The organism is Phyllobacterium sp. GQ127 (genome assembly GCF_059758635.1).
The window spans coordinates 1-207,471 of the sequence record NZ_JCAXDZ010000008.1 but is presented as its reverse complement, the minus strand read 5'-3'; the positions used below and the strand labels follow the sequence as shown (position 1 = coordinate 207,471).

Sequence of the window (207,471 nt, the reverse complement as noted above, 5' to 3'; positions counted from 1 at the left end):
GTACCAGGCTGTTGATTCGAACTTTAAGGCCATTGTAGACTTTCATGATACAATCAAAAACGCCAAAAATGGGCTGTCATCGGCATTTTCAAAGGAAGGGTTGCTGATCACTTCCCGGTTTGTACGCAGCAGTATCTGTAGGTCTGCGGTTCAGTTCCATTCAGGGTGCGCAATGCCAACAAGCCGATTGCATCGCTCGGAGCGATCTTTAGTGCGTGGATGCCACAAACGGCGGCCGATTACGACGCACGGGTGAAAGCTGTGGCTACACTACCATCGCCTCGCTAATCGAAACCCACAAGCTCAATGCTGTCGATACGTTTACGTATCTGACCGCCATACTCGCCTCCATCGTCAACGGTCACAGGCAGAGTCGCATCGATGAGCTTTTGCCGTGGAATTATTCGGGACGAACAAACGGCTGAAGTCTGCTGTCGGCCCTAGGGGGGCATGATCGGGAAGTGCGCCAATTGCTACAAACCGAGCGAGTGCGTCAGCTTCCGAAGCAGGCCGTCGAGCTGATTTACCTCGTCAGTAGTCAATGCTGTCAGGACAATTTGGCGTTGCGCTGCGACATGATCGACGATGGCCTGTTCTATCCGTTTTAAACCTTCTTGCGTCAGACACACGATGGCTTTGCGGGCGTCGTTTGGATCGTTCTCCCGTCGCACAAGACCTGCTTTTTCCAACTGATCGATCCGGTTCGTCATTGTTCCCGACGTGATCATCATCGAGGCCAAGAGGTCGCCCGCCGATAGCTCGTAGGGCGAGCCTGAGCGCCGCAGAGCCGATAATACATCGAAACCAGCCATGTTTAAGCCATGGGTGGTGAACGTCCGCTCCGCAACGGCTTGCATCTGCTTTGTCGCGCGTGACAGCCGCCCGATCAGGCCCATCGTGCTCATGTCCAAATCGGGGCGCGCTACGCGCCACTGTCCGATAACTTTATCGACTTGATCCATAATTTCTTGTCCGCTCTCGTTTCGTCTCAGCAGCATGACAATGCCAACATAATTATCTCGACGTCAAGCCTCTTGACATCAAGATAAATCAGATGCAGATTTATCTCGACTTCAAGATTCTTGACGTCAAACAAAATACCGGAATGCTTCGGGATTGCCCGTGGACCCTAAACAATAGCAACCCAACAGAGGAATTTATGCATGCCTGACCTGTTTTCTGCCCTCCGAGTAGGGTCCTATACACTCACCAACCGTCTAGCCATGGCTCCCATGACCCGCAGCCGCGCCTTGGCTGACGGCACGCCAACGCCTCTCGTGGCCGAGTATTATGCCCAGCGAGCCGGCGTCGGCTTAATCCTGACCGAGGCCACCCAGCCCTCTGACATTGGGCAAGGAAACGTCAACACGCCCGGCATCTATACCGCGGCACATGTAGAAGGTTGGAAGCAGGTCACTTCGGCGGTCCACGCCAAGGGCGGCCGTCTGTTCATTCAGATCATGCATGTCGGTCGGATGTCGCATCCCGACAACGTGGTTGGCAATCTGCAAGCCGTCGCGCCGTCGGCCATTGCGCCCAAACTGCAACTGCACACCCCGAATGGCATGAAGGATGTGCCCGCGCCACGCGAGATGACGCCGCAGGAGATCAAGCAGACCGTTGCAGATTATCGTCATGCAGCGCGTTGCGCGATCGAAGCCGGAGCTGATGGTGTGGAGGTCCATGGCGCGAATGGTTACCTCATCCAGCAGTTTTTCGCTCCCAATGCCAACACCCGCACCGATGCCTATGGTGGCTCGATCGAAAATCGTGCTCGACTTGCCATTGAGATTGTCGCCGCTGTGATTGAAGAAATCGGCGCAGAGCGCACGGGCTTTCGCGTCTCGCCCGGTGGCCTTCTCGGCGATCTCGATGAAAGCATTGAAGGTCCGGCGCTGTATCGCTACCTGGTTGGTGAATTGGACAAACTTGGCCTTGCCTTCTTGGACGTGATGCACTGGGGCAATGAAAAACTGCTCTCCGATCTACGCAAGCTCTGGCACCAGGTCCTGATCCTGAACCGTCCGGGTCGGCAGCGTGAGCAGATTGGCGCTGATGTGGCCGCAGGACTGGCTGACATGGAATCCTATGGCTCGATGACGCTGGCCAACCCTGACTTTGCGCACCGCGTTCGCGCCCATGCACCGTTCAATGAGCCGGACAAGGCGACATTCTTCGGTGGTGGTGCACAGGGCTACACCGATTACCCGACCATGGGGGCGTCCGAAGAAATTTTATCAACAATCACCAGAAAGGCTTCGTGATGAACATCGTCGTTGCATCGTTTTTCTGGGCGCTCGCCATCTTCTTCCTTTATGGAGCCCTCAACAACTTTCTGGCTCGCGAAAATCTCCGCGAGACCTACCGCCGCTGGGGCTACCCGGATGGTTTTCACTACGTGACGGCCGCCTTGGAATTCATCGCAGCCATCCTGCTCGCCATTCCGGGCACTCGTATATTCGGGGCAGGTCTGGCATCCATTGTTATGGTCGCAGCAATCGCGACGCTCTTGAGGGCTGGACTGCGCAAACAGGCTTTAACGCCTGGAGTGGTGCTGGCATTCTCTGGCCTGGGCGTCGCAATGGCATACAGCACGATTTCGAGCTGACAGTCACGATCCGCTTTCTCTGATTTTAACAAACGAACGCAGCCCACCGCATATCAACTTAGGAGAACCCAAAATGAGCATATCTAGAAAGATTGTCGTTATAGGCGGCACAGGGCTTGTCGGCTCCAAGGTCGTTACCATCCTTCTCGACGCCGGTCACGTGGCCGTCGCCGCAAGCCCTCGAAATGGCATCGATGCTTTCACCGGAGACGGCCTTGAGGCTGCCGTGGCTGATGCTGACGCCGTTATCGATGTCTCGAACATGATGTCCTTCGACGAACCCGTCATCCGGAACTTTTTCGAAACCTCGACACGGCATTTGACGACTGCCGAAAAGTCTGCCGGCGTCCGCCACCACGTCGTTTTGTCCATCGTTGGAACTGACCGTCTTTCTGCTAACCCATACATGAGCGGCAAGCAGGCTCAGGAAGATGCGGTCAAAGCCTCGGGTCAGGACTACACAATCCTCAGGGCTACGCAGTTCTACGAGTTTATGGAAACCTTGGCTGGCGCGTATGACAAGGACGGCGCGGTTGTCGTGCCCAATGTGCAGTTTCAGCCAATCGCTGCTGACGACGTGGCGGCTACACTGGTTCGTGTCGCACTTGGTGAACCTCATAACAGCATCATCGATCTCGCCGGCCCGGATCGCGCGTCCTTCGCGTCGCTGATGAATTCTTATCTCAAGGCGAAGGGCGATACCCGGTCGGTCAGGTCAGAAACCGGGATCGGATACTTTGGTGCCGCAATAAACGAGACCTCGCTCGTTCCTGCCGGTGATGCAATCCAAGGCAAGCTTACGCTTGCCGATTTCCTTCAAAGTGAAGCCAACTCGAAACAGACGGAGACTGTGCAATGAAGACCATTCTTTCTACCTTACTAGCTGTTGCTCTGCCGTTTTCAGCAGCTTTTGCCCATGACCTCGCAAAAGGAGACCTCGCCTACGAATCGAAGGGCACCAAAGTGACATTGGTCTACGACCATGCGCTTCCAAACGTTCCTGGCAAGAGCGTCAAGGGCGTCCTTGTCGAGTACGAGCCTGGCGGGTACAATGCAGCGCATACACATGCGGAGTCGGCGCTTATCTACGCCACGGTGCTTGAAGGCGCGGTCCTGAGCGGGCTCAATGGAAGCGAAGTCAGAACTTTCACGAAGGGGCAGAACTTCACAGAGCTTCCAGGCGATTTGCATGACGTCAGCGCGAATGCAAGCAAGACGGAGCCAGCCAAACTTTTGGCGGTTTTCGTCGTTGATACCGATGATACTGCCCTGACAACTGCTAGAAAACCCTGAACGGGTTCGTAGCGTGCCGCCATTGGGTGCGCTACTTGCCACGTTCCTCATGCGCGCGATAGCTAAAGGCGTACGGGATGGCCTTTGGCACGCGCTTCCTTCCATCCCGAGGAGTAGGTAGGTGCAATGTCAATGTCCGCTTCTCGCGCATTCTTGACATCTCAGTCACAGCGGGAGTGTCCGAAACGCCCAACACGCTGGGTCAATGTGCGGGGAAAACAACGCTCTGATGTCCGTTGTCAATGCTTTGCGCGCGAGGAAACTATCGTCCCGGAGAAACGGCTGCTCATGATGATGATCGCGCATGGGTGGAGGCGGAACTCAAGGACGTCGGTGATCAAGCTCTGATGCGCGGGTTGGCTACCGCATTCCCGATTATGCGTCCGGGGCTATTCCGATCTTACTGCGGGCGTCGGTCGAATGCAGGCCACAAAGCGTCTGACGGGTATTCCCTGCCGTTGTTCCGCCCCCGCCCATGCGCGAGTGCAAGTTCGAGGCGGCGATCTACGATCCGATCGACTGCGCTTCCCTTGCAACGGCCCACATGAAGCCACTCGGCTCGCGGGCAATGGCGGTACAAACCACCGTCGTTCGCTTTCCTCGCCTGGTCAACGTTCGATAACAAGCCGTCTACCGGCTCTGAGCCTTCCATGCTATCTCCCGCACTTTCGGCGGCGCTTGCTCCATACGGTACAGCTTCCTCGCACCAACCTTCGTCGGATGACGATATGTCCAGGCGCTCTCGACCAGGATGTGCCGAACACGCCCGTTGTCTGCCTTGGTGATGGAGCCCCGCCTGACTGTCTCACCCGTTGATCGCTCACCAGGAACCAAGCCGAGATAGCCCATCAATTGTCGGGGGCTTTTAAATCGGGTCACGTCGCCGACTTCCGTCGCGAAGGTGACGGTGACGAACAAATCGACCCCTCGTAACGTCTGTAGAGTTCGAACGACGGGCGCGAGAGACCAAGTGGGGATAAACTCCTCAATCACCTTCCCCAATCGTTCGAAGCGCTCCTTCGAGAGGCGCACCGCCTCGACCATTTCCTGCAAAGCGATCTGATGCGCGGGATAATCGAACTGCTGTCCTGCAGCCAGCACAGATATAGCATCGCCTGGATAGATGCGACTATCCTTGGTGCCGGACAGCGACAGGTGTTCCGGACGAACGCCGATTTTGACTGATTGTTCGCGCGCCAGCCGTGTTTTTGCGGCAACGACGCCCTCGACCAGACCTCTCAGTATGTTCATCGAAGGCGAACCGATGAAACCTGCGACGAAAAGATTGGAGCGTCATGCCCATTGTAGGGAAGCGCTTCACAATCGATTTCTTGAAGAAGTTTCAACACGAGAAATGCAAGTAATTGCGGATGAGGCTCAGCTGTCTGGCTGGGTTCTTAAGGAAGTGCGACGGGCAATCGACGCCCTGGTAAAAGAACGTGCGCGCCTCGCGGGCACTGACACGTGCGAATATAGGGCAGTTAAACTTCGTTAAACTGTGACGGTTTCAGGCTTTTCTTTCAATCTGTCCGTCTTTCATTTTGAAAATGCCGTCTTGTCCGCCCTGCGCATTGAAATCGCGCTCAAGCTCGGCCCAGCGTCCAATAAACTGATTTGCAGGTGCTGCAAAATATAGGGCTGTCGCCTGTTACCGTCGCTGGAATCGTCAGGTAAATCGTACCGCAATCCTTGCAGTCTAGCTTGTGGTCGAGTCTTTCCATTTCTCCATCGCCTCAGTGAAGTAGAGCCCACTTTCGCTAGAGATATCATTATCGCAATGTGAAGGAACGTCGCGTGCGCGTGCGACATCAATCAAGCTCATCTCCCGGCTCATTGCCAGCGAACTCAATGTGCTCGTACAATGCACTCCGCTGTCAAAGAACGTCATGATACACCGCGCCAGCCGGTCACGTTGCAAGGATGGATTTTTTCCAATTTGCTGAATTGCGAGTTCATAGGCTTTCGCCATTCCATCCCAGTCAAGGGATGAATATTTATTGGTGTAGACCTGTCTACGGAAAGGCATGACCGTGCTCCTCCCACTAGGCGGAGAGCACGTAAAATCTCTCAAACATCGACCGCCAGCTCAATGCGCAGTCTCGATGGTGCAATTAGTTTACGCTTTCATTCAGAAGAGTCTAGCCTATGTCTGATAGGGAACCTAACCCATTGCTTGGGGTTCACTGACAAATCCTGAAGGTGCGTCGTGGCTGACAATATTCTAAAGCCAAGTGGGACGAGCATATTCTCCGCCGAGAAATGCTCAAACCAATTTTACGGCAGCAATTCGACGGAAATGCTTCTCGTGCCGACCGACGAAAAATTCTTGGATTTGTTAAGTCGGTTGGAGCAAGCCGAAAAGGAGCGCAGTGATTACTCAGCCCGGTTTTCCAGCTGCTCTAGGCCCCGCGCTTTCCGGAGAAGCTCGCGCCCAGTCTGGGAGGAACGGGCTCAGTCCGATCAAGGTTGCGCCAGTTTCCTAGTGCCAAGCCATTCGCGCATTTCCTTTATCTCCTGCTTCTGAGCTTCAATGATCTCCCCAGCAAGATGGTGATTTTGAGGGTCTTTGCCAAACCTAAGTACGATCTCCGACATGTCGATGGCGGCCTGATGATGAGGGATCATACCCAGCACGAATGCGGCGTCGGGATCGGCATTGCCTATACCGGTGATCATCGGCCCATGCATTTTATCCATGGCTGCCCGATAGGCGATACCTGCATCCTGTGACACGTCCGGCACTGAGTCGCCATGACCGGAAGCCCCGTGGGGATTCTCGACATTTGGCGCGTGTGTGAGCCGGCGGTTGGCTGCAAGATCGACATTTCCAGCAGGGCCGTAAAAGGCAGCATGCAACCCCCAATATCCGCAGACGAAAACGATGAGGGCCGCTGCGAGACCGGCGGGTACCCCTGCAAGTTTGCGTTTCAGAGTTGGAAGGAAGTGCACCTCTCGGGTGTGATCGGCGGCGATGGCGACGATGATTGCCATGATCAGTGCGTGTCCGATGAGGTCGATGCGGCCAAAAGGGTAGACCGCTGCATTGAATATGACGAACAAGGCGATGGCTGACAGACGCCGGACCAGTGGGGTCCATAGCAATCCGAATCCCATCGTGAACTCAGCCACACCCGCCATCGGAATGAACACGTCCCGCGGAAGCCCGAATGTGAGGAACGGCTTTTCGACGACCAGTGGATAGAACCAGTCAGGGTAGGCGAACTTCTCTAGGCTCGACCACATCAAGGCGATCGCCACGCCCCACCGCAACGCCTGGAACCGGTGCTTGCGCCATTCCGGGTTTGAGGACGATTCAAGAACCAGATAGGCCGCAACACCGACGCCCAGTGCAAGGTAATCGAGCAGGTGAAAAACATCATAGTCACGCAGTGCCAGAAGCCACAGCCCGATGATCCCCGCCGCAGCGAAAGGCTGCGTCCTGCGCGAAAAGATCAAACCTGCGATCAGCAACTGCGCCCAGGACACTAGTTCCGAGGGCGTTTTCAGATCCGGCGTCAGGTATACGCCACCGACAGCGAAAATGGCGATAAAGAAAGCACCGATCACAACCCTGACGAAATCGTCAAGACGCGTCCACAACGGATCAGAGAGCCGGTCAAGTCCAAGCAGAATATTTTCGCCTGCCTTGGACTTTTCGAGCGCACGCGTCGCCACGAAGAATGCAACGACAAGAACGATGCCCGTCCAGAACCAGACATTGCTCAAAGTAAGGCCAATGGACTGGGGAGGGGCGCCGACAATATAAGGGGCGAACCATTTGACGTGGGCTTGCGCGGGAACAGCGATGAAAAGTGCGACGAGGGCGGCCGGAAACGCGATAACGGGGCCAGTGTGGCGGGCGGTGCTCTTTGCATAAGCAGTCATACTAGGCTCCGGTGGTCCGTCGACCATGGTTGAACATGAGATTCTGTATCGTTGTGAATGAGGGAAAAACGAAAGGAACGTTACTCTTGCCTTGCAACCGAGACTGAATGCCTTGGACCAAGTTGGAGAGCGTTCGGCCCAATATTGAGTCCGATCTGTAGACTATCAGCGATCCGGTTTGCGCGGACGATGAAGAGTTCGGCGACGGATCCCGTGCAAATATCGTCGACCGTTTTCTCGAAGAGATTCAGCCAATGCAGAAAATGCTCAGGTTCGAGTCCTAGATGCTGGTGCACGCTGTGCGGGTTGCCACTGTACCGGCCCGTGCGCATCGCCACAGACGACCAGAAGTCCACCATCTTGGCGAGATGAACTTCCCACCGGCCGGCCAAACGGTCTTCAAAAATTGGCCCAATAAGACGGTCGTCGCGAACGCGTCGGTAGAACTCATGTACAAGACGCTCAACGAGCATTTCGGTAACGGTATCTGTGCGTTCGGCATCTGACATGTTGGCAGTTCCCCAATAGTCCTTTTCTTATTCTGAAAAAGAGGTATTGTAAATGCATGATTTGGAGAGAGACGTGCGATTAACTGCCCATACAGACTATGGATTGAGAGTTCTGATGGCGCTGGCCGCTATCAACGATCGGCTTGTGACGATCGAGGAGCTTTCTGTCAGGCACAGGGTGTCACGCAATCACTTGATGAAAGTGGCACAGACTCTCGTCAAGCTGGGACTGGTGAGAAGTGTGCGCGGCAGGCGCGGCGGCCTGACCCTCGCCAAGCGCCCGGCAGATATACGTATGGGAAGCGTTGTGCGAGCGTTGGAAGTCGATATGGAACTTGTCTCGTGTTTGGGCGATCAATTCGACAGTTGTGTGTTCAGTGGCATCTGTCGCCTGACCGGAGCTTTGCGCGGTGCGTTGGAAAGCTTTTTCGCAGAGCTCGACCGGCTTACCCTTGCTGATCTTGCCTCCAGTCCACAAAATCTAAGGGAGAGATTGGCAGTGCCAGTGTGACTGGGCATGGCCGCAATGACTGCACGCAGGCACATAAGGCGGCGAACTGCGAGGAATAGAAGCGATAAAGATTCTAATTGATCACGGGGCGGATCTATCCATCCGCACGCGCATCGATGATCATGCAACACCACTCGAAGAAGCGCGTCTGCTAGGGCGCACTGCCATTGTCCGCTTTCTGGAGGGGCTGAGTTGCACGGCTGAGCTCCAATCGAAAACCGGGCAGTCCCCGAACGAATAGTTTCGGTCGCGCGCACTTAAATGATGGCTGGTTCGGAGGAGCTAATCCAAGTGTATCATTGCCGGCTTGTAGGATTCATTCAGCGCCCTGCCAGTGATCCGCGAATACCTCGGCGGGAGTTGCTCTCGAAAAGGACTCAATACCTTATGAAAATTGCCCGGCCTTGGATAATCATCACGCCTTATGCGTACGCTCCTAGCTACGGCAACCACAAAGCGCGAAACGAACATCGTCCGCTTCTTGGCGACGGAAGCTCGGGAAACTCCGGCGGATGTTCCTGGTGAATCCTATGTGGTAATGTAATCAGGAACGTTTGTGGAATTGGCTCGGCGATCAGGTCGAAATGAAACAAATCATCAAGTTTCAATTAATTGGAGGACGTGTTGGCATCTTGGCGTGTGATCTATGTTGACGATGAGAGCGACATTCGCGAGGTAGCCTCAATGGCTTTGGAACTGGACCCAGCTTTTGAAGTGAAAACCTGTGCGGGGGGGCAGGAGGCCATTAATATGGCAAGGGCCTGGAATCCAAATTTGATACTGCTCGACGTCATGATGCCGGGCATGGATGGCCCGATGACCTTAGAGCTGCTTCGTCAGGATGCAGTCACTCAAGATATTCCTATTGTCTTCATTACAGCAAGAACACAGACGCGCGATGTCGAACGCTTTCTGCAACTCGGTGCAGCAGGCGTTATCGCAAAGCCGTTTGATCCTATGGTGTTGGCGGAAGACGTGCGCAAATACCTGCGGGCAAGCTGATCATGGAAGACAAGCTCGATCAATTGCGCCAGCGTTTTCTGGAGCGCTGCAAGACAAATCTTCCCGCTCTTCAAGCAGGCCATTTGTTGCTTGACGATGCGACAGGGGATGAGCAGAAGGATTTTTTAGCGCTTGTACACTCGCTGGCAGGGGTCGGCGGTATGTTCGGCTATCACGAGATCAGTCACGCCGCAATTGAACTCGAAACAGTCCTTCGTGAAGAAGACGGACCGATCGACGTTGCGGCAGCCACCACATCACTACGTCGTCTCGTGACGGCAACATGCGCCGCGTTGAAAACCAGCCAGGACGTTGAAAAGTCCTAAATCACTTGGCTTGCTTGGCAAAACCCTTGCGGGTCATCTCGCCCCATCCGGTACCGCCGCGTGCATATTGCCACATGCCTTTCAGGCGCCAGTAATTGTTGATCTGGCGATAGCCAAAGTTCTCCAGCACCGCGGCCAAGGTGAGGATCACCAGATCCCTTGCCCTTGGAAAACGCCGCAGTTCGGCCTCTTCCAGGATCAGGGACGTGACACTGATAAATACGCCATAGGTAAACACCAGTGCCGTGAAGGCAAGAAGATAATCGACGGCGAGAATGCCAAGCAGCCAAAAGGCAGGCATCAGAATATAGCCGAGGACTTCGATGACCGGTCCGATGACATCAACCAGCAATATGTGGCCAAAGCCAAGAAAACCAATACGGCCATAGCGTGGATTGAAGAGCATTGAGCGATAGCGGAAGAATACTTCGAGCGAGCCCCGCTGCCAGCGGGCGCGCTGGCGGCCGAGAACGTCAAGGGAATCAGGTGCCTCGGTCCAGCAAACGGGCTCGGGAATAAATTCTATCCTGTAGTCGCGACGATTATCGCGCATGTGACGATGCAATTTCACCACAAAATCGAGGTCTTCGCCCATCGAACCTCTTGTGAATCCACCGACCTCTACGGCCTCACGGCGGCGAAAAATACCGAACGCTCCCGAAACCAGCATCAGGCTGTTGATGCGGCTCCAGGCCAGCCGTGCCATCAGGAACGCCCGAAGGTATTCGATAATCTGCAGGAGCGGCAGCAGTTTTCTAGGCAGGCGGACGTTCGATACACGACCGCCGCTCACCTCGGAGCCGTTGGCGATGCGAATGGTGCCTCCGACGGCAATAGTTCTGACGGGGTCCTCTATGAACGGATGCACGGCGCGCAGCAACGCGTCGGGCTCGAGGATCGAGTCCGCATCAATAACGCAAAACAATGGGGCCCGGGAAACGTTGATACCGGCATTCTGGGCGTCGGCCTTGCCACCGTTCTCCTTATCGACCACAAACAGGCGGCTACTGAATCGCGACGCATAGATTCCCCGGATCGGCGCATGTGACAGGGCTTCTTCGTATGGCCGGGTTACCAGTTGAAGTTGATATGCCTCCGTCAATCGATCCAATGTCGCATCGCGCGAACCGTCATTGACGACAATCACCTCATAGGTCGGGTACTCCAGCGACAGTAGCGAACGCACGCTTTCAACGACATTCATCTCTTCATTGTAGGCGGGCACGACAAGCGCCACCGGCGGTGCGACATCGCTGTAGCGCCGCCAAAGCAGTGTCGCCCTTGCGACGGGAGGACGGCGGGAAAGCGCCAACGCCGCCAGCACCAGTTGCAACATATAGACCGCCGTCTGCGCCAGACCACAAGCGATGACGAACCACGCGATAATTGTGGCACTGCCGGTAATCCAGGGGAGCCAATTGTTCATTATATCTCGTGCCCTTCCTCGGCGAGGAGAAGTGCGGCGGTCCGCTGACTGCGAGGCTTACCGCTTCTTGCAACTTCCGCCAAAACGCTGAGGCCTTCAGTGCCCAGATTGAAGAGCGCCTTGCTGGCAGCGTACCGAACCAGCCATTCGTTATCCTCAAGGAGCTCGCTCAGTTGCCTACTGGCGGTATCAAGGCCAATGCGAGCTGCTGCCGCTGCTGCTTCTGCGCGCACTTGCCAATCTTCGCTCGCGAGCGCACGCATAATCGTAGCGGCTCCTGCCGGGTGTGCGAGTTCGCCGATCGCGTGGATGGCCGCAGCACTGACTTCCGGCTCGCCATCCGCTACGGAGGCGGCAAACAAGGGCAAGAGCGAGTAATCGCCCGACGTGCCAAGCGCCTCTATTGCTGCGGCGCGTACAATCGACGGTGTCTCTCTGGATGTCAGGATTGCTCGCAACTCATCTGATCGATCCGAAGGAAGGCGGCGAAACAGACCAACCAGACGCCGCGATTCCAGATCACCCACTCTCAGTTCGCCCAACAACTCCGACAGCGGCATGGTGCTGCCGCCAGCGACAAGGCCGATTGCCCCCGCGAGACGTATGTCTGCCGATCTATCCTTCAGCGCCATCTGGAGAGCTGTCAATGTGTCGGAGCCGGGAAAAAACGGCAGAGCCTCGACCGCATGGATTCGGCGGTTCCTGTTACCCCCGGTAACACGCGAAATGAGTTCTTTGGCGACCCCCGCTCGGTTCAGGACCTTGACGAGTTTTTCGTGTTCATCGCCCCGCACGAGGTTGAGGAGTTCGAGCGCCAAGTCGACGACGGTTGACAGCGGTACTGTGGCAACTTTGCTCAGAAAAGCTTCTTGGTCGCCGTCTTCGGTGAAGCTGAGGAAAGCAGGCAGTAGCCACCTGCGGGCCCGTTCAAGACGATCCTGCCTGTACGCTCGAAACAGACGCGCAGCCACGAGGCCCGCCATCACAAACAATGAGATTGCGGCAAGCAGCATGGACAGGATCCAGAGTCCATACAGCATTTAAAACCGCCAGGTCATGCCAACGCCGTAAACGTCGCGGTTGTAGGCGTTTTCACGTTCTTCATGCGCGAAGTTGGTACGGACGGTCACCTGTTCATTGACGTCGAAAGCAAGGCCGCCGAACAGAGATCGTGTCGGGATCATTACGCCATCAGATGGCTCCAGAGCATTGGAGTAGCCCGCAAACACGCGCAAGCGATCGACAACCGACCAGTCGGCACGGACGAGATATCCGCCTGCATGGTGCTGTTGTTGATCGAAAATATTGATCCATTTGGCGGTCAGAACCAGTTTGTCCGACCACAGCGACTGCTGCAATCCTGGGGAAATCGTTTCGACGTTTCCGTCGCTGTAGTGTTCGTATTTAAGATCAAGTGTGGCCGTTAAAGGTCCGAAGCGAGCGCCTCCCTTTGTGATGACATAGGCTCCACCGCCGCTAATCGCATATTCCGGCAAAAAATCAGCATCGGGCGTCACCGAGGCGGCAGCGTATCCGGAAAAAAGGTCACTGAATTTGTGTGCGATGCTAAGCTCGGCCTGCTGATCGTGATGATCGAAGCGCGTGGCCGCAAAGAAACGGGCAGTCAGCGTGGTATCAGGACCGAACGCGCGCGATAGTGCAACGCTGCCCTCCGACCAGTCCGGCTGCGATCTGATCAAGGTGCTGTAGTTGCCGTCAATGTCCAGCCGCCAGAACTTCGGCGCCGGTGCCTCGAGACGCTGGCGAACATCCGCCGACATCGGATTCAGAACGTATGCTTTCTGATAGGCTTCGAGCGCCAACTTCTCACGACCGCGCGAGCGACGAGCATCTCCAAGGCCGAGAACGGCATCGACATCGGTGCTATCGGAGGCAACAAGGGCGGCAAAAGCTGTTTCCGCTTCAGCAGTTTGCCCTTGCAGAAGCAAAACCCGGGCGCGCAATCCCTCGATTTCCCGGTTATCCGGTGCTGCTGTTGACAGTGACTGCAATTGGGCGGCTGCCTGTTCAATATTGCCTGTCCAGATTGATAGCCGGGTCATGCTGATCCTGGCATCGAGCGAATTCGGTTCGAGCGATAATGCTCTCTCAAAGCTCAGCCGTGCATCGCCGAACTTCTGTTGATACGCTTGCACCAGCCCCAGCGCGACGAGCAGGTCGACATTGCTTGGCTTCCGGTCCAATGCTTTGCGATATAAAGTCTCCGCTTCGGCGAAGCGTGCCTCGGTTCGCAGTTTGCGTGCCGCATCTGCCCATTCAACAGCCGGGTCTGGACGCGCGACAGGAGGTGTTTTCCGTGCAGGTTTTGCGGCATGGGGTCGTGCTTTTTCCGCTTCTGCTTTGGCGATATTGACCTGCAACGCCTTGGCTTCGGCATCATCAGGCCGTTCTGTCAGGACATGATCAAGGAATTGCTGCGCCCCTGCGAGATCGCCGCGCCTAAAGCCTATCTGGGCAAGTCCAAACTTGGCGTCAACGTAGGCTGGTGATATTTCAAGGCTTCGTTTGAATGCTGCTTCCGAACGATCGATGTCTCCTTGAGCGAGGTGAGTGAAGCCCAACTGAACAAAGACATCAGCGTTGGCAGGCGCGAGTTTTGCTGCCTCCTCAAGTTTGGACCTTGCCTCGTCAAATTTCTTTTCTAGCCGCGCGGCCACCGCTTCCTTGTAAAGCCGCTCTACATCGCTCGTCTGCGCAAGCGCCGATGCCGCACAAAGACCCAGCACGGCAGCCACAACGGTCCTCCACGCGGAGCGTCGCGCCTGCATGCCTATCGCCTCGCGGCCAGCAGCCGCGAGATACGCGCCAGCAGCTCGTCGGGAATAAAAGGCTTGACCAGATAATCGTCCGCACCCCGATCAAGCGCGCTGACGATATCTTTTTCGCCTCTGCGCGCGGTGAGCATGACCACTGGCACAGGCGTAAAGTTCGGATCTTGTTTGACACGCTTGAGCACTTCAAACCCATCGAGAAGCGGCATCATAGCGTCAAGCACTATAAGGTCTGGGCTCTCCGTAGCTATAACGGTCAGAGCGTCCTCACCGTTTTCAGCGCGGACCACTGAATAGCCCTTGGCCTTGAGCTTGAATTCAACAAGTTCGAGGAGCAACAGATCATCATCGCAAATTAAAATTTTTGTTTTTTCCGTCATGCAGTCGTCCAAGCCCAGTATGCCGAATTAGATTTGAGATTTGCACTGCGGGATTATTGTCTTAGCCCGTGCAGGGCAAATCCGGAAAAAGAACGCCATGCCGGAAATGTGGAACGGAGTCTGTCGATCGTCGCCAGCAGCACAGGCAGTTTCCCGTGAAAACTGATTCTGCTGCCGGGTATTATTATCTCATGGTTGAACCTATAAATCATCTTTTCCTTTGATGACACAGTGAGGTCCGACACTATCACGGCGTCGGCCGTGGAAAAACGCACGAGCTCAGCGGTGCCATGGTGCGAACGGACATAAGTCCGGTGGGTCTCATCTGGAACGGGACCATTTTCCAGGGCGATGACAATATCGACGCCATATTGAGCGCCCCATGCCAGCCAGGGCTCGGAAGCCTCTATGATCGCCTTGTCTTCCGTCCGGTAGGACATCACCGTCAAGGATGAGACAAATGGCTTTATGCGTTCGATCGCTTTTTGTCCGTCCAAATCCTCAATCAGCCAGAATGGAACGACGACCTCTACCTTGCCACGCCAGAGGGCATGGAGCTCTTTCAATGTGGCAGACCAGTCATTCCAGATAGTTCGCCGATCAAATGCATATGCCTGCAATATATAGGGCTCGATATCATACTGGATGCCGGCAAGCTGTCCGCCCGGCGGCGCTGCTTTCTGGAATCTGGAGATAGCACCTGTTCGCGCCAGTGCATTGTTTCTTCCATCGCCGCGGATCATTCCAGGATCACCCTCAACAGCAAAGACCGCAATGTCAAGGTCAGTTGCTTGGTTCAAAAATGCCCGAAGCACCTCCGGTTGTGCAACTTGCCCCGATACGATCTCAAGCTGGAGGTAAAGGCGATTGAGCTGCATCGACTTCGCCCAGGCAAGAATTTCAGACGGGTTTCGCTGCCATTGCTGCGGTATCCAGACCCAGGATGCCAGGATCGAGGGGAAAGGTTTTGAATCCGGGCGCAGGACGATTGACCTGATATCCAGTGTTCCTTTGGTCTCGGGGCAAAGGAGCACGATTTGCCCCGCGTGAGGCTCCTCGTCCGGTAGCAATAATTCAATCCTTGATATTCTGTCCTGCGGAAAGATCGGTGCATCTGGTGGCGCGTCCGCTCCGGCAGGAACAGCTGCAACCCGGAATTTACCGCCTGCGACACCTGTAATCGTGATCGTCTGGCCAAGCCTTCCGGGAAAACGGTGTGCTCCTGGTTTCAGGATCAATCCCGCAGGTGCTTTCCCGGGCTCGCAAATCAATTGCAGCCCGTTGCCATCCTTCTTGATTGACACACGGTTTTCCCGCCCAAACACGGTTGAGTCCAATAAGGGCAAAACATTGGTTTCAAAGGGCAATAGAGACAAACGCGACAGTGCGTCGTCACCGCCGCCATGCGCCCGCACGGGGACGAAATGGTCGTCTTTTGACGAACCTTCGATGACAAGGCTGGAGGGTTCCGTCGCACTCTTGACAATAAGACCCTTCCAGATGACGTCGGCTCGCTTCATTGCGCTTTCCTGTCGTTCACAGTCCTTGGAGGGAGACTCGTTCCCAAGCAGAACCGGGCCCGATCTATCTTTGCACAGATTCATCCAATCCGCATTTGCCGGTAGTGGACTTCCGAAAATCAATACGGCTTGCAATCCAAGTGCCATGACGAGGCGGCGTATAACCGGCACGTCAATCATGTCTTTTCAGGGGTTGATGCGGATACACTCTTGGACATCACATCGCGTATGACCCGGGCAACATCTAGTTCAGTTGTTCTGGTCTTGGTTAACGCTGCAGTTACCTGTTTTTTGAGAGCATCGCTTATGTCCATAGCCGAAAAAATGATGACTGCTGTCCCCGAGGGGATAAACGGAAGAAGATCGGCACCGGATCCATCCGGCAAGGAAAGATCGAGAATGACTGTTGAATAGTTGTTGCTGGCCAAGCGCTCCAATGCTTCTGCACTTGTGGTCACTCCATCAATCGAAACATCATCTCCTATCGCCGCCGCGATGACTTCGCGCACACCAACGTCATCTTCGATGTGCAGAATTCTTGGTTTGCCAGCTGAAGTTTGGCAAGCCTTGCGAATAGCCAGTGCAAATCTCTCGGGATCGACAGGTTTTTGTATCCAGTCCACCACACCCAGGGCCGAACCATTGATTGCGGCTCTCGCTTCATCGACGATTGCGGAAATGATCACCACAGGAAGGTGTTCTGTAGCTTTGTTTGCCCTCAAATCTTTGAATACTTCGATACCGCTTTCACCAGCAAGCCGAATGTCTAGCGTGATGGCTTTGTATTTGTTTTCGCGAATGAGCCGTTTTGCCGAGGTAACGCCATGGGCGATGTCGCATTCTATTCCTTCGTTTTGAAGAAGCAGTCTAATCAGTCTGGCGACATCATGATCGTCTTCAACGACCAAAACCCTGTCTCGTCCTTCGGTAAGGGAAGGCTGTAACTCGATTTTCTCGGCGACAGGAACGTCGACGTAAAAGGTGGTGCCTTGACCGGCCGTAGAGTCAAATGAAAGCGCCCCGCCGAGGCGTTCTGCAATTGCCTTGGAAATGGACAGGCCCAGTCCAGTACCACCCTTTTGTTTGGTATCCGAAGAGTCAGCCTGTTCAAATTTGCCGAATATTCGGGTACGGAATGCCTCCGGGATGCCCGGACCCTGGTCACTAACCGCAATGCGAACGCCGTTCCGTTGAGCTTCCAGGGATATCGATACCTCTCCACCCGGCGGAGAAAACTTGATTGCGTTGGATAGAAGATTGTTCATCACCTGGTGAAAGCGGTCGCTGTCGACGAGGATCTTCGCTTCCGGCGCATTGTCATGGATCTTCCAGCCAATGTTGTGCTCGTTGAAATAGCCGCTGTTGGCCTCCACAGCCTGATCAATGAGATCCCGCAAACCATAAGCCTTGATATGGAATGGCATGTGGCCGGATTCGATCCGCTCCATATCGAGAATATCGTTGATAAGCCTGACAAGGCGTTCGCTATTGGCCTGGGCTATCTGAAGGAGCATTTTGGCTTTTGGCGGAAGTTCACCTGCCGCTCCACCCGTTATCAGACCCAAAGAGCCGCGGATCGACGTCAGTGGCGTTCGCAACTCATGACTGACTGTCGAGATGAATTCGTTCTTCATCTGCTCTGCCTGCTTCTGGGCTGTGATGTCGATCAGAAATCCTTCCCATACGGTCTGACCATCTTCATCCTGCCGCGGTTGAGCCTGGCCCCGCACCCAAATTTGTGAGCCATCGCTCTTGTGATAAGGTGTTTCCAGATCCCAGGCCGTCGAGTTCAAAGCCGCGTCGCGTAGTTTGCCAGTGACTTCTTCCTTGTACGCGTCTGGTACCCTGGACATTGGCTCGATACTGCCGTTCACGAATTCCTCTGGCAACACGCCCAGCAACCGTTCGACGCCTTTCGACACGAACACCAGGTTGGGCTTTCCTTCTGCCGAAATTTTTTGCTGGAAGAACATGCCCGGGGCATTATCTGTGACGCCCTGAAGACGTGCCACGGCGCCCCTCATAGAGGAAAGCGCCCAGCGACGCTGACGATCCCCTAGCACCAAAACACCCATTAAAATGGTCGCCGCAAAGTTGATTGGCAGAATAAAAGGCAAAGCATCCTTCATGAGAAACAGGGCCGTTTCTCGGGGCAACAGCACGAGTGCGGGGAGTGGCAGTAAAGTAGCGACAAGACCCAAGGCAACGAGGTCCTGCAGCTTGAGCGGTCGATCTTTTATTGCGAAATACCAGTACGACACGCCACCGATCGCTGTTACCACGATGCCCAAGACAGCGGGAATTGCACCGGAATCAATCCACAAGCGTACGGCAATCACGATCACAGCGGTGACCGTCACGCCGAGTATTCCGCCGAACCCAGCAGACAATGCGATCACGACGCTTCGCGCATCCAAAATGATGCCTGGCAAGATCTCAAGGGGTCCGGCCATCGAAAGAAAGCCAGCGATCCCGAAGATCAAGCCAACCGTCAAATCCTTGGTCAGTGGACGGTGGTCCAGCCTCGATCCTAGCAAAGCCAGAAGCAGCGCCGCCACCACGAGGACACTTGCACTCTGGATGAGGTGAATGACGGTTTCCAATGACATGGTGCTTTCCCCTGTTCACTTTGATGTTATCAGATTTTAAGCTAACAAATCATCCTACATACTGGTTTTGCGGTTCGCTGTCAGAGGGGATTTCCGATGCAGCAACGCAACCGAAATGTGCGGTGGAAATTATAGGAGCTCAAGGTTGCTGGGCACACTCTCCACCACCCAACACAGTCATGTAATTAATTAGTTCATACAAGAGTTAATGATGATTGTAGACATCTGCACAACAATCGAAATCGGTGAAAATCAGTCTGTTATCGGCATTTTCAACCGAAGGGTTGCTGATCACTTTCCTGTTTGTACGCAGCAGCAATCTATAGGTCAGCGGTTCAGTTTCATTCAAGACCAAGGCGTAACCTTACAGTGTACTGGCCCCATAAATATCCGTACAGTCAGTCACACTAAGCTGCCGAACCAAATCATATTGCTAATGCAGGACCTTGGCTCTCACTTGACAGAAAGTCCGTCATAAAATGAAGTTGCTGCGATTATAGATATGCACGAAACCCATTTTCGCTAAATTGGCGTTCGAGATGTTGGCCTTTTCGGCCGATGGCACTTCGGTCTCGACCACGAAAGTCGACACGCCACGGTCTGCGCCTTCTTCTAGGCGAGCTTGAATCAAGGCTTTCTGCGCACCCCGGTTTCGAAAGCTCGGCACGGTCGTTCCACCGCCGAGCCACGCAAAGGATCCTGAAGCGAACATTGCTCCTGTTCCCACGGGCGTGTCTCCATCCAACGCGTAGAAACAAGACCATCCGTCGCGCCCAACGATCGCTGCCCATAGAGCGGTGAGGCTTTCCGGGAAGCCAAAACCGGCACACATCATGGCGCCGAATACCTCGGCTTCGTCGGGCTGAACTTTTCGTGTGTTCACGGCGCCTGACGATGGAAGAGAGACCGCGTCCGTGGATCGCCGCAGCTTCGCCCACCCAGGACCATAGGCAACCAACCCTTTCGTCTCGATCCACCGTGTCAGCTTGTCCGATGCAGTGTCGGTATTGACCTGTAAGAACCGGTTCCCCGTCCTTTCCCTCATCCAGTTGTAGGCTTCGTCGAGATCTTCATGTTTGGTGAGGCCAAGGATACGGTTGAGGCCGATCGCAGGCGCGCTCGGTAGTGAGATCGTGCATCCGCCATTCTTGGAAACGCATGCGAATCGCTCCTCGTCCGCCAATCGGCCGCGGGCGGCCTTATGCAGATCAATGAAAGCCTTGGCCTCAATGGCGTCCTCCTGCGTAAGGCAGGGCTGATCAGAAGAACAAGAATCCAAGAGAGTACTCCAAAGGCAGACACTTCGCCGAAAGCAGATAACGGAACTGTCGGATTAAAAATAGAACAATTCCATCGGCGAATCCTGCACGCCCGTCTGGGCGACCGTTGACGAGGATTTGCGCCGGCTTTGGCGTTGAGTGATTTTAAGCGAGCTAGACGATCTTCCAATACCATCGAAGATCTGCGAAGAGGCCTGGCAACCTTCATCTTGAGCCAGCCTGCGGTGCAACATGTCTCCATATGCCTTGAAAACTGGCCAGTGCGGTATATCGTTCAATCTTTTATGAATTGTGAGAGCAGGATGTCACACGATCACGGGTTCCAGACATTGTCGAAACAGACCGCTTTCCAGTTTGGAGATTTCCGTTTTCTGCCAGAAGCTCAATCCCTCCTGTACAAGGGGCAACCCGTCGGCCTCGGTGGGCGAGGTTTCGACATTCTGACCCTGCTCGTGGCGCGGGCGGGCGAGGTTGTCAGCAAAGCTGATCTGTTTGCGCATGTATGGCCAGATTATATCGTCCACGACCATAACCTGAAGGTCAATGTCGGCAACCTTCGACGCTCGCTGGCCGAACTTGATCCTTCCATGGAGTACATCGTAACCATTGCTGGGCGAGGTTACAAGTTCGTCGCAGCCTTGGAAAGCGATCGCCCGGCGCTAGCCCGGCAAGTGGTTGCCAGCACAAGCCATCATATCGCGGCACCCCAGGTTCGGCCGCTCCTCGGCCGCGACGACGCGACCCGGCAGATCTCGGAAAAGCTCGATCAAGCGGGTTACGTCACCATCGTCGGGCCAGGCGGCGCGGGAAAAACCTCTCTTGCGGTCACGGTTGCTGAGCAATCCTGCGGGGCAAACGAAGCCATCGCCTTTGCGGATCTCTCGACGCTGAGCGACCCGCGATTTGTGGTGCCAGCGATCGCGTCGGCCCTCGGCGTGTCGCTGGGGTTTGACGATCCCATCGCAGGCGTGATCGACGTCCTTCGCCGCAACCGGCTGCTTCTCATCATCGACAATTGCGAGCACGTTATCGCGATGGCCGCGACGATCGTTGAGCGGATATCCGCGGACGTTCCTTCGGCGCGGATCATTGCGACCAGCCGCGAGCCGTTACGGACGCGGCACGAGCAGATCCATTTTCTCTCAGGATTGGCTTATCCGCACCAGACGACGACACTGTCCATCAGCGACGCGCTACAGTTTCCGGCAATCCAGCTGTTCATTTCAAAGGCGTACGATTCAGGCGATACAAAGCCTACTGATGAATATGTCCGCAGTGTTGTTTCGATCTGCTCACGGCTGGACGGCTTGGCACTCGCCATCGAACTGGCCGCCGGTACGGCCAGTGTTCTTGCACCCTCGGCGCTCGATGACCTCTTCAGGGATGGCTTTCATACGATGAACCGGGGAGCAAGGGATGCGCCCTTGCGCCACCAATCCTTAGAAGCGACGCTCGACTGGAGCTATCGACTTCTTCCTGACCGTGAGGCGGTCTTGCTCGGTCTGCTTTCGGTATTTTCCGGCCGCTTCAACGCCGACGACGTGGAGGCGATGTATTCCGCCGGCGCCCTGGAGCCGATTACCGGACGGGACGCACTGTCGCAGCTAGTGGCAAAGTCGCTGGTATCAGCGGAATACGACGGCGGGACTGTGCATTACAGACTTGCCGAAAGCACGGGTGCCTATGCCGCGCGGCGTCTGTCAGGTTCCCTCTACAGAGAGAAGGCAAGACGGCATTTTGCCGTTCGAACAAAGGACAAGCTGCAGATCGCCGAACGGGAATGGTCGTCGCAGACGTCTCGCGAATGGCTCGGCAAATATCGGAGGCAGATCGACGACGTTCGCGCGGCCATTGGCTGGGCGTTTGATCCCGCAGGCGATGCGGCTTTGGGTGTCGAACTGGTGGTCGCTGCCTTGCCGCTGTGGCAAGAACTATCGGCATTTAGGGAAATGCTGGAGGCCATCGACCTTGCCGGGTCAAACAGCGCTGCCCTCATGGCGCTCGCGCCACTGGGCCGAGCCAAGCTCTCGACGGCGCGGGCCTGGGCCATGACACTGGCGCGCCACATGCACCCGCAAACCGATGATGCTTGGCGCGAAAGCATCTTTCATGCGAACGGGTCGCGCGACGCGGAATTTCAAATACGATCGGTGTGCGGACAGGCCGTTTTTCTGGCCTATTCCGGCCGGCCCCGCACGGCATTGCGCAGCATGAACGAGTTTGCGGCAGCAAAGGCTCTGGACTGGACGACGGCGCCCGACGGCAAACGATTGTTAGCGCATATCAAGATCTATGCAGGCGAGTTCAATTCGGCATCGGCCCACCTGGAGGCGCTGATGGATGATTGGGGTCACCTGGAGGAGGGGCATGGCTTGTCCAGGTTCCAGGTCGATTTGCCTGCCGGTATTCGTTTCTCTCAGGCATTTCTGTCTTGGCTGCAGGGTGATTCTGATCGTGCCTCCCGGCTGGCCGGTCAGGCGATCGATCGTGCCGCCGATCTCGATCACATGATCTCCTTGGGCAATGCGATCTCGCTTGCGGCCCTTCCGATCGCTTTCGTGGAGGGTGATCTCGAAACTGCTTTGCGGCTTCAGCACCAACTGGCCGACGTCAGCCGGCGAGAAAGCGTCGGCATTTACGAGGGGACAGCCAAGTTTTTCGCGGGTGCTATCCAGTCCTCTCGAGGTGAGCAGGCAGGTTTTACCCTGATGCAAGACAGTATCAGCGGATTGCTTCGGGGGAACTGGCGTGCTCGCGTGCCCTTCTACCGGAGCCTGTTGGCGGAGGCATATCTTGCCGCAGGCGAACTGCAGCTTGCTGAGGATAGTCTGCGCGCCGTGCTTGCAGAAACTGGCATACGAGAAGAGCGTTGGTGGCATCCGGATCTTTGGCGCGTTGCGGGAATGATTGCAGCCGGAAACAGGCGGACCGACAAGGCGATGCGCTATTTCCAGACGTCATTGGATTGCGCCCGCGCAATGGGTGCAGGTGCCGCTACCAAACGGACCCAGCTTGCCATCGATGCCACAGACTTTGGTTGACCTTGCTGCATTCATCCTGGGTTCGTGCTCAATCTTTTCGTCGCAAATCGAGGCGCTCCCGCAGTGACGCATTTTCCTGCTCAAGCTGAGCGACCTTGTCCAGAAGATGTCGCGAGGCTGCCAAAAACTCGGCTTCGGTGTAACGCGGCACGATATGCTGCGGACAGTTCCAGTCGAACGCCTCGAGCTTCAACCTGAAAATTCGTTCAGCCTTGGCTCCATAAGCACTATCGGTGATGGCCTCGGTAAGTGCCGGATCGGCGTCAAGGGCCAGCTTCTCGGCACGGGCATAGATCTTCAGGCGAGTGCGCGCGGGGTAGTCGATCAGAAACAGGCATGTCCGATCGTTCTCTGCCAGATTGCCGGTGGTGATATATTGACGATTGCCGCGGTAATCGACGAAGGCGAGGGTGCGATCGTCGAGGACCTTGAGAAAGCCGGCAGGCCCGCCGCGATGCTGAACGTAAGGCCAGCCGGTTTCCGAAACGGAGGCCATGTAGAAGCTGTCGCGCTTTGCGATGAACGCGGTCTCCTGTGCCGTGAACCGGTCGAATTCGCGGTGTCCCTTGAAGTCGGACCAGAAATGATCCGCTCCCATTTCCGCTTGCGCCCTGCGAACTGAAGGCGTGATCGCGATATCCATAAAACCGTAACTCATATCGTATCTCCCTAAAGTGTGGTCAGTTCGCAGGGCGTCGGATGCACAAGGTACTAGATTGCCTCTCTAGCGGCCTGCTGCGCGCGGGCATAGCTCTCGGCCACGGCGGCATAGTTTGGTGCGGCAAGTCCGTAGAGCTTGCCAAGCTCGGCAGCCTCGGGACGCGCCCAGGTGCGGTGAAGCTCAGACAGCAATGCATTGGTCGATGTCGGCTTGACGCCGCCCTGCACGAAGCGGGCGAGTGAAATCCGCGAGGCCATTTCGCTCGGATCCCCCGAGGCATCGAGCACCGCATAGACGTCGTAGCCGGCAGCGCGGGCGTCGAGTGCCGGAAACATCACGCAGACACTGGTCCAGACGCCTGCCATGATGAGAGTTTTGCGGCCGGTTGCCCGAACCGTTGCGACGAAATCGTCATTGTCCCACGCGTTTACTTCCCCCTTGCGTGGCACATAGACGGCGTGCGGAGCCAATTCATGGATTTCGGGCATCAGCGGACCATTGGTGCCGGCAGGTTCCGAAGCGGTGGTGATCACCGGGATGTTCAGGAGAGTGGTGAGCCTGGCGATCATCTCCACATTCCGGCGCAGATCAGACACGGATATGTCCTTGACCGTCTGGAACAATCCCGACTGGTGATCGAGAAGCAGGATCAGCGCGTCGGAGGGATCGATGAGGGCTGCGCCGCCGCCGGTCGGAAGGACGCTCGGCTTGGATTTGCTGTTGTACATGGTCATTATCCTCTTTTGGGTTTCAGTTAGTGGGTCAGGTTTCGGGCGAGGAAGTCGCGCATGACCGGGATCATTTCGTCCGCCTTGTCCTCAAGGGCGAAATGTCCGGTATCGAAAAAATGAAGCTCGGCTTTGGGCAGGTCCCGGAGGAAGGCGCGTGCGCCTTCCGGCAGGAAGATGGGATCATTTTCGCCCCACAGGATCAGGGCCGGCGGCCTATGCGCGCGGAAATAGGCGTGGAAGTCGGGGTAGAGCGCGACATTGGTCCTATAGTCGTACATGATGCCCAGCTGGATGTCCGTGCTGCCCGGGCGGTCGAGGAAGAGCTGGTCGTATAACCATGCTGCCGGATCGATCCGCGTCTCATCTTTCGTGCCGGCGAGATATTGGAAACGTGTCCCGTCAAGCGATAGAAAAGGCCGCAGCGCGTCGCGGTTTACCGGGCCGTTGTCGGCCCAATAGGCCCGCGTCGACCCCCAGAAATCCCCCATGCCGTCTTCATAGGCATTGCCGTTCTGGACGATCAGGGCGGTCACCCGATCCGGATGCGCGACCGCCAGACGAAACCCGGTTGGCGCGCCATAATCCATGACATAGAGCGCGTAGCGTTCGGCGCCCAGCTGTTCGAGGAGACCGGCGATAACATCCGAGAAAGTGGCAAAGCTGTATTCGAATTCGCTGGAAGACGGCATTGCCGACAGACCGAACCCCGGAAGGTCGGGCGCGATCACATGATAGTGGTCGGAAAGCGCTGGGATGAGGTTGCGGTACATGTGCGAAGAGCTTGGAAAACCGTGCAGCAACACCACGACAGGGGCGCCTTTCTCTCCAGCCTCGCGGTAGAAAATTTCCACGCCTTCAACGCTGGTGGTTCGGTGATGGGTGACGGGCCGGGTCATTGTCCGGCACCTTCGGTCGGCGTTGCGGCCGAGGCGGCGGCTGCGATGAACGCCGCGACGTCCTGCGGGTGCGACAGCATCGCGGCGTGACTGCTGTCGATCACGGTGATCGCAGCACTCGCACGCTTGGCCATCCGGCGCTGCGCGCTGGGCGGCACCATCCTGTCGGCGGACGCCACGAGATAGGAGCTGGGTTTGGTCTTCCAGGCTGCATGGGTGAGGGGTGCTATGACCGCTGCAAGGCCCCAGGGCAGTTGCGCCGCCGCCATGAAGCGTGTGGTCGCAAGGTCGACATCGGCGGCAAATGCTTCCGGAAAGCGGGCCGGGTCGACAACGAGGTAGCCGTCCTGCGGCGGCAGCAACGGTGCCTTCGTTTCGCCGGGCTCTTCAGGAGCTTCGTTCAGGGCCGCGACGGATTCGCCGACATCCGGCACAAAAGCCGCGATGTAGGCCAAAGCCTGGACTTTTGGGTTGACGCCAGCCTCGGTGATGACGGCTCCACCGTAGCTGTGGCCCACCAGGAGAACCGGGTGGCGAGCCGCGGCAATCAGGCTCTCGGTCACGGCAACGTCGCCTTCAAGCGAGGTCGTCGGGTGTTGAGCGACGAGAACTTCAAAGCCGCGGTCGACAAGTTCGCCATGGACCTGTTGCCATCCGGAGCCATCGACAAACGCGCCGTGCACGAGGACGATCGAGAGGAACGGGGCACCAGCTGTCTGGGTGCCCGAAACGGGATTGGTCATGATCTTTTCCTTTGATTGGGGGAGTTGCGGGGCCGCTGGCCCCGCAGAACGGTTTGGCTATTGATCAGTTGCAAACCTTGCGGTCGAGGAAATCCCGGATGAGCGGCGCCATCACATCGAGCTTGTCTTCGAGGGCGAAATGGCCGCTGTCGAGAATGTGCATCTCGGCATTCGGGAGATCGCGAAGATAGGGGTGCGCGCCAGGTTCCGGAAAGATCTTGTCGTTCTTGCCCCAGACGATCAGCGTTGGCGGTTGGTTGTCGCGGAAGAAGGCCTGGAATCGCGGGTAAAGCGGTACATTGCTGCCGTAGTCGCCCAGGAGATCGAGCTGGATGTCCTTGTTGCCCGGCCGATCGAGCAAGGCCTGATCGACGACCCAGTTGTCGGGGCTGATATGTGAGACATCGCCCATTCCGTCGGTATACTGGAATTTCGTGGTTTCGAGCGTGACCAGACCGGCGAGCGCTTCCCGGCGTTCCGGCGTTTTCTCGGCCCAATAGGCCTTGATCGGATCCCAGAACGCGGCGAGGCCTTCGGTATAGGCGTTGCCATTCTGCACGATCAGGGTTTCAACCCGCTCGGGATGTTTGAGCGCGAGCCGGTATCCGATCGGTGCGCCGTAATCCATCACATACATGCTGTAGCGATCGGCGCCGACCTTTTCGGTCAGTTTTTCTACGATGTTGGTCAGGTTCTCGAACGTGTAGGAAAACTGGGTGTGGTCGGGTGCGTCACTCTGGCCATAGCCGGGATAGTCAGGCGCGATCACGCGGTAACGGTCTGCAAGCAGTGGAATGAGGTTGCGGAACATATGGGACGAGGTCGGGAATCCGTGCAGAAGCAGTAGCACCGGTGCATCCTTGGGGCCGGCTTCACGATAAAAGATTTTTACGCCATCGATCGTCGTGTTTTTGTACTGAATAACGGGAACGGCTTTCGCGGCTATGACTGGGGTGTTCGGTACGCAGCGGGCTTCAGCCGCAGCGGGAGAGATGGCCATGAGAAGTGCGACAGTGGCGAGCAGATGCTTTTTCATGATGCTTTCCTTTTTCCAAATTGGGTGCCGATCCACATCAGCGCCTCTGGAAAAAGGACTAGCATCGCCGGTCTTCGGACCTGGGATAAATAAGGGTAAAAAGTTGAACAGTTGGCCGTCGAAGGACTCACAATGAGCAGCGTGAATGGCTCGATCCAAACGAAAGCCGATCCATTGAAGCAGCCTCATGGGAAGCTCTCCACGTCTGCGGTTCTTTGAACGACCGATAGCTATGACGATCAGAGAGAGTGTTTTTGCGGTAAAATCAGCGTGATAGGTTCTTCGGTTTCCCGGTGCTGGGTTCGATTCCTGTCAAGGCGAGCGATCGCTAAGATCGATCCCTCGGTGCTGTCATGCAGACATGAGAACGCCGTCCGCGGCTAGCACCCGCAACACCTCTGTTTTAAGCTTTGGGTCCGGAGGCGAGGGGCTTTTCAAATCGGCCAGATGATCCTGTGCTTCCACGCCAACATCGGGCCGGCTTGATAACGAAATGGTTCAGCCAAGTTAAGACAAAAAAGAGCCGGACTAAAAAGCCCGGCTTTAATTGTGAAGGTTAAAAACCTCCAGAGGGGGAACAGCCGACGCGGAAAATTGGGAGGAGCCACGTCGACTGATTCCGATGTAGAAGTGCTGCATGAGGGTTTCAAGCCATATTGCCCAAAATCTTTCTTTTATTCTCAATGTCTTGGTGAACAACTTGGAACACTGTTCCACCATCAAAGCCTAGTTACCAGATGAAGACGGCCTGACAGGCTGACTTCGCAATGTCCGAAGGTCTCAACCAGTGTCCTGCCATGCGGCGCGGCCTTGGCGGATGATAGGCGCCAATGGAGGGAGCATAGGTTCTTTCATGCTCTGCGAGAATGCTGTTCGAATAACGTCGGACATGGCATTACTAGCAATATTCGCGGTGCGGGGATTTCGCACCAGCACAACGTTTGTAGAATCAATCACCGGAAAGCCGTCGTTCTCATCCAAAGCACGACAGTTCACAGGAATCTTACTTCGCGCAAGTGGTGCAATTGCGAGGCCTGATACTACAGCGATTACCAGCCCTCCGCTGGTATCGCACGTATAAGCAATCCGATAATCGATATCGTTCTGTTCCAATGATCCGAGGGCGGATGTTTTACACCAGCTCGATTTATCATAGAGCGCAACCGGAACAACGCTATTGTGGTGAACGCAATGCGCCTCCGATGTTACCCAAACTGTAGGGTCAACATAAAGGATTTCTCCTTTAGCCGGATGTCCTGGTTCAAAAACAACTGCAATATCAAGTTCGTCTGAACTAATAGCTGCAAGCTGCTCAACCGAGTATCCGCATTTCACCGTGACTTCGACTTCAGGATGCCGGTTGGAAAAAGCTGCCAATGCCCGAGGAAGGATCGTGTCCCCGTATTCCTCAGGAATACCGATCCGAACTGGTCCATGGAGTGGCGTGCACCGCAGCGTAGCGACGGTGTCGTCTAATAGTCCGATAATTTTGGTGGCATTTACCATCAATTTTTTACCGTGGGTCGTCAGTGTGACTCCTCTCGACCCGCGCTGAAAGATGCTCTCTCCAAGCGTTTCTTCCAGCTTCTTAATTTGAATACTGATTGCGGATTGCGTTCGCCCGAGTTGTTCTGCCGCGCGAGTTACATTGCCACTGTTGGCTACAACGACAAAGGTCCGAAGAAGTTCACTATCAAGTGTAGTCGGCATCCGAGCTTTCATAAAAAATAATAATATCACTCATGATTTCTATCAATTTTCACAATGTCAATCTTTTCCTCATTGTTAAGTTGAAACTGCTGTAGAGGAAATAAAATGGCGCATTGGCCGACGTGCTTGAAGACATTTCTCGATAATCGAAAAAAGGCTAACGACCGTCGAAGATGGTTTCTTAGCATACTGGGCAAGCCCGAGTTGCTCAAAGATATTGGAACAGACCCCCACAGTGCTCGACGTCTGGCCGGCGGCTTGTATTCCCGATGGCGTCAAACCTGGTTATGAAAAATCACCCGCTGTCATGACTTTGCTATAGGGGTGGCAAGCGCCGTTTAACGGAAGTTCCCTTGATGACAGCCGTGCTGGTCACAGCGTGCTCGGAGAGCGCCTCAAGAACGTCGTCCATCTGTTCGATCGAATGGACAACCAGGCGGGCAAGGAAGGGATCGTCACCGGTGATCTTGTCACACTCGATGAATTCCGGTCGTTCCTGAATCAGCCGTTCGACCAGATGCAGCTTGCCGGGCAGGGGCCGGATTCTCACCATGGCCCTTATCTGGTAGCCGATCGCGCGTGTATCGATATCGATACTGAAGCCTCTGATAACGCCGGCAACTTCCAGCCGGCGAACCCGCTCCAACACGCTCGGCGCGGACATGCCCACGAGGCGGGCAAGCTCGCTCATCGACAGGCGGGCATCAGAATCGAGCGCGGCTAGAATACGCGCGTCAGTCTCGTCGAGCGTTGATTTTCCGGTTTGAAGGTTCTGGGGTGTTTTTGCCTTCGACATGAAAAGCAATCTACGCGAATTGCCCCCACCATTCCATATAAATTAGTCGGATCGCATTGCATGATGACTCCAACAGGAGAAAATTATGTTGCTTGGGATCATCGCTGGCCTGACCACGTGTGCGTTATGGGGACTGACCTTCGTCGCTCCACGCGCCATCCCACCATTCACGGCATGGGATTTGACCATTGCCCGCTATGGTATCTTCGGCTTGGCCTGCCTTCTTTTGATGGCCGATCGACGGTTTCGGCCCATTGGCATTGCGCGCTCACGGCTCCTGATCGGATTGCTGCTCGGCGGGGCGGGATATATCGGTTACTTCGTCAGCGCCGCCTTTGCCGTCCAACTTGCAGGGGCAGCAATTCCGCCGGTCATCATCGGCACGATGCCCGTGTTTCTGGCGATCATCGCTAATTTTCGGGACCGTTCTGCACCATGGCAGACACTTGCCTTACCTTTAACGTTGATTGCAATCGGCGTGGCGATCGTCAACGTCGCGGCGATCAGCACGGCAAACGCTGCCGACACTGCTTCGATTCTACTTGGTATGCTTGCCAGTTTGGCGGCGCTGCTGATCTGGATTTCCTACGGGCTGGCAAATGCAGCCGTTATGCGGGCCGCCGACGCGCCGGATGGTCTGCAATGGACAGGGCTACAAGGTATCGGTGCAGCGATCGGAAGTCTGGTCCTGCTACCGCTGGCGTCTTTCGATCTGGCAGGCACGGCATCTCCTTCGGAAACTTTCCACTTTGTCGTATGGGCGCTCGTGATGGGGCTGGCCGGCTCCTGGTTCGCGACGTGGTGTTGGGTGGTTGCGTCCCGTCGCTTGCCGCTGGTACTCTCCGCCCAGCTCATCGTTGCCGAAACAATTTTCGGCCTTGGCTACGGATTCATGTTTGAGGGCCGTTTCCCATCTCTGGGCGAGGCAATCGGAGCAATTTTGCAATTCGCCGGCGTCTGCTCCGCCATCGCAGTTTTCAGTAGGCCACCCGCTCTACCTGTCTTGCGTCAGAAACTCCCTCGGGACACAACTGAAGAAACCGCCTGAAATAATCGGTGGTTCGACACCTCTCGAGGCGGACATTTGAGGTGAGATTTCCCCATGAGCCATGGATATGCATCATCTACCCGTCATTGCGGCAACTGAACTAATGCTATCAATGACCGAGATGGGGTCGATAGCGGACAAGCAGCTTCGGGACCGGTATCCTCAAAGGCGGTCCGTCAGGTCAGTGCAAGCATCGTCGTGAGTTGCGCCCCACGCGGTTACCCATAATCCTTGTCGTGATCTGGCCAGCCTTCGTTCTGGCGGTCAAAAGATTGCGCGGTGCGGGACAAAACCCCTTATTGGGTTTTTCATATTGATTATCCTTGCAGTAGAACTAAACAATATTATTTTGAATCTATCCTTAAATTGTACGCAAGTTTGCAGTATATTTCTTCCTTGGTTTAGTAAACTGTTTCGATCAATATTTGCGATATATTGATTTAATGCTTGCAGTACTACTTTTGAGCCAGTTTAATGCGTCATCCAGAGTTGAACCGGAAACCGCGGGAGGTTGCGATGGACATTGAGGCGAATAAGCCAGGGGTTTCTTTTTCGAACGGGGTCTTTGTCTCGACGAGACAAGATACGGTTCCCCTTGCGGTCATCGACGGAACGCAAGGGGATGACGTTCTAAACGGAACGGATGGTGATGACCGCATCAACGGATATGGTGGCCGCGATAGCATGTTCGGGCATGATGGCGACGACGTTCTGAATGGCGGCGGTGGGTCAGATGTCCTTGATGGTGGCGACGGTGATGATTGGCTCAATACCGCTGTTGGTGATGGATTGTGGCAAGATTCTCTGTCCGGGGGTTCGGGCAATGACGTTCTTACATCCGGATACGGCAACGATTTGCTTCACGGTGGAGACGGAGACGACATCCTCATAAGCGGTGGCGGACCCATAAGCGGCAGTGTTACCGGCAATACCGATGGCGACACCGTTTACGGTGACGCGGGCGATGATACACTGATCGGCAGCGGTCTGAGCGATAGGCTGTACGGTGGCGTTGGCAATGATGTGCTTTTCGGCGGCAATGAACAGGATATTCTGTATGGCGATGCCGGTGCTGATTTCATGGACGGCGGGGAGGGATGGGACTATGCGGACTATCGCACGGCAGACACCGGTGTGACCATCGATCTGCAAACAGGCCTCGGTCGAGGCGGCGTGGCAGAAGGCGACATTTTCCGTAACATCGAATATGTTCGCGGCAGCGACTTCGCCGACACGCTCATTGGCGATGCCGGCAACAATCTCCTCCTGGGCTTTGTCGGCAATGACAATCTGTCCGGTGGTGGTGGCAATGATCAACTGGATGGTGGCGCAGGTGATGACCTTCTGCGCGGCGACGCCGGTGACGACCGTTTCACCGGCGGGGCTGGCGCTGATCATTTCGACGGGGGCGATGGTTCAGATACGATGTTGCTTCGCTCCTATAGCGGTGTTTTTAGCCCGCTAACGGTCAATCTTGAGGCAGGCACGGCTTCGGGCGGTGCCTTTGATCCGGGCGATACGTTCACCAATATAGAAAATGTAGTCGCAACGCAGTTCAACGATATTCTCATTGGTGACGCCAAGGATAACACCTTTGCGGGTGATGACGGTGCGGATCACATTGATGGGGGAGACGGCTCGGACACCGTCATTTACTATGGCGAGGTATTTGGTGGTGGTGGTTCCTTTGGAGTTGGCGTCACGGTCGATCTAGCAAATAGCACAGCCTATGGCGCCGACGCCAATGGCGACACAATTATCAGTATTGAGAATGTCGTCGGTTCAACTTATGAAGATTCCCTTACCGGAAGCGATGCGGCAAACCGCCTATCCGGCGGCGGTGGCATCGACAATGTGTTCGGCGCTGGTGGCGATGATGTTCTCACCGACCCCGACGGCGGAGATTCCCTTTATGGCGGCACTGGTGCGGATGTTTTCGTCTTCAATTATGGAGACAGCGGTCTGATCAAGGATTTCAATTCCCTCGACGGCGACAGGATCGATCTCACAGATTTCTACGGTCCGTACGGCTTGAACAATCAGGATCCGCAAGATCTTACATTCATCGGCTATCGCGCTTTCACGGGAGAGGCAGGTCAGTTAAATCTGGTCCAGGCTTCGGATTCTACTCTCGTCCAGATCGATCTTGACGGCGACCAGACTGCAGACTTTCAGATTACTCTGGAGGGGACTTCGAACGTACTCACTTCCGATGCCTTTGAACTTTAACGGGGCTGATATCGGAGCTGAACAAGATGACGATCAAGGCAATTCACCACGTTCCCCACTGCGTTAAATCGTCCTTAGTCTACACTCTGGAAATATACTTCAATTTTATAAGTATATTGCCAGAGTGTAGAAATAAAAAATGCATTTGGTGTGACGATTATTTTGTATCTTACTGCCAAACCATCAGTAAGTAACAGTCAAAGCGGGAAGCCCGCCCATTTACAATCACGACATACATGCTAGTTTGAACAATCAACACATCGCATCACAACTCCCCCATCGACGTAACCCTCAGGTTTGACCAAGGAGACTTCGTAATGGCCGCTTTGTTGAGAAATTCCCAACGGACTGAATTCTATCTGCTGGATTCCGACCCGACTGATCCTCGTTGGTGGGAAGCTCACCTCAGGCACTCACCCATTCTGGCGACTACAGATGAAGTCATTCCGGCCGCTGTTATCGACGGTACCGAAGGAGAAGACCATCTGATTGGCACTGCGGAAGAGGACACTATCAATGGTTTGGGCGGGGACGACTTCCTGGATGGCGGCGCAGGATCTGACGACCTTTATGGCGGAGAGGGAAACGACTGGCTCACCGGCGGCCGCAACAATGAGGGCGAGCGTGACTTGCTCGTTGGCGGCACCGGCAACGACACGCTCATCGTCGGCTATGGCGGCCTGTACGGAGGCGCTGGAGACGACGCCCTGATCAGTGGACAAACGGCTCTGACCGGTGGTTATCTGCCAAGCAACGAGCAGGGCAGTTCTCTACGCGGTGACGAAGGCAACGATCTGCTTATCGGAACGGCAGTCGATGACAAACTATACGGCGGGGATGATGATGACATTCTGCTTGGCGGTGCCGGGTATGATATCCTGGAAGGTGGTTCTGGCGCTGATGTGATTGATGGCGGCGAGGGCGATAATGATCGAGCTACCTATGAGAATTCGCTGGCGGGCATACAGATTAACCTGAAAAACGGAACGGGCCACGGAGGCGAGGCCGAGGGCGACACTCTCCGCAATATTGAACGGGTGCTGGGTACTGATTTCGCTGACACACTGATCGGAAATGACAACGGCGTCGTTCTGGATGGTGAGGATGGCAATGATATCATCCGCGGTGGAGCCGGCGATGATGGCCTATATGGCGGTTACGGCGACGATGTCCTCGACGGCGCGGCGGGTGACGACCATCTCAATCCCAACGTCGGAAACGACCGGGTTCATGGCGGCAGCGGTAGCGATACGATCACGTTTCAGGGATTTTACACTTTTCCTGGAGATGAGACACTGCAGCACGGAGGCGTAACGGTCGACCTTGATGCGGGCACCGTCCTGCGCGGCGATTTCCTCGAGAAATCGATCAGCAACGTCGAAAACGTCAATGCAACCGAGTACGCCGATACGCTGATTGGCAATGCCAGCGACAATACGTTCTTGGGCGGAGAGGGGGGCGACTACATCAACGGCGGCGCGGGTGTGGATACCGTCCTATACTCCGGCGATCCCTATAATGAGCGCGGCGTAGGGGTCAATCTCAATAGCGGCATCGCACAAGGTGCAGATGCGGCGGGCGACATATTGATTGGCATTGAGAATGCGATCGGCAGCCCCTATGATGACGACGTTCTGATAGGCTCAGAGGGTGCCAATCATCTCTCCGGTAATAGCGGCCGTGATAGGCTGACTGGGCTTGCCGGCGATGACACCCTGGAAGATGCTGATGGCGGCGACGAGCTTTACGGCGGCGAAGGAGCCGATACCTTTGTCTTTGCTTACAGTTGGAAGAACGTTAGCTCAATTCACGATTTTGATTCAGTTGCAGGCGACAAGATCGATCTCAGCGGCTTTTACGGAGACTATGCTAATGACGAGCCCCTCGACCTGACATTTGTTGGTTACAATAACCTCACTGGCAAAGCTGGTGAGGTTGGTCTTGTTGCAGAACCTGGAATCACCCGTATCGTGATCGATGAGAACGGGGATGGTTCGGCGGATTTCAACCTCTGGGTGGATGACGCCATCACTCCGACGCTCGACGAGGGCGATTTTATATTTTGACATTTGGAGAATCCACTCCGAGTGACTGAGGGGTGCGGCAGGTGATCTTCTGGCAGTCAATCCAATTAGGCAACAGCCTTGCAACCGCTCGCTTTCCTGCTTCGGATAAAGCGCAGGATCGATAAACACCTCTACTGTCTCGTTTTCCTTTCTCACTCCTGATCTATTGCTCGGCGAACTCGCGGGTAGGGCCGTTTTGCCTGGCATGAAGCAGCAGCTGCATTCGTTGCCGCTCAAGGCTTTGCAGTATGGCGCATCTCTATGCCGGACCCTACACGCAATCCGCGCCTATCTCAGTCTGATCGCCGACTACCCCGCGAACGAGCGAGACGACGCAACTTCACAGGCAGTTGGCACCCATTTGCTCACGTGCCTACCGCACCAAACCGAATCCCATCGCGGCCTGTAATTAGCCCAATCAATAGAGCACTGTCGTGGCAATTAAGCATTGCGCTCCGGACGCATCAGGACTGCGAGAAATTCGTGGATCTTCCAATCTCACATCCAGACAGGACGAGGTCGTCTTGTGTTTCGAAAGCGACCAATCCGGAAATAACACCCTCAAGGATCGTCACATCTCGGAATTTGGCAAGGATCGAAGACAGCTCCGCGGCTTCACTCGCAGCAAGATGATCGCGGAAATTATAGTAGCCTAGCAGATAGACATCGGTAATCTGCTGCCCGAGTGTCATCTGTAAGGTCTGGATCGGATTGCCTTCGCGGTTTTCAGGATAGACCGGGAAGTAAATCCGTCCCGTATTTTTCTCCCCCACCAGGGGCCCAGCCAGGCGGAAGCGGATAGAGCCTGTGCGCAAAAGATGATCTTCCGTGCGTAGCAGCAGCTCCTTGACTTCATCCGCGTTCACCCTTCCACAGATGGTTGCGTGCAGCCTTGCTTGTCTCGCGTCCATGACATCCCAAGCAATTTTGGGTGAAAAAGAGGCTTCTCGCATGGCTGCATCAACGGCGCGGAAAGCGTGGGACATCTGCAGATCCTCAATGCTAAACGGAATCGCCAGCGAGTACCGCTTCGTCTTATAGCGGCCAAAATGGTAATCCTCATAGAACGGAATGACATCCGAATGTTGCGGATTGACGAGCGGGAGATGGGCGTGACGATAGATGGAATCGAGCACAAGGCGGCTTCCAGGAGAGGAACTCCATCGGATTTGGTCGTAACCGAGGCTATGATCATCGAGATAATACATTTACACTCCATTTCGATCGGTCGTGAGCAGACTATCCGTCAATGCAGCCGGTGACGACCGGCTACAAACACAAGGCCGAGAAAACTCTCCTGCCTTGCCTTTCCCGTCAAGGCTCATTCAGGTCCCCCAATTTTTAATGATCGGCACCCTTCCAACCTTGCGCGTATCGATTGTTGCATTTACTCAAGTCAGACCAATTTGGCCTCGGTTCAAACAGGGGGGCGAAATACGCCCTAGAGACAAAACAGGCTTTTAATCGGGATTATAGAAATTTGGGCTACAATCAAAATTGCTCGAAATTTGACTATTATTGGCATTTTCAAAGGAAGATTTTCTGGCGCCCCCGACTTTGTACGGATGTATTGCAAAGGGTGAGGTTTATAAAGCTCCGAGGTGACGGCATGGCCGTTCATGGCAAAGGTCGCCAGATGTAGGATAGCCAAGGATTGATTTGGCGCAACACTCGACAATATCACCTGCAAAGTGAAAACCATGCTGTAATTTATAAAACATTCGGTAGAAATACGAACGGCAATTCATCAAAACGGGAAGTGATTTTATAGCATGAGGTCAGCCGTTAATGCGCTTTGCTTTCGCAATTTCGCGCGCGACCGATGCGGGTCATGCCTTCAATCAAAAGGTGCTTTGCGACCGAGGAGAGCACCAGTCAAGGTTCTGTCGGACCTTGTAATGTTCACCAGGGCAGGTATGCCAGCCCACTGGAGCGTCGAAATCGCATCTGCTCGGCCACGATGTATGCGTACCAGGGGCCATAAAAGCCTTCTATAGTGAACCGAAATACATTGCCGCCGTTGTTATCGAAGAAGCGCTTGCGTGCATCGCCTGCGAGTGTATCGGGCGAAGTCCTGTAGAATACATCGGAGCCGGTATCGGACTTCCAACTGATCGGACAGTCAATGAAGCCGACACCAATGAACTCGATCTGCAACTGATAGCCGTAACTCATGTCCAGCGTGCCCCTGACCACTGCACGGGTTTCATCGAGGCTCACGAGATAAAAGTCCATCCACGGGTGTTCCATGATGGCAGCATTCAACGCCTGTTCACCAGTTTCGTATTCGGCCTTGTAATCAGGAATGTTCATTCAGCACTCGGCGATGGTCAGCATGTTGTGTCGCTGTCTGTCCATTTGCATCGCCGGGCACTTTGCTTAGGAGGCAACCGCAGACACTGAGCTGCAGTTTAAGTCGAGATCGCAACAATCGCCACCCCAAACCGAACGTCTTTTTGAGGTGCCTCCAAGGTTCGACGTACGGAAGTACAAATTACCTCAGCTCAGAAACAACGTGCCCAGGTTAAAAACGGTCAAAAATCGTGTATTATCGGCCTTTTCAAAGGAAGGGTTGTTGGTAGAAACCCTTTTGTACAAACGCTTAAAAGCAGCCCAATTCCCGCAGGGAGGTACAAGAGGGCAGCCGAGTTGTCTGCTTTAGTGAGCTTTGAAAGCGACCAGCAAATTGTCGCGTTCAACCAGCCCCTGCCGGCCCTCAATAGTGCCTTCCCCAAGCCCTGCAAAAATAACAGTACGACCTTGGCGCTATGATCGGTGCTTGACTATCATCGGCGGATCGAAGATTGGCAAGCCTGGCGCCGCACGCCGAGGCGTGGGAGGACCTGTATTCGTAGCACAGTCATGTTCGCTACAGTCAGTCGCAGAGCCTTTGCTGGACGCAGCGTCAGCGATGGACATTCCTATTTTTGATACGCCAAATGGCCAAATGTTGGAGCGTGAAGGAGGCGCATCGATTGCCGAGTTGAGAATACGGGATGGCAAGCAGGAATCTATATTCGGATACTACATCCGTCCGATGATGATGCGGACAAATCTTGCGTTTGTCACCGATGCGCTCGTCATGCGGCTCATCATCGTTGGCAAACGGGTGACAGGGGTTGAAGCCGTTGTCGCAGGGTGGCGGCGCCGATTCACGTCGCCTTATGAGACGGTGCTTTCACTTGGCGCGATCAATACGCCAAAAGTACTGGTGCAATCTGGGATAGGTCCTGAAGACGAATTGCAGGCACACAATATCTCCGTTGTTCAGCACCTTCCGGGTGTCGGTCGCAATCATCAGGACCATTTCTCGTTTGGCTGCTTTTGGGCATATCGAAAACCTGAAGGCGTCGGTGGAGGAGGTTGCGAGGCAAAGCCTTGCTGGAAAAGCGGCTCTCATCTCGTTCAACTCGATATCCTTCAGTGCTAGTTGGAATTTGCGGTTCCTTCGCCGATCGAAACAGGACTCAGCACGCCGGAGCATGGATGGACGATGTTTATGGGGCTTGTGCAACCGAAAAGCCGTGGTCAGTTGCGGCTTCCGGACCGGATATACACAATGCAATTCTGATCGAACCGAATTTTCTCAGCGAGCCCGAAGACATGGAAGCTGCCCTGGCAGCGGTGGAACTATGCTGCGAGCTGGAAAACGACAACGCGCTCACGCCCCTGGTTACAGGATAGACAGCGCCAGGCGTCTGAGACCGTTCACCGATGATCGATTTCATCCGGAAATCTGCCGTCACCTACTGGCACCAGTCCTGCACGGCTAAGATGGCCGCGACAGCACGTCGGTGGTAGACAACGAGCTTAAGGTACACGGCATCGATGGTCTTCGCATCGCGGACTCTTCGATCATGCCGCGTATTACCACGGGCAATACAATGGCGCCCTGCGTTGTCATCGGCGAATGGGCTGCAGATATGATCCGGGCTCAACAGGGATTGTTGCTTTTATACGTCTTCGCTTCATACGAAATTTAACTGGCACCAAGGACATTGGTGTATGAAATCAAGACTAATCGTAGTTTTGAACGTTTCTGATGCAGCGTTTCTCGTGGATAGTTATCGTCACTACAGTTTGTTTTAGAATGGTCGGACATGATGTTAATCACCGCGAATGTACTGGCTAAGCGCTCCATATAGAGCACAACGCAGTCATTGCTCCCTTCAGTGATCAAAAGAAGATGGAAGCAAAGGGTTAGCTGACCAAGTCGACCAGCACATGATAGGCAGCATCGATATCATCCTGTATCGCAACTTTGACGGCCTTTTCGTCGTGAGCGCATAACGCTGAGAACATCGCCCGATGGTGTTCGTTGGCTTTCGTGTAGTTGCCGGAATCATGCAGCATGTTGAAGTAGGGGCTGACCTGCAGCCAAAGGTTCTCGATGATATTGAGAACACTCTCCGAGCCTGCGGCCTGGTAAATCGAGAAGTGGAAAGCGTAGTTTGCGCGAAGGTATGATTTGATATCCCCGGAAGCATTGGCTTTCTCCAGTGCTTCCAGCAGTGATCGGAGGTTTTCGAGCTCATCGTTCTGAATGCGTTTGGCGGCCCATTTGCCGGCAAGCGCTTCGATCTCAATGCGAACATTGCGCAAATCTGTGAGCTTGGAGCGGCTTAACCGCGGTATACCGATGGAGCGCCCGGAAACAACCGTCAACGCATTGGCCGCCGTCAGCCGCCGCAAAGCTTCCCGCACCGGCATGGCGCTGACACCAAACGCATCTGCCAGACTTTGCACTGGAACCATCTCGCCTGGAACAATGCCGCCTTCGAGTATGAGACTGGCAACTTGGCGATAGACACGGTCCTGCAACGTCTCTTTGGAGAGGGGAAGAATTTCAACACCTGGTTTCCTATAACCGGCTTCAGCCATTGTTCACCTTTTTCACCGCGACGTCGCCTTGGAATTTTGATTTGGAATGCAGGCTTCGCTTCAACGCGTCAAGAGTGCCTTCTTATTTAATAAAACTTATTCAAGATCAATAGTACTTAATCATTGATCTTTGATCAAATGGTGCTACGGTCTTTTCAGGAACGACAAGAGGGAAGAGGAGCCCGCTTGGAGATGTTTTCCTGTACGAGGGAGGAATTATAATGGGTATTGGATCAATCATCCGGCGCGCAGCGGCTTGCGCCTGCATTGCGTCAAGTATGGCCATGGTCGGCCATGCCGACGCTGCGGAAAAACACAAGATTTTTCTCAGCATGAGCTTCATCGGCAATGACTGGCAAGCCGAAGCCGCCAATATGGTCAAAGCCATGGCCGCCCACAAAAACTACGCTGATAAAGTCGATCTTCAGGTCCAGGTTGCTGGTCCCAATGCCCAGCGGCAAATTCAACAGATCAACGCCATGGTTCAGGCTGGCGCTCAAGCCATCGTAATTTTTCCGATTTCACCAACGGCGCTCAATCAGGTTGTCAAGAACGCCTGTGACAAGGGCGTCAAGGTCTTCGCCTATGATGGTGAAATTACAGAACCCTGTGCCTACAATATAGCAATCGACCAGGAAGAGGCTGGCCGCGTAACTGCGGAGTGGCTGGTCAAGAAACTCAACGGCAAGGGCAACATCATTGCAATTACCGGTGTGCCTGGCACGTCGGTGGATAATCTTCGTACCAAGGCGGCAAAGGAAGTATTCGCCAAGCACCCTGATATCAAGATCGTGGGCGAAGCAGTTGGTATGTGGAGCCAGGCCGTCGCGCGTACTGAGCTTTCCAAGATTCTGGCAACGCGCAACTGGGACGATATCAACGGACTTTGGATGCAGGTCGGCTGCTTTACCGCAAATTCGATGCAGCTGGAAGCCGGCAAGAAGCCGGAACAGCTTCTTCCGTGCGCGGGCGAAGGTTCCAATGGCGGTCGTATTCAAATGCTGCCAGCAGGCACCGAAGCCGAGGGTGCGACGTCTCCCTATGCACCCATGGGCGCGCCGCGCATTTCCTATGCGTCACCGCCATATTCTGGCGCTCTTGCACTGAAGCTTGCCGTCGATGCGATCGAGGGCAAAGAAGTGGTGAAGAAGACTGTCCTGCCGCTGCCGCTTGTTACCAACGAAACCATCAAGCTTTGCCAGGAAGGAACGTGGCAGGAAATGAAGGACGGCTGCAACGCGTTCAAGCCATCCATCGTTTCCAATCCAGGCTGGTTTGCTTCGATCTTCTCGGAGAAAACACCTGAGATCGGTCTTAACGCAGCATTGGTCGGCCAACCTGAAAATTGAGGTATCCTTGCGCGGAGCGTTTATCGTTCCGCGCAAATGGCTAATCCCGATCAACTGAGCAGGACCGGTGGGATGAATTCTCCATTCGAACAATCCGCCATTGAAGTCACCAATATTCGCAAGGCGTTCGGTGCCACGGTTGCCGTGGATGGCGTGTCTTTCCGTATCGAGCCCGGAAGCACCCATGCCCTGCTTGGTGAAAACGGTGCGGGCAAGTCAACGATAGTCAAATTGCTGTCGGGGCTTCTTCGTCCGGACGAGGGGCACATATCCGTCTTCGGTCAAAGAGCAGCGCTGAATGCGCCGCGGGCAGCGCATGCGCTTGGCGTCCAGACTGCGTTCCAGGAAATGACGCTGGTCAGGGATCTAACGGTGCTCGACAACATGTTAATGCCGTACGCGCCGATGGGGATCAGCGGCTTGGTCCGCCGATCTTCGGCTCGTCGCGCTATAGTGAAACATTTGGAGGAAATCGAATTTCCGGTCGATCTCGATGCCGAAATCGGCACACTCGACCTTGCGATTCAACAGAAGATCGAAATCGCCCGTTCCCTATACCGCAAGCCGCGAATTCTTCTGCTGGACGAGCCGACGTCGACACTTGCGGGAAGTGACGTCGAATGGCTCGGCCGGATCATTGCAAAATTGAAGGCTGCAGGTACGACGATCGTCTTTATCACGCACCGGATGCGCGAGGTACGTGCGTTCTGTGACACATTGACGATTTTGCGAAACGGATGCCACATCACAACCTGTGCAGTCGACGCCATCACCGACGGGCAGGTGATTGAAAGCATCGTCGGAAGATCGATTGCTCAGACTTTTCCAGCGCGACCGAAAAGCGAGTCTGCCTTTGGGCCGCCGGTACTGGGCGTTCGCGACCTCCAGGCGGGTAACAAGCTGCGCTACGCTAGTTTCGATCTGCGCAAGGGCGAAATCCTCGGCGTTGCCGGCTTGCAGGGCATGGGCCAACTTGATCTGTTTCTGACCTGTTTCGGCATGACGCCGGTGATCCATGGCGACATCCTCGTCGATGGACGGAAGGTCATGCTCGCGTCACCCGCTGATGCACTTCAGCCCAATATCGCTATCGGACTGGTGCCAGAAGATCGAAAGACGGAAGGACTGTTCCTGAAGCTCAGCGGGATGCTCAACGCATCCTTGCCGGTGATCGACAGGTTTTCCCGATTTGGATTGATCCAAGGTAATCTTGAGCAACAAGCTGTGCGCACTGCCTTCGGCACTGTCGAGGTTGATCAGCGAGCATTGTGGACCAGGGCAGGAGCTTTCTCAGGTGGCAATCAGCAAAAGATCGCAATAGCCAAATGGCTGGTCGCCCAGAGCCGTATCCTGCTGCTGTTCGATCCAACACGCGGTATCGATGTCGGTACCAAACACGAACTCTACGTCATGATGCGTAATTTCACCAATGCAGGCGGCTCGATCCTGCTGCATTCGACTGAAATTCCCGAGCTCGTGCATTTATGCGACCGGGTTCTTGTCCTTTATGACGGGCGGATTGCGGCGTTGCTTTCGCGCGACCAACTGACCGAAGCCTCAATCATGCGACCAGCGCTTGGCCATGACAGCGAAGCAAAGGAGGCCGCGGAATGACGATGACGACCTCGACAGCAACAAACCGTCATTGGGCTTCCCTATTCGGCATGTCCCCGGAACGACGCAGCGTACTCATAGCCATTGCCGTATTTCTTGCATTGCTCACCCTTGTGGGTTTCGTCAGCACCGGGCCACTCAGCTACTTCGACATCTCCTTCCTGTCCAGCGGCGGTGCAACTTCGGCGATTGCGGCGATCGGACAAACAATTGTCATTCTTTCTGGTGGGTTTGATCTTTCGGCAGGGGCAGTGATCTCGCTGGTCAATGTCGTGCTTGCCCAAAGCATGGACCCGGCGGCGACTGAGATAAGTGTTCTGTATTGGACCTGCGTTGGTATTGGTGTTGGCATGCTGACGGGCGCTTTCAATGGCATTTTCATTGCATTCTTTCGCTTGCAGCCCATCGTGGTGACGCTCTCCACCATGTTTATCATCCAAGGCTTGACGCTGCTGGTGATGGACAAGCCCGGCGGATTCGTCGCGCCCGACCTTGGAACCTTCTATCTTGGTGACGCCGTTCCTGGTTGGCTGCCGATGCCGCTTGTGGTGATCGGCGTCGTCCTTCTAGCCTGGCTCTGGCTGAAGAACACGCGGTTCGGCACGGCGATCTATGCGGTCGGCAGCGATCCGGATGCTGCTGCGGCCATCGGCGTCAGGGTCAAGCTTGCCAAATTCCTGGTCTATGTCATCGCCGGCGGCTGCTATGGTCTGGCCGGCGTTTTCATCAGTGCGCAAACGGGCAGTGCCGATCCCTTGGTTGGCAATCCCTTGCTCCTGTCGATGTTTGCGGCCGTGGTTGTCGGTGGTACGCGTCTCGGTGGCGGTCGCGGCGGACCGCTTGGTACCGTATTCGGGGCGTATATCCTCATGATGGTCGTAAATATTCTTCTCGTTCTCAACGTGTCGGCCTACTATTCGACCATCGCTGAGGGAACGATCCTGGTACTTGCTGTGCTTGCCGGATCGATCTCGAACAGTTCGATTCTTGCCATGCAGTTGCGCAGTGCGCGAACGCGGTTCAGCGCATGGCGCCAAGGCCTGCTCCCATCGCAGCTTGATCGCACTGATCGGCGGATGAAGATGCCATCGTCTGGCGAAGGCAAGCCGGTAGTATCATCATTCCTGTCGCGCAACAGCGAGACAATACGCTATGCATTGCCAGCTTATCTGTGTCTGCTCGCCGTTGTCATCCTCACCCAGCTCTGGTTGGGCCGGGCAATCCTGAACCCGACATACTGGAACTCGCTGGCTGTCCTGTCCACCTTTCTCGCCATACTGGCTTTAGGACAGGGGACCGTCATCCTGACCGGCGGCCTCGATCTCTCGGTTCCCTGGACAATCGGAATAGCAGGTATTCTGCTGGCAGGTATCGTCAATGGATCCGACGCGGCTCTTGTCTATGCTTTACCCGCCGTCCTTCTTGTCGCCTGCATGATAGGCTTGATCAACGGTATAGGTATCGTGGTACTCGGCGTATCGCCGATCGTCATGACCCTGGCAATGAACGGCATCTTGCAAGGGTTCGCCCTGGTCTATTCGCAAGGTACACCAGCCGGATTTTCATCGCCAATGCTTCGCTGGTTCATGACTGGCAAAGTTTGGGCCGTAACACCTGTCGTCCCGTTCATGGTGCTGTTTGTGATTACGGCTGTGTTCCTGCTCGGCAGAACTGCCTTTGGACGCAGGGTTTACGGCATTGGCAATGGATTGCGGGCAGCGCAACTCTCGGGCATTGCGGTCGGCCGCACGCTCATTCTGGTCTATGTTCTTTCCGGCCTTTGCGCCGGCTTGGTCGGGGTGCTCCTCACCGGTTTTTCGGGGCAGGCAAGTCTCGGGATGGGCGACGACTATCTGCTGCCATCGATCGCGGTCGTCGTGGTTGGTGGCGCACTGATCACCGGCGGACGTGGCCATTATCTCGGTATGCTCGGCGGGGTGTTGCTGCTGACCGCGCTCCAAATGTTTCTTGCAGGAACGACGTTGCCTTATGCCACGCGGGCGATCCTCTTTGGTCTTGTGGTGCTCGGCGCGGTTATGGCGCTTCGTGAGAAGCGGTCTTAGGAAAGGATGAATGATGAACAGGATTGCTCCAGCATCTGTAGAAGAATTCTTGGGCGGATTGCGCGATCAGAGAGTACTGGTCACTGCGGGAGGCTCGGGCATTGGCTATGCAATTGCCTCCACACTTTCAAGGCTCGGCGCACGTGTCGCGATCTGCGATATATCCCAATCGTTGCTGAACGAGGCGAAGAACAGCATCTCACCGGCCCATGCAACGCTCGCTGACGTGTCCCGCGAAGAAGATGTCGATCGCATGTTTGCGGAAGTATCATCGTCTCTGGGTGGTCTCGATGCGCTCATCAACAATGCGGGAATCGCCGGTCCGACTGGCGGCGTGGATGAGATTACCACGGAAGACTGGCGTCGTTGCATCGACATCTGCCTGACCGGGCAGTTCCTTTGCGCGCGGCGTGCTGTGCCGATGCTGAAAGCGTCCGGCGGCGGATCGATCGTCAACATGTCTTCTGCCGCTGGGAAACACGGCTATGCGTTTCGCACGCCTTACTCTGCGGCCAAGTTCGGCGTCATCGGCTTCACCCAAAGCCTTGCCAAGGAACTCGGGCCCCATGCGATCCGGGTCAATGCGATCCTGCCAGGCATCGTCGAGGGGCCGCGCATTGAAAACGTCATCAGCAACCGTGCCAAACAATTGGGCGTTTCACACGAGGAAATGACGGAACGCTATCTGGAGAATGTTTCGCTGCGAAGGATGGTCAGCCCCTACGACGTCGCCACCATGATTGCCTTTCTGCTTTCCAATGCCGGCATCAACATTTCGGGCCAGTCGCTTGGCGTTGATGGTAATGTCGAAACTCTGTGAGGTAGCAATGCAAAAGACGGCGGTCATCGGAAGCGGCTTTATCGGAAGAGCGTGGGCTATCAGCTTTGCCCGCGCCGGCTATCAGGTGAATCTGTGGGATCAGGCCCCGGACGCCGTGGCGAAAGCACGCGGCTATATTGCCGACGTCCTAACCGATCTTGAACGAAACGATCTGCTCAACGGGAATTCACCGGAAATAGTGCTGTCGCGCATTGTCGCTGAAACGGATCTGGCGAAAGCTCTCGAGGGTACCGTTCATATTCAGGAAAATACCCCGGAAAATCTTGAGACTAAAATCAAGGTGTTCTCGCTTCTTGATGAGGCCGCCGATGCGTCGGCCGTTATCGCCAGTTCAACTTCAGCCTTGCTTCCATCGAAATTCACCGAGCACCTGAAGAACCGCCAGCGTTGCCTGGTCGTCCACCCCATCAATCCGCCTTATCTCATTCCAGCCGCCGAAGTGGTTCCGGCGCCCTGGACCTCGGGCGAAGTCGTTGAACGAACCCGGGCTTTTTTGATTGCGGCGGGTCATGCTCCCCTGGTCATGAAACGCGAGCTCGATGGCTTCATCATGAACCGCATGCAGGGCGCGCTTCTGGAAGAAGCATTCCGACTCGTTGCTGACGGTTATGCGACAGTCGAAGATGTGGACATCGGTATTCGCGACGGGCTTGCCCTGCGCTGGTCTTTCATGGGGCCGTTCGAGACCATCGATCTCAATGCGCCCGGCGGCGTGCGCGATTATGTCGAGCGCTACCAGATAATCTACGAGCGCCTGTTTCCGCAGATGCAGCGCCGTGTCGACTGGGCGGGTGAAGTGCTGGAAATCGTCGAGGCAGGGCGCCGCGAGAAGCTGCCGCAGGAAAAGCTGGTCAATCGCCAGGTCTGGCGAGACCGCCGCCTCATGGCGCTTGCGGCGCACAAGAAGAAATCAACGCAGGAGTTCGGACAATGAGTGAGACGATACGAGTGACAAGCGGTTCGAACATGACGGGCAAGGTCATCATAACGTGCGCCATTACCGGTGCGATCCACACGCCGACTATGTCGCCCTATCTGCCGATCACACCTGATGAGATCGCCCGGGAAGCTCTAGCAGCAGCAGAGGCTGGCGCCGCGATCCTGCACCTCCATGCACGTGATCCTGAAACCGGAAAGCCAGACCAAACGCCGGAAGCCTTCGCCAAGTTCCTGCCGCGTATCAAGCAAAACACCAATGCCGCCATCAACATCACCACCGGTGGCAGTCCCTATATGAAGGTCGAGGAGCGGGTGAAACCGGCCGCCACTTTCAAACCGGAAGTGGCTTCGCTCAACATGGGATCGATCAATTTCGGGCTCTATCACCTTGTCGACAAATACAAGGAGTTCAAGTTTGACTGGGAGAAGCCGCATCTGGAAGCCACCCGCGATCTGGTGTTCCGTAACAGCTTCAAGGATATCGAGTATATCCTGGCGACCTGCTACGAGAATGGCACGCGATTTGAGTTCGAGTGCTACGACATCGCTCATCTCTATAATCTTGCGCACTTCGCCGATCGGGGCTTGGTAAAACCTCCCTTCTTCGTGCAGTCGGTTTTTGGCCTTCTTGGCGCGATTGGTACGCACCCGGAAGATGTTGCGCATATGAAACGAACAGCGGACCGGCTTTTCGGCGGTAACTACCGCTGGTCGGTGCTCGGTGCCGGATCGAGCCAGCTTCGTATTGCCGCTCAAGCCGCGGCCCTTGGCGGCAATATCCGTGTTGGTCTTGAAGACAGTCTCTGGGCGGGCAAAGGCAAGCTGGCCACGTCCAATGCCGAGCAGGTACAACTGGCCCGCAAGATCATCGAAGGGCTCGGCATGCAGGTGGCGACACCCGACGAGGCGCGCGAAATCCTGCAACTCAAGGGCGGCGACAAGGTCGCGTTCTAGGAGGTCGAAATGTTGCGTATCGAGGTTTTCAGCGACGATCGAAATCAGCTCGGCGAGGGTCCGCTTTGGGATGTTGAAGAACAACGGCTCTACTGGATCGACTCCTACGCACCCGCGGTCTATTCCTGCGATGTCAGAGGCGGCAACCGCAAAAGCTGGAACCTGCCCGAGCCGATAGGCTCGCTAGCATTGCGCGAGAAGGGCGGTGCGATTGTTGCCCTTAGAAATGGGTTTCATTCGCTCGATTTCAGGTCGGGCGCTGTCAAACTTTTGCACGAGACACATCCGGGGGAACTCCGGCCCCGTCTCAACGATGGAAAAGTAGATCGGCAGGGCCGCTTTGTTGCTGGTTCCATGGATTTCGAGGAGAGCGATCCGGTCGGCACGCTCTATCGTCTGGATGCGGATCTCTCGCTGCGTACTCTGGATACAGGCATCATCTGCTCGAACGGACCTTGTTTCAGCCCCAATGGATCGACGCTCTATTTCGCCGACAGTCACAAGAAGGCGATATATGCCTACAGCTATGACACCGCTTCCGGCGCAGTCGGGTCGCGGCGTGTGTTTACGAGCTTCGATAATCTGTGCGGCTACCCTGATGGCGCAACGGTCGATGCGGAAGGATATGTCTGGAGCGTTGAGGTCTATTCCGGGCGGCTTATCCGCTTTGATCCGAACGGCGTGATCGATCGCATTGTCGGCCTGCCCGTCCAATCGACAACGAGCATCACCTTTGGCGGCCCTGACCTCGATATTGCGTTCGTTACGTCGATGGCACGGCCGTTCAACAATGAATATCACCGCGAGCGTGAGGCCGGTTGCGTGTTCGCCATTTATGGACTTGGCGTGCGCGGTCTGCCGGAACCGCGATTCAAGGGATGAGGGAGAAAGCATGAAAATCGATGTTGTGGTGGACGTAAAGACCACGCTGGGCGAAGGACCTTTATGGGACGTCGAACAACAGCGCCTTTATTGGATTGATAGTTTCGATGGTCGTGTATTTCGCGCCACTGCCGATGGCCGGGAAATCCGCTCTTGGGATGTCCCGATGAAGATCGGTTCGATGGCCCTGCGCAAGGACGGCAATGGCGCTATCATGTCATTGGCACGCGGGTTTCATTTTTTGGATTTCAAGTCGGGTGACGTTGAACTCATCCATGATCCAGAACCGGACAAGTCCGAAAATCGCATCAATGACGGCAAGGTCGACAAGCAGGGGAGGTTTGTTGCCGGTTCAATGGACACGATGGAAAGTGGCCCCAACGGCGCGCTCTATCGGGTCAATCCCGATCTCAGCGTGCATAAGCTCGACGAGGGTATCATCGTTTCGAATGGCCCATGCTGGAGCCCGGATGGAAGCCTCTTCTATTTCGCGGATTCGTGGTCGGGTGAAATATGGGTCTATGATTACGACGAGGCCACCGGCAACGTTTCCAATCGCCGGACCTTTGCCAAGATCGATACATCGACAGGAGGTGCCGCCGATGGCTCGACGGTTGACGCGGAGGGTTGCCTGTGGAACGCACAAGTCTATGATGGAAAGGTCGTCCGCTACCGGCCCGATGGAACGGTAGATCGTATCATCAATATGCCGGTGAAAAAGGTCACCAGCGTCATGTTCGGTGGTCCGAATCTCGACATCCTCTATGTTACCTCGATGGCAAAGCCGCCCCTCCCGCGCTTTCCCGAAGATGGCGTGTTGCGTGGCAGCCTGTTTGCAATCACGGGACTTGGCATCAAGGGCGTGCCCGAGCCGCGGTTCGCAGGATGAATAAGTACGCGTCCAAGACTATGGCGTCGTCTATACGCCCCACAAGAAAGTGGGCCATCGACGGTGGTTTTGAGGCCGGAACAATCGAGGACGATACGCGCGATCTCGATGCCGGCTTTGAACGCTCCGACTTCGACCGCAAGGCGATATCAATGACTGTCGGGTACAAGGATGAAGAGCGGGAGATCAATGCGCGCATCCGCAGGAAGGCCCCGTTTGAAGAGTCAGGCGACAATACGCGCAACCGCAACACCTATCTGCTTGCGACAGGTCTTAGCTGGAAGACCCTGCGAGAACTGGGGGGCCTTGCCAATGTTGATGCGGTTTTGTCCGACTCTGACAGCGAGGAATCCTTCCGAGACGACGACTGTGTGGATCGCTCCTTCGGCTATGCCCACAGGCCCGTTGACAAGGATCGCCTCAATGCGCTGTTCAAATATAGCGGGGTCTATGGTCTTGTTCACTGGCTGTCGGTCGGCGCCAACTGCGGCTTCCGCGATGGCGAAGTCAGAAAAAGGGTACTTGATGGCGATCGCGGTTCCTTCTCCGAACGGGAAACCTCGTCGGCTCATCTTGGTATCACACGGACCGATCTGCATATCGTCAAAAACTCGGACGGCCTCCTGGAAGGCCGTGTCATGCACTTGCCTGAAGCCAAAACCACCGATTACTGCGCACTTGTCGCTCTCTATCGCCACGCGGGCGAGAACTTCAAGATCGGTGCAGGCTACTACACTTCGGCTCATTCTCCGATGACCTCAGAGAGCTTCCTTGACGATGAAGGTGTCTTCCTCAACGCTGTCTGATCCCGGAGAAGTCGACAATCCCGCGCTTCCAGCTGAAGCGGAGGCAACCACGACCACTGAAGAGATGGAACCGATGACCGGGAACTGCCATGAATGATAAGATGGGCATCGAAACCATGCTGACGCGGGCGGAGCTCCAACCTGCGACTATTACTACATATCAAGACCACCTGGGGGCTATTGGCAGAAACTCGCGTTCGGGAAGACGTCGGAAAGAGAGGCTCTCGACAATCTCTGTTTTCCGGCAGGAGAAAAGGTAACAATATTATAATAGCAAGGGAGAACCCTGGACAGCCGTGTGCCATGATAGACCTTCCCCTTATTGAGCTGCTGGAACCGCTGAAATGCACCGAATGCGGATACCTTCATGCTGTGGTGCCCCTTGAGGACTCAGACCAGTCACCAGTTCATTGCCGGGAGTGTGGCGCCTTCCTGTGTTTCTGGGCTGACGCCCTGGCAATGGCGAAACTCGACATTGGCTGTAGTGCGCCATTGGCAATAACCAAACTTTTGAACGAGCCAGGACAATAATCGCTTCGCGTTTGCCGCTTGTCTGATGGCGTTGCAGGCGCGGTCGCCCGCGTGACGACTGCACGAACCACTCAATCGCCTTCTACAGGGCAATGGATTCGCTTTAAGGCATTGTGCTTGCCGGTAATGCTCTCTGCCGTGTGTCATCTGCTTTCCAACATTAAGTGAACTACATCGCCAAACTAAACGACAGCTTGGGCACCAGTCGACCTTAATTGAAATGGCTCCGATGAGGCGCTTTACGGTGCGGCAGTTTTCAAGAATTGGCCAAGCTGGCTTGGATAGCCGAGACAAAACAGGCTTTTAATCGGCATTGTAGACATTATCGCGACAATCAAAATTGTCCGAAATTTGACTATTATCGGCATTTTTAAAAGGAAGGTTTCCTCACAGGTTTTGCAATTGGGCAAATGCGGATCCTGAACAAGGATGATAAAGATTTACTTAGGGGGAGCTGGGTTCAATGCCGTTCAAGGCTGACCAGCTAATTCGCCGTTTAATAGTAGAAACTCACCGTGTAGCGTAATGGGGTCAGAATGAACTCTGCCCCCTGAAGCGCGGTGTCTTAAAACGATCGAGTTTGACAAAGTTTGCCAAAGTTAGTTAATCTAGGCGCAAATGGAGGTCTGAATGGCTACTATGAACGTGTCTCTACCGGACCCAATGAAAGATTGGGTCGAAGCCCAGGCAAGGACCGGGCGATACTCCAATGCTAGTGACTATGTGCGCGATCTGATTCGAAGGGACCAAACGCGTAGTGATAAGATTGTTGCCATGCAACGCTTCGTTGATGACGGTCTTAAAAGTGGTGTTGGCAGCCGGTCGAAGGACGAACTGTTCGCTGCTGCTGCCGCGCGCACGGAAACGGCGCGCAGCAGCAGCTGATGCGTTTTAGCCTTTCTATCGAAGCGGAAGAGGACATCATTGCCTGCACCGAGCAAGGTATCCGTATGTTCGGAACTCTACAGGCTAGGCGGTACCATGATGACTTGTTCGCGGTACTTGAACTGATCGCTGCGAATCCCCGAATGGCGCGTGAGCGAGAAGAGATTTCGCCTCCGGTTAGAATCCATCCGTTCAAAGCCCATCTGATTGTCTACCGCCTTGAAGAGAGTGGAACCGTTTTCGTGATCCGAGTACGCCATGGACATGAAGATTGGGCCAGCGAATCTGCTTAGGGTCGCTGACTGAACAGACGAGCGCAGTAAGTTTTAAAGTAGTCATCGGTAGGAACCTAACAGACGGCCTGACATCACTTAAGCTGCTGTTATTCCGTTGAATCATCTCCGCATATTGTTTTCAGGGTCAATGGTTCAATCAAGGGTGGGGGGAAGCCAAACTTAACTTTTCATGGGTCCACGCATGTCGGACGTTATCTCTGGTAATTGTTAGTTCAGCCAATTTCGCATCCGCCATGGCGCATCGGCTTGCGCTTCGCTCCATTGGTCACGCAGCCACTCATACTTTGCGAGCACTCTAGGCTGTTCCGCATAATCAAAAGGCGATTGTCAATGAAGCGCGTCGCCAGTCGCGTGGCGGTCGGCGAGCGCGATCCTGCCCTTGTGGAAAATTTGGCACGCACAAACCATCACGAATATGGCGCAAGCCAGGGCGTGGTTAGATGGTCCGTTGTTCAATTGACCCGCCGTCCGTTTGCGCTTTCGAAAAGATGGGCACCGGCACTGTCGCCCCTGACCGAAATCCTTTGTCCTACCTTGATCTCCACTGCTCTTGGGAATTCAACGGTGATGAGTTTCTCTGTGCCAGTGTCGAGGTAACCGAAAGTTTGGCTGCCCAGCCGTTCAACTACCGCCAACTCGCCGCTAAACCATGCCTGGCCGGCGTCGCAAACGACCAAATCTTCCGGACGAATGCCTAAAGTGAACGTTCCTGCCATCGTGAGTGATCCGTCATGGATATCGATTGCCGCCCTACCTTCAGGCAACTGTACAATCAGTTGGTTATTGTCGGATGACACAACGTTGCAGGGCAACGTATTCATCGTCGGGCTGCCAATGAACCGCGCAACGAAAAGACTTGCCGGTTTCCGGTAAAGATCGAGCGGGTGACCGATCTGCTCGACGTGACCAGCGTTCATCACGACAATCCGGTCAGCCAGGGTCATCGCTTCCACCTGATCGTGCGTGACATAAACGGTCGTTGCCTTCATGCGGCGATGTAGCTTGGCGATTTCCAGCCGCATCTCAACTCGAAGGGCTGCATCGAGGTTCGACAAAGGTTCATCGAACAGGAAGGCCTTTGGCCGGCGGACAATGGCGCGGCCCATCGCAACCCGCTGGCGTTGGCCGCCCGAAAGCTGGGCGGGACGTCGTTCGAGATAGTCCTGAAGTTTGAGGATATCGGCAGCCCCTGCCACACGTTGATCAATCTCACTGGAGGACTCACCGCGCATTTTCAGTCCGAACGCCATATTCTCTTCGACGCTCATATGTGGATAGAGTGCGTAATCCTGAAAGACCATAGCAATGTCACGATCCGATGGCGGAAGGGCATTGACGATCTTTTCGCCGATCCTCAGCTCACCGGCACTGATTTCCTCCAGTCCGGCAATCATGCGCAGCAGCGTGGACTTTCCACACCCAGAGGGACCAACCAGCACTAGAAACTCGCCGCTGGCAATATCGATATCGACGCCGTGGATTACGGGAACCGTCCCGTAAAGCTTTTTGATCTGCTTCAGACTTATCGCCGTCATTCGGTGGTTTCCTCCCTAGAAGCGCCGTTGACATTAATTATCGATATCATTATCAATAACGATAATTATGGCCTTCTGCAACACCCAAGGAGGATTGCAATGTCCAGCTCCCCTGATCCAAGCGTGGTCGGCTCGCGGCGAAATCCACCCGCCGTCAAAGCATCCGTGGTGTTCATGTCACTCAAGCGTGACATCATGCTCGGCGAATTGGTTGCCGGAGAGCCGCTGACAGAGCTGGACCTTGCCGCCCGCTTCCAATGCAGTCAGGGAAAGGTTCGTGAAGCACTGCTGCAATTGCAGGAAGAAGGGCTGGTGCGGCGTCAAGGTCACCGCGGTACGCAAGTATCAGCTTGCACCGTCGATGAAGCGGTTGAGATGTTCCGGGTGCGGCAGCAAATCGAGTGCAATGGCATCGTGCGCGCCCTGCGCTATAGGAGCCGCACATTGATTTCCGATCTGCGCGGATTGGCAAACGATATGGTGGAGGCGGCAAAAGTCGACGATGAGCTGCAACTTGCCGCATTTGACCGGGATTTCCACCGGCGGATTTTTCGCGATGCCAACCTTCCCGCGTTGGATCCGATCCTGCATCGTTGCCTCGTTCACAATCATCGCTTCAAAATATCAAGGAGTATCGGGTCACGCGATCTCATGGCGACGGCATTACGCCATCGCGCGATCATCGAAACAATCGAGCAGGGCGATGTGTCCGCCGCCTCGCAGGCTTTGCACCATCATATCGCGACCATAGTAGATTTCGGTCCCACCATATTTCCGGACGCTGATCAATGAACGCCATGTTCGATCTTTCCGGCGATCTTTCGCCCGAAATGCGCGATCTCATGCTGCGCGTCGAAAGCGAGCTTGGACCACAGCCCGATCCCACGTTGCTGCCGCCCGAAGAGGGCAGAGTGCAATGCGAACGTTTGAACGAGCGTAACAATATCAACTTGCCGCCCATGGCACGAACGGCAGAGGTTGTTGTTGCGGCGAATGCGCAGCTCGGTTCTCCTGCATGTCGGCTGCGCGTTCTCGTTCCAAACTGTGCAGGGGCGGGAGCCGTCTTGTTCGTTCATGGTGGAGGTTTCGCGTTTTGCAGCCCTGAAACACATGAGCGGTGTGCCCGCGTCCTTGCCAACGAGATCAGGTTGCCCGTTCTCGTTCCCGATTATCGCCTTGCGCCGGAACATCCGTTTCCAAAAGGGTTACACGATATTATTGCCTGTCTGCGTGCCGCATTCAGTGCGACTGCAGAAGTTGGTGTTTGTGCAGGGCCGCTTATTGTCTGTGGGGATTCTGCCGGTGCCAACCTTGCTTTGGCGGCAATCATGCATGAACAGAAGGCAGGGCATCTTCAAGCATCAGGCGCTCTCCTATTTTACGGCGCGTTTGGCGCTCATTTCAATACCCAGTCTTATGAACAATTTGCCGACGGGCCTGGTCTGACGCGTGCCAAGATGCGGCGATACTGGAATTGGTATTGCACGGATGAAGACGCTCGACGCAACCCGATGGCCGCTCCACTTCTCGCCGGTGACGAGGTACTGCGCGCTTTGCCGCCGCTTTATCTCATGGCCGCTGGCGTTGATCCGCTGTTGTCGGACACGCTTCTTTTGGCTGAAAGATTAAAGGCGGTCGGTCGCGACGATCCCCTTGCCGTGGTGCCGGGAGTAACACATGGATTTTTGCAAAACACACATGAACTGGCTGCTGCGCGGGAGGCACTTGCGGCAGCCGGCGAGGCTGCTCGAGGTATGATCCACGGCGGCTAGTAAGCATAACAAAGGAGGAGGAAGCAATGAACGTTTTTAAAAAATTGGGTATCAGCTGCGCTATCGTGACCGGCATGGCCATGAGCGCCGCCAATGCAGCCGAGACCGTGCGTTTCTGGTATCACTTCGACAACCCGGAAAATCCGATGTCGGATCTGGTGGCGAAGTTCGAGGCCGCAAACCCGGACATCAAGGTCGAAGCAGAGAACGTGCCGTGGAACAGCTATTACGATAATCTTTATACGTCGCTGGTTGGCGGCAATGCACCAGACGCTGGCATGGTCAAACTTTTCGCCCAGCCCCGATTGGCCGAAATGGGTGCGCTCGAACCTATTGGCGAGCGTATCGATGCCTGGCCGGGCAAGGTCGATCTGCTTGATAATCTTCTTGAATTGAACAAGGGGCCGGATGGACAGCAATATTTCCTGCCCATTCAATATGTCGTGCTTTATCTTTATTATCGTGCCGACCTTTTCAAGGAGGCGGGGCTCAATCCGCCAACGACATGCGAAGAATTCAAAACAGCAGCTCAGAAGCTGACCAAGGCCCCCGACAGATATGGCTTTGGCCTGCGCGGCGGCAAGGGAGGATGGGATCAATGGGGAACATTCGTCTTTTCGCAAGGCGCCGAACTGAAGCCAGATGGCCTGACCAATCCGGTAGCGGTTGCGGCCAACCAATGGTTGATCGACCTGTTCCAAAAAGACAAGGTCATCCCGCCATCGGCTCCCAATGATGGTTTCCAGGAAATTGTAGCGGCGTTCAAGGCTGGCAAGACGGCCATGACCATACATCATATTGGCTCGTCCAACGATCTGGTCAAAGCGCTGGGTGATAAGGTTTCTGCGGTCCCCGCCCCAAAATGCGGTGGCAAGCAATGGACGTCTTATGGCGACGAATCCTTGGCGGTCTTCTCCTCCTCACAAGTGAAGGACGCTGCTTGGAAGTGGATTTCTTTCCTTGCGGAAGGTGAGAATAACGTGGCCTTCAACAAGGCAACGGGACAGATGACCGTGACCAAGAGCGGAGCCGAAAACTGGACGCTGCACGAACGCCGCTTCGTTGACGCAACGGTCCAGTCTTTGCCTTTTGCCCACGTGCTCCCGCAGAGCACGGCGACTGCTGAGTTTGTCAATACTGCGTGGCAGACGTCGATGCAGCAGGCGTTAACCGGCCAAATCACCTCGCAACAGATGATGGAGCAACTCGAAAGCCTGTTCGCGCAATAGCACGACCACGTCCCTTTTCCTGATTGACGACCGCCGAAAGAATCTGGTTCATGTCTACATTCGCACCTAACGCACCGCACGATCTTGCGCAGGTTCGCCCGCTTCGCAGCAGATTGATTCCCTATGTCTTGCTGGCGCCTGCGGTACTCGTGACGTTGTTCATCGTTTTTTTCCCGATGATGCAGGCGGTCGTTACCAGTTTTTATGATCTGGTACTGTGGAAGCCCAACGCCACGCGCTTTGTTGGTTTTGGCAATTACTTCAAGCTGTTGCGCGATCCGGTCTTCTGGACTTCGCTAGGCCACACTGCCATCTGGATCGGTCTGACGGTCCCGCTTCAGATGGGCCTCGGATTGGTTGCAGCCCTTCTTCTTAATCGCCAATTCCCATGGCGCGGCCTGGCCCGTGCCCTGGTTATCATTCCCTGGGCACTGCCAAGCGTCGTTATCGCCCTCATGTGGCGATGGATTTATGATCCAACGACGGGCGTGCTAAACGATATACTGCTCTACTTGACGATCATCCATGCGACAGTCCCCTGGCTCGCCGACCCGCATCTCGCACTCTATGCTGTAATTGCAACGCTGACCTGGCAGGGCTTTCCATTCTTCGCAGTGATGATCCTGGCCGGCCTTCAGGGAATTCCCCAAAGCCAGTACGAGGCCGCATCGATCGATGGTGCCAGCTCCTGGCGGCAGTTCGTCCACATAACGCTTCCCGGCATCGCCCCGGTGCTGGCGACCGCCGGATTGCTGCGCATCATATGGGTGGCCAATTCCATGGATGTTATCTTCGTAATGACTGGCGGCGGACCTGGATATGCGACGCATACGCTGCCGCTTTATGCTTTTATCAAGGCCCGGCAGAATCTTGATTTCGGTTACGGCACTGCAATTGCCGTGACTTTTACTGTTCTGCTCGGAGCCATCGTCGCGGTCTATATCGTGCGAACGTTGCGCGAGGTGGAAAGATGAACAAGCCCTCGACGCTCCGGCGCATTCTCACGACCGACATTCCCGTTATTCTGATCATTCTTCTTGCCATCGGACCCTTCGTTTGGATGATCCTGACGTCCTTGACGCCGACTGCGCAATTGTCGGCAACAGGCGTGTCATTGTCACCGGCAGGCTGGAGCACGGATAACTACATCCGGTTGCTGAAGCAGACGTCATTTCTTGTCAACATGCTGCACAGCCTTATCATTGCCGGTGGCACTGTCATCCTTGGTCTCGTGGTTTCAGTCACCGCTGCCTATGCCCTGTCACGCTTTCGCTTTGGGGGGCGCAAACTGATCATGCTGCAGTTCTTGCTGGTCAATATGTTCCCCATCGTTCTGCTTATTTTGCCGCTTTTTGTGCTGTTCCGGAAGCTGGGTCTCCTCGACACGCATATCGGCCTGATCCTGGCCAATTCCACCGTTGCCATCCCCTTCGCTGTGTGGATGCTCACCAGCTATGTCGGTGCCATCCCCCGCACGCTCGACGAGGCGGCGATGATCGACGGTTGTTCGCGTCTGCAGGCTTTGCGGCGGATCGTTCTCCCGCTCGCCATGCCAGGTATCATTTCGACCGGCATCTATATTTTCATTACTGCCTGGAATGAATATCTCTACGCCCTCACGCTTGGCGGACGCAATGTTCGTCCGGTGACCGTCGCCATTCAGACCCTCATTGGTGAATATCAAATTGAATGGGGATTGCTGGCCGCAGGGGGTGTCGTTGGTGCGCTCCCTGCCACCATTCTTTTCCTTCTTGTCCAACGCCGTCTTATCGGGGGCCTTACCCAAGGCGCAGTGAAGGGATAACCCATGCTTATCAAAGAGGACCTGTGATGAATCCCATTGGCTTGATCTCCATGCAATATGCGAGACCGTTTACTGCCGAACATTTCTCCCTATTTAAAAAAATGCGAGAACTTGGTTACGACTTTGTCGAACTGCTCGTGCCCGAACCTGGCGAAATGGATCTTGCCGAAGCCAAGCTTGCTCTGGACGATGCAGGACTTGGCGTCGTTCTTGCCGCACGTGTCAATCTTCAGCGCAACCTCTCGTCAGAGGATCGCGATGCTCATCGCGCTGGCATCGATTATTTGCGCTATACGGCCGATTGCGCCGCGGCGCTCGGTGCTGCGGTTGTAGGGGGGCCGCTGACCGGAAACCCGTTGGTGTTTGCAGGACGTGCTCCATCGCCTGTGTCAGAGGGCGAAAGGCTCGCACGCAAGGAGCGCTGTGTTCAAGGGCTGATAGAGGCCGGCGACCACGCTGCAAAGGCAGGTATCGTGCTGGCAGTCGAACCGCTCAACCGTTTCGAAAGTGACGTTTTGTGCACAACGCAGCAGGCCATCGAACTTCTCGATGCAGTCGCTCATCCAGCGATCAAGCTGATGCTGGATACTTTCCACATGCATATGGAAGAAGCTTCGATCCCCGAGGCAATCCTGTTGGGAGGCGCTCATCTTGTGCATTTTCAGGCCAACGAAAATCATCGCGGGTTTCCCGGCACTGGTTCGACTGATTGGGTTGCCGTTGCAAGAGCCTTGCATGAGATCGAATACCGAGGACCGATCTCACTTGAGCCCTTCCGACGAAATGATGATCGTTTTGGCGTTCCATTCGCGCAATGGCGGGCTCCCCATGAAGATGAAAGCGAACGTCTGGCAGCGAGCGCGGCCTTTATCAAATCACATCTTATACTGACGGAATATCGGCGATGACATTGAAAATCGGTTGGATCGGTTGCGGCATTCACGCAACCCAGATGCTACTTCCTCAATTGGTTCGACATGACGTAAAAATCGTCTCGCTTTGCGATATCGATGGCAAACGACTTGCCGATGCAGGCCGCCAGTTCGGCGTGTCCCGTTTGACAAATGATGCCGAGGAGCTGATCCGCACTTCCGGCATCGATGCAATCGGCATGGCCGTGGGGCCTGACCAGCATCTGCATTTCGGCAAACTTGCGCTTGATCGGGGTCTGCCTGTTTTCATGGAAAAGCCCCCGTCCGGAACAGCGGCGGGCGCACGCGAGCTCCGCGACGCGTCAGAACGCTCGGGTAAACCTTTGCTTGTCGGTTTCATGAAACGGTATTCGGTTGGCAACAAGATTGCCCACAACATCATCAAGTCTGGACGGTTCGGGCCGGTGCTTGGCCTTACAGGATACTACATGACCGCACCGGGCTACTTCACTGGCAATGTCGATTACACTGGTTTTTTTCTTCACCACTGTGTGCATTACATGGACCTGGTCTCGTTTTTTGTTTCTCCGGTGAAAACGATCTCGGCTCGGAAGGTTGAGAAAACGCCAGGCAGGGTGCTGTTTCATGTCGGGTTCGAGTTCGATTGCGGTGCCATCGGCAATATCGCCATGGGGACGATCCAGTCGCGGGGCACCCCGGTGGAGCGCATCGAGTTGATGAGTGATCACCAGCGTCTTGAGGTGGATGATGTGATTGAGGTGCGGTGGAACCGCAATCCGCCCTTCAAGGTTGATGATCCGGAAGCAACTCTCGCCGATGATGTCGACACTCTAACATGGAAGCCAAATTTTACGGCAGCGGCAAATGAAGATCCAAAAGGTTATTATTCACTCCTTGCCGACGTGGTTCCGGCCCTCGGCGGTGCATCGAGTGCTGCGCCGACAATTCATGATGGTGTCATCGCTATGGAACGTCTCGAGACATTGCGAGGGGAACTGGCTTTGTAAATCGATGAATCGGTCAAGTACAAATTGTCTCGGCCAACCTTCCGCATGCTCCTGGAAGTGGAGGTTAAAGACGTTCGGGATGATGGCTTTCATTCCTGTTTTTGCCAAATCAAATATTCATTTGGAAAGAGAGGGAACAACTAGCGGGTCTGTAGTCCACACTCTGTTCGAGACCTACTAGGCGAAGTACAACAGGCATTTAATAGGGATTGTAGACATCTGCACTACAATCTAAATCGGTCGAAAATCCGCTATTATCGGCATTTTCAACGGACAGGTTGCTGATAACTTTCCTGTTTGTACACAGCAGTAATCTGTCATCTGGAGATTTCGGACCGATTTGAAGGCATCTTTTGAGAATGTGACGACGGGCCTGCGCATAAGAGGTGATACAGTTTGGTTGTTGGCCGCACTCAACAGCGTCGATTCCATTTGACAACCCCTGTCGAGGCCGGTTCATTTCGTCCCCTATCGCCCGCCCTCGCTGTTACCTATTTCGGCTTTTCGCGCCGCTCTGAAAGATAAATCACTAAGGCAGGTGCTTCGATATTTTCTACTGTGTAATCCTACAGTGCCAATCAATGTACGAACGTCGGTGTCCCGCGGGCACTCCTTGGAAAGCGACGAAGACTAATCAAAAGTTAAAGTATTCAATAAATAGCTCAGCGTCATCAACGATATCAGGCTTTGCTTGCTCCGGTAGCTATCCAACTTCAAGGTCTGTTTGGTTCATTTTGAATTTCTTGAAGGTATTTTACAAACTTTGACCAGAACTGTTCGTCAAATACGGGTGTCTTATTCAGCTTTAACTGCAGGGCGAAGGCCATACATTCATCGACGTTGAGTTTTAGTGTTTTTCCCGAATTGACAAGCTCCAGAAACAAACCTTCGAAAGCCATTTCGTACTCCCGATTGTCGAGATAAAGCACAATTGCCTTAATGGATTCGGCATCGAGGTCTGCCTGCACCATGGTGGTTCTTACAAACTGATCGATCGGCTGGAAGTTAGCGCTGCTTTGTTTTCCACCACGGTGTGTATCCTTCTTCGCTGGCAAGAATGGTAGCATTACCACTTTCAAAATCGCCGGCTTCGACAGAGATGAGACGGTAGCCCAACTCTCCAGCAATCTGAAGCATGTATGCAATCGTTTCGCGGACGCCCCCTTTGTCCGTCGACACACGTTGAAATGCAACGATTTCGCATTGGTCACTATCCACTACAGCCAGCCCTTTTTTTACAAGTGCTTTGACCATTCTGTCCTCGTCCTGCTCGACCGAACAGATGAAACGTCCACCGACAGGAAGCGAAGACTTATGATCGATGGATAGCTGATTTATCGCAACGTCATGCTCAATCCAGCGAACAGGTCTCGTCAAACTCATATCGGCAAACGCTGACATGGCTGCAGCAAGCGAGACTGGGATAATAATACTCGCCGCATGCACTTTACTTCGTCTGATCCGATGCATTGGAGCAACTCCGTCTCCCGCGTTACTGTCAACCGGAATGAAGCTGAGTATAACAACAGCTGTCAGAAATACGATCGCCAATAGTAAACATGCGGTTTTATGAAGCCGGACCGGGATGGGCACCGCTGGCTGCGCGACATTGGTTGCCTTGGTTTTGGAAAAAATCGGGCGAGGATCTTCCGTCTGGCATCTTCCTTTATATGAGAGCCGCTAGTTCAAATTCTCGATTGACACTTTCAGCGTGATTTCTGCATCAGAGTTGTTGGTTTCCAGCTGGATTTGAACCAGTTTTTCGTTTCGCGTTATACCACCAGATTACATTTAAGTTGGCCGGAAACATCTTTTCGCCGTGAGAGCGGATCTCTTCGAAATGCATAAGTCTGAAATTCCGGTGATCTAGCCACCTATCGACGGCTCCGATTTCGTTAGGGCGATCGGTGAGGTATCTCGCCCATGGCGGCTATGTCGAATTGCTGGTCCTCGTTTTCTAGGGCAGGAAAAGGCGTCGCTTGCTCAGTTCGGTGGCTTTCCCGGCTTCTGCGACAAGCCAGTCGATAAAATGGCTCACGTCGGGTCGTTCACGTTTCGATTCCGTGCACAGGCAATAATAATTCTGAAGCGCGGGCACTGTGAGGGCCAAAGGTTGGACCAGCCGTCCTTCGTCAAGATCGCGCGCGGATATGATCTCGTCGCTCAGCGCAACGCCGTATCCATCGCGCGCGGCCTGCAGTACGATCCCGAAATCGTCGAAATACACCTCGGAGCGGCCAATCTGGGTAACACCTGCTGCTGACTGATATATCTTCCACTGCGAACCATCGTCCTCGTGCAGAAGGCGATGATGGCCAAGATCTCCGATTTGCCGGATCGCGTGCGGGCCACGCAACAATTGCGGGCTGCACACTGGCGTCATGCGAATGCCGTGAAGCAGTTGCCACCAGAAACCCGACCATGGCGGCGCCCCATAAACAACTGCAATGTCCGCCTTTCGCCAATTCACATCGCTGGCGCGACCGGCGGTTATCACATTCAGGATGATGTTTCGGTTCTCCGCCATGAACTCGAACAGCCGGGTGGCGAGCCAGGCTACTCCGTGCACCTGGGGAATGGAGATTGTCAGCGTACTTTTGCCTGCGTCATTCGATTTTTGCGCGGCAACTTCCTGAACACCGGTCGTCAAGGCATTCATCGCCTGCCGGGCGGACCGTTGCAGGATAGCGCCATATTCCGTGAGGACGAGTTGTCGTCCGCGCTTTTCGAACAGTGGCACATCAAGAGCGTCCTGAAGGGTGCGAAGCTGCTGGCTGATCGCGCCGGGCGTCACATGCAATTCAGCCGCTGCCGCACCAAGGTGGCCCAACCGGGCGACACTTTCGAAAACGCGTAGCGCGTTCAACGGTGGCAAAGACATTGTTCGTCTCCAGTCGGGATGTAGCTACAATATTCGTTTAGTTTTCCTGCTTGTTTTATCGCAGAAAATTTAGATTGTCTGCTGAAATGTTCCGTGTTGCTATGAGCAAAGGATTTCAAAAAAGAGATCCCAATAAAAGAGGGAATTAAAAAATGGATAAGCGATTGAAATGGGTGACCAAAGTGCTCTCTGGTGGCCTCGCTGCCCTGGCAGCGGCGGGACAAGTTCAGGCGGACGGTGCCAAACCGGACTTTGCTTCGAGCGGAACGGTCAAGGTCTGCACGGCGGGCGACTTTCCGCCTATGCAATATTACAAAAACCCCGGTGACACTGATCTCGTCGGCTTTGAGATCGATGTCGTCGATGCGATCGCCAAGCACTGGGGCGCGAAGGCCGAATTTGTTGTCGGCGATTTCAAGGGGTTGCTGCCCTCTCTCGATAGTGGCCGTTGCGATCTTGTCGCAAGCGGCATTATGATTACGCCGGCCCGCCTTGAGAAATACGACGGCGTACCCTATTTCGGGTCGCATGTAGTTCTGCTTGTACCCAAAACAGACGAGACCTCGAAGACGCCGGAAGATATGAATGGCAAGGTCATGGCGATCGAGGCCGGCACGACCTATGAAAAAACGATGGCCGACCTCAATGCCAAGTTCGCCAAGGACGGCAAGCCAGAGGCCGTGGTCCAAACCTATCCGTCTGCGTCGGGCGTCATCGAACAGATATTGGTCGGGCGGGCTGCAGGCACCATCACGCAGGATACCACCGCCGCGTTTCGTATGCTGCAGATGCCAGACCGACTGAAGATCGCCTATACGTATGACGAGAGCGAGACATACGGGATTTACATGCGCAAGAGCGCTGGTGATCGAAAGCTTGTCAAGGAAGCAATCGAGGCGCTGCAGGCAAGCGGGGAAATGAAGACCTTGCTTGCCAAATGGGGCTTGCCGGAAACATCGACCGACGTCACTCACGACTGAGTGGGGCGCGGTACGATGTTTGATTTTAACCTCTTCCTCTCCGCACTCTTCGGCTGGCCTCTTGCGAAAGGGGCTATGCTGACGGTCCTGCTATCCGTGCTGGTCATGTGCGTTTCGCTGGTATTGGGCATGGCGTTCGGTTCTGCTGCGGGCTCCAAAAACAAGCTGTTGCGCTTTTTTGTTGGCGCTTACGTCTGGCTGTTCCGCGGTGCTCCGGCTCTGTTGATCCTGCTCTTCGTCTGGAACGGGCTGCCGCAAATATCGCCGATTTTCCGGGCGGGCTGGTTCACGCCTTTCTTTGCGGCCTTTCTTGCTCTGACGCTCATCCAGATCGCCTATCTCTCCGAGATACTGCGAAGCGCCTTTGATGCTGTGGGGAAAGGCCAGAAGGAGGGTGCCGCCGCGCTCGGCTTACACAAATGGCAAATCTTCTTGCTGATCACGCTGCCCCAGGCTCTGCGGATTGCCATGCCTGCATTGGTCAACGAATTCATATCGCTTTTAAAGGCAACGTCCCTTGCAACTGTAATCTCTCTAAAAGAACTGATGACGATCACACAGTTCGCTATCGCAACGAGCTTCCGCTTCCTCGAATGGTATGGCGCGGCGCTCGTATACTACATGGCGATGGTCTCGGTTTTAACCATTCTCCAATCCCGCATCGAGCGCGCCCTTTCGAAAGGCCACCGCTAGAAGCCGTTCGTCATTTCCCTTTATTCCTAACGAGGAACGCCATGATCGAGACACTTCCGTTGCCCGATGCGCGACGGCCCTTTGCCGTCGAACTGTCAGACGTCAACAAATCTTACGGTACCTATCATGTCCTGCACGATGTCTCACTGAGGGTCGGGCAGGGGGAGCGCGTGGTCATATGCGGGCCATCCGGATCGGGAAAATCGACACTGATCCGATGCATCAACCGTCTGGAAACGCACCAGAGCGGCAGGATCGTCGTCAACGGCGTCGAACTGACCGACGACAATTCGAGAATAGACCATGTGCGGCGGGATGTCGGCATGGTGTTCCAGCACTTCAATCTTTTCCCGCATCTGACCGTTCTTCAAAATTGCACGCTGGCGCAGCGCTGGGTTCGCAAGCGCCCGCAGTCGGAAGCGGTGGATATTGCGATGGCTTTTCTGAAGCGCGTACGTATTCCCGAAAAGGCCCATCGTTATCCGGGCGAACTTTCGGGTGGGCAGCAGCAACGCGTTGCCATTGCCCGTGCGCTTTGCATGACGCCGGGCATCATGTTGTTCGATGAGCCCACATCCGCACTCGACCCGGAGATGGTCAAGGAAGTGCTGGATACGATGGTTCGGCTCGCCGAAGATGGGATGACGATGATCTGCGTCACCCATGAGATGGGATTTGCGCGGCAGGTCGCAAGCGAGGTCGTCTTTATGGACAACGGCAGTATCATTGAAAAGGGAACGCCCGGAGCACTGTTCGGCTCGCCTTCGCATCAGCGGACAAAACGCTTTCTCAGCAATCTTCTACATTGATCGGCAAAAAATGAACGAACGAACAAACTGGTTTTGTGCTGAACAACTCACCGATACGATCCGGCGCATCTGGGAGCCGAATGTGCACCGGTTTTTCAGGGCCAACCTCTTCCATGTCATCGGCAAGGATGCCGATCTGGTCATTGATTTCGGGATGGGCCTCGCCCCGCTGCATCCTTTCCTGAATATCGAGATTGGAAAGCCTGTCATTGCACTGGCGACACATGTCCATGCGGACCATATCGGCTCGTTCCATGAGTTCGAAAATCGGCTGGGCCATGCCGCCGAGGCTGACGGTTTTGCCGGGATGGAGGATGCTGTCACGCTGGCACATCTGTTTCGTGAATTACCCCAAGGTGTGGAAAAAACGCCGAATCCGTCATTCGAGCAGGACAACTACACGATCCTTCCGGCTCCGCTCGGCGGGGTTCTTGCCGAGAATGACATCGTGGATATCGGCGGTCCATCATACAAGGTCTTGCATCTGCCGGGTCATTCGCCCGGATCCATCGGGTTGCTCGACGAAGCGTCAGGAATTTTTTTCAGCGGCGACGCGATCTATGACGGCACATTGGTCGATGATCTGCCCGGCTGCGACAAATCTACCTACAGCACGACCATGCGCCGGCTGCGGGATCTCGATGTTTCCGTTGCCTATGGCGGTCACGGCGCGCCGATGTCCCGTGCCCGCATGCGCATGATTGCCAGTTCCTATCTCGACGTGTCGGCCTAACGGCAATGTGCAGCCTGCTCCTCCATTTCGAAAGGTATCCCGATGACCAGCTCCGCAAGACTTGCAGCGCTCCGGAAGAAATATGCCGAGGCCGGCGGCGGTGACATCTTCGATCCGGCCTTTGCAGCTGTTGCCCGCGCCCAGTTCAAGGGAAGTGATCGCCGAAAATGGCCTTTTGCCGGCATTCCTACATTTCTGGACGCGCCCTGCCGCCCCGATGCGCAGGACCTGCCGGATTTCGGCGGTATCGACATCGCGTTGCTCGGGGTTCCAATGGACATTGGGGTGACCAACCGGAACGGTAGCCGGTTCGGGCCACGCGCCGTCAGAACAATCGAGCGTATCGGGCCTTACGAGCATGTGCTCAAATGTGCGCCGTTCTCGATGGCCCAGATCGCCGATATTGGCGATGTTCCGATGCAGAGCCGGTTTGATCTGGCACTGTGCCATCAGGATATCGAAACCTTCTACAGACGGCTTGTGGGCGCTAGTGTCCGACCGCTTTCCGTCGGTGGAGATCATTCAATCAGTGCATCCATTCTAAAGGCAGTGGGAGAGAAGCGGCCCGTCGGCATGATCCATATCGACGCCCATTGCGACACGGCAGGACCTTACGAAGGGGCAAAGTTCCAGCACGGTGGTCCGTTCAGACTGGCGGTCCTCGACGGCGTTCTGGATCCGGAGCGCACGATCCAGATCGGCATCAGGGGAGGAGCAGAGTATCTCTGGGAATTCTCCTATGACAGTGGAATGACCGTGATCCATGCTGAGGAGGTGGCGGAGATCGGAATGGCCGCCGTGATCGAGAAAGCCCGGCAGATCGTCGGCGATGGGCCGACCTACCTGTCATTCGACATTGACAGTGTCGATCCCGGATTCGCGCCTGGAACCGGCACTCCTGAAGTCGGCGGGCTTACACCGGCCGATGTACTGAAGCTTTTGCGAGGACTACAGGGGATTGATTTTGTCGGCGGCGATGTCGTCGAGGTCGCGCCGCAGTATGATACGACCACCAACACGGCACAAATTGCGGCGCAGGTCATGTTTACGATTTTGTGCCTCATGGTCTCTGCAAAAGACTAAAGCCAGTTGATCATTCTTTCGCGTTCTCTGGTGGCTGCAAGCTTGGTATAATCTTCTCGACCAGATCGATCATTTCATAAATCACCGTTCTCGCAGTGATCGAATGAGGCGGTCGATGGTGCATATCCTTTCAAGGCGACTAATGTGAATGCACACAGGAAGCGACGTAACTCCTACCACATAGATGGAGGTCGCTCGCCTCCATCAATCAGTTCTGAGAAGAACAATTTGGAATACTGCTGTCTTGTTGATTTTGCTTGCTGTATCCCGTCCCGATCTTAGCTCTCCTTCTGGAGCGGCGCACTGGTTAACATCACCGGAAATCGAAACAAGAAATACTGATGTCCGCGTAGGACCGTAGCCAGCCAGCCGTATCACGTGAACACTCCCTAAAACCGAGATGCTGGAGACAATCATGCTCAAGAAATCACTGTTCATCTTTATCGGCCTTTTGACTGCCACTTCGGCATTGGCCGCGTCGGCGGTCACACAGGCAGACCTCAATTTGCGGACAGGGCCGGGCGTCGGGTATCAACCAATCGCAACAATCCCTGCCGGCCGAACCGTCACCGTAGTCGGATGCCTCGACCGGGGACGTTGGTGCGACGTCAGCTGGAATGGCTATCGCGGGTGGCTCAGTGGCACCTACCTTGGAGCAGTTCACGTTCGTGTGCCTATGATCACCTATGACCCTGTCGTCTACGATCGCTATTATCAGCCCTCTTACAATCCCAGAGCGGCAGCACGACGCGATGCAAGGATCGAATACAGGGTGCACCGGAGAATGGATCGTCGTTGGGAGCGCTGGACTGATTGAGCAACGTTCTGCCGGGTAAAACGCTAAGCGCAGGCTCCCTTGCCCCGAGAGCGTGCCCGAGATGCTCTTCTTTCAGGCGCTATATGCTCGAAGACTTCGGTATAGTGCGTCTGGAGGTTGTATTTGAGGAGCTTGCCCGAGTGGGTAAGCTCCTTTTAGTGTTCTCAGTTCAGCAGCTCAGTGAAACCGAGACGACAGAGGGGCGATGGTTAACCGCGTCAAAAGCTCCAATATGTTCCCCGACGGGTTTTTTCGCTGGCCGACACATCGATTCCAGTCCGAACATAGTGGACGTTGACGTGCGGCCGAAGGAAATTTGCTATCCAAGACCGTATCAAGCTTAGGTTGTAGTACAAAAGATTGGCAAAGGGCGAAGGCGAAGTTCGCCTGAGAAGCACCCGTTCCGATATTAAACGGCCATGCCACGAGAAGTGGGCTAATTACTGTTGCTTCGCCGCCAGCCAATAGCCATAAAAGCAGCATGGCAGTACGCCCAACGCGCCGCTCCAGCAGATTTCCCAGGAGCAAAAGCGTGATGGCATTGAGCACCATATGCCCCTGCTTTGCGTGGATAAGCTGCGCAGTTGCGAGGCGCCAGATTTCGAGCTTGGCAAGATCGTCTGTCGTCACACCACCGTAAGTTTTCAAGACATACATTGGAACTGTGCTGAAGGGTGAACCGGTGGCCGCGTAGGTCACGGAGAATGAAACCGACACCGTCAGCAGGGCCAAGCCGGTTGAAAGGCTCAGCCAGGGACTCAAGTTGGTGTTGTTCTGCTTCATTGATTTCAGCATGGCTTCCTTCGGTCGCAACGGAATGGACCGCATCAATTATAAGGTGACGAACACTGTTCCCGCGAGCCGATATAGGGCCGTAAGGTGTTGCCATATGCACGGTAAGATCGATATTGGGCAAAACACCAATTACATGCGTTGACGTCAAACGCCCGGCGGGCGGTACCGGAAGGGCGAGAGTCCGATTGGTGATGACACCGGCAGCAAAGGCTGCGGGGAAACAAAATCCCTTGTAAAAGCGGGAACCAGGACGCGCAACGGCGACGCCACGGAAGCCGTTGTATCGTGAAACGCCGCGAACCACGACAACGCCCGTGGCGGACCTTTATTTCGTGGCGGATACCGCTACTCGTCACAATCATCTCCGGACTTGAGAGAAACCGCTCAGGCGCGATGTGGATAGGCCGAAAAGCAGGAATGAAGCTGCGCCCAATGCGGCGACTGTCTTGCTCATGTCATTGGATCTGAGAGGACAGGGCGGATTAACGTTTGCGCAAAGCCCTGAGCTCAGAGAGGGAAAGGCTGCGGTCGCCATTGCTGTCTGCCTGCAGAAGACGATCAGGAAGGAACTGAGCAAATTCGGTCCTTGCAATTCGACCATCGCTATTCGCGTCCATGCGGTGCGCGCGAGTTTCCAAGCCGTCAGCGGTTGCCATTTGAAGCCTGCCGCCCTCTCTCGCACGCTCAAAGACGGCCTGTGCCTCAGCTTTGTCGAGCACACCATTTCGATTTGTGTCCACGCGATCGAACAAAGTGGCGCGCGCCGCCTGCAACTCGCTGAACTGAAGCGCTCGGTCACCATTTTGATCCATTTGGCGGAAGACCTGACGGAGCTTTTGTCCCTCCGCCGCACAAGCGCTACCAGTCGAGAGGACAAGTATCACGCCGGCAAAAAGTTTCGCATTCATTCAATTTACCTCTTTTCTCAGATGCAATTGGCATCAATGCCGTCTTCTACGTGCATTGACCGCGGCTCCTATGCGCGGTCTCGCGTTTTTCTGTTTGAGAGGCAACGATCATCGTTGCATGCTCCGCCTGTCAAAATTGTTAGGCGATTGCGTAGGAGGCATGCAGCCGCGTCGTATCAGTCCGTGTCGCTTGCCAACGGCAGCCTGAAACAACGCAACAAAGGACCACAAGCAATGAAACAGAAATTCTATGTACTGATCGCGGCGCTGATGGCCGCGCTTTCAGGGCCAGCGTACTCGGCAGAGTCGCAGACAGGTTTGCCTGTTCTGCAGCGGCTCGACCAGAACAAGGACAGCGCTGTTACACGCGATGAGATCCAGGAGGCCCGCGGGAAACTGTTCGCTCGCCTCGACGCCAACGGAGACGGCGCAATCGATAAAGATGAAACGGAACGGCTCCGTGACTCGATCATGGATCACGCTATGGCGATGCAGGCGTTTGTCGCAAACCAGATGCTTCGTCTGGACACTGGTGGCGATGGCAAGGTGTCCGCAGACGAGTTTCGAGCGCGCGCACCCCTTTTCGATCTCGCTGACCGTGACGGGGATGAGAAGCTGTCGGATGGCGAATTTCTCGTTATTCGCAGAATTCTGTTCAACCGCTGAGATTGACCGTGGTTACAAACAATAACTCCATGAGTAATAAGGACATGACAATGGTGTCTTGCTGGAAGAAAATCTTTGCCGCATTTGGTGTTGTCGTAATGCTGGTCGCGATGCCGGCGATGTCGGCCGAGTTGACGCGAGACACGCGAAGCGGCGGCACGATCACCCGCAGCGTGACAAAGGACGGGAACATCTATTCGGGACAAACGACGCGCGTCGGACCGAACGGTGGGACCTACACCTCAAGCTCGACCTGCCGTGATGGTTTGATCGATCACTGCCGCCGCAGTTACTCAGCCACGGGCCGAGATGGTCGGACTTACTCAGGCAATACTCCAACGGCGCGAGGTCCCTATCGGGTCCGATCTATCGGCGTTCACAATGGCCCAGGCGGAACAGTCGGAGTCATCCGCCGCAACTGGAGGTAAATCCGCGTGAGCCAAGCGCGCGTCCCGGAGCCGGCAAGACTGCCGGAGCGTCTTAATGACGAGGTGCTGCTCGCCCGTATTGCTGCTGGCGAACAGCATGCCCTCCGGCAGCTGATAGACAGGCACGGGCGCGGGCTGAAGCTATTCACTTCGCGATATCTCGGCGGTGCCCACGAGGCAGAAGATGTCGTTCAGGATGTCTTCTTTTCCGTCTGGAATAACGCAAAGCGTTTTGATCCCGCAAAAGGACGCGCTACCACCTGGATCTACCGGATCGCTGTCAATCGATGCATCGACGTGAAGCGGTGGCGCCGATTCCGGGTATTTCTCGGATTCGAAGACACGGGTGATGTGTTTGCCTCTGAAGATCCCCCAACGGATGCGCTGATCGGTGCACGTCAGGAGCTGGCCATCGTCCGCGCCGGTCTCGATAAGTTACCGGAACGGCAACGCATGGCGCTGCTCCTGCGCGCAGTTGCTGACCTTGACGTCCCCTCGATTGCGGAAGCTATGGGAACCAGTGCAGGTTCGGTAGAGCAGCTGCTCGTGCGGGCAAGGCGAACGCTGCGCGCCCGGCTCACGAAGGTTGGTGAATCCGTACCGGAAGACGAAAGGTTATCAAAATGAACAGAGACGAGTTCGAGAACTTGAAGGTCAGGTTTGGGCCTGACATCACAGCATGGCCGCCCCCTTTTCGGCAGGAGGCGTCGCTGTTTCTGACCGGACACAGCCTTGCTGCCCTCAGCGACGATAAAACGCTCGACTATCTTGTACTTGAAGCGGCGAAAACGCCGGTCGACGAGAGCGTGCTCGTTCGTCATGTGATGACAAGAATTGCAATGCCCCGACACATGACTCGGCCGAAAATTGATCCTCGATTGTGGTCAATCCCGGCGACAGCGGCAAGCATGGCATTTGTCGTCACCCTATCTGCGGCCAGTGGCTACTGGGCCGCGAGAACGCAAAACGACATTTCCGACGATGCCCTTCTGGCCTTTGCCGTAGGAATTCCCCCTGCCGGGTTGGTAGAGACGTCGATCGGCACGCAAGAAGAAGGAGGGCACCCGTGAAAAGGTTCACTTGGCTGCGTTTGGTTCTGTTGGCCGTCTTTATGGCGTCGTTGCTCGGAAACTTCTTCTCTCTGGGCTATGTGTTTAAACGCGAATCTGATGCGCCTGCGATGTCCATTCTCGCGGAAGGGGCGTTCTCAGCCTATCCGGATGACGTCCGCACACAGTTCCGCCGCCTTTTGCGAGAAAACAGAGCAAAGACAATTCAGTCGCTTCGACAGTTGAGAGATGCGCGTCGTGAGCTGGCATCGGTGAGTGCTGGGCCGCTCAAGGAGGTGGAGGTGAGGAAGGCGATGGCCGATGTCCGTGTCGCCACCGACGCCCTCCAGCGTCTCATGCAGGATTTGCTTCTCGAGGCTCTTCGGGCGGCAGAGCGAGAGCGGGCAGGCGATTACAAGTAAGGCAGAGTGCAGTAAGGGTCTACGGGGATAAATCGAATTGATGCTGGCGCCAACCTTCGCAACATTTGGGACGTTTGGTGCAGCAAGGATCGGAGGAGAGACTACATGATCGTCCAAGCGTGCATCAATGGCAGCCGAAAGCCGGATTTCCATCCGCTTTTCCCTTCCACCATTGAGGACATGGTTCGGGATGCTGTTGCCGTCCTCGAGGCTGGTGCTGCGGAACTGCATGTGCATCCTCGCGATAGCGAGGGGCGTGAAAGCCTGGCTGCTGTTGACGAAACAGTTGCCGCTATTCACCAGACCTGTCCCGGCACACTCATCGGGGTTTCGACTGGTGCATGGATCGAGGGCGACGAGGAACGCACCAGAGAGGCAATTTCCCGGTGGTCTGTCCTTCCGGATTACGCTTCAGTGAACTTGGCTGAAATCGACGCGCCTGGCGTCATAGAGCTGCTTCACCGGAAAGGTGTCGGTGTAGAAGCGGGTCTGGCAACGGTCGCGGATGCACACCGGTTCGTCGAAGCCGAAGATCATCGCCGGGTCTTGCGTATTCTCGTAGAACTCGATCATGAAAGCGACGTTGAGGCGGCCATGCGGAGCTGCGATGCCATCATGTCCGTCCTGCGCCAAGCCGACGTCAAGCGGCCGATCCTGTTGCACGGTTATGATCAAACGGTCTGGCCCTTTGTGCGGCGCGCGCGTATGGAACATCTTTCGACGCGTGTGGGCTTAGAGGACGGAAAGCACCTTCCAAACGGTGCGGTAGCGCGTGGCAATGCCGAACTTGTCTCGGCGGCAGTGGAGATCTTCCGGCACTATGAGAGCGGATAATCCTCAATAGACAGAGTGTATGGTCTTGCGTCGATTAGTCATGAACGATGAAAAATCTTGTTCGGGAAAGCACCCAAAGGTGTCAATCACGAAATCCGCGGGAAGGCGCGGCCGGATGTCCGACGATCACGGACATGCCATGTCAGGCATCGGTCCAGAAAGGCGGTGACCGCTGAGACAAGGACCTCTCAAACAGATCGGCCGCCTATGTCATTCTTATAGCAGGAATGATCCCCGAAAACTGGGCATTGTGCGGGCGGCCAACGCTGCGCGAGTGATACTGCCACGAAATGGACGATTTTTGCCTGCAAGGAGCAATGATGTTTATGGCTTCATTTTTCCCGCTGATCTGACGGTTCGACGTCCTCAATCAGAATCTTTTCGAACAGATCAGAATGGCTCTGCAGGTGCAGTTGCCATCGGGAGAATGTCAATGTCCGATCATTACCATCCTAGCCTGACCGTTAATCAGGTCGAGCAATTCATCGATAATGGCTTTATCAGAATCGACGACGCCTTTAGCCGCGAGCTTGCGGCGCGTTGCCGTGCAGAACTCTGGTCGGTAACAGGTCTGTCGCCTGACCGGCCCGAGGACTGGCGACAGCCTGTTGTCCGCGTTGCATCGCGGCACACACAGCCATTCGTCGAGGCAGCTAACACGCCGCAGTTGCATGCGGCCTACGATGCTCTTGTCGGGACAGGACGTTGGCTGCGGCCAACAGGCCTCGGCACCTTTCCCATCCGCTTTCCATCAGCAAGTGCTCCGAATGACGATGGCTGGCATGTGGACATGAGCTTCGGCGATTCTGCCGATTTCATGGAATTGCGAGCCAATGTGAAGAGCCGTGACCGAGCCCTGCTCATGCTTTTCCTGTTGTCCGATGTTGGTGACGAGGATGCCCCCACCCGGATACGAAAGGGTTCACACAAGATCATTGCGCGCGAGCTTTTGCCCTATGGCGAAGCGGGACTGTCGTTGAGGCAGCTATCGGTCGATGGTTATGCGACCTCTGCCAATTGCGACGAGGAACTTGCAACCGGTCCGGCCGGTACGGTTTTCCTTTGCCATCCGTTTTTGGTTCATGCGGCACAACCTCACCGGGGCAGCCAACCGCGCTTCCTTGCGCAGCCACCGCTTCTGCCCGCGCGGGGTTTTGATCCGACAGAGCCGCCGTCACCCGTGCAGATTGCGATTCGTCGGGCATGTGCCCTGCATTTCTAGTCCGATTACCCGGCGCCGGGCAGTGGCGAGGTCGCGCCCCAATCCTCATGCGGACGTTAAAGGAGCATCTCGATATTCTTGAAGCCTGCGCCACCAGAAATGCCCCTAAACTTGAGTGGAGAATATAATCCAAGTGCATCATGGCTGTTGCAGGGTAGGGGATCAGCCCGCCACGGTTACCTCTCGTCAAGCCGTTGTTTGATTACTGGGCGGCCAGCGTCTTCGCTAAACATGACTGCACCCGACCCGCCAAGCTCAAACATTGCTCAAAATTATCTTGCCAAACGGGCGCCATCCAGACATGACAACACCCGCGAAACGCGACAGCGAGCTTCCTAATCAAAAAGCCCTGGGTTATCAGCCTCGATTTGTGGCAGATCGCTCAAAATACCGTTTAGATGTGTGTACATCGCATTTCCCGCTGCATCTGCATCCTTCAGGTCAATGGCAGTGACGATCTTTTCATGTTGGGTTATTAAATTGCTCATAGAAGCAGGGTTGCGTAACTGCAAGTTGCAGACACGATCCATATGCGCCTTGATGTCGGAAATCGCATTCCAGGCGAGTCCACATCCAGCTCCCTCGGCAATCGCCATATGAAATTGCTCATCTTCCCTGCGGAAACCATTGTGATCTCCCGCTTCCATGGCAGTTCTCTGCCGGTCAAGAATGCCATCGAGTCTGCGACGCGTCCAGGTGTCGAAGCTTTCACTGGCACGGCGCGCAACGGCAACCTCGATCGCCTCTCGAACAAATCGGGCTTCCATCATCTGCCGGGCTGAAATCTTGACGACAACGGTTCCCCGGTTAGGTCTGATTTCGACAAGTTTGGACTTGCCAAGTGCAATCAACGCCTCCCTTACAGGTTGGCGGGATACCCCCATGCGGGTAGCAATGTCCTGTTCGGAAAGCCGGGAACCCGGTGAGAGCTCAAGGCAAATGATTGCCTCACGCAGATCGCGCTCCACCTGCGCAGCAGTGGTTTCGCCCGTGTCGATTTTCAAGGTTTCGAGGTTCATGCTCTTTGCCGTTGCCGTCTCGTTGACAATCCCTAATAACCACCATACAGTACCATACAATTAAACGGGAACACAAGCGCGGCGCAATGTACGCCGGGCGAGACGGAGGGGCCGGGGCGAAATTCCGGTTTATTGATGACGATACAGCCCAATTTCATACGCCCTGATTCCAGCGATCCGCGGTTGCAGAGTAAATCCCGTTACCAGATGCTTGTCGACGGCAAGTCTGTCGCCGCAGCTTCGGGAAAAACCATCGACCGTGTCAGTCCGGGTCACACCGGAGTTGTTGTCGGCACGTGGCCGGATGCTTCTGCTGACGACATTCGGGCCGCGATCGCCGCCGCTCGGCGTGCCTTCGATACGGGACCCTGGCCGCGCATGTCTGGCGCAGAGCGTTCACGCCTGATGTTCAAGACAGCAGAACTCATTCTTGCCCACGTGGAAGAAATCGCATTGATCGAAAGCCTTGAGGTTGGCAAGCCAATTGCCCAGGCAAGGGGCGAGATTACTTTCTGCGCGGACCTCTGGTCCTATGCGGCGGGCCAGGCACGGGCGCTGGAAGGACAGACGCACAATAATATAGGTGATAATCGGCTCGGTCTCGTACTAAGGGAGCCCGTCGGCGTCGTTGGTATCATCACACCCTGGAATTTCCCGTTCATAATTGCATCAGAGCGGGTGCCATGGGCGATTGGCGGCGGTTGTACTGTTGTACTGAAGCCGTCTGAATTCACCTCTGGCACATCAATCCGAATGGCTGAACTGGCACGCGAAGCCGGCATACCGGACGGTGTATTCAATGTTGTCACAGGCTATGGCGATCCGGCTGGTCAGGTGCTGGCAGAAGATCCGGGCACCGACATGATCGCCTTTACGGGTTCGGTTCGGGTTGGCACGAAGCTTGGTGAAATTGCGGCGCGAAGCGTTAAGCGCGTCGGTCTCGAACTGGGCGGCAAGGGACCCCAGATTGTTTTTGCCGATGCCGATCTGGAAGCCGCAGCCGACGGCATCGCTTACGGCGTTTATCACAATGCCGGCCAATGCTGCATTTCCGGGAGCAGGTTGCTTGTGCAGGAAAATGTCCGGGATGAGCTTCTGGAGCGCCTTCTCGATATATCCCGCAAGGTGACCTTCGGCGATCCCCTGAACGAGCAGACCAAAATTGGCGCGATGATCTCTGAGGCGCATGCTGCAAAAGTGCATTCCTATGTGGAAGCAGGGCAGGCGGAGGGCGCAAAACTGTTGCTGGGCGGGGTGCGTGTCGGCCAAGATTCCGGTCTTTACTATGCGCCCACGGTATTTTCCGGTGTCACCGCCGACATGTCGATCGCGCGGGAAGAAATTTTCGGACCCGTCCTGTCGACGCTGACATTCAAGACGGCCGACGAGGCAGTCGCCATGGCAAATGCCTCGGAATATGGTCTTTCAGCCAGCGTTTGGTCAACCAATCTGGAGAATGCACTGCAAAGCATCCGCCGCATCCGGGCAGGGCGCTGCTGGATTAACAGTGTCATAGACGGCGCACCGGAATTGCCCATCGGCGGCTATAAAAAAAGCGGCTTGGGCCGCGAGCTTGGCCGTTATGGTTTTGATGAATATTCGCAGTTCAAGGGGATTCACGTGACCTTGGGCAAACCGGATCCTTGGTTCGGATAACACCGATTATCAAACTGAGGTGGAGGAGAACATCTTGACTGGCGCGATCTTTGGTCGGAGCTCGCCAGTCAAGACATGGGTCTTTCGACCCGATTGCACATCCAAAGGGAGGATACGCAAATGAAATTGACCAAAGTGAAAACCGCAATGCTTGCGGCTTGCGCAGCTACGGCCCTCACATCTACCGCAGTAGCGGCCGATGTCAAGGCAACGATGATCATCTATCTCGATCCGAGCGTCCAGTTTTTCAATCCGGTGGTTAAAGGCGCGCAGGATGCCGCTGCGCAGTTCGGCGTCGATCTGGACGTGCAATATGCCAACAATGATCCGGTCCGCCAGAATGACCTGATTGAAAGCGCCACCGTCAGTGGTGTCGATGGCATCGCCGTAGCAATTTCCAGTTCCGACGCTTTTGATTCCAGCATATGTGCTGCCGTCAAGACGGGCATCATTGTCATTGGCTTTAACAATGACGATCTTGAAGGCGGTAAGGGCAATTGCCGTCAGGCATATGTAGGAATGGACGAATTCGCTTCCGGATATGAGCTCGGCAATCGCATGATCGAGAAATTCGGTCTCAAGCAGGGTGATGTCGTATTCAACCCGCGCGAAATTCCGGAAGCAAGCTTCGCGGTTGCGCGTGGCGGTGGCATTGAGAAAGCGATGAAAGAAAAGGGCATCACCGTCGAGACGGTTCGTTCAGGCCTTGATCCGGCAGAGGCGCAGAACATCATTGCCCAGTTTCTCATCGCAAATCCCGGTGTCAAGGCGCTGTTCGGTACCGGCTCGGTCACCTCGACAGTCGGTGCAGGTGCAATCAAGGACGCAGGCGTGAACATTCCGTTTGGTGGTTTTGATCTCGCGGTCGAAATCGTCAATGCAGTGGAATCGGGCGCCATGTTCGCTACGATGGACCAGCAGCCCTACTTGCAGGGTTATTATCCGATTGCCCAGATTGCACTCGCGAAAAAATACGGCCTGACGCCGACCGATGTCGATACGGGTCAAGGTGCCTTTCTCGATAAATCGCGCATCAGTTCGGTTAAACCGCTGATCGGCAGCTATCGCTAAGGCGTTACGCATGGAAGACCTTTCGGCCGAGCCGAAAGGTCACCGTCATCCCCCTGCAAATAGAGATAAGACAGTGACCATCACCATGACCGACAGTGCCGTGCCGAAATCGCGCACCCGAAAACAATCGCTGCTGAAGCAGATCATGACTATGCCGGCGGGCGCCATCCTGTTGGTTTTCGTCACCCTGCAGATCGTCTGCATCATTGGCGCACTCGCCTATCCGGACGACTTTCGCTATCTATCGCCGCAGAATCTGACAATCCTCATGAAGGCTATACCTGTGCTGGGCTGTCTGGCGCTTGGCGCTGGCATCCTGATGATTGCAGGCGAATTCGATCTCTCAATCGGTTCTGTCTATACGTTCACGGCCATCTTGATGGCGACATTGGTCGATGCCGGAGTGAGCGCATTCATTGCCGCACCTCTTGGCATTCTCACGGGCGTTCTGATCGGCCTTCTCAACGGGACGATCACGCTTCGCTTCGGCCTGCCGTCGTTCATCGTCACACTTGGAGGCTTGCTGTTCTGGCGGGGTGCAGTCCTGCTGTACAATGGCGCAGTTCAGGTGCGGTTTGATCCTGAGCCCATCTTCACCAGCCTTTTTGCTGGTACGATCCTTGGTGTGAATGCCGCTTTCATCTGGATAATACTATTTGTGGTGGGCTTCTATCTGCTGCTGCATCGCCACAAGTTTGGCAACCACGTTTTCGCGACCGGTGGCAATCGTGCCGCCGCAACGGCCATCGGCATTAATACTGACCGTGTGAAGCTTGTTGCCTTTGCCATAGCCGGCGGGATGGCGGCGGTGGCGGGAATCATAGCGACCGCACGTGTCGGCAGCGTTCAGCCGGGGCAGGGAGCAGGTCTTGAACTCCAGGCGATTGCGGCCTGCGTTATCGGCGGACTTTCATTGAGCGGCGGACGCGGTTCCATCATTGGCATCTTTCTTGGTGTGATGCTGATCCACACCATCACCGACGTACTTCTCCTTTTGAGAGCGCCTGGCTTCTATCTCGATATGTTCATCGCAACGCTCATCGTTGTCGCCGCTGCCTTCAATCATCTCATCGAACGCCGGGGGGCGGCATGATGTCCTCACCACATCTTCTGGAACTGCATAACATCTCGAAGAGTTACGGCGCCCTGACTGCGCTGAGGGACCTGAGTTTCCATGTTGGCCACAGCGAAGTTGTTGGTCTCTTAGGCGATAACGGCGCCGGCAAATCGACGACGGTCAATCTTATTTCAGGGATACAGAAGCCGACCACTGGTCACCTGAGTATCGACGGTGAAAAGACCACATTTACCTGCCGCTCCGACTCCGCCGATGCAGGCATTGAAACGATCTATCAGAACACTGCGCTCGTGGATTCCCTGTCGATTACACGAAACATCTTCATGGGCCGAGAGCGCGTCAACGCATTGGGATTTCTGAAACAGACCGAGATGCGCCAAATTGCCATGGAAGTGCTGGAGAAAGCCGTCCACATTTCCGGGATCGATTCACCAGATAAGTTGGTCGGTGACCTTTCCGGTGGTCAAAAGCAGGCAGTTGCCATCGCTCGCGCCGTATTCTTCAAGCGCCGCGTTCTGTTGCTCGACGAACCGACTTCGGCTTTGTCCGTGCGCGAAACGGAAGCGCTACTCGCACAGGTGCTGAAGCTCAAAGCAGAGAATGTGTCGAGCGTACTGGTGACCCATAATCTTTATCACGCTTACCAGGTCTGCGACCGTTTTGTCATCATGAGCCATGGGACCAAGGTGTTCGACGTGAAGAAGGCAGACACTACAATTAGTCAGCTAACAGAATACGTCGTGCTTACTTGACGACATTCCAACATTAAGAGGCAAGTGCCGTGACAATTTCAGTAAATGTGCGCCAGATAGTTGGCCCTGAAGATGCCGCAAGGCGGAATACACAAGGGTTGCGCGACGGATTTCTCGTGGAAGGGCTTTTTTCCGAAGGCCGCATCAATCTTACCTACAGCCATCTCGATCGGATGATTGTCTGCGGCATCGTTCCAACGAGCAAATCCCTTGTGATTGATCACGTCAAGGAAACGGGCACCAGCCAGTTCCTGGAGCGACGCGAAGCAGCTATTGTCAACATTGGAGGCGGCGGTAAAGTCATCGTTGCAAATGCTGAATATCCGCTGGCATTTCGTGATGCGCTCTATGTCGGTATGGGGCAGGGTGCAATGTCTTTCCTGAGTGACGACCCAGACAATCCAGCCGAGTTTTATCTTTTAAGCTCACCCGCACACCGTAATTGTCCGACAGTCCTTATTACGCTTGATATGGCAAAGAAAGTACGTATGGGCTCGGCCGGGGAAGCCAATGCCCGAACGATCAACCAGTATGTACACCCGGATGTTTGTGAAAGCTGCCAGCTATTGGTGGGACTGACAATGTTCGAGGCTGGCTCTGTGTGGAACACCATGCCGGCGCATCTGCATGACAGACGAATGGAGGTCTATCTCTATTTCGGGATGGCAGAAGCGACGCGTATCTTTCATTTTATGGGAGAGCCGCATGAAACCCGGCATCTTGTACTCAAAAGCCATGATGCGGTTCTGTCCCCGGGCTGGTCAATCCATTCCGGCGCCGGCACTGGGCGATATTCTTTCATCTGGGCAATGGCTGGAGACAATATGAGCTTCACCGACATGGATAAGGTGCCAATGGAAAGCCTGAAATGAACTCCCAATTCTAGCCGTGCGCGGGCATTGTCAGTTTCGCCCGTTCGCGCGTTTGCAACATGGTCTTTCCTGTCAGTGGCAGAAGACCGGCACAAAAAGGAAGTGACAGGTGTCTGACTGCTACACACTGCCTGATGATTTGATCTGGACCGTAACGTCGCCCGGAAATCGCCGCGCCGTTCTTTCGCATCGTCCCGAGTTGATGCTTGTCGCCTTCAGCTTTGACAAGGGCGCGATTGGCGCACTTCATTCGCACCCCCATACGCAGGTTAGTTATGTAGCCAAAGGTGTGTTTGAAATTACAATCGAGGGTGTCACCACCACGTTGGCGTGTGGCAGCAGTTTTATCGTCGCCCCCAATCTCATTCACGGAGTAGTGGCACTTCAAGAAGGGTTGCTGATCGACACGTTCACGCCAAGACGCGACGAATTTCTTTGACATGTATTCAACCAACGGGTTGACAGCGCAGGTGTCTACGAGGTGTGCATGAGACACGCAGCTGACATGGTCGGGCCGAGATTTCGATCTGCACGAAGCTAGAGCATGCCCTTCAGGTCCAACGATATCGAAGAACAAGCGCGTCCGATGTCCGGGATGCGATGATGTCATTAAGCCATGCGCAGTTTGAGGACTTGTTCGCAAGCTTGACTGGCGTCGAGTGCGGGCGATGGAAGCCAGAGCGCCAACGACTGTTCAAGTGACCACCAATTGCTGCGACACCGTGACTCTGCCGCCATATTCATCAGACAATTCAAGGCCGCTTTTGTATGGCTGGTAAAACGAAACGAAGGACATACTGGAGGCAAAAGTAATGACCAGAGAAGAAATCCTTAGCTACTCGCAAGCAGTTTGCGATGGGCTTCGCGAGGATGAAGACGGGGTGAGACGTGAAGTTCTGACCCACGCAGGAAACAGGTGGTCGCTTGGCGTCATTCACACTCTGGGCGTTTACGGCAGGCTTCGGCACGCAGATATTGGAAGACGAATGCATGGCATCACTCAACGGATGCTGACTCGCACCCTGCGCCAACTCGAAAGAGACGGCCTCGTCATGCGCTACGATCTCGTTGAGATGCCGCCTCGGGTGGAATACGAACTAACAGAATTGGGAATGGGTCTTCTCGTTCGTATGATTCCGCTGTGGACATGGGTCGTTGAGAACTCGGAGCAGTTTCGAAAGTCCCGCGAGGGCTTTGATTCCCGTCTACCAGAGAAGCAGTCCTGGCAAACGCCTTGGAAATCCTGACACAGACGCCGCCGCTCCGTGATTGCCATCGTAAAAGGTACGCCCGTGCTGAAGATGGAGTTTCTGACAAAGCTTGACGGGGGAAAGCGAGATTATCGCGCTCCCCCATCGCACCTTAAGCCCCGTTACTTGAGCGTCAGGTTCGCGTTGATCCAATCGGAAACATCAGTGACCTTGATGCCTTCACGCACGTTGAAAGTGTCGGCCTTGTCCCATGCCATGCCTCGCCCGATACCAAAGGCCGCTCGGTACTTGCGCATCACGTTTTGGGGATCGTTTGCCAGTTCTTCCATAAGGATCGGAACAGTCCACTCGGACCGGCTAAAGGGGCGGTTTAATCCCGCCGCCAGTTTGTGCGCAAGCTCGCCATAGGTGACGGTATCGCCCGCCAGGAAGACAATCTCGTTGCTGATGGTCGGCTCGTAAAAGACGATTTCGGCTGTGAGCACGCCGATGTCGTCAGGCGTCGTCAGTGTGACAGCGTTATCAAAGCTACCAAGGGCATTGACTGCGTTTTTCTCCAGATCAACGACACCGAACTCCGGCTCGAACAGATAGCTCATGAACATGCCGGTGGAGATGATGACCCATTCGGTCTTGTGCTGCGAGCGGAGCAGTTCACGGACATCAAGCTGCGCGTCGAAGATGTCCTGCGGACCACCACGACCGATCGCTTCGAAATCGACACCGAACTGCCACGGGAAATAGCGCGGAATTCCTGACTGCAAAGCGGCCCTTGCCAGCTTCATCGGTGTGTTGATCCCAGCCGCATAACCCGTGCAGCCAATTACGGTGTCATACTGCGAGAACAGAGATGCCAACTCGTCAACCGAGCTCTTCACCAAATCGCCCACGACTATCTCAATCCCGAAATCGCGAATTTCAGCGATGTCGCGCTGCTTGGCTGGTGAGTCAGACTCTACGGCGCTGGCGCGCAACAAGACGCTTATCGTTGTGCCGTCAATGTCCTTTGCGCGACGGGCCAGATTGCGCAGGACCGGCATGCCGAGTTCTCCAGCGCCCAGCACGAGGATATTCCGGGACGTCACGTTGGAAGCTGTTTGATTCATAGTTTTCAATCCTTCAAAAAGTCAATGTCGCCACTACTTGGCAAGGTGCGAGCACGAAGAAAAGAAGGCACACGGATGATACTGCAGCAAAACTGAGGGCGGGCAGGCACGACACGGATCGGCGGATGTGATGTCCGCTGTTGGCGCATTAAGCGATCAAACTCACGTTGGCAGTTATCGGAACGGCCTGTCGCGCTTAGTTAATGTGATAGGGAAAACCCCCGCTTTCCAACTTCCCTGATTGTAAGCAGCATTAATTTGTACGTCGTGCGTCGACTCCAATCGAAAGCGGGCAGGCCAAGTGTTGAGCGTAATTTTGGCGAATTGCAGTTTCGGCATGGTAGCTGACTTTACGCATCCTTCACGCCAGCCTCATAGAGGAAAACCCAATTAAGCACCACTGTGACGTTGACAATGCCCTCGGTCAGCTGGATGGACCTGAGGCTTCCCGGCTCCGATCTACGCGAGCTCCCCGAGGTCGAAGGCGAAGGTGCTACCAACTGATCTGGTCGGCTCCAACGCAATTGCGGTCGCCGCCGGCGCGGCCTGTTCTCTTTCTGATCAGAATTGCAAAAATGCCTTTATTGGATGGGAATGGATGGATTAATGGATGCTGCCGTGCCATATCTGTTTTTGGATGGAAACGGATGGGTTATTGGATGCCAGCGCACGATCTCTCGAAATTGCGGATCACCCCCGAGATTCTCTCGCTGACCGCCCAGATCGACGAGTTCAAGGGGGCGTGGCGTGCCTTGGGTCGCATTGCTCCTGACCGTCTCTCCAGTTTGCGGCGGGTCGCCACGATCGAGAGCATCGGTTCGTCAACCCGTATCGAAGGCGCAAGACTGACCGACCGGGAAGTCGAAAGACTCCTTTCGAACCTGCGCATTGGTTCATTTACAAGCCGCGATGAGCAGGAGGTTGCAGGCTATGCGGAGGTGATGGAGACCATCTTCTCGGCCTTCGACACAATCCCGCTTGATGAAAATCACATCCGCCAGCTCCATCGAGACCTTCTGGCTCACTCGACCAAGGATGAGCGTCATCGGGGCAGCTGGAAGGCACTCTCCAACAATGTGGAGGCTTTCGATGAAGACGGTCGGAGCCTGGGCATCGTTTTTGAAACCTCCTCTCCCTTCGAAACACCCGGCCGAATGGCCAATCTCGTAGCCTGGCATCAGGCTCAGGAGAAGGACGGTATTTTTCATCCTCTTCTCGTCATCGCGGTTTTCATCGTTGTTTTTCTGGAAATCCACCCATTTCAGGATGGCAATGGTCGCCTTTCACGGGCCCTGACCACGTTGCTGCTCCTGCGGGCTGGCTATGCTTATGTGCCCTACAGCTCTCTCGAAAGCGTCATCGAGCAGAACAAGGAGGCCTACTACCTGGCACTGCGCCGTACGCAAGGGACGATCCGCACCGATCAGCAGGATTGGAACCCCTGGGTTGAGTTCTTCCTGAGAAGCCTGCAGAAACAGAAACAACGGCTGGAGCGCAAGATCGAGCGCGAACGCATCCTGCTGGGCGACTTGCCGGAGCTTTCCGTTGCGATCCTCGAACTTGCACGTGAGCGCGGTCGTGTGACCGTGTTGGAGGCGGCCAATGCCACGGGCGCAAGCCGGAATACGGTGAAGGATCATCTGCGGGCGTTGACCGAGCAGGGAAGCCTGATCCTGCATGGCGCTGGTCGAGGTACCTGGTACGGCCTGAGCTGAACGGCAAAATGACCAGCGGATATCCGCTAACTATATCGGTGCAGACGGTAAATGCGTCACGAGGATGGGAGAAAAACTCCCAAGTGGACAGCCATGAGTCCGATTCCGCCGCGGTGGTCAATGGAGTCACCAATCCAGATATGCTCAAAAGAGTGATTGTAGAATTTAAAGAACCAATCGGATTCGCCGGAAAGTCGCCTATTATCGGCATTTTCAAAGAAGAGTTGCTGACAACTTCCCTGATTGTACGCAGCAGTCATCTGTAGGTCGCGGGTTCGACCCTAATCAAGGCGTATGGTGGCGTTATGCGCACTGCAGGCTTTTTCCGCCTAGCGCCAGGAGCGACTAAGGCGGCGGGGGCACCGTCAGAAAAAGGTTGAACGCGCTAGAACTACCAGTGGTCGCAACGGCGAACATCGATGCCGCTGCGACTTACTATCAGAATAATCAATTTACCTTAGGCCGACGCGACAGCTATGACTTTCTCAGGATTAAACCTATCGAAGCTTTCGAAGACGTCTATGAAACCCGGGACGGTTGCTTTGCGAGCCCAATCACGCTGGAATTCACAGTACAACTGCACGTGGCTGGTCAGTTTTCCGCCAGATTGCTCGATTCGACGGAGGCCTGCCTCGTGGGCCACGACCGACGTCCCGCCGACGGCGTCGACAGGAACGTAGATGACTGGCCCGCCGCTAATATCTGAGTAAAACGCCTGCGGCCCCGCTTCCTTGAGGATGTAGTCGGCTTAAGCAAACATATTCTCGATCTCCGCACGCTGCATGGCGTGTTTCTCAGGGTTCTGCTGCTTCAGCTTCGCAAGATTGATCAATTTCCATCCCACGGCGGGTAGTGCCGCTGCCTGCGGCAATCCGATGGCGTCGAAATCCGGCTCCGTGTCATGGAGAGAGAGCAGGAACCGCATCGCTTTATCATCGAGTCGGGCTCGAAAATCATCTATGAGCCGGGTTCTTGCGTCTTTCAGCTCGATCAGGCTGACGGGTTCGATGGTCATGCCTTCGAATTCTTTCACGAAGGGTTCTTCGAGTTCGGACAATGACGGCTTGATGAGCTCATGCGGGGGGCGGCCGGAGCTTGCGACGTAGATGAGGAAAGTCCGAAACAACGCATCGGTAAGCCCTTCATTGTCGTAGAGATCGCGTGGGTGCTGACGGTCAACGGCGGCATGAAGCTTGCCACCAAATAGATCCTCGAATGACACGACTTGCATTTCGGCGAAACCAAACGCATCGACTACTCCATCCGTGACTGTCCGCAATTCCGGAGGATGCACCGTTCCACGGGCGACGGGCGAGGTCTCGATCTTAATCTCGGTGGTGCCCTGCCGGACGAGCACCCGCGTGTCATTGTTGCCGCCGCCGGCGATACGCTGGACGTCGACGCCACGCAGGTTTTTCAGCAAGTCGTCGCGAATGCGGTCAAGCGCGGCGTCGATACCGCTGAGCGTCGTGCCCCGATCCTCAATGGGGGAGGTAGGTGAGGTCGATATCGACTGATAAGCGGGGCATATCTCGATAGAATAGGTTGATGGCCGTTCCCCCCTTCAAGGCGAAAACATCCTGCCGAGCGATGTAGGGCAACGTCCGGACCAGCAGTTCGACCTGCCGCATATAGTGATCACGCGCCATCGATATTTTCCTTTGGCAGCAGGTCTGCAGGGACCGTTACGCGATAGATCGGGTGGAGCCTCCCGCCTGGGACAAGCGCTCGATCACCGCGTCCCAGATCGATCTGCGATCGGTCGATATGCTTGAGCCACGCATGCGCGTGCTTGTCGGCATAGACAAAGAAAAGGCGCTTCACCTTTACGCTGCGACACTGGGTCAACAGCGTCGTCAACATTTTTGGGCGCAGATTGACCATTCCCTCGAATATCATGTCGATGTTGTGAAAGCTCTCGGTCTTCGGAAGTTCATCGAGAATCTCCAGTATCGCCCGCTCTGCCGACGACATTTTGATAGGCCATCGCCATGGGCTCATGGCCAGTTCGTCATCTGGAGTATCGGAGAGGCTGAATTCGCTGTCCTCGACGCCGTTGTTCTCGTCGGGGAACAATCCATAACCTCGTCGGACGAACCTGGCATCGGTTGTCAATGTCAGTAGCCATTCAGGGATATCGGAGCCATAGAGGTAGACGCGTGTATCGCCGCTAAGCTGCAGATAGTGGGAATGGCCGCGCAATCCAAGCGCGGTCTGACCTCCCACGTGGAATGCATGCCTCATGATCCATTGCGCGGATAACAAGGGAATTTTCCAGGCTGTGACGGCTTCCGTTGTTTCTCTTGCCGAAAACGGGCGTCGGTAGACGCCTGGCGCGATCCGCTCGAGCCAGCCCTGTTTAATATACGCCGATACGGATTGCCGCGAGATCGCATGGCGTGCCGTCCAAGCCGTATCGACAATGAAGCCCGGCGGGACTGATTGGATAAGGTACTTTAGCTTTGGCGTCGATTGTCCATCCATAATGGACATTATGGCATGAGTTCAAAGGGAATATCAAGTTTACTTTAACCTGCGGCGTTTATGTAAATCTTGAATTGACAAAATAAGACAAGCTCAAAGTGCGTCGTGGGTAGTCGTAAGGCGCCTTGCCATGCAAATGTTGTGCTTGAACCTCGACGGCGAGCCTTCATTCAGCAGACCATCATGCCTGAAGTAGTAGATGGTCACCCGGTCGCTATATATCAAATTGTGCCTGGGTCCAAGTCGCGCTTTGGGAAGCATCAGTTCTCCACTGTCGCTTTGCCCTTAAAGGGCGTCTTCCTCAAATTGTGTGATGCTTGGCCTGATCAACTGCCCGAAATCATTCTCCCTATGCAAGCTGGACATGTCGACGTTGCTGAATTCGTTGAGCTTTTTGCTCAATGGTAGCGGAAGAATGCTTGATGAAGCGTCCTACCATTCCAGTCAGCGACCACACAGTTCTGCACGGCTGAAGCGCCGTATCACCACGATAGGCACCAGGAAGACTACTCGGGTTGGGGACACAGATGACCGAAACTGGCCCAAGGGCTCTACCTAAGGGCAATCGTAGCGGATTTGGAACGGCCTAAGGTTACTAATTTGCTGCCAGATCCGGGCTGAGCCAGCTGTTTCAAAAACATCACACAGATTGAGGAAGACCCCCTTTTAGGGCAAAGTGACAATCACAAAGTCGTCCGCATAGCGTACGGGGAAGCAGACGCAGTGCCCTGCTTTGCGATCCCACATACGTCTACCCGATGCCGCCGAGAGTATCGATTGTCGTGAAGACCTCCCTGTCAGGTCCGGATACACCCACCGTTTATTTCTCTCCTCAATCGCGCTAAGCGCAATGTTGGCGAGCAATGGTGATATGATCCCGCCCTGCGGGGTTTCGGCTTCCGTGCGGAAGAACTGCTCCTCCGCCAGCACGCCGGTTTTCAGGAACTGCCCGACCAACCGTACCACCCGCTGGTCAGCGACGCGTTTGCGTAGCCGTTCCATCAGATAGTGGTGGTTGATGTTGTCAAAGCAGCCCTTGATGTCTCCCTCGATGCCCCACGGATATTCTCGGCCCGCGTCTCAAGATCAGAAGCAGCGGTTGAGAACAATGCTCTGCGCTCGTCGGCGCCCGAGCGAAGGATTTCAATGAGACTCTCACGCATGTTCATCCTTTGCACCTCGTTTGATTTCATTCGCTGAGGGTTGCGGATCGCGGCGCCGACCCATCCCGCCTATGCGGCCTCCAAGGGGGCGCTTGAAACATTGACACTAGCGCTGGCACCTGAATTTGCAGCTCGCGGGATTACGGTCAATGCCGTCCTGCCGGGCGTGACGGAGACGGATATGAATGCCGAGTGGCTGGCATCGCCGGAAGCGCGCGCCGGCGCCGAAGCCCTCTCAGTCTTCTCACGTGTCGGAAAGGCGGATGACGTCGCCGACGTCATCGCCTTCCTCGCATCGAACGATGCGCGTTGGACGACAAGCCAGATGATCGATGCGACGGGCGGCGCTCGGATCTGATCGATCGCGATACTCTGCCAGACTTGTGGCTATTCGAACCGCAGCAGAGGCTGCGTCCTTGACGGGGTGCCGGTTGAGGTCCACCATAGGATATCGCCTTCACTGCGCCTGTCCAAGCTGGTCGGATTATTCCCTCGCATCTCCCGAACAGTTCGCCGCCCGCAACCTGTGAATGATGCGGCGGCAAGACTTCGCTTCGCTTTCACCCCGAGTGGCTGCCCGCGTCCGACCCCGTCACCAGATTCTTAGGATCTGCTCCACCACGGCTTCGACACTCATCGCGGAGGTACCTCGTCGCAGATCCCTGCCTCTTCATAGGCTTCGCGCGTTGCGGCTTCATACGACGATTCCCTGGGATCGATATGACCTTTCTCCCTGGGATCGATATGACCTTTCGGCAGAGCCCACCGCCCGTTAGAACAAGTACGATTGAGCGATGATCGGGACACATAATTTCGGTTTCGTAGGATGACGCAGGTTGGTAGCGCGCAAGGCTCATAACCCGGGGTGGACTTTTCGTGCGACCGCACCAATCGATCAGCCGACAATGACAGCTTATCGATTGGTTTTTCAAAGCGACTACTTTTTTGTAGGGCGCTTGAGTAAGGGCAGAGGCGGCGGCAGATGTGCTGTCTTTGTCGGTGCCTTTGCCGGTCAGAGTTTTAGAAGCTGGCGGCGCCTTTCTTGCTCGACTGCTCTTGGGTGCGTTGGCCATAAAGGTACATCATTACTACTTTTCTTAATGCAACCAACTCGTGGAATAATGAAGCTAACTAGGTCAAATTGTCATGATAAACAATAATCGAGACGACAGTAGCCAACGCTCCGATCATTGCGAGTAATAAGACTCGCCGTGAGGCGATTGAATTCTTGATGTTCCAACTGATGAGCAACGTGGTCAATGTCCAGAGACCGGTAAAACTCAAAAGCAGGAGCGTGTAGACCGGCCGAGACAGGTCGTAACCGCCTCCGCCGATTGATGGATAGTTAGATCGTGGAGGGGTAAGTCCCCAAATCAACCCACCGACCACTCCCGCAAAAACGGCCAGCCAGAACAGAAATGTACGAACTCTCACTTATATGTCCTTTGAACGAAGGCAGGGAATACTCTCGTGCCAAATATTCAAGGTAACCCGGTTCGCGCAGCGTACCGCTTGGCTTCATACCCTTGAACTTCACCATTGGATACTCACACAACAGGACTTTGGTTAGAACCCGGACATTCGCAAAAGCCGTTCCGGATGCCGCGCCAGATTGTCGGTGGCGATCAGCCTCCGGTCGAGCGCGTAAGCCAGCTTTTCAGCCATGGTGGGCTTCCCCACGTTCGAGCTTCCCGCGATCAAAATTCCTAGAGGTAACTGATCCATCTCCGTTCCACTAAGGTTCAGTCGTTGCGGCGGTATCGACAACCACAAAGTCATGGGTGACTGTCGCAGTCTTGGCCAGCATCGCAGAGGCTGAGCAATATTTTTCGACCGACAACAAGATAGCACGCTCCACCTTCTTCGCAGCCAGGCCACGCCCTTTGACGATGAAGTGCATGTGAATGCGGATAAAGACTTTCGGATCCTGTTCTGCACGCTCTGCGTCGATCTCGACGACACAGTCCTCGATTGCCTCGCGGCCTTTTTCCAGGATGTGGACAACATCGAAGGCCGAACAGCCTCCGGTGCCGATCAATAGCAGTTCCATGGGGCTAGGGCCCGGCGTTACTCCTTCTGGTCCGAAGGCCGTCCCCAATACGACTTTGTGGCCGCTCCCGGACTCTCCGACGAAGGTCCGATCCTCCACCCATTTGATACGTGCTTTCATAAGACTTGTCCTGTCGTGACGATGTGTCGATCATAGATCAGAAGATATAGGTCATCTCTAAAGATTTGGCGCATTAGCATCGCTCCTTGAATACAAGCAAGGTTCGCGCCTTCCTAGGATGTTAGCCAGTAATTATGTTGTCGCGTGGATCGGCTTCAGGCTTCTTCTTCCTGGAAGGCTTCTTCCCGGGTTTTGCGGAACGACGGCAGGACCATCAGGAGAAGGACACCTGCTGTGGCGATGAGCAGTACCAGACTGATCGGTCGCTCGATGAACACGCTCGGATCGCCGTGGGAGATGGTCAGGGCACGCCGGATATTCGTCTCTAGTAGCGGCCCCAAAACGAAACCGAGAAGCAGCGGACCCGGCTCGCACTTTGCCTTGCGGAAGGCATAACCGAGCAGTCCAAACCCGGCAGCCAGAACGACATCGAAGATGCGGTTGTTGATGCTGTAGACCCCGACACAGCAAAAGAGAAGGATTGCCGGATACAGCAGACGGTAGGGTACGGTCAGGAGTTTCACCCAGACCCCGATCAGGGGCAGGTTGATGACGACGAGCATGAGGTTGCCGATCCACATGCTGGCCACGAGCCCCCAGAAGATTTCCGGCTGGGTTGCCAAGACCGTTGGCCCTGGGGTGATGCCATGGATGATGAAGGCGCTTAGCATCATCGCCATCATGTTGTTTGACGGAATGCCGAGGGTCAGAAGCGGGATGAACGACGACTGAGCTCCGGCATTGTTGGCGGCCTCAGGTCCTGCGACGCCCTCTACGGCACCTTCGCCGAACTCCTCGGGATGCTTGGATATCTTCTTTTCGACGGAGTAGGCGCAGAACGATGCGAGTGTTGCTCCGCCGCCCGGCAGCACACCGAGGAAGGTACCAACGCCAGTTCCCCGCAAGACGGCAGGCCATGCACGCCGAAAGTCTTCTCGGGTCGGCCACAGGCGGCTGAGCTTGCTGACCAGCACGCCACGGGCTTCGACATTCTCAAGATTCTCGATGATCTCCGTGAAGCCGAACAGCCCGATGGCGATTACCACGAAGTCGATGCCGTCGAAAAGTTCGACAGCGGTGAACGTGAGGCGCTCTTCGCCGGAGCTGGCGTCGATCCCGACCATGCCAAGCAGCAAGCCGAGAAGGATCATGCCGATCGCCTTAAGGACTGGCCCGCGGGCCAGGATTGTTGCGGCGAGGAGCCCGAACAGCATCAGCGAGACGTATTCGGCTGGACCAAAGGAAAGCGCAAATGACGACAGTGTCGGTCCGGCGATCGCGATGCCGAAAGTGGCGACCGTTCCAGCGAAGAAGGAGCCGAGTGCCGCGACGGCAAGTGCAGATCCGGCTCTTCCTTGTTGAGCCATCTTGTAACCGTCGACAGCGGTAACGACCGATGACGCTTCGCCGGGAAGGTTCACGAGGATAGCAGTCGTTGAGCCCCCATACTGGGCACCATAATAGATGCCGGAGAGCATGATGAGTCCAGCCAGAGGCGGCAGGTAGAACGTGATCGGCAGCAGAACGGCGATCGTCGCCGTCGGCCCAATACCGGGGAGGACCCCAATCAGCGTGCCGAGCAGAGCGCCGAGCAGACAAAAGCCGAGGTTTGTCGGCGTCAGGGCCTCGCTGAAGCCCAGCATGAGAAGATCGACGAAGTTCATGTGTTTCCTCCTCAGAACGGCCAGATCGGCATCTGCACGCCGAGGCCGACGATGAAGACCAGAGCGCCAAACGCTGTTAGCCCGGCGGTGAGCAGAATGACCTCGCGAAGCGTTGAATCCCGGTCGGCGATGCTGCCGACAAGAAGCAACCAGACGGAACCCGCAACGAAACCAAAGAACTCAGCGATAAACGCGAATCCAACGACCGCCGCCAGGATGATTACCAGCGGCCAGAGCTTTGGTTTAGCGATGTCGACACGCGCCCGAACCGCCCCAAACCCACCTATCGCCATGCCAATGGTAATCAGAAGCCAGCACACTATTCTGGGAAGGTACCCCGGACCCATGGCGGATGCCGTCCCAAGGGTCAGGTCGCGCCCGGCCCAGAGGCCAAGCGCGCCGAAGCCTATGAATAACGCTGCGGTGAAAAGGTCTGGTCGGTCACCGGTCCCTCCAGCCTTGCGGGGAGCGGCCATTACTTCTGTTCCTTGGCCAGTTTCCAGATAGCGCCCAAGCGCTCTCCGCGTACGGGAAGCTCCTTGTTCCACTCCTCGGATGAGCGGTAAGAAAGGGCAAGCGACATTTGCTTTGCCTTTGCCTGAAATTCGGGGTTGTCGAGAGCCTTTTTGACCGCGCCCGAGAACTTCGTCCGAATTTCCTCGGGAACTTCGCAGCTCATAGCGATACCGCGCTCAGAACTCATCAGGACTTCGAAACCCTGCTCCTTTGCGGTCGGAAGGTCGGGAGCAATTGAGGCGCGCTCTTCCGCAAACTGGCCGAGGTTCCTGAACGCAGAGTGGTCGCTGCCCACGAACTCCCCGACGTTGATGCCGATCGTGTCGACGTGGCCGCCGAGAAGAGCGGTACGGGCTTCGTTCGCCCCGTTAAAAGTGACGGCAGTCAGGTCGATGCCCGCGGCCTTCTCCAACTGGAGCATTGCGAGGTGCTCGTCGGTTCCCAGGCCGGTCGTTCCGACGGTCACGGCACCCGGTTTTTCCTTCGCGAAGGCGACGAGGTCCTTGAGCGTGTTGAACTTGGAGCCGGACTGGACGATGAAGGAACCGGGGTCTTCGACGATACGGGCAACGAGGCAGAGCTTCGTGGGGTCGAAACGGACCTTGCGGTCCATCTGCATCGTCAGATAGCCCGGCGTGTTGAGCGAGGAAACGGTGTAGCCGTCAGGACGAGCTTGCGTCATCGCGGTATAGGCGATTTCGCCCGAAGCTCCGGGACGGTTCAGGATAGTGATCTTGCCGCCTAGTTCTTTCTCGACATAAGGAGCGAGCGTACGGTTCATCACATCGGTGCCGCCGCCAGGAGCGAACGCCACGATGAATTCGATAGGCCGATCGGTCGGCCAGTCAGCATGAGCTACGCCCGTGCCGAGAAGCAGCGTCGTTGCCAGCGCGGTATTCCGAATTAAATGCTTCATCTTATCCTCCCAGGATATTGTTTACCGGTGTATTCAAGAGTCTTTAGTACTGGCCGACGTTTCCCCTCCAGAGCCTCGGCCAGCGTCGTTCAGTTGGTAGATGGCAGTTCGCATCCGCCCTTAACGAGGGCGTCGTTGAACCAAGTCGGTTTGTGCGTCCCCGCTTTGATATTCTCGATTTGCTCCTGCTCGGCCGCGTGCTTGGCAACGGTCCTGTCGTAGACCTCCGCAACGTCGTCGATTGGAACGACCACGACGCCGTCCGTATCGCCGACGACCAGGTCACCCGGCATAATGACCATTCCGCCGATGGCGATCGGGGTGTTGATCTCCCCTGGTCCGTTCTTGTAGGGGCCGCGATGGGTAACGCCCACTGCGAATGAGGGAATGTTCATTTCGAGGAAAGCGTCAGCGTCACGGATAGCGCCGTTGAGCACGAAACCGACGACGCCCCGACGGTGCGCGTAGTCGAGCATCATTTCGCCCATCAGGGCGTGGGTCACGTCGCCGGCAGCATCCATGACGATCACGTCGCCGTCCACGGCCATGTCCATCGCCTTGTGAAGCATGAGGTTGTCGCCCGGAGGCGCTTTGACGGTCAGCGCGCGGCCGACAAGCTTGCCGTCGCGGTGCATCGGACGAAGCTCAGCCCCGCCCGCATACATGCGGTGCATGCTGTCGCTGATGTTGGCGACTGGAAGCTCCCTGAACTTGTCGATCCATTCCTGATCAACGACTCTGTCCCTGTTGCGAACCCTGAATCCTATGGTCAACGTAGTCTCCTCAATGCTTCCTGATTGTCTGATTTCAAGCGGGCGTCTTCGCCAGCGCCCGATGGTTCACGATCCTCTCGCGACCAAGCGAACGTCCTTCTACAATGGCAAGGATGCCTTCCACCGCGTCCACCCCGACGCGAACATTGGCTTCCTGAGTCACGCCGCCGATATGCGGCGTGACGACGATCCGCTGATTTTGCCAGAATGGGTGGTTGTCCGCGGGCGGCTCCGTTTGGAACGTGTCCAGCCCGGCCCCGGCGATCTGTCCGCTCTCGACAGCGCGTAGGAGAGCGTCCTCGTCGATCAGGCCGCCTCGCGCAGTGTTGATAACGAACGAGCCAGGCTTCATCAAGCCAAGACGGCGGTCATCTAACAGGTTGCGCGTTTCGGGTGTCAACGGGCAGTGCAAGCTCAAGATGTCCGACGACGAGATCAACTCATCGACATCACCCACTCGTTGAACACCTGCCTCAACAAACGCCGCTTCATCGGTGAAGGGATCGAATGCCTGCACTTTCAAGCCAAACCCTTTGGCGAAGAAGGCTGTATGTCGGGCGATCGCTCCGAAGCCGACAAGGCCGATGGTCATGCCAGAGAGTTCCTTGCCGGAGAAACCCGGCTTTTCCCAGCGTCCGGCACGCAGGCTGCTATCCAGCGGAACTATCCGCTTCACCACGGCAAAGAGTAATGCAATCGCATGTTCAGCGACCGAAAGGGCATTCGCACCAGCGGCGACGACAACGGGTATTTCACGGCGGGACGCGGCACCCACATCAATATTGTCGACGCCGACCCCGTGTTTCGAAAGGACCCGGAGCGAAGGCGCGGCCTCGATTGCCGCGGAGCCGAAACGGCCCATGCGAACTACGACGCCGACGGGGTCAAGTTCCATCACGATGCGAACGAGATCGTCTTCGCTCGTGTAAGGAGGAACGTAAGATACCTGATAGCCATTGTCGGCAGCTAGTTTTACGGCTTGTTCGTTGATGGCTGGTCCTGTGACCAGGATGTTTCGGCTTCCCATGCGTACCTCGAACTGGAATGCGCGAGGACGCGCCGCTGCTTTCGCACCGTTTTGACATCCTCCCATACGCCAAAATTCCTCCTGGCGTCTCCTAAAGAGAATTTAACATAAGGTTTCCTTGATTAAAGCGAATAATTCTGCCTAAGATAAACAGGAAAACTTAATCTGCTCTGGGACGACATTGGATACACGTCAGCTGAAGACATTAATCGCAATAGCTGAGTACGGAACTTTTGCGAAAGCTGCCGAGGCCGTAAGCTTGACCCCGTCTGCAGTGAGCCAGCAAATTCAGACCTTGGAGACTGAGGTCCGGGCGGAACTGTTCGATCGTTCAACAAGGCCGATCAGGCTAAATGCCCACGGTCTGCAGATGCTTGAAGCAGCGCGGAGCCTGGTACGCTCTGCAGACGATATAGTGGATGCCATTTCCGGACGTACCATCAGCGGGACCTTCACCATCGGTTCGGTTCGTTCGAGCGCGCTTTCGCTCCTGCCGTCGGCGATCGTCGCCCTCAAGGCCGACTTCCCCGACCTCAGGGCCAAGCTTCACGTTGCCAATACGGACGAATTGCTCAACGATGTCATGTCCGGCCGTCTGGATTGCGCGATGGTTGCCGAATATTCCGGAATTCCTTCAGCATTGAGGTGGCACCCGTTCATCAACGAACCTCTCCTCGTTATCGGTCCCGACGGCACTCCCCAAATGTCCGGCCTCGATATGCTGTCAACGATGCCTTATGTCAGGTTCAACAGTAGATTCAGACTGGCCCAGCTCATCGAGACCGAGCTGGCAAAAACCGGCATCGTGCCAAACTTGATAGCCGAGATAGACACGATTGCTTCGGTCGTTTCTTGCGTTGTTCACGGTCTCGGCGTGTCCGTGGTTCCCTGGATCGCGTTGAGAGATGTCGCTGTTCCGATCGTCTCGGTGCCGTTCGGCGAACCGCAGATATTACGGCCGATCGGGCTCCTGGAAAGGCGGGCCGGCACGCGCACTGCCATCATAGATCGTCTGCATCAGCACCTGAGCAGGCTCAGCGATCCCTACGGTACAGCGCGTTGAATGAACGAGAACACTTAATTCAGCGATTGGCGTGTCTGACGGTCGAAGCGTCCCCAATTCGCATCCGCCGTCCCAAGACTTGCAGCAATCCGTCCAACTGCCTGGCAATTGCAAGCAAGCCAACCACTGAACTCAGCCCGCGATTCAATTTCACGCCGGATCCGGAAAGATGGTCGGTGGTTCCAATCCCTTCAACGACAGGGGATAGCTAACGGGTCTGTAGTCAACTCGCGATTTTGAGACGGACTAGTGAATAGGCGAGACGAAACAGGCTCTTAAGTGGGATTGAAGACATTTGGGCTACAATTAAAAATACCGAAAATTAGCCTGTTATCGGCATTTTCAAAGGAAGGTTTACGGTACGTTCGGTAATTGAACAAAAGCCTAATCTTGAATCAGGATCTATTGGTTCAATTTTCTTCAAGGCAAAAGGGCTGGCGGCGCCGTCGATTGGCGGATGACAAGCAAGTAGTCTACCTCATAGGGGTTGGGCACGCGGTCGCCGTCGAGGCGTGCGAGTATACCCGATCAGGTAAAGCCGAACATGAGCGGTGTTTCTGGTTTGATCGTCGTTACTACACTCCCGGATCAGACCGCGAGTTGACCGAGGGGCTCAACGCGTGGCACCGCCTTGGATAGGTAAGGTGACGATGTTTTCCGCTTCTCGGATCTGGTGATAATTGAATATCAGCCAGTCGGCAATGACACCACGACTGCGTGACCGCTGGAATCTAGTTCACGACGATACCGATCTATAGTTGCGGGCGTACCGCCGGTCAGGTTCACAAGGCAAGGAAACAGTTTCTCAGCGCTGTATTGGAGCCGACATCCGTTGCGATGACCTTCGCAAGCCGACTGCAAGTGCGTATGTCAAAATGGAAGCGGCCAAGGCTTTGATCATCGCGCAAAGGTTGGCAGTTTCGGCCGATCAACTTACACTGACTGGTGTATGGAAGAGAAGCGGAAGATTGTTCAGTGAACGACACTCTAAGTGGTTGGATTCCCGGATCGATTTGCTCAAGGCGCACATCAATTTGGTTAAGGCTGAGCGTGACGCGCACTAAACCGGGATCGCGCGCCTATTTCCAGATTTCAACCTTGGTTATCTTGTTTGCTGGCGACATCGTCAACATGTATTGTGCAAAGTTGATTTTATCATCACACGTCACTTTGACAATCGTCGTGCCGCTTAGCGATTTTACCTTGTCGATCCTTGCATCGGTCATTCGGTCACACCAGAATCCAGCATTTCGTATTGCCCGAGCTGTTTGGCGCTTGAGGATTCGCGATTCAGTCTGGCCGACAGCGAGACTGACGGGATTCCCCAGAGCAATCAGGACCACAACAAGAATTATCGTCCACAGTTTCATACGGCTCAGTGGCCGCTTTGTTGCCAGTCCTTTCGGTTGCTTTTGCATTATCCTTCATCCTCCACCAATTTCAAGGTATCCGCTGCCTTCTTCCGGGCCAATGTGTTTTGCGTCGCAGCAGCCAACGCACCTGTTGATTGGTCTTCCTGACCTGCGACCTGCACCGTGGGTGAGGCAAAGCCAATGCCGTTTGCCGCAAACGCTTCACGGATCATCGCATAGGCCCGGCGCCGAATGGTCGATTGATGACCAGGCTTTGTCATCATCGCAAAACTTAGGTTTATACCGTAATCGCCAAAAGTCTCGACGCCCTTCATCTTGACGGTTTCGATGATGTGCGGCCCCAGTTCCGGATCTTCGAGCAGCGTGGCGCCAACGCCCTTCACCACCTTTTTAACCTTGGCGATATCAGTGTCGTAATTGACGGAGATCAGGAATTTGTCGATGACCCAGTCGCGGCTCATGTTCTGGACTGCTCCAAGGGAACCGAACGGGACAGTGAAAACCGGACCGCGATGGTGACGCAGTTTAACCGAGCGGATGCTGAATGATTCAACCGTCCCCTTGTAGCTTCCGCTTTGAATATACTCGCCAACCCGAAAGGCATCATCGGTCATGTAGAAGACACCGCTGATCACGTCCTTGACCAGAGTTTGCGAACCGAAGCCGATTGCCACGCCAAAGATGCCCGCACCGGCAATCAGCGGACCAATCTCGATGCCAAGCCCCGACAGTATCATCATGAGAGCAACCGCAATTATGAACGCAGCCAGAAAGTTTCGAAGAATAGGCAGGAGCGTCATCAACCGTCCGCTGCGTGCCAACTCTGCTTCATCGCCGGCCTCCAGGCGCGCTTTTTCGATCCGGCGATTGATGAGGCCCTTTACAACATGCCAGACAAGATCTGCTGCGAGCACAATCACCGCTCCGCCAACGACGCCACGAACAACCTGTCTGGCAGTCTCGTCCTCCATGAGCCCGATGGCACGCGCACGAGCGACGACACCAAGCCAGGCAACGGCCAATACGATAACCACAAGTCGTGCTCCCCGTTCAACCAACACTTCAAATAGTGTGTTCTTTTGATTTGCCCGATCGAGCGGCCGGGTGAACAGTTGTTGCACGAGATTTGTGGTGGTCCGCAGCAGTGGCGGCAAAATCAGAATGTAAATTCCAATCCACATTGTCAGGCTCAAACCGGCAACCCACAAGACCCAAAGCAGGCAGACGTAAAATGTCAGTCCCCATTCCTTGATACGATGTGCTTCAGGTCCAGTGCTGCGGTCTGGCCGATGCCAGATTGTTTCCAATGCAATCACCAGGAGGCCGAGGCCAATCGTATAAACAAGCAGGCTTTGGACCTCGGGTGCAAAGGCCAACGCCTTCATCGCCGCTGCCGCTGCCCAGCCGGTAAAGAAAATGCCGGCAAACCATGCTACCCGCTTATACCAAAACCGGGCACGGCGCCCGTCCGTGGCGATCAAACGCCTGGTTTCGTTGCCAGGGGCGAGCAGTGCGCCCGCTATTTTCAGGATAAAGCGCCAGACAATAAGTGCCGCATGCATTGGTACCACCAGGGCGGCAAGGAGCGGCGGCCAGTTGAAGAAAAGGAAACCACCGACACTTACAATTGCAAAGATAACCAGAGGTGCCAGACCGAAGAACGCCGACGCAGCGATCGTTTCCGCAGGTGCTGGCAGATCCCCAGCGGAAAACGTTGGACCGCTTCTTCCCAATGCAAGACGTCGGAATGCGGTTTCAACTCCATACCCCAGTCCTGCAAAGCCGGCGAACAGTGCGAGGACGGATCCAAAACCATAGCCGTTGAGAATAGTGTTTATCTTGTCGTCGGCTCTGGCGAGCTCGCCCGGAGCGGCGGGTATGGCGTGCACCATATCGCGCAGGTGTGAACGAATTCCGTGTGCCCAGGTCAGGACTGCGCTCGTAGACATCTCTTTGCCATCATCCTGCGGCATCACATTTGGTTTTGCCGCAATCCATGATTTGACGTCCGGATCCTCCAGCAACTTCAGCAACTGGTCAATTTTTTCGCCCTGTTGGGCCGGACTGTTCGTTTGGGCATTCGCCAACCTCACAGTCTGGGGAAGCATGGCGAGGACCAGGATCAAAAGAATATGAACCGCTGCAATGTTGATGCGACTAGATCCGGGTACCATTTCTTTTCCTTATGGGACGTGGTCTTGTATTTACTGAATTCCTCGCAAGTGAAAAGACGATATAAGAGATTTGTACTAGGGTAATTCACTATTAATAGACATTTTACGACATATTTTCCGAAAGACGAGTAAATAATTTTAGTTTACAATCGAATTTAATTTGGAAGTGTTGTTCTTCATGGAGAGTTTTAACAATAGCAGGGAATGCACCGAGAAAACGTTCGATTTTTACTTTGATATCGCCAAGACAAATTACCAATTGTGAAATGCCGCGCGGTCAATTGTCTTTGTATGAGATAAGGCCGCGCTTGCCGGGTCTGGGGGGGCTTGATGGACAGCGAGGGGCGAACGGGTTTGTTCTACTGCCTGATCATAGTGCTAGGATTGCTGCTTTCGGGCTGCGCTGGGCGGCCGCGTGGTGTGCTCGTGCCGATCGCTGAGGCATCACCCATGTCGAGCCGGGTTGAAATGATCGTGGCAACAACCAGAAGCCGCGCTGACACGCGAGGCGAGATGTTTAGCGGGGAGCGAGGCCTTACGCCATCCTTTGCCGAAATCACGGTATCCATACCGTCCGCAAAACACCGCAAAGTAGGAGAGGTCGAATGGCCAAAGCGCTTGCCTGCGAACCCTCTTACCGATTTTGCCACTCTCAAGGCAGATGAGGTCTCTCGCCCACAAGCGGAAGCATGGCTCAGCAAATCAGTACGCAAGAGCGCCGACCGCAGCGTGTTGATCTTCATTCATGGTTTCAACAACCGCTTTGAAAACTCTGTGTTCCGTTTTGCCCAGATCGTCCACGACGCCGGAGCAAAAAGCGTTCCTGTTCTGGTGACATGGCCCTCAAGAGGCAGTCTTTTGGCCTATGGCTATGATCGCGAAAGCACCAATTATACCCGAAACGCCCTGGAAAATCTGTTGCAGTATATGGCAAAGGATCCGGAGGTAAAAGAAGTGTCGATCCTGGCGCATTCGATGGGCAATTGGCTTGCCCTGGAATCGTTACGCCAGATGGCAATCCGAAACGGGCATCTTCCCGCCAAATTCAAGAATGTCATGTTGGCTGCGCCGGATGTCGACGTGGATGTCTTTCGCTCGCAAATCGCCGACATGGGGAAACAGCACCCGAAGTTCACCCTGTTCGTTTCCCGTGATGATCGCGCCTTGGCTTTTTCACGGCGTGTATGGGGAAATGTCCCGCGACTTGGTTCAATCGATCCCGAGGAAGCTCCCTATAAAACTGAACTGGCGGCCAATGATGTTTCCGTCATTGACCTTACCAAAATCAAGGGCGGTGACAGGCTTCGCCACAGCAAGTTTGCCGAAGCGCCGGAGATCGTACAATTGATCGGTTCGCGCCTGTCAAATGGACAGGAACTGACGGACAGCCGACTCGGCGTCGGGGACCGGATTGTGGCAGCCACGACCAGTGTCGCGGCGACAACCGGAACTGCCGCGGGTCTCATACTCGCGGCCCCCGCAGCGGCAGTAGATCAAACCACACGGGAAAACTATGCGAGCGGCGTTGAGGCACTCAATCCGGGATTTCAAAACATTTCGGCCAAGAACGCGTGTAGGACCATGCCGGGAAGCAATTCGTGCACCATCGACCGCGAGGAAAAGGTAAATGAAGCGCATTGAACTTATTTTAGCAGTGCCAATGGCGCTGGCAGTTTTGGGCATGGTGGCCGCGACGATATTGACAGCTGTCACGCCGGCAGAAGCGGCACGTCGTGGCGTAGCTGCTCGATGTGGAGCGCGAGGATGTGCCGCTGTTTCTACACGCAGAGTACCAATGGCCCGCCCCGCCATGAGACGGGGTGTCGTGGTCGTCAATCCAATACGATACTGGCGTCCGGGTGGTGCAATAGCTGCTGGAGCGGCCATCGGCTTTATTGCCGGAGCTGCAGCAGCTTCCGTCGCTGGGCCACCGCCGCAGGCAGGATATTGCTGGTTCTACACCAACAGCAGCAAAACAACTGGATTCTGGGACATATGTCCCCGTTGATGGGCGAGGAGAAAAAGCATGTCTGCGCGAATAGAAAATGTTGAACCACAATCAGGAAATTGGCGTTTCAAACTTGGAATTTTGCTGATCTGCATAGCCGTCGGGCTGTGGATCATCGTGCCACTGGCCGCCGCCGCAGGGCTTTCGAGCACGAAAGTCGCCGCCATGACGGGTTTGATTTTTATCGTCAACAAAGTTCTGCTTTTGCTGGTTATAGCGGTTATGGGGAAGGCCGGGTTTCAACAGCTCAAGGCAACTATATTTGGCTATTTCCGTCTGGCGCCTGAAACCGGCATTGGACCGGCACGGTACAATCTGGGACTTGTCATGTTCTGTTTGCCACTGATCAGTGGATGGCTTGAACCTTACATTGATGCTGTGGCCCCGGACCTTCGACCGAATATGTGGCAGTTGCAGCTTCTCGGGGATTTGATGTTCCTGGCAAGTTTCTTCGTTCTTGGTGGCAATTTCTGGGAGAAAATCCGGTCTCTCTTCATTCGTGGTGGTCGTATCTCGTACGGGACCGAAGACGCGACATAACCGTCTTCGGTCACCCGAGTGAAGGATGAACTCCTGCAAAGGACAACAGCGTGGCAGAAGAAGCAACGAATAAACCAGATGTCGTAAAGCCAGCTGGCAATCCACTGCGCAGGGTAGCCTTGATCATCCTGGTTCTGGCTACCGTCGCTTTTATCCTTTCCGTGTTTATGGAAAGGCGAACACCATCATCATCGCAGGCACAGGTTCAAGCCTATGTCGTCGGCATCGCTCCAGAGGTCACAGGACGCGTTGTCGATGTCAGCGTTACCGACAATGCGCGGGTAGAGCCTGAGCAAGTGCTGTTTCGCATTGATCCCGCCCGTTACCTGATTGCAGTCGCCGAAGCGGAAGCAATCCTTGCCCGCGTGGGCCAGACTATCGGTGCGTCAACAGCGACTGTCGATGCCGTACAGGCCAGGCTGGTGGAAGCGCGAGCCAGCAGGGATAATGTTCGTGAACAAGTGACGCGGTCGATGGAACTGGTCAAGCGCGGCGTATATGCCAAGGCAAAATTCGATGAAGCGAAATCTGCGCTCGATCAGTCCGAGGCCTCTGTAAAGGCAGCGGAGGCAGAGTTGGTCAAGGCCCAGGAGGATCTTGGGCCCGCCGGCGCTGACAACCCACAACTCAAGGAGGCGATGGCAGCGCTCGAGCGTGCGCAACTGGATCTTCTTCACACCAATGTACGGGCGCCGTCAGAGGGCGTTGTCACCAATCTCCAACTTTCGGTTGGTAAGGTCGTCAGTGTAGCGCAACCCGCCATGACATTCATCGACATCGGGACAGTTTGGATCGCAGCAGCCTTCAAGGAAAACAGCCTCGAAAACGTTGCAGTCGGCAATCAGGCCGAAGTGCTTTTTGATGCCTTGCCAGGCCGTCTCTTCGCCGCCCGGGTAGAAAGTGTCGGGCTTGGAGTGTCTCAAGGTGGGACCGAGCCGAGTTCCGGATTGCCAACCATACGTAGTGACAGTGGATGGGTCAGAGAGGCTCAGCTTTTTCCGGTAAGACTCATTCTGGAAGGCGAACGGCCCAAGGGCGTGCGGTACGGATCGCAAGCCACCGTCGTCATATACACTGGCGATAATCCTGTGACCAATGCATGGGGTACATTGTGGATCAGAATAATGTCGGTTTTAACCTATGTCGGGTAATTCGATCGCCACGACGAGCGAAGCGGCCGAAGCCCAAAAGCGCAAGGGATTGCGTGTCGCAATTGCAGTATCGATCGGCTTTACATTATCAGTGGCATGCGGCTCGATCGTACCGTTTCTCGGCCCGCTTTTCGCTGCACAGTTTCTACTGGCCAGTTCTCGTCCATTGCCGATGGCCAAAACGGTCGGCATGGCTATCATCATCCTGGCAGCTGGGGCCTTTTGTATGGGCCTGACATCACTGTTGGGTGAAAAGTCCATAAGCTTTCTCATGATATTGGGGCTTGCCTATTTTATATGTTTTTTCATTCAGGCCAGCGGCAAGGGCGGTCCCGCTATATTTCTCATTCTGGTGGTCGGGATCATGGTACCATTGCTGGGTATCCTGAACCGTGAGTTGGCCAACTCCATTCTTTCTATTTTGGTGATTGGTGTCCTAACCGGCGCCGGTCTGATGTGGCTTGCCTATGCCTGCGTCCCTGAACCAGTTACCGTGACAGCTCAAGCTATTCCAACGGTCGTGCAGCCGAACCCGTGGTTGCGCGCATTTGCCAACACCGTGATATTGCTGTTTGCGGTGGCAGTCTGTCTCACAAATGACAAGCTGGCAGCAGCACTTGTTATCCCAATCACCGTGGCGTCCTTGCTTGGGCAGATCGATTCCACCGCGAGCATGCGAGCAGCAACGGGGCTTGCAGTTGTCAACTTGCTTGGAGGCATATCGGCGTCTATTGCATTTGGAATACTCAACCTGCGCCCGAATCTCTTGTTCATGTTTGTGATAGTCCTCGTCGTTACGCTTTTCATCGGCGGGCGTGCAGCAAGCCGGTCAGCGGAGGCAAGAATGTTCGAGGGGGCTCTGACTATTTTCCTTGTTCTTTTTGGGCTGGGCGTATCGCCGCTGCCAGGGAGCGCGGCAGAGTCTTTCTCGACCCGTATAATCTATGTCGCTGGCGCCATTTCCTATGTTTTCCTGACGACATCTCTGTTGTGGACGCGGCAACGACAGACAATTATCGATTTGGAGGGACGTCATCGTGGTTGATGCGACATCGTCCCCCGTGATCGTATCAATTGTGAACACACTGGAAACGGCGCTTACTCCCGTGTTCTTGCTGGCCGGGACGGCGGGCTTTCTCAATGCGTTTGTGGCGCGGCTTGCCCGCATTTCCGATCGCGTTAATGAAATTTCGCAGCTCATCGATGTAGACCACGAGCTTAACGCTGAACGCCGAATTCAGCTGAAGTATCTTCGCATCAGAACCTTGGCTTTGCAGATCGCCATTGTGTTCGTTACCTGTGCGGGGGTCTTGACCTGCCTTTCGATTATCTCATTGCTTGCCGGCGCGATTGGCCGTTCCGGATTTCGCGCCCACGTCCTTTATTGGTTGTTTGGCAGCGCGGTCTTTTGTCTGGTGGGAGCGCTCATCGCATTCCTGTTTGAAATGTTATCCGCCAGTCAAAGCATGCTCCGGCAAATTGCACGGGATCAGCGCGTAAAACAACGCTGATCAACGCACTGTAATCAAGCAGCGTGTGATCGCATAGGTTTGCCAGAGCCTTTGATCTCGTCCGAGTAGTAATTGGCCCTGAACCGAAGCCTGAACCTCCGGAAAATTTCGGACGTGGAGTTATCGCATGACGGTAGCGATCCAGTCCTCTTCCGGCTTGTCCTTGACCTCAGAGCGAAGAGTAGGCGCCTATGCGGAAGCGATGACCTCATCGTCGTTGACCACAGGGAGGTGTCTTTCCAAGCTACGAACCTTGTTTGATCCACGGTAAAGCCAAAGCGCACCCGCGTAGAAGTTGCCCCGCTTTGGACGACATGCAACCTCAGGTTCTGTTTGTTAACGGCTCTTTGTTCCATGCCGACTTCGGAAATCTCGAACAACTGATCAATTTCGACAAGAACATTGCCATTGCCGGCGGGTTTTTAGCTTTGTCGGCTTTCGGCCCGGGTACGTGCGTCAGTCGATGCATGGCTGAAACGACGCTAACGCTCCCCGAAGCTCGATGTCTTGAGAAATTCGGAAAGCCGTTCGCTCTTCGGCTTGTGAAACATTTCGCGGGGGTTGCCTTCCTCGCCGATACGCCCCTGGTTCATAAAGATGACGCGGTTTGAGACCTCGTAAGCAAAACGCATCTCGTGGGTGACGAGCAGCATACTCATTCCTTCTTGAGCCAGCGTCTTGATGACCTGCAAAACCTCGTTGACAAGCTCGGGATCGAGCGCTGATGTCACTTCGTCAAAGAGCATCAGTCTGGGGTTCATGGCGATGGCCCGCGCGATCGCCACGCGTTGCTGCTGGCCACCAGAAAGTTGACCGGGGAAATGGTCGGCACGTGAGTGCAGACCGACACGGTCCAGCCATTTCTCTGCGATGGACCGCGCTTCCTCCTTGGTTTGTTTTTTAACTTTCATCAAGCCCAGCATGATGTTGCGCGCAGCCGTCATGTGCGGAAAGAGATTGAACTGCTGGAAGGCCATGCCCGTGAGCGCCCGTTGGCGTGCTATCTCATTTTCCTTCTTGCGGCGACGCTGGCCACCAACCATTTCGTAGCCGATCTCCTGACCGTCGATGCTGATCGTGCCACTCTGAAATTCTTCCAGCATGTTGATACAGCGCAGCATGGTCGTCTTGCCGGAGCCACTCGATCCGATGATGCTGATAACGTCGCCTTGCGACATGGTGCAATCAACGCCTTTGAGGACCTCAACATCGCCGTAGCTCTTGTGCAGGTTGCGGATTTCTAAAAGATGATTTGACATCGTTATGGCCTCAGGACGGAATAGCGGTCTTACGTTCGACATAACGGCCGAAACGCTCGATGGCATAATTGATGATGAAATAGAGAAAGCCGGCGAAGAAATAGAATTCGAGGTTGAGAAACGATCGTGAGATAATTTCCTGGGTACGTAGCAGCAGCTCGGCAACGCCGATGATGGAAAGCAATGTCGATGCCTTGACCATTTCTGCGGCCGTATTAACCCAGGCGGGCAGAACCTGCCGCAGCGCTTGCGGCCCGAGAACGTAGGCAAAGGTTTGTGGGAATGTCAGGCCGATCGCCTTGGCGGCTTCCGTCTGGCCCTTTGGGATGGCTTGCAGCGCCCCTCGGACTATCTCTCCGACATGGGAACTACAGAACACAGCGAGGGCCAATACGCCGGCCTGAAACGGGCTGAGATCCAGACCGATAGTGCTGAGTACATAGTAGCTCGCCAGCACGAGAACCAGAACCGGTGTACCACGAATAAAATCCGTATAGCCACGAACGATCCAGCGCAGCGGCCGGACGCTGTAGGTCAGAGCAAGACCGACAAATATTCCAAGCACTGTGCCGAAGCAAATTGCTAGCAGGGAAATCGAAATGGTGGAACCGAAGCCTTTGAGGATCGGTATGCGGGCCAGCCAGAGAATATCGAGGAAGTGAGCAATATCCATCACATCACCTCGGCACTGACAGACGCCGCTCGACGGCACGCATAAGTGCGGCAAGTAGCGAGCAGGTTATAACGTAGAGGCAGCTGGCGACGATCCAGGTCTCAATAACACGGAAGGTCTCGACATTGATCTTGCGTGCCTCGAACGTCAGCTCCGGCACGGCGATCGCCGCCGCGAGAGAAGTATCCTTGAACAGCGAGATGATTGTACTGCTCAGCGACGGCAAGATATTGCGGAACATCAGTGGCGCGATTATCGAAGTGCGAATCTGCGTCTCCGTAAGGCCGATGGCGAGACCTGCTTCTCGTAGACCAACAGGGATTGACAGCAGACCTGCGCGGAAGACCTCTGCAAGATATGCGCCGGAATAAAGCGCGAGCGTGAAGACGAAGCTCTCGATCTTGCCTAGCCGGAAGCCCAGCTGTGGCAGCGCGAAATAGGTGAAGAGAACAAGCACGAGGATCGGCGTGTTGCGGATGACCGTCACGTAAATTCCAGCTGGACGCCGCGCAAAGCCATTCTTGGATATCAGACAGAATGCCGTGAACAGGCCAATTGCAGCGCCAATCAGGATTGCACCAAAGGCCAGGGCAAGGCTGAGTGCCAGCCCTTCGAGCAGAAGATCGAAGCTTCGCCACACTGCAGCAAAATTCAGCGTATAACCCATAATCTTCCTGTTATCCGGAACGAGAAGGAAACGGCTCCGGAAATTTCCGAAGCCGCAGCGTAATCGCGTTACTTGTATTCGACCGGGAAGCCAATTTGCGGAGGTGTCAGGTCCTTGCCGAACCATGTTTTGAACGACTTCGCATAGAAGTCGAACTCAACACCTGTCATTGCTTCGTGCAACGCAGTGTTGACGAAGTTCAACCAATCTTGATCGCCCCGCTTGACGCCGCAGGCATAGGTCTGCGGGTTCCAGCCATAGCCGGCATCCTTGTAGCGGCCCTGGTTCTGGATCATGTACCAGGCGAGCGACGACTGATCTGTCGCGGCTGCGTCTGCCCGGCCGGACTCAAGGGCCTGGTAGATAAGGTCAACGGATTCGTACTGGTCGACCTTGGCTTCCGGTAGAGCTGCATGGACCATGCTTTCAGCATAGACATTTTGCAGAACGGAAATCGTGACCGATGAGCCGGCGGCTTTCAGCGCGGCATAATCGGCATATTTGCTGTCGGCCTTAAGCATGAGACCAACACCCTCCCGGTAGTAAGGAATGGTGAAAGCGACCTGCTGCGCCCGTTCTCCTGTCACTGTCATGAACTGGCAGGTGATATCGACCTTGTCCGTTGTGATATTCGGAATGCGCGCATCGGAAGATTGATTGACGAATTCGATCTTTCCCGGATCATTGAACAGGGCCTTGGCGATGATGTGACCCATGTCGACGTCAAAACCCTGAAGTTTGTCGTCTACGCTCTTGAAATGCCATGGCGCATTGGTGCTACCGGTGCCGAGAACCAGATGACCCCGGGCCAGAACTTCATCCAGTTTGTTTTTGGTTTCCTGTGCGAACGCCGTAAGTGAAGGCAGCATCGCGAATGCGGCTACAGCGGCCGCAACACGCAGTCGGTTGGTCATCTTCGTTCCCCTATTCGTCTAGCGAATGTTTTTATTGATATCCATTACTATGGAATATAGTACCTAATAATGGATCGCCGATAGAATGACAGCGGCTTCGACTTGTCAAGGGTCCTTGAATGATGGGTGCATTTACATGCCGTGAGCGACAAGCTGGCTATCGATCTCGACGGTAGCCAGCGGAACTTTGATTGTTCCGATTTAAAACCTCAGGTAACCAAACAAAAACCCGTATCAGCGACTGATGCGGGGTTGTTTGCGCGATTGTAGACATGCGGGCTACAATCGAAAGTGCTCGAAATTCGCCTATTATCGGCATTTTCAAAGGAAGGTTCTCTACCGAGCGTCCATTTTGGACAGTTTGGGCTTTAGCAAAATAGTAGGCGATTGCGCGCCCATCTTCGGCTCTGTGATAGCTGGAAGTTCAGGCGATTTCAAAGCAATGTGCAACTAACTAACTGTGGAGAATTAAAAAGCTTCGTGTCAAGCTCACAGCTTCATCAATCCAGCCATTTGACCTTACCGAACCGGTTGGGTTTGGCTTCCGAATCCGCCAGAGCAGCCTTGATTGCCTAGGACGTCGAGACGCCCTTTGGTGAACGGCCGTTCCGGGTCCACAGCGACCGACCTAGGACGGGTCGATGAGGGTTTCTCCATGCTCGTTCGCCTGCGCCGAGATGCTCCACCGCGTCGGCCTGTCCGACCTGCTGAAACCGGCGAAGAAAGCCTGAGCCGTCCAACCGATCGCGGGCAGCGTCGACCGTCCGCGATTGGTGGATTGGTGCAACATCCCCTACAGGAGAAAAGTCATGTCCACTCCATCCTCTTCGCGCGGCAATTATGTCATGGTGGTGGTCATAGCCGCTGCGACCGCCGCCCTCGCAGCCACTGGAAGCCTGGCGCTGTAATTGCCCGTCTGGGCCATGTTCATTGGCTGGATCGCGTTCTTCACGCGAGTCGAAGGTACCAGAACTGCCCTTGGAAATCTGAGCCGCGCGCGCGTTTGATCCTTTTTATGCCAATAAACCAATGGCCGACAACTGGCCGAGGCAGCTCGGCAAAAACGACCTGACCTTGAGGTTTTGTTTATCACAGGATATGCAGAAAATGTCGTCCTCAATCATGGGCATCTTGAGCACGGAATGCATGTCATGACCAATCCCTTTGCCGTAGAGGATTTTGCGCGCCGAGTTGTCGATCTTATCAAATCGAGCCCAACTTAACTGCGCGCGCCGTCCGTCGCTGTTCACTGAACTCATTTTTCAAAAGGTATATTCAATGTACGCCATATGTGCCCGCCGTGCAGAAACGTGATCAACGAAACAGATTCACTGGAAGGTCTGGGGTGGTCGGATTTCTTCCAAAGCCAACTCGAACCACATGACATAAATTGCGTACCTATGCGCATCTCCAAAGTTCATCGCGCGCGTCTGGTTGCAGTATCGGCTACTGGGTCGGTTAATCTTATGCTTTCGGCTCAAAGCAACACTGCGGATTTTGCGGTGGGAGATTGGGTACTGGTTCATCCGGAAGATAACTCAGTGCAGCGCTTGCTGGCCCGAAAAACTTTGATCTCACGTCAAAGAGGAGAAGGTGGGCCCAATCAACTTGCTGCTGCCAATGTCGACACGCTCTTTATCGTCACCTCATGCAACCATGATTTCAACTCGGCCCGCCTTGAACGATACTTGGCTATGGCGAATGAATCCGGGGCTGATCCGGTTATCATCCTGACAAAATCCGATACCGTGGCAGATGCCCGAAAATATGAGGAGCAAGCAGCTCTGTTGCAGCGTGAGCTGCCTGTTGTAGTACTCGACGGGCGTTCGCCAGACTGTGTAAGCACTTTGGCGGTATGGTGCGGGCCGGGACAGACAGTAGCACTGGTCGGTTCGTCAGGTGTCGGTAAATCAACGCTCGTAAATGCACTGATCGGCGGTAGTGCGCCCCAGCTGACCGGCGACATACGTGAACAAGATGGAAAGGGCCGCCACACCACTACTTCTCGGTCTCTGCATTCCATTGAGCGGGGCGGTTGGGTAATCGATACGCCGGGAATTCGCACGCTCAATGTCAGCGAAGTGAGCTACGGGATAGATATGCTCTTTGCCGAAATCACGGAGCTTGCCCCTCTTTGCCGGTTTCGAAATTGTACTCATTCTCATGAACCGGGTTGCGTGGTACAGACGGCGGTGAATGCAGGCACTATCGATCCTGAACGTCTGATACGCTGGCGAAAACTCCAGGTAGAAAATGCTGCAAACACTTCTGCACCGAGTCATTCAAGGGGCGGCGGTGGGAAGCCAAACCGTAAAAATCAATGACACATTGAAACGTATGAAAATGTCTCGATAAATGCCGTGCGTCTCACATCCGAATCATTTTCAGGACCTGCGTATTTTCCAAAATTTACTTCTCGCCTGATACCGTGTTTTCAGTTTTGTGACGTACGCTTGGTGCGGTTCGATCGAGCCATAGTCGGTGATGTTCGATGATATTGTTTCGAGCTCACTCAATTGACGTGCTGCATGCCTGTATCGTGCTGCTCGACTCCAATCTAGGATAAAGTTGATCATGGTCCGGAGCGCTATAGTTGCCGCCACTGGATAACTGTTCCGGAGCGTGTCTGCGGCAAGACTTAAAAGTTCATAGTCTTCACCGTTCAAATCTTTCTCTCTAGAAATTACGAGCCGCGCAGCTTTTTCCAGGTTGGGCCAAGTCAAAAGAAAAAGCAGCGCCTGATGGGCGTCGGGATAAGCCGCAACATATGACAGGGCTTTCTCCTCAGCTTCCATGTCGTCGAAATCAGGCAGACGCTTTAGGAAAGCGCGCAGATGCTCTTCATGCAGGCTCTGCTCGAACCACTGCCACCGCAATGATTGGGCATCTTCTTTGCGATCAAGCTTTTCCAGCGTATCGGCATAGATGGTTTCCCATTCGTGTGGGATTGCTTCCGAAGCGGCTTGGCTCGCTCGTTTCAATGAATCTAACGCTTCATGCGATCGCCCTGCCGCCAGAAGTCGGCTTGCGATTTCCACGGCGACAAGAGGTTTGGTTCGATCGTCATCGTGTGTTTCGATAAAGGCGTCAACGTCGCCTTGCGCATCTGCAATCTGCCGAAGTAATATTCGAATTTTCCCTTCGTGCTTCTGCGTTGCTAGCCCATCTGCATACGACACACGGCGATTATTATCCGTGGTTGCGGATTTCGAAGATTTCAATTCGGCCGTTAGCAGCGCTTTCAGTTGATCCATGCCTTGTTGTTGCAATGGCGCGGCGAGGGCAGGGATTAGACCGTCGTATTGACCATAATCATTGTTATGAAGGGCGCTAAAAGCGCGCTTGGCGAGCGCCGTTGGGTCGGGATTCGCGTTGAGCGCAACTTCACTGAAACCGGTGCATGCCAAACTAAAAACAGATAGAAGCGTTCCGTTGGTGTCGGTGGTGCGCATGAGAATGGAACTGGCAATATCCATAAACCGCCACATGACCTCCAAAGCTTCAGTTGGATCGTTGGAGGCGATTGTTTCTGTTATTACCGCCCACTGCGTTTCGAGGTCCTTCTTCAAAGTCTTAACCTGCCGCCATCCTATCTTCGATCGCGATCTGTCGATGGCAGCCAGCCTCTTGGTGACTTCCCGAATTACCTCCTCATTGCTTTGCAAACCCGCCAATTCAATACGCAGACGCCGCTTGCTAGCAGCGCTACCGGTGCTGATTTCGATAAGCAGCGCGGCAAGTCGTTCTGTGCCAAGTGCCTCAAGATTTTTAGCATTCAATGTCGTCTTCGATGCCACTGCTGTTCCTGTTTTCCATTTGCATAGCCACCCGCCTGTTGCTCGGAGACGGTTTATGAGAGACTTTGTTCGACTAGCAAAGGGAACTGACCAACACACTATCTGCGATGTGCTGCAACGCCAAGTAGGGCGCGGGATCAAGTCGCCACCTGCGTCCAAAGGGCATCGATTTTCTGCTCTGCCCGGCCCCCGCGACATGGAATTCCGTTTTGAGAATGCGTTCTCAATGGGATTAAAATTGGGGCCATATAGCAGAAGGAACGTCGGCTTGGGACCTGCATGGCATCGCGTACCCCTGCTGTCTTGTAAGCTGGCAGATTAATCACCACCACGCCCCAACCTGAAGAATCGGCAGAATTGCTACATAGGCTAGGAAGACGTAATGTCCATTGCGCCATCGCAGACAAACGGTGTGGTCATTCGAAGTGGCGCAACACTCCGGTGAAGGTCGTTCTTTTCCAATGGCCATCGCCTCGGATAGCGCGTCCCCACAGACGCGCCGTGCGCATCAGGTTATCCAGCCTGCGTGCGCGCGAGATCACTCTTGACGTCGGTTTTGATGATCCTTGGCATTTTACAAGAGCTTTTAACGCGTTTAATCCACTTCGCCAACGTGTCGTCATTTCATAGGCCAATTACAGCCGCGGCCGATAAAATGAAAGAGAGAAGACGTCTTCCTTGTCCCCCGTGCGCGATCTGCGAAACGCCTTTTCAACGCCCGATTCCAACCGAATTCTGCGCTCCTCGTGCTCCTGCACAGACAGACGCAATCAAAAAGTCGCTATAAAGCGTTTCCATTTTATCGACTTACCCTTCAGCAAGGAGGCACGATAAATAACGTCCGAAGCACTTCAAGACTATGTTCTCCAATAGACCGTGAGTTTGGTTTTTAGGTGAAATATGAAACGTCGCGAGGAACCTACGGATGCATCTCAGGATACTGTTCGTACTGACTTCTTGTAAGCCAGTTGATGTATAGTCAAGCTTAGATGGCTATCGTAGACTCGAACCTTGCAGAAAATCGTTGGAGGTGCGTGAACACATGAGCCTTAAGGCGAAATACGGAAACCTTACAATTGCAGCCTTCCTGATGTCATTCAGTCAGATCAATCAAAATTTTGCGGCAGATGCAAACGGATGCATACTTAAAACTGAAACAGAAAGTGATTGGCTTTTTGTAAACAACTGTAGCCGCGACGTGGCTTTAGAGCTCTGCTTCGAGAAGACAATCGATTCAGCTGTTAACTGTTCGAGCGTCGCTCAAAATAATGGTGAGCGACTGTATCCAGCGACGGTCGTCGAAGCGAATTCCATATTGCAGATTTTGAAAATTGGCAATCGCTCTGAAATCAAGTGGGGAGCATGTTATCATAACGAAAAAGATGATCGGAATCCAGGGATACCAGAAGGCGAATGGAAGTTTACGTATCGCTGTAAAAATTCGAACGTCGACAATTAGGTCATACAAAGAAAACGACGCTCGACCCATAACCGGGACGATCCCTGAGAAAGCAAAGCGTGTCGGTCGCTAAACGCATAGAATGCGGAAAAATGCTATTTGAGGCGGGCCCTTATGAGCAAGAGTCATTTTCTTCGACCGTTTCACTACCCGTTCCCAAGGCTAGGAAGGATGCTTAAGACTGACATTGGACACGTTGGGAGATGACCTGGAGGTTCTTATGAACCAACGCCAGCTCAGCGTTTTTTCAAGTCTCAGCCAGCGTTATGGGCGACAGGGGTTGTCTTTGATATCTACCATCGGAGATTACTGATCCGTTAGGCTGCAAAGTGTGTTTGTAGAATTCTAGGCTACAATCGAAATTGATTGAAATCACCCTATTGTCGGCATTTTCAAAGGAACGTTTCCGACAACTTCCGAATGAGACTTGGTTCCCTGCACGTACCTTGCCTGGGTCGCTATTTTTAGACCAAACGAGTCTTGCAAAACTTTGATACCCGGATAAGCCGGGACACCATCGCAGGACGCAGACACCTTGCTGAACCCGTTCCACCATCCGTTACGGCAGCTAGGATTGCAAGGTCATTCTAAGGGTGGTCCAAGAGCACTCGAAGCAGGATAAAGCCGGTCGATCGATGGGAGAAATTGAGCGCCTTTGCGGGTCAGAAAGTCTTGAAAAGCTTTCATGGCGGGCGACAATGTACGGTCCGTTCTTACAACTGAAAACCATTGGCGGCGTATGGGCATTCCAATGACGTCAAGGATTGCCAGCTTGCCGAATTCCAGTTCGAGTGCAATCGTGTGCGCCGAGATGAAGCCAATACCCAATCCCGCCATTACGGCCTGCTTGATTGTTTCATTGGATGACATCTCAGTGCCAAGATCGTCCAGTCGACCGGGCAGTTCACTTAAGAAAATTTCCAAAGATATCCGTGTTCCGGATCCCGGTTCACGCACGAGAAAGTGCTCCTGGGCGATACGCTCCTTGGTGATATCGCGAAATTTGGCAAGCGGATGATCCGGTGCGGCGATCATAACGAGCGGATGATCTCCGAACACGGTTGAGCGAAGCGGAATATCCTTGGGCGGGCGCCCCATCAGGGCCATGTCGACCGCATGGCTTTTAAGGGCAGCAATCGTCTCGGCGCGATTGCCGATGGCCAGTTTTATAGCGATATCCGGATGCTGTTTGCGAAAAATCGCCATCAACTGTGGTGCGAAATATTTCGCAGTTGAAACCACACCCAGTATCAGGCTGCCAACGCGCAGGCCCTTGATTGCATCGATTTCGTCCTCAAGCAGTCGTAGACGCTCTTCGAGCATCTGCGCTGCGTCAAGAAAGACTAGTCCGGCCAGCGTCGGGCGAAGCCCGTCATTGGTCCGGTCAAACAAAATAAGTGCCGATTCTTCCTCAACAAGCTTGAGCTGAATCGTCACCGCAGGGGGCGTCAGGCCAAGTGCGTTCGCTGCACCGGCTATTGTGCCGTGTCGCCTGATTGCCTGGATGGCCCGCAGTTGCTTCAAAGTCAGGTTGCGCATCCCTATACTTAATTTATTTTACTGAGATAGTAAATATAATAAATTTTACTTAGCGATGGTTCCCTGTTTCGATAGCCCAAGCCTGACAACACGATGATCAGGCCGGGGAGGAATATCATGACAGCGACACTGGAGGCGTTTCTCGCGACCTTTGCCGGTGGAGACGACACCGTTAACACTGCGGTTTCCAAAGTGGTTCGCCGTTTGGCGATAACTGCTGTGCAAATAAGAAATACGATCAACCAAGGCGTGCTTGGCAAGGCGTTTTCACACAATAGTGGCAGCAAGAATGCCGATGGCGATGCTCAAAGGGCGCTCGATATTCTGGCCGATGACATGTTTTTGGAGTCCATGCGGCAGGCGCCGATTGCCCTTTATGGCTCGGAAGAGCTAGCCCATCCCGCACTGCTCGATCCCGACGCACCCCTGGCACTTGCCATTGATCCGCTCGACGGGTCTTCCAATATCGATACCAATATCTCGATAGGGACTATCTTTTCCATCCTCCCGGTGGTTGGCCAGCCCGACAGCGAGCCTGGCGCTTCGTTCTTCCAGAAAGGCGAATGTCAGCTCGCTGCCGGTTTCTTCATTTACGGGCCGCAACTCGCACTGGTTCTGACACTGGGAAGCGGGACGCACATCTTCGTATTCTCCTCGCGCCTGGGTACTTTTGTCCAGGCTTATGACAGTGTTGTCATTGCCGACAGGTCGCATGAATTTGCGATCAATGCCGCCAACTATCGTTATTGGAATGAAGCTGTGCGGCTCTATATTGACGATTGTCTCAAGGGAACGGAAGGTCCGCGCGAAAGAGATTTCAACATGCGCTGGATTGCATCGCTGGTCGCTGAAACCTATCGCATTCTCATACGCAGCGGCGTCTTCCTTTATCCCGGCGACAATCGCAAAGGCTACGGGGAAGGCCGCATCAGGCTGATTTATGAGGCCAATCCCATCGCCTTTCTGGTTGAGCAAGCCGGTGGATCAGCAACCGATACGGCGACACGCATTCTCGATCTGATCCCTAAATCCATGCATCAACGCGTCCCCTTTGTCTTCGGCTCATCCAGAGAAGTGGCCCGCATCAGTCGGTATCATTCGGAACCCAGCAATATCGGCGAACGCGCGCCGCTGTTCAGCAAGCGCGGCCTTTTTCGGGTCTGAGGAGGAAACATGTCTGCAAAGCATCCCATCATCTCAATTACCGGATCGTCAGGTGCCGGAACCACCTCCGTCAAGCGGATTTTTGAGCAGATATTCCGCCGTGAGAACATTGAGGCCGCTTTCATCGAAGGCGATGCCTTCCACAAGTACGACCGCAACGCGATGAAGGCCAAGGTCGCGGAAGAGGAAAAGAAGGGCAATCCAAACTTCACGCATTTCAATGCCGATGCCAATGAACTGCAAAAACTCGATGAGACATTCGAAGAATATGGTCGCAAGGGAACCGGCAAAACCCGCACCTACATCCATGACGATGCGGAAGCAGAGCTCTATGGCACACCGGCAGGAACCTTTACCGAATGGCGCGGCTTCGATCCCAGCGATCTGCTTTTCTATGAAGGGCTGCACGGTTGCGCGGTAACCGAAGGCATCAATTTGGCCCGGCATGCGGATCTGAAGATTGGAGTTGTTCCCGTCATCAATCTTGAATGGATCCAGAAGATCCATCGGGACCGCGCCACCCGCGGTTATTCCACGGAAGCGGTCATGGATGTCATCCTGCGGCGCATGCCCGATTATGTCCGGTACATTACTCCACAGTTTACCCTGACTGACATCAATTTCCAGCGGGTTCCAATTGTCGATACATCGAACCCGTTCATTGCGCGGTGGATACCCACGCCCGATGAATCGATGCTCGTTATCCGCTTTGCCAAACCGCGGGGTATCGATTTCCCCTATCTGCTTTCGATGATCAATAATTCTTTCATGTCGAGGGCCAATTCAATTGTCGTCCCCGGCAACAAACTTGACCTGGCCATGCAACTCATCCTGACACCGCTGATCATGCAATTGATCGAACGTAAAAACCGGGCATCGTGAGGGAGACACCGATGAGTACCTATACTTTGAGGCAAGAAAATCGTGAAGCTGCCAATGTCCGTGAACGGGATATGACCAACGCAATCCGCGCTTTGGTCATGGACAGTGTGCAAAAAGCCAATTCTGGCCATCCTGGCATGCCGATGGGCATGGCCGATGTGGCCACGGTTCTGTTCAACCGCTTCATCAAACTCGACCCTCTGCATCCGCTATGGCCGGATCGTGATCGGTTTGTCCTGTCAGCTGGGCATGGCTCGATGCTGCAATACGCCTTGCATTATCTCATCGGATATCCGGATATGCCCATAGAGGAATTGCAGCGATTTCGCCAACTTGGCGCAAAGACGGCAGGACACCCGGAGTATGGCCATGCGCAAGGTATCGAGCTAACAACAGGCCCGCTGGGTCAGGGTATTGCTACCGCCGTGGGGATGGCGCTGGCCGAGCGTATGCTCGCGGTACGTTTCGGTGAGGATATCGTTGATCACCATACCTATGTAATTGCCGGAGACGGGTGCCTGCAGGAAGGCATCAGTCACGAGGCAATAGATCTCGCCGGTCACCTGAAACTGTCAAAGCTGATCGTGTTTTGGGACAACAACTCCATTTCAATCGACGGGCCGACATCATTATCGACATCTTTGGATCAACTTGCGCGGTTCAGGGCCGCAGGATTTTACGTACAAGACATAGACGGCCACGATCATGAAGCGATCGCGCAGGCGATTGCTCAGGCGAAGCTTTCCAAGCAGCCATCGCTGATTTCCTGCCGCACATTGATCGGGAAAGGGGCGCCGAATCTGCAGGGAACCGAAAAAACCCATGGTGCTCCTTTAGGAGAGGCGGAAATCGCAGCAGCACGCCAGGCCATGGGCTGGGCGCATGCGCCTTTCCATGTCCCTGAAGATATACTGGAAGCATGGCGCGAAGTCGCACGCAGGGGCGCAGATGAACGGCGTCAGTGGTGTGTGAAAACAGCGGCGTCGCCCTTTGGCGATGAGCTTAGGCAAGCGGTGAAGAAAGAAATACCTGAAACGGTTTTCAAGGATTTGCGGGCTTTTCGTCGCCTGCATCTGGAAAAAGCCACCAAAGTTGCCACCCGCAAAGCGTCTGAAATGGTTCTGGGCATCATCAACAATGCCACCGATCTGACCATAGGCGGTTCTGCCGACCTAACCCATTCGAATCTGACGATTACACCTGGCATGAAGCACATTTCGGCGAATGATTTTTCCGGACGCTATATTCATTACGGCATTCGCGAACATGGAATGGCAGCCGCCATGAATGGCCTGGCACTGCATGGCGGGTTTGTTCCCTATGGCGGTACGTTCCTCGCATTTTCAGACTATGCGCGCGGCGCCATGCGCCTCTCGGCATTGATGGGTCAGCAGGTCATTTATGTCATGACGCACGACTCGATAGGTCTTGGCGAGGATGGTCCGACCCATCAGCCGATCGAACATCTGGCAATGCTGAGGGCCACGCCGGGCCTGAATGTCTTCCGCCCGGCCGACATCATCGAAACGGCCGAGTGCTGGGAACTTGCACTTCGACACAAGGACCGTCCCAGTGTTATCGTCCTCTCCCGCCAGAACCTGTCGATGCTCCGCCAGGCCGACAGCACGGAAATCCGTTCGAGCCGCGGTGCCTATGTCCTGCGGGAGCCGGCGGAGCCGCGCGCCATCACGCTTCTTGCAAGCGGCTCGGAAGTAGAGATTGCCTGCACCGCCGCCGACATGCTGTGGGGCCAGTACCAAATCCCTGCCGCAGTCGTTTCAATGCCTTCATGGGAATTATTTGAGATGCAGACCCCGGCCTATCGCCGGTCTGTCCTTGCCGCAGCTCCGCGCATCGCCATCGAAGCGGCAGCCAGATTGGGCTGGGACCGGTGGGTCGGTGAAAAGGGTGCATTCATCGGCATGCAGGGCTTTGGTGCCAGCGCCCCTGCCTCCGATCTCTACAGGCATTTCGGCATCACACCAGAGAGCATCATTGCCACCACACGCAAGCTCATAAGCTAGGAGGAGTATCGACTATGGCCCGAATTACCTTGCGACAATTGCTTGATCATGCTGCCGAACATGGCTACGGCGTCCCTGCCTTCAACATAAACAATATGGAGCAGGGGCTTGCCGTCATGGAAGCCGCTGCGGCCTGCAAGGCGCCTGTCATTCTTCAAGCATCTCGCGGCGCACGGTCCTATGCGAAGGACGTGATGCTGGCCCGGATGATCGACGCGCTTGTGGAGCTGTACCCCGACATTCCCATCTGCCTGCATCAGGATCACGGCAATGATGAAGCCACATGCATGACGGCAATCCGCCATGGTTTCACTTCCGTAATGATGGACGGGTCTCTTGAAGCAGATGCTGCAACGCCTGCCTCCTATGAGTACAATGTGAGTATCACCCGACGCGTCACCGCAATCGCTCACTGGCTGGGGGTTTCCGTCGAGGGTGAGCTTGGCGTGCTCGGTTCGCTGGAGAGCGGTGAAGCCGAAGCCGAGGATGGGCATGGTGCAACCGGTGTGCTCAGCCACAGCCAGCTTCTGACCGATCCGGATCAGGCCGTCGATTTCGTACTGCGCACCAAGGTTGATGCGCTGGCCATCGCCTGTGGCACGTCGCACGGCGCCTACAAGTTTACACGGGCTCCGGATGGCGACATCCTGGCAATGGATGTTATCGAGCAGATTCACCGGAAACTCCCCAACACGCATCTTGTCATGCACGGCTCGTCCTCCGTGCCTCAATCCCTGCAGGACGTCATCAACCGCTTCGGGGGAGAAATGCCGCAAACCTATGGAGTACCGGTCGAGGAGATCGAACGGGGCATCAAGCACGGCGTGCGTAAGGTCAATATAGACACGGACTGCCGAATGGCAATGAGCGGGCAGTTCCGCAGGATCGCCACGGAAAGCCCATCCGAGTTCGATCCGCGCAAATTTCTCAAACCCGCCATGGATGCCATGCGCGATCTTTGCCGCGACCGTTTCGAACGGTTCGGAACGGCGGGCCACGCATCGAAAATCAAGGTGACTGAGCTTGACGAAATGGCCAGACGTTATGCAGCGGGCCTGCTCGATCCCCAAATCGCTTCCGCCAGAGCTGCATAAAGCAAAAATATACAAGGAAAGGACCACATCATGTCGAGCAATTCGGAAACGGTCACCGGGAAAGAGCGCTACAGGTCGGGCGTTATGGAATACAAGAAGATGGGCTACTGGGAGCCCGATTATGAGCCGAAGGATACGGACATAATCGCACTCTTTCGCATTACCCCACAGGACGGGGTAGATCCGATAGAAGCTGCGGCCGCTGTTGCTGGGGAATCTTCCACCGCCACCTGGACAGTGGTTTGGACGGACCGGCTGACGGCAACGGAAAAATACCGCGCCAAGGCTTATCGCGTCGATCCTGTCCCCAATGGAGAAGGTCAGTATTTCGCGTATATTGCCTATGATTTGGACCTGTTCGAACCGGGGTCGATTTCGAACCTGACAGCATCCATCATTGGCAATGTTTTCGGGTTTAAGCCACTCAAGGCGCTGCGCCTCGAAGACATGCGGCTGCCGGTCGCCTATGTCAAAACATTCCAGGGACCGCCAACGGGAATCGTCGTCGAGCGCGAGCGTCTCGACAAGTTCGGACGTCCATTGCTTGGCGCAACGGTCAAGCCAAAGCTTGGTCTTTCCGGCCGCAATTATGGCCGTGTGGTCTACGAGGCGCTTAAAGGCGGGCTGGATTTCACCAAGGACGACGAGAACATCAATTCGCAACCATTCATGCATTGGCGCGAGCGCTTCCTCTATTGCATGGAAGCGGTCAACAAGGCTCAGGCTACAACGGGCGAGATCAAGGGCAGCTACCTCAATGTCACCGCTGCAACCATGGAGGATATGTATGAACGAGCCGATTTTGCCAAGGAGCTGGGTTCGAATATCGTCATGATTGATCTCGTGATCGGCTACACGGCCATCCAGTCCATGGCGAAATGGGCACGGCGCAATGATATGATCCTGCATCTGCACCGCGCTGGCCATTCGACCTATACAAGGCAAAAGTCGCACGGCGTTTCCTTCCGCGTGATTGCCAAGTGGATGCGGCTGGCGGGTGTCGATCACATCCATGCCGGAACAGTCGTCGGCAAGCTTGAAGGCGACCCGGCAACCACACGCGGATACTACGATATCTGCCGCGAGGACTTCAATCCTATGCAATTGGAGAACGGTGTCTTCTTCGACCAGCACTGGGCTTCACTTAACAAGATGATGCCCGTGGCTTCGGGCGGGATACATGCGGGCCAGATGCACCAACTCCTCGATCTTCTGGGCGAGGATGTCGTTCTGCAGTTCGGCGGAGGCACCATCGGTCATCCGCTCGGCATCGCTGCCGGGGCAACTGCCAATCGGGTCGCGCTCGAATGCATGGTGCTCGCCCGCAATGAAGGACGCGATATCCTGCGCGAAGGTCCTGATATTTTGCGGATGGCGGCGCGCAACTGCCAGCCGCTGCAACAGGCGCTCGAGGTCTGGAAGGACGTGTCCTTCAATTACACCTCGACCGATTCCCCGGACTTCGTTCCAACCGCAACAGCAGCCGAATAGGAGAACACAGATGCGGATCACTCAAGGAGCATTTTCATTCCTCCCCGATCTCACGGACGATCAGATTACCAGGCAGGTACAGTATTGCATCGACAATGGCTGGGCGGTCAGTCTCGAATTTACGGACGATCCGCACCCCCGAAATACCTATTGGGACATGTGGGCCCATCCGATGTTCGACAATCCGGACGCTGCAGCATTGATGATGGAATTGCGGGAATGCCGCAAGGTCTATGGCGACAGGTATATTCGGTTGGTGGCATTCGATAATTCCCATGGATGGGAATCGGTGAAGCTTTCATTCCTTGTCAACCGACCTGCCGAAGAACCTGGCTTTCACTTGGCCCGTCAGGAAGGAGAAGGCCGCGTGGTTCGCTACACGACCAGCGCTTATGCAACCGACAGACCGGCTGGGCAGCGCTATGGCTGATGCAACCATGACGCTGTCCGCCGACACCGCGAGCGGGGCCTCTGGAGCGGTCGACCTGCGCGCGCAATATGTAGAGTCCGGGGTCAAGGAAGTGCTTGACGAACTTGATCGCGAATTGATCGGCTTGAAACCGGTGAAGCAGCGCATACGGGAAACGGCGGCCTTGCTGTTGGTGGAACGCGCGCGCCGCAGCCTCGGACTTGCGCACGAGACGCCGACGCTGCACATGAGTTTCAGTGGCAATCCGGGCACTGGCAAGACGACTGTGGCGCTGCGTATGGCAAACCTTCTGCACCGTCTGGGGTATATTCGCAAAGGGCATCTCGTGTCGGTCACCCGTGATGATTTGGTTGGCCAGTATATCGGTCATACCGCACCTAAAACCAAGGAGATACTCAAGAAAGCCATGGGCGGTGTCCTGTTCATAGACGAAGCCTATTATCTGCACAGGCAGGAAAACGAGCGGGATTACGGGCAGGAGGCCATCGAGATTCTGCTGCAAGTCATGGAAAACCAGCGTGACGATCTCGTCGTTATTCTCGCGGGCTATGGCGACCGCATGGATAAGTTTTTTGAGAGCAATCCGGGGTTCCGCTCGCGCATAGCCCATCACATCGACTTTCCCGACTACAGTTCCGATGAGCTGCTCAGGATTGCTGAAACCATGCTGGCCAGGCAGAACTATAATTTTGACGAGCCAGGCCGCACGATCATGGCCGATTATATCGAACACCGCCGACGGCAACCACATTTTGCCAATGCCCGCTCGATCCGCAATGCACTAGACAGGGCGCGCCTGAGACATGCCAATCGGTTGTTCGAGGCATCGAACGGTCCAACGGATTCAACGGCCCTGTCCACAATTACGGCAGAAGATATCAGGGGCAGCCGTGTTTTTGCTCGATCAACCGGGAAGGAAAAAGTGCCATGAGCCACGAGGTATTAATTGCACCATCTGTCCTGTCAGCGGATTTTTCCCGTCTTGGCGAAGAGGTGGAAGACGTGATGGCTGCCGGCGCGGACTGGGTGCATCTTGATGTCATGGACGGGCATTTCGTGCCGAACATCACCTTCGGTCCGCAGGTCATAAAATCCATCCGCAACAGGACCAAGGCCATATTTGACTGTCACCTCATGATTGCGCCGGCCGACAACTATCTGGCTGCCTTTGCCGATGCCGGTTGCGATTTTATAACTGTCCATGCCGAAGCTGGGCCGCACCTTGACCGTTCCCTGCAGGCCATTCGCGGCCTTGGGAAAAAGGCTGGTGTGTCTCTCAATCCCTCTACGCCCGAGAGCGCTATCGAGTATGTGCTGGACCGGCTGGACCTGGTGCTGCTGATGACGGTCAATCCCGGTTTTGGCGGACAGGCGTTTATTCCGGCGGTCGTTGAAAAGATCAAACGTTTGAAGGCGCTCATCGGCAAACGGCCGATCCGGATTGAAATCGACGGCGGTGTTACGCCGCTGACAGCGCCCCTTGTCACTGCTGCGGGCGCAAATGTCCTTGTAGCAGGTTCGGCAATCTTCACGGCCGGCGGAAAGCTTGTCTATGCGAGTAACATTTCCGCCATTCGCGAGGCTGCCAAACAGGCAATTCAACACCGGGCTGCCTGAACGGAGAAAAGTATGGCTGCAATAGCACCTCTATGCGATTTTGGCTGGCAGGCCGTGGATGCAACACTCCTTGGTGTGGACGGAAGGCGGTATTCGATCCTGTCACAGGCGAAAAACACAGGCCTGGTCGTTGCATTCATCTGCAATCATTGTCCTTATGTGAAGGCGGTCATTCAGCGCATTGTCCGCGATGCCCGCGATCTGAAACAGCTTGGCATCGGGTTCGTTGCCATCAACGCCAATGACCCCATCGCCTACCCATCCGACTCCTACGAAGGAATGTGCACATTCAGTCGAAAGAATGGCCTGCCTTTTCCTTATTTGCATGATGCGGATCAAAGTATTGCGCGTCTCTACAATGCAGTCTGCACGCCCGATTTTTTTGGATTCAACGCGGCAGGAAAACTGCAATATCGCGGGCGTCTGGATGGATCGCGTAAACAGGAGGCCAGTGCCAATCTGCGCCGTGACCTGTTTGAGGCCATGGTGGAAATTGCCGAAACGGGGTCCGGGCCGCGCGAACAATTCGCCTCGGTTGGCTGCTCCATCAAATGGCGTGATAAATAAAATACACCCGAGCCTTTACGTCCATTGGAGCATGTAAGGCTCGGGTGGTGGAAATGCCGCCGGTATCGAGGACCGGCGGGCTTATTTGGAATATTGTTTGAGATATGCCTCAAGATTTGTAATGTCGGTTTCATCCTTGAGACCCGCAAAGGCCATTTTGGTGCCTTTGACCTTCGCCTTGGGATCATGCAGATATTCGCGTAAGCTGGCACTATCCCATACCAGACCCGCAGCGCCTGCAGCCTTCATCGCTGGCGAATAATTAAAGCCTGGATGTGTGCCTGCTGTCCTTCCAAACAGGCCGTTCAGCGAAGGTCCGACCTTGTTCTTGTCGCTGTCGGCTACGTGACAGGCCGTACATTTTTTGAAAACCGTTGCTCCGGCCGTTGCATCCCCCTCCTGAGCCGTGGCTCCTCCAGCATAAACAATAGTAGCTGACATAGCTGTCAGCATAACAAGATATCGCATGGCATTTCCTCATATTCGCCAAGGGTGCCCTTAGACGAGTACTGGTGCCAGTTTCCATGCACTGTCACCACCATTTTCAGCTGGTCCAATTGACCCCAGCCATTCCAAAACGTTACCTGTGGCTTGGCATAAGTCAATCGCCTCGGGCAGGTAATAACGCCGCAATCTCACATTCCAGGTTTTATGTGGCTGCATGATTGACGCCGGCTTGCAGGAACCGTAACTTGGCCTAGATATTTCTCATCGGGCACCTTGAGAATTCCGGCTGTCATCTTGCTTTGCATTGCCCCTTATTGGGACGTTTGCGGGCAAGGGTAGGATTGAGGGTGCTGAATGGACGTTATCGATCTCGTTTTAACCATTTGCCTCGTGTCGGACCCCTCAAGCTGCCGGGAAGAGCGACTGCATTTTGAAGACAGGGGCGGGATCACCAATTGCCTGTTTTTGGCACCTACCGAAATTGCTAAATGGAGTGAGGAGCATCCCAAGCTTCGTGTTGTCCGATGGAAATGCGTATATCCCACCGGCGAGACGACGTTATAGGATTGTAGACGGCGGGACAGCAAATCGGTCTGGGAGGACATTGTGATATCATATCGACGACTGGGCCGTGCCACCTTCCTGCTGGCGTTGCTGCTTGGCCTGTTCTTCAGTCAAATAGCTGAAGCCGTTGAGAAGGTTCGCGTGGGCGTATTGCGGTTCGGGACTGTGAACTGGGAGCTGGACACCATCAGGCATCATGGGATCGACAACAAATACAATATTGATCTTGATGTGCGTTTTTTTGCCAGCGAAGATGCTACCAATGTGGCAATGATGGCCGGTGATGTCGATATCATCGTTGCCGATTGGCTGTGGGTGTCACGTCAACGCACATCCGGCGAGGACATAAGCTTTGCAGCGTATTCCAGCTCTGTTGGAGCTTTGATGGTACGCGATGGCTCGCCTATAAAAAAACTTGCCGATCTGAACGGCAAGAAGATTGGTGTTGCCGGCGGTCCGCTTGATAAGAGCTGGCTGCTCATACAAGCGCTTGCAAAAAAACAAGCGCTTGATCTGCCTGCACAAAACGAGATTGTTTTCGGCGCACCACCACTGCTTGCGGAAAAGGCGGAACAGGGCGAACTGGATGCCATTTTAAATTTCTGGAACTTTTGTGCAAGGCTCGAAGCGCGGGGCTTTCATCGCCTGATCAGCACGAGCGATGCTGCAAGAGATCTGGGCGCCACAGGTGCCGTCTCGGCGATCGGATTTATATTCCGCGAGAAATGGGCCCGTGACCACCCTGAGCTTATTGAAGCTTTTCTCAAAGCCAGCCGTGATGCGAAGAAACTGCTCGCCAGTTCCGATGAAGAATGGCAGCGGCTCTCTCCAGTCATCAAGGCGGAGGGGCGCGAGCTGCAGGTGCTGCGAGACCGCTATCGCGAAGGCATTCCCCGCCGTTCCGTCGAAGAAGAAGAGGAGGATGCCGCAAAGCTCTATGCAATTCTTGCCGAACTTGGAGGTGAGCGACTGGTCGGACCTGGCAAAACATTGGCTCCCGGAACGTTTTGGAGGACGGAGTGACGGACCCGGCCCTGATCTCCAACTTCCAGACAGGGAAAGGCGGAGGTTCACGACAATATTGGTCGTCGGTCACGATGGGATGCATTTCCTTTGCAGTTTTGCTCGTCGCATGGCACATCGGAGCTTCGCTTTGGCCAAGCCGGTCCTTTCCCGCGCCTCTTCTCGTCTTGCAGGCTTTCCTGCGTGAGACAGCCAGCGGCGACATGGGCTATCATCTGGGCATGACGCTTTGGCGGGTCGCAGCCTCGTTCATTCTGGCGATGCTGATTGGCTCTGCTATCGGCGTTGCGCTCGGAAGGCACAGAGGTGCTGACCGGTTTTTCAATCCCTGGGTTATACTGTTCCTGAACATACCCGCTCTGGTGATCATTGTGCTCGCCTATATCTGGTTTGGCCTCAACGAGGCAGCGGCTATCGGAGCAGTTGCGCTTAACAAGATTCCCAATGTTGTTGTCACAATGCGCGAGGGCGCACGGGCTTTGGATGAGCGCTATGGCGAGATGGCGAAAATTTACCGCTTTGGCCGAATGGATCGGCTGCGTCATATCCTGCTGCCGCAATTGCAGCCCTTTATAGCCGCGGCGTCCAGATCCGGTATTTCCCTCATCTGGAAAATAGTGCTTGTCGTGGAGCTGCTGGGCAGAGCCAACGGTGTCGGCTTCCAGATCAATCTGTTTTTCCAGCTCTTCGATGTCGCTGCAATCCTTGCCTACACTTTGGCATTCGTTGCGGTGATGCTATTTATTGAACTCGTATTGGTGCAGCCTCTTGAACAAACATCCACACGTTGGCGCCGCCACGAAGCTTAAGGTCGACATAGAACAGAAGTCGTTCCGGTCATCGAATGGCGAAGCTATCACCGTGCTTCAGAATTTGCATTTTGAGGTGGCGCAGAACGAGTTTGCTTGCATTGTGGGGCCGTCCGGATGCGGCAAGACAACGACACTGCGCATATTGCTGGGGCTCGACACCGATTATCGCGGTACAATGCAGCTCTCCGGGCTGACGCATCCCCGCATCGGAGCGGTATTTCAGGAGCCGCTCCTGCTTCCATGGCGCTCCGTTGAGCAAAATGTCCGTCTCGCGCTGCCGGATCACCTCAAGGACACGAATCTCGATGCGCTTTTCAGTACATTGGGCTTGTCCCGGATGAGAACGTTCTACCCGGGGGAGCTTTCGCTCGGGCTGGCACGCAGAGCGGCAATTGCGCGGGCTCTGGCCATTGAACCGGATATTCTGGTGCTCGATGAGCCTTTTGTTTCTCTAGACGAACCCACGGCCCAGCAGCTTCGTCACCTGCTGATGGGCGTATGGGCGGAGCGACCGACAACAGCACTCATGGTCACGCACAATATCAGGGAAGCCATCCTGTTGTCCGATCGGATTATCGTTCTGTCGGATCGTCCTGCACATGTTATCGGAACCTTCGACATCAAATTGCCCCGCCAGAGCAGAACCGAACAGGCAAAGCGGGATATTCTCAGATCATTCCGCGACAGATTTCCGGATGGAGGAGCCTGACATGGCCGGACCTTCGCGACGTACCGTTTTGGGCACCGGATTGCTGCTTGCCGGCTGCTGTATGCCCCATGCACGGTTTGCCAGCGCAGAGCCGGACGGAACCGAGGCGCTTCCCGTCAAGGAAATAGCGAAAGGCATCTTCGCATTTACCGGAGCGCCGGAGATGATGAGTACCGCCAATGAAGGCGACATATGCAACATTGGCTTCATCATCGGCAATGAGGGCGTTGCCGCTATCGACAGTGGCGGCAGTGCGGCAGAGGGCAGAAGGCTCGTGGCGGCAATTCGAGCCAAAACGGACAAGCCGATTCGGTATCTCATCAACACTCATATGCATCCCGACCACATTTTTGGAAACTCGGCCTTTGAAGGCACGGGAGCCGTTATAGTGGGTCACCACAATCTGAGACGGGCATTGGCCAATCGCGGCGATTATTATTTGCAAAGTTATCGTGCGATCCTCGGTCCCGAACTCATGTCCAGCATCAGAATAATTCCGCCTGCGATAACCGTTGCCGGCGAGCAGGAGCTGGACCTGGGCAACCGCAAGGTGACGTTGAGAGCTTGGAAACCGGCACATACCGACAATGATCTGTCTGTATTCGATCAACAGACACGGATTCTGTTCACTGGCGACCTGTGCTTTACGCAGCATATCCCCACAATCGACGGGTCGCTGCTTGGCTGGATCAGGCAGCTGAAGGATTTAAGGGAGATTCATGCCGAATTGGCCGTTCCCGGGCACGGGACTGTTCCGGCACCGTGGCCACAGGCACTTGACGATGAAAGTCGTTATTTCGACGCGCTCGCCAGGGACATTCGCATGGCGCTTGCCGATGGCCGCTCCATGACGGATGCAAACCGGACCGCCGCCCAAAGTGAACGCGACAAATGGCATCTTTTCAACCAGTACAATGAGCGCAATGCAACTGCTGCCTATGCCGAACTTGAGTGGGAGTAGCTACTTGTTGGTGTTTGCCAGACCATCGTGCCAAGTGGTATGATAACGACTGGCCGGGCACCGCCAACGAAATTTGGTGGAGGCGAACATGACTTGGAATATGAAGCGAACCAAGGGTTGTGCTGCTGTGATCGCGGCGGGATTGCTTTGGGCCGTCAGTCCGGCAACAGCGGAAAGCCAGAATGCCAGCGCGCCAGAGGCGGCAACGTGGAAGAGCCTGAAGAGCGATGTTTTCGGGAGCCGGCCAATAGAACAGGGCGAGGGGATCGTCAGAATTGAAGCGCCCAAGCGCGCCGAAGACGCAGCTGTCGTTCCTGTCGATATGCACTTCAAGACAGACAGCAAGACGGGACGCATCAAGACCGTGACCTTGATCGTCGACGAGAACCCGGCGCCTGTCGCCGCGGTCTTTACCTTCGGGCAGAACGCTGGCGTAACCCATCTGGCAACGCGCCTGCGGGTTAATGCCTATTCCTATGTGCGGGCTATTGCTGAAACGGAAGATGATAAGCTGCACATGACGGAAGTCTTTGTGAAGGCTTCCGGGGGGTGCTCGGCACCCGCGATGAAGAATCAGGACGAAGCAATGGCATCGCTCGGTAAAATGAAGCTGCGGGTGTTTCCCTCCAAGGCGCCTGGCTTGGAGCCCTTGACCCGGGCCACGGAGATGCAGCTGATGATCCGCCATCCGAACAATTCCGGGTTACAGATGGATCAGTTGACACGATATTATATCCCGGCCCATTTTATCCAGGGGCTCACCGTCTCCCAGGGCAATCAGCTGATCCTGTCGATGCAAGGTGGTATATCGATCTCAGAAGATCCCAATTTTCGGTTCGCCTTCGACGCGAGGACCGGAGAGGAGCTCAAGGTTGAGGCCCTGGATACCGAAGGCAAAAAATTCCAAGGATGAATGGCCGCTCGAATCCTCAAGCCTTTGAGCCGTAAACTTTAAAAGCAGCGGATGTCTGCCTCTGCCTGAGCCCGCTTGAGTTCGCTGATAGCAGCTTTTGCCGGTGCGCTTTCGCGAAAAAGAACACCGTTCTCACCCGGAACCAGCCCCATTTGCTTATAGGTTTCTGCTGCTTCATAGCGCTCATAGGTCACAACCGAGGCGATAACATCGATTGAACAGGAGCATCGCTGGAGGGTGTCACGATTTTCTCCGTTCGCTTTCATGCAACCGTAAACATACTCTGCAACCGCCGGCGTCGGATAATCTGACGCAGCATGTGCCAGCATTGGAAATGCGATTGCTGCGCTTGCTAACAAAATCGGCTTGATGGTTTTCACTCCAGGCATTTTCATACTCCAGCATTCGGCAATGCTAAATATACATTTTCCAGGCTGTTAATAAAAGAGAATATATGGACGCAAATATAATTTAGATGAAAGTATCAAGGTTCGCCATGGGTTAAATATTTAGAATAAATCAGAAATCTTTTGTTTTCTTATGCAATGCGGAAGAATTATATTGCAATGCAGCAAATATAAATTCGATAATCATGCTTGCCTAATGAAATTCTTTCTCCTATCGTCATCTTGTTTCCGGCTTCAAGGACGTTGCCGTCAAGGGAGTGGTGACAGTCTTCGTAGGCCAAGCGAGGTGGGCAGTAACGGTGCCCTCTGCGCGCCTGGCTTTGTCGTGACACGCTGCCGGAAATACTTCCCCATTTGCCTGAGCTAGTGGTGCGGACCCGTATGTTTACTCGGTTTTCGCCGATAGTTCATAAATGTGAACTTTGGGAGGACTAAATGCGTGTACACAGAAATTTAATAGGAATTGCATTGGCTACGACAGCCATGACGTTCTCGTTGGCGGGTGGAGCTCTGGCCAATGACGATCTTCAAGGCTTGATCTCGGATTCCAAGAACTGGGCAATCCAGACTGGCGACTATGCCAATACTCGTTACTCAAAACTCAACCAGATTACCAAGGATAATGTCAAGAACCTCCAGGTTGCCTGGACATTTTCAACGGGCGTGCTGCGTGGCCATGAAGGTGGTCCGCTCATTATCGGCGACGTGATGTATGTGCATGCGCCTTACCCGAACACGGTCTTTGCACTTGATTTAAACAATGATGGTAAGATCCTTTGGAAATATGAGCCCAAACAGGATTCCAATGTTATTCCGATCATGTGCTGCGATACGGTCAATCGCGGCGTCGCATACGGCGATGGCAAGATATTCCTGTATCAGGCCGATACAACGCTCGTTGCACTTGATGCCAAGACAGGTGAAGTCGCCTGGTCGGTGAAAAATGGTGAAGCGGCGGACGGTAGCAAAGGCGAATCCGGCACGTCCGCACCAATGGTGGTGAAAGACAAAGTGATTGTTGGCATATCCGGTGGCGAATTCGGTGTGCGTGGAGCGCTCACTGCCTACAACATCAAGGATGGCAAGCAGGCTTGGCGGGCTTGGTCAATGGGATCGGACAAAGAAACACTGATCGATCCCGAAAAGACGACCCAACTTGGCAAACCTGTGGGTGCCGATTCTGGTACGAACACCTGGGAAGGCGATCAGTGGAAAGTCGGTGGCGGTACAACTTGGGGTTGGTATTCATACGATCCCAAGCTGAATCTCATCTATTATGGTACCGGCAATCCGTCGACGTGGAATCCAAGTCAGCGGCCAGGCGACAATCGGTGGTCAATGACAATCATGGCTCGTGATGCCGACACCGGCATGGCCAAATGGCTTTATCAGATGACCCCACATGACGAGTGGGATTATGATGGCGTCAATGAAATGATCCTTGCTGACGGCATCGAGGTTGACGGAAAGCCACGTGATGTCCTCGTACATTTTGACAGAAATGGCTTTGCTTACACGATGGATCGTGCCAACGGCGAGCTTCTCGTCGCTAAAAAATACGACCCCGCGGTCAACTGGGCTACTGAAGTCGACATGGACAAGGACAGCAAGACCTATGGCCGTCCGAAGGTTGTCGACAAGTATTCGACACAGGCCCAGGGTGAAGATGTCAATACAACCGGCATCTGTCCTGCGGCTCTTGGCACAAAGGATCAGCAGCCAGCATCGTATTCGCCAAAGACCAAGCTCTTCTACGTGCCGACAAATCATGTCTGCATGGACTATGAGCCCTACAAGGTCAGTTACACTGCCGGTCAACCTTATATTGGTGCGACGCTTTCCATGTACCCGGCTCCCAACAGCCATGGTGGCATGGGTAACTTTATTGCCTGGGATGCTGCAAAGGGCGAGATCGTCTGGTCTAAATCCGAACAATTCTCGGTTTGGTCCGGTGCACTAGCAACTGATGGCGACGTGGTCTTTTACGGAACGCTCGAGGGCTACCTCAAGGCGGTCGATAAGGACGGCAAAGAACTCTACAAGTTCAAAACACCCTCCGGCATTATCGGCAATGTCACCACCTACGAACATAAGGGCAAACAATATGTTGCCGTTCTGTCAGGCGTTGGCGGTTGGGCAGGTATCGGCCTTGCTGCCGGTCTGACCAAGGGCACGGATGGTCTGGGCGCTGTCGGTGGATATGCCGGCCTCTCGGACTATACGGCTCTTGGTGGCCAATTGACGGTCTTTGCCGTTCCTGAGTGACAAGGACGGACTTGTATACCGTTAGCCACGTTGAGGCGGTCGCTAAAGAAGAACCCGGCCATGCCGGCCGGGTTCTTTGCGGCTCCGACAAACAAATGATCAATCGCAACTGCTGACCGGGCTTCCCAGAGCGCTGGCGAGGTTGCAATGAGAGGTTTCTTGATGCCGATCCGATTAACGATTCTTGCCGTAACTGCCAGCTTTGCTCTCTTGGCAAGCTTGGTCAGTACCCATGCCGACGACAAAGCCGCCGCCGCGGTCGCCTCACAGGACAATGGTAAATATGCCGACAAGGAAGGAAACCCTACATTCAAGATACAGGAAGACGGAACGGTCGATTGGTACACCTATAGTGGATATCGTCGCTTCAATTCCGAATGCAACGTGTGCCATGGTGCAGATGGCGCAGGCTCCTCTTTCGCTCCCGCCCTGGCAAATTCTCTGAAAACAATGACCTATGCCGATTTTCTGTCGATCGTGGCGGAGGGCCGAAAGAACCTGAGCGCCGGGAACGAAAAAGTCATGCCCGCATTCGGCGAGAACAAGAACGTCTACTGCTATATGGATGATCTTTATGTATATTTGCGCGCACGCGCAGTCGGCGATCTCCCGCGCGGCCGTCCGGCAAAGAAAGAAGATAAGCCGGAGGCCGCAAAAGAGGCCGAAACCTCCTGTATGGGTGGTTAGAATGCTGATGAACCGGGCACAACTTGCAAAAATCGTCATGGCTTTCGCTACATGTGCAGCGATCGGCCTGTCCTTCAATGCGTCTGCCCAAGAATCCGGCCTCGGTACGGCAGGTGAGCTGGTGGACCCCGATGTTTTGCGGGTTTGTTCTGATCCTTCAAACCTGCCATTTTCCGACGATAAAGGCAAAGGTTTCGAGAACAAACTTGCTGAGCTCGTTGCAGCCAAGACTGGGCGGAAATCAGTTGCCTATACATGGTATCCAATGGCAACCGGTTTTGTCAGAAATACGCTGCGTGCCAATCGTTGCGACATCATCATCGGTTACGCTCAAGGTGATGAGCTGGTGCAGAACACCAATGCTTATTACCGATCGACTTATGTGCTGATCTACAAGAAAAATACCGGTCTTGATGGTGTGGAAACCATTGAAGACCAGAAGCTTGCCGGCAGGAGGATTGGCGTTGTTGCCGGCACACCCCCGGCAGCCAATCTTGCCAAGGCTGGTTACATGCGCAATGTGCACCCTTATCCGCTTATGGTCGATACGCGTCTGGCGCCGTCAATGGCAGAGACGATGATCAAGGACTTGAAAAAAGGCTCGATTGAGGCCGCAGTGCTGTGGGGTCCGATGGCGGGTTACTATGCAAAGGAAATTGATCCTGATCTGGTGGTGATCCCCTTGGTGAAGGAGAAATCACGGCATATGGCATATCGCATTACCATGGGCGTTCGTCCTTCCGATCAGGAGTGGAAACGCACCTTGAATAAGGTGATCAGGGAAAACCAGAAGGAGATCAACAAGATATTATTGGATTTCCAGGTGCCGCTGATCGATGAAAAAGACAGGCCAATTACGCAATAACCACCATTTGTCAGGAGGGCAAAATCCGGTGTGGACATGGTTCGGTTTTTGGGCGGTTTTGTTGGGGTTGTCTCCAACGGCTGCCCTTGCGGGCGATACCGTTTCCGAGCCCGCAGGCTACAGGCTGGAAAACTATAAGGCACCAGTGCCTGCAACATTGAAGGGTGCGCAGGTTGTCACGACTGAGGAGGCCATCGCATTGTGGAAGAGCAAAGCAGCTGTCTTTGTCGATGTACTGCCCCACGATCCAAAGCCGGCATCTCTGCCGCAGGGTACGGTGTGGAGGGAAAAGGTAAGGGAGGATATCCCCGGCAGCATCTGGCTCGCGAATGTGGGTTATGGCGTGATTAACAGCGAGACCGAAGCCTATTTCCGTAAGGGGCTGATGTCCCGGCTTGGAGACGACAAGCGGCGAAAGATCTTGTTTTACTGCATGGAGAATTGCTGGATGTCATGGAATGCAGCCAAGCGGGCGGTGGAGTGGGGATATGAGGCGGTTCTCTGGTATCCGTTGGGTACGGATGGCTGGGTTGCAGCAAAGCAGCCGACACGGAAAAATGAACCCTATTAATTTCAATCCTGCGCCAAGAAGGCGTATGGTAACGGAGAAAGATCAATCTTTGGTCTTTGTGTAGAAGGAGGAAAGCATGAAGAAGACATGGAAAAAACCTGAAATGTGCCAGGTTGCTGCCGGCATGGAATTGACACGCTATTTGCCCGCAGAATTAAAGGCAAAGAAGTAGCAGCCGGCCGCCCCGCGCAAGATGCTCGCGCGGGGCGACGACTTCTGATTGAATGCAAGGCCGGATAAATTCTGGCAATGAGGAAATACAGCCTGATGCGATTAAAGATCATTGGTTCCGCAGCAGGTGGCGGTTTTCCTCAATGGAATTGCAATTACCGATTGAGCCGTGCTGCATGGAATGGCCAAGCCAATGTTCGCGCCCGGACCCAATCGAGTCTTGCCGCAAGTGCGAACGGGAATGATTGGATCTTGTTTAATGCTTCTCCGGATATTCGCCAGCAAATTGCTGCAACGCCGGAACTGCAACCCAAGCCTGACGGCCCGCTGCGCTCGACACCCATCAGGGCTGTCGTACTGACAAATGCTGATGTCGATCATATTGCCGGGCTGCTGAGCATGCGCGAGCGTGAGCCGTTTGTGCTTTATGCTTCGCGCCGTGTTCTTGATGTTCTCGACAGTAATTCGATTTTCAAAGTTCTTGACCGGTCGATAGTGGAACGGCGGGAGCTTGTCCTGAACAGGCAAACAACGATTGTCGGCACTGATGCAATGACGACGGGAATCACTGTCGAGACCTTTCCGGTGCCCGGGAAAGTAGCATTGTTTCTTGAAGATCCGGCATTGGGCGACAATAATTTCGGCACACAGGACGGCGACGCGATCGGTCTGAAGATCTCATCGCCCGACGGTGCTGCGGCGTTTTACATTCCCGGCTGTGCCCGCATAGAAGAGTGTTTGAAAGCGAGGCTGACCAATGCGCAATGTCTGTTGTTCGATGGAACGGTCTTTACGGATGACGAGATGATCCGTGCAGGTGTCGGTGTAAAAACCGGAGCACGTATGGGGCATATCCACATCGCTGGAGACGATGGTTCCATGGCTGCGATCGGTGCGCTTGGGATCAGGAAGCGGATATATGTGCACATCAACAATACAAACCCGATTCTGGATACCACTTCGCCCGAACATGCTGCTGTGGTGCGGGCCGGTTGGAAGGTTGCATTCGACGGTATGGAGATCCGGCTTTGAGCGAATTTGATGATGCGGCACGCAATGGCTTGTCACCCCGCGAACTGGAAGCCGTTCTCCGGGAGGTTGGCGCTGCCCGTTATCACAACAAGCACCCGTTTCACCATCAGATGACAAGCGGGGCCCTCACCAAGGGGCAGATGCAGGCGTGGGCGCTCAACCGTTACTCCTATCAGTCGGTTATTCCGCGCAAGGATGCAGCAATCCTCATGCGCTCCGAAGACCCGGAATTCCGGGCGCAATGGCGCAAGCGTATCGAAGATCATGACGGTGATGACGGTTGGAATGGCGGAATTGCGCGCTGGCTCAAGCTGGCAACGGGACTGGGCCTGGATGCAGACATGGTCAAGAGTGAGAGGAAAGTTTTGCCGGCTACACGATTTGCCGTTGGCGCATATCTTTCCTACTGCAGCAACAAAACGATGCTGGAGGCGGTCGCCTCATCGCTCACCGAATTGTTTTCACCCGTCATCATAACCGAACGCGTGCCCGCAATGCTGGCAAAGTATGACTATATAACAAAGGACATCCTGGCCTATTTCGACAAGCGTCCGGCGCTCGCCTCCCGCGATTCGGATTTCGCGCTGACTTACGTCATGGAGCATGCCAATACTCCCGAAAAGCAGCAGGCAGTGATCAATGCTCTTGTATTCAAGTGTGATGTATTATGGGCCATGCTTGATGCCCTGTCCCATGCCTACGGACAAAAGGGCAATATTCCCCCCGGCGCTTTCGTTCCGGAGGTATCATGAGTGAGACCCGCATCCGTGCGATCGTATCACCGCAGTCGCGACCAGCCCTGAAAAAGCATGCGAGGCTGCAGTATGATAAGGTGCGCGGTGCATGGGCTTTGCTGTCACCAGAACGGATATTCTGGCCCAACGAAGTCAGCCTTGACATTTTGCGGCTTTGCAACGGGCGCAATGAGGTTACGCAAATGATTGCCATCCTTGCAGACCAATATGGAGCGGATGAAACAGAGATCACTTTGGATGTAACGGGCTTCCTGCAGGAATGGTCCGACAAATTTTTGGTGGAGTTGTAATGGAACCTGTACTTCCCCCCATAGGTATGCTGGCAGAGCTTACCCATCGGTGTCCGTTGCAATGTGCATATTGCTCCAATCCTGTTGAGCTTCTCAAGGCCAACCGCGAAATGGATACCGGCGGCTGGATTTCCCTCTTCGAGCAGGCCGCGGATCTCGGTGTGCTGCAGGTACACCTTTCGGGCGGGGAGCCGACATTGCGGACCGATCTTGTGGAACTTGTCCGTTGCCTTGCCCGGCGGGGTGTATACACCAACCTCATTACCGCCGGTGTTGGAATCTCCGAAGGGCGCATTGAGGCGCTGGCCGAAGCCGGGCTCGATCATATACAGCTCAGCTTCCAGGGCGCGTTTGCCACCACGACGGAGAAAATCGGAAACGCTCGCGGGGCTCACGAGAAGAAAATTGAAACTGCCCGGCGCGTAAGGGCAACAGGGTTGCCGTTGACAATAAACGCCCCCATCCACCGTCATAACATGAACGAGGTGCCGGATTTTATTGATCTTGCGCTTGATCTTGGAGCCGAACGGCTGGAGATCGCCAATGTGCAATATGCAGGCTGGGCGCTCCTTAATCGCGATGCTCTCATGCCGCAGCGGGCTGCGGTAGAGCGCCAGGTGCTGATCGTTGAAGAAGCACAAGAGCGGTTGCGTGGCATAATGACCATTGATTTTGTCACACCCGATTACTTCGCCATCTACCCCAAACCCTGCATGGGTGGCTGGGCACGGGATGCTTTCATGGTTGCTCCGGATGGAACCGTCTTGCCATGCCATGCTGCCGCTACAATCAAGACCTTGCAGTTCGAGCGCTTTGGAGACAGGCCATTGAGTGAGATATGGCACGATTCTGCAGCGTTCAAAGCGTTTCGCGGTACAGACTGGATGCAGGAACCCTGCAGAAGCTGTGAGCGCAAGGAGATCGATTGGGGAGGGTGCCGCTGCCAAGCTATGGCCATTGCCGGTGATGCTGCTGCGAGCGATCCCGCATGCATCAAGTCGCCGTTCCATGATCGGATGGGAGCGTTGATCGACCAGGCCACCGGTAAGAAATCATCTGACGGCACATTTGCCTATCGCCGAATAGGGCGTATGAGTGAGCCTATGGTCTGATCAGGGCTCGGGTAATCGTCTTCGATAGTCCATAAAGACGCTGTTCGATGATGATGGGCACTTCGCAGACATAAGTCAGCGAATGCACCCGCTCGTCATAGATGCGTGTTTCCCATGTCAATCGTTGATCGAGTCGATCAAGTTCTTCTGGGTCCGTACCGGGCTTGGCGCGCAGCGCATCAACCTTGGAGGCTTCCCGGCGCAGATCAACCGCCATATCCCTCTGCTTTGCCGCATAACGGGAAATCCCCGCCATAACTTGGACGCGCTCACCGTTAAGCGTATCGAACAATCCCTGGAACAGCAGAAACATCTTGCTGTTGACCTCCTCTTGGGGGAGACTGTCGGCAAGTTCAGTGATCCGTTTCTGCGCATCCTCGAGCGGTAAACGCCGTGCTGCAAGCTCGCTGACCAGTTCCTGGATTTGCGAATCTGTATTCCATTTTGCCGCCGCTTCGGGGATATCCGGACCATCCCAGACCTGACCAATCGAAAGAGCCGGAACCTTGCGTTGAATGCAGGGCCAGCTTGGATCGTTATTGGCTGCAGCAAAAGCTGGAAATATGGACGCCGCACTGGCGCACAGGACGATCATGGCTCCCAAGGCAGTCCGGGTCATGTGTTGCCTCCTTCTTGTTTTTTGACAACAATGCCTCTTGAGGGGTCGTAGGCAATAATTGCACCAGCGATGAAGAGAACTATAAAACTGCAAACGACAGCCAGAGACAGCCATTCGATCTGCCCGTAAAATGCAAAGCGGATTAATTCTACAGCGTAGGAGAAAGGGTTAAGCAGGCATATCTTGTAAAGAAGGGGGCTCGATTCCTGTACGCGCCAGAGCGGGTAAAGTGCGGATGAAGCGAAATACATCGGGAAGATCACGAAATTCATGATACCCGCAAAGTTTTCCAACTGCTTGACCAGGGAGGAAAGCAGCATGCCGAGAGCACCCAGCATCATTCCCGAGAGGAACAAGGCAGGCAAGATCAGAAAGTAACCCTGTACCGCCGCTTTCACATCCCACAGCCAGGCCACAAAAAGGAAAGCGTAAACCTGGATGATTGAAACCGCGACGCCAGCAAGCAATTTGGAAACCAGAAGGAACCAGCGCGGAAACGGGCTGACGAGCAGGGTACGCATATTGCCCATTTCACGGTCATAAACCATGGACAGCGATGACTGCATTCCGCTGAACAACAGGATCATCCCGCATAATCCCGGTGTGATATAAACCTCATAAAGTACGTAGGTCTGATAGGGTGGGATGATTGAGACACCCAGCACCTGACGAAACCCGGCCGCAAATATAAACAACCACAACAAGGGCCGCACCAGAGAGGAAACAAATCGCTCGCGCTGATTGAGATAGCGCAAGCCCTCGCGGACAAGAATGCCTTTCAGGCATGTTAGATATTGCACGGTGCCAAAACGATTGTGCGGAACATTGCCTGCTGTGGCCTGACTCATAATTGCCTCCCCGTATCGAGCGCCAGAACGCCTGTCAGCCGGGAAAAGGCCTCATTGATCGTCTGCGCTCCCGCATCCTTTACCACTTCGCCCACTGGTCCGTTCGCGACGAGCCTGCCCTGGTTGAGCACGATGATCTGATCGGCGTAGGCAACCTCATCGATGAGATGCGTAGCCCACAGCACGCTTATGTTCTTTTCCTGGACGAGCTTGCGAATGTCGGCAAGGATCGTTGCGCGGGATTTGATATCCAGGCCCACTGTTGCTTCATCGAGGAGAAGCAGGGAGGGTCGGTGGATCAATGCACGAATGATTTCCACTCGCCTTATCTGCCCGCCCGAAAGACTGCGGGTCTTTTCATGCAGCCTGTCGCTCATATCGATGGACTGCATGAACTCGTGGATGCGCAGGTCTGCATCCCGCTTTCCTATGCCATGAAGCGAAGCGTGGTACGACAGGTTCTGGTATATGGAAAGATCAAGATCAAGCGTGCGTGCCTGAAACACAATGCCCAATCGTCGTAATGCATTGCCGGGTCTGCGGTCTATGTCGTGGCCGAACACGTGGATGTGGCCATGACGCGTTGCGTAAAGGTGGCTGATAAGGGAGAAAAGTGTGGTCTTGCCGGCGCCGTTCAATCCCAAAAGCACGGCAAAAGTACCAGGCACTATCGAAAACGTGACATCGTCAAGCGCCTGGCGTTTACCATAGGAATAACTCACCGAAACCAGCTCGAGCGCCGGGACATCGGTTTCAGGCAAGGGTTTGCCGGGAGTGTCTTTCAGTCCGGCATTCGTAACCATCAAATTTCCCCCTGGTCGTGTGCAATTGCCTGTCACGGCTGCTATTTGATAGTTATTGTACCCTTCATGCCTTTGTCAGCAAGGTCGGGCACCGACCATGTATACTTGCCCGGACGCACGGCGGTAAACTGGACATTGATGGTGCCGGGCGCATCAAATTCCAGCCAGGCCGGGGCGCCGTTCATATGGACTTCAAGATCATTGATGACGATCTGGTTCATCCAGACATTCCTGAACAGATCGGTTGCAAACTTATATTCCAACCCTGCCGCGGACGTGATCTTCCAACGGTATCCCTGTCCTGCCACCAGCTCGAAATCCTTCTGGTTTACGGTAAACTCATCATCTTTTGAGCCAAGGATGAGCTCCGGCACGTTTTTGCTGGCGCGGGTCACGGCCGGCGCTTTGGCCTGCGTCTCCGTCTTCGGGGCAGCCTGTGCGTCATCGTCATCTTCGTCATCGGCCTGTGCGAATGCCGGCGATTGAGCAATCAGAACACCAAAAAGTGCCGCCAATGCCAGTGTCTTGTAGTTGGTCATTTGTCTATCCTCCCTTGAAAGCTCATGTCAGTTCGGCGATACGGCAACGCCCCACGGCAATTGTCCGACCGTGACGGATTTGATCGGTTCGTCGGTCGCAGTGTCGATGAAGGTAATGTCATTCGATAGGCCATTTGTGCTGATGATCGTTTTGCCATCAGGCAGGAAGGCGAGCTGCCATACACGCTGGCCCACCAGTACATATTTTTCCACCTCGTAGGTTTGCGTGTTGATCACGGCAACACGATTGGCAGGGCCCAGTGCTACATAGGCTTTTTTGCCATCCGCGGTGATGCGTATGCCTACGGGCTGGATTTGCTCGGAGCGCAGGCCCTGCACTTCAAAGGTGATCTTGTGTTTGACTTCACGCGTTTTGTTATCGATCACTGATACGGTGCCGCCGATTTCCGCCGAGACCCAGACCTCAGATCCGTCCGGTTTGAATTCGGCAAAGCGCGGGCGGGAATCCACCAGGACATTATCGGTGATTTCATGACTCGAGGTATCGATGAAATGAGCCATGTTGGTGGTTTCAGAGGTGTTGACAATGGTTTTTCCGTCGGGACTAACGCCCATTCCTTCAGGTTCTACCCCCACCGGGATCTCGGCGATGACGGTTTTTCCTACAATGTCGATCGCGGTCACCAGATTGTCATCCTCATTGGCAACGTAAAGCGTCTTGCCATCTGGTGATAGGACGAAAAGTTCAGGATCCGGCCCTGACGGCAAAGAACCAACAATCTCGTTGGTGGCAGCATCTATGATCTCGACTGTATCATCGTCGCTGGCACACACGTAAATGAGTTTTCCGTCGTGAGAAATTGTAATGCCGCGCGGCCTTTGTCCGACATTGATCGTCTTGACCACCTCCATGGTTTTGGAGTCAACGACGGTGACCGTATTGTCCTTTTCGTTAGACACGTAGACCATGTTTGCCCAGGCGGGCTGTATAAGAAACGGCATTGCTGCTGCGGCCGCAGCAAGCAGGCACATGTGTCGGTGCATTTTGTCCTCCCCTTGAAATTGCGTTGTGATCAAAGCCGGCACTTTGTCTCAGGCCGATCCACTCCCAGCGTGTCGAGTTCCGAAAACTGATGCAGAAACCCTTCCTGCGGCGATGTCGAGACAACTCCGTCAGCGTCGCCAATCAGGATTGGCTGCCTCAGCTGCCAGTTCCAGTCGCGGAAGCTGAGCTTTTGTCCCTTGAAGGCTGCAATCGAAAAATCCTGCGATTTAAGGTAATCCTCAACCTGTTTTGGGTCGTTGGATTTGACGCGCGTTGTTGCCTCGCCAAGAAGGCGTACAGCGGTCCAGGCCTGCATGTCTTTGGAAAGCATCCGGCGGCCGATCGTTTTGTTGAAGCGGTTCTGGATCTGGGTTCCGCCCCATTGTTCGCTGGCCGGATGCCAGCTGGACGCGATCAGACCGGCCGTTCCGGCGACGGGTCGGGGTGTCCATGTGCGATAGGGGACATAGCTGCCGAAAACTTCGCTTTCGTCTGCGACGATGACAACATCATGCTCCGGTAGGTTCTGGGTGAAGACCGGCATCTGCTTTTGCACCTGCACGATACCACTGTCGGTTCTGCGGGCAGTCCCCTTATCTTCGTATATGCGCTCTTCAACGATGGTTGCGCCAAATCGTGTGGCTGCCCGTCGTACTGCTTGCGCATAAAGCCCGTCCCGTTCATGGGAGCCATAAAGCAGAACCCATTTGCGCCATTGTTTCCACACCAGATATTGCGCCAGTCCATCGGCCAACATTGTCCGTGTGGGCGCTGTGTGAAAAATATCGGCGCGGCATTCCTCCTCGCGCAGGATATCGTCCGTTGCGCCAACATTGAACAGGACGACACCCGCTTCTTTTGCAATGTCCGCAACGGACAATAGTTGCTTTGCGGAAATGTCGGTCAGGATGAAACGGTCACCCCGGCTCACCATCTGCCTGAATGCGGGGACCACATCGGCATCGAACTTTGTTTCCAAGACGTCCAGCACAAAGCTTTGGCCAAGAAATTTCCCCGTCGTGTTGTTGTCGTTGACAGCGACATTCGCACCGGCAACCCCTTCGTCACGGGGTGGAACATTCAGGACCGAAAGCGCCAGTTGCGGCTCATAAGCGCGCAGATAGCCAATCCGGGTTTCCACGACGGGCTTTGCTGCCTTGTTTGTCAAGGAACTTTGAGCGTATGGCTCACAGACGTTGACGAACTGCAAAAAAAAGCCGAATAAAAACGTGAGAGTGATTGGCACCGTACTCTTCATAACCATACCATTCATACATGCCGCCATTCATGTGATGGCGGTTGATCAAGAACAGAGGTGCCCAAAAATGGTTGTAAACAACCCCGCTATAATCTCAACCCTTGATGTCAGCTTTTCTTTCAAAACAGACGGATTTCGTCGTGCCCGGGGTGTGCTGTGATGGCAAGAATGTTGGCCAGTGTTCAGAACCGCGAGGAAGCCGAACTCGTCTTCCAGAGCGGGGCGGATATCATCGACCTGAAGAATCCGGCAAATGGGGCGCTTGGTGCCGTTGATCCCGCCAAAGTATTGGAAGTTATTGATTTTGTTGATGGGAGGTGCGCAGTGAGCGCCGCCTGCGGCGACCTTCCGATGGACCCTGAAATCATCAGGGCGACGGCCGAGCGTTTTGCTGCCACGGGTGCCAACTATATCAAGATCGGCTTTTTTCCGTCTCCGAATTTGAGTAGTTGCATGGAGGCACTGAGATCTCTTGCTACACACAATAAATTGATCGGCGTATTGTTTGCCGACTACAAGGACAAATATGGCAGTGACCTGTTTGACCGGCTAAAGGCAAATGGCTTCCACGGTGTAATGATTGATACCGCAGACAAGTCCAAGGGACGTTTGCTCGCTCATATGGCGCCCGACCAGATCGGCAATTTTATCACGGAAGGCCAGGCGCGCGGATTGATGGTCGGAGTGGCGGGATCGCTCGAAGCTCCGGACGTTCCCAGGCTTCTGGCTTATAGTCCGGACTATCTCGGTTTTCGCGGCGCGCTGTGTTCGGGGCGTGACCGCACTGCGGCCATCGATCTTCGTGCCGCAATAAAAATACGCGGCCTCATTCCCGCCGTGCAGGAGAACGGGCCGCCGGCCAGGGTCGACTACAAGCTGCTGGCTGCCCGGGGATATTATCCCGATCCCGCACAGGCTGGACTTGGCACCGACAAGATATTCGTTCGTGCCTTTGTCCTGCCTGTGCAGATCGGGGCATACAGCTTCGAGCACGGGAAATCCCAAAATGTCAGTTTTGATGTCACGGCTGATGTTTTGCGTGTAACCCGCAACCCCGAAGATATGCGTCATGTTGTATCCTACGACCTGATCATGGACGGGATTCGCGCTATTGTGGGCCGTGGACATGTGGAATTGGTGGAAACGCTTGCAGAGCAGATCGCTTCCTTCATTCTTGAAAATCCGCGGGTTACCCAGGTCACGGTGCGTGCGGAGAAACTTGAACTGGGCGCCGGGGGCGTCGGCGTGGAAATCGAGCGCAAAAATGAAATAAAAGCCTCGTTGGTCAAGCCGACGGGCGCTCCTGTCCAGATCGGGCACAAATCGCCATGAAACCTGCCATCGTGAAACTTGGGGGGAGCACGGCCGGCGAAACGCAGATGCAGCATTGGATCGATGCCATCGTAAATGCGGCATTTCCGGTCGTTATCGTGCCGGGTGGCGGACCATTTGCCGACCAGGTGCGGATATCGCAGCGCCGGCTCGATTACTCCGATCAGGCGGCCCATGCCATGGCGATCCTTGCCATGGACCAATTTGGTATTGCCATTGCGGAACGTCATCCCAGCCTGCGTATGGCGCGCACAGTTCACGAAATCGAGGCATTCCTCTATATGGGGCACACGCCGGTGTGGCTTCCCTCGACGATGACGATCGGCGCTGCCGATATTCCCTGTTCGTGGGATATCACCTCGGATAGTCTATCTGCCTGGCTGGCTGGCCTCTTGAGCGCTGACGATATGCTTCTCATCAAGCAGACGGATGAGTATCAGCATTTTTCAACGCTCGAGAAGCTTGCGGCGGCCGGTATTGTCGATGGCATGTTGACGGCCATGCTCACCGGCGATATCCGCGTTCATATTGTGGGCCCGCAAATCATGAATTGGCTCGATTTGCCGTTGACGAAGATACCGGGCAGTTTAATCCTGCAGGACAGACAAATTGAAGCGATGAGCCTGCGATGACCCGACTGCATACACCGCGCTGGGCTTGGGCGCTGACAGGCTCAGGACATTTCTTCATCGAGAGTTTCGAACTGATCCGCACCCTCAGACATTGCGATGTCTTTGTCTCAAAGGCGGCCAATGAAGTGTTGCGCATGTATAAACTTGAACTGGACTTTCCCGCCACGACGCGCGTTCTCCACGACAAGACTGCAAGTTCCTTACCCGTCGGCGGCTTTTATTCGGGTGTGTATCATACGGCGGTCATTGCCCCGGCAACCTCGAACACTGTGGCAAAGTGCGTGGCCGGGATATCGGATTCGCTGCCGACCAACGTATACGCGCAAGCGGGAAAATGCCGGATACCCAGTATCGTTTTCGCCTGTGATACTGCGCCTGAACTTGAAACGATGGCCCCCGGCGGCATGGTAAAGGTCTATCCCAGACCCATCGATCTTGAGAATACGGGAAAACTCAAGCACTACGAACGGACGCTGGTTGTGGAATCCCTGGCCGAGCTGGTGGAGGTGATCGAACGCCGTCAAAGCGAGCTTGGTGGTGATGAGTGAACACCTGATTTTCGTTACCGGGCATCTGGCTCATGCACGACTGGAGCGCATTCTTGCGGGCATCGATACGTCTGCCTTCACTTATGAGATCGTAGATATAGGGGTCAAGGTTGCCGCCCTGATGACCGAAGATATCATCGTGCGGCGCCTGAAAATGCCGATCAAAGCCGACCGCATCATTCTTCCGGGCCGCTATCGCGGCAAACTTGACAGTTTGAGCCAGCACTACGGCATCGCGTTCATGCGCGGTCCCGATGAAGTCGCCGATCTGCCGGCCTTTCTCGGGCGGGCAGGACAGCCGGTGGATTTATCCGGCCACGACATGCGGATATTTGCTGAAATAGTCGATGCATCATCGCTTTCCCTGGATGAACTTATACGGCGTGCAATGCAGTTGGCCGATGCCGGTGCCGATGTGATTGATCTGGGCTGCCTGCCTGAAACACCCTTTCCGCATCTTGCAGGTGCCGTGCGCAGCCTGAAGAAAAAAGGCCTGTCGGTCAGTATTGATTCAGCCAATGTTGAAGAATTGGAGACGGGCGCGGCGGCCGGTGCTGATTTTCTTCTCAGCTTGACCGAACATACCCTGCAACTGGCAACCAGATATCCCGTTACGCCGGTTCTCGTTCCCGCCGATGCCGGCGATCTTGACTCTCTTGGCAGGGCAATCACGGCTGCGCAAGCCGCAAAGATCAGCTTCATTGCCGATCCCGTGCTCGACCCAATTCACTTCGGTTTCAGCCAGTCGATCGGGCGGTTTTTGGAGGCGCGCCGCCGCTGGCCCACCATTCCCATGATGATGGGTACAGGCAATCTTACCGAACTTACCGATGCCGATTCATCCGGTGTCACCGCTCTGCTTGCAGGAATTTGTTCGGAGCTTTCGATCGGCAATGTACTGGTGGTCAATGTCAGCCCGCATACCGTCCGTACCGTCGAGGAGCATGATCGCGCCCGCCGTATCATGTTCGCGGCCAAACAGGATCATTCCCTGCCTCGCGGTTACGATGCCGGGCTGCTGCAGGTGCATGACCGCAAACCCTATCCCAGCAGTGTACAGGATATTGCCACCCTGGCTGCTGATGTGCGCGATGCCAATTTCCGGATCATGACGGCGCCTGATGGTGTGCATGTGTTCAATTCCAAGGGGCACAGCGTGGAACAAGATGCATTCGAGTTTTTCCCCGCTCTGGGCGTTGAGACAGATGGAGCGCATGCGTTTTATCTGGGAGCGGAATTAACAAAGGCCGAGATCGCATGGAAACTTGGCAAGCGCTATAGTCAGGACGAACCACTTGAATGGGGTGTCGGCACACCGGGCAAACCAAAAGATCGCCTCAGGCTGGCGGAAGCGGGACATACGCTTCGTGGAAAAAAGGATAAGACGACTTGACCTATATCAGGGAAACAATCGTCACAACCATGAGCGGCGACGGCATTATCCACATTGCGCCGCTGGGCATTATCCAGCATGGTCAAGGCTGGATAATAGCACCGTTCCGACCCTCAAAAACCCTGGAAAACCTGGCGGCCGTGCCTTTTGCCATAGCCAATTACACCGATGACATGAGAATTTTCGCCGGTTGTCTTACCGGCCGCAAAGACTGGCCGACGGTCCCAGTAGATGATTGTCCCGTTCCCAGACTCAAGTCAGCCCTTAGCCACTCTGTCCTCGAAGTGGTTTCCGTTGAAAATGATGAATTGCGGCCCCGGCATATCTGCAAGGTTATATCAGAGGCGATACATGCTCCCTATACGGGGCTGAACCGTGCCAAGGCGGCGGTTCTGGAGCTTGCCATTCTGGTCAGCCGCCTGCAAATGCTACCGCCCGAAAAGGTTGCCGCAGAGATAGACTATCTGAAAATCGCTATCGAAAAAACCGCGGGTCCGGACGAGCTTGAGGCATGGTCATGGCTCATGCAAAAAGTCACGGATCAGCAACCGGCAAGTTAATGGCAAGGTGGGGTCACGATTGCAGGTGAATTGAGCCGAGAACGGCGACTGCCGCGGCCGGCGCCGCTTTGGCGGCGGCCTCACGGACATTGTCGCTCGCCGGTATCAATGTACCAAAATCAAGATAGGGCCGGTTTAATCGCTTGGCCAATGCAGCGACCTGCGGACGGCCGATCCCTGCACCCACCACGGGGGCGGAGCCATCAGGTCCAAGTATTTGTGCAACACGAAAAGCGCCGTCGTGGATCATGCGTAGCTGGTGCTCGCTGAACCAACGTGCAATCTCCATCCATTCTTGATCATCGAGATCGCTTCGATCCCGTCCAACCATTCTGGCTATGCGCTCCATGGAGTCCGCCAGGGTTTTCGGTCGACGATCGGCAGACGGATATTTGTCATCCGTCTCTTCAAGAGTGCCCAGAATGCGGCCAATGTCGGCGGTGTTGGCGAAATATTCATTCATCAGGGGTGTCATGGCACCGCGCACGGGAACCAGCGCTGCTATGCCGATGAGTGCCGAACGGGAAAATCCAGTGTAGACCAGCTCGCCGCTGAGCAGTCTCTCGGCATCCGTATAGCCAATATTGGCCAGTTCAGAATTTTTAAATGCCAGAATATCCGTTGTCGTTGAGCCCATATCAACAAACAGGCCATTACCGGCCAACTTTGCGGTGAGCGAGGATGTGGCGTGCCAGTTGGCTGAAGCAATGTCGCCGCCCAGTTTGCGCGCGGCGCTGATTGTGCAGAAGTTCGCGCGGCCAGCGTAAATCAGTGTGTTTTTGCTACCAAACTCTTCTTCGATAAAATCAAGCAAGGCTGCGATGCCCGCATCCCGCGAAGCGAACGTATCGGAAAGTTCACCAGTCATAGTAAAGATGTTGAACACATCTTTTTGCGGTACAGGTTGGATTGCACGCAGGGCATTGCGCGTTTGATCCAATCCCAGCCACAGAGGTGTTTTGAAAATTTCAGCCGAAACGATCATGCCGTTTTCGCACCGCGCCATCTTGAGATGCGCACCGCCAATATCCCAACCATTGATCAGGGGCTTTCTTTCGTTGGCAAATCGGGATTTCATGGACAGACTGTTCCTTGGATTCTTAACGTGCATATCATTCCAGTACTCGACATTAAAGATGGGTTTGTTGTTCGTGCTCGCATGGGTGAGCGCGAATGCTATCGCCCGATTGAGACACCCTTGAGTCAAACGGCCCGGCTGCCGGATGTCGCCAACGGCTTGCGGACAGTCCATCCATTCGAAGCATTTTATATTGCCGACCTCGACGCAATTTTGCACCGTGACTCAACAGAGACCGTCTTGGCCAGGATTGAGCCTCTCCTCGACAGCTACAAAATATGGCTCGATGCCGGTTTTTCGCAGTTGCAGCAGTTTGAGACAATTTTGGCCAAGAGGGGTATCTGCCCCGTTCTTGGGTCTGAATCTCAGCAAGATGCATCCGTGCTTCGAGCTTTGCGCAACCACGCACAATTGGTTCTGTCGCTGGATTTTCGCGGTGATGAGTTTATCGGACCTTCATCTATTCTTGAAAGCAATTCAGACTGGCCCGAGCGCATTATCGTTATGACCCTTCGGCGCATTGGAGCCGGTATCGGGCCGGATTTCGACCGGCTAAAAGCAATCAAACAACGAGCCGACGGGCGCATTGTCATGGCTGCAGGTGGTATCCGAAATATCCACGATCTCGAGCGCCTGGAGGAGATCGGCATTTCCGGCGCGCTCGTAGCGACATCACTGCACGATGGAACATTGAACCGGCAGGCGATTGCCGGTCTCCTCCAATGATTATAGTCAGACAAGGATTGGGAAGAAATTGCCATTTCCCCCCAATCTTCAGTTCAAAAACCCAGACGTTTTGCCAACCGGCGCAACAGGCCATCGGTTTCGACAGAGGGCGAACTCTGTGCGGGGTTGTCTCGTGTCTAAGCGCTGAATGGATGCTTGACTGAATCGCGGGCTGCAGTTGCTTCCGCCGCTGTAGGCTTGCCGGTCACCGCCCTTTCGATGGCTTCCTTGGTCGCGCGATAGTTAAAGTCCTGAATTTTGGCATCATCCTCTGCTTCCCAGTGAATGAAGACGCCAACGCAGATAAAGACATCATCAGCTTCGTCAGCCGGAATTGTGCCATCGGCAACACTGTCCTGAACAGCCTTCGCCACAGCATGCTGTGCGGGACCGAACATCTGGACAGCCTGCTTTGCTCCTTTGATGGTCACCTTGTTGAACAGGATCGTGTTCGGTTTGCAGGCCATATTGGGCGCTATGACCGCAAGAAGAGACGTAAACCCGTCCTTGTTGTTGGTCAGAGCATTGCAGAATGCTGTTTCAACTGCGCTGCCACGCGGCCCGATCAACAGATCGATATGCGCAACTTCATTCCCATCGCCAATCAGCGATTCGCCAACCATAACTTTATTGATTTTTGCCACGGCCAAATTCCTCCCTAAACCGTTTCCAAAAGGTATGTCCACAGACGCCGTACACTCGAGACACGACTCTCGATGGACAGCTATCCTTGTTCACAGCACCCTTGGATGGGGTCGGTTGGCCAGATAGCAGCGGATGAAATCCGCTGCTTAAATTCAAGCATTTACATGGCCATTATGCAAGAGCCAGTTGAGTTTGAATGCAAAAAGGCATGCCACGGTCAGGTCTGCCGATGTTCCAGGATTGACGTTTGCGGCCTTTAGCCTGGCATCAAAGGAAAGGAGCAGTTTTTCACGCTCCCTGCCATCTCGAATGCCCCGTACTTTATCCAGGATTTGCCGCGCTTCATTTCTTGTCTGTTCAGCGATTGCGACACTGTGCTTGCGAACGATGTGACTGTCCACAAAGTTTGAAAGGAAATGAAGGTAGACAAAAACGGTCGGCCACATGTCCTGCTCACCGCAGTCCATTGCAGCCATATGTGCCTGAAGCCCTCCATCAAGAATGTCGGAAAAATCGGTCACATATTGCCGAGCGATCATGTCGCGGTCCGCAGCAGCTCCCATTGCTTCCAGCAGTGATACGTCGGGCGCATCGTTGACATCGTGCTCGGGCGCTGAACCAAGCCCGCCCGGGCGCGCATGCACAATGGCGGCAAATATATTGCGGGCGTCCTCTATACCCAGGCTTTGCAGGGTCGCCTTTATCCCGGTTTCAAGGTCGCCTGCCGACATTTCAGCAGTTTTCGCCAAAGGCGCACAAAGGAGAAGAATTCCAAGATTGGTGTTCGTACCGATCTTGAGCGACGTCGCCTTGACGGCATCCAGAATCCGCTCTCCAACGGAAAGGGCGCGATTGGATATCGGGGCTGCAGACACTTGTGCACTGGCCAGGAATTGCTGGGCAGTCATACGGTGGCCATCGGCAAAACGATGTACATTGCCTGGCTTCAGAGCCTCGATTTCCTGATAGCACGCATAGATGTAGGCTCGCCTGACCTGTTGCCTCGTCAAAGTCACGCCGCAGGTCTTTCGGATAAACCTGGCGCAATCATGGAGACAAGGGCATCCGCAATGCTTTCCGCGATCCGTATAGGAACGACAGACTGCAATCCGGTCCAGGCGGGCATGCTGTTCACCTCGAGAATGAGAAGCCTGCCATCCGATGCCGGAATAATGTCAACTCCGGCAAAGTCGGTCCCGATGGCGGCAGAGGCGGCAAGAGCCAGCTTTTCCAATTCCGCCCGCAATGGCCCGACGACAGTCTGTCCTTTGCCACCCTTGGCGATATTGGTTATCCAGCCTTCGGCGCGGCGTTCCATCATGCCGAGCACCTTGCCGGCACAAGTGAAAACCCGGTAATCGCAGTAAGGTGCACCCGATCGTGCCACGAAACGCTGCAGATAATAGACATCGTCAATTTCTTCCGGATCGGGCAAATCGTCAATGTTTTGAATAAGCCGGATACCGCGTCCCTGCGAGCCGAAAAGCGGTTTGAGCACCAGTGGTCCCTTGGTCAGCTCGCGCACGGCCACGGCCCTGGCATTGGCGAGGCTTTCCACGGCAAAGGTTTCGGGAGTTGGCAAGCCAGCCTGTGTGAGAAAGAATGTGGTCGTGGATTTGTCGACGCATCGCTCGACGGCTTTTGCCGAATTCCACACGGGCACGCCGAGATGAGCGAGCGCATGCAAAACGCCAAGCCTGCGGGTGATTGCTTCAAATGTTCCTGAAGAAATCGAACGCACAACAGAAGCATCCGGCAGAGCGCCATTCATGCCAGGGATCGCAATGCCGGAGGGGTAGCGGCTATCAAAGCCGATATCCGAAAGCGGATAGGTCAAAACGGTCATGCCACGCTTACGCAGTGCCGTCCGGAGTTCCCTGACCTGCCGGTCGATCCGGTCGGAAAGAATGAGTATCGTTTCTGCCATGATCTTCTGCCTAACCCAGTGACCGCTCGAGCATTTTTTGGTGGATGCTGCCGTTACGGAAGGTATCGCCCGTTTCAATCGCCGTGACAATGACCCGGGCAGGACTGAAAAGACGCGGGTCTATGGCATAAAAGTCTCCTTTGAACTTCTTGAATGTATCGGCGAACGGCTCGCCGTGATCGTGTGAGGTATGGCTGGGCAGCTGTGCAGCCAGTTGACGGGCAGCGTTCGCATCGCCTTTCACGAACAATTGCACGGTTCCGCCATAGATGATCGCATCATTCGTCCTACCCATGGCCGTCAGGAAATCCGGATGCGGGGCAGGAATGGGGGCTGTACCAATACCGTCGACAATATCATTCAAGGCAAACCCCAGATCATGCGCTTTGTGCATGGCAACTTCGAGCACACGGCCAACGATCTGCACGGCCCCCGTAAGGCTTTGCGTTGGAGCATAGATGAACGTCAGCCCATCGGGGGCAATGCCCGTTGCCTTGGAAACCTTGTCGACAACAGCAGGGGGTGGGGGTTTTGCCGTCTCCAGGATGACAACCGAAGCTTTTGCATCGGGTTCGCGATAATCGATTTCCCGGAATAGTGGCTCGACACGCGCCAGTGCACGCGCCGGACCAGAACCCATGGCGAAATATTCTTCATGCGAGAGATTCCACCCCGCATACTGGCTTGCAAGGCATGCAAGGACGGGTTGTGACGAGCGCACTGTAAGAGCGTAGGGCCACGGGTCATTGTTCATCACCGTTGATACCGTGCCGAGCCCGCCCAAACAGATTTCGATAATACGCAACCCGGCCTCAATGCCACCTTGGCAGTTTGCCCCCGCATCTATCAGCTGCTCGCCGAGACTGCCGCGGCTATATAAAATACCCAGCCTAGAAGCGTCCTCAATCATCCTGATGGTCAGCTGTTGCGCGCTGTGATTCAAATAGGCATGGCCATTTTTCATCGATATTCCTCCCTCCAGTTAACCGCGATCTGTTTGATGCGGTCCTTCACGGCTTTCATCGCTGCAGAAGCGGAGGGAGCCGTGGCAAAGACTGTACAAATGGGATCGCCCGCCTGCAGTGCTGTCCCCGATATCTGATGATCGGCCGTGAAAACTGGCCAGTTGACATCGGGAAACGAGCCTAACGCCTTGTCGGCATAGGCGATCCCCGATGCACTGGAACCTGCATAGGACGGAATCTGAATATCCGATCCAATCGTCGCGCGCATATGCTCCAAAAGGAGCGGCGTCTCTTCACAGTCGAAAATGTCAAGCGTTGCTCCCGGGCGCGGATTGATTTCAATGAGATGCAAATCCCGATCATCGATGAAGTCGGCGCTGCACAATCCAACGAGACCGGTTATCTCAACCAGGGCATTGAGCCAGGTTTCAATCAGCGCCGCTTTTTTTCTGTCGTAACGGCCGAGCCGGACCGCCCCACCATACCGGAAGGGAGTTTGACTGGTTGGAGAGACCCATTGGCGACTGAACCCGATCATGTTGGCTCTTTTGCGATCAGCCAGAAACAATGCCGAAAGGTTTCTGCCGGATATAAATCGCTGATAGTAATGCTGCCGACCGATGGAGCAGTCGCGCGCCTGCCTGACATGAGAGCCGCCTGCGGCGCCTGAGCGCTTTACCAGCCAATTTTTCAGATCGTTGGGAGCTTCAAAAGCAATTGCCGGATGCGGAATGCCGATTTGGCGGCATAACCGTTGCAGATTGACCGGATCTTTTACCGCTCGGATGGTCTGCGCACTGTTTCCGGCAACGGCAAATCTGCGCGATATCGCATCGATCACGCCCGGGTTAGCCTCGAATCCGGAACCGTAGATGAGTGCAACCGGCATTTCGTCGCCCGCCAGTTCTTTCAACGCTTCAAGAAGCGCCACTTCCCCGATTCCATCCTGCAAGCTTCCAGAAAGCTTGATCGCCCGCTCGGCAAGAGCCAGAGTATCGCTGTCGTTGAAGAGATCGGCCACCAAAGGGCGCAGCCCCGCTCGCCGCGCTGCTGCAGCCAGAGCACGTCCCGAAACAGCGGCAATCAGAACCGCGCTATTTGGCAAGATCGCGAGCAAGGGTGAACGCATCCCGGAAATCATAGATGACAGGTTTCTTCGCCCTGATCATCTGTTCGAACAAACCAGCTTGAGTCTTGTATTTGATGTTGCCGATCGAGAGTGCACCAATGCCGACGGCATTGGTCGCATTGAGTGGCTCGCCATTTGCGTTGACCTTCAGGCCTTCAATGCCTGCCGGAGGGACAGCATTTACATCTGCCGCCACAAGAAGCGCAGTTGCTGCCTTCAACTGCGTCATTGATAGGACTTGCACACCAGCCTTTGCCGCCGCCAAGACGACTTGCGCCTCCTGCAGGATTGATTTCTTATGGGGCTCCGTCGAACCGTCGACTGGATCCACTGTGACATTGAACCTGGCTTTCATGGAGGCGGCGAGCGTCTTCACGCGTTCCATTCCATCGTGCCCAACGATCGTGACCTTTGCACCGTGTTCCGCCGCGATAACGGCTGTACAGTATCCGACAACACCAGTTGCACCAAAGATCGCAATTCTTGTGTCTTTCAATTTGCGGTCATGATATTTCGCGAGCGCTTTTTCAACCTTGGCAACCATAGCTGCTGCGGTGGTAAAGGACCCAGCTGGATCGGCAAACACCGAGATGGCAAAGGGCGGAACCATTGCTTTTCTTGCCGCGTTGAGCATGTCGAGCGCCACCGGCGCATCTTTGCCGGCTAAAAATATGCCTGTCGCGACGCCGGCATCGGGAGGACGGGAGAAGATAGCGTCCTGAACAAGATTTCCTACATCAGCAAGAGTAACATCGGTATAGGCCATCACCGAGTCATAACCTGCGTCGAGCGCCATATTGACGTCAAATGGGCTCATTTGCCGGAGAGGTGTCAGCATGTGGAGGATGGTTTTGCGGCTCAATTTTCCGTTCCTTAACAATGGTGGTGCCCATGGTTCAGGTCAGTTTACATCTTAGGCTCTGGCGAGGTTCAAGAGGGTATGGGTTATCTCGGCGCCCGCATTTCTGCCCGCCACGATCTGGATTTTTGCCCCGGCGTCGGGAGTGATGCTGTTTACGATATGCTCCGCTTGCTTCTGCGAAGCGGCAAAGGCAAAACCTGTCGGCCCCCACGAGCTTTGACCAATCCCAGTTGCACCAGCCTGTGCCAGCCGGTGAATTGTGGCTTCAACACTTCTGCTGGTAAAGATGCCACCCTGCGCAGGAGCGAAATATCTTCCGATTTCATCCTGAATGGCCTGAACGGCCTGTCCGAAAAGTGGAAGGTTCCTTTCCATCAGCGCGGGCATTAAGCTCATGACGACATGGCGACAGATCAAAGCTGATATCTCGACGGGAAACGGAGGGAGCGCCTTGAATGCTTCGATTTCCTCCTGGCCGTGGATACCCTGCGTCGAGGTGTCGAACACGAGGATGACCCGCCATGTTTCGGGGAAGGCAATGCGGGAGATGACTGTTGGCGCTGCGCTTCCATGTCCCCTGCCTGCGTCGATGATGACGCCCCCTTCATTGAAAGCTGCAATTCCTATTCCCGAACGTGAACCGCGCCCGAGCAGTATTGCATCGTTCACGATATCGGGTTCGAAATGGTGCAACGTGCGCAGTGCAGCCGAAATGGCAAGCGCAATTTGGGTGCCAGACCCCAATCCGATATGACTGGGGATGGTACGATGGACTATTACATGATGATGAGCCGCTATGCCAAGATGATTGCAAAATGTTGTCATGTGCTGTGCCACCCGGATCGCCTCGGCACCGTGAATTTCCGGCTTTGACGCCCGCGCAATGGTCACAACGGTGGCGATATCCTCTATAGGCAAGCCAACACTGCCAAAGCGGTCACCGCTCGCGCGCGGAATATCGAGGAAGCCGAGATGAAGACGGGCAGGGACTTTGATCGTGACGGATTCCGACATTTGCTTAATTTACACAATCTCAAAATCGGGCCCTGCAATATATGATATCGTCTTTCCAACAAGGTGCAAGTGTGTTGAACGAACAAACGGGAGGATCGACGATGACGAAAGAAACAGACAGTTTAGGCCCCAAGGAAACAGTTTATTCCGAAAGCGAGATTATGGCGCGTCTTGCAATGGATCTGCCGCGTTGGCGTTACGAGAATGGTTGGATACGCAGAAAGTATAAGACTCATAGCTGGAAATCCACGCTCATGGTGATCAATACAGTTGGTCATCTTGCAGAAGCCGCCTGGCATCACCCCGATCTGAAGGCATCCTATGCCTGGGTTGAAGTACTTTTGCAAAATCACGAGGCCAAGGGCATCACCGACAAGGATTTTGAACTTGCGATGAAGATCGAGGCGGTTGTGCAATGGCAACCAGGCAAAGAAGGGGGAGCCCTTGAAGGCACGCCTCCTGCCGATCAGCGCTTTGCCTATGTCAAGTACGACTAATTCGCAGATTTTCTGTACAGGCAGGGTTCACATTCGCAAAAAACCAGATAAGGTTTTAGCCAGGCACCAGAAAGTAGCGGAACATGTCGGTTGCATGGATTGGCAGCCAGCCGGTATCATTGATGGATGCTGTTCGGAAAGCTAGCGGCCTCCTGAAAGCCAGCCGCTGTCCGGTTTTTACCATTGATGCTGATGTACACGGCACACGCAGCGCCATTGCGCTGGCCGAGCGTGTCGGCGCTCCTTATGACCATCCTCTGGGTCAGACCCTGTCAAGGGAAGTTGCTCTGTTCACGGATCATGGTGGCATGTTTACCACGGCGGGCGAGGCGCGTAACCGTTCGGACGTTATCGTGCTCGTGGGCGATATTCCTCCGCACCATGGCGGACTTTTGCTGGACTGGGCAAGTACGCAACCCCGTTCGGATAAACTCAAAAAACGCAGCTGGTTTCACATTCGCGGCAGTGAATATTCCGGCGCCCCGAAACTGGCGGTGAGGGCAGTGCGGGTCGGCGGAGACGACCTTTCTCTGGGTAATGTCCTTGCTGTTATACGCGCGACCCTGCAGGGACGGCAGACACTCTCCTCCTTGACGAACATTGACCGGCTGCTGAAAAGCCTTTCGACGGCCCGGTTCCCGGTTTTCGTTTTCTCTGGTGCATCCGGGCAGATGCCTGACCTGATCATGCTGCAGGAAATTGTTGCGGACCTGAACAAGAAGGGCCGTGCCGGCAGTGTGTTTCTGCCCGCTGATGAAGCTGCCTGGGGAATGGCGTTGACATCATTATGGATGACGGGATTTCCACCCAGAACAGGATTCACCGATAGCCTCCCAAGCTATGACCCAGTAAGATGGGACATTCAGCGCATGGTCCGGGACAAGGAGCCCGATCTTCATGTCTGGATGTCCACGAGAGGCGGCCAGCCGCCTTCCAAGGGCACGCGATTGTCTTTGATTGCACTGGAGAGAACGGCGGTCCCGGTGCAGGGGACAGCGGTGACAATCGCTGTCGGCCAGGCCGGGCTCGATCATGACGGAGTTTGTTATTCCAGCAGGACCGGCACGTTCCGCGCGGTGCAAGCCGCTGAGCCGTCGCAATTGCCCAGCCTGTCTAGTGTTGTCAGACAATTGGCTGTGGCTCTGCCAGGACGAAAGGCTCTTGTATGCTGATTAAACTGACAGGTGGGGAAGTTATCGATCCCGTAAACGGAAAAACCCGCACTCGGGATATCTGGATCAGGGACGGGCTGTTGATCAATGCGCCACCGGGTGAAACTGCAGATCAAACGCATGATGTCTCGCAGTGCATTGTCATGGCGGGAGCCATAGACATTCATTCGCATATCGGTGGCGGCAATGTGAATACTGCCCGGCTGCTTTTGCCAGAGCATCACGCCGCACACCAGAGGCGGCCGGCAGCTACGCCGCTTTCCAATGCCGGATGGTCGACGTTTCGAACTGGATGCCTTTATGCGCAGATGGGATTTACGACGGTCGTTGAGCCTGCAATGGCACCTTCTTCAGCGCTGCATACGCATCTTGAGCTCGCCGATATTCCCATCATAGACAAGGCAACACTGGCAATACTCGGAAATGATGATTTCAGTCTTTCACTGCTCCGGGACAACACATCGTCAGCAATGCTGGATGATTATGTGGCCTGGATTGTCGGCTCCAGCCGCGCTCTAGGGGTAAAGGTCATAAATGCTGGAGCAGCAGCGGCCTTCAAGGAGAATGTCAGATCGTTTTCCCTGGACGATGAGGTCCCCGAATATGGTGTGACTTCACGCAAGATCGTCAAATCGCTTCAAGCTTCGGTAACGCGTCTGGGCATTCCCCATCCACTGCATGTGCACGCCAATAATTTGGGCATTGCGGGGAGTGCCGATACGGCTGCGGCGACCATCGAAGCCAGTGAAGGCGTACCGCTTCATCTGGCCCATTTGCAGTTCTACAGCTACGGGACCGAAGGGAAGCGGAAATTTTCCTCGGAAGCGTCACGCCTGGCCGCGGCCGTCAATGGCAATCGCGACGTGACAATTGACATTGGTCAGGTCATGTTTGGGCAGACCGTCACCATATCGTCCGATGTCATGCGGCAGTTTTCAGCCATAGGCAATGCGAGCCCGAAGAAGTTCGTCATTTTCGATGGGGATGGCAATGGCGGTGGTGGAATTGTTCCCTATCGCTATAAGCAGGATTATTATGGCTCATTGCAATGGGCCATCGGTCTTGAACTTTTTCTGCTGATCAATGACCCTTGGCGGGTATTCTTTACCACGGATCATCCAAACGGTGCTCCCTTCACAGCGTATCCGGAATTGTTCGAGCTACTGATGAGCAGTGCAGCCCGTGATGAGCAATCCTCCAAGCTGAATGCAAGCGCGCTGGAATTAACGACACTCGCATCAATCCGGCGGGAATACACATTTGATGAGATTGCCATAATGACACGCGCTGCACCAGCCAAACTGCTGGGCCTGAAAGATCGAGGTCATCTCGGCGCCGGCGCGATTGCAGATATCGCCGTCTACCGCAAGGGCAGGGACGTGGCCAAAATGTTCCGGGAAGCAGCACTGGTGTTCAAGAACGGCGACCTTGTGGTCAAGAACGGAAAAGTAACCAATTATCGTTGGGGCAAGACTCTGCGGCTCAATCCCCCGGCCGATAAGGCAATCGTGAAACGCATGAAGGCATACCACGAGGAGCGCTATGGCCTGCCGCTTGATTGGTTCACTTTCCCTGACTCCTCCATCCAGAGGGACGAACCATTCGGAGAGGTTCCATGCAACAGCTGATCCGCAATGGTGTTCTGATAGACGATACATTTGCCGAAGCCTTTGGCATGCGTGCGACCGCCATCATCATTACCGCGCCCTCGCTGAAATGGGCACGGCAGGCGGCCATCACTATGACCGGCTTTGCAACTTCGGTAATCGGGTGCGGTTGCGAGGCAGCGATCGATGTGGAGTTGCCAGCGTCGCAAACGCCTGACGGCCGCCCCGGCTGCCGGGTGATGATTTTCGCCATGGGTACGGATGAATTGCAAAAACAGTTGAAAAACCGTCTCGGCCAATGCGTGCTGACCTCGCCTGGCAGCGCCTGTTTCGCCGACCTTGAAGGCACGGCGTCCCTCAATCTCGGCAATGCGTTGCGGTATTTCGGCGACGGTTGGCAGATATCGAAGAAATTCGGCGGAAAACACTATTGGCGTGTTCCCGTCATGGATGGAGAGTTTCTCTGCGAAGCCACCACAGGTCTCAGTAAGCTTGCAGTCGGGGGGGGCAATTTGCTGTTTCTCGCTGCCGACAGCGACAAGGCGCTGAATGCGGCCGAGCATGCCGTGGCAGCCATCGCGAGAATCCCCGGGGCGATCATGCCATTTCCAGGCGGCGTTGTCCGATCGGGCTCCAAGATTGGCGCTAAATATAAGGGTGTGATGGCTTCGACCAACGAAGCCTTCGCCCCGACATTGCGCGGTGTAGTCGACAGTGCACTTACGCCTGAGATCAATTCGGTTCTGGAAGTCGTTATCGATGGTGAAACAGAGGAGACTGTTGCGGCCGCCATGCGGGCCGGCATAAAAGCCGCCATTTCGCTTGGCCCGAAAAAGGGCGCTCTGCGGATCAGTGCGGGAAATTACGGCGGCAAGCTTGGGAAATTTCATTATCATCTGAAGGATTTGCTCCCATGAAAGCGCTTACCTTCGCAATTCTCTCCGAGCCGGAAGAGCGCCTTGACCTTTCACCGCTGACACCTTCGAGGCTTGCCGGACTCTCTCAGGTTCAAATTGCGAAGCTGCGAATTGGAACCAGTTCTCACCCGGTAATGGTCGGCGATGTATTCAATGTTTCAGGCACCGATTTACATTCGATCGTTTTTGAAGGGAGTACCAAACGTTTCGATAGAGTTGGTGCCGGGCTGACAGCAGGATCGATTCGTGTGGATGGCGATGTCGGCAGGGAGGCAGGCAGGAAAATGTCGGGAGGCTCCCTGACTATCCAAGGTAGTGCCGACGATCATGCAGGTTCAGGCATGATTGATGGTCGCATAGAGATCAAGGGCAATACGGGAAGCTATCTGGGTGGGCCACTTGCAGGCGAAATGGTCGGAATGAGTGGCGGATTGCTGATCGTACGCGGCAAGGCGTCGGATTATGCGGGTGACCGTCTGCGGCGCGGTATCATCGCAATAGGTAAAGGCTGCGGTGGCTATGCTGGATACCGCATGATTGCCGGAACAATTGCCATTGCCGGACGTGTTGGGGCTGTTCCCGGCTATTTGATGAAACGTGGTTCGATTCTGTTTGACCGCCACCCCACCGAACTTTCGCCAACCTTTGTGCCATGTGGAGAACCGGATATCGCCTTCTCCAGCCTATTTGACCGGTTTCTCATGCGTGAGAAAATTATGAACCGGCCATTGCTGGGGGATAGACCGGGCAGATATGGCGGCGACAATGCGGTCTTGGGCAAAGGCGAGATTCTGTTCCGTCGGAAATTTTAGGGCACTGCACAGGAGCGAAGGATGGAGATATGACCGAATGGAGACCCATCGAGACGGCGCCGACTGATGGAACTGCCGTCGATCTCTGGATCATGCGTGATGATGGCACAGGATTCCGCGCTACAGATTCAATATTTTGCGATATATGGGTGATACCTATGTACGACAATCAAAAGTTGGGTGAGGAGCTCCTTATGGGCTCGAAAGGGCATGGTAAAATTACCCATTGGATGCCCATTCCTGTTGGTCCTGATGGGGAAGCAAATTCCTTATACTAGCAGAATGGCCGGGCATCATTGTTTCGTTGCGTTGCCATATAGACAGTTGTGGCCCGTGCTTTCCATACGAATTTTGACCTCACCGAAGATACCCTTGCTAGAATTCGCTCTGATATCTGACGAACGAACTCTTGAGCTCTTTAAGATCATAGATTGTGGCATTCTATTTGCATTCATCATCCCCTCCCAAGGTGCGGCAAACCATAGCACAGGGTTAACGGTGCCTGACGGGTGGTCCAATCAAGATCCGTCACAGCGATGAACAATCACAGATAAAAACTCAAATGCCCCGCCAAACTGCTCCGTAAAAGTTAGATCAAGAAATTTGCACGTGCGGCGCTGCCAGGCATCGCTGGCGTAAGATACTTGGCCGCATGCGAACTTTAAGGCCATTGTAGACTTTGAGGAACCGATCAAAAACGGTCGAAAATCGCATATTATCGGCATTTTCAAGAAAGGATTGCTGACAACTTCCCCTTTTACACACAGTCGTAGGTCGTGCGTTCAATTCCATTCAATGCGGAGATTTTTTCAGGTACACTGAGCTATGGAGTTACCCGAGATTACCATCGCGGCAGTTATACTGGCAGCTGGTCAGGCAACCAGAATGCGCGATCATAGTCATAAATTGCTGGCAAAGTTTGATGGCACCCCGCTAATTAAACGAACGGTTGCAATCGCAATGGCAAGCATGTCGTCGTCCGTTACGATTGTCACAGGCTATAAGCGGGAAGATATAGAGAGTTGCATTGATGGCATGGGCGCCCATGTTGTCCATAACCCGGACTTTTCGGTAGGTATAGCCAGCTCTATTGCGGCTGGAATTTCCGAAGAACACGTAAGTTCCGCCGCCGGCGCAATAGTCTTGCTTGCCGATATGCCGAAAGTGGAAACTGAACATTTGAATAGACTGATCACGATATTTCGAGAGAACAAGGGCAACTTCATTGTTCGGGCTGTATCGGGAAGGGTGCCAGGTCACCCGATCATCCTGCCCTCAACGTTCTACGAAAGGCTGACCACATTGAAAGGCGATTTCGGCGCCCGACAAATATTGGATGCCTTCGAGCCTGATGTAATTGAGGTGGAGATCGGAAATGCAGCCATCCACGACGTAGACACACCGGAAGCAATCATTGCAGCGGGCGGGTTGCTTGATGGAGAGGCCAGCCAAACTGGGCCATAAGTGGTATGTTCCAGATGATTGCTCGTCAGCATCTGATAAATTGAGACCAGCTCCCTACCTCCGCAAGGAAGCCGATGTCGAAAAATGGAGACTTTCCCCTGGGCGCAAATAGCGATCAAAACCATTAGCAATGGCTGCGACCGCTTCAGCAGCAATTTCAGTTTCGTACAACCGCTGAAACGTAGCCACAAAAATAGCATCATTACGGACGGCCGTTTAAGCACCTTGCGACGATGCTGCTTCGCCAAAACTTTAAGCCACTGTCTGATGAATCGGCTGCAAAACGCAAATCCCTCCTCGCAATTGGATACTACAGCGGACACGCTGCGCCGGTCTGGACCCATGCCTTAATCAATTCTCCGAATGCTTCCTGAGTTCCCGGGACCGGTTCACGGCCTTCGCCAGGCTTCCAGCCCCAGCCGACCAGATCGTCATGGGCCATATGTTCGACGATTTCGTCGAGCGATTTGCCGCCATTGCGCTGCGGATCTTTTATCTGCGTGCAGATGGCGCCCAAAGACTTGCCTTCCCAGGCCATTTCGATCGGCGCCAGGTGCCAGTTTGGATTGCCGGGGATGCTTTTAAGTGTTTCCGCTTGCCCGATGACCGTAACATTCTCCGAGCTATGGCAGGTGGTGCACATCATTCCCGGAACACCCATACCTCCTTCACCGCGGGTAACCGGAGGCTGATGCGGATGCATGGAGATGTTCTGCAGCGGCCTGTCGGTTGCCGGGTGGCAATTGACGCAGCGGGGGTGCTGGATGACCTTGCCGGCCTCTTCGAAAAGCGCAACCGAGCGCTGTTTTTCGTTGGAGATCGATTGAAAGGTGGATGCCGGTTTCAAATCGGCAGACACAGGAGCAACCTTGTCCTGCGCGAACGAAATGTTGGAAACAGCAATGACCGCATTGAGGACAAGGCACACAGATATCGAGGTGAACGTAATGTTTCGTATCATCCTGCGTCCCCTTAAGCGGAAAGAACATTGACGATCGGCAAACGCCGTACCGGGCTGTTGGTCAACCGCCGCCAGGCATTGGCGACCGCCGGACCCACGGGGGGAACACCGGGCTCGCCGACACCGGTCGGCGGTTCGGCTGATGGGATGATCGCGACGTCGACAACCGGCATCTCATTGATGCGCAACGAGCGATAGTCGTGAAAGTTCGACTGGATGATCTTTCCGCCCTGAGCAAGCGTTATGGCATCGAACAGGACAGCGCCAAGGCCGTATCCAATGCCGCCCTCCATCTGGGCCTTGATGACATTGGGATTGATCGCGATACCGCAATCGACGGCGCACCACACTTTATGCACCCGGGGAGAACCATCTTCGCCGATCGACACTTCGACGATTTGGGCAACATAGCTGCCGAAGCTCTTGACGACGGCAACACCGCGCTGGCGTCCTTCCGGGGAAGGGGAACCCCAGGCGGCCATCTCGGCAACCTTCTTCAATGTCGCCATATGCCGGGGTTCTTTGGTCAGGAGGGCCAATCGCCCTTCGACGGGGTCTTTGCCCACCTTTTCGAGCAGTTCGTCAACGAATGTTTCAACGGCGAATCCCGTATGGGTATGGCCGACCGAGCGCCACCAGAGCGGTGGCACCACAAGCGTGGTGTTATGCGACATGACACGCAAATTGGGTATGTCATAGGGCAGGTTGGAAGCCCCTTCGACCGAAGTCTCGTCGAGATCAGCCTTGGCCATGATGGATTGACCGACGATGGTCTGATCCCAGCCGACGATCTTGCCGTCAGCATCCATTGCGCCGCGCATCTTGTGGACATACATGGGCCGGTAATAACCGCCGCGAATGTCGTCTTCGCGCGTCCACATGTGCTTGAGGGGGCGGCTGCCGTCGGTGGCTGCGAAAACCGCCGCAGCTTCCTGCATATAGGGCGAGCCGAACTGGGCTTTCCGACCGAAACTGCCGCCGGTAATCTGGGTGTTCACCCGTACTTTTTCCGGGTCCAGCCCGAGAACCTTGGCAGCTGTGCTTTTGTCCATTCCCGGGAATTGCGCGCCGGTATAGATATCGACAGAGCCGTCGGCAGCCCTGATGAAAACGGCATCGAGCGGTTCCATGGGGGCATGGGCGAGGAAGGGGAATGCAAGCACGGCTTCCAGACTCTGCACGCCCTGGCCGGTGAAGGCCTTGTCGACATCGCCATTATTGGTCGCCTGAAGACCCTTCTCGGCGAAGAGTTTTTCATAATCCGCCGTAAGCTGCTCGCTTGAGCGGGTCTCTGCCTTGGCAAGGTCCCATTCGATTGTGAGCGCCGCACGGCCCTTGAGTGCTGCAAAGGTGTTTTCCGCATAGACGGCGACACCCTGAGGGATTTGTTTGATGTCAACGACTCCCCGCACTTTCCGGGCTTCCGCATCGTCAAAGGATTTTACTGTTGCTCCGAAATGTTCCGGATGGGCGACTGTTGCATACAGTATATTGTCCGCGCTCACATCGAGCGTGAAAACGGCCTTGCCATTGGTCTTGCTGACCGTATCGAGCTTCGGAAGCTCCTGTCCGATGAGGACGAAATCCTTGGGATCCTTCAGCTTGGGTTCGGCAGGCGGCGTGTGGGCCGCGGCTTTGCCGGCGAATGCGCCAAAACCGCTTTCCTTAGACGACGCCGCGTGTTTGATGCGGCCTTTCTCGACCGTGATCTCGCTGGCCGGGACCTTCCACTCCTCTGCGGCGGCAGCGACCAGCATGGCCCGTGCCGTGGCGCCGGCCTTGCGAAGCTGCTCGTAGGAATTGGCAATCGATGTGGAGCCGCCAGTGCCCTGCAAGCCAAACATGAGATTGGCATAGACCTTGTCATCCGCTGGGGAGTGAACGGCCCGCATCTGGCTCCAGTCGGCGTCAAGCTCTTCCGCCACGATGGTGGCAAGGCCGGTAAACGGGCCCTGACCAAATTCGATATGTTTGGACAAAACCGTCACCGTGTCATCGGCGCCGATCTTGACGAAGGCATTCATCTGCGACAATGCGCTGTCGCCGCCCGCCTGGACACCTTGCGACGCCCCCGCCGAGAACATTCTGGGCGCGAGGGTGAAACCTATGACGAGGCCAGCGCCTGACAGAAACGAGCGGCGTGTGCTTGTGATCGTGTGCAAGGTCATGGCTCAACCCTCCATCGTATCGGCAGCATTGTGAATCGCCTGCCGGATGCGGTGGTAGGTCGCGCAGCGGCAGATATTGCCCGCCATCGCCCCGTCGATATCATCGTCAGTCGGCTTTGGCGTCATCTGCAGCAGCGACACGGCAGACATGATCTGCCCGGACTGGCAATAGCCGCATTGCGGCACGTCGATCGCGACCCAAGCTTTCTGAATGGCTTCAGCCTCCTTGCCTTCGATGCCCTCGATGGTAACAACCTCTGATCCCTCAACAGTTGCAATCGGCGTAATGCAGCTGCGGCGCGTCGTGCCGTCCAGATGAACGGTGCAGGCGCCGCACTGGGCTATGCCGCAACCATATTTGGTGCCGGTGAGTTTTTCGAAATCGCGCAGGACCCAGAGCAACGGAGTATCGGGATCTCCGTCGAAAGTTCGTTCCTGACCGTTCAGCTTGAAAGTGATCATTTTGATATCCCGCATCTGGCTGTGCACACAACTGGTGCTGGCTTGAGTTGGTCGTTATCCTTTTTTAACGATAACACAAAAAGCCGATCTTCCAATCAACAGGGATGTAAATAACTGGTTTTATGCGGCACCAACGAAAGCCATTCTCTCGGACGCACTCTTCTCTTTGGTCCGTCAGTGGCATGCGCCGGTTTGATACGTGACAAGAAATTGATGGTGGGTTCTTCGGAGATGTTGGTCGTCGCATGCTCCCACCAATCACTGCCATCGCGTCCCCACGCGAAGTCGTACACGATAATTTCACTGCCGTCCGCCATGTGGACGATTGTGGGTTGCCCTGCCTAGTCTTTAGAAATCTGATCACTCGTGCGCTGCGGCCCTCCTTAAGGGCCGTTACCTTGATATACTATTGGTTTTGCCACGATCAGACCTTTTCTTCGTCCTTATGCTCAAAGCAAACCACTCCGTGCAGTAGTGCCCTGAAACTCAGAGCTGCATTATTAGCCCGTTAGTCACAATTTGAGACGTAATTCGTTATCAGCCAACTTCCGCGGCTGAACTCCGTCGTAACTTGTCTTGAGCAAATGTCGCTCGAGTAATCCACCTTTACCAAGCTCCGTTGCTGGATTGTCAGATGCGCAGACTCAACTTTTGAGGCCAGTATCATTTCCCTTACCAAGTCTTGGCTACGGGGCACTCTACTCGTCGATGGCAATTCACCGATTTCCTCAACGGTGTGGGTGATAGATGGTGGGATATGACGGTAGACCGTGTCTTCGCGCTCAGTTGAGATTGAGAACTCGCATAGCATGGATGCAATCAGGTCATACAGCTGCTCAGGTTCTGCAACTTCTGTTTTCAGTTGCTCACGAAGTTTGCGTGAGGCGTCGTCGGTGCACGGATTGCCGTATCCAAGGGGGTCAGTTGGAAGGTTTTCACCGAAGGCTATGGAGTTGAAGACAACAAATAAACTGACACCTATTAGACTAGCAGCACTATGTCTGATGGTTTTCATGCGGTTGCCCATTTAACTCAGCTTTCCAAAAGTCATGGTTTCGCTAAATCCTTCCATCGTCCCTATGCTCAAAACAGAACCCTTCGCACCAGACGAATACGGAAGCCCCGGCTTGCCCAAGCATCGCAGCCGACGTGCATGCAGCGATTGGCCTGTATCTTCTGTAGCGTTTCCATGTGTGACTGATATTCAGGCTTAGGTTTTTCAGACATCAGGTTTCTTCATTAATTTCGACATATGTATTCTCACGGACTCGGCCACGGTTGCGTCAAGGGCGAGCGCAGTGTTGTCAGCCACGGCAATTATAGCGGTTAAAACCTCGGCCTTCGTCCAGACCAATGTGTTGCATATCCCAATATCTTCAACAACGCATCCTCGATAGCCATCCGACAGTCGATCCGCCAATCTAGATATCGTCCAACATTGTCGGCAACAGCGGAAGAAAACGATAACAGGTTGTTAGATACCGGCCATTCATTCGCGGCTGATTTTCCGGCTTGATTTGAGACCGACCGTCGTCGTCTGCCGGGGCGTTTTCGGCCTTGGCCTCAGGCCAATCCCTTTTAGCCAGATCTGCAGCGCTTCCCAATGGATCCCCGCGATCACCTTCACCGTCAGCAGGGGATAGATCAATGCCAGTCGCAACAACTGCCTGTCCCCGAATTCTCGGCGCTTGCCCCTGAAGGCGGTGGCAATGAGCAGACCATTTTTATCTCTGGCATTGATGACAATCGATGCGCTGCCGGCTGGGCGGGTAATTGTAAAATCATAAACAAGATTCATATCGAGGAATGGCGAAACATAGAACTCCTTGTCACATTCCTGACGGAATACATTGTCCTTTCGCGCGTCGCCTTCGAGCGGGAAGATATAGCTGTGACGCTGGCCGAAGGTGTTGTTTACCTCGTAAATGAGGGCGAACAGACGATCTTCGTCGTCATGGCAGAAATAGACGCTGAGCGGATTGAACACATAACCGAAGATCCTTGGCATGGTCATAAGGCAAATTCGACAGCCGCTATGTTTGATTTCGGCTTCGCGCAGACGATTCTCCACATAGTCGCGCAGGGGTAGAATTTGGTCACATGTCCCGGACTTGTTGCCATGATCCCTGTCGAAGAAACTGAAGAGGTTTCTGCGATTGCGTGAAAACAGCCAGTGGCGCTTGGCGATCATATCGATCTCGTCAATGTCGAGAAGCATATAGAACATGCTGTACAGCAGAAAATGCTGCTTTGGCCGCATGCGTTTATGCGTGACCTTGCCCGCATAGATCGCAGAATTCCACGGGTTCATGCTGCGATCTCCACACCGTTAGCGAGGGTTTGGCGGTAAATGCGGCCAGATTCATTTTCAACGATCCAAGGACGGCGCAATCCGCCCAGATCTTCGGCGACGGCCAGTCCCGACTGCAATCCGTCTTCATGAAAACCGGATCCGAAGTAAGCGCCGCAATACCAGGTGTTGCACTCGCCCTGCATCTGCCACAATCGTTTTTGTGCCTGCATGGCATGGCCGTCGAAGAGCGGGTGTGTGTATGTCTGCGTGTGCACTATTTTGCTGGAGTCCGGTTGATGACGCGGATTGAGCGTAACGAAGAATTGCCGGTCCGTCTCCAGGGATTGCAGCTTGTTCATCCAATAGGTGACGCAAAGCTGACTGTCGGCTTTCTCCTCTTGCCGATTGCCAAGATAGTTCCAGCTTGACCATACCGCACGCCGGTTTGGCATCAACGTTTCGTCTTCGTGCAGCACTGCCTGATTGACAGAATAGCGGAAAGGGGAAAGCAGGTTCTGTTCCATCGGCGATGGATCGCAAAGCAATGCCAGCGATTCGTCCGCATGAGCAGCCATGACCACGTGATCGAACATACGGGTCGTGCCATGGACATCCATTATTGAAACATTGTTGCGTCCGCGCTTGACGGCAGCGGCAGCGCAGCTGGTCTGGACGCGATCCTTGTAACCCGCCGTCAATCGCTCGACATAGGTGCGGCTTCCCCCTTTGACGGTACGCCAAAGCGGCCGGTTCGAGAGCTTGAGCAGTCCATGATTGTCACAGAAGCGAATGAAAGCTTCGGCCGGATAGTCGAGCAATGTCGAGGCGGGTGCTGACCAGATGGCCGCTGCCATCGGCAGAAGATGGTCATCACGGAACGCGTTTCCATAGCCTTCGCGCTGGAGAAATTCTCCAAGGCCTATGAGCCCGAGCTTGCCCGCATGCGACGGCGTATTGCGGTAGAAGCGCAGTAGATCACGTAACATCATCCAGAAACGAGGATTGAAGAGATTGCGCTGCTGGGCAAAGAGGCCACTGAAACCGGTCCCGGAATATTCCAGCTTGCCGCTGTCGAGCGAGACGGCAAACGACATCTCGGATGCTACGGTCTCGACGCCAAGGTGGGCAAAGAGTGCGGTAAGATTGGGGTAGGTCTGCTCGTTGAAAACGATGAATCCGGTATCGACGGGCACGGGAGATTCACCATGTCTGTTGACCATGAAGGTATTGCTGTGACCGCCAATTCTACCTTCCCGTTCGTAAACCGTGACGTCGTTGTTCCGCGACAACAGCCAGGCGGCAGACATGCCCGAGATACCGGATCCTATGACAGCAATTTTCAACAAAAATTCTCCCGCCGCTTCTTTCCTGCGAAACAAACGCTTAATAGGCGCTCAGACGTTGTTTCTTGTGGTTGCAATTTATACGTTGGAGATACGAAACTGGATCAGGAATAGTTTCCGTATGATCCAATTTAGGCACACCATCGTATTGAGCGGTATGAATGAAGTCGTCACTCATAATTCCAGCAGGGCTCAGATCGCGCGGCAAACGCTGTTTCGCGCTGATGCTCGACCTTGTGTACGCGCGATGAAAGATCACGATGAAAACTCCGCGAGGATCGTCCGTATTGCGCAATACGGGGACAGATCGGCATTCGCGGAGCTGTTCAATTTTTATGGCGCGCGCATAAAGGGCTTTTATATGCGTGGCGGCATGGCTGCGAGCCTGGCAGAAGAGTTGGTGCAGGAAACTATGCTGATGGTTTGGCGCAAGGCGGCGCTGTTCGATCCCGACAAGGCATCCGCTTCGACATGGATATTCACCATTGCCCGCAATCTGCGCATTGATGCCATCCGCCGCGAGCGCTACCCGGCGCAACACATGCTTGAGGATCATGACCTAGAACAGGAGCCCTCGCCATCCGACTGGGTGCTGAAGGCGGAAAGCGAAGAACGAATCCGCGTCGCCATGAAGGCGCTGCCGCCCGAACAGGCGAATGTGATCAGTCTGCATTATTTTGACGACCAGGCCCACAGCGAGATCGCGAAGGCACTGGATTTGCCGCTCGGAACGGTCAAGTCGCGATTGCGCCTGGCAGTCCAGCGCCTGCGCAACCTGATGGGTGAGGAATGAGTGATCATGAATAATCGCCCCACCGACGAAATCCTGATGGCCTATTCGGCAGGAACCCTCCCGCAGGGGCCCGCGCTTGTCGTGGCCGCACATCTTACCCTTTGTCCGGAAAGCCGCGAGCGCGTGCGCCGGTTCGAAACCATAGGCGGCATAGTGCTGGAGGATATTCCGTCTGTAGCGATGCCGTCAGATGCGCTGGAAAAGACGCTCGCCCGGCTCGGCGAGCAGCCCACTTCACCGGCCAATGCACTGGGGCGATGGCTTGCCGATATGCCGGCAGATATGACGCTGCCTTCACCGCTGAAACATTATGATATCGGCAAATGGCGGTTTCTGGCACCCGGTGTGCATTGGAGTTCCATCGGGAAGGGCGGTCCGGCACGGACGCGGCCGATGCTGCTGCGCGCAAAACCCGGCATGGTCCTGCCGGAGCATACACATGCGGGAACCGAGTATACGCTGGTTCTGAAGGGCTCATTGCATGATGCGGTGGGTGATTATCACGTCGGGGATCTGATTATCGCCGATGCGAGCCTTGAACACGAACCCACGGCAGGTCCCGACGAAGAATGTATTTGCCTCGCAGTGGTCGATGGTCGCCTGCGCATGAAGAGCCTGGTCGGGAGAATCGTCCAGCCGCTCCTCGGCTTTTGATGTCGCGCGCGTTCGCTGTCGTCACAATGGTTATCGCAGCCACAGTTGGGCTCGCGGCCTGTTCGCCCGGGCGTGTCTTGAATCTCGCCACGTCATCAAACGATGCGAAGGTCGACAAAAATATCGTCTATGGCAAGGGACCGCGCCAGACTCTTGACGTCTATGCTCCAAGGATCACCCAGGGTGCACCGGTTGCGGTCTTCTTTTATGGCGGCAGCTGGCAGAGCGGTGACAAACAGACTTATCAGTTCGTGGCATCGGCGCTTGCCGCAAGGGGGATCGTAGCCATCGTTCCCGATTACCGGCTTTATCCTGAAGTTCACTATGAAGGTTTTCTGAGCGATGGCGCAAAAGCCGTGGCCTGGGCCAAAAACCATGCACGCCAGTATGGGGGAACCCCCGAACGGCTTTTTGTGATAGGTCACTCTGCAGGCGCCTATATTGCCGCCATGCTGGCGCTCGACGATGAGTGGCTTGCCCGGGAGGGCCTGTCGCCGGAACGCGATTTGAAAGGTTTCGTCGGAATTTCCGGCCCCTATGACATCCTGCCGTTCACAGACAAGAAAATCGCCGATATTTTCAGTACCGCTAAAACGCAAGAGTCGTCGCAACCGATCAGTTTCGCCGGTGGCCGCAGCCCCCCGGTGCTGGTGCTTCACGGAACCGGCGACAAGACAGTATATCCCGGGAACAGCACGCGGCTTGCTGACAAGCTGCGCCTCGCCGGTAACCCGGTAAAAGTCAAACTCTATTCCGCTGTCGGGCACCTCGGTATTATCGGTGCCATGGGTTCGCCCATGCGTTTTGTTGCGCCCACTTTGAAAGATACCACCGATTTTATCCTGGGTATTTCAACGAATGACTGAAATTTCCACGCTCGCGGTGGCTGCATTTGCACTTTGCCTGATAATGGCTGCCGCCTGGCAAATGCAGCGGACAAGCGGCAATGATGGCTGGGCCGATGTATTCTGGTCGTTTGGCGTTGGCATTGTTGGGGTCAGTGCTGTGCTTGTTCCCGCCGCTATGGTTGACCCAGCACGGCGCAATCTCGTCGCTTTGCTGTTGGCGTTATGGTCACTGCGGCTCGGTGGTCATATTCTGTTCAGAACCCTGAAGAACGATGATGATCCACGCTATGCCAAATTGCGCAAAGAATGGGGCAATGCAGCAGCTCGCCGCATGTTCCTTTTTTTGCAAAGTCAGGCGTTTGCCGGGATCATACTCGTCATCTGCGTCTATATCGCCGCGCGCCGGCCCGAAGCGAATTTGGACTTTGCTGATTATTGCGGTGTGCTGATCATGCTGGTGGCCGTGACCGGCGAGGCAATCGCCGATTGGCAACTGAAGCGTTTCGGCCATGCTCGCGCCAATCGCGGCAAGATCTGCGATGCGGGATTGTGGCGATGGTCCCGGCATCCAAACTACTTTTTCGAATGGCTTGGCTGGATATCCTATGTGCCGATTGCAACCGGTCTTGGCTGTGGCTATTCCTACGGGTGGATCACACTCGCTGCGCCGGTGCTGATGTATGTCCTGCTTCGCTACGTTTCCGGTGTGCCGCCGCTGGAAGAGCACATGTTGGCAACCCGCGGGCAAGCCTTTCGCGATTATCAGCGGCGAACCAATATCTTCTTTCCGTTTCCCTCAAAGGACTAGGCCTTGAGCCAGGAAAGACTACTGAAACTTTGACAGCGCCCAGCTCGTGCCAAAGAAGCTCAAGGTTGCCGACGTGCCAGAAACAAATGTACCCCAGGCCATATCGACTACGGTGACGGCTGTTGACCACTGTTTCAACGTTGCCTGACTGGTGAGGTCGTAGGTGGCATAAGCCATGAAGCCGAACAATGCACCATAGGTGAGCGCTGTCGCCCAGCGGCCATTTTCCAGAGCCGGACCCACTGCGAAGATAACGACGCCGGCGACAAAAATGACATAGAACAGCACAGCGGCGGGATAGTTGACATCCGTGGCCATGATGTCGGGAAGACGGGCCCTGTAAAAAGTCGTTGCTATGCTGCTCAGCCAGATGAAATCGAGAATGAAGAAGACCGCGGCTGTCGAAAGGTAGGCGAGCACATATTTGAGCATTGTTACATCCCTTTCAGCCATATACGTGTGCCAATCCGTATCGGATCAATCGGGCCATGCCTGCCACTGGCGGATGGCTCTTGTCGCCTTTGGGTGAACCAAACTGCGGGTAGACGCGTATCTCTCTCAACGCCCATATTTCAGGCCATGGGAGCTCAGCAATGATAAATACGACAAGAAACCTCCTTTTGTGCATGCTTGCCCTTCTTTACCCGGGCAATGTTGCTGCGGCTAAGGATTTGTCAGGTCCAGAGATCAAAAAATTGATCTCTGGCGAAAGAGTATATCTCTCCACCCCCTTCGGCACGGAACTTCCCTTAAACTACAAATCCAACGGAGAAGTCGCCGGCGACGTTTCCGGCATTTCGGCTGCGAGCATGTTTTCGCCGAAGGAAACGGGCAAATGGTGGATTGACGGGAACCGCCTGTGTCAACAATGGCCTACCTGGTACAAAGGCAGGCAGTTCTGTTTCACAATCAGCAAAATTGCCGAGAACCAAATCTCGTGGCTGCGTGACGATGGCACGTCCGGCACAGCCCGCATTGGCGACTGAAGGTGGGCGAAGACGGTAGAAACCGACTTAAACTGCGGCAATATCTGGCCTATGCGCTTCCCGCTGTTCCCATCGCCTCATTGACCCTGCCGCTCTACATTATCGTGCCAACCTTCTATGGCGAGGTCATGGGTCTATCTCTTGCAACTGTAGGTTTTGTTTTGTTGCTGATCCGAGTGCTCGACGCCCTATGCGACCCAATTATAGGATGGCTGTCCGATCGGTTCTCGCCAGCCTTTGGCCGCAGACGCAGTTTCTTCATTGGGTCTATCCCTTTGACTGCACTCGCCGCCTTCATGCTCTTTTGGCCACCGGTAAATGCCGGCGCAGTCTATCTTGGGCTTTGGGGCACCCTGCTGTCGATTGGATATACCGCGACACTTTTGCCCTATACTGCTTGGGGTGCGGAACTTTCGACTGATTACCGGGGGCGCTCCGTTGTGTCGGCATTCCGGGAGAGCGCGACCCTCGTGGGCACCCTCATTGCCATTGTCCTGCCCTTTGCCGTCGGCATTGCCAACAATAGCGGGTTTCACGGGCTCGCCGCCCTGTCTCTGTTTGTCCTGGTTTTGCTTCCGGTCTCGGGCCTGATTGCCGTCAGCAACGTCATCGAACCCTCGGACCGGTCGACCGGAACCCTTGGGTTTTCGAAGGCAATGCGGTTCGTTTTCAGCAATCGCGCTTTCATTCGGCTGGTCGTAGCTTTTCTCATAAACGGGCTTTCCAACGCCATACCCGCCACCTTGTTTCTCTATTTCGTGTCGGACAGGTTGGGCGTCCCCGATATGCGCGGCCCGCTTCTCTTTCTCTATTTTCTATGCGGTATCGCGGGTATTCCGCTTGCTGTCTGGTGTGCAGCGCGGGTCGGCAAACACCGCGCATGGTGCTATGGCATGGGCCTTGCATGCATTATTTTCTTCTTTGCGGGGTTTCTTGGTTTGGGCGACATTGCTGCTTTCGGTATTATCTGCGCGCTTACCGGTATTCTGCTCGGCTTTGACCTTGCTTTGCCCGGTTCCATCCAGGCGGACGTCATTGACGTCGATACGGCGAGTTCCGGCAGTCAACGCACCGGATTTTACTTTGCGGCATGGAGCCTCGCCACGAAGCTTGCATTGGCGCTGGCCGTTGGCATGGTGTTTCCCATACTGCAGTGGTCGGGATTTGAGTCTCGCATAAACGGGCAAGCGGAACCTCTTGCGCTAGATACGCTGGCGCTGCTCTATGCCTGGCTCCCCATTGCGTTCAAGCTGGTTGCGATCGCGATCATGTGGAACTTTCCGTTGGATGAGCAGTCGCAGATTGATCTGCGCCACCGTATCGAAACAAAACGCAGCGGCGTGTAATCATCCAAAACAACGCTTCCCACTTATTTTCATTGAGAAGACGATGGAAGATAGTGATGGCCAATCAATAAGGTTGATCGGTCTGGCTCTGCGGCAAGTATGTTCGCCGCGCCCGCGCGCTTGGAAATTTTCGCGCCATCAACGGCGTCAATCGCTCGTGAGCAGTTCCACTGAGGCGTTGTCACGTTGTTTCCGGCTTAACGGATGAAGCCTTACTGGTTTGGGAATGACACCACTGCTGGCAGTAGATGACCAGGTCCAATCTGCGCTGCATCCTGATGACGGATCACCGGAATAACGCCGTAACGAGCTCACATCATCATTTTCCGCGAAGGACGTCTTCCGCCGCTCGGCGAAACCTTGAATTTGTATTTCTGGCTCGTCGCTAGAGCTGGCAACCAGGGTTGCTACCAGAATTGTTGGACAAGAGAGTTCCAGGCAATTCTATCTGCGTCATCGACGCGTTGAAGCGCTGTCAGTTTCGCGACTCTCCTTCAGTCCGAGGCCCGTAAATTCGACCCATTGCGGACTTCCCTATGTCCTGTCGCCATCGGCGCGTGAACGGAAAACAGTTGCGAGATGCTGGTGGCGAGAACCCTGAATCGTTTCTCGTTTTCTCTCTTGCGAGCTTCCGCCTAATGATGCTCGGTTCTGTCGCGCGATATCTTGACGTATCCGAGGCTGCGATCCTCCAGCGGCATCGTCACTCCGGAGGCGAAAAGAAAAGTGCTCTCCGTAGCCCATCTTTGCGTCTACATGTCGGGGTTGAGCACCACTATAGGTGGGTTGAGATCGGTAAGCGCCTGCTTGGTTACAATCGTTCCCTGTGCGGCGGCACAGAGGCGTTCGGATCCTTGGGAAACGACGAATATGTCACACCGCGCCACCGCTTGCGTTCGGCCGGAATCCAACAAGCTGGCTCTCGCCAAAATCACTTCTCCGATCGCAGGTCGCAGGGAGTTGATCTTGAATTCGGAAGTGACGATCTGTCCTTGCAGTTGAGCTCCGCCCGCGAAAGTAAGAGCGTTGTCGGCAAGATAGCAAAGTACGCCACCATGGAAAACCCATTCTGCTAGCGTAGATCGTCACGAACCTGCAGCCTGATTTCAATCCCAAGTTCGGAAAACTTGGTCAATTCTGCGCCGATAAAAAGGCTGAACGGTTGCGAGGCAAACACTTTTGCGCTTCTTCGATATCCGGATTTAGCATTGAAGTCTCCTGGCAGCATTTGAATCTCTCGTTAGATTTCAGCTCCATTTTCTAACAGCTTCTCGAGTGTCGGAGCGGCAGAAAATTGCGTCATTGTCATTCCTTTAAACTGAAATCCAAGCGATTCGTAAAATTGCCGGGCTTGCTTCCCAGAAACCACATGGAGGGACCTTGCTCCATTTGTTAGCGCCTGCTCTTCTGCAACTTTCATCAAGAGCGTTGCCACGCCCTGCCGCCAAAATTCTGGATCGACGAACAAATCTTCCACCTCAGCTATACCGTTTACGGGTGGCAAAACCGTAGCAAAGCCAATGAGGCCTTCTGCACTTTCTGCCGCCAGAACATGCTGGATGTGTTCTGGTGATACTTGCAGGGCACCGGGAATAGCCATCAGTTCGCTGACGTGGTCTGCGTTCGCAATGGTGCAACGCCGCTTGATCTCAGCAAGTTGCAAGGCTTCATCAGCATGTATCGGCCTTATGGATATTGTTTTTTCCATCAACATATTCCCCTCGAGTCAGCGCTAGAATTATTTCTGTTGAGAGCTGCCAGCGCGCGCACCGATCAAAAGCAGGAGTGCCACCAGGGCCAGCAATGGAAATCCGCTTGGCTGCATGATAAGAGAACCTGCAAGAGACCATATCAGTAGCGCAACAGGTACAAAGAGTGGAACCGGGATGCGGTCTCTATCCATTCTCAGGATTAGGCCAGCAAGGATCATCAGTGGTACCATTGAGCTTCCAACCGTTGCCCAAAATGCGGCTCCGGCTGTAGCTGTCTCCTTCGGTTGCAGGCTAAATGGTGCCAAATGCTGAGTGGTCCAGAGTAAGCCGTTGGCCCATCCCGGCATTTCGAGCATGATATCCTCCAAGAAGAGAATGAGATGGAGGATGCAGACTGCAACAAGTGAATAGGCCGCGACACGAGTTAGTGTTAGTCGAACCATTGGGACCTCTTCCCCTTACAAAGCGTTTGTTTACGTCGCTGCAAAACTATACGGTGCCGTATAGTGGAGTTGACTATGAATAATAAAGAGGGGCCGTCACGTCAAATATGGATCGAGGCTGCTGTTGAAGAGCTGTCGATTGGCGGGATAAACGCGGTTCGAATTGAGCGACTGGCATCCCGATTGGGCATCAGCAAAGGTCCATTCTATTGGCGTTTCGCTGATCGCAGCGACCTTTTGAGTGCCGTACTTTCCTTTTGGGAAAACGAACTGACAGAAACGTTGATTATAGAAACACAAGCGGAGCCCACGCCACGCGAACGCCTCCAGAAACTAAACGAGCTGGCGCTGGTGTCACGACATGGAAATATCGATGTTGCCCGGGCAGAAGGTGCATTCAGGGCATGGGCTGCACTTGATTCGCAGGCAGCAGAGGCTGCAAAGAGAATAGACAAGCGTAGGCTGGATCATCTAGCGACCGAGATAGCAGCAATGGCAGCGGTACCGGGGGATCCTGCAAAACGAGCTGCGAAAGGGATCTATCTCGCCCTGCTCGGGCTTTACGTGGCCAGACAATACACGCCGGACCTTGCTGATGACGACGCATACCGCGACGTCGTCAAGTCGATACTTGATTCTGCCTGTTCGGTGAAAACGGATGCCTGGGAGTAGATTGTTTGATACGGGTCGGCAGCCTTTGTGAAAGGGCTTATGTCTTGGAGATTTTGCCCTGGACGACGCCAACAGTTTCATTGCCGCAGCGCCATTCGGAAAGCATGACTTGATGCCTTGAACGAGTAGGCCGCTCTGCATTTTGATTTTCAGGATGGCGACAATTTCAGCCAGGCTGCTTCCTGCGCATATGGCAAACACCGGAAAATTGTCAGCTCCAACCTATGTTCTCAGTTTAGCACCGTTTGGGTCAAAGGGCTGTTGACCGAGAATTACAGCATCGTGCGGACGTCTAAGGATTGCAACGCTTGCCTTGTGATAACTAGAATCGCAGCTTTGTTGATCGCAGTTCTCAGGCCGACGATGCGTCCCCCTGGCTCGAATGGCGCGACGGATATGATGTCACGTTTGAAGACGTTCTATGGCTGTCGAAACGCAAGGACAGCGTGCCAAAAATGGCCCGTGATAGCCTAATATTGGGAAGGATGGCAGGCCCGCGCGCAAGCGGATCGCGGGCGGGCATATATCACCCGGTCATTCTCCGAAGACGTCCACGCGCTTGACGCAGCTATGGCCGGTCAGGGAGCCGTGCTGGCCTCTGAGCTCCTCGTCAGCGATCAGTTGAGTGCAGGCAGGCTTGTTCCGCTCTCAGATATCTCGCTGCCAGGTCTGACTTATTGGGCGGTGTTCCTGACAAGCATCCCGCGGAGGAACGTTTGCAGATATTGCTCGATTGGTTCCGAAAGCAGGCGTCCAACCAGGTTTCATCGAATTTCGTGACAAGCCGTGGACTATGGTGATCGCGTCAGCTTCTATGCCGGTGCCCGATGATAGACTCTACGCTGACTCAGATGCATAGCTGGAGACACGCGACGTTCCATCCGCCTCTCTTCAATGCACCTTAATCATCTCAGAGTTAACCGCCGCAGTACGTGGCTTTGCGTTTGCTTGATCATCGGTTCTGACACAATGGTAGTTCTTTTGCTGATTGTGGGAATGGTCATGGGTCGCGACCATTCCATGCGAGTTTTTTCCATCGCCGACTTTACGCCGAAGCACACATTTTTTCTGGTGCAGGATCCGGGCATTCCAGTGTCCTGATCTTCGAATCCGTTGGGGAAGAAAGTTGGCTGCTTATCGGAAGCATTGCGACAGGATCCACATACCATGCTGGTCATGTCCTGTTCTGGCTATCGGTCGTTGGGGCGTACCTTCAACGCGATGCCCGCAGGTTGTGTAACGCGAACGTCGCGAGCCAGCTTTGTTAATGCATCCGAAAAGGCACGCGCCGCCGGGCCTAGCGGTTCGTCCAGTCGGCGAGCAAGATAGGTTTCAGCTGTCACTTGGCTTTCGCGCCCCAAGGAGCCTGTTGCCAGTCGCACCAAATTTCCCTCGCTGATGTCACGCTCCACTTGCCAGGAAGGTAGCCGACCCCACCCCAATCCTGAAAGGATCAACGCATGTTTCGTGTCCTGGCTGTTAACCCTGCACGTTTGCGGGGAGATGACACCGAAATCATGCCCCTCAGACAGAGGTGAAGGATCCGACTGGACAATTTGAACGTGATCCGCAAGATCCGGTATTTCCAGCGCTTTGCTTAATGCAAACATTGCAAGAGGGTGCGTAGGTGCGACAACCGCTACCAGAGCGATCGATGAAATCGCATCGAGAGCGACCCGGGGATCACGAAAGTGCTCACCAACGATTATCCCTAAAGTACATCTTTTTTCGAGCAATGTGTTTAACGGTCCTCCCATTGGTTCGACTGATAATCGAACGGCCACCGACGGAAATTTCTCGCGTATATGGGTCAATGCTTTTCCAACTATGGATAAGGGAAACAGCGAGTCCACGACCAGTGAAAGCTCAAGTTCCACACCACCCCCAATTCCGCGCGCTCTAGCCCGCATGACATCCACTCGTAGCAGAATGTCTCGAGCATTGACCAACAGGGCAGCACCCTCGGGCGTCAAGACAGGGCGATGTCCAGAGCGATCGAAAACTTCAACTCCCATTTGACCTTCGAGATTGGCAATGGAATGACTTATGGCCGATTGAACGCGTGAGAGACGAATGGCTGCTGCGCGGAAACTTCCGGTTTCCGCAACAGTAACAAATGTTCGCATTTGATCCAGGGTTAGCCCATCAATCATGTCAGTTTTGTCCCTGTTTTGCACCAGCTCGCAAGACTTCGATAAACATCGGGCCTTCGTCCATGGGCGCTACCTCTCAACTCTATTGAGTGTCGCCCGCAGAAACAACGCCGCGATGACTGCCAAAATTGCTCCCGCGCCAACGATCATCGCCGCAGTAGGCCAGCCGAAGTTTTGAATTGCGGTGCCTATGCCGACCGGCCCGATGACTTGTCCGAAGTTGCTTCCCTGCATCAGGAGGCCCACAACAACGGGCGTGAGTGTTGCCCTGCCGGCAACAATCGGGGCAGTGGAGAGAAGCGTTGCCGGAATCAGCCCGCCAATGCCGCAAAACACAATGCACAGGAGAAAAGTCAGGCTGTTTGTCAATACACCAAGAAAAATCGCCAGCGAACACAGACCCATGATGATGCTTGCACCCGCGATGAGCAGCCAGCGCGGCGTTTCCCTTGAAAGAAAAAAGCCCGCAGCAAGATTGCCAATAATATTGGATGCTATGGCCAGCGCACTCAGAAGGCCAGCAGTGGTCAGGGAAACGTGCATTCTCTCCATCAGCAGGACCGGAAGAAAGCTGAAGAGGGCGAAAAACATCAGGCTATATATGGCAAAACAGACTGCCAAAAGAACAGGTCCCCGCGCCGTAATTGTTGCAGCGGCATCGGCTGCCACACGGCTCCACGACAGTAGAGGACCGAGGCGAGGACGGGGTATCGTCGCGAGTGACACAAGGATTGTAGCTCCTGCCAATATGGCACTTGCCCACCAGATTGATTGCCAGCTGGCAAATAGCGGGCCGAAGAGCAATGCAATCGCCATCCCACCGGGCATGAAACAACTCCACAGGGCAAAAGCTTTATTCCGATGCTCTTCAGTAACGACCCGCTGGAGGATTCCAGGTCCCGCGACTGTGATGAAGAGGAAGCCGAATCCTTCGATGATCCGTGACCCAAGCAAAACCGTGAACGAAGATGACAGCGCGCCTGATACGGCCCCTATGACAATAGCCAGCAACCCGGTAATCAGCATGCGCCGATCGCCCCAGCCAGCAACGAGGGCACCAGCCGGTATCCCCCCAGCCAGTCCAAGGACGGCGAATATAGAAGTCAGCCAACTGATCGTCGCAAGATCAAGATCCAGGTCCGCCTGCATAATGGGTGTTGCTATGGCGCCTTTGCCGACCTGCAAAGCGGCAGTGACACCTGCGGCAACGACGGCAAAGACGGTCGTCCACCGGGTAGCCTCGCGAAATTGTCCATCTGTCTTGCCCATGACCTAGCCTGCTTTCGCAAAACATGCAGCAGTCAAAGGTTTCGCTATTTCTGCGACGTAGCGTCCCTGGAAACGCGCGCCGGCAAGCTCATTGGCGCTTGGCTCTCGATTGCCGCCTTTGCCATCATCGGCCAAGGTAGACGCGCCGTAAGGCGATCCACCAGTGATTTCGCTCATCGTCATCTGTCCCTCGAACGTATAGGGCAGGCCGACGACCACCATTCCCAGATGCATCAGCACAATATGGGTGGAAAGGATTGTCGATTCCTGACCGCCGTGCTGGCTGCCTGTGGAAGTAAAAACGCTTCCCACTTTGCCTACCAGCGCATGGCTTGCCCAGAGTCCACCTGTCTGATCAAGGAAGTTTTTCATTTGAGACGCCATGTTTCCGAAGCGCGTCGGGGTCCCGATAATGATTGCATCATAGTCCACAAGTTCGGAAACCGATGCGATGGCGGCATCCTGCTCAGTCTTGTAGCCAGATTTCGTGCATACCTCTTTGGGCACGATCTCCGGCACGCGTTTTATGGTCGCAAATGCTCCCGCTTCGCGTACGCCTTCTGCTACGGCGGCGGCCATAGTCTCCACATGGCCGTATGATGAATAATAAAGGACCAGTACTTTTGTCATTGTGCACCCTTTCCGTGGACTGATATGGAAAGCGTGCCTTACCTAGTCGATCAGTAATAGTGAGATAGTTTGCATCAAAAGCGACAAGAAAATAGATCAGTCGATGGATCTTCGTTACGGCGTGCAGTTGACTGAAGTAGAACTGAAACTTGAAATTGATGTCGCCAGTTTTGAGCGGCTTGCGTCATCGGACTTGCTCGGCGATCCGGATGAGACGATCGAGCAGACCTCAACCTATTTCGACACTAGCGACAATTCATTTTTTGCCGAGGGCTTCACGCTGCGGATCCGAAAGGTCGGCATGAACAGGCGGGAGAGCCTATGCCTGAATGGCCGGGTCTTCCAGTGACTGCCCAATGGGAATCGTCTGATCCAGTCTTAGCTGAAGGGGAGCCATGGGAGCGGAAACAAGCCTTCTCTCGTGCATTGATGGAACTCGACCGCAGGCTTAAAATATTCATTAATTTACCCTTAGCGTCGCTTGATCGGTTGAGCGTGCAGACCCGAGTAAACGAAATCGGCAAATCTTAGAATGCCAATCTCGAAATGTTCTCGGATCGGATCGAACTATGAGTGCCATTTTTCCAAGTGTAATGGGACTCGTGCGTTGCTACACGGTACCCGTTTAGAATATGCAGGCCACGCTCCTCGCCTACAGTAAAAATCCAAACCACACCATATTAGTTAACTTGGATCATCACGATGGACATCGTGCACCGTCATGCCGACAGACTCTGGCGGCTTTTCCAGCCAGGTACGGTGGCGCAGGGTCTTTCGCGTATCTTCATAGCCAGAATCCCAATGTTCGCGCATCGAAGTTCCGGAGAATTCGTAATCCTTGGCATGGCCTTCATAAAGTTTTTGCTGGTAGATGAGGTGAACAATGTTGATCTGTGGCACATCCTGCATGGAGGAAAGAAATTCCCTATCCTCAGCGGTGAGCGCTTCGGCTGGCACGCGCAGCAAGGCCTGATGCAGCTTCAGTTTGAGATTATGCAGCCGGCGGAATGTATCCGTGTTGTTGCGTGTCCGGCTCGAATACATAATATCCTTGTGTCGGGCGAGCACATCCGGCATTTCGCGGGGCAGAGTCCCGCGTGCACTGAACAGATCGACCTGGAAGACAAGCGTATCATGAACATCTTCCTGTTCCAGCAAATATTGCAGTGGTGTGTTCGATACAATGCCGCCATCCCAGTAATATTCGTTTTCGATATGGATCGCTGGAAAAGCCGGGGGAAGTGCGCCAGACGCCATAATATGTTGGGCTGAGATAGTTTCGATTTCACTGTCGAAATAGCGGAAGTTGCCTGTCCTCACATTTACGGCACCGACGCTCAGCCGTTGCTGTCTGTCGTTCAGAACCTTCCAATCGATCAGCCGGTTCAGCGTGGTTTCCAGTTCGCTGGTATCATAGAAACTGGTCGCGCCGGATGCCCCCGCAAGCTGTTGCCAGGGGTTCATTTCCCGCGGTGCAAAAAAGCCCGGTAGCCCCGAAGTCATGGTCATCATGGCGCTGGCCTGATTGCGCAGCTTGCGAAAGTAGTCGCCCTCCGGTGTGAAATGCCAGACCTTTCTGCTGGATACCGTCTCCCAGAAATTCCTTAGCCGATCCACCTGGTCTCCCGGTTTATTGCCCGCAATGATCGCCGCGTTTATCGCTCCGATCGAAACGCCTGATAACCAGTTGGCGGCCACGCCTGCCTCGCTTAATGCCTGAAAAACCCCGGCTTGATAGGCACCGAGTGCGCCGCCGCCCTGAAAGACAAGCGCGACCGACTGATAGGGATCAAGCACCTCCTTGATACTGACAGCCTTGTTCTTGGGAGTGCCGGCTAACTGGTCCATGTTGATACGTTCCTTTGTGACCGGGCGATTCAAACCGGATCACTCAAATAATCATGAACGACTTTGCCCATGCCCAAGGTTAGATCGGCAAGGAAATGCACCGCGCCGATGACTTCCAGAACCGGTAGCCGGGCGACATCGGCAATGACATGGCGATGAAGCTCGAGTTCGGCCGGGCCTGACCAGGCACCTTTCACGGTAATGTCTTCAAGGTGATACTGAACCAGTTCGCATATGCGCGGGGTGGCGTCGACATGCGGTATGATTTTGACGAGAAAATTAGGCTGCTTTAGAGACCTGGCAATTGCGGCTTTATCGACTGCATGATGTTTGTAGCCCATGGTCGCCGTTGCGCAAAGCACCGAACCGTAATGAAGGGTCCCGACGATCACTTCGCCTTCATGCACAAGCTTGGGATAGGCAAGCTTTTTGGGGAAGCCCCAGATTTCACGTCCACCGGCGATCGGGGCATCATCATCAAGGTACATGGCGTGGACATAGACACCCTCCTTCCCATCAAATCGCACCGGGATAACCTGACCGGACTCGACGTAATCGCCAAAACCCGTTGAATCCGGCATCTTGATGAATTCATATTTCACGATCGGCTCGACAATTTCAAGCGGTGCGGGAACAACCTGCCGCAAGGCGTCAATATCGGTTCGATAGGTGATGATGACATATTCCCTGTCCGTGAACCGATAAGGTCCGGGCGGATAGGCCGGGTTGGTCAGAGGCATCGCATAGGCGCGGCGAACATCGTCGGATTTCATATGATCTGTCCCTTGAATAGCTACGAAAGCATTGTTCAATGTGCGGTCCATCCACCGTCAACGGGAATGATCGCACCAGTGATTGAAGCGGTGTCGTGCGAACACAGGAATGCCGCAAGCGCCGCTACTTGATCGATGGTTACGAATTCCTTCGTGGGTTGCGCTTCCAGAAGCACGTCATGGATCACCTGTTCCTTGGTCATGCCGCGGGCAGCCATGGTGCCTGGGATCTGCGCTTCGACCAATGGCGTCCAGACATATCCGGGGCAGATCGCGTTCACCGTTATCCGGTTTGCTGCAACCTCCAGGGCGGCGGTCTTCGTCAGACCGGCAATGCCGTGCTTGGCGGCCACGTAGGCAGATTTGTAGGGGGATGCGACCAGGGCATGTGCAGACGCAATGTTGATGATCCGGCCCCATCCGCGTGCCTTCATCGGGGGAATGACCGCCTTGATGGCATGGAAGGCAGCGCCAAGATTTATCTGCAGGATCGCTTCCCACTTCTCGTCCGGAAACTCGTCGATCGGTGCCACATGCTGAATGCCGGCATTGTTGATCAGAATATCGCATGAACCGAGCTCATCGACTGCAAGCTGTACCATGTCGGAAATTTCGGGACCAGAAAGCATGTTCGCCGGCGAGTACAGACACCGCACGGAAAATTCGGTTTCAATGGCACTCCGTTCCGCTTCGATAACAGAGGCATCACCGAGGCCATTGATCACGACGTTCACCCCTTGCCCTGCCAACCGGCGCGCTATGCCCATACCAATGCCGCTTGTCGATCCGGTTACGATCGCGACCTTGTTCTTGAGGCCGGCATCGCCTGCGCTGTCGGACATCTAAACCTCCTGCGGAATGTGACCTTCGTAGTCGAGCAATGTAAATCTCCTCGACGTGTCAGTTGAATGACAGGCGACTGCCAATTTCGGTGATGGTCCCAATAAGAATCCGAAGCAGGGAGTTGTCATCAATGTTTTAAGAAACGGAGATACTGAAAAAGTAAGAATAGTTTTTAAGCAAGCCAGACGTTTCAAACTCCTTTGAAGCGAAGGCGATCAGCCTTCGTGAACCTTTAATTGATCATATCTGAGGTACAATGATGAAACGCTCCGTGCTGTTTATGCTCCAAAAAATATCATGCGTTTCACGCATTTTTGTTTTGGCGATCACGATCTTCGTCGTCTTGCTATCCCCCGCCAGAGCTGAACCAATCCGCGGCGCCGGCTCGACATTTGCAGCGCCCATCATTGCGAAATGGGCTGAAAACTACAAAGCATCCCGCACAGATGGTGGAGATTTCACTTCGCCGGACTGGACGGTAGACTATGAATTGGTAGGATCGCTTGCAGGTGTTATGCGCCTCAGCCAGCCGGAAATGGATTTTGCGGCAACAGACGTTCCATTATCGCATGCGGAACTTGCCAAACATGGGCGTCAGCAATTCCCGATTGTTTTGGGCAGCGTTGCCATCGCAATCAATCTGGAAGGCATTGACCGGTTGAATCTGTCGGGTCCGCTTCTTGCGGATATTTATCTTGGCAAAATCCAATCATGGTCCGACCCGGCGATAAAGCTGTTAAATCCGGAATTAAATCTCCCGGACATCAAGATCAGTCCCATCCATCGCAAGGATGGATCAGGCACTACCTATATGTTCTCCAGCTACCTTTCCTCCAAGAATGATGAGTGGAAAGCGAAATATGGGGCGGACACGCTGATAGCCTGGCCGTGGGGGACCAGTGTCGAAGGGACACAAGACTTAATTCTTACGGTGAAAGCCACAAAGGGCGCCATTGCCTATGCGGAATATGGGCAGGTCGAAAGAGCACAACTGACGGTTGCTGCCATTGAGAACAAGTCAGGCAAATTCGTTCTGCCCGGCCCGGAGGGTGTTAACGCAGCGCAAGCGGCCGTTGACTGGACGAAGGCGGAGGATTTTGCCCTATCCCTCACTGACCAGCCCGGAGACGCGACCTATCCGATATGCGGTGCCACTTATGCCGTCGTGCCAATAGAGGGTCGTTCACCTGGTCGCTATCGCCGTGTCCATGACTATTTCCGACTGGCATTTGAGAGCGGCGCCCGCGATGCGCAGGCCCTGCGTTATGTGCCTTTATCGGAACCTCTGGTGAGCCGGATAAAGCAATATTGGCTGATCGGCTCCTCAACGCAATGAAAGCTAAAGCATGCCTGCAAGGGGATGCAGGCAGATCAATGGACCGCGCCTTGGCGCTATGGGGATAAGACGCAATGGATATAGATATTTTCAAGGATATTCTCGTGCCGGTGATCGGTGGGCTCGGAATATTCATGCTTGGTCTGGAATTCATGTCGAATGGCATCCAGGCACTTTCGGTCAACAAGATGCGGGCATTTCTGGCCAAAGCCGCAGGAACCCCGATAAAAGGTGTTGTGGCCGGTACGCTGATCACGGGCGTTATTCAATCATCAACAGCGATGACTGTTATGGTAGTAGGCCTGGTGAACGCCGGGGTCGTTGGATTGAGGCCTGCCATCAGTGTCATAATGGGAGCGAATATCGGCACCACACTTGGCAATGGCTTGATTGCGCTCCCTCTTGGGCCGCTCGGTCTGATCTTTGCCGGCCTTTTCTCGTTGGTCTATTGTTTTTCGAAGAATGACAAAGTGCGCAACATCGCGCTTGCCTGCATGGGCTTTGCCCTGATTTTCTACGGGTTGAACCTGATGACCGGTGGTCTAAGACCGCTCCGAAATATCCCGGAAGTGATGTCGGTTCTTTCTACCCTCCAGGCAGACTCTTATTTCAACCTGATCAAGTGCGTTCTTATCGCAGCTGGTGTAACCGCGATGATCCACTCATCCTCGGCTACAATCGGTATCGTCATGGGGTTGGGCGCTGCCGGTGTGCTTGACTGGACCACTGCGGTCGCCTTTTCTCTTGGCGCGGATCTTGGAACCACAATTACCTCCTGGATAGCATCCCTGAACTTGTCCAAGAATGCCAAACGCGCCGCTTATGCGCATATGTCATTCAATATTATCGGCGTGTGTATCACCGTGCCTCTGTTCTTCGTCTCGATCGAAGTTCTTGCGTGGGCGATGCAGTGGTTTGGGGGTGATCCGGGCGTTCCTGTTGTCGTGGAGGGTAAGGAAACTTTCCCGCTTGTTCCGGTTGCCGTTGGTCTTTATTCCACATTCTTCAACGTATTCAATACGGCGTTGCTCTTTCCTTTCGTAGGCGTGTTTGAGAGCGTATTGGCACGGATCGGTCGTACCGACGCTGAGGACGCGGAAGATTATTCGACACCCAAATTCCTCGACCGTAAACTTGCCGGGGATTTTGCAAAAGCAATCCCGGCAGTTCAGCAGGAAACTGCTCGTCATCTTCAGGCTGGCGCCATGTTTCTGGATATTGCACGGTCTGCAAAATCCGCACCGTCCGATCCGGGTGAACATTATCTTGCTACCGATATTCTCAGTCGCGATATACGTGAATATACAGCTTCGCTGATGAAAGAAGACTTGCCTTACGAACAGCTGGATCTTGTCGCCAGCCTGATTGAAGAGGCGGATTTCACCGCTGCATTGACTGAGTCGCTTCATCAGGTCGCCCGACGCGTGAAACGTGAAGAATTCAGTTCAGCAGCGCGCGTCATCGTTGATGTTGCTCTCGACAAGCTTGATGCGTCGTTGCAGGGTATTATGCCGGACTACGGTGTCACCAACCCACCGATGCCAGCGGGCCACATAAGCATTCCGGATGTGGAGGAATTGCGCGCGAGAACCTTGGCGCTGGGACCGAATGCCGGTGCTGCCGAGCGTGGAACAATTCTGGCACTTCTCGGCTCTATTGAACGTGCCGAAATTCTCATTGAGCGTATCGAAAGTGAACGAAAGTCAGTCAATCGCCAGAGCGTGCTTTCGAGAGCTGCGCAGAAACGCGAAAAGGTTCGCCCAATGAACGAAGGCGGACTGAGCCCAATGCCTGCGGAGTAACGCGCATTGCCGAAATAGCTTGCGCGTGGCATCTTCTTTTGAAAGATGCCACGTTGCATTGATATCTGCGGATGCTAATCCGCTTTATAAATCCGGTTTCCTGGTGGAGGCTTAATGAGCATTGGACTGATCGCCCTCCTCGACGACATTGCGGCATTGGCGAAGGTTGCAGCGGCCTCTCTCGACGACATCGCTGGCCAGGCTGCGAAGGCCGGGGCGAAAGCAGCCGGTGTCGTAATCGACGATGCAGCAGTCACACCGCGCTATGTCACCGGATTTTCAGCCGCGCGAGAGCTGCCGATTATCGGCAAGATCGCCCTGGGGTCGCTCAAGAACAAACTTGTGATTTTGCTCCCCGCAGCACTGATCCTGAGCCTGCTTGCACCCCAGGCGATTACGCCTCTCCTCATGATCGGCGGCGTATATCTGTGTTATGAGGGCGTGGAGAAAATCTATGCGCTCCTGCTGCCGCATGCCGCCCATTCGCATGAGGCTGCACTTGAAACGGCCAGCATCGATTCCAAATCTCTTGAAGACGAGAAGGTTGCCAGCGCGATCAAGACCGATTTCATTTTGTCGGCTGAAATCATGGCCATCACGCTTGCGTCGCTTCCGTCGGGGAATGTACTGACGCAGGCCCTCATACTTGCAGTTGTGGGCATAGGTATCACACTGGTTGTTTATGGGGGTGTGGCCCTGATCGTTAAGGCTGACGACCTTGGCCTGGTGTTGGCGCGCTCGCAGACGGCAGCTCCCGTCGGCACGCTTTTGCGGGCAGTTGGCCGCGGGCTGGTTATGGGCATGCCCTATTTTCTGAAAGGGCTCGGTATCATCGGAACCGCCGCGATGATCTGGGTGGGCGGCGGTATCCTGGTGCACGGACTTGAGGGTTACGGTGCCGGGGCTATTGCTCATGCGATCGAAGGGGTGGGCGAGGTGGCAAGTCATGCCTTGCCTTCTGTCGGGTCCGTTGTCGCATGGGTCGTCGAGGCCGCCGGCGCGGGTGTTATCGGTATTATCGTCGGGTTGATTGCGATACCGGTCATGGGATACGTGGTCTCACCGATGTGGAAATTTTTAAAATCATGTCTTCCGCAACGCCGATCAAAGGAGCCGCTAGCGGATCCGAAGAAATGAAAGCTATTATATCCAGCGGGCGCGTTTGAAGCGAACGTAAAGCCCGATGCACAAGACGACGATTATCCCGAGAACAACGAAATAACCGTAGGTCGTTTTCAGTTCCGGCATATTATCGAAGTTCATACCGTAGATGCCGGCGATTGCTGTCGGGACGGCCAGAATGGCCGCCCAGGCCGCCAATTGCCGGGTTATCGTTCCCTGCCGCTGTTGTTCCAGCAGATTGCTCGCCTCGAAAACAGAGGTAATCACATCCCTCAGGCTGCCTACCATCGTCTCGACGCGGTGCATGTGTTGAAGTGCATCGCGGAAATAGGGCTTTGCCTCCTTGTCCAGGCACGGCAGGTCGAGATGTACAAGCTTGCCGCAAAGGTCCAGCATCGCGTCCAAAACCCGTTGAAAGAGAATAATTTCCCTTCGCAGCCTGAAAATGCGAGTGATCTGGTCACGATCAAGGAACGCGTCGAGCATCTTCCGTTCCATGTCGAGAACCGTGTCCTCGATCGTTCGTACTATAGGAAGGTAGCCGTCGATGATGAAATCGAGTATGGCATGCAATATATAATCGGTTCCATGGCGAAGGGTCTGAGGTGAGGTTTCCAGTCTGCCGCGCAATTCGCCATGGCCCCGATCCGAACCATGGCGCACCGTGATTATGTAGCGCTTTCCGACGAAAATCGCGGTTTCTCCATAGGTTATTCGGTCACCCGCAAGCTGCGCGGTTTTTGCGACGACAAAAAGCTGATCATCATAGGCGCTCAGCTTTGGCATCTGCAAAGAGCTGAGGGCATCTGCTATCGAAAGTTCATGAAGACCAAACCGGCCTTTCAGCAGTGAAAGTTCTTCAGGCGTGGGCTTGTGCAGCCCGATCCAGATGAAATCACAATCTGTTTCCGGGATGGACACTGCATCGAACGGTACGTCTTTCAATCGTTTGCCATCACGATAAAGATAACATGCGACGACGCTCATGCGCGTCCATTTGGGATTAGGATCACGAGAAGTACTCCGCAGAAACGATCAGTCATGACTTGATAGCCATTGTTGAGTGACAAGCGTGTGAACCAATTTCGCCTCGGCTGTATTTCGGGTGGGGTCTCAAGACACAGCCGTTCGCTGTAAACGATAAGTGCAGCGACCAAAGGCTTCGTCAAGGAGCGTGTTGCGGGCATTGCGTTCGTGGCCGGCGTATCTACGTTGGCCTTCCCCTTGCAAACGAAAACGTGAAATTATTCAACGATGCACTGCCGCCAGAGCAATGGCATCGGCCACCTCCTTGCAGCGATTTGACAAAGTGGCCGTAGCCACCCGCAGGTGGCTGCTGGGGAGAATTGAAAATTTGGCTCCGGGATGAACAGCTATGCCGCGCGCCGCCATTGTCACCATGGCAAAGGGCTCGGACGAAACGCAAACCCAAGCGCATAAGCCTCCGCCAGAAGCTGCTTCGACATTTCTTTCCCGCAATGCCGCAACAAGGTTGCCGCGTCTTGTCTGGTAGATTGCCCGCGCCTGGCGCAATGTTTCGTGTGTTGCTTCATCGCGCAGCAGCCAAGCCGCTGCTGCCTGCAGGATACGGCTTGTCCAGCCTGCGCTAAAGCTGCGATAAGACTGTATCTGTTCAACGATCGCCCGCGAACTTGAAAGCACAGCCAGGCGCAGATCAGGGCCATGCGTTTTTGAATAAGACAAAATATGGATGACCCGGTCGGGATAAAAACGGCCAAGCGAATGCCTCGGGGCCTCGCTAATATCGGCAACGCCATCGTCTTCAACAATCAATGTATCGGTCTCACGCAAAATCTCGGCCAAGCGCTCCATGCGCTGCGGACTGACGCTCTGGCCTGTGACGGAGTGAACACGTGGCTGAAACAGGAAGGCAACCGGCCGAAATTTCAGCGCTTCCTCCAGCGATGAAGGTGTTGGGCCCTCATTATCGCACGTCACGGGAATGATACGCACACCGCGATCTTCCAGAATATCCAGCAAGCGCATCCCGGTGGGGTCTTCTACCGCTACGCTGGCGCCCGGAAGGACCAGAGCGTGTATCAGTGTATAAACAGCATTGTAGCCACCATTTGTTGCAAGGAAGGCTTCCGGCTCATAGGGCCAGGTCTTTCTTGCTTCGATTTCCAATTCGGGAAGGATGCGGCTGCGCTCATAGCTATTAAGATTTTCAGCCGAAGCACCATAAGCCATGGCCTGGGCAAGTTGGGGCAGCAGCGTGACATCCGGCACGGCGGCAGTGAGATCCAACGCGCCCTTTCCGTAATTGCCAACACTCGCCAGACGCGCCGGCTGCGCCATAAAACGGTCACCGCTGACCCATGTTCCATTGCGGCCTCGCCCGCTGATAATCTTTTGCCGACGTAACTCATGCCATGCATGGGAAATGGTTGCAGGGCTAATTCCGAGCGCAAAAGCAAGATCGCGGATGGCCGGGAGCTTGGTTCCCACGGGCAATGCGCCCCCACGGATTAATGCGCTGGTTTCTATTGCAATACCGCGAATTGTCCGGTCCTTCAGCTTTTGAGCAAACCAGTCGGCGTCCCGCGCGTCATTCATTTCATCACCCATTTTTAAATGTTCAATAACGTAATAACATTTGATCACCTGAATTTGAACATTTAACGTGAGGTGGATCAGAAAAAATTGTGAGTGACTGTCTATGCCGATTACCCTTCGTCTTGCTCTCCGGGATTGGGATTATATGACCCCTCTCGTTTTAGGGGACGTGACCTCGCCAAAACTTGATATCGAGGTTGATCGCGTAGGCACATTGATTCCGCATGTGGGAAAGAGCGACGCCTATGACGCCGCGGAAGTGTCCTTCAGCCGTTTCACCCAGCTGTGCTTTGAAGGCGATAAAAGCATAGTCGGCATTCCAAATTTCATCATGCGGGGTTTCAGGCACCGCTGCATCATCACGACCAAAGACAGTCCAGTTCGAAAACTGGCCGATCTTGCGGGTAAACGTATCGGGGTCACTGGCTGGCGTGACTCTGGCAATACGTGGACGCGGGCAGCGCTTCGCAGGGAAGGCGTAGGTGTTGAAGATGCAATGTGGTATGCGGGCAGGCTGACAGCGGCTCATCCAATTACCGATCGTCTCGATGGCTTTGGCCGCCCCGGAAGGATTGAAGCCGCACCCGGCGAAAAACCAATGGTCGACATGTTGGTGGATGGCGAACTGGATGCGATCTTCACGCCCTTTATGCCGGATGGCTTTTTTTCAGAAGGTTCCTCCTTCCGGCAGGTTCTCGCCGATTTTCGGAGTGCTGAGCGGCATTATTTTGATGAGGTTGGCTATGTTCCCGGCATGCACCTTATCGGCATCAAAGCCGATATTGTGGCCGAGCATCCGTGGATCATCCCCGAGCTTAGCAATCTGATCGATGAATCCCAACGTGTCTGGCTAAACAAGCGTCGTAAATATGCCGAGACAACGCCGTGGATGTTCGATGAGCTTCTCCGGTGCTCCTCCGATCTGCCGGCGGGCTGGAATGCGAGCGGCTTTGCCGAAAATCACGCGATGATAAAGGGCTTCATCGATGAACTTTATACCCAAGGGATTCTCCCGCAGCGGCTTTTGCCGGAGCTACTTTTTCCGCTCGACATTGATGGCAGTGATACCAGCATTGCCATTGCAAAAATGAAAATGAAAATAAAGGGGAATGAACATGTTGCATAAAAATTTAGCCTGTCTCGCACTGGCGAGTGTAATGATCTGCGGCTCTGCTTTGGCGCAAGAAAATGCCACCAAGCTTCCGGTAAATGATGAACTCCACGCCAAACTGCCCGAAAATATTCGCTCGGCTGGAAAAATGATATCCGTCAACAACGGATCGTTCCCGCCCTATGAAATTGTAACAGGAACGGAAATGACGGGCGCAAGTGCAGACCTGACGGATGCGCTGGGTCAAATACTTGGAGTCAAGATCGAACACGCGACTGTCGGCGGGTTGCCTGCTCTTCTGGCGGGCGTCAATTCCGGCCGTTATCAGTTCGCGTTCGGCCCGGTTGGTGATTTCAAGTCACGGGAAGAGGCCAATGATTTTGTCGATTGGGTTCAGGAGTTTGTGGTTTTCGCCGTGCAGAAGGGCAATCCGAAAGCGATAACTTCGCTGGATTCCGCGTGCGGGCAGCGCATTGCTGTGATGGCGGGTGGTTCGGCTGAAAAGGTGATCAAGGTTCAGGCCGAGAAATGCAAAACGGATGGCAAGGAGCCGATTGAGGTTCAGTCGTTTACCGACCAACCAAGTTCCATTTTAGCAGTGCGTTCGAAGCGTTCCGACGCATTCTTCTCGTCGCAAGCACCGCTTACCTATTTCGTTACCCAAGCCAATGGTCAGCTTGAATTGACCGGGGTTGGTCAAAAAAACGGTTTTGAGAACCTCTACCAAGGCGCGGTTGTGCCGAAAGGCTCGCCGCTCGGGCCAGTTTTGCGTGATGCTATAAAAGTGCTTATGGACAACGGCACCTATGCAGCGATCATGAAAAAATGGGGCCTTGAGAACAATATGCTCAAGGAGCCTGGTATAAATCTTGGCGGGACATTGCCGAAATGAGCAGAGTTGATGAAGGATTGATGCCGCCCGGCGGCGGCATCGGAAAGGACGTTGCCGAGGCCCACGTTCCGTTTCCAAAAGGGCGCTTTGCCGCCTGGCTCCTGACCCTGGCAATTGCAGCCTATTGCGCATGGTCGGTCGCCAAGAACGATAATTTCGGATGGCCGGTCGTTGCGGAATATTTTTTCGATCCGACCGTGATAAGCGGGCTTTACGTCTCGCTCGGCCTGACGGTTGTCGCAATGGTGATCGGCATCGCCGTCGGCTTGCTCCTTGCCGTTGCAAGGATGTCGAAGGACGGGCTGGCCAAGTCATTGGCCTCGCTTTTCATCTGGTTCTTTCGAGGAACACCGCTGCTTGTGCAGCTGATTTTCTGGTACAATCTCTCCACACTATTTCCCACAATATCGATCGGCATTCCGTTCGGACCCACCTTCATGAGCTGGGATACCAATTCGGTAATCAGCCCGATGACTGCTGCGATCGCAGGACTTGCCCTGAATGAAGCGGCTTATATGGCCGAAATTATTCGCGGCGGCCTTCTATCGGTCGACCGGGGACAATTTGAAACTGCGGAGTCCTTCGGCATGACGCGTGCCCGCGCGCTCCGTCGCATCATCATACCTCAGGCTATGCGTTCAATTGTTCCGCCGACCGGCAACCAGCTGATCAGCATGATCAAGGCAACGTCGCTTGTCAGCGTTATTGCGATGGCGGATCTGCTTTATTCCGTTCAGTCGATTTACAACCGTACCTTTGAAGTTGTTCCGATGCTGCTTGTTGCTGTCATCTGGTATCTTCTCATCACGTCGGTCTTGAATATCGGGCAGAGTTATATCGAACGCTATTACAGCCGTGGCGACCGCCAATCGGGAGCCGGTAAGGCGGCGCGGGACGACGCTCCAGCGGCGACTGCCGTGCCTTCCCGTAACGTGGCGCAGGAGATGGCACAATGAACGCAATCGTCGATACAGCTCCGCTTGTTAGAGCGCGAAATGTGCACAAATCTTATGAGCAACTGGAAGTTCTCAAAGGCATTGACCTTGATGTTGCGCCGGGTGAAGTGGTGGTTGTTCTCGGGCCTTCGGGCTCAGGTAAATCCACCTTTCTGCGCTGCATCAACCATCTGGAATCAATCAATCGAGGGTCGATTGAAGTGGATGGCGAGCAGATAGGGTATAAGCTCCACAAGGACCGGCTGCAACGGTTGTCAAATTATTCCATCGCCCTGCAAAGACGCAAGATCGGCATGGTTTTCCAACAGTTCAACCTCTATCCGCACATGACAGCCTTACAGAACATTATGGAGGCACCTGTTGGTATTCATGGCGAGAGCCGCAAAGAAGCGGCTGAAAACGCGCGAAAACTTTTGAAGCGGGTTGGCCTTTCGGAAAAGGAAGACAGCTATCCGCGGCAATTGTCTGGCGGACAGCAACAGCGCGTAGCTATCGCCCGTGCGCTGGCAATCAAGCCAAAGTTGATGCTCTTTGATGAGCCGACATCTGCACTCGATCCGGAACTTGTCGGTGAAGTGCTGGCGACCATGCGCGATTTGGCAGACCAAGGGCTGACAATGATCGTTGTGACCCACGAGATCGGGTTTGCCCGCGAAGCGGCTGATCGCGTCGTGTTCATGGATGATGGCAAAGTGGTTGAGCACGGAAAGCCGGAAGATGTTCTTGGTAATCCTCAGCACCCGAGAACGAGAAGCTTCCTTTCGCGCTTCATTTAGCCTATCCGCATCGAAAAAGCGCCACCCGTTCCAGGGTGGTTTTATCCCCAAATCACCGGAATGATCATGACACCTGCTAATGACTTTGCTCGCCTTGCCGATTTTGACTCGATGAAAAGCGAAATGACCCGGATCCGGCATCACCTTCACGCCAATCCTGAGCTTTCGTTCGAGGAGGCCGAAACTGCGCGTTTCGTTGCAGAAAAGCTTGAGGCTTGGGGATATGAGGTCACCCGCAATGTCGGCGGTCATGGCGTGGTCGCCCGTCTGACCGTAGGCGCGGGAACCAAGAGCATTGCCATTCGGGCGGATATGGATGCTTTGCCGATCGAAGAGCAAACCAATCAGCCATATGCCAGCAAGTTTACGGGAAAGATGCATGCCTGCGGTCACGATGGCCATACGACAGTACTGCTGGGAGCAGCCGAATATCTCGCGCGGACACGCCGTTTCAGCGGAACAGTGAACCTCATCTTCCAACCTGCCGAAGAAGCAGGAGGATGGAGTGGTGCGCAGGCAATGATCGCCGATGGTCTTTTTGAACGGTTCCCCTTTGACGCGATTTTTGGCCTGCACAATCATCCGGGTGCACCGGAAGGGACATGGTTGATGCGCTCAGGTCCGCTTATGGCGGCAGCCGATACTGTCGAGATAAAGGTTCACGGCAAAGGCGGTCACGCCTCGCGCCCTCATCTGACAATTGATCCGGTCGTGATTGCCTGCAATATTGTGGTTGCTCTCCAGTCGGTCGTTTCCCGCAATATTGATCCCACGCAAACAGCGGTTGTAACGGTCGGAGCGATACATGGCGGGGAGGTGGCAAATGTCATTCCCGAAAGCGCAAGATTGCTTATCACCGTAAGGTCTTTTGATCCGAAAATCCGTGACCTTCTGGAGGCGCGCATCACCAAACTGGCAAGTGCCGTCGCCGATGGGTTTGGAGCAAAGACGGATATCAATTATACGCGGGGCAACCCGGTTGTCGTGAATTCGGAAACGGAAACCGGATTTGCGCGGACCGTGGCCGAGGAATTGGTTGGCGCGGATAAGGTTTCAATCTGCCCTCTTATTCCGGGCAGTGAGGACTTCTCACATTTTCTGCAACATAAGCCGGGAAGTTTCCTGCGTCTTGGTAATGGCGTGAATTCGCCAATTTTGCATAGCGACAAATATGATTTCTCGGATGAAAGCCTTACCGTCGGCGCAGCAATGTGGGCGCGGCTGACAGAGCGATATCTAGCATAATATTAAACCTGGTGTCTGGAAGCGGCCTGACTGCGGCGCTTAGACGATGGCTTTCAGTCCAGATTCCTTCAAGACGGTGGGATTAAAAGTTAGCTTTCCAATGAGCCATCGATTTGCTCCTTGATAGTTGAGCTAAACAAGTTTGCGGTGCTAGTGATTGCTGACCAGTGTCATTGAATGACCGAGATAGAGCCGATCGCGGACTGTGTACTTTTGCTCATCGCAATCAATCCCGGATCCTGGGAGTGTGACATTCCAACCTTGCAGAAACAGATGCATTCTAACTTTGCGGGTACAACTGCTTGAGCATAATGCCTCCTAAGGAATCCCATGAGATATTGAACTTGCTGCGGTTATCACTAAAGGATAACAGGTTGGCATGAGTGCGCGTGATACGAGTCTTGATACCCTGCTCGATCTGGACGGCCAAACAATGTTTGTCGGCGAGACGTATTGGGTCAAATTCGCCGTCAAAGCAGTCACGGCCACGCCGCAACGGCGGCACGGGTTGCGCTCTTCATTGACGTTACACGGACCAAGTGGGGAACGGCTGGTAGGCTTTGACAATGCTCACGCGATCTCAGCAGTGAGTGGGCCAGCCGCAAAGCGACGCAAAAGTACGACCACAAACACCGTTTCCGGACATTGAGGCCGTATGAGTACAGCGACACTGCCACATTACTGGAAGACTTCTGGAGCGACGTCGATGGCGTTTTGAAAGAGGTAGGAGTGATCAAATGACGAAGACGCTTCACGTTGGTATCGCAAGCTATGAGACGATGAAGAGCCGGACCATGGCGATTGCTCGAGGGCAACTTAAGCCGAAAAAGAACGATCCCCAAGTCTGGTTCACGTCCATCGAAAGCCTCGCAAAGGTTTTGTCCGATCGAAATCGGGCTCTCCTTGAGACGATCGTTAAACAAAAGCCAGCATCGATTGCGGAGTTGGAAACGATGTCGGGACGAGCAAAATCAAATCTAAGCAGAACATTACGAACGATGCAGCGATACGGTTTGGTTGAGTTGGAAAAGGGTGAGGGCGGCAAGCTTATCCCTCACGTCACTTACGACCGTATTGCATTGGAGATGCCTGCATACTCCTGACGTTGCGAAACCATGGCGTTTCCGATGTTGGGCAGGATCGTTTGAATGCGGGCATTTCGCTTCATTTCGACAGCGTCAAAGAAGAGGTCATTGGCTCGGATCATGTTGAATATCTGCTTGGGGTGCGAACGCAGTTTTCGTTCGTTTGGCCGCTGTTGTTCCTGCCCTTGCCAAATCGTGAACTGTTCGGAACAAGAAGGATAACCAACTGCACTGTGATCCTTCATTTTTATTATAAGCCGCCACAACAGGCTTTGAGTGAGATTGTAGCCATCTGCGCTACAATCGAAACTCGTAAAAATTGGGCTGTTATCGGCATTTTCAAAGGAACGTTGCCTGACAGCTTTCATTTTTGTGCATGATGCATGTATCTTGCCAATTGCAAGGATCGCCCTTGTCGTTGGCCAAGAGGTTTTGATCTCCCGGATTATGATGTTCTCCTATCGCATAACAAAAAGAGGAGAATGATGATTGGAATCGGAATTCCGAGTAACTATAGAAGAATACCGCGGCCTATGGGAAACCTCCTGTAATGACCTGTCAAGTCACGAATGTTTAAGCTCACACAGCTGATATTTTAATGCTCTGATGATGGATTAGTTCCATCTGGAATCATTTTCAAAGACGGAGTGCACTGCGCTCCGTAAGATTGTTTTGCTAATGCATTTTCACATTTGGTTCGCGTGACCAGATGCGCAACTTTCCAAGCTGCATGATAAACTTCGCGATATCGTCCGGTCCGTTCAGCTGTATGACGCCTTCATCGAGTTGACCCGAAACTCCAGCCTTGTCGAGCAAGTTAACTGCTGATGCGTTGTAGCCGATAAACTTGCAATGGGTGAAAGCATCGGCCACGAAATCACGGGCAGTCGATTCCTTGACCAATTCTCTGACGCCTTGCTCTGAGGGCAGCAGAGCCACAGCATCATATAGAACTGACGGGCCGCCATCTATCATTTGATCTGCTTCTACAAACGTTCCATCAGACGCCGTGGCTCCGCTGACCGTCGGTGTGATGACCTCGAAAACAGCTTTCTGGGCTATTACTGCCTTTTGCAAATCTTTCAGTAGCGTCATATCAAATCCGTCGGTCAGCAGAATTCCGAGCTTTCTACCCTCAAATCTTTGGGGCCCGTTCTTGACAATGCTGAGCGCAGGAGAAGGGTCAAGATCCTGACGTGTGGGAACGGCCGCTTCCGCGGCGACAGGTATAGTTTTCAGACCAAGGCCCTTGGCGACCTTTGATGCCAGTGTCTCATCTATGTTCAAAAGATGCGAAACCATCCGTTCACGGATCACCGGAGTTTTTACCTTGCTGAGTTCAAAGGTCAAAGCGGCGATTATGTGCTTTTGTTCCGGTAAAGTTTGCGAGATGAAGAACTGACGGGCTTGGCTGTAGTGATCTGCAAAGGATTCAGCACGCAGCCTTACCTTTTGGCCGGACTCCACGTCAGCAAATGAGCGAAATCCTCTATCAGGTGACTCTCTTGGGCCTTCACCCCATGAATTTGGCTGATAGTTTACCCGCCCAACTGGATTGCGCATTGCCATATGCCCATCCTGCTGGAAGTGAGCAAAAGGACATTTTGGAGCGTTGATGGGAATATGCGTGAAATTGGGCCCGCCGAGCCTTTTCAGCTGTGTATCCAGATAAGAAAAATTACGTCCCTGGAGCAATGGGTCATTTGAGAAATCGATGCCGGGAGGGACGTTCTGGGTCATGAAGGCGACTTGTTCGGTCTCTGCAAAGAAGTTGTCCGGCATGCGGTCCAAAACGAGACGGCCAACGGGGATAGGACGAAGTATTTCTTCGGGAATGATTTTCGTTGAATCCAGAATGTCGAATTCAAAGCTATCGGCAAATTCTTGATCGAACAGTTGCACTTGCAGCTCCCACTCAGGGAACGCTCCCGACTGGATTGCATCCCACAGGTCACGGCGATGGAAGTCAGGGTCGGCACCGTTGATTTTAACCGCCTCGTTCCAGGCGATGGATTGCAGTCCGAGCTTCGGCTTCCAATGAAATTTGACGAAAGTCGACTCATCCTTCGCATTGACAAGTCGGAAGGTGTGGACCCCGAACCCTTCCATGAACCGGAATGAACGGGGAATGGCGCGATCGGACATTGTCCACATGATCATGTGCATGCTTTCGGGCGTCAGGCTGATAAAATCCCAGAAATTATCATGCGCTGACTGCGCCTGCGGAAAAGCGCGGTCCGGCTCTTCCTTTACCGCGTGAACCATATCCGGAAACTTTATAGCGTCCTGAATAAAGAACACCGGGATGTTGTTCCCGACCAGATCCCAGTTGCCTTCCTGCGTATAGATTTTGACGGCAAAACCTCTGACATCTCGTGCCAGATCAAAGGAACCCTTGCTGCCAGCCACCGTCGAGAATCTGACGAAAGCGGGGGTGCGTTCGCCCGCCCTTTGAAACAGGTCGGCCCGCGTGTACTGGGCCAAGGATTCGTAGGTTTCAAAAAATCCGTGAGCACCATAGCCACGTGCATGAACCACGCGCTCGGGAATGCGCTCATGATCGAAATGAAAAATCTTTTCACGAAAGTGGAAGTCCTCAAGCACAGTTGGTCCCCGTGCTCCTATCTTCAGCGAGTTTTGATCATCCGCTACCGGGCCACCTTGCGCCGTCGTGAGTATTGGAGTGTCGGTCGATGCCAGCTGATGCAGTTCTCCACCCGGACCGCGATGGAGTTTTTGATCATGGATCGTTGCGTTATCTGCCGGCGAACTTTTCGAAGATTTGGGCATTGTAGTCCCTCTATAGTCTAGTGCGGGAATTCGTGGTGATCAGCGCTTGACCCTGGAACCGTCCAAGGCATCGGCAAGTGCGTCAAGATCGGCTTCGGTCTGCATTTCTTCCTGTAGAGTGGTATCCAACAATTCGGCAGCATCTGAGTTACCGAGAGATGCCGCCAACTTTTTCAAAGCTTTATATTTTGCGATCTCATAATGCTCGACCGCCTGCGCACCGCCGGCAAGGCCGAGATCGAGAACGGGGCTGCTTTTATACTCGGCAATGATTAGTTCGCCTTCTTCAATTATCGCATCTATGCCTGCGCAGGTCTTTGCCACCACGGGTTGACCCGATGTTGCAAAAACTTTTTCGAGGCGACTGACATGCCCTTCAGTCTCCTTTCGGTGTTTATCAAATGCAGCTGTCAACTTGTCCGAAGTTGCAGCCGCCGACATCTTAGGCAGGGCTTGCAGAATTTTACGCTCGGCATAAAGGATTTCCTTCAAGCCATCATTGTAGAGGTCTTCGACTGATTTGTTTTGCATAATGCTGGTTCCTTTGCAGTCTTAACCTTGGTTGGAGAGACTGGTTCCCTCGCAAGAGGAAAATATATTCGCCTAAGCTCCGGTCTCACTGTCTCGTGCGGATACAGGCTTAGACTCAGGCGAGCCCTTGAAACGCAGGAAGATGGACAGAACAACCAGCATGGCGGTCGAAAAGAACTCTGACTGCCAGTTCTGGAAAGACTCAAACCAGAACTGGGAACTCGCAAAATGTTCAATCACACTGCGCGTGGCTTCGTGGTGCATGGTGGCTTGGGTGTTGTAGGACGCAGAACTGGCTATTAGATGCCCGACGAAGGAGGCTAAAAATAATATGGCCAAGGCCAGGCCCAGAGAATAGCGATAGATCCATCGGCCCATCGCAGAACGTCTTAGCCAAACAGGATACGACTTGGCCGTCAACTTGTCCTCGGCTGTTGAGGCTTCATCTGGATCACGCGACTCCGCAGACCCTTTTTGGAACAGCAAGGCAGTCAGCATGACGTAGAATGACATTTGCAGCCATTCGCTTTCCCAGTTTTCGAAGAGAGCCGATAGGAAAGACTCATCCATGGTATATCCGAGCAAAGTTAGGGGAGGCAGACCATGGCTGATGAGCTCAGCATTCTCTTGGTACCAGCCTGAGATACACATTCCGAGCAAACTACCCAGAAAGGCGAGGGTCAACACAATTGTCAAACCATTGTTCTTCAGCAATTTTTTCATTTTTTTAGAGCCTCCGGGTGGGCGTTAGATCGGCCGCCTCACACTCAACCCCCCTGCAAGGATGCGGTTCCGCCGATAAGGCATCGTTTTATAAAAGGAGGTGGCGCGGCTGCGCTCCAGCGCCATCCCGTGATTGAAATTACCAATCCTCTGTCCCTGCTTGGTTGGGAAGCCGCCTGCCACATGTAACCCACGGTAGACGAGATTGAGAATTATAATTGTAAGCGGGAATTGCCCTTTCCGGTTGGTCCAGTGTCCCAGTGTATATACCGACCTCATCCGATCCATCGTAATTCAGGGAGATCGGCGTTCCGCAATCGCCACAAAAACTTCTGGTCGCCAAGGGGGACGAACGCCGCTGTTTTGGCAGGGCTGACATCCATCTGAGCTTGTCCGATTTAACCCAACTTAAAACCGCAAATGCGCTACCTGTGGCGCGTCGGCACATGTCACAGTGGCAAAGATGAGTTCGCTCGATTTCAGCTAAATGAAATCTGACGATGCCGCATAAACAACCGCCACTGATTTGCTTTGGCATGATATGTCCTCCGGGACAGAAAACCCATCCGCCAATCTAATGTTCCGATACAACCAAAATTCGGGTCAGTTTTTGTAATTCATGCAAATGCCATGGAAGTTGTGTTTCATTACCACTGTCACCACATTCCACCTTAGAGCGTCTTGCGCAACGGATTGGAACAGAGGGGTTATAGCAATTAATGGCAAGACGAGCTGGCAGTGCGGATTTACCGCTGCACGGAGGACGGGTTCCCCGCTGGCTTGGCGATCGGATGACTAAGCTCGGAGCACTTATGTGCGAAGCGATCATTCACCATTACGGCCGGGATGAACTTTTACGTCGGCTTTCTCACCCATTCTGGTTTCAGTCCTTTGGTGCAGTGATGGGCATGGACTGGCACTCCTCAGGTATCACAACCAGTGTGATCGGCGCGTTGAAACGTGGCCTTACCCCAATGTCGCATGAATTGGGAATTCATGTTTGCGGCGGGCGCGGCTCTCACTCGCGAAAAACGCCTTCGGAGCTGAATGCGATTGGAGAGCGTGTAGGAATTGACGCAAGAGCTCTGGGACAGGCAAGCAGACTGGTCGCAAAAGTCGACAGTGCCGCCTTGCAGGACGGATTTGATCTTTATCTCCACGGTTTCATCGTTGCTGATGATGGAAAGTGGGTGGTTGTCCAGCAGGGAATGAATGGGAATAGTCGGCAGGCAAGACGTTATCACTGGCTGTCTGAAGGGCTGACCAGCTTTGTCGATGCTCCTCATGCCGCAATCGAAGGTCAGCAAGTCGGAAATATTATCAACCTTGCTGATCGTCGCGCATCGGACTCGCGGGTACAGCAAATCGAGGTTTTGAAGACATTGAATCCTGGCCGGATTGTCGAGGAGGTGGCAACTCTCGAGGGGACGCCTGCAGTCAAGCCGACCCTTTCCGACCAAATGGTGCTGCCGCACCTTCGTAACAAGTCCGCCAATATGCGGCGCATATAACCGGTTACCTCTGTTTTCCCTGGATGCCTTCCTCATCCTTCGTCGGGCCATCACCGTTTAACAGATCAAAGTAACAGCCGCTCATTCGTTTGCTCCCAATGAAAGTTCAAGGTGGAGGAAAGGCTGCACGACCTATTCTTGACACAAGAGGTCGTCCGATCTTCCCGTTGCCCTGCTTCTTCTCTTTTGTTCTTTGATACGGCGCTTGGCGGTGCGAATGTCTTTTTCTTGTTTCCGCTCCAGCGCCCTTTCGCGGTTGACCGCCAGCGTGCTGAGAACACCCGGATCTTTAATTCCCCGGTCACAGAAGTTCATGATGGTCGTGGCCAATCGGCTGCTATGTTCGTGGTTGTGGGGATGACGGTTCAAAGCGTGGGAAGCCAGGCGGTGAGCTTCGATCAATAACTGCGAGTGAGCGCTGCCGTATCCAAGTTCTTGAAACGTTGAGAAAGCCACTGGTTTCTCCTCTGAATTCAATTTTGTGGCTCCAACCTCAACTTCTTCGCGGGAGCGAGGGGCCGAGCCTGCAGTCAGTGAAGTGTCAACGCCTCTGACAGCAAGACATTCAACAGCCTTACTCAAAGAAGATTCCTTTCGCGTGCGCAAATCAGAAACTTCATGAGACTGACCGCGTTTAATTAGTTGAATGAACCGAGCTGCAGGTGTCGCCATGCCCCTGAACAAGAGTTTTACCAAGTTAGTGAACAAAGTTGCCATAGCGGGCCGGTCATCCCGTCACATTCATAATATGCGTCGCGTCTGTGCTCGGCTGGGCAATTACAGGTCCGGTATTTGGATTTTCCAAAACCTGGCAGCTGTTCGTCAACATCCGAACGATTGTGATCTTCCTTATCCACACACTCAGTACCGTGACGGCGTAGCGATCCAAGCAAAGCTTGATGAACTTATTGGCGCAAGCGAGGCGAAAAGTAACTTCATCGGGATTGAGCACTTGACTGAGAAAGAGGTCGAGGAATTTCGCAAAAGATTTGAGAAGACGGCGGAGGAAGCTGCCGAGGAGAAGCAGGCGGCTTAACCTTCTATCATTCGTCGGTATAAGGTGCACCAGTCCGAGGTACTCTGGTTGTTCGGGAAGTTGATAAATGTTCCGCCTGCCAGCCTTATCGACACGTGTCGATTAAGCAGCCATCACATCCGCAAGCGTGCTTAGATTCTTGAACCTTAATCTGCTTGGCAGTTTGATACCACGCGAATGCCCTACACGTTCTCCAACACAGTACGTGCTCGGTACAACGCGGTTAGTGAATAATCATTTCAATACAAGACTTTAATAAGAGTTGTAGACGTATGCGCTACAATCCAAATCGATGAAAATTAGCCTATTAACGGCATTTTCAAAGGAAGGATTCTGACAACTTCCCTGTTTGTACGCGGCCGTAAGGGGTATGTTCGACGGTGATTGTTTTGACAGGTGCAAGGCTTCTAGGGGTGGCAACTGAAGGACATTCGCTTTTGTCGATACTTTAAAAAAGAATCACAATTCTTTTAGTTTATGTCTTTCATAGGGATTCTTCTGATAAAACCATGCTGTTGTTCGACACGCCGATGCAATACCAGTAAAATACTTCCTCTGCTGTTGCTGTTCATCGTAATGTTTAATTTGTTTATAGATTATTAGCATGAATTAATATCAAAAATATATTTGTATTATTATTATGATATTTTGAAGCCATATTCATCTTTGAGAAAAGTCACCGTCCACCCATTTAGACACGCATCTATGATTTATTGCAGGTGTTGTCGAGAATAGATTGACTTTTTTTACTGAAATGACATTCAATCGGTGGCGGTGAGATATCAGATTTATTTGATATTCCCCGTTGCGGTATATTAGGGCGATTCGGACTGTACTTGGGGCCAAACAAAATACTTAGCCGACGGCGAAGTGGGGGGATATGGGAAAATTATCAGCTTTTGGAGGCCGGATCAGTTATGTTCCGGGCACCTTGTTTGCCATCTGTGTGGTTTTTCTCATCGCTTTCGGCGCGGGCTTGCTGTTCACTGCTCCCGCTTCGGCGCAGAACTGCGGCCCCTACAATATTTCAGTGGCCCATGGAGGTTCAACACAGCTTACAGTTACATGCGATCCCTTTGGCCTGAATAATCCTTCCGTCCTCACGCAACCGGCGCATGGAACAATAACTGTTCTGAATATCAATTCAGGGCTGATTGAATATTCGCACAATGGCGGCGCTGATGTCGCAACGTCCGACAGCTTCGTCCTCGCAGGCGCTTCAGCCCAGCAGATACAGGTTTTTGTCACGATCGGACCTGCCTCAACAATGACTATTTCGCCGGGCTCCCTCGGCTCCATGCGTGCGGGAGTCAGCTTCAGCCAAACACTCTCGGCAAGTGGTGGTGTTGCGCCCTATACATTCTCGCTTGTATCTGGTGGCGTGCCAGGGATAACCCTCAGTGGCAGCACTCTCTCAGGGACCCCAACTGAACGAGGCGCGCATACACTGGTTGTCGAGGCAACTGATAGTGTTGGTACGACTGCACAGAAATCCTACGGGGTGACTGTCGCCAATCCAATCCTCACGACGGCGCCGCTCAGTCACAGCATGGCCGTGGGGCAACCAAGTACAGCATCAATCACAACCACTGGCGGCATCGCGCCATATACTTATGAAGTCAATCCCGGAAGTGGGACATTGCCTCCAGGCATTAGTCTTGCATCAAACGGCGGTTTGACAGGGACACCCACTGCTGCCGGAACTTTTACGTTCGACGTTGTGGCGAGGGAGAGCAGCACCAGTTCGGATTGTAACTGCCCATTCTTCAAACTGGATACTGTTACAATTACTGTGGCAAATGTGGCTCCGCCGGTTGCCAACGCGGTCTCGGCAACGATTGCCTTCAACTCGAATGCC

The 207,471-nt window shown here is 54.5% G+C and carries 205 protein-coding genes and 9 pseudogenes; 123 read left to right on the top strand and 91 right to left on the bottom strand.

What is annotated here, in order from left to right:
- Positions 1-266: 266 nt before the first annotated feature.
- Positions 267-425 (top strand): annotated as a pseudogene (locus AC6CHM_RS22400) (transposase domain-containing protein); the annotation flags it as partial.
- A 48-nt stretch (positions 426-473) separates the two neighbouring features.
- Here AC6CHM_RS22400 and AC6CHM_RS22395 read toward each other — a convergent pair.
- Complete coding sequence (locus AC6CHM_RS22395; protein WP_498175037.1) at positions 474-962, bottom strand: MarR family winged helix-turn-helix transcriptional regulator; 489 nt, start codon at positions 960-962, stop codon at positions 474-476.
- 201 nt (positions 963-1,163) lie between these two features.
- Here AC6CHM_RS22395 and AC6CHM_RS22390 point away from each other — a divergent pair, with 201 nt between their 5' ends.
- From AC6CHM_RS22390 to AC6CHM_RS22375, 4 genes are all read left to right on the top strand, one after another.
- On the top strand, positions 1,164-2,264 hold the full coding sequence (locus AC6CHM_RS22390; RefSeq protein ID WP_498175035.1) for an alkene reductase: 1,101 nt from the start codon (positions 1,164-1,166) through the stop codon (positions 2,262-2,264).
- On the top strand, positions 2,264-2,608 hold the full coding sequence (locus tag AC6CHM_RS22385) for a DoxX family protein (protein ID WP_498175032.1): 345 nt from the start codon (positions 2,264-2,266) through the stop codon (positions 2,606-2,608). Before AC6CHM_RS22390 ends, AC6CHM_RS22385 begins: the two co-directional genes overlap by 1 nt.
- A gap of 73 nt (positions 2,609-2,681) precedes the next feature.
- Positions 2,682-3,467 carry an SDR family oxidoreductase gene (locus AC6CHM_RS22380; protein WP_498175030.1) on the top strand — a complete coding sequence of 262 codons (786 nt, stop codon included), beginning with the start codon at positions 2,682-2,684 and terminating at the stop codon, positions 3,465-3,467.
- Positions 3,464-3,901 carry a cupin domain-containing protein gene (locus AC6CHM_RS22375; RefSeq protein ID WP_498175028.1) on the top strand — a complete coding sequence of 146 codons (438 nt, stop codon included), beginning with the start codon at positions 3,464-3,466 and terminating at the stop codon, positions 3,899-3,901. Before AC6CHM_RS22380 ends, AC6CHM_RS22375 begins: the two co-directional genes overlap by 4 nt.
- Positions 3,902-4,405: 504 nt before the next feature.
- Here the strand turns inward: AC6CHM_RS22375 and AC6CHM_RS22370 are convergent.
- The 4 genes and pseudogenes from AC6CHM_RS22370 to AC6CHM_RS22355 all read right to left on the bottom strand — a co-directional run.
- Positions 4,406-5,013, bottom strand: a pseudogene (locus AC6CHM_RS22370) (transposase); the annotation flags it as partial.
- A 584-nt stretch (positions 5,014-5,597) separates the two neighbouring features.
- Positions 5,598-5,927 (bottom strand): hypothetical protein, encoded by a 330-nt coding sequence (locus AC6CHM_RS22365; RefSeq protein WP_498175026.1) that lies wholly within the window; start codon positions 5,925-5,927, stop codon positions 5,598-5,600.
- A 434-nt stretch (positions 5,928-6,361) separates the two neighbouring features.
- Complete coding sequence (copM, locus tag AC6CHM_RS22360; RefSeq protein WP_498175024.1) at positions 6,362-7,786, bottom strand: CopM family metallochaperone; 1,425 nt, start codon at positions 7,784-7,786, stop codon at positions 6,362-6,364.
- Positions 7,787-7,866: 80 nt separating this feature from the next.
- Positions 7,867-8,295 carry a group III truncated hemoglobin gene (locus tag AC6CHM_RS22355; RefSeq protein ID WP_498175022.1) on the bottom strand — a complete coding sequence of 143 codons (429 nt, stop codon included), beginning with the start codon at positions 8,293-8,295 and terminating at the stop codon, positions 7,867-7,869.
- Between the two features lie 73 nt (positions 8,296-8,368).
- Here AC6CHM_RS22355 and AC6CHM_RS22350 point away from each other — a divergent pair, with 73 nt between their 5' ends.
- From AC6CHM_RS22350 to AC6CHM_RS22340, 3 genes are all read left to right on the top strand, one after another.
- The gene (locus tag AC6CHM_RS22350) at positions 8,369-8,806 is read left to right on the top strand and encodes an RrF2 family transcriptional regulator (protein ID WP_498175020.1); all 438 of its coding nucleotides are present in this window, start codon (positions 8,369-8,371) and stop codon (positions 8,804-8,806) included.
- Positions 8,807-9,430: 624 nt separating this feature from the next.
- The gene (locus AC6CHM_RS22345; RefSeq protein ID WP_498175018.1) at positions 9,431-9,808 is read left to right on the top strand and encodes a response regulator; all 378 of its coding nucleotides are present in this window, start codon (positions 9,431-9,433) and stop codon (positions 9,806-9,808) included.
- 2 nt (positions 9,809-9,810) lie between these two features.
- Positions 9,811-10,134, top strand: coding sequence for an Hpt domain-containing protein (locus tag AC6CHM_RS22340; protein ID WP_498175016.1), 324 nt, complete (start codon positions 9,811-9,813; stop codon positions 10,132-10,134).
- Between the two features lies 1 nt (position 10,135).
- Here the strand turns inward: AC6CHM_RS22340 and AC6CHM_RS22335 are convergent, their stop codons facing one another.
- The 7 genes from AC6CHM_RS22335 to AC6CHM_RS22305 form a co-directional block, all read right to left on the bottom strand.
- On the bottom strand, positions 10,136-11,560 hold the full coding sequence (locus AC6CHM_RS22335; RefSeq protein ID WP_498175014.1) for a glycosyltransferase family 2 protein: 1,425 nt from the start codon (positions 11,558-11,560) through the stop codon (positions 10,136-10,138).
- The gene (locus AC6CHM_RS22330; protein WP_498175012.1) at positions 11,560-12,600 is read right to left on the bottom strand and encodes a HEAT repeat domain-containing protein; all 1,041 of its coding nucleotides are present in this window, start codon (positions 12,598-12,600) and stop codon (positions 11,560-11,562) included. Before AC6CHM_RS22330 ends, AC6CHM_RS22335 begins: the two co-directional genes overlap by 1 nt.
- A complete protein-coding gene (locus AC6CHM_RS22325) occupies positions 12,601-14,349 on the bottom strand; it encodes a tetratricopeptide repeat protein (protein ID WP_498175010.1) in 1,749 nt (582 codons plus the stop codon).
- Positions 14,350-14,351: 2 nt separating this feature from the next.
- Positions 14,352-14,732 (bottom strand): response regulator transcription factor, encoded by a 381-nt coding sequence (locus AC6CHM_RS22320; RefSeq protein ID WP_498175008.1) that lies wholly within the window; start codon positions 14,730-14,732, stop codon positions 14,352-14,354.
- A gap of 53 nt (positions 14,733-14,785) precedes the next feature.
- Positions 14,786-16,252, bottom strand: coding sequence for a hypothetical protein (locus AC6CHM_RS22315; protein WP_498175006.1), 1,467 nt, complete (start codon positions 16,250-16,252; stop codon positions 14,786-14,788).
- A 176-nt stretch (positions 16,253-16,428) separates the two neighbouring features.
- Complete coding sequence (locus AC6CHM_RS22310) at positions 16,429-18,861, bottom strand: ATP-binding protein (protein ID WP_498175004.1); 2,433 nt, start codon at positions 18,859-18,861, stop codon at positions 16,429-16,431.
- Positions 18,862-19,333: 472 nt separating this feature from the next.
- Positions 19,334-20,140, bottom strand: a complete 807-nt coding sequence (locus tag AC6CHM_RS22305) for a GNAT family N-acetyltransferase (RefSeq protein ID WP_498175002.1) — start codon at positions 20,138-20,140, stop codon at positions 19,334-19,336.
- Positions 20,141-20,443: 303 nt separating this feature from the next.
- On the opposite strand from AC6CHM_RS22305, the gene AC6CHM_RS22300 reads away from it, so the two are divergent.
- Positions 20,444-23,182 carry an ATP-binding protein gene (locus AC6CHM_RS22300; RefSeq protein ID WP_498175000.1) on the top strand — a complete coding sequence of 913 codons (2,739 nt, stop codon included), beginning with the start codon at positions 20,444-20,446 and terminating at the stop codon, positions 23,180-23,182.
- Between the two features lie 28 nt (positions 23,183-23,210).
- On the opposite strand, the gene AC6CHM_RS22295 is transcribed toward AC6CHM_RS22300, so the two are convergent.
- From AC6CHM_RS22295 to AC6CHM_RS22265, 7 genes are all read right to left on the bottom strand, one after another.
- Positions 23,211-23,840, bottom strand: a complete 630-nt coding sequence (locus tag AC6CHM_RS22295; RefSeq protein WP_498174999.1) for a pyridoxamine 5'-phosphate oxidase family protein — start codon at positions 23,838-23,840, stop codon at positions 23,211-23,213.
- A 53-nt stretch (positions 23,841-23,893) separates the two neighbouring features.
- Positions 23,894-24,571 carry an isochorismatase family protein gene (locus AC6CHM_RS22290; RefSeq protein WP_307276191.1) on the bottom strand — a complete coding sequence of 226 codons (678 nt, stop codon included), beginning with the start codon at positions 24,569-24,571 and terminating at the stop codon, positions 23,894-23,896.
- A gap of 26 nt (positions 24,572-24,597) precedes the next feature.
- Positions 24,598-25,470 carry an alpha/beta fold hydrolase gene (locus AC6CHM_RS22285; RefSeq protein WP_498174996.1) on the bottom strand — a complete coding sequence of 291 codons (873 nt, stop codon included), beginning with the start codon at positions 25,468-25,470 and terminating at the stop codon, positions 24,598-24,600.
- Entirely contained in the window at positions 25,467-26,213 is a 747-nt protein-coding gene (locus tag AC6CHM_RS22280; protein WP_498174994.1) for an alpha/beta hydrolase, read from the bottom strand. The genes AC6CHM_RS22285 and AC6CHM_RS22280 overlap by 4 nt, the downstream gene beginning before the upstream one ends.
- 64 nt (positions 26,214-26,277) lie before the next feature.
- The gene (locus AC6CHM_RS22275; RefSeq protein WP_498174992.1) at positions 26,278-27,249 is read right to left on the bottom strand and encodes an alpha/beta fold hydrolase; all 972 of its coding nucleotides are present in this window, start codon (positions 27,247-27,249) and stop codon (positions 26,278-26,280) included.
- A 780-nt stretch (positions 27,250-28,029) separates the two neighbouring features.
- Positions 28,030-28,959: a LysR family transcriptional regulator gene (locus AC6CHM_RS22270; protein ID WP_498174990.1), complete on the bottom strand. Its 930-nt coding sequence runs from the start codon at positions 28,957-28,959 to the stop codon at positions 28,030-28,032.
- Between the two features lie 316 nt (positions 28,960-29,275).
- Positions 29,276-29,755, bottom strand: a complete 480-nt coding sequence (locus AC6CHM_RS22265; RefSeq protein WP_498174988.1) for an Lrp/AsnC family transcriptional regulator — start codon at positions 29,753-29,755, stop codon at positions 29,276-29,278.
- A gap of 85 nt (positions 29,756-29,840) precedes the next feature.
- On the opposite strand from AC6CHM_RS22265, the gene AC6CHM_RS22260 reads away from it, so the two are divergent.
- From AC6CHM_RS22260 to AC6CHM_RS22250, 3 genes are all read left to right on the top strand, one after another.
- Positions 29,841-30,803, top strand: a complete 963-nt coding sequence (locus AC6CHM_RS22260; RefSeq protein ID WP_498174986.1) for a DMT family transporter — start codon at positions 29,841-29,843, stop codon at positions 30,801-30,803.
- A gap of 516 nt (positions 30,804-31,319) precedes the next feature.
- Positions 31,320-33,032 (top strand): calcium-binding protein, encoded by a 1,713-nt coding sequence (locus AC6CHM_RS22255; protein ID WP_498174984.1) that lies wholly within the window; start codon positions 31,320-31,322, stop codon positions 33,030-33,032.
- A gap of 317 nt (positions 33,033-33,349) precedes the next feature.
- Positions 33,350-35,098, top strand: a complete 1,749-nt coding sequence (locus AC6CHM_RS22250; protein WP_498174981.1) for a calcium-binding protein — start codon at positions 33,350-33,352, stop codon at positions 35,096-35,098.
- 464 nt (positions 35,099-35,562) lie between these two features.
- Here the strand turns inward: AC6CHM_RS22250 and AC6CHM_RS22245 are convergent, their stop codons facing one another.
- On the bottom strand, positions 35,563-36,306 hold the full coding sequence (locus AC6CHM_RS22245; RefSeq protein WP_498174979.1) for a hypothetical protein: 744 nt from the start codon (positions 36,304-36,306) through the stop codon (positions 35,563-35,565).
- Between the two features lie 694 nt (positions 36,307-37,000).
- A complete protein-coding gene (locus AC6CHM_RS22240) occupies positions 37,001-37,411 on the bottom strand; it encodes a hypothetical protein (protein ID WP_498174977.1) in 411 nt (136 codons plus the stop codon).
- A 459-nt stretch (positions 37,412-37,870) separates the two neighbouring features.
- Here AC6CHM_RS22240 and AC6CHM_RS22235 point away from each other — a divergent pair.
- Positions 37,871-39,081: pseudogene (locus AC6CHM_RS22235) on the top strand (GMC family oxidoreductase); the annotation flags it as partial.
- 217 nt (positions 39,082-39,298) lie between these two features.
- Here AC6CHM_RS22235 and AC6CHM_RS22230 read toward each other — a convergent pair.
- Positions 39,299-39,979 (bottom strand): GntR family transcriptional regulator, encoded by a 681-nt coding sequence (locus AC6CHM_RS22230; RefSeq protein ID WP_498174975.1) that lies wholly within the window; start codon positions 39,977-39,979, stop codon positions 39,299-39,301.
- A 221-nt stretch (positions 39,980-40,200) separates the two neighbouring features.
- Here AC6CHM_RS22230 and AC6CHM_RS22225 point away from each other — a divergent pair, with 221 nt between their 5' ends.
- From AC6CHM_RS22225 to AC6CHM_RS22175, 11 genes are all read left to right on the top strand, one after another.
- Entirely contained in the window at positions 40,201-41,328 is a 1,128-nt protein-coding gene (locus AC6CHM_RS22225) for a sugar ABC transporter substrate-binding protein (RefSeq protein ID WP_498174973.1), read from the top strand.
- A 72-nt stretch (positions 41,329-41,400) separates the two neighbouring features.
- Positions 41,401-42,942: a sugar ABC transporter ATP-binding protein gene (locus AC6CHM_RS22220; protein WP_498174971.1), complete on the top strand. Its 1,542-nt coding sequence runs from the start codon at positions 41,401-41,403 to the stop codon at positions 42,940-42,942.
- Positions 42,943-42,992: 50 nt separating this feature from the next.
- Positions 42,993-45,005: an ABC transporter permease gene (locus tag AC6CHM_RS22215; RefSeq protein ID WP_498175063.1), complete on the top strand. Its 2,013-nt coding sequence runs from the start codon at positions 42,993-42,995 to the stop codon at positions 45,003-45,005.
- Positions 45,006-45,018: 13 nt separating this feature from the next.
- Complete coding sequence (locus AC6CHM_RS22210; RefSeq protein WP_498175060.1) at positions 45,019-45,825, top strand: SDR family oxidoreductase; 807 nt, start codon at positions 45,019-45,021, stop codon at positions 45,823-45,825.
- A 7-nt stretch (positions 45,826-45,832) separates the two neighbouring features.
- Complete coding sequence (locus tag AC6CHM_RS22205) at positions 45,833-46,780, top strand: 3-hydroxyacyl-CoA dehydrogenase (protein ID WP_498174969.1); 948 nt, start codon at positions 45,833-45,835, stop codon at positions 46,778-46,780.
- Positions 46,777-47,739, top strand: a complete 963-nt coding sequence (gene kce / locus AC6CHM_RS22200) for a 3,5-dioxohexanoate:acetyl-CoA acetone transferase (RefSeq protein ID WP_498174967.1) — start codon at positions 46,777-46,779, stop codon at positions 47,737-47,739. The genes AC6CHM_RS22205 and kce overlap by 4 nt, the downstream gene beginning before the upstream one ends.
- Before the next feature lie 9 nt (positions 47,740-47,748).
- On the top strand, positions 47,749-48,621 hold the full coding sequence (locus AC6CHM_RS22195; RefSeq protein ID WP_498174965.1) for an SMP-30/gluconolactonase/LRE family protein: 873 nt from the start codon (positions 47,749-47,751) through the stop codon (positions 48,619-48,621).
- A gap of 10 nt (positions 48,622-48,631) precedes the next feature.
- Positions 48,632-49,510, top strand: coding sequence for an SMP-30/gluconolactonase/LRE family protein (locus AC6CHM_RS22190; RefSeq protein WP_498174963.1), 879 nt, complete (start codon positions 48,632-48,634; stop codon positions 49,508-49,510).
- On the top strand, positions 49,507-50,316 hold the full coding sequence (locus tag AC6CHM_RS22185; RefSeq protein ID WP_498174961.1) for a hypothetical protein: 810 nt from the start codon (positions 49,507-49,509) through the stop codon (positions 50,314-50,316). The genes AC6CHM_RS22190 and AC6CHM_RS22185 overlap by 4 nt, the downstream gene beginning before the upstream one ends.
- Before the next feature lie 1,161 nt (positions 50,317-51,477).
- A complete protein-coding gene (locus tag AC6CHM_RS22180) occupies positions 51,478-51,732 on the top strand; it encodes a type II toxin-antitoxin system ParD family antitoxin (protein ID WP_498174959.1) in 255 nt (84 codons plus the stop codon).
- Positions 51,732-52,025, top strand: coding sequence for a type II toxin-antitoxin system RelE/ParE family toxin (locus tag AC6CHM_RS22175; protein ID WP_498174957.1), 294 nt, complete (start codon positions 51,732-51,734; stop codon positions 52,023-52,025). Before AC6CHM_RS22180 ends, AC6CHM_RS22175 begins: the two co-directional genes overlap by 1 nt.
- Positions 52,026-52,480: 455 nt before the next feature.
- Here AC6CHM_RS22175 and AC6CHM_RS22170 read toward each other — a convergent pair whose 3' ends face one another.
- Positions 52,481-53,563, bottom strand: a complete 1,083-nt coding sequence (locus tag AC6CHM_RS22170) for an ABC transporter ATP-binding protein (protein ID WP_498174955.1) — start codon at positions 53,561-53,563, stop codon at positions 52,481-52,483.
- 99 nt (positions 53,564-53,662) lie between these two features.
- Between AC6CHM_RS22170 and AC6CHM_RS22165 the strand changes: the two genes are divergently transcribed.
- The 7 genes from AC6CHM_RS22165 to AC6CHM_RS22135 all read left to right on the top strand — a co-directional run bounded on the left by AC6CHM_RS22165 (position 53,663) and on the right by AC6CHM_RS22135 (position 60,268).
- Positions 53,663-54,355: a GntR family transcriptional regulator gene (locus tag AC6CHM_RS22165; RefSeq protein ID WP_498174953.1), complete on the top strand. Its 693-nt coding sequence runs from the start codon at positions 53,663-53,665 to the stop codon at positions 54,353-54,355.
- Positions 54,352-55,335, top strand: coding sequence for an alpha/beta hydrolase (locus AC6CHM_RS22160; RefSeq protein ID WP_498174951.1), 984 nt, complete (start codon positions 54,352-54,354; stop codon positions 55,333-55,335). The genes AC6CHM_RS22165 and AC6CHM_RS22160 overlap by 4 nt, the downstream gene beginning before the upstream one ends.
- A gap of 74 nt (positions 55,336-55,409) precedes the next feature.
- Entirely contained in the window at positions 55,410-56,564 is a 1,155-nt protein-coding gene (locus tag AC6CHM_RS22155; protein WP_498175058.1) for an ABC transporter substrate-binding protein, read from the top strand.
- Positions 56,565-56,614: 50 nt separating this feature from the next.
- Complete coding sequence (locus AC6CHM_RS22150; RefSeq protein ID WP_498174949.1) at positions 56,615-57,538, top strand: carbohydrate ABC transporter permease; 924 nt, start codon at positions 56,615-56,617, stop codon at positions 57,536-57,538.
- The gene (locus AC6CHM_RS22145) at positions 57,535-58,368 is read left to right on the top strand and encodes a carbohydrate ABC transporter permease (protein WP_498174946.1); all 834 of its coding nucleotides are present in this window, start codon (positions 57,535-57,537) and stop codon (positions 58,366-58,368) included. The genes AC6CHM_RS22150 and AC6CHM_RS22145 overlap by 4 nt, the downstream gene beginning before the upstream one ends.
- Positions 58,369-58,394: 26 nt before the next feature.
- Positions 58,395-59,276, top strand: a complete 882-nt coding sequence (locus AC6CHM_RS22140) for a sugar phosphate isomerase/epimerase family protein (RefSeq protein ID WP_498175056.1) — start codon at positions 58,395-58,397, stop codon at positions 59,274-59,276.
- A complete protein-coding gene (locus AC6CHM_RS22135; protein WP_498174944.1) occupies positions 59,273-60,268 on the top strand; it encodes a Gfo/Idh/MocA family protein in 996 nt (331 codons plus the stop codon). The genes AC6CHM_RS22140 and AC6CHM_RS22135 overlap by 4 nt, the downstream gene beginning before the upstream one ends.
- A gap of 713 nt (positions 60,269-60,981) precedes the next feature.
- On the opposite strand, the gene AC6CHM_RS22130 is transcribed toward AC6CHM_RS22135, so the two are convergent.
- The 3 genes from AC6CHM_RS22130 to AC6CHM_RS22120 all read right to left on the bottom strand — a co-directional run bounded on the left by AC6CHM_RS22130 (position 60,982) and on the right by AC6CHM_RS22120 (position 63,149).
- Positions 60,982-61,323, bottom strand: a complete 342-nt coding sequence (locus tag AC6CHM_RS22130) for a hypothetical protein (RefSeq protein ID WP_498174942.1) — start codon at positions 61,321-61,323, stop codon at positions 60,982-60,984.
- Entirely contained in the window at positions 61,274-61,738 is a 465-nt protein-coding gene (locus tag AC6CHM_RS22125; RefSeq protein WP_498174940.1) for a hypothetical protein, read from the bottom strand. Before AC6CHM_RS22125 ends, AC6CHM_RS22130 begins: the two co-directional genes overlap by 50 nt.
- A 487-nt stretch (positions 61,739-62,225) precedes the next feature.
- Positions 62,226-63,149 carry a LysR substrate-binding domain-containing protein gene (locus AC6CHM_RS22120; RefSeq protein ID WP_498174937.1) on the bottom strand — a complete coding sequence of 308 codons (924 nt, stop codon included), beginning with the start codon at positions 63,147-63,149 and terminating at the stop codon, positions 62,226-62,228.
- 152 nt (positions 63,150-63,301) lie between these two features.
- Here AC6CHM_RS22120 and AC6CHM_RS22115 point away from each other — a divergent pair, with 152 nt between their 5' ends.
- The 6 genes from AC6CHM_RS22115 (at position 63,302) to AC6CHM_RS22090 (ending at position 68,264) form a co-directional block, all read left to right on the top strand.
- Positions 63,302-64,129: a transporter substrate-binding domain-containing protein gene (locus tag AC6CHM_RS22115; RefSeq protein WP_498174935.1), complete on the top strand. Its 828-nt coding sequence runs from the start codon at positions 63,302-63,304 to the stop codon at positions 64,127-64,129.
- A 15-nt stretch (positions 64,130-64,144) separates the two neighbouring features.
- The gene (locus AC6CHM_RS22110; protein WP_498174933.1) at positions 64,145-64,822 is read left to right on the top strand and encodes an amino acid ABC transporter permease; all 678 of its coding nucleotides are present in this window, start codon (positions 64,145-64,147) and stop codon (positions 64,820-64,822) included.
- A 41-nt stretch (positions 64,823-64,863) separates the two neighbouring features.
- Positions 64,864-65,631: an amino acid ABC transporter ATP-binding protein gene (locus tag AC6CHM_RS22105; RefSeq protein ID WP_498174931.1), complete on the top strand. Its 768-nt coding sequence runs from the start codon at positions 64,864-64,866 to the stop codon at positions 65,629-65,631.
- 10 nt (positions 65,632-65,641) lie between these two features.
- Positions 65,642-66,364 carry an MBL fold metallo-hydrolase gene (locus AC6CHM_RS22100; RefSeq protein ID WP_498174929.1) on the top strand — a complete coding sequence of 241 codons (723 nt, stop codon included), beginning with the start codon at positions 65,642-65,644 and terminating at the stop codon, positions 66,362-66,364.
- A gap of 42 nt (positions 66,365-66,406) precedes the next feature.
- A complete protein-coding gene (speB, locus tag AC6CHM_RS22095) occupies positions 66,407-67,447 on the top strand; it encodes an agmatinase (RefSeq protein ID WP_498174927.1) in 1,041 nt (346 codons plus the stop codon).
- A 415-nt stretch (positions 67,448-67,862) separates the two neighbouring features.
- Positions 67,863-68,264 (top strand): SH3 domain-containing protein, encoded by a 402-nt coding sequence (locus AC6CHM_RS22090; protein WP_498174925.1) that lies wholly within the window; start codon positions 67,863-67,865, stop codon positions 68,262-68,264.
- 177 nt (positions 68,265-68,441) lie between these two features.
- Here the strand turns inward: AC6CHM_RS22090 and AC6CHM_RS22085 are convergent, their stop codons facing one another.
- Positions 68,442-69,059: a rhomboid family intramembrane serine protease gene (locus AC6CHM_RS22085; protein ID WP_498174923.1), complete on the bottom strand. Its 618-nt coding sequence runs from the start codon at positions 69,057-69,059 to the stop codon at positions 68,442-68,444.
- 482 nt (positions 69,060-69,541) lie between these two features.
- Complete coding sequence (locus AC6CHM_RS22080) at positions 69,542-69,967, bottom strand: EF-hand domain-containing protein (protein WP_498174921.1); 426 nt, start codon at positions 69,965-69,967, stop codon at positions 69,542-69,544.
- Between the two features lie 234 nt (positions 69,968-70,201).
- On the opposite strand from AC6CHM_RS22080, the gene AC6CHM_RS22075 reads away from it, so the two are divergent.
- Complete coding sequence (locus tag AC6CHM_RS22075) at positions 70,202-70,633, top strand: EF-hand domain-containing protein (protein ID WP_498174919.1); 432 nt, start codon at positions 70,202-70,204, stop codon at positions 70,631-70,633.
- Here the strand turns inward: AC6CHM_RS22075 and AC6CHM_RS22070 are convergent.
- The gene (locus AC6CHM_RS22070; RefSeq protein WP_498174917.1) at positions 70,623-70,826 is read right to left on the bottom strand and encodes a hypothetical protein; all 204 of its coding nucleotides are present in this window, start codon (positions 70,824-70,826) and stop codon (positions 70,623-70,625) included. The genes AC6CHM_RS22075 and AC6CHM_RS22070 overlap by 11 nt on opposite strands.
- Before the next feature lie 241 nt (positions 70,827-71,067).
- On the opposite strand from AC6CHM_RS22070, the gene AC6CHM_RS22065 reads away from it, so the two are divergent.
- The 5 genes from AC6CHM_RS22065 (at position 71,068) to AC6CHM_RS22045 (ending at position 74,588) form a co-directional block, all read left to right on the top strand.
- On the top strand, positions 71,068-71,688 hold the full coding sequence (locus AC6CHM_RS22065; RefSeq protein WP_498174915.1) for an RNA polymerase sigma factor: 621 nt from the start codon (positions 71,068-71,070) through the stop codon (positions 71,686-71,688).
- The gene (locus tag AC6CHM_RS22060; protein WP_498174913.1) at positions 71,685-72,131 is read left to right on the top strand and encodes a hypothetical protein; all 447 of its coding nucleotides are present in this window, start codon (positions 71,685-71,687) and stop codon (positions 72,129-72,131) included. Before AC6CHM_RS22065 ends, AC6CHM_RS22060 begins: the two co-directional genes overlap by 4 nt.
- Positions 72,128-72,532 (top strand): periplasmic heavy metal sensor, encoded by a 405-nt coding sequence (locus AC6CHM_RS22055; protein WP_498174911.1) that lies wholly within the window; start codon positions 72,128-72,130, stop codon positions 72,530-72,532. The genes AC6CHM_RS22060 and AC6CHM_RS22055 overlap by 4 nt, the downstream gene beginning before the upstream one ends.
- 105 nt (positions 72,533-72,637) lie before the next feature.
- The gene (locus AC6CHM_RS22050; protein WP_498174909.1) at positions 72,638-73,366 is read left to right on the top strand and encodes a 3-keto-5-aminohexanoate cleavage protein; all 729 of its coding nucleotides are present in this window, start codon (positions 72,638-72,640) and stop codon (positions 73,364-73,366) included.
- Positions 73,367-73,799: 433 nt separating this feature from the next.
- A complete protein-coding gene (locus tag AC6CHM_RS22045) occupies positions 73,800-74,588 on the top strand; it encodes a phytanoyl-CoA dioxygenase family protein (protein ID WP_498174907.1) in 789 nt (262 codons plus the stop codon).
- A gap of 335 nt (positions 74,589-74,923) precedes the next feature.
- Here AC6CHM_RS22045 and AC6CHM_RS22040 read toward each other — a convergent pair whose 3' ends face one another.
- Positions 74,924-75,607, bottom strand: coding sequence for a GntR family transcriptional regulator (locus AC6CHM_RS22040; protein WP_498174905.1), 684 nt, complete (start codon positions 75,605-75,607; stop codon positions 74,924-74,926).
- A 135-nt stretch (positions 75,608-75,742) separates the two neighbouring features.
- On the opposite strand from AC6CHM_RS22040, the gene AC6CHM_RS22035 reads away from it, so the two are divergent.
- The 7 genes from AC6CHM_RS22035 to AC6CHM_RS22005 all read left to right on the top strand — a co-directional run bounded on the left by AC6CHM_RS22035 (position 75,743) and on the right by AC6CHM_RS22005 (position 82,283).
- On the top strand, positions 75,743-77,263 hold the full coding sequence (locus AC6CHM_RS22035; RefSeq protein ID WP_498174903.1) for an aldehyde dehydrogenase family protein: 1,521 nt from the start codon (positions 75,743-75,745) through the stop codon (positions 77,261-77,263).
- A 120-nt stretch (positions 77,264-77,383) separates the two neighbouring features.
- Entirely contained in the window at positions 77,384-78,334 is a 951-nt protein-coding gene (locus AC6CHM_RS22030; RefSeq protein WP_498174901.1) for a sugar ABC transporter substrate-binding protein, read from the top strand.
- 145 nt (positions 78,335-78,479) lie between these two features.
- A complete protein-coding gene (locus tag AC6CHM_RS22025) occupies positions 78,480-79,427 on the top strand; it encodes an ABC transporter permease (protein ID WP_498175054.1) in 948 nt (315 codons plus the stop codon).
- Positions 79,427-80,164 (top strand): ATP-binding cassette domain-containing protein, encoded by a 738-nt coding sequence (locus AC6CHM_RS22020; RefSeq protein WP_498175052.1) that lies wholly within the window; start codon positions 79,427-79,429, stop codon positions 80,162-80,164. Before AC6CHM_RS22025 ends, AC6CHM_RS22020 begins: the two co-directional genes overlap by 1 nt.
- A gap of 29 nt (positions 80,165-80,193) precedes the next feature.
- Entirely contained in the window at positions 80,194-81,036 is an 843-nt protein-coding gene (gene kduI, locus AC6CHM_RS22015) for a 5-dehydro-4-deoxy-D-glucuronate isomerase (RefSeq protein WP_498174898.1), read from the top strand.
- A 109-nt stretch (positions 81,037-81,145) separates the two neighbouring features.
- Positions 81,146-81,475, top strand: coding sequence for a cupin domain-containing protein (locus AC6CHM_RS22010; RefSeq protein ID WP_336441061.1), 330 nt, complete (start codon positions 81,146-81,148; stop codon positions 81,473-81,475).
- A gap of 373 nt (positions 81,476-81,848) precedes the next feature.
- Entirely contained in the window at positions 81,849-82,283 is a 435-nt protein-coding gene (locus AC6CHM_RS22005; RefSeq protein ID WP_498174896.1) for a winged helix-turn-helix transcriptional regulator, read from the top strand.
- Between the two features lie 125 nt (positions 82,284-82,408).
- Here AC6CHM_RS22005 and AC6CHM_RS22000 read toward each other — a convergent pair whose 3' ends face one another.
- Complete coding sequence (locus AC6CHM_RS22000) at positions 82,409-83,353, bottom strand: aromatic alcohol reductase (protein ID WP_498174894.1); 945 nt, start codon at positions 83,351-83,353, stop codon at positions 82,409-82,411.
- 647 nt (positions 83,354-84,000) lie between these two features.
- Between AC6CHM_RS22000 and AC6CHM_RS21995 the strand changes: the two genes are divergently transcribed.
- A complete protein-coding gene (locus AC6CHM_RS21995; RefSeq protein WP_498174892.1) occupies positions 84,001-85,068 on the top strand; it encodes a Fic family protein in 1,068 nt (355 codons plus the stop codon).
- An 8-nt stretch (positions 85,069-85,076) separates the two neighbouring features.
- Positions 85,077-85,334, top strand: a complete 258-nt coding sequence (locus tag AC6CHM_RS21990; RefSeq protein WP_498174890.1) for a hypothetical protein — start codon at positions 85,077-85,079, stop codon at positions 85,332-85,334.
- Between the two features lie 191 nt (positions 85,335-85,525).
- Here the strand turns inward: AC6CHM_RS21990 and AC6CHM_RS21985 are convergent.
- The 4 genes and pseudogenes from AC6CHM_RS21985 to AC6CHM_RS21970 all read right to left on the bottom strand — a co-directional run.
- Positions 85,526-85,759 (bottom strand): annotated as a pseudogene (locus AC6CHM_RS21985) (hydrolase); the annotation flags it as partial.
- A 57-nt stretch (positions 85,760-85,816) separates the two neighbouring features.
- Complete coding sequence (locus AC6CHM_RS21980; RefSeq protein WP_498174888.1) at positions 85,817-86,491, bottom strand: nucleotidyl transferase AbiEii/AbiGii toxin family protein; 675 nt, start codon at positions 86,489-86,491, stop codon at positions 85,817-85,819.
- A 58-nt stretch (positions 86,492-86,549) separates the two neighbouring features.
- Complete coding sequence (locus AC6CHM_RS21975; protein WP_498174885.1) at positions 86,550-86,717, bottom strand: nucleotidyl transferase AbiEii/AbiGii toxin family protein; 168 nt, start codon at positions 86,715-86,717, stop codon at positions 86,550-86,552.
- Positions 86,707-87,561: a type IV toxin-antitoxin system AbiEi family antitoxin domain-containing protein gene (locus tag AC6CHM_RS21970; protein ID WP_498174883.1), complete on the bottom strand. Its 855-nt coding sequence runs from the start codon at positions 87,559-87,561 to the stop codon at positions 86,707-86,709. Before AC6CHM_RS21970 ends, AC6CHM_RS21975 begins: the two co-directional genes overlap by 11 nt.
- 174 nt (positions 87,562-87,735) lie before the next feature.
- On the opposite strand from AC6CHM_RS21970, the gene AC6CHM_RS21965 reads away from it, so the two are divergent.
- Complete coding sequence (locus AC6CHM_RS21965; protein WP_498174881.1) at positions 87,736-87,960, top strand: hypothetical protein; 225 nt, start codon at positions 87,736-87,738, stop codon at positions 87,958-87,960.
- A gap of 258 nt (positions 87,961-88,218) precedes the next feature.
- Here AC6CHM_RS21965 and AC6CHM_RS21960 read toward each other — a convergent pair whose 3' ends face one another.
- Positions 88,219-88,572, bottom strand: coding sequence for a hypothetical protein (locus AC6CHM_RS21960; protein ID WP_498175050.1), 354 nt, complete (start codon positions 88,570-88,572; stop codon positions 88,219-88,221).
- A 186-nt stretch (positions 88,573-88,758) separates the two neighbouring features.
- Between AC6CHM_RS21960 and AC6CHM_RS21955 the strand changes: the two are divergent.
- Positions 88,759-89,073, top strand: a pseudogene (locus AC6CHM_RS21955) (SDR family oxidoreductase); the annotation flags it as partial.
- Between the two features lie 275 nt (positions 89,074-89,348).
- On the opposite strand, the gene AC6CHM_RS21950 reads toward AC6CHM_RS21955, so the two are convergent.
- From AC6CHM_RS21950 to AC6CHM_RS21915, 8 genes are all read right to left on the bottom strand, one after another.
- Positions 89,349-89,603: an NUDIX domain-containing protein gene (locus AC6CHM_RS21950; protein WP_498174879.1), complete on the bottom strand. Its 255-nt coding sequence runs from the start codon at positions 89,601-89,603 to the stop codon at positions 89,349-89,351.
- Positions 89,604-89,846: 243 nt separating this feature from the next.
- On the bottom strand, positions 89,847-90,149 hold the full coding sequence (locus tag AC6CHM_RS21945) for a hypothetical protein (RefSeq protein ID WP_498174877.1): 303 nt from the start codon (positions 90,147-90,149) through the stop codon (positions 89,847-89,849).
- Between the two features lie 301 nt (positions 90,150-90,450).
- The gene (locus AC6CHM_RS21940) at positions 90,451-90,885 is read right to left on the bottom strand and encodes an OsmC family protein (protein ID WP_115054701.1); all 435 of its coding nucleotides are present in this window, start codon (positions 90,883-90,885) and stop codon (positions 90,451-90,453) included.
- A gap of 155 nt (positions 90,886-91,040) precedes the next feature.
- On the bottom strand, positions 91,041-92,549 hold the full coding sequence (locus tag AC6CHM_RS21935; protein WP_498174875.1) for a tripartite tricarboxylate transporter permease: 1,509 nt from the start codon (positions 92,547-92,549) through the stop codon (positions 91,041-91,043).
- Between the two features lie 11 nt (positions 92,550-92,560).
- Entirely contained in the window at positions 92,561-93,025 is a 465-nt protein-coding gene (locus AC6CHM_RS21930) for a tripartite tricarboxylate transporter TctB family protein (RefSeq protein ID WP_498174873.1), read from the bottom strand.
- A complete protein-coding gene (locus tag AC6CHM_RS21925) occupies positions 93,025-93,981 on the bottom strand; it encodes a tripartite tricarboxylate transporter substrate binding protein (protein WP_498174871.1) in 957 nt (318 codons plus the stop codon). Before AC6CHM_RS21925 ends, AC6CHM_RS21930 begins: the two co-directional genes overlap by 1 nt.
- Before the next feature lie 89 nt (positions 93,982-94,070).
- Positions 94,071-94,754: an RraA family protein gene (locus AC6CHM_RS21920; protein WP_498174869.1), complete on the bottom strand. Its 684-nt coding sequence runs from the start codon at positions 94,752-94,754 to the stop codon at positions 94,071-94,073.
- 34 nt (positions 94,755-94,788) lie between these two features.
- Entirely contained in the window at positions 94,789-95,847 is a 1,059-nt protein-coding gene (locus tag AC6CHM_RS21915) for a hydroxyacid dehydrogenase (RefSeq protein WP_498174867.1), read from the bottom strand.
- 115 nt (positions 95,848-95,962) lie between these two features.
- Between AC6CHM_RS21915 and AC6CHM_RS21910 the strand changes: the two genes are divergently transcribed.
- A complete protein-coding gene (locus AC6CHM_RS21910) occupies positions 95,963-96,844 on the top strand; it encodes a LysR substrate-binding domain-containing protein (protein WP_498174865.1) in 882 nt (293 codons plus the stop codon).
- Between the two features lie 1,079 nt (positions 96,845-97,923).
- On the opposite strand, the gene AC6CHM_RS21905 is transcribed toward AC6CHM_RS21910, so the two are convergent.
- Positions 97,924-98,262, bottom strand: a complete 339-nt coding sequence (locus AC6CHM_RS21905; RefSeq protein ID WP_498174863.1) for a hypothetical protein — start codon at positions 98,260-98,262, stop codon at positions 97,924-97,926.
- Positions 98,262-100,391 carry a mechanosensitive ion channel family protein gene (locus AC6CHM_RS21900; protein ID WP_498174861.1) on the bottom strand — a complete coding sequence of 710 codons (2,130 nt, stop codon included), beginning with the start codon at positions 100,389-100,391 and terminating at the stop codon, positions 98,262-98,264. Before AC6CHM_RS21900 ends, AC6CHM_RS21905 begins: the two co-directional genes overlap by 1 nt.
- A gap of 330 nt (positions 100,392-100,721) precedes the next feature.
- Between AC6CHM_RS21900 and AC6CHM_RS21895 the strand changes: the two genes are divergently transcribed.
- Genes AC6CHM_RS21895 through AC6CHM_RS21870 form a run of 6 tightly spaced genes read left to right on the top strand, consistent with a single transcriptional unit; the run spans position 100,722 to position 105,601 of the window.
- Positions 100,722-102,032 (top strand): alpha/beta hydrolase, encoded by a 1,311-nt coding sequence (locus tag AC6CHM_RS21895; protein WP_498174859.1) that lies wholly within the window; start codon positions 100,722-100,724, stop codon positions 102,030-102,032.
- Complete coding sequence (locus AC6CHM_RS21890; RefSeq protein ID WP_498174857.1) at positions 102,019-102,399, top strand: hypothetical protein; 381 nt, start codon at positions 102,019-102,021, stop codon at positions 102,397-102,399. The genes AC6CHM_RS21895 and AC6CHM_RS21890 overlap by 14 nt, the downstream gene beginning before the upstream one ends.
- Before the next feature lie 18 nt (positions 102,400-102,417).
- The gene (locus tag AC6CHM_RS21885) at positions 102,418-102,939 is read left to right on the top strand and encodes a transporter suffix domain-containing protein (protein WP_498174855.1); all 522 of its coding nucleotides are present in this window, start codon (positions 102,418-102,420) and stop codon (positions 102,937-102,939) included.
- Between the two features lie 50 nt (positions 102,940-102,989).
- On the top strand, positions 102,990-104,090 hold the full coding sequence (locus AC6CHM_RS21880) for an HlyD family secretion protein (RefSeq protein ID WP_498174853.1): 1,101 nt from the start codon (positions 102,990-102,992) through the stop codon (positions 104,088-104,090).
- Complete coding sequence (locus AC6CHM_RS21875; RefSeq protein ID WP_498174851.1) at positions 104,080-105,135, top strand: DUF2955 domain-containing protein; 1,056 nt, start codon at positions 104,080-104,082, stop codon at positions 105,133-105,135. The genes AC6CHM_RS21880 and AC6CHM_RS21875 overlap by 11 nt, the downstream gene beginning before the upstream one ends.
- Complete coding sequence (locus AC6CHM_RS21870) at positions 105,128-105,601, top strand: DUF2721 domain-containing protein (protein WP_337353229.1); 474 nt, start codon at positions 105,128-105,130, stop codon at positions 105,599-105,601. Before AC6CHM_RS21875 ends, AC6CHM_RS21870 begins: the two co-directional genes overlap by 8 nt.
- Before the next feature lie 482 nt (positions 105,602-106,083).
- On the opposite strand, the gene AC6CHM_RS21865 is transcribed toward AC6CHM_RS21870, so the two are convergent.
- The 4 genes from AC6CHM_RS21865 to AC6CHM_RS21850 form a co-directional block, all read right to left on the bottom strand.
- On the bottom strand, positions 106,084-106,860 hold the full coding sequence (locus tag AC6CHM_RS21865) for an amino acid ABC transporter ATP-binding protein (protein WP_498174848.1): 777 nt from the start codon (positions 106,858-106,860) through the stop codon (positions 106,084-106,086).
- A 10-nt stretch (positions 106,861-106,870) separates the two neighbouring features.
- Entirely contained in the window at positions 106,871-107,533 is a 663-nt protein-coding gene (locus AC6CHM_RS21860; protein ID WP_498174846.1) for an amino acid ABC transporter permease, read from the bottom strand.
- Between the two features lie 4 nt (positions 107,534-107,537).
- Positions 107,538-108,200 (bottom strand): amino acid ABC transporter permease, encoded by a 663-nt coding sequence (locus AC6CHM_RS21855; protein WP_498174844.1) that lies wholly within the window; start codon positions 108,198-108,200, stop codon positions 107,538-107,540.
- Between the two features lie 68 nt (positions 108,201-108,268).
- Positions 108,269-109,114 (bottom strand): transporter substrate-binding protein, encoded by an 846-nt coding sequence (locus AC6CHM_RS21850; RefSeq protein ID WP_498174842.1) that lies wholly within the window; start codon positions 109,112-109,114, stop codon positions 108,269-108,271.
- Between the two features lie 908 nt (positions 109,115-110,022).
- Here AC6CHM_RS21850 and AC6CHM_RS21845 point away from each other — a divergent pair.
- The 3 genes and pseudogenes from AC6CHM_RS21845 (at position 110,023) to rsgA (ending at position 111,438) form a co-directional block, all read left to right on the top strand.
- Positions 110,023-110,121: a DUF1097 family protein gene (locus AC6CHM_RS21845; protein ID WP_498174840.1), complete on the top strand. Its 99-nt coding sequence runs from the start codon at positions 110,023-110,025 to the stop codon at positions 110,119-110,121.
- Positions 110,122-110,142: 21 nt separating this feature from the next.
- Positions 110,143-110,337: pseudogene (locus AC6CHM_RS21840) on the top strand (response regulator); the annotation flags it as partial.
- Positions 110,338-110,403: 66 nt separating this feature from the next.
- Positions 110,404-111,438 (top strand): ribosome small subunit-dependent GTPase A, encoded by a 1,035-nt coding sequence (rsgA, locus tag AC6CHM_RS21835; protein WP_498174838.1) that lies wholly within the window; start codon positions 110,404-110,406, stop codon positions 111,436-111,438.
- A gap of 60 nt (positions 111,439-111,498) precedes the next feature.
- Here rsgA and AC6CHM_RS21830 read toward each other — a convergent pair whose 3' ends face one another.
- Positions 111,499-112,911, bottom strand: a complete 1,413-nt coding sequence (locus tag AC6CHM_RS21830; protein WP_498175048.1) for a DUF6880 family protein — start codon at positions 112,909-112,911, stop codon at positions 111,499-111,501.
- Between the two features lie 123 nt (positions 112,912-113,034).
- Positions 113,035-113,417 (bottom strand): annotated as a pseudogene (locus AC6CHM_RS21825) (transposase); the annotation flags it as partial.
- Positions 113,418-113,953: 536 nt separating this feature from the next.
- Between AC6CHM_RS21825 and AC6CHM_RS21820 the strand changes: the two are divergent.
- Complete coding sequence (locus AC6CHM_RS21820) at positions 113,954-114,370, top strand: hypothetical protein (RefSeq protein WP_498174836.1); 417 nt, start codon at positions 113,954-113,956, stop codon at positions 114,368-114,370.
- Positions 114,371-114,952: 582 nt separating this feature from the next.
- On the opposite strand, the gene AC6CHM_RS21815 is transcribed toward AC6CHM_RS21820, so the two are convergent.
- Positions 114,953-115,909 carry a LysR family transcriptional regulator gene (locus AC6CHM_RS21815; RefSeq protein ID WP_498174834.1) on the bottom strand — a complete coding sequence of 319 codons (957 nt, stop codon included), beginning with the start codon at positions 115,907-115,909 and terminating at the stop codon, positions 114,953-114,955.
- Positions 115,910-116,023: 114 nt separating this feature from the next.
- Between AC6CHM_RS21815 and AC6CHM_RS21810 the strand changes: the two genes are divergently transcribed.
- The 9 genes from AC6CHM_RS21810 to AC6CHM_RS21770 are packed head-to-tail and all read left to right on the top strand — an operon-like array spanning position 116,024 to position 125,178.
- Entirely contained in the window at positions 116,024-117,073 is a 1,050-nt protein-coding gene (locus tag AC6CHM_RS21810) for a class 1 fructose-bisphosphatase (RefSeq protein WP_498175046.1), read from the top strand.
- Positions 117,074-117,082: 9 nt separating this feature from the next.
- Positions 117,083-117,955: a phosphoribulokinase gene (locus tag AC6CHM_RS21805; protein WP_115053926.1), complete on the top strand. Its 873-nt coding sequence runs from the start codon at positions 117,083-117,085 to the stop codon at positions 117,953-117,955.
- Positions 117,956-117,966: 11 nt separating this feature from the next.
- Positions 117,967-119,979 carry a transketolase gene (tkt, locus tag AC6CHM_RS21800; protein WP_498174832.1) on the top strand — a complete coding sequence of 671 codons (2,013 nt, stop codon included), beginning with the start codon at positions 117,967-117,969 and terminating at the stop codon, positions 119,977-119,979.
- Between the two features lie 14 nt (positions 119,980-119,993).
- Positions 119,994-121,073, top strand: a complete 1,080-nt coding sequence (fba, locus tag AC6CHM_RS21795; RefSeq protein ID WP_336441632.1) for a class II fructose-bisphosphate aldolase — start codon at positions 119,994-119,996, stop codon at positions 121,071-121,073.
- Between the two features lie 30 nt (positions 121,074-121,103).
- Positions 121,104-122,564, top strand: coding sequence for a form I ribulose bisphosphate carboxylase large subunit (locus AC6CHM_RS21790; RefSeq protein ID WP_115053923.1), 1,461 nt, complete (start codon positions 121,104-121,106; stop codon positions 122,562-122,564).
- Between the two features lie 10 nt (positions 122,565-122,574).
- Positions 122,575-122,994: a ribulose bisphosphate carboxylase small subunit gene (locus AC6CHM_RS21785; protein ID WP_115053922.1), complete on the top strand. Its 420-nt coding sequence runs from the start codon at positions 122,575-122,577 to the stop codon at positions 122,992-122,994.
- Positions 122,995-123,001: 7 nt separating this feature from the next.
- Positions 123,002-123,925, top strand: a complete 924-nt coding sequence (gene cbbX / locus AC6CHM_RS21780; protein ID WP_442958587.1) for a CbbX protein — start codon at positions 123,002-123,004, stop codon at positions 123,923-123,925.
- Positions 123,922-124,611: a ribulose-phosphate 3-epimerase gene (rpe, locus tag AC6CHM_RS21775; protein WP_115053921.1), complete on the top strand. Its 690-nt coding sequence runs from the start codon at positions 123,922-123,924 to the stop codon at positions 124,609-124,611. Before cbbX ends, rpe begins: the two co-directional genes overlap by 4 nt.
- Before the next feature lie 12 nt (positions 124,612-124,623).
- Positions 124,624-125,178 (top strand): thioredoxin family protein, encoded by a 555-nt coding sequence (locus tag AC6CHM_RS21770; RefSeq protein ID WP_115053920.1) that lies wholly within the window; start codon positions 124,624-124,626, stop codon positions 125,176-125,178.
- Positions 125,179-125,259: 81 nt separating this feature from the next.
- On the opposite strand, the gene AC6CHM_RS21765 is transcribed toward AC6CHM_RS21770, so the two are convergent.
- On the bottom strand, positions 125,260-125,646 hold the full coding sequence (locus tag AC6CHM_RS21765) for a c-type cytochrome (protein WP_115053919.1): 387 nt from the start codon (positions 125,644-125,646) through the stop codon (positions 125,260-125,262).
- 585 nt (positions 125,647-126,231) lie between these two features.
- On the opposite strand from AC6CHM_RS21765, the gene AC6CHM_RS21760 reads away from it, so the two are divergent.
- The 5 genes from AC6CHM_RS21760 (at position 126,232) to AC6CHM_RS21740 (ending at position 130,607) form a co-directional block, all read left to right on the top strand.
- Entirely contained in the window at positions 126,232-127,212 is a 981-nt protein-coding gene (locus AC6CHM_RS21760; RefSeq protein WP_498174827.1) for an ABC transporter substrate-binding protein, read from the top strand.
- Between the two features lie 74 nt (positions 127,213-127,286).
- Positions 127,287-128,021 (top strand): ABC transporter permease, encoded by a 735-nt coding sequence (locus AC6CHM_RS21755; RefSeq protein WP_498175044.1) that lies wholly within the window; start codon positions 127,287-127,289, stop codon positions 128,019-128,021.
- Positions 127,981-128,733, top strand: a complete 753-nt coding sequence (locus AC6CHM_RS21750) for an ABC transporter ATP-binding protein (protein WP_498174825.1) — start codon at positions 127,981-127,983, stop codon at positions 128,731-128,733. The genes AC6CHM_RS21755 and AC6CHM_RS21750 overlap by 41 nt, the downstream gene beginning before the upstream one ends.
- A gap of 1 nt (position 128,734) precedes the next feature.
- Positions 128,735-129,694, top strand: a complete 960-nt coding sequence (locus AC6CHM_RS21745) for a quinoprotein relay system zinc metallohydrolase 2 (RefSeq protein ID WP_498174823.1) — start codon at positions 128,735-128,737, stop codon at positions 129,692-129,694.
- An 88-nt stretch (positions 129,695-129,782) separates the two neighbouring features.
- On the top strand, positions 129,783-130,607 hold the full coding sequence (locus AC6CHM_RS21740) for a quinoprotein dehydrogenase-associated SoxYZ-like carrier (protein ID WP_498174821.1): 825 nt from the start codon (positions 129,783-129,785) through the stop codon (positions 130,605-130,607).
- 38 nt (positions 130,608-130,645) lie between these two features.
- Here AC6CHM_RS21740 and AC6CHM_RS21735 read toward each other — a convergent pair whose 3' ends face one another.
- Complete coding sequence (locus AC6CHM_RS21735) at positions 130,646-131,002, bottom strand: hypothetical protein (RefSeq protein ID WP_115053912.1); 357 nt, start codon at positions 131,000-131,002, stop codon at positions 130,646-130,648.
- A gap of 495 nt (positions 131,003-131,497) precedes the next feature.
- Between AC6CHM_RS21735 and xoxF5 the strand changes: the two genes are divergently transcribed.
- From xoxF5 to pqqE, 9 genes are all read left to right on the top strand, one after another.
- Entirely contained in the window at positions 131,498-133,279 is a 1,782-nt protein-coding gene (xoxF5, locus tag AC6CHM_RS21730; RefSeq protein WP_162802572.1) for a lanthanide-dependent methanol dehydrogenase XoxF5, read from the top strand.
- Between the two features lie 162 nt (positions 133,280-133,441).
- Positions 133,442-133,966: a c-type cytochrome, methanol metabolism-related gene (locus AC6CHM_RS21725; protein ID WP_115054090.1), complete on the top strand. Its 525-nt coding sequence runs from the start codon at positions 133,442-133,444 to the stop codon at positions 133,964-133,966.
- 7 nt (positions 133,967-133,973) lie between these two features.
- Positions 133,974-134,831 carry a substrate-binding domain-containing protein gene (locus AC6CHM_RS21720; RefSeq protein WP_498175041.1) on the top strand — a complete coding sequence of 286 codons (858 nt, stop codon included), beginning with the start codon at positions 133,974-133,976 and terminating at the stop codon, positions 134,829-134,831.
- Positions 134,803-135,402 (top strand): PQQ-dependent catabolism-associated CXXCW motif protein, encoded by a 600-nt coding sequence (locus tag AC6CHM_RS21715; RefSeq protein ID WP_498174818.1) that lies wholly within the window; start codon positions 134,803-134,805, stop codon positions 135,400-135,402. The genes AC6CHM_RS21720 and AC6CHM_RS21715 overlap by 29 nt, the downstream gene beginning before the upstream one ends.
- Positions 135,403-135,478: 76 nt before the next feature.
- On the top strand, positions 135,479-135,574 hold the full coding sequence (locus AC6CHM_RS21710; protein WP_115053909.1) for a pyrroloquinoline quinone precursor peptide PqqA: 96 nt from the start codon (positions 135,479-135,481) through the stop codon (positions 135,572-135,574).
- 95 nt (positions 135,575-135,669) lie between these two features.
- A complete protein-coding gene (gene pqqB, locus AC6CHM_RS21705) occupies positions 135,670-136,605 on the top strand; it encodes a pyrroloquinoline quinone biosynthesis protein PqqB (protein ID WP_498174815.1) in 936 nt (311 codons plus the stop codon).
- A complete protein-coding gene (gene pqqC / locus AC6CHM_RS21700; RefSeq protein ID WP_498174813.1) occupies positions 136,602-137,357 on the top strand; it encodes a pyrroloquinoline-quinone synthase PqqC in 756 nt (251 codons plus the stop codon). Before pqqB ends, pqqC begins: the two co-directional genes overlap by 4 nt.
- Entirely contained in the window at positions 137,354-137,650 is a 297-nt protein-coding gene (gene pqqD / locus AC6CHM_RS21695; protein WP_115053906.1) for a pyrroloquinoline quinone biosynthesis peptide chaperone PqqD, read from the top strand. The genes pqqC and pqqD overlap by 4 nt, the downstream gene beginning before the upstream one ends.
- The gene (gene pqqE / locus AC6CHM_RS21690; protein ID WP_336441643.1) at positions 137,650-138,762 is read left to right on the top strand and encodes a pyrroloquinoline quinone biosynthesis protein PqqE; all 1,113 of its coding nucleotides are present in this window, start codon (positions 137,650-137,652) and stop codon (positions 138,760-138,762) included. Before pqqD ends, pqqE begins: the two co-directional genes overlap by 1 nt.
- On the opposite strand, the gene AC6CHM_RS21685 is transcribed toward pqqE, so the two are convergent.
- From AC6CHM_RS21685 to AC6CHM_RS21660, 6 genes are read right to left on the bottom strand one after another with little or no spacing between them, the layout of a single operon-like run.
- On the bottom strand, positions 138,752-139,381 hold the full coding sequence (locus AC6CHM_RS21685) for a hypothetical protein (RefSeq protein WP_336441644.1): 630 nt from the start codon (positions 139,379-139,381) through the stop codon (positions 138,752-138,754). The genes pqqE and AC6CHM_RS21685 overlap by 11 nt on opposite strands.
- Positions 139,378-140,229, bottom strand: coding sequence for an ABC transporter permease (locus AC6CHM_RS21680; RefSeq protein WP_498174810.1), 852 nt, complete (start codon positions 140,227-140,229; stop codon positions 139,378-139,380). Before AC6CHM_RS21680 ends, AC6CHM_RS21685 begins: the two co-directional genes overlap by 4 nt.
- Positions 140,226-141,032: an ABC transporter ATP-binding protein gene (locus tag AC6CHM_RS21675; protein ID WP_498174808.1), complete on the bottom strand. Its 807-nt coding sequence runs from the start codon at positions 141,030-141,032 to the stop codon at positions 140,226-140,228. Before AC6CHM_RS21675 ends, AC6CHM_RS21680 begins: the two co-directional genes overlap by 4 nt.
- 41 nt (positions 141,033-141,073) lie before the next feature.
- Positions 141,074-141,571 carry a cupredoxin domain-containing protein gene (locus AC6CHM_RS21670; protein ID WP_498174806.1) on the bottom strand — a complete coding sequence of 166 codons (498 nt, stop codon included), beginning with the start codon at positions 141,569-141,571 and terminating at the stop codon, positions 141,074-141,076.
- Positions 141,572-141,598: 27 nt separating this feature from the next.
- On the bottom strand, positions 141,599-142,576 hold the full coding sequence (locus AC6CHM_RS21665; protein WP_498174804.1) for a YVTN family beta-propeller repeat protein: 978 nt from the start codon (positions 142,574-142,576) through the stop codon (positions 141,599-141,601).
- Between the two features lie 29 nt (positions 142,577-142,605).
- Complete coding sequence (locus tag AC6CHM_RS21660) at positions 142,606-143,745, bottom strand: ABC transporter substrate-binding protein (RefSeq protein WP_498174802.1); 1,140 nt, start codon at positions 143,743-143,745, stop codon at positions 142,606-142,608.
- A gap of 249 nt (positions 143,746-143,994) precedes the next feature.
- Here AC6CHM_RS21660 and AC6CHM_RS21655 point away from each other — a divergent pair, with 249 nt between their 5' ends.
- Genes AC6CHM_RS21655 through AC6CHM_RS21635 form a run of 5 tightly spaced genes read left to right on the top strand, consistent with a single transcriptional unit; the run spans position 143,995 to position 148,300 of the window.
- Positions 143,995-145,167, top strand: a complete 1,173-nt coding sequence (locus AC6CHM_RS21655) for a (5-formylfuran-3-yl)methyl phosphate synthase (protein ID WP_498174801.1) — start codon at positions 143,995-143,997, stop codon at positions 145,165-145,167.
- Positions 145,164-145,799, top strand: a complete 636-nt coding sequence (locus tag AC6CHM_RS21650; protein WP_498174798.1) for an amino acid kinase family protein — start codon at positions 145,164-145,166, stop codon at positions 145,797-145,799. The genes AC6CHM_RS21655 and AC6CHM_RS21650 overlap by 4 nt, the downstream gene beginning before the upstream one ends.
- Positions 145,796-146,347 carry a flavoprotein gene (locus AC6CHM_RS21645; protein ID WP_498174796.1) on the top strand — a complete coding sequence of 184 codons (552 nt, stop codon included), beginning with the start codon at positions 145,796-145,798 and terminating at the stop codon, positions 146,345-146,347. The genes AC6CHM_RS21650 and AC6CHM_RS21645 overlap by 4 nt, the downstream gene beginning before the upstream one ends.
- Positions 146,340-147,740: a DUF6513 domain-containing protein gene (locus AC6CHM_RS21640; RefSeq protein WP_498174794.1), complete on the top strand. Its 1,401-nt coding sequence runs from the start codon at positions 146,340-146,342 to the stop codon at positions 147,738-147,740. Before AC6CHM_RS21645 ends, AC6CHM_RS21640 begins: the two co-directional genes overlap by 8 nt.
- Positions 147,737-148,300, top strand: a complete 564-nt coding sequence (locus AC6CHM_RS21635; RefSeq protein ID WP_498174792.1) for a DUF447 domain-containing protein — start codon at positions 147,737-147,739, stop codon at positions 148,298-148,300. The genes AC6CHM_RS21640 and AC6CHM_RS21635 overlap by 4 nt, the downstream gene beginning before the upstream one ends.
- 13 nt (positions 148,301-148,313) lie before the next feature.
- Here the strand turns inward: AC6CHM_RS21635 and AC6CHM_RS21630 are convergent, their stop codons facing one another.
- Positions 148,314-149,378: a hydantoinase/oxoprolinase family protein gene (locus AC6CHM_RS21630; RefSeq protein ID WP_115053894.1), complete on the bottom strand. Its 1,065-nt coding sequence runs from the start codon at positions 149,376-149,378 to the stop codon at positions 148,314-148,316.
- A 27-nt stretch (positions 149,379-149,405) separates the two neighbouring features.
- Here AC6CHM_RS21630 and AC6CHM_RS21625 point away from each other — a divergent pair, with 27 nt between their 5' ends.
- A complete protein-coding gene (locus AC6CHM_RS21625) occupies positions 149,406-150,104 on the top strand; it encodes a HisA/HisF-related TIM barrel protein (protein WP_498174789.1) in 699 nt (232 codons plus the stop codon).
- A 137-nt stretch (positions 150,105-150,241) separates the two neighbouring features.
- Here AC6CHM_RS21625 and fae read toward each other — a convergent pair whose 3' ends face one another.
- From fae to AC6CHM_RS21590, 7 genes are all read right to left on the bottom strand, one after another.
- The gene (gene fae, locus AC6CHM_RS21620) at positions 150,242-150,748 is read right to left on the bottom strand and encodes a formaldehyde-activating enzyme (protein WP_115054086.1); all 507 of its coding nucleotides are present in this window, start codon (positions 150,746-150,748) and stop codon (positions 150,242-150,244) included.
- 153 nt (positions 150,749-150,901) lie between these two features.
- Positions 150,902-151,765, bottom strand: a complete 864-nt coding sequence (locus tag AC6CHM_RS21615; RefSeq protein ID WP_498174786.1) for a triphosphoribosyl-dephospho-CoA synthase — start codon at positions 151,763-151,765, stop codon at positions 150,902-150,904.
- On the bottom strand, positions 151,762-152,676 hold the full coding sequence (locus tag AC6CHM_RS21610; RefSeq protein ID WP_498174784.1) for an ATP-grasp domain-containing protein: 915 nt from the start codon (positions 152,674-152,676) through the stop codon (positions 151,762-151,764). The genes AC6CHM_RS21615 and AC6CHM_RS21610 overlap by 4 nt, the downstream gene beginning before the upstream one ends.
- A gap of 10 nt (positions 152,677-152,686) precedes the next feature.
- Positions 152,687-153,640 (bottom strand): methenyltetrahydromethanopterin cyclohydrolase, encoded by a 954-nt coding sequence (gene mch, locus AC6CHM_RS21605; RefSeq protein WP_498174782.1) that lies wholly within the window; start codon positions 153,638-153,640, stop codon positions 152,687-152,689.
- Positions 153,637-154,770, bottom strand: coding sequence for an ATP-grasp domain-containing protein (locus AC6CHM_RS21600; RefSeq protein WP_498174780.1), 1,134 nt, complete (start codon positions 154,768-154,770; stop codon positions 153,637-153,639). Before AC6CHM_RS21600 ends, mch begins: the two co-directional genes overlap by 4 nt.
- Positions 154,736-155,632, bottom strand: a complete 897-nt coding sequence (locus tag AC6CHM_RS21595) for an NAD(P)-dependent methylenetetrahydromethanopterin dehydrogenase (RefSeq protein ID WP_336441658.1) — start codon at positions 155,630-155,632, stop codon at positions 154,736-154,738. The genes AC6CHM_RS21600 and AC6CHM_RS21595 overlap by 35 nt, the downstream gene beginning before the upstream one ends.
- A 51-nt stretch (positions 155,633-155,683) precedes the next feature.
- Entirely contained in the window at positions 155,684-156,646 is a 963-nt protein-coding gene (locus AC6CHM_RS21590) for a beta-ribofuranosylaminobenzene 5'-phosphate synthase family protein (RefSeq protein ID WP_440810267.1), read from the bottom strand.
- 101 nt (positions 156,647-156,747) lie between these two features.
- On the opposite strand from AC6CHM_RS21590, the gene AC6CHM_RS21585 reads away from it, so the two are divergent.
- The 7 genes from AC6CHM_RS21585 to AC6CHM_RS21555 all read left to right on the top strand — a co-directional run bounded on the left by AC6CHM_RS21585 (position 156,748) and on the right by AC6CHM_RS21555 (position 163,115).
- Positions 156,748-157,143: a 4a-hydroxytetrahydrobiopterin dehydratase gene (locus tag AC6CHM_RS21585; RefSeq protein WP_498174777.1), complete on the top strand. Its 396-nt coding sequence runs from the start codon at positions 156,748-156,750 to the stop codon at positions 157,141-157,143.
- An 83-nt stretch (positions 157,144-157,226) separates the two neighbouring features.
- Positions 157,227-158,315, top strand: a complete 1,089-nt coding sequence (locus tag AC6CHM_RS21580) for a tungsten formylmethanofuran dehydrogenase (protein WP_498174775.1) — start codon at positions 157,227-157,229, stop codon at positions 158,313-158,315.
- A complete protein-coding gene (locus AC6CHM_RS21575) occupies positions 158,309-159,943 on the top strand; it encodes a formylmethanofuran dehydrogenase subunit A (protein ID WP_498174773.1) in 1,635 nt (544 codons plus the stop codon). The genes AC6CHM_RS21580 and AC6CHM_RS21575 overlap by 7 nt, the downstream gene beginning before the upstream one ends.
- The gene (fhcD, locus tag AC6CHM_RS21570; RefSeq protein WP_115053885.1) at positions 159,931-160,839 is read left to right on the top strand and encodes a formylmethanofuran--tetrahydromethanopterin N-formyltransferase; all 909 of its coding nucleotides are present in this window, start codon (positions 159,931-159,933) and stop codon (positions 160,837-160,839) included. The genes AC6CHM_RS21575 and fhcD overlap by 13 nt, the downstream gene beginning before the upstream one ends.
- The gene (locus tag AC6CHM_RS21565; protein ID WP_115053884.1) at positions 160,836-161,651 is read left to right on the top strand and encodes a formylmethanofuran dehydrogenase subunit C; all 816 of its coding nucleotides are present in this window, start codon (positions 160,836-160,838) and stop codon (positions 161,649-161,651) included. The genes fhcD and AC6CHM_RS21565 overlap by 4 nt, the downstream gene beginning before the upstream one ends.
- 29 nt (positions 161,652-161,680) lie before the next feature.
- Positions 161,681-161,929, top strand: a complete 249-nt coding sequence (locus AC6CHM_RS21560; protein ID WP_115053883.1) for a hypothetical protein — start codon at positions 161,681-161,683, stop codon at positions 161,927-161,929.
- Between the two features lie 547 nt (positions 161,930-162,476).
- Positions 162,477-163,115 (top strand): nucleotidyltransferase family protein, encoded by a 639-nt coding sequence (locus AC6CHM_RS21555; RefSeq protein WP_498174770.1) that lies wholly within the window; start codon positions 162,477-162,479, stop codon positions 163,113-163,115.
- A 310-nt stretch (positions 163,116-163,425) separates the two neighbouring features.
- Here AC6CHM_RS21555 and AC6CHM_RS21550 read toward each other — a convergent pair whose 3' ends face one another.
- The 5 genes from AC6CHM_RS21550 to AC6CHM_RS21530 form a co-directional block, all read right to left on the bottom strand.
- Positions 163,426-164,076, bottom strand: a complete 651-nt coding sequence (locus AC6CHM_RS21550; RefSeq protein ID WP_498174768.1) for an Isoquinoline 1-oxidoreductase subunit — start codon at positions 164,074-164,076, stop codon at positions 163,426-163,428.
- Positions 164,077-164,087: 11 nt separating this feature from the next.
- Positions 164,088-166,244 carry a xanthine dehydrogenase family protein molybdopterin-binding subunit gene (locus AC6CHM_RS21545; RefSeq protein ID WP_498174766.1) on the bottom strand — a complete coding sequence of 719 codons (2,157 nt, stop codon included), beginning with the start codon at positions 166,242-166,244 and terminating at the stop codon, positions 164,088-164,090.
- Between the two features lie 3 nt (positions 166,245-166,247).
- A complete protein-coding gene (locus AC6CHM_RS21540) occupies positions 166,248-166,706 on the bottom strand; it encodes a (2Fe-2S)-binding protein (RefSeq protein WP_307276386.1) in 459 nt (152 codons plus the stop codon).
- Between the two features lie 1,489 nt (positions 166,707-168,195).
- Positions 168,196-169,017: a DUF1365 domain-containing protein gene (locus tag AC6CHM_RS21535; protein ID WP_498174764.1), complete on the bottom strand. Its 822-nt coding sequence runs from the start codon at positions 169,015-169,017 to the stop codon at positions 168,196-168,198.
- Positions 169,014-170,306 (bottom strand): NAD(P)/FAD-dependent oxidoreductase, encoded by a 1,293-nt coding sequence (locus tag AC6CHM_RS21530; protein ID WP_498175039.1) that lies wholly within the window; start codon positions 170,304-170,306, stop codon positions 169,014-169,016. Before AC6CHM_RS21530 ends, AC6CHM_RS21535 begins: the two co-directional genes overlap by 4 nt.
- A gap of 283 nt (positions 170,307-170,589) precedes the next feature.
- Between AC6CHM_RS21530 and AC6CHM_RS21525 the strand changes: the two genes are divergently transcribed.
- From AC6CHM_RS21525 to AC6CHM_RS21510, 4 genes are read left to right on the top strand one after another with little or no spacing between them, the layout of a single operon-like run.
- Complete coding sequence (locus AC6CHM_RS21525) at positions 170,590-171,135, top strand: sigma-70 family RNA polymerase sigma factor (RefSeq protein WP_498174762.1); 546 nt, start codon at positions 170,590-170,592, stop codon at positions 171,133-171,135.
- Positions 171,136-171,141: 6 nt separating this feature from the next.
- Complete coding sequence (locus tag AC6CHM_RS21520; protein ID WP_498174760.1) at positions 171,142-171,789, top strand: ChrR family anti-sigma-E factor; 648 nt, start codon at positions 171,142-171,144, stop codon at positions 171,787-171,789.
- Positions 171,789-172,655 carry an alpha/beta hydrolase gene (locus AC6CHM_RS21515; protein WP_498174758.1) on the top strand — a complete coding sequence of 289 codons (867 nt, stop codon included), beginning with the start codon at positions 171,789-171,791 and terminating at the stop codon, positions 172,653-172,655. The genes AC6CHM_RS21520 and AC6CHM_RS21515 overlap by 1 nt, the downstream gene beginning before the upstream one ends.
- Positions 172,648-173,445 carry a DUF1295 domain-containing protein gene (locus AC6CHM_RS21510; protein ID WP_498174756.1) on the top strand — a complete coding sequence of 266 codons (798 nt, stop codon included), beginning with the start codon at positions 172,648-172,650 and terminating at the stop codon, positions 173,443-173,445. The genes AC6CHM_RS21515 and AC6CHM_RS21510 overlap by 8 nt, the downstream gene beginning before the upstream one ends.
- Positions 173,446-173,463: 18 nt before the next feature.
- On the opposite strand, the gene AC6CHM_RS21505 is transcribed toward AC6CHM_RS21510, so the two are convergent.
- Positions 173,464-173,877 (bottom strand): DUF2177 family protein, encoded by a 414-nt coding sequence (locus tag AC6CHM_RS21505; protein WP_498174754.1) that lies wholly within the window; start codon positions 173,875-173,877, stop codon positions 173,464-173,466.
- Between the two features lie 161 nt (positions 173,878-174,038).
- On the opposite strand from AC6CHM_RS21505, the gene AC6CHM_RS21500 reads away from it, so the two are divergent.
- Both AC6CHM_RS21500 and AC6CHM_RS21495 read left to right on the top strand, forming a co-directional pair.
- Positions 174,039-174,431: a hypothetical protein gene (locus AC6CHM_RS21500; protein WP_498174752.1), complete on the top strand. Its 393-nt coding sequence runs from the start codon at positions 174,039-174,041 to the stop codon at positions 174,429-174,431.
- A 2-nt stretch (positions 174,432-174,433) separates the two neighbouring features.
- Positions 174,434-175,777, top strand: coding sequence for an MFS transporter (locus AC6CHM_RS21495; RefSeq protein WP_498174750.1), 1,344 nt, complete (start codon positions 174,434-174,436; stop codon positions 175,775-175,777).
- 752 nt (positions 175,778-176,529) lie between these two features.
- Here AC6CHM_RS21495 and AC6CHM_RS21490 read toward each other — a convergent pair.
- From AC6CHM_RS21490 to AC6CHM_RS21480, 3 genes and pseudogenes are all read right to left on the bottom strand, one after another.
- A pseudogene (locus AC6CHM_RS21490) lies at positions 176,530-176,781 on the bottom strand (PaaI family thioesterase); the annotation flags it as partial.
- 236 nt (positions 176,782-177,017) lie between these two features.
- Positions 177,018-177,485: a GNAT family N-acetyltransferase gene (locus AC6CHM_RS21485; protein ID WP_498174748.1), complete on the bottom strand. Its 468-nt coding sequence runs from the start codon at positions 177,483-177,485 to the stop codon at positions 177,018-177,020.
- A gap of 30 nt (positions 177,486-177,515) precedes the next feature.
- Positions 177,516-177,932, bottom strand: a complete 417-nt coding sequence (locus AC6CHM_RS21480) for a DUF6463 family protein (protein WP_498174746.1) — start codon at positions 177,930-177,932, stop codon at positions 177,516-177,518.
- A gap of 75 nt (positions 177,933-178,007) precedes the next feature.
- On the opposite strand from AC6CHM_RS21480, the gene AC6CHM_RS21475 reads away from it, so the two are divergent.
- A complete protein-coding gene (locus AC6CHM_RS21475; RefSeq protein WP_498174744.1) occupies positions 178,008-178,604 on the top strand; it encodes a TetR/AcrR family transcriptional regulator in 597 nt (198 codons plus the stop codon).
- A 1,190-nt stretch (positions 178,605-179,794) separates the two neighbouring features.
- On the opposite strand, the gene AC6CHM_RS21470 is transcribed toward AC6CHM_RS21475, so the two are convergent.
- From AC6CHM_RS21470 to wrbA, 3 genes are all read right to left on the bottom strand, one after another.
- Entirely contained in the window at positions 179,795-180,757 is a 963-nt protein-coding gene (locus AC6CHM_RS21470) for a LysR family transcriptional regulator (protein WP_498174742.1), read from the bottom strand.
- Between the two features lie 69 nt (positions 180,758-180,826).
- Entirely contained in the window at positions 180,827-182,026 is a 1,200-nt protein-coding gene (locus AC6CHM_RS21465; RefSeq protein ID WP_498174740.1) for an MFS transporter, read from the bottom strand.
- 3 nt (positions 182,027-182,029) lie between these two features.
- Positions 182,030-182,656 carry an NAD(P)H:quinone oxidoreductase gene (gene wrbA / locus AC6CHM_RS21460; RefSeq protein WP_498174738.1) on the bottom strand — a complete coding sequence of 209 codons (627 nt, stop codon included), beginning with the start codon at positions 182,654-182,656 and terminating at the stop codon, positions 182,030-182,032.
- A 103-nt stretch (positions 182,657-182,759) separates the two neighbouring features.
- On the opposite strand from wrbA, the gene AC6CHM_RS21455 reads away from it, so the two are divergent.
- A complete protein-coding gene (locus AC6CHM_RS21455) occupies positions 182,760-183,005 on the top strand; it encodes a CYTH domain-containing protein (protein WP_498174736.1) in 246 nt (81 codons plus the stop codon).
- 335 nt (positions 183,006-183,340) lie between these two features.
- Here AC6CHM_RS21455 and AC6CHM_RS21450 read toward each other — a convergent pair whose 3' ends face one another.
- From AC6CHM_RS21450 to AC6CHM_RS21440, 3 genes are read right to left on the bottom strand one after another with little or no spacing between them, the layout of a single operon-like run.
- Complete coding sequence (locus tag AC6CHM_RS21450; protein WP_498174734.1) at positions 183,341-184,504, bottom strand: patatin-like phospholipase family protein; 1,164 nt, start codon at positions 184,502-184,504, stop codon at positions 183,341-183,343.
- Between the two features lie 29 nt (positions 184,505-184,533).
- Positions 184,534-185,277 carry an acetoacetate decarboxylase gene (locus tag AC6CHM_RS21445; protein ID WP_498174732.1) on the bottom strand — a complete coding sequence of 248 codons (744 nt, stop codon included), beginning with the start codon at positions 185,275-185,277 and terminating at the stop codon, positions 184,534-184,536.
- 35 nt (positions 185,278-185,312) lie between these two features.
- A complete protein-coding gene (locus tag AC6CHM_RS21440) occupies positions 185,313-186,119 on the bottom strand; it encodes a 3-hydroxybutyrate dehydrogenase (RefSeq protein ID WP_498174730.1) in 807 nt (268 codons plus the stop codon).
- 257 nt (positions 186,120-186,376) lie between these two features.
- On the opposite strand from AC6CHM_RS21440, the gene pstS reads away from it, so the two are divergent.
- The 3 genes from pstS to AC6CHM_RS21425 all read left to right on the top strand — a co-directional run bounded on the left by pstS (position 186,377) and on the right by AC6CHM_RS21425 (position 190,395).
- Positions 186,377-187,456 (top strand): phosphate ABC transporter substrate-binding protein PstS, encoded by a 1,080-nt coding sequence (gene pstS / locus AC6CHM_RS21435; RefSeq protein ID WP_498174728.1) that lies wholly within the window; start codon positions 186,377-186,379, stop codon positions 187,454-187,456.
- Between the two features lie 74 nt (positions 187,457-187,530).
- On the top strand, positions 187,531-189,258 hold the full coding sequence (locus AC6CHM_RS21430; protein ID WP_440810324.1) for a Na/Pi cotransporter family protein: 1,728 nt from the start codon (positions 187,531-187,533) through the stop codon (positions 189,256-189,258).
- 114 nt (positions 189,259-189,372) lie between these two features.
- Positions 189,373-190,395 carry a DUF808 domain-containing protein gene (locus AC6CHM_RS21425; protein WP_498174726.1) on the top strand — a complete coding sequence of 341 codons (1,023 nt, stop codon included), beginning with the start codon at positions 189,373-189,375 and terminating at the stop codon, positions 190,393-190,395.
- Positions 190,396-190,401: 6 nt separating this feature from the next.
- Here the strand turns inward: AC6CHM_RS21425 and AC6CHM_RS21420 are convergent, their stop codons facing one another.
- A complete protein-coding gene (locus AC6CHM_RS21420; RefSeq protein WP_498174724.1) occupies positions 190,402-191,367 on the bottom strand; it encodes a magnesium and cobalt transport protein CorA in 966 nt (321 codons plus the stop codon).
- Between the two features lie 261 nt (positions 191,368-191,628).
- Positions 191,629-192,957 carry an aminotransferase-like domain-containing protein gene (locus AC6CHM_RS21415; RefSeq protein ID WP_498174722.1) on the bottom strand — a complete coding sequence of 443 codons (1,329 nt, stop codon included), beginning with the start codon at positions 192,955-192,957 and terminating at the stop codon, positions 191,629-191,631.
- Between the two features lie 103 nt (positions 192,958-193,060).
- Here AC6CHM_RS21415 and AC6CHM_RS21410 point away from each other — a divergent pair, with 103 nt between their 5' ends.
- The 8 genes from AC6CHM_RS21410 to AC6CHM_RS21375 all read left to right on the top strand — a co-directional run bounded on the left by AC6CHM_RS21410 (position 193,061) and on the right by AC6CHM_RS21375 (position 199,402).
- Complete coding sequence (locus tag AC6CHM_RS21410) at positions 193,061-194,083, top strand: ABC transporter substrate-binding protein (protein ID WP_498174720.1); 1,023 nt, start codon at positions 193,061-193,063, stop codon at positions 194,081-194,083.
- Positions 194,073-194,960, top strand: a complete 888-nt coding sequence (locus tag AC6CHM_RS21405) for an ABC transporter substrate-binding protein (protein ID WP_336441690.1) — start codon at positions 194,073-194,075, stop codon at positions 194,958-194,960. The genes AC6CHM_RS21410 and AC6CHM_RS21405 overlap by 11 nt, the downstream gene beginning before the upstream one ends.
- A complete protein-coding gene (locus AC6CHM_RS21400; RefSeq protein WP_498174718.1) occupies positions 194,957-195,916 on the top strand; it encodes an amino acid ABC transporter permease in 960 nt (319 codons plus the stop codon). The genes AC6CHM_RS21405 and AC6CHM_RS21400 overlap by 4 nt, the downstream gene beginning before the upstream one ends.
- A complete protein-coding gene (locus AC6CHM_RS21395; RefSeq protein WP_336441692.1) occupies positions 195,913-196,692 on the top strand; it encodes an amino acid ABC transporter ATP-binding protein in 780 nt (259 codons plus the stop codon). The genes AC6CHM_RS21400 and AC6CHM_RS21395 overlap by 4 nt, the downstream gene beginning before the upstream one ends.
- 66 nt (positions 196,693-196,758) lie before the next feature.
- Positions 196,759-197,937, top strand: a complete 1,179-nt coding sequence (locus tag AC6CHM_RS21390; protein WP_498174715.1) for a M20 aminoacylase family protein — start codon at positions 196,759-196,761, stop codon at positions 197,935-197,937.
- Positions 197,938-198,316: 379 nt separating this feature from the next.
- Entirely contained in the window at positions 198,317-198,586 is a 270-nt protein-coding gene (locus tag AC6CHM_RS21385; protein WP_498174713.1) for a hypothetical protein, read from the top strand.
- 88 nt (positions 198,587-198,674) lie between these two features.
- Entirely contained in the window at positions 198,675-199,040 is a 366-nt protein-coding gene (locus AC6CHM_RS21380) for an HVO_A0114 family putative DNA-binding protein (RefSeq protein ID WP_498174711.1), read from the top strand.
- Between the two features lie 41 nt (positions 199,041-199,081).
- Positions 199,082-199,402 (top strand): hypothetical protein, encoded by a 321-nt coding sequence (locus tag AC6CHM_RS21375; protein WP_498174709.1) that lies wholly within the window; start codon positions 199,082-199,084, stop codon positions 199,400-199,402.
- 295 nt (positions 199,403-199,697) lie between these two features.
- On the opposite strand, the gene katE is transcribed toward AC6CHM_RS21375, so the two are convergent.
- The 4 genes from katE to AC6CHM_RS21355 form a co-directional block, all read right to left on the bottom strand.
- Positions 199,698-201,812: a catalase gene (gene katE / locus AC6CHM_RS21370; protein WP_498174707.1), complete on the bottom strand. Its 2,115-nt coding sequence runs from the start codon at positions 201,810-201,812 to the stop codon at positions 199,698-199,700.
- Between the two features lie 39 nt (positions 201,813-201,851).
- On the bottom strand, positions 201,852-202,343 hold the full coding sequence (locus tag AC6CHM_RS21365) for a YciE/YciF ferroxidase family protein (protein ID WP_498174705.1): 492 nt from the start codon (positions 202,341-202,343) through the stop codon (positions 201,852-201,854).
- Positions 202,344-202,415: 72 nt separating this feature from the next.
- Entirely contained in the window at positions 202,416-203,066 is a 651-nt protein-coding gene (locus tag AC6CHM_RS21360) for a DUF6766 family protein (RefSeq protein WP_498174703.1), read from the bottom strand.
- 139 nt (positions 203,067-203,205) lie between these two features.
- Positions 203,206-203,604: a GFA family protein gene (locus AC6CHM_RS21355; protein WP_498174701.1), complete on the bottom strand. Its 399-nt coding sequence runs from the start codon at positions 203,602-203,604 to the stop codon at positions 203,206-203,208.
- 181 nt (positions 203,605-203,785) lie between these two features.
- Between AC6CHM_RS21355 and AC6CHM_RS21350 the strand changes: the two are divergent.
- Positions 203,786-204,574 (top strand): annotated as a pseudogene (locus AC6CHM_RS21350) (DUF763 domain-containing protein); the annotation flags it as partial.
- A 135-nt stretch (positions 204,575-204,709) separates the two neighbouring features.
- Here AC6CHM_RS21350 and AC6CHM_RS21345 read toward each other — a convergent pair.
- Positions 204,710-205,249: a hypothetical protein gene (locus AC6CHM_RS21345; RefSeq protein WP_498174699.1), complete on the bottom strand. Its 540-nt coding sequence runs from the start codon at positions 205,247-205,249 to the stop codon at positions 204,710-204,712.
- Here AC6CHM_RS21345 and AC6CHM_RS21340 point away from each other — a divergent pair.
- Both AC6CHM_RS21340 and AC6CHM_RS21335 read left to right on the top strand, forming a co-directional pair.
- A complete protein-coding gene (locus AC6CHM_RS21340; protein ID WP_498174697.1) occupies positions 205,248-205,613 on the top strand; it encodes a low affinity iron permease family protein in 366 nt (121 codons plus the stop codon). The two genes, AC6CHM_RS21345 and AC6CHM_RS21340, sit on opposite strands and share 2 nt — an antisense overlap.
- A gap of 880 nt (positions 205,614-206,493) precedes the next feature.
- On the top strand, positions 206,494-207,471 hold a 978-nt coding region (locus AC6CHM_RS21335), incomplete at its 3' end, for a putative Ig domain-containing protein (RefSeq protein WP_498174695.1).

Coding starts and splice junctions, on each gene's coding strand:
- AC6CHM_RS22395 (WP_498175037.1), bottom strand. CDS start 962: ATGGATCAAGTCGATAAAGTTATCGGACAGTGGCGCGTAGCGCGCCCC.
- AC6CHM_RS22390 (WP_498175035.1), top strand. CDS start 1,164: ATGCCTGACCTGTTTTCTGCCCTCCGAGTAGGGTCCTATACACTCACC.
- AC6CHM_RS22385 (WP_498175032.1), top strand. CDS start 2,264: ATGAACATCGTCGTTGCATCGTTTTTCTGGGCGCTCGCCATCTTCTTC.
- AC6CHM_RS22380 (WP_498175030.1), top strand. CDS start 2,682: ATGAGCATATCTAGAAAGATTGTCGTTATAGGCGGCACAGGGCTTGTC.
- AC6CHM_RS22375 (WP_498175028.1), top strand. CDS start 3,464: ATGAAGACCATTCTTTCTACCTTACTAGCTGTTGCTCTGCCGTTTTCA.
- AC6CHM_RS22365 (WP_498175026.1), bottom strand. CDS start 5,927: ATGCCTTTCCGTAGACAGGTCTACACCAATAAATATTCATCCCTTGAC.
- copM (WP_498175024.1), bottom strand. CDS start 7,786: ATGACTGCTTATGCAAAGAGCACCGCCCGCCACACTGGCCCCGTTATC.
- AC6CHM_RS22355 (WP_498175022.1), bottom strand. CDS start 8,295: ATGTCAGATGCCGAACGCACAGATACCGTTACCGAAATGCTCGTTGAG.
- AC6CHM_RS22340 (WP_498175016.1), top strand. CDS start 9,811: ATGGAAGACAAGCTCGATCAATTGCGCCAGCGTTTTCTGGAGCGCTGC.
- AC6CHM_RS22335 (WP_498175014.1), bottom strand. CDS start 11,560: ATGAACAATTGGCTCCCCTGGATTACCGGCAGTGCCACAATTATCGCG.
- AC6CHM_RS22330 (WP_498175012.1), bottom strand. CDS start 12,600: ATGCTGTATGGACTCTGGATCCTGTCCATGCTGCTTGCCGCAATCTCA.
- AC6CHM_RS22325 (WP_498175010.1), bottom strand. CDS start 14,349: ATGCAGGCGCGACGCTCCGCGTGGAGGACCGTTGTGGCTGCCGTGCTG.
- AC6CHM_RS22320 (WP_498175008.1), bottom strand. CDS start 14,732: ATGACGGAAAAAACAAAAATTTTAATTTGCGATGATGATCTGTTGCTC.
- AC6CHM_RS22315 (WP_498175006.1), bottom strand. CDS start 16,252: ATGAAGCGAGCCGACGTCATCTGGAAGGGTCTTATTGTCAAGAGTGCG.
- AC6CHM_RS22310 (WP_498175004.1), bottom strand. CDS start 18,861: ATGTCATTGGAAACCGTCATTCACCTCATCCAGAGTGCAAGTGTCCTC.
- AC6CHM_RS22300 (WP_498175000.1), top strand. CDS start 20,444: ATGTCACACGATCACGGGTTCCAGACATTGTCGAAACAGACCGCTTTC.
- AC6CHM_RS22295 (WP_498174999.1), bottom strand. CDS start 23,840: ATGAGTTACGGTTTTATGGATATCGCGATCACGCCTTCAGTTCGCAGG.
- AC6CHM_RS22290 (WP_307276191.1), bottom strand. CDS start 24,571: ATGTACAACAGCAAATCCAAGCCGAGCGTCCTTCCGACCGGCGGCGGC.
- AC6CHM_RS22285 (WP_498174996.1), bottom strand. CDS start 25,470: ATGACCCGGCCCGTCACCCATCACCGAACCACCAGCGTTGAAGGCGTG.
- AC6CHM_RS22280 (WP_498174994.1), bottom strand. CDS start 26,213: ATGACCAATCCCGTTTCGGGCACCCAGACAGCTGGTGCCCCGTTCCTC.
- AC6CHM_RS22275 (WP_498174992.1), bottom strand. CDS start 27,249: ATGAAAAAGCATCTGCTCGCCACTGTCGCACTTCTCATGGCCATCTCT.
- AC6CHM_RS22270 (WP_498174990.1), bottom strand. CDS start 28,959: ATGCCGACTACACTTGATAGTGAACTTCTTCGGACCTTTGTCGTTGTA.
- AC6CHM_RS22265 (WP_498174988.1), bottom strand. CDS start 29,755: ATGTCGAAGGCAAAAACACCCCAGAACCTTCAAACCGGAAAATCAACG.
- AC6CHM_RS22260 (WP_498174986.1), top strand. CDS start 29,841: ATGTTGCTTGGGATCATCGCTGGCCTGACCACGTGTGCGTTATGGGGA.
- AC6CHM_RS22255 (WP_498174984.1), top strand. CDS start 31,320: ATGGACATTGAGGCGAATAAGCCAGGGGTTTCTTTTTCGAACGGGGTC.
- AC6CHM_RS22250 (WP_498174981.1), top strand. CDS start 33,350: ATGGCCGCTTTGTTGAGAAATTCCCAACGGACTGAATTCTATCTGCTG.
- AC6CHM_RS22245 (WP_498174979.1), bottom strand. CDS start 36,306: ATGTATTATCTCGATGATCATAGCCTCGGTTACGACCAAATCCGATGG.
- AC6CHM_RS22240 (WP_498174977.1), bottom strand. CDS start 37,411: ATGAACATTCCTGATTACAAGGCCGAATACGAAACTGGTGAACAGGCG.
- AC6CHM_RS22230 (WP_498174975.1), bottom strand. CDS start 39,979: ATGGCTGAAGCCGGTTATAGGAAACCAGGTGTTGAAATTCTTCCCCTC.
- AC6CHM_RS22225 (WP_498174973.1), top strand. CDS start 40,201: ATGGGTATTGGATCAATCATCCGGCGCGCAGCGGCTTGCGCCTGCATT.
- AC6CHM_RS22220 (WP_498174971.1), top strand. CDS start 41,401: ATGAATTCTCCATTCGAACAATCCGCCATTGAAGTCACCAATATTCGC.
- AC6CHM_RS22215 (WP_498175063.1), top strand. CDS start 42,993: ATGTCCCCGGAACGACGCAGCGTACTCATAGCCATTGCCGTATTTCTT.
- AC6CHM_RS22210 (WP_498175060.1), top strand. CDS start 45,019: ATGAACAGGATTGCTCCAGCATCTGTAGAAGAATTCTTGGGCGGATTG.
- AC6CHM_RS22205 (WP_498174969.1), top strand. CDS start 45,833: ATGCAAAAGACGGCGGTCATCGGAAGCGGCTTTATCGGAAGAGCGTGG.
- kce (WP_498174967.1), top strand. CDS start 46,777: ATGAGTGAGACGATACGAGTGACAAGCGGTTCGAACATGACGGGCAAG.
- AC6CHM_RS22195 (WP_498174965.1), top strand. CDS start 47,749: ATGTTGCGTATCGAGGTTTTCAGCGACGATCGAAATCAGCTCGGCGAG.
- AC6CHM_RS22190 (WP_498174963.1), top strand. CDS start 48,632: ATGAAAATCGATGTTGTGGTGGACGTAAAGACCACGCTGGGCGAAGGA.
- AC6CHM_RS22185 (WP_498174961.1), top strand. CDS start 49,507: ATGAATAAGTACGCGTCCAAGACTATGGCGTCGTCTATACGCCCCACA.
- AC6CHM_RS22180 (WP_498174959.1), top strand. CDS start 51,478: ATGGCTACTATGAACGTGTCTCTACCGGACCCAATGAAAGATTGGGTC.
- AC6CHM_RS22175 (WP_498174957.1), top strand. CDS start 51,732: ATGCGTTTTAGCCTTTCTATCGAAGCGGAAGAGGACATCATTGCCTGC.
- AC6CHM_RS22170 (WP_498174955.1), bottom strand. CDS start 53,563: ATGACGGCGATAAGTCTGAAGCAGATCAAAAAGCTTTACGGGACGGTT.
- AC6CHM_RS22165 (WP_498174953.1), top strand. CDS start 53,663: ATGTCCAGCTCCCCTGATCCAAGCGTGGTCGGCTCGCGGCGAAATCCA.
- AC6CHM_RS22160 (WP_498174951.1), top strand. CDS start 54,352: ATGAACGCCATGTTCGATCTTTCCGGCGATCTTTCGCCCGAAATGCGC.
- AC6CHM_RS22155 (WP_498175058.1), top strand. CDS start 55,410: ATGGCCATGAGCGCCGCCAATGCAGCCGAGACCGTGCGTTTCTGGTAT.
- AC6CHM_RS22150 (WP_498174949.1), top strand. CDS start 56,615: ATGTCTACATTCGCACCTAACGCACCGCACGATCTTGCGCAGGTTCGC.
- AC6CHM_RS22145 (WP_498174946.1), top strand. CDS start 57,535: ATGAACAAGCCCTCGACGCTCCGGCGCATTCTCACGACCGACATTCCC.
- AC6CHM_RS22140 (WP_498175056.1), top strand. CDS start 58,395: ATGAATCCCATTGGCTTGATCTCCATGCAATATGCGAGACCGTTTACT.
- AC6CHM_RS22135 (WP_498174944.1), top strand. CDS start 59,273: ATGACATTGAAAATCGGTTGGATCGGTTGCGGCATTCACGCAACCCAG.
- AC6CHM_RS22125 (WP_498174940.1), bottom strand. CDS start 61,738: ATGCATCGGATCAGACGAAGTAAAGTGCATGCGGCGAGTATTATTATC.
- AC6CHM_RS22120 (WP_498174937.1), bottom strand. CDS start 63,149: ATGTCTTTGCCACCGTTGAACGCGCTACGCGTTTTCGAAAGTGTCGCC.
- AC6CHM_RS22115 (WP_498174935.1), top strand. CDS start 63,302: ATGGATAAGCGATTGAAATGGGTGACCAAAGTGCTCTCTGGTGGCCTC.
- AC6CHM_RS22110 (WP_498174933.1), top strand. CDS start 64,145: ATGTTTGATTTTAACCTCTTCCTCTCCGCACTCTTCGGCTGGCCTCTT.
- AC6CHM_RS22105 (WP_498174931.1), top strand. CDS start 64,864: ATGATCGAGACACTTCCGTTGCCCGATGCGCGACGGCCCTTTGCCGTC.
- AC6CHM_RS22100 (WP_498174929.1), top strand. CDS start 65,642: ATGAACGAACGAACAAACTGGTTTTGTGCTGAACAACTCACCGATACG.
- speB (WP_498174927.1), top strand. CDS start 66,407: ATGACCAGCTCCGCAAGACTTGCAGCGCTCCGGAAGAAATATGCCGAG.
- AC6CHM_RS22090 (WP_498174925.1), top strand. CDS start 67,863: ATGCTCAAGAAATCACTGTTCATCTTTATCGGCCTTTTGACTGCCACT.
- AC6CHM_RS22085 (WP_498174923.1), bottom strand. CDS start 69,059: ATGCTGAAATCAATGAAGCAGAACAACACCAACTTGAGTCCCTGGCTG.
- AC6CHM_RS22080 (WP_498174921.1), bottom strand. CDS start 69,967: ATGAATGCGAAACTTTTTGCCGGCGTGATACTTGTCCTCTCGACTGGT.
- AC6CHM_RS22075 (WP_498174919.1), top strand. CDS start 70,202: ATGAAACAGAAATTCTATGTACTGATCGCGGCGCTGATGGCCGCGCTT.
- AC6CHM_RS22070 (WP_498174917.1), bottom strand. CDS start 70,826: ATGTTCCCGTCCTTTGTCACGCTGCGGGTGATCGTGCCGCCGCTTCGC.
- AC6CHM_RS22060 (WP_498174913.1), top strand. CDS start 71,685: ATGAACAGAGACGAGTTCGAGAACTTGAAGGTCAGGTTTGGGCCTGAC.
- AC6CHM_RS22050 (WP_498174909.1), top strand. CDS start 72,638: ATGATCGTCCAAGCGTGCATCAATGGCAGCCGAAAGCCGGATTTCCAT.
- AC6CHM_RS22045 (WP_498174907.1), top strand. CDS start 73,800: ATGTCCGATCATTACCATCCTAGCCTGACCGTTAATCAGGTCGAGCAA.
- AC6CHM_RS22040 (WP_498174905.1), bottom strand. CDS start 75,607: ATGAACCTCGAAACCTTGAAAATCGACACGGGCGAAACCACTGCTGCG.
- AC6CHM_RS22035 (WP_498174903.1), top strand. CDS start 75,743: ATGACGATACAGCCCAATTTCATACGCCCTGATTCCAGCGATCCGCGG.
- AC6CHM_RS22030 (WP_498174901.1), top strand. CDS start 77,384: ATGAAATTGACCAAAGTGAAAACCGCAATGCTTGCGGCTTGCGCAGCT.
- AC6CHM_RS22025 (WP_498175054.1), top strand. CDS start 78,480: ATGACTATGCCGGCGGGCGCCATCCTGTTGGTTTTCGTCACCCTGCAG.
- AC6CHM_RS22020 (WP_498175052.1), top strand. CDS start 79,427: ATGTCCTCACCACATCTTCTGGAACTGCATAACATCTCGAAGAGTTAC.
- AC6CHM_RS22005 (WP_498174896.1), top strand. CDS start 81,849: ATGACCAGAGAAGAAATCCTTAGCTACTCGCAAGCAGTTTGCGATGGG.
- AC6CHM_RS22000 (WP_498174894.1), bottom strand. CDS start 83,353: ATGAATCAAACAGCTTCCAACGTGACGTCCCGGAATATCCTCGTGCTG.
- AC6CHM_RS21995 (WP_498174892.1), top strand. CDS start 84,001: ATGGGTTATTGGATGCCAGCGCACGATCTCTCGAAATTGCGGATCACC.
- AC6CHM_RS21990 (WP_498174890.1), top strand. CDS start 85,077: ATGACCAGCGGATATCCGCTAACTATATCGGTGCAGACGGTAAATGCG.
- AC6CHM_RS21975 (WP_498174885.1), bottom strand. CDS start 86,717: ATGGCGCGTGATCACTATATGCGGCAGGTCGAACTGCTGGTCCGGACG.
- AC6CHM_RS21970 (WP_498174883.1), bottom strand. CDS start 87,561: ATGTCCATTATGGATGGACAATCGACGCCAAAGCTAAAGTACCTTATC.
- AC6CHM_RS21965 (WP_498174881.1), top strand. CDS start 87,736: ATGCCTGAAGTAGTAGATGGTCACCCGGTCGCTATATATCAAATTGTG.
- AC6CHM_RS21940 (WP_115054701.1), bottom strand. CDS start 90,885: ATGAAAGCACGTATCAAATGGGTGGAGGATCGGACCTTCGTCGGAGAG.
- AC6CHM_RS21935 (WP_498174875.1), bottom strand. CDS start 92,549: ATGAACTTCGTCGATCTTCTCATGCTGGGCTTCAGCGAGGCCCTGACG.
- AC6CHM_RS21930 (WP_498174873.1), bottom strand. CDS start 93,025: ATGGCCGCTCCCCGCAAGGCTGGAGGGACCGGTGACCGACCAGACCTT.
- AC6CHM_RS21925 (WP_498174871.1), bottom strand. CDS start 93,981: ATGAAGCATTTAATTCGGAATACCGCGCTGGCAACGACGCTGCTTCTC.
- AC6CHM_RS21915 (WP_498174867.1), bottom strand. CDS start 95,847: ATGGGAGGATGTCAAAACGGTGCGAAAGCAGCGGCGCGTCCTCGCGCA.
- AC6CHM_RS21905 (WP_498174863.1), bottom strand. CDS start 98,262: ATGCAAAAGCAACCGAAAGGACTGGCAACAAAGCGGCCACTGAGCCGT.
- AC6CHM_RS21900 (WP_498174861.1), bottom strand. CDS start 100,391: ATGGTACCCGGATCTAGTCGCATCAACATTGCAGCGGTTCATATTCTT.
- AC6CHM_RS21895 (WP_498174859.1), top strand. CDS start 100,722: ATGGACAGCGAGGGGCGAACGGGTTTGTTCTACTGCCTGATCATAGTG.
- AC6CHM_RS21890 (WP_498174857.1), top strand. CDS start 102,019: ATGAAGCGCATTGAACTTATTTTAGCAGTGCCAATGGCGCTGGCAGTT.
- AC6CHM_RS21885 (WP_498174855.1), top strand. CDS start 102,418: ATGTCTGCGCGAATAGAAAATGTTGAACCACAATCAGGAAATTGGCGT.
- AC6CHM_RS21875 (WP_498174851.1), top strand. CDS start 104,080: ATGTCGGGTAATTCGATCGCCACGACGAGCGAAGCGGCCGAAGCCCAA.
- AC6CHM_RS21865 (WP_498174848.1), bottom strand. CDS start 106,860: ATGTCAAATCATCTTTTAGAAATCCGCAACCTGCACAAGAGCTACGGC.
- AC6CHM_RS21860 (WP_498174846.1), bottom strand. CDS start 107,533: ATGGATATTGCTCACTTCCTCGATATTCTCTGGCTGGCCCGCATACCG.
- AC6CHM_RS21855 (WP_498174844.1), bottom strand. CDS start 108,200: ATGGGTTATACGCTGAATTTTGCTGCAGTGTGGCGAAGCTTCGATCTT.
- AC6CHM_RS21850 (WP_498174842.1), bottom strand. CDS start 109,114: ATGACCAACCGACTGCGTGTTGCGGCCGCTGTAGCCGCATTCGCGATG.
- rsgA (WP_498174838.1), top strand. CDS start 110,404: ATGTGCCCGCCGTGCAGAAACGTGATCAACGAAACAGATTCACTGGAA.
- AC6CHM_RS21820 (WP_498174836.1), top strand. CDS start 113,954: ATGAGCCTTAAGGCGAAATACGGAAACCTTACAATTGCAGCCTTCCTG.
- AC6CHM_RS21815 (WP_498174834.1), bottom strand. CDS start 115,909: ATGCGCAACCTGACTTTGAAGCAACTGCGGGCCATCCAGGCAATCAGG.
- AC6CHM_RS21805 (WP_115053926.1), top strand. CDS start 117,083: ATGTCTGCAAAGCATCCCATCATCTCAATTACCGGATCGTCAGGTGCC.
- tkt (WP_498174832.1), top strand. CDS start 117,967: ATGAGTACCTATACTTTGAGGCAAGAAAATCGTGAAGCTGCCAATGTC.
- fba (WP_336441632.1), top strand. CDS start 119,994: ATGGCCCGAATTACCTTGCGACAATTGCTTGATCATGCTGCCGAACAT.
- AC6CHM_RS21790 (WP_115053923.1), top strand. CDS start 121,104: ATGTCGAGCAATTCGGAAACGGTCACCGGGAAAGAGCGCTACAGGTCG.
- AC6CHM_RS21785 (WP_115053922.1), top strand. CDS start 122,575: ATGCGGATCACTCAAGGAGCATTTTCATTCCTCCCCGATCTCACGGAC.
- cbbX (WP_442958587.1), top strand. CDS start 123,002: ATGACGCTGTCCGCCGACACCGCGAGCGGGGCCTCTGGAGCGGTCGAC.
- rpe (WP_115053921.1), top strand. CDS start 123,922: ATGAGCCACGAGGTATTAATTGCACCATCTGTCCTGTCAGCGGATTTT.
- AC6CHM_RS21770 (WP_115053920.1), top strand. CDS start 124,624: ATGGCTGCAATAGCACCTCTATGCGATTTTGGCTGGCAGGCCGTGGAT.
- AC6CHM_RS21765 (WP_115053919.1), bottom strand. CDS start 125,646: ATGCGATATCTTGTTATGCTGACAGCTATGTCAGCTACTATTGTTTAT.
- AC6CHM_RS21755 (WP_498175044.1), top strand. CDS start 127,287: ATGGGATGCATTTCCTTTGCAGTTTTGCTCGTCGCATGGCACATCGGA.
- AC6CHM_RS21745 (WP_498174823.1), top strand. CDS start 128,735: ATGGCCGGACCTTCGCGACGTACCGTTTTGGGCACCGGATTGCTGCTT.
- AC6CHM_RS21740 (WP_498174821.1), top strand. CDS start 129,783: ATGACTTGGAATATGAAGCGAACCAAGGGTTGTGCTGCTGTGATCGCG.
- AC6CHM_RS21735 (WP_115053912.1), bottom strand. CDS start 131,002: ATGAAAATGCCTGGAGTGAAAACCATCAAGCCGATTTTGTTAGCAAGC.
- xoxF5 (WP_162802572.1), top strand. CDS start 131,498: ATGACGTTCTCGTTGGCGGGTGGAGCTCTGGCCAATGACGATCTTCAA.
- AC6CHM_RS21725 (WP_115054090.1), top strand. CDS start 133,442: ATGCCGATCCGATTAACGATTCTTGCCGTAACTGCCAGCTTTGCTCTC.
- AC6CHM_RS21720 (WP_498175041.1), top strand. CDS start 133,974: ATGAACCGGGCACAACTTGCAAAAATCGTCATGGCTTTCGCTACATGT.
- AC6CHM_RS21715 (WP_498174818.1), top strand. CDS start 134,803: ATGAAAAAGACAGGCCAATTACGCAATAACCACCATTTGTCAGGAGGG.
- AC6CHM_RS21710 (WP_115053909.1), top strand. CDS start 135,479: ATGAAGAAGACATGGAAAAAACCTGAAATGTGCCAGGTTGCTGCCGGC.
- pqqB (WP_498174815.1), top strand. CDS start 135,670: ATGCGATTAAAGATCATTGGTTCCGCAGCAGGTGGCGGTTTTCCTCAA.
- pqqD (WP_115053906.1), top strand. CDS start 137,354: ATGAGTGAGACCCGCATCCGTGCGATCGTATCACCGCAGTCGCGACCA.
- pqqE (WP_336441643.1), top strand. CDS start 137,650: ATGGAACCTGTACTTCCCCCCATAGGTATGCTGGCAGAGCTTACCCAT.
- AC6CHM_RS21685 (WP_336441644.1), bottom strand. CDS start 139,381: ATGACCCGGACTGCCTTGGGAGCCATGATCGTCCTGTGCGCCAGTGCG.
- AC6CHM_RS21680 (WP_498174810.1), bottom strand. CDS start 140,229: ATGAGTCAGGCCACAGCAGGCAATGTTCCGCACAATCGTTTTGGCACC.
- AC6CHM_RS21675 (WP_498174808.1), bottom strand. CDS start 141,032: ATGGTTACGAATGCCGGACTGAAAGACACTCCCGGCAAACCCTTGCCT.
- AC6CHM_RS21670 (WP_498174806.1), bottom strand. CDS start 141,571: ATGACCAACTACAAGACACTGGCATTGGCGGCACTTTTTGGTGTTCTG.
- AC6CHM_RS21665 (WP_498174804.1), bottom strand. CDS start 142,576: ATGCACCGACACATGTGCCTGCTTGCTGCGGCCGCAGCAGCAATGCCG.
- AC6CHM_RS21655 (WP_498174801.1), top strand. CDS start 143,995: ATGGCAAGAATGTTGGCCAGTGTTCAGAACCGCGAGGAAGCCGAACTC.
- AC6CHM_RS21650 (WP_498174798.1), top strand. CDS start 145,164: ATGAAACCTGCCATCGTGAAACTTGGGGGGAGCACGGCCGGCGAAACG.
- AC6CHM_RS21645 (WP_498174796.1), top strand. CDS start 145,796: ATGACCCGACTGCATACACCGCGCTGGGCTTGGGCGCTGACAGGCTCA.
- AC6CHM_RS21640 (WP_498174794.1), top strand. CDS start 146,340: ATGAGTGAACACCTGATTTTCGTTACCGGGCATCTGGCTCATGCACGA.
- AC6CHM_RS21630 (WP_115053894.1), bottom strand. CDS start 149,378: ATGAAATCCCGATTTGCCAACGAAAGAAAGCCCCTGATCAATGGTTGG.
- AC6CHM_RS21610 (WP_498174784.1), bottom strand. CDS start 152,676: ATGGCAGAAACGATACTCATTCTTTCCGACCGGATCGACCGGCAGGTC.
- mch (WP_498174782.1), bottom strand. CDS start 153,640: ATGAAAAATGGCCATGCCTATTTGAATCACAGCGCGCAACAGCTGACC.
- AC6CHM_RS21600 (WP_498174780.1), bottom strand. CDS start 154,770: ATGCGTTCACCCTTGCTCGCGATCTTGCCAAATAGCGCGGTTCTGATT.
- AC6CHM_RS21590 (WP_440810267.1), bottom strand. CDS start 156,646: ATGTCGGAATCCGTCACGATCAAAGTCCCTGCCCGTCTTCATCTCGGC.
- AC6CHM_RS21585 (WP_498174777.1), top strand. CDS start 156,748: ATGACGAAAGAAACAGACAGTTTAGGCCCCAAGGAAACAGTTTATTCC.
- AC6CHM_RS21580 (WP_498174775.1), top strand. CDS start 157,227: ATGTCGGTTGCATGGATTGGCAGCCAGCCGGTATCATTGATGGATGCT.
- AC6CHM_RS21575 (WP_498174773.1), top strand. CDS start 158,309: ATGCTGATTAAACTGACAGGTGGGGAAGTTATCGATCCCGTAAACGGA.
- fhcD (WP_115053885.1), top strand. CDS start 159,931: ATGCAACAGCTGATCCGCAATGGTGTTCTGATAGACGATACATTTGCC.
- AC6CHM_RS21565 (WP_115053884.1), top strand. CDS start 160,836: ATGAAAGCGCTTACCTTCGCAATTCTCTCCGAGCCGGAAGAGCGCCTT.
- AC6CHM_RS21560 (WP_115053883.1), top strand. CDS start 161,681: ATGACCGAATGGAGACCCATCGAGACGGCGCCGACTGATGGAACTGCC.
- AC6CHM_RS21555 (WP_498174770.1), top strand. CDS start 162,477: ATGGAGTTACCCGAGATTACCATCGCGGCAGTTATACTGGCAGCTGGT.
- AC6CHM_RS21550 (WP_498174768.1), bottom strand. CDS start 164,076: ATGATACGAAACATTACGTTCACCTCGATATCTGTGTGCCTTGTCCTC.
- AC6CHM_RS21545 (WP_498174766.1), bottom strand. CDS start 166,244: ATGACCTTGCACACGATCACAAGCACACGCCGCTCGTTTCTGTCAGGC.
- AC6CHM_RS21540 (WP_307276386.1), bottom strand. CDS start 166,706: ATGATCACTTTCAAGCTGAACGGTCAGGAACGAACTTTCGACGGAGAT.
- AC6CHM_RS21535 (WP_498174764.1), bottom strand. CDS start 169,017: ATGAACCCGTGGAATTCTGCGATCTATGCGGGCAAGGTCACGCATAAA.
- AC6CHM_RS21530 (WP_498175039.1), bottom strand. CDS start 170,306: ATGTCTGCCGCCTGGCTGTTGTCGCGGAACAACGACGTCACGGTTTAC.
- AC6CHM_RS21525 (WP_498174762.1), top strand. CDS start 170,590: ATGAAAGATCACGATGAAAACTCCGCGAGGATCGTCCGTATTGCGCAA.
- AC6CHM_RS21520 (WP_498174760.1), top strand. CDS start 171,142: ATGAATAATCGCCCCACCGACGAAATCCTGATGGCCTATTCGGCAGGA.
- AC6CHM_RS21515 (WP_498174758.1), top strand. CDS start 171,789: ATGTCGCGCGCGTTCGCTGTCGTCACAATGGTTATCGCAGCCACAGTT.
- AC6CHM_RS21510 (WP_498174756.1), top strand. CDS start 172,648: ATGACTGAAATTTCCACGCTCGCGGTGGCTGCATTTGCACTTTGCCTG.
- AC6CHM_RS21505 (WP_498174754.1), bottom strand. CDS start 173,877: ATGCTCAAATATGTGCTCGCCTACCTTTCGACAGCCGCGGTCTTCTTC.
- AC6CHM_RS21500 (WP_498174752.1), top strand. CDS start 174,039: ATGATAAATACGACAAGAAACCTCCTTTTGTGCATGCTTGCCCTTCTT.
- AC6CHM_RS21485 (WP_498174748.1), bottom strand. CDS start 177,485: ATGGAAAAAACAATATCCATAAGGCCGATACATGCTGATGAAGCCTTG.
- AC6CHM_RS21480 (WP_498174746.1), bottom strand. CDS start 177,932: ATGGTTCGACTAACACTAACTCGTGTCGCGGCCTATTCACTTGTTGCA.
- AC6CHM_RS21475 (WP_498174744.1), top strand. CDS start 178,008: ATGAATAATAAAGAGGGGCCGTCACGTCAAATATGGATCGAGGCTGCT.
- AC6CHM_RS21470 (WP_498174742.1), bottom strand. CDS start 180,757: ATGATTGATGGGCTAACCCTGGATCAAATGCGAACATTTGTTACTGTT.
- AC6CHM_RS21465 (WP_498174740.1), bottom strand. CDS start 182,026: ATGGGCAAGACAGATGGACAATTTCGCGAGGCTACCCGGTGGACGACC.
- wrbA (WP_498174738.1), bottom strand. CDS start 182,656: ATGACAAAAGTACTGGTCCTTTATTATTCATCATACGGCCATGTGGAG.
- AC6CHM_RS21455 (WP_498174736.1), top strand. CDS start 182,760: ATGGATCTTCGTTACGGCGTGCAGTTGACTGAAGTAGAACTGAAACTT.
- AC6CHM_RS21450 (WP_498174734.1), bottom strand. CDS start 184,504: ATGGACCAGTTAGCCGGCACTCCCAAGAACAAGGCTGTCAGTATCAAG.
- AC6CHM_RS21445 (WP_498174732.1), bottom strand. CDS start 185,277: ATGAAATCCGACGATGTTCGCCGCGCCTATGCGATGCCTCTGACCAAC.
- AC6CHM_RS21440 (WP_498174730.1), bottom strand. CDS start 186,119: ATGTCCGACAGCGCAGGCGATGCCGGCCTCAAGAACAAGGTCGCGATC.
- pstS (WP_498174728.1), top strand. CDS start 186,377: ATGATGAAACGCTCCGTGCTGTTTATGCTCCAAAAAATATCATGCGTT.
- AC6CHM_RS21430 (WP_440810324.1), top strand. CDS start 187,531: ATGGATATAGATATTTTCAAGGATATTCTCGTGCCGGTGATCGGTGGG.
- AC6CHM_RS21425 (WP_498174726.1), top strand. CDS start 189,373: ATGAGCATTGGACTGATCGCCCTCCTCGACGACATTGCGGCATTGGCG.
- AC6CHM_RS21420 (WP_498174724.1), bottom strand. CDS start 191,367: ATGAGCGTCGTCGCATGTTATCTTTATCGTGATGGCAAACGATTGAAA.
- AC6CHM_RS21415 (WP_498174722.1), bottom strand. CDS start 192,957: ATGAATGACGCGCGGGACGCCGACTGGTTTGCTCAAAAGCTGAAGGAC.
- AC6CHM_RS21410 (WP_498174720.1), top strand. CDS start 193,061: ATGCCGATTACCCTTCGTCTTGCTCTCCGGGATTGGGATTATATGACC.
- AC6CHM_RS21405 (WP_336441690.1), top strand. CDS start 194,073: ATGTTGCATAAAAATTTAGCCTGTCTCGCACTGGCGAGTGTAATGATC.
- AC6CHM_RS21400 (WP_498174718.1), top strand. CDS start 194,957: ATGAGCAGAGTTGATGAAGGATTGATGCCGCCCGGCGGCGGCATCGGA.
- AC6CHM_RS21395 (WP_336441692.1), top strand. CDS start 195,913: ATGAACGCAATCGTCGATACAGCTCCGCTTGTTAGAGCGCGAAATGTG.
- AC6CHM_RS21390 (WP_498174715.1), top strand. CDS start 196,759: ATGACACCTGCTAATGACTTTGCTCGCCTTGCCGATTTTGACTCGATG.
- AC6CHM_RS21385 (WP_498174713.1), top strand. CDS start 198,317: ATGAGTGCGCGTGATACGAGTCTTGATACCCTGCTCGATCTGGACGGC.
- AC6CHM_RS21380 (WP_498174711.1), top strand. CDS start 198,675: ATGACGAAGACGCTTCACGTTGGTATCGCAAGCTATGAGACGATGAAG.
- katE (WP_498174707.1), bottom strand. CDS start 201,812: ATGCCCAAATCTTCGAAAAGTTCGCCGGCAGATAACGCAACGATCCAT.
- AC6CHM_RS21365 (WP_498174705.1), bottom strand. CDS start 202,343: ATGCAAAACAAATCAGTCGAAGACCTCTACAATGATGGCTTGAAGGAA.
- AC6CHM_RS21360 (WP_498174703.1), bottom strand. CDS start 203,066: ATGAAAAAATTGCTGAAGAACAATGGTTTGACAATTGTGTTGACCCTC.
- AC6CHM_RS21355 (WP_498174701.1), bottom strand. CDS start 203,604: ATGCCAAAGCAAATCAGTGGCGGTTGTTTATGCGGCATCGTCAGATTT.
- AC6CHM_RS21340 (WP_498174697.1), top strand. CDS start 205,248: ATGCCCCTGAACAAGAGTTTTACCAAGTTAGTGAACAAAGTTGCCATA.
- AC6CHM_RS21345 (WP_498174699.1), bottom strand. CDS start 205,249: ATGGCGACACCTGCAGCTCGGTTCATTCAACTAATTAAACGCGGTCAG.